Below are 230,686 nucleotides of genomic sequence, written 5' to 3' on the forward strand. Positions count from 1 at the left end.
TAGAGCGTCGACGTACCATTGGTCGGCTTAGAATTATCGCAACTTGCGATATTTGCGGTCTGTGTTTAACTCGTCCATAGCAAAATGCGATAAGGAGATTGCATGCGTGTGTTATCGGAAAAACGAATTTGGGATTCCAAGGAGAAATGGCCAAATTCTGCGACTGCGCTTGATCATTGGTATCGAGTGGTAAAGCGAAACAGTCCTTGTGATTTTGCCGCCATGAGATCGTTGTTTTCTGCGACCGACAAGGTCGGGGAGTTTCATGTATTCGATATCGGTGGAAACAAGCTGCGCTTGATTGCATTTGTCAGGTATCGGAGTCAGAAGCTATACATCAAATACGTGCTGGATCATCGAGAATACGACCGAGGAAAATGGAAGGAGGGAAGTGAATGAGTGTATTGATCAAGCAGGCTGCTGAGCATTGGGAGTTTGTCTCGCCATTGCTGCGGAAACCGAAAAATGAAGACGACTACGACAGGCTGGCTCTCGCGCTCGATGAATTGCTCGAGATAACCGGGGATGACGAGTCGCATCCACTAATGAGCCTTGTAGACATCATCGGAGACTGGATCGAGGAGTGGGATCACAAGCATCGTCCTATGCCCGAGTCCAGCGGTGTCGATGTCCTCGGCTACTTGATGCGCGAGCACGGCCTGACCCAGAGTGACCTGCCCGGTGTCGGTACCCAATCGGTTGTTTCCGAGATTCTGAGTGGCAAACGTCAGCTCAACCTACGGCAGATCCGCTGGTTGGCCGAGCGCTTCGGGACGTCAGTGGAAACTTTTATCTGAGCGACTTCACGACGAACAACTGATCTCCAGATGCTTGCCCCATTCCGGCGGCCTCTCTGCGTAGCTTTCCATCCCCGGTTGTTCCTCGAACGGCTTGCTCAGCACCGCGTGCAGTCGGCGGACTTCCGAGTAGTCGCCGCTCTCTGCCGCATCAATAGCCTTCTGCGCCAGGTAGTTGCGCAGGACATACAGCGGGTTCACGGCATGCATCCGCTTGCGACGCTGCTCCGGATCCACCTCGCCTTCACGGGCAACCCGCGCGACATACAGCTCGCCCCAGGCATCGAAGCCCTTGAGATCGACGAAGTCGTCGCGCAAACGGCTGACGGCCGCTTCGGGTGAATCTTCGCCCAGGCGCCGGAAGAACAGGCTGTAATCAACGCCGCTGTTCTGCATCAGCTGCAGCAGGTGCTCCAGCAGCTTCTGGTCGTCCTCTTCGGCTGTGGTCAGGCCGAGTCGGCGGCGCATCAGGTCCAGGTAATGGGCCTGGAACAGTGGCAGGTACAGGCCGAGGGTTTCGCGCAGGGCCTCGACGCTGATGAACGGCGTCAGGGCTTGGGCCAGGGCGCTGAGGTTCCACTGGCCAATCGGCACCTGGTTGCTGAATGAATAGCGGCCCTGGTCGTCGGAGTGGTTGCATATGAAATTGGCGTCGAAGTCGTCAAGAAAGGCGAATGGGCCGAAGTCGAAGGTAATGCCGAGGATCGACATGTTGTCGGTGTTCATCACGCCATGGCAGAAACCGTAGGCCTGCCACTTGGCGATCAGTTCGGCATTGCGCTCGACCACTTCACGGAACATCGCCAGGTACGGTTCCGGCTGTTCCAGGCACTGCGGGAAGTGCATGGCCAGTACGTGATCGCCGAGTTCTTTCTGCTGTTCGGGGCGTTTGGTGTAGTAGAAATATTCGAAATGCCCAAAGCGCACATGGCTCGGTGCCAGGCGCAGGACCATGGCCGCGCGCTCCTGTTTTTCGCGCCAGACCGGGGTGTCGGAGCCGATGACGCACAGCGCACGGGTGGTCGGGATGTTCAGGGCATGCAAGGCTTCGGAGGCGAGGAACTCGCGAATCGAGGAGCGCAGTACCGCGCGGCCATCGCCCATGCGTGAAAAGGGCGTCTGACCGGCGCCCTTGAGGTGCAGGTCCCAATGCTCGCCAGCCTCGTTGTACACCTCGCCCAACAACAGGCCGCGTCCATCGCCCAGTTGCGGGTTGTAGGAGCCGAACTGGTGACCGGAATAGACCATGGCCCTGGGAATCGCATCAGCCCAGAGTTTGTGGCCGCTGAACAGCTCGGCGAACTCTTGGGTTTCGGCCACTTCGGGGTCTAGGTCGAGTAACGCCATGGCAGCCGCGCTCGCGGCTACCAGACGCGGGTTATCGATCGGTTCGGGCAGCACGTGGGCGGAAAACGCATCGCCCAGGCGGTTGAAGCGATTGTCGAAGGTCAGTTCGTCGAGGGCTTTCAAGGGCCGGCTCCAGCAGAATGTCCGAGCATTCTGCTGGGGAAAGGCCGGTTAGTCGAGTTTGGCGGGAGGCGGCTCTTGCACCGCCTTGCCGTCGACCAGCGGCACGATGGTTTTCGCTTCCGGCTCGATCGGCACCATCTTGTATTCCTGGCCGTGGAGGTTCTTGAGGTAAACCTCCATCTGGCGGAACGAGATGTTGATGTGCTGCTTCTTGAACTCGCGGTTGATGAAGCGGTTGACCTCATCGAGCACCGGGTTGCGGTCGCCGAGGTCGCGCACATGCATGCGCAGTTCGTGGTCGAGGGTGCTTTCGCCGAAGTTCAGAAAGTACACGTGCGGTTCGGGTTCCTTGAGGACCCGAGGGTTTTCCCGTGCGGCCTTGAGCAGCAATTCCTTGACCAGGTCCAGGTCCGAGCCGTAATCGACCCCGAGCTTGAGCGTCACCCGGGTGATGGTATCGGTCAGGGACCAGTTGATCAGCTGCCCGGTAATGAACGTCTTGTTCGGGACGATGATGTCCTTGCGGTCGAAGTCGGTGATGGTGGTGGCGCGGATGCGGATCTTGCTCACCGTGCCCGACAGGTTGCCGATGGTGATGGTGTCACCGATGCGCACCGGGCGTTCGAACAGGATCATGATGCCGGAGATGAAGTTGGCGAAGATCTCCTGCATACCGAAGCCGAGACCGACCGATAGCGCCGCTACCAGCCATTGCAACTTGTCCCAGCTCACGCCGAGGGTCGACAGGGTCGAGACGAAACCGACACCGGCGATCACGTAGGACAGCAGCGTGGTGGTGGCGTAGGCGCTGCCCTGGGCCAGGTTCAGCTTCGATAGCACGAACACTTCCAGCAAGCCCGGAAGGTTGCGTGCCAGGGCGAAGGTGATACCGATGATGATCAGCGCGCCGAGCATGTCGCCGATACTGATCGGCACCATGCTCATGTTGGCACCGGTGCCGCTGGTGTATTCGTAGAGGGTGACGTTGTCCAGGTACGAGAACACCGTGATCAAATCGGCCCAGACCCAGTACAGGGCGGCGATGAAACCACCCAACAGTGCCAGGCGGATCAGGCGCAGGGATTGTTCATTGACCTTCTCGATGTCCAGCGTCGGTTCTTCGATAATCGCTTCGCCGTCGCCGGCCTCTTTCGCCGCCTGGCGTTTGGCCAGGGCGCGCTGGTAAGCCAGGCGTCGTGCCGCCACGCTCAGGCCGCGCACGAAGGTCGCTTCGATCACCAGCCAGAACATCAGCAAGTAAAGGGTGTTGATCAGCCGGTCACTGAGTTTGAGCGCAGTGTAGTAGTAGCCGAAGCACACGGCCACGAACAACGCGATGGGCAGCGCGGTAAACAGAATGCCCAGGACCTTGCGGAACAACGAGGCGTTTTCGTGGGTCGGGCTGCTGATCAGCAAGCGGCTGAGCAGCCACGTCATCAAGGCGTAGCAGATCAGCACCACCGGCATGCCGAGCACGTCATCGGCCAGTGCCGCCGGTTGCAGTTCCGCAACCGCCACCACGGCGACCAGAGCCATCACCACCATGCCAAGGCGACGGACCCAGCCTCGCAGGAATTCGACTTGGGGTTTTTCCCAGCGGAAATGCAGTTCCGCTACACCGGCCGGCGCAAGGATTCGGTAGGCGGTGTAAAACACCAGCCAGGCCCCGGCCATTTGCAGCAATGCCGCGCCCATGCTCGCGTTCTGCCCCCGGGCGTCGATTTGCAGGGCCAGGCCACACAAGGCGAGGCCCAGCGACACCGGCATCGCCAGCAGGATGTTCATCAAAATGGCCTGGGGCGTGTGCCACTGGCTGTCACGCTTGAAATGGCCGATGTCCTGGTGGATCTTGTTCAGGCGGTCATACAACTGCTTGCGTCGCCATAGCAGCGCGCCAATCAGCAACGCCAGCGGCAGGAACAGCAGTGGGCGCTGGGTCAGGCCGTCAACCAGTTCACTCAGGCTCGAAGCCCAGGGCAGGGTATCGACCTGACGGTTCAGGCGTTCCGGTACAGCACGCATCCACTCCACATCCAGCGGCTTGTTGCTGGGAATCCAGAACATCTGCTCATCGAGTGTCGCCCGCAGGCTTTGCGCAGTACTGAGCAGTTGCTTCTGGTTCAGTTGCAGGGTGATGGATTCGTTGAGCACCGCGCTCAGTTCGCGATTCAGCCGCTCCAGCAGGTCGGCACGGGTGGTGGCCAACTCCAGCAGGGTTTTGCGCAGCTGTGGCGTGACTTGCTCGGGCGGCTGAGACGACAGCAAGTTGTCGACGTAGGTGGCCGGGTTGCTGAGCAACTCCCGTTGCTGGCTGACTTCAAATTGATACAAGCGAATGTCAGCGATCTGGTCGGCCAGGTCACGGTCGACCCTGAGGCGTGGCAAGGCCTGTTTCTGTTTGTAGAGAATCTTGGAGAGCAGCAGGCTGCCCTTGAGCACGTTGATCTGTTCGTCCAGGGCTGAATCGCTCTGGGTCAGGCTGTCCAGTTGTTGCTTGGTTTGCAGGTTTTTCTGGGTGACTTCGTTGAGACGGTCGGTGCTTTTGAGCAGGTAGTCCGAGAGCTTCAGGTTGGCCGTGCTTTCGATGGCCAGCAAGCTGCTGCCGCCGGCCTTCTGTGCTTCGATCGATTGCTGGGTGACGGTTTCCTGAGACTGCGCGAGGCGCTTCTGATTGATCAGGTTCTGCAGCTCTTGAATTTCCTGATCCAGGCGATCGGATTTTTCCGATAACAGATCATGCTGGCTGTTACCCAGGTCTTGCAATTGAGTGTTGCTCGCCAGTTCCTGGCGGCGCAGCGGGATCAGGGCGTTCAGTGCCACGAGCTCGGCATTGAGCTGGTCGCGCTGTTCGGCACTCAGGGTCTTGCCGGCGTCTTTGCCGGCCTTGAGGATGTTGTTGATCTGCTGGATGCGCGTCTGGCTGGCGGAAATCTCCGCTTGGGCGCGTTCGGGGCGAGTCTGGGCGGTAATGATCAGGCTGTTGGCGTCGCCCAGGGCTTTTTGCAGGTCGCTTTGCTGGGTCGCACGTTCGGTGAGCATTTGCTCAAGTTGCTGAATCGACTCTTTGGCAAAGCGTTGCGCTACCGGCAGCACGCTGCTGGCCTTGAGGCGGGCCAGTTCACGCTGGTTCTCAATGGTCTGTTTGGGCGCGCTGGCCAGTTGTTGCTTGAGCTCGACCAGCTTCTGCTCGTAATCACGCTGGTTGTTGAGCTGTGTCAGCGTGCTTTGCAGGACGGACTGCAAAGCCTTTTGATCGGCTTCCGGCAGTTTGCGGTCGGCGATCTTGTCCAGGCTCGCCTGCACGGATTCGCGGGTGGGCGGTTCGGCGGCTTGTAACGTACCGACAGAGAGGCTCAGGCCCAAAAGGACCATGACGAAAAAGGTGCGCAGGCTTGACATAGAGACCGATCGAAAACGAGACGAAGAATGGAGTTTAGAGGAAGAGACCCGGACCCGGGCGACTTCCTTCGGGGAATCTGACGCCCACTTTGCCGATCTTGTTCCCTTCCATGACCGCGACGGTCCAGATCGTGTTGTTCCATTCAACCTGGTCACCGACCACGGGTGCACCCCCAACCTTCTGGGCAATGAAGTGCCCCAGCGACATACCCGGATCAATGCCCTCGACCTTCAACCCGTACAGGGTGGCAACCGCGGCCAGCTGGGCGTCTCCTTCGAGTACGAAGTCGCCGAAGAAGCGCAAATCGAGGCCCCGCTGCGGTGCCTGGCTGAACAGTTTTCCGAGGGCTGGCAGGTTGTGTTCATGGCCGATAACACACAGCAAATCATCGACTTCGAGCACCGTACTACCCGACGGATGGAGCAGTTGCTGGCCACGAAACAGGGCGGCGATGCGCGTGCCTTCCGGCATTTTCAGTTCGCGAAGGGGCGAGCCGATGCACCATTTTTCGGCGCCGAGACGATAAACGAACAGTTCCCACTCGCTGGTGACGTGCACTTCCAGGGCCGAACGGGAGATTGGCGCAGGCTCGGGCGGCACGGTCACCTTCAGTAGCTTGGCGATCCACGGCAGGCTTGTGCCTTGCACCAGCAGCGATACCAGCACGATGAAGAAGGCGAGGTTGAAGTACAGCTGGGCGTTGGGCAGGCCAGCCATCAGCGGGAACACCGCCAGAATGATCGGGACCGCACCGCGCAGTCCAACCCAGGAAATGAACGCTTTCTCGCGCCCGTGGAACGCCTTGAACGGTAGCAGGCCAACCATCACCGACAGCGGCCGGGCAAACAGGATCATCCACAGCGCCAGCCCCAGTGCCGGCAGGGCAATCGGCAACAGGTCGTGGGGCGTGACCAGCAGCCCCAGCACCAGGAACATGCCGATCTGCGCCAGCCAGGCCATGCCGTCGAGCATGTGCAAAATGCCGTGGCGGCTGCGCACCGGACGGTTGCCGATGACCAGGCCGCACAGGTACACGGCCAGAAAGCCGCTGCCATGCAGGGCGTTGGTCAGGGCGAACACCACCAGGCCGCCGGCAATGACCAGGATGGGATAGAGGCCGGTGGCCAGATTGATCCGGTTGACCAGTTGCAGCATCAGCCAGCCACCGCCGAGGCCGATGACGCCGCCGATACCGAACTCGCGCAGCAGGTGGGTCAGCAGGCTCCAGTGCAGGCCGGTCTGGCCACTGGCAAGCATGTCGATCAGGGTCACGGTGAGGAACACCGCCATCGGGTCGTTGCTGCCGGATTCGATTTCCAGGCTGGCGGTCACACGTTCGTTCAGGCCTTTGCCGCCCAGCAGCGAAAACACCGCCGCGGCGTCGGTGGAGCCGACGATGGCGCCGATCAACAGGCCCTGGATCAGATTCAGGTCGAACAGCCAGGCCGCGGCCATGCCGGTCAGCCCGGTGGTGATCAATACCCCGACCGTCGCCAGCGATAGCGCCGGCCATAACGCCACGCGGAAACTCGATACGCGGGTACGCAGACCGCCGTCCAGCAGGATCACTGCCAATGCCAGGTTGCCGACCAGATAAGCGGTGGGGTAGTTGTCGAAAATAATGCCGCCGCCATCGACGCCGGCCGCCATGCCCACGGCCAGGATGATCACCAGAATCGGGATGCCGAGGCGGGACGAAAGTGAACTCACCAGAATGCTCGCACCTACCAGCAACGCGCCGATCAAGAACAGGCTGTTGATGGTCGTCGCATTCAAAGGCAGTACTCCGGAAGGCTGAAAGGCGGGCACAAACTGACCATGCAGTCTGCGTGCCAGCGATTCTAACCTGTTGAAATGTGATGCTGTCAAAAAGCTTTTGTGGGAGCGAGCTTGCTCGCGATGGACGTTAACGATAATGCTTGCTGTCTGATTCAGCGCGTCGTGATCATCGCGCAATCGAGGATCAACTGTTTGTTCCTGATTTTGCCAAACAAGCGTCATGGCGACGAAGTGCAGGAACCAGATTGGCCAATCACAGTCTCTACAGTTCGCGAGAATGGTCACTGGTCAGGAAAATCAAGGCCTTGCGCCCGTATAACCCTGGCATCCACCGTGACTTTTCTTTATCGTACGCGCCCTTTGAAAATGCCCGGAAAATCAAAATGTTGGAAGCAACCCTAAGCCAATTGGAACAACTGGTCAGCGACCTTGTGCAACAGAACCAGGCGTTGGTCGGCACCAACCAGGCCCTGAGCGCCGAACTGGCCCAAGCCAAGGATGAAAACGAAAGTCTGCAACTGAGCCTGATGGAACAGGAAGAGAAACAAGGCGCCACCGTTGCCCGCATCCAGGCCCTGGTTGAGCGCGTCAGCGCTGGCCCGGTCAGCGCATGAGTTACGGCGCCGCAGGGGTAAAAGTCGTCTCGATCCTGGGGGAGGACTATTCGATCAGGGCGCCGGCCGGGGAAGAACAGACCCTGCTGGACGCCGCGTTGATGTTGAAGGCTGCCCTGGCCGATACCAAAAAGAAGTATCCGACCCTGATCGGTGACCGACTGCTGGTGCTGGCGGCGATGAATCTGTGTTCCCAGCAGATCGAAATGCAAAAGCGGCACAAGCAGGAACTCGACCGTTACCAAGAGCAAGTCAGCGCCACGGTTGAAGTGATCTCCAAGACGATCAATCAGGTCTGATCGGCTTTGCGCACAACCAAAGAATAAATTGTCGGTTTAGTTGTATACAATCGGCACGGCTGTTGCAGTGTTTCAGCCTCTTATTCTTTGGGGGTGCTCCATGCAGTTCTGGCGACGCAGTATTCAGTGGCAGTTGATCCTGAGCATGGGCACCGCCCTGCTGGTCAGCATTCTGATCGTGGTTGGCATTTATACCCTCGTGGTCAACCGCCTTGCCCAAAGCTATCTGGTCGAGCAAGCGCTGCCGTCTAGCATCGAAGCGATGCGCAACGACATCGAACGCATCCTTGTTCAGCCCCTCACCGCCGCCAAGGACATCGCCAGCAACAGCATGGTGCGCGACTGGCTGGCCGCGGGTGAGGACAGTGCCCAGACCGGTACGTTTACCACTTACCTTGAAGGCGTACGCGCCGAACACAAAGCCTTTACCGCGCTGATTATCGGCACGGCGTCCAGCCATTACTTTAACGAAAAAGGCCTGGACCGGACCCTCAGTCGTTCCAATCCAAAAGACGCATGGTTCTATGCGTTTCTCGACAGCAATCAGCCGCGCACCCTCAATATCGACAACGACACGGCCACTGGAGAATTGGCGCTTTTCATCGACCTTAAAGTCGAGAAGGCAGGGAAGGTCGTGGGCGTTGCGGGGTTAGGCCTGAGCATGAAAGAGCTGTCCGAGCTGATTCACAACTTCAGCTTCGGTGAGCGTGGCAAGGTCTATCTCGTGCGTTCCGACGGTTTGATCCAGGTACATCCCGAGGCGCAATTCAGCGGCAAGCGTACCTTGGCTGAACAGGTTGGTGGCCCTGCGGCGCAAGCGGTCATGAGTCAAAGAAACGCCACCAGCAGCAGCTTCCAGCGTGACGGCGAAGACTTCCTGGCATTGAGCCTGCCCCTTCGCGATCTCGGCTGGACCCTGGTGGCCGAAGTGCCACAGTCGCAAATCTACGCCGAAGCCCGTCGCGCCATGTGGATGAGCGGCGGTATCGGCCTGGCGGTGGCCCTGGTGTGCCTGTTGCTGGTGGTGTTGCTGGCCCGTGGGCTGGTACGACCGATTCGTCAGGTAACAGCGGCGCTGGTGGCCATCGGTAGCGGAGGTGGAGATTTGACCCATCGGTTAGATTCGAGCCGCGCGGATGAGCTGGGCGATCTGGCGCGCGGGTTCAATCGGTTCCTTGATAGCCAACGCGAGATGATCGGCGAAGTGCTGACCACCAGCGAACGCTTGCGTACCGCTGTCGGCCAGGTGGCGCGGGTGGTGGACAATACCGCAGAGCGTTCCGGGCGCCAGCAGGAGATGACTGACATGGTCGCCACCGCTGTCCACGAAATGGGCCTGACCGTTCAGGAAATTGCGCAAAACGCCGGCAACGCGGCAGTCGCCTCGCAAAATGCCCGGGATGAAGCAATGCAGGCGCGGGAAGTGGTCGGTGGTTCGATCCGCCATATTGAAAGCATGTCCGACGAAATCGGAGTCGCCGCCAGCGCCGTGGGCGAGTTGGCTAATCAGGTGGCATCGATCGATCAGGTACTGGCGGTAATTCGCGGGATTTCCGAACAGACCAACCTGTTGGCGCTCAACGCCGCCATCGAAGCAGCGCGGGCCGGAGACATGGGGCGCGGGTTCGCGGTGGTTGCCGATGAAGTGCGCACTTTGGCTCGACGTACGCAGGCTTCCACCGATGAGATCCAGCAGATGATCGGCAGTCTCAAGCAGGGTGCGGAGAATGCGGTGTCGTCGATGCACACCGGGCAAGCGGCGACGGGCACGGGGGTTGAGTCGAGCCAGCGTACCGGGGCTTCGTTGACGGCGATTACCGGGCAGGTCGAACGCATCAGCGACATGAACCATCAGGTCGCGACAGCGACAGAAGAGCAGTCTGCGGTGACCGAAGAGATCAACCGCAACGTGCAGGGGATTTCCGATCTGGCGCGGGCGACGGCGGGGGAGGTCAGGGCTTGTCGGGAAGATTGTCAGACGTTGCAGCGGTTGGCGGATGATCTGGCGCGGCAGATGGGTGGGTTTCGCTTGAGCTGATGTGGCGCCTGTGCGGACGCCATCGCGAGCAAGCTCGCTCCCACAGGTTGTGATCGACGCAGATCCCCTGTGGGAGCGAGCTTGCTCGCGATTGGTTTTCAGCAGCACCAGAAGGTTCTGGCTAGAACCACTCATCCTGCATGCCCAGGCAAACATCATCCCGAGCTTCAAGAATCGCCAGCTCATGGTGGCAACCCGGCACTTCCCAGGTCAGGAAATAGCGCGCCGCCTGCAACTTGCCTTTATAGAAACTCACATCCGCTGCATTCCCTTTGGCCAGCCCTTCCTCAGCGCGAATCGCCTGTTCCAGCCAGCGCCAGCCAATCACCGTGTGGCCGAACACTTTCAGGTACAGCGCCGAGTTCGCCAGGCTGCTGTTGACCTTGCCCTGGGCCAGGTCCGTCAGCAGGCCAATGGTCACGGTTTGCAGGCGCGCCACCAGTTTCTCCAACGGTTCACGCAACAGGGTCAGCGATTCATGGGCCTGTGCGCGCTCGGCGGTGTCGGCGATCAGGCGGATCAATTGCTTGAGCCCCGCGCCGCCGTTCTGTGCCAGTTTGCGGCCCAGCAGGTCCAGCGACTGAATGCCGTGGGTGCCTTCATGGATCGGGTTCAAACGGTTGTCGCGGTAGTACTGCTCCACCGGGTACTCACGGGTATAACCGTGACCACCGAGGATCTGGATTGCCAGTTCGTTGGCCTTTAGGCAAAACTCCGACGGCCAGGATTTGACGATCGGCGTCAGCAAATCCAACAGCTCATGCGCCTGTTTGCGCTCGGCCTCAGTCTCCAGCGTCGTGGTGTCATCGAACAGCCGCGCCGCGTACAGCCCCAGGTCGAACGATCCTTCGACGTAAGCCTTCTGTGTCAGCAGCATGCGTTTGACGTCGGCGTGCTGGATGATCGCCACCGGAGCGGTGTTCGGGTCCTTGCTGTCCGGCACGCGACCCTGCGGGCGCTCGCGGGCGTACTCCAGCGAATACAGGTAGCCGGCGTAGCCAAGCATCACCGCACCCATGCCGACGCCGATTCGCGCTTCGTTCATCATCTGGAACATGTAGCTCAAACCGTGATGCGGCTTGCCCACCAGATAGCCGACGCACTCGCCACTGTCTCCGAAATTCAGTGCGGTAGACGTGGTGCCGCGCCAGCCCATCTTGTGGAACAGCCCGGCCAGCAGCACGTCGTTGCGCTTGCCCAGGCTGCCGTCATCGTTGACCAGGAACTTGGGCACGATGAACAGCGAAATGCCCTTCACGCCAGCGGGTGCATCCGGCAGCTTGGCCAGGACCATGTGCACGATGTTTTCCGACAGCGGATGATCGCCGCCGGAGATGAAGATCTTGTTGCCCTTGAGTCGATAGGTGCCGTCGGACGCAGGCTCGGCCCGTGTGCGGATGTCCGACAGCGACGAGCCTGCGTGGGGTTCGGTCAGGGCCATGGTGCCGAAGAAGCGACCGTCGATCATCGGTTGCAGGAAGCGCTGCTTCTGCTCCTCGGTGCCGAAACTTTCGATCAGGTTCGCCGCGCCCATGGTCAGGAAGGGATAGGAAGTCGTCGCCGCGTTGGCCGATTGAAAGTGCGCGAAGCAGGCTTGGGACAGCAGCGTAGGAAGTTGCATGCCACCGGCATCGAAACTGCGCGCGGCATTGAGGAAACCGGCTTCCAGGAAGGCATCCACCGCCGGTTTCACTTCCGGAATCAGAATCGCCTGACCGTCTTCATAGCGCGGCTCGTTCTCGTCACCCTTGCGGTTATGCGGGGCGAAGAACTTCTCGGCGATGTTGCGGGCGGTGCCGAGGGCGGCGTCGAAGGTTTCGCGATTGTGTTCGGCAAAACGCTCACGCTGGGTCAGGCCCTCGGCATCAAGGACTTCATACAGCTCGAAAGCCAGATTGCGGGAACTGAGCAACGTCTCGGACATGGCGGCCTACCTTTTATTGGAATGGGCCGAGTCTAGGCGTGGGGAGGGCGGGGTGAAAGGATGATTGATGAGGGTGATAAAGGGGCAGAACGAGGTGTGGTAAAGATCGTTCCCACGCTCTGCGTGGGAATGCCTCAAGGGACGCTCCGCGTTCCAGCCGCGCTGCCGATTTCGAGCCTGGCATCGATGGGACGCGGAGCGTCCCGGGCTGCATTCCCACGCGGAGCGTGGGAACGATCATCAGGGGAGGTATTAGCCGATCGTCATCAGGCTGGCATTACCACCCGCCGCAGCCGTGTTAACGCTCAACGCCCGCTCAATCACCAGACGCTCCAACGCAATGTTGGTCTCACCCTGCGACAAGCCCTGAACCCCGATAATGGCACCGGCACGCTTGGCCACTTGTTGGCAAACCGCGCGCAACTGGTCGGAATGGCCGTGATGCAGAACCGCATCAATCACCACTTCGTCCTTGTTCCAGTCGGCAACCAGCTTGATGCGAGCCTGAATGTCTTTCGGCAGACGGGCGAACAAAGCCTTGGTCAATTCAGCTTCCGGCCATACCGCCGCACCGCCGACAGCCAGTACCGCAGCCAGTTGTGTCAGCAGGTCGCCTTCGACTTCCGCCAGGCACAGCACGTGCTCGCGCGGCAGGATCGCATAGCTGTTGCGCTCGCCGGTCGGGCCGGCCAGCAAGCGGGTGATACCGCTTTGCGATTGTGCGGCGAACTGCACGCACAGGGTGCTCAGGTCGGCGAACTTGTTGCTGTCGGCCCAGGCTTTCAGGGCGGTCAGCGGTTTGCTCATGGCGTCACGCAGACGAACATCCGGTGCAGCAATGGCATCACCGCGGGCGAAGGATTGTTCGATCGCATCGGTAGGACGAGTCGACAGCAGGCGGTACAAGTACAGCGGGCCACCGGCTTTCGGACCGGTACCCGACAGGCCTTCGCCGCCGAACGGTTGTACGCCGACCACGGCACCGACGATGTTGCGGTTCACGTAGACGTTACCGGCATTGACGTTGTCGATCACCTTGGCGATGGTCTCGTCGATACGGGTGTGCACGCCCAGCGTCAGACCGTAGCCGGAAGCGTTGATCTGAGCGATCAGTTGATCGATGTCTTTGCGCTTGTAGCGAACCACGTGCAGCACCGGGCCAAAGATCTCCCGTTGCAGTTCGTCGAAGCTTTCCAGTTCGATCAGCGTTGGCATCACGAAGGTGCCGCGTTTCACTTCTTCGGCGTCGGCGATGGCCACCTGGTACACGCTGCGACCTTTGTCGCGCATGGCCTGGATATGCTTCTCGATGCCAGCCTTGGCTTCGGCGTCGATCACCGGGCCGATGTCCACGGACAGGCGCTCAGGGTTGCCGAGGCGGCTTTCAGCCATGGCACCCTTGAGCATTTCGATCACGCGGTCAGCGGAATCTTCCTGCAGGCACAGGACGCGCAGGGCCGAGCAACGCTGGCCGGCGCTGTCGAATGCCGACGAAACTACATCGATCACGACTTGTTCGGTCAGTGCCGAAGAGTCGACGATCATCGCATTCTGGCCACCGGTTTCGGCGATCAGCGGAATCGGACGACCCTGGCTGTCCAGGCGACCGGCAATGTTGCGTTGCAGCAGGCGTGCAACTTCGGTGGAGCCGGTGAACATCACGCCTTTGACGCGATCATCGCCCACAAGGCCGGCACCGACGGTTTCGCCACGGCCCGGCAGCAGTTGCAGCACGCCTTGCGGAATCCCGGCTTCGAGCAGCAGGCGCACGGCCTGAGCAGCGACCAGCGGGGTTTGCTCAGCAGGCTTAGCCAAAACCGGGTTACCAGCGGCAAGGGCAGCAGCTACTTGACCACTGAAAATCGCCAGCGGGAAGTTCCACGGGCTGATGCACACCACTGGACCCAGAGGACGGTGGGCATCATTGGTGAAATCGTTGCGTGCCTGCACCGCGTAATAACGCAGGAAGTCCACGGCTTCACGCACTTCGGCGATGGCGTTGGCGAAAGTCTTGCCAGCTTCGCGAGCCAACAGGCCCATCAGCGGCTGGATCTCGGCTTCCATCAGGTCGGCAGCGCGTTCCAGGATCGCGGCGCGTTCGGCCGGCGGGGTGGCCTGCCAGATCGGCGCGGCATTCAGGGCACACTGGATCGCGTTGTCGACGTCTTCGACAGTCGCTTCCTGTACATGGCCGACCACGTCACGCAGGTCGGACGGGTTCAAGACCTGCGCCGGCGTTTCGCTGCTGGACGCGCAACCGAGCATCGGCGCGGCCTTCCAGTGGTTGTGCGCGGTGGCCAGCAGGGCGCAGGACAGCGAAGCCAGGCGATGTTCGTTGGCCATGTCGATGCCGCTGGAGTTGGCGCGCTCGGAACCGTACAGATCGCGCGGCAGTGGGATGCGCGGGTGCGGCAGGCCGAAGCCCCCTTCCACGGTCGCCATCTGCTCGATGCTCGCCACCGGGTCGGCAACCAGTTCCTGGATCGAAATCGACTGGTCGGCAATGCGGTTGACGAACGAGGTGTTGGCGCCGTTTTCCAGCAGGCGACGCACCAGGTAAGCCAGCAGGGTTTCGTGGGTGCCGACCGGTGCGTACACGCGGCACGGACGGTTCAGCTTGCCTTCGGAAACTTTGCCTACAACCTGTTCATACAGCGGTTCACCCATGCCGTGCAGGCACTGGAACTCGTACTGGCCCGGGTAATAGTTCTGACCGGCGATGTGATAAATGGCCGACAGGGTGTGAGCGTTGTGCGTGGCGAACTGCGGGTAGATGACTTCCGGCACCGACAGCAGTTTGCGTGCGCAAGCGATGTAGGACACGTCGGTGTACACCTTGCGGGTGTAGACCGGATAGCCTTCCAGGCCTTCTACCTGAGCGCGCTTGATTTCGCTGTCCCAGTACGCGCCTTTCACCAGGCGGATCATCAGGCGATGACGGCTGCGGCGAGCCAGGTCGATCACGTAGTCGATCACGTACGGGCAACGCTTCTGGTAAGCCTGGATGACGAAACCGATGCCGTTCCAGCCAGTCAGTTGCGGCTCGAAGCACAGGCGCTCGAGCAGGTCCAGCGACAGCTCCAGGCGGTCGGCTTCTTCGGCGTCGATGTTCAGGCCGATGTCGTATTGCTTGGCCAGCAGGGTCAACGACAGCAGGCGCGGGTACAGCTCGTCCATCACGCGCTCGTACTGGGCGCGGCTGTAACGCGGGTGCAAGGCCGACAGCTTGATCGAAATGCCCGGGCCTTCATAAATCCCACGACCGTGGGACGCTTTGCCGATCGAGTGGATAGCTTGTTCGTACGAGGCCAGGTACTTCTGCGCATCGTGCTCGGTCAGTGCGGCTTCACCGAGCATGTCGTAGGAATAGCGGAAGCCCTTGGCTTCGAACTTGCTGGCGTTGGCCAGGGCTTCGGCGATGGTTTCGCCGGTAACGAACTGCTCGCCCATCAGGCGCATGGCCATGTCGACGCCCTTGCGGATCATCGGCTCGCCGCTCTTGCCGATGATGCGGCTCAGGGACGAAGTCAGGCCGGCTTCGTTGTGCGTGGACACGAGCTTGCCGGTCAGCAGCAGGCCCCAAGTCGCAGCGTTGACGAACAACGACGGGCTGTTGCCCAGGTGCGGATGCCAGTTGCCGGTGCTGATCTTGTCGCGGATCAGCGCGTCACGGGTGCCTTTGTCCGGAATGCGCAGCAGCGCCTCGGCCAGGCACATCAGCGCCACGCCTTCCTGGGACGACAGGGAGAATTCCTGCAGCAGGCCCTGAACAATCCCGGCACGACCGCCAGCGCTCTTCTGATTACGCAGTTTTTCCGCGATCGAAGCGGCGAGTTTGTTGGTGGCTTCAGCCATCGGCGCCGGCAAGCGGGCCTGCTCGATCAGCATCGGCACCACTTCGGGTTCCGGGCGACGGTAAGCAGCGGTGATCGAAGCACGCAGGACCGATTGCGGCAGGATGCTTTCGGCGAATTCGAGGAAGCACTGGTGTGCGTGGTCGACATGGACTTCGCCCGCTTCGTCAGCGTCCCGGGTCAAACCGTTCAGCTCGGACAGGGTTGCACCACCCTCGAGTTTTTCCAGGTAATTGAAAATTGCCTGCTTGATCAGCCAATGCGGCGTGCGATCAATCGAGGTCGCGGCAGCCTTGAGGCGTTCGCGGGTCGGGTCATCGAGTTTGACCCCAAGGGTGGTGGTAGCCATGTTTTTATCCTCATGTTTGCCACGACTGCGTGGCATCAGCTGGCGCCAAGATTAGCCGTGAGATGAATGAGGTGCAACCGGGTGCAACCCTTTTTTTGCTGGAATAAACGGCAGTTCGTCAGGAAATAAATTCTGCTTGGCCACTACTGCATTGCGTTGGTGCTTTTTTGGATGGTTGGCGCTCGTTCTTGCTCCGAAAAGGAGCAAAAAACTCGGTGAAAAATAAATTTCCGACTGGGTGCAACTTATTCTCAAGAAATGGGTTGCACCTTATTTGCTTTGTTGAATAGCATTCGCGCCCAAGGTGCAACCAGTCGCAAGACCGGTGTGCCGGCTGATGGCTTTCCTGGGGAAACATCGGTCATAAATGCGCGGGATCCCGGATCGTCTGTCAAACGTCACCGTTTGCAAGCGGTTCACCAGCCGCCGCTACATAAAAACAAAGCCAGGGCATCACTTAAATGAGCGTAAGCAATCCAACCCTGATCACGTTCGTGATCTACATCGCAGCAATGGTGCTGATCGGCTTCATGGCCTATCGCTCCACCAACAACCTTTCCGACTATATTCTGGGCGGCCGTAGCCTGGGCAGCGTCGTGACCGCGTTGTCCGCCGGTGCATCCGACATGAGCGGCTGGTTGTTGATGGGCCTGCCGGGCGCCATCTACATGTCCGGTCTGTCCGAGAGCTGGATCGCCATTGGCCTGATCATCGGTGCCTACCTGAACTGGCTGTTCGTCGCTGGCCGTCTGCGCGTGCAGACCGAGCACAACGGCGATGCGCTGACCCTGCCGGACTACTTCTCCAGCCGTTTTGAAGACAAAAGCGGCCTGCTGCGGATCATCTCCGCCGTCGTGATCCTGGTGTTCTTCACCATCTACTGCGCATCCGGCATCGTGGCCGGTGCCCGTCTGTTCGAAAGCACCTTCGGCATGTCCTACGAGACAGCGCTGTGGGCCGGCGCTGCGGCGACGATTGCCTACACCTTCGTCGGCGGTTTCCTGGCGGTCAGCTGGACTGACACCGTACAAGCCACCCTGATGATCTTCGCCCTGTTGCTGACGCCGATCATCGTGCTGCTGGCCACTGGCGGCGTTGACACCACGTTCCTGGCCATCGAAGCGCAAGATGCCAGCAACTTCGACATGCTGAAAAACACCACCTTCATCGGCATCATCTCGCTGATGGGCTGGGGCCTGGGTTACTTCGGCCAGCCGCACATCCTGGCGCGTTTCATGGCGGCGGATTCGGTGAAGTCGATTGCCAAAGCGCGTCGCATCTCCATGGCCTGGATGATCCTGTGCCTGGGCGGCACCGTGGCGGTAGGCTTCTTCGGTATCGCTTACTTCTCGGCGCACCCTGAAGTGGCCGGTCCTGTAACCGAAAACCACGAGCGTGTGTTCATCGAACTGGCGAAAATCCTCTTCAACCCATGGGTTGCCGGCGTACTGCTGTCGGCCATTCTGGCTGCCGTAATGAGCACGCTGAGCTGCCAGCTGCTGGTGTGCTCGAGCGCCCTGACCGAAGACTTCTACAAGACCTTCCTGCGTAAATCCGCTTCCCAGGTTGAACTGGTCTGGGTCGGCCGCGCCATGGTGCTGCTGGTTGCCCTGATCGCCATCGCCATGGCGGCTAATCCGGAAAACCGCGTACTGGGCCTGGTGAGCTATGCCTGGGCTGGTTTCGGTGCTGCGTTCGGTCCGGTCGTGCTGATCTCCGTGATCTGGAAAGACATGACCCGCAACGGCGCACTGGCCGGCATCCTGGTCGGCGCGATCACCGTGATCGTCTGGAAGCACTTCGAACTGCTGGGCCTGTACGAAATCATCCCTGGTTTCATCTTCGCCAGCCTGGCGATCTACATCGTCAGCAAGCTGGGTGCGCCGACTACCGGCATGCTGCAGCGCTTCGCTGCTGCCGAGGCGGATTTCCGTCTGAACAAGTGATGAGGAGGAGCTGAGGCTCTGACCTTTCACTAAAAGCGGCCCGTCTCCTACAGGAGGCGGGCCGTTTTTTTTGGGACCAGTTTTTAATCGATCTGCCCCGAATTCAGATCTGAGTCGCGTCGTCAGTCTTGCGAAATTTCCGGGCAAGGTCCTAGGACGTTTCCTTCAAAACGTAGCGGTTTCCATGAACTGGTGGAGCGTGGGTTTCATGGATAGTCTTTGGTGGTCACTGACTATTCAGTGGTGGGGTGTAGGAACCTCTCAAGACCGTTAGAGCTAGTTTGACGTCGATACTTGGTTTGCGGCCGTTTGCATGCGGTCGTAAGATCAGTCGCGGCGGCTATGCTCGGGCACGCTTCGGCGTGGTCGAGTTTTGCTCTAAGGGTCTCGATATTCCTACCCCGTGCATAGCTGCCACCCTAGCCCGTAGGAAGGCTAATGGCAGGTCCATTTCTTCCTTAGAGCATTCAAAATGAAATCAATACATCCCGATCCTCCCTACGAAAAGCCGATCCCCCATCCCGACAATCGCTTCATGGCATTGACCAGCAACTGCACCGACATGCCTACATTGTTCGTCGACACCCACGCGCCACTCGACATCCTTACCGACGCCGCCCACTACAGAATCCGCGCAGTAACCCAAGTGCTTGAAAACCTGTCCATGCGCGGCTCGATCGAGTGTGAGTCCTTCATCCTCAGCGACTTTGCCTTGCTCTGCACCATTCCGTTGCGCGATGGCTGTGACGTGCTGGATGTGGTTGGGCGGCGGTTGCGGGTGCGGCCTTCAGCTGGGGCGTAGGCGTACTCATTCAATCTCTAACGGCTCGCAGCCGTAAGGTGCGGGCCGTTTATTCTTCAGGCATTGGCCCTTATCTCCAGTTTCGTGGCCTTTTTCTGTACTGCTCGTGGGACATTTCCGGTTTTGCTCGGGCGCCTTGAATTCTCTGTGCATGCACGTACTTTGCGCTAGCCCAGCTCATTTTCGAGTGGGGTAACTCATCGTTAACAGTGGCGCGCTTCCCACGGTTGGGAGGCCAGTCGAGAGGGAGATCAAGATGGCTACCGGGTATTACATTGGGCCGGGCGATAAAACCACCTGTGGTGGTACGGTTTTGGGTGGGGATGACGTCAGCTTCAGTTTGTTCGGCCTCGTTCATGTCTACGAAGGAGATCTGGTCACCTGCGGAGAAAACGATGAGAGTTATCAGATCCACGGAGGGGTTTCTCACGTCCTCAACAACGGCAGGCGCGTTGCGGGAACACTTGACAGCGTCAGCGGTTGCCCCTGTAAAGCTCAACTGATTCCCTCGAACTTCGAGGGCAGTTATGTGAATGCCCCACCTGTCGCAAAATCTGCCAAGACATTCACTCAGCCAGTCACAACCGCACCATCGCCGACAGCCAGCAACACTACGACGCCGCCGCACCCATCTGGCTTTACGTCAGCGACAAACGCTCCTTCTGCGCGACGGTTCACCGGTCTCGACGCCCAGGAGCCAGGCTTCTACATCGTGCCCAAGAGCACCACCCGAGAACAACTCGAAGCCTCCTTGTTCACCCTGCGTGACCCGGCGGTGATGGGCAAATTCAAGCTGCTCAACCCCAACCTGCGCGACGTCAAAGCCGGCTCGATGATCGTGCTGAGCGACCCCAACAACTACCAGTGCACCCGTGAAGAAGCCCTGCTCATGGACGTGGCGGCCAGGACCAATCAGGTGCTTGAAACGCTTAGCCCGGAAGAGGCGGATTTCATGGTGCAACACCGTGATGTCATCCAGGCCTTCCTGACCTATGGCTCTGACGCTATTGGCATCGGCGCGAGCATTCTCAACAATAACCTGGAAAATGTGCGCGAGACCCTCAAAGAAATCGAAGCGTTGCATCAGCGTTCATTCCTGCGCGATGGGCACCTGAGCTCACCGACGTTCCTAGCGGAGCGCCAGCGCTTGCTCGCTAAGCTGGATACCCATCTGACAAGCCTGACGCGCAAAGGTATCGGCTTCCCGGATCACCCCAATTTGAATCGTGCGCTGTTCCTATCGCCTCCCAGTCCGGTCCATCGCTGGACCGAAGCTGGCGGCGTAGGGCAGATGCCGGGATACGCCACTCATCTTGAGGGAGTGGCCAGGGCTTCCAAATACCTCAAGTACGGTGGCTGGGTTGGCACAGCCATTGGTGGAGGGGCGTCGGCCATGAAGGTTCAAGATGTGTGCTCGGCGGGCAATGCCGAGGCTTGCGAGCGGGTCAAGTTCACCGAGGCGGGGAGCTTTGCTGGTGGGATGGCTGCGGGTGCGCTGTTTGGACTGGCATCAACAGGTACCTTAAGCACGGTTATATGTATCGGACTTGGAGTGCCAACTGGTGGACTAGCTACTCTGGCTTGTGGCGTTGTGGTGATTGGTGTCGGAAGTTCTGCCGCGGGTGCTCTTGGTGGTGCGGTAGGAGAGGATATTGGTGAGGTTATATATGAGGCTACTCAATGAGCTTGAGTGCTGCGGATAAAGTATTCCTTATTGTAGGGCTAATGAATTTTGGTGGAATATTTTTTTGCCTCGCGCTCGCGCTTCATTTGGCTTACACAAAGATGGATTTTATGCTGGAGCATTTAAAAAATTGTCCTGCCGTCATGACTCAATTCGCTCTGAGGCATGGCGGAATTTGGGGGCGACTACTATTGGTCGGATGGATATCCGGAGTCCTTACGTTTCCGGGTTATTACCTGAAGCATGGCGGGGTTAGCGTCGAAGATTTAAACAACTTCCCGCTCTCCCTCAGGCGAAAGCTTAAATTGATAAAGTGGACCTCTATAGTTTTGTTGGTTGCATTGGTTTTAATTTTCATCGTTAGAAATTTAGGGTTATTCCAGTAGCCAAATTTCTTTTTTCTGTGGCGTCAAACCAACTTCTTTGGGAGTGTCATGGTTTTTGTGTTGGGGCGTAACATGTTGCGGAAATGGATGTAAAGCCGAAAAACCCGGCCTGTCTCCTACAAGGTGAAGCGGGGCGGGTTGGCCACTCAGCCGCAAGACCCTGACTTGCCGGCCGGTAAAAGGTAAACTTGCCGGCCTTCGCAGGAGCAACCATGAATTATCGCCACGCCTTCCATGCCGGCAATCACGCCGATGTGTTCAAACACCTGACCTTGACCCGCCTCATCGCCCTGATGTCGCGCAAGGAGCAGCCGTTTGCCTATCTCGACACTCACGCTGGCATTGGCCTATACGACCTTCAGGGCGATCAGGCCAGCCGGACCGGTGAGTACCTGGAAGGCATTGCGCGTTTGTGGGATCAGCCAGATCTGCCGATCCTGACGGCTGATTACATGCAGGTGCTGCACGAGATGAACCCGGATGGCCAGTTGCGCTATTACCCGGGGTCGCCGGAGTTGGCGCGGCGTCTGACGCGTCCGCAGGACCGCGTGTTGCTGAACGAGAAGCACCCGGAAGACGGCGTGCTGCTCAAGGACAACATGGCCGGTGATCGACGGGTCAAGGTGCATCTTGGCGAAGGCTGGCATGTGCCGCGGGCGATGCTGCCGGTGCCGGAGAAGCGTGCGCTGATGTTGATCGACCCGCCTTTTGAAAAGCTCGACGAGATGCAGCGTTGTGCGGCTTCGTTGAAGGAAGCGGTTGGCCGGATGCGCCAGACCGTGGCGGCGATCTGGTACCCGGTGAAGGATCAGCGCGCCTTGCGTCGTTTCTATCAGGATCTGGCCGGTACTGGTGCGCCGAAGTTGTTGCGGGTCGAGTTGCTGGTGCATCCGCTGGATACGCCTGACAGCCTCAACGGCTCCGGTTTGGCCATTGCCAATCCGCCGTGGGGGCTGGAGGAAGAGTTGCGCGAGTTGCTGCCGTGGTTGTCCGAGAAGCTTGGGCAGACCCAGGGTGGGTGGCGGATGGATTGGTTGATCGCCGAATAAGGCGATGATCGTTCCCACGCTCTGCGTGGGAATGCCTCAACGGACGCTCCGCGTTCGGCTCTGGAGGGGACGCGGAGCGTCCCGGGCTGCATTCCCACGCAGAGCGTGGGAACGATCGGGCATCGGGGCTGAAAATCAGATCGGGCAAGTCACGCCGGTACCGCCAATCCCGCAATAGCCTTCCGGGTTCTTGGCCAGGTACTGCTGGTGGTATGCCTCGGCGAAGAAGAGCGTCGGCGCTTCGTCGATTTCGGTGGTGATGATGCCCTTGCCGGCCTTGGTCAGTTCGACCTGGAACACCTGTGCGCTTTTTTTCGCGGCTTCCAGCTGGGTCGGGTTGGTGGCGTAGATCACCGAGCGGTACTGAGTGCCGAGGTCATTGCCCTGGCGCATGCCCTGGGTCGGGTTGTGCAGTTCCCAGAACATCTTCAGCAGCTCTTCGTAGCTGACCTTTGCCGGCTCGTAGACCACCAGCACGACTTCGCTATGGCCGGTCAAGCCAGAGCAGACTTCTTCGTAAGTCGGGTTCGGGGTGAAGCCGCCAGCGTAACCCACGGCCGTACTGACCACGCCTTCACGCTGCCAGAACCTGCGTTCCGCGCCCCAGAAGCAGCCAAGGCCGAAGATCGCGAAATCCACGTCCATCGAGAACGGGCCCAGCAGCGGGGCGTCGTGGACGAAGTGTTTTTCCGGCACGGTCATGGGGGTTTCGCGGCCAGGCAGAGCTTGTTCTTTAGTAGGGAGCACGTTTTTGTTCACCAGAATTTCCGAGCGCAGAACCATCGTCAGTCCTCTCAGTCGTTGGAATAATCAGAGATGCAGTTTGCCCGAGTGTTGGCTCGCTGTCAGGCGATCGGGCCGCGCGGATAGCGTTTGAGCTTGTCGATCAGGTCCAGCCCCGGGATCGGTTGGTCGAACAGGTAGCCCTGGCCAACGTCGCAACGGTGGCGACGCAGGAAGGCCAACTGCTCGGCCGTCTCGATGCCTTCAGCCACGACCTTGAGTTTCAGGTTGTGGGCCATGGCGATCACCGCGGAGGTGATTTCCATGTCGTCCTGGTTAACCGGGATTTCATGAATGAAGCTTCGATCGATTTTAATGATGTCGATGGGGAATTTTTTCAAGTAGCTGAGCGACGAGTAACCGGTGCCGAAGTCGTCCATCGCCAGGGTCAGGCCCAAGCGCTTGAGCTGGTCGAGCTGCTGGTGAGTGTCTTCGGTGGCTTCCAGCAGCAGGCCTTCGGTCAGTTCCAGCTCCAGCAGGCGCGACGGCAGCGCTTCCTCCTTGAGGATATTGGCGATGGATGCCACCAGGTCCGGGTCGGAGAACTGCTTGGGTGACAGGTTGATTGCCACCTGCAGGTTGCCCAGGCCGGCGGCGGTCAGCGCTTTGCTCATGCGGCAGGCCTGGCGGGCGATCCATTTGCCAATCGGAATGATCAGGCCGGTTTCTTCCGCGACACTGATGAACTGGTCCGGGCGGATCATGCCTTTTTCCGGATGATTCCAGCGCAGCAGCGCTTCCATCCCCAGCAGGCGTCCGCTGCGCAGGCAGAGCTTGGGTTGGTAGAACACGTCCAGTTCGTTCTGGGTCAAGGCGCGGCGCAGGTTGTTTTCGACGAACAGCTTGTAACTGGCCTCGGCGTTCAGGGCTTCGGTGAAGACCTGCACCTGATGTTTGCCGTTGGCCTTGGCCTTGTGCAGTGCCAGCCCGGCGTTACGCATCAGGGTCTGCGGGTCGCGGCCATGCAAGGGTGCACAGGCCAGGCCGACCGAGCCGGTCACGCTGATCAGCTGGTTGTCTACGAACATCGGTTTGTCGAGGGTCGCGAGCAACTGGCTGGCGACCTGCTGCCCGAGTTCAAGGCTCGTGTTGTCGAGCAAGACCGCGAACTCGTTGCTGGCAAACCGCGCCAGGCTGCCCCCCGGGTTGAGGCTGTTGCGCAGGCGCCGGGCCAGGCTGATCAGCAGCTTGTCGCCGGTCTGATGGCCGAGGCTGTCGTTGATCCGCTTGAAGTTGTCGATGTCCACCAGCAACAGGCTGATAGGCGCGTCGCTGTTGCGGGCGAAGCGTTCATCAAGGTTGCGGATGAAGGCCGGGCGGTTGCCGAGGTTGGTCAGGTTGTCGGTGTAGGCCAGGCGCTCGATGCGTTGCTGAGCGAGCTTGGTCTGCGTGATGTCTTCATAGATGCCGATGTAATGGGTCAACTCGCGGTTGTCGCCATAGACCTTGGATATCGACAGTTGGCCCCAGTAGGGTTCGAGGTTTTTGCGACGGCTCTTGAATTCACCCTGCCAGCTGTTGCTCTTGGCCAGCGCGGAGGGCGCGTCGAACAGCAATTCACTGAGGTTCTCCAGCGCCGGCAGTTGCGCCAGGCGCTGGCCGTGAACTTCTTCGGTGGTGTACTGGGTAATCGCCGTGAAGCTCGGGTTGACGTACTCGACGATGCCATCGCAATTGACCAGCAAAAAGGCGTTGGCGCTTTGCTCGACCGCACGCTGGAACAGATGCAGGGCGCTGGTGGCGGTGCGTCGATTGTGATTGCTGATGACCTGGGCGAACTGATCAGCCAGCTCGCCGGCGAAGGCGATTTCGTCCTGCTGCCAGGCGCGGGTCGCACCGGTTTGTTCCAGGCACAACACGCCGACCACCTGGCCGTCGACGCGAATGCTGGCATCGAGCATCGCGTTGACATCACGCGGGCGCAGGCTTTCGGCCATTTCCCGGGTACGCGGGTCGCGCATGGCATTGTGGGCATCGATAGCGCGGCCGGTATGCAGGGCGTCGAGATAATCGGGGAAAACGCTGACGTCGATCGACGCCGGCAGCAGGTACTCCTGGGTCGAGCGGTGGTAGGCCGAGATGGGCGCCAGCATCGAGCCTTCCAGGTGCCACAGGCTGGCGCAGTCGATCTGGTAAATCTCGCAGGCGCTGCGCGTGATCAGTTCGGCGGCTTCCTGCAGGGAGTTGTTGCTGCTGTAGCGCTGGCGGGTCAGCAGCAGGATCAGGTCCTGCTGGGCACGCACCCGGTCCAGATGCTGCAGTTGTTCCTGCTGGGCGCGCTGATTGAGCTCCAGAGCGATTTGCAGGCGCGAGTTCTGGGTTTCGAGATCCAGCGCCGGCAGCAGCGGGTCATCCTCGAACAGGCCGTCGATGACCAACAGGTAACCGCGCAGCAGGTGCCGATTGTGTTGTTTGTAGGCTTCTCCCAGTTCCAGCAGGTTCAGCGAGCCGGAGGCGGTGTGCAGGGTGTAGCGGATCAGATAGTGGGTGCTATCGCTCAACTGTGCCTGAATCGCATCATGCAGTTGATAGCGTGCTTCCGGCTCCATCAGGCTGGCGTAGGGCGAGCCGACCAGGGCGCACAGTTCCACGGCCGGCAGGCCGAACTGGCGTTCGCAATTGGGATCGAGAAACAGCAGCGCCCAGCTTGGTTCATTCAGCCGTTCGAAACGCAGCATGCCGAGCCGCGAGGGCACAGGCAACTGCGTCACTACCTCGGCCACCATACGGCTGGCGGCATCGGGTTGGCTTTTCATGGAGGTAAACTCGCTTCGAATATGCTGATCGCGCCGGGCTCTCGCCCTCTTAACTGTTGCCTGCGGCAAGGTTGCATCATTGCGCCACTGACTGACAAGAGAGATGAAGGCCAAGTGCTATAAGAATATGTCGGCAGAGGTGAAGATTTCTCCAGCAAACGATTAAAAGATCGCAGCTTTTAACGCAGCAAAATACTGACCGCCTGTAAAAGGCCGCCATCCCTATCGTGATACCGCACATGAATCTGCTCCGTATCGACGATCAGGTGCGCGAAGTTATCCTGGCTGATCACGTTACTGGTCAATTCGTGTCGATAATCTCCCATGGCGGTCCGGGCCAAGGGTTGATCGAGGATGAAGGTGGAAGACTTGGCATAAGGCAGCAGTTTGCTGTTGCACAGGGGCGAGGAGACGATGGTATGAACTTCGAAACCAGGGTCCTCGCTGTGGGTCAGCCGGCTGATCAATGAGCCGTGGACGTCGCCTGAAACGATGAAGACATTCTTGATGGCGTGCGTACGAATCGTTTCCAACAGCCGTAGTCGTTGTTCGGGAAAGCCTTGCCAGGCGTCATCGCCCTGGCGTTTGCTGTCGGGGTAGAACATGACGCTGGTGACCACGAATTTAACCCGAGCCGAACTGTTGATCAGCCATGCACACAAGGCCTGCTCCTGCTCGATATCGAGGATGCGTCGGTCGCTGGCTGCAAGATTGCGTCGGGACCGGCTGTCGGTGACAAACCACTCGATATCGCCGTCGGTGAACAGGTACCAGTATTTATCCAGCTTCTTGTCGACTTGCCCATCGATGCAGAGTTCGTGTGCCGGGCCATGGCTGGCCTGGTACAACTCATAGGCATTTATCGCATTGGCATATAGAAAGTCATCGGACTTGTTTCTGTTGGCTGGCCAATTGTCTTCGATCTCATGATCATCGAGGATCATATAAGTTGGCAGGGCCGCCATTAACTTTGCAATGTTTGGCTGTGAAAAGGCCACGCGATACTTGAGAAGAATATCCTTGAGCTCGCGGTCCGGGGCAATGAAGTTCAAATCATCAACATAGATCTGGTCACCGGTCATCAACATGGCGCTGACAGGCGGATCGGCCTGCTCGGCCAGTCTTGCTATTGTCCCGAACATCCTGTCACCCAGATGCGGTTCGGCGGCAATGCCTGCGGGGAGGCGTAGATAGCGGCAAGAACCCACGACATAGGCCCTGGGTTGTTTGGCCAGGTCTGAGCGGGTACGCAGGCGATGGATCTGCCGTGGCCATTGCAAGGGCAGTTCCCGCAGTGTCTCTACAGAGCGCACAGGCTGCATTGGGTTGAACCAACCGGCCTGATATTCATGCACGGTGTCGGCAGCAAGGTCGTTGAGCACCAGGACGGCGGACATGTCGCGGGCTTTTTCGAGTTCAGTGAAAATACTGTTCGACCAGTGCTCGTCGCCGAGTCGCCGATAACGAATACCGGCAAATGTAGGGGCATCTTTATTTGATTCTCCACGCAAAAAAATACGTGCATGGTTAGTGGTGGTGTGGCCAAGGATTGGCCCGACAGTTGGTTTAAACATATTCGAATCCATTCGGTTTTCAATCAATCGGCTTTAAATGGCCTTGCAGGCAAGGCTAGTTATTTGGCCTTGAAAAATACCGGGCTGAAATGGATTCAACTTGTGGGGGATATCAGCCACAAATGTAGGAAGGCATCTGTTGAAGTAAAAACTGTGGGCAAAAAAAAGCCCCGCCAAATTGGCGGGGTTGAGGTACGAGCGTGGCGCTCGGAAAACGTGAAACGCGACAGGCCCTCCCGCGAAGGAGGGCCGGCCGGTGTTACAGCAGGATGGTGCGGATGTCCGCCAGCAGATCGCTCAGACGCTTGGTGAAGCGTGCAGCAGCGGCGCCGTTGATCACACGGTGATCGTAGGACAGCGACAGCGGCAGCATCAGTTTCGGCTGGAAGGCTTTGCCGTCCCAGACTGGCTGGATGGTTGCCTTGGAAACACCGAGGATCGCCACTTCCGGCGCGTTGACGATCGGCGTGAAGCCGGTGCCGCCAATGTGGCCGAGGCTGGAAATGGTGAAGCAGGCGCCTTGCATGTCGTCAGCAGTAAGCTTTTTGTCGCGTGCCTTGGCAGCCAGCGCAGCCGCCTCAGCCGCAAGCTGCAGCAGACTCTTCTGGTCGACGTTCTTGATGACCGGTACCAGAAGGCCTTCTGGAGTGTCGACCGCGAAGCCGATGTTCACGTACTTCTTGCGGATGATCGCCTTGCCGCTTGGTGCCAGCGAACTGTTGAAGTCCGGCAGTTCCTTGAGCAGGTGCGCGCAGGACTTGAGCAGCAGCGGCAGGATGGTCAGCTTGACGCCAGCCTTCTCTGCAACGGCTTTCTGAGCGATACGGAACGCTTCCAGCTCGGTGATATCAGCCGAGTCGAACTGAGTCACGTGCGGAATGTTCAACCAGCTGCGGTGCAGACTCGACGCGCCGATTTGCATCAGGCGGGTCATCGGCACTTCTTCGGTTTCACCGAAGCGGCTGAAGTCCACGACCGGAATCGGCGGGATGCCCGCGCCACCGGTTGCGCCAGCAGCAGCGGCCGGTGCTTCCTTGGCCTTTTGCATCATGGCCTTGACGTAAACCTGCACGTCTTCTTTCAGGATGCGACCGTGCGGACCACTTGCGCCGACCGCGTTCAGCTCGACACCGAATTCACGGGCCAGTTGGCGTACAGCCGGGCCTGCATGAACCTTGGCGCCAGGCTTGGCTGGAGCCGCAACCGGAGCGGCGGCCGCAGGTGCAGCGGCAGCAGGGGCAGCAGCGGCTGGCGCAGGAGCGCTCGCAGCAGCGGCAGCAGGTGCCGGGGCAGCAGCAGGAGCCGCGCCTTTGACTTTCAGCTTGAGGATCAGGTCGCCGGTACCGACTTCGTCGTCCAGCTTGACGGAAACGCTTTCCACCACGCCGGCGGCCGGCGATGGAATTTCCATGCTTGCCTTGTCGGATTCCAGGGTGATCAGCGACTGGTCGGCTTCAACGGTGTCGCCGGCCTTGACCAGCACTTCGATGATCTTGGCCTTGCCTGCCGAACCGATATCCGGAACGTGGATGTCCTGAACGCTATCGGCTACCGGTGCAGCAGGAGCAGCGGCAGGTGCAGGAGCAGCGGCGGCAGGAGCAGCAGCCTGAGCAGGAGCAGCGGCGGCAGCCGGCGCCGCAGCACCCGCCACTTCCAGGTCCAGAATCAGGTCGCCAGTGCCGACTTCGTCATTGAGTTTGACGCTGATGGCCTTGACCACGCCAGCGGCAGGCGACGGGATTTCCATGCTGGCCTTGTCGGATTCCAGGGTGATCAGCGACTGATCAGCCGCGACGGTGTCGCCGACCTTGACCTGGATCTCGATGATCTGGGCTTTGCCCGACGAGCCGATGTCCGGCACGTGCACTTGCTGAACCGAAGCGGCAGCAGGCGCAGCAGCAGGGACGGCGGGCGCTGGAGCAGCGGCCGGTTTCTCTTCTGCTTTAGCGGCTGGCGCAGCGGCAGCCGCAGGAGCCGCAGCAGCGGCACCTTCGACTTCCAGCTCCAGCAACTCGTCGCCTTCTTTCAGGCGATCGCCCAGCTTCACTTTCAGGCTCTTGACGATACCGGCCTTCGGCGCAGGCACTTCCATGCTCGCCTTGTCCGATTCCAGCGTCAGGATGCTCTGTTCGGCTTCGATACGGTCGCCGACCTTCACAAACAGTTCAATTACTTCACCTTCACCGCTGCCGATGTCAGGTACGCGAATGAGTTCGCTCACAGAATCTCTCCTCAGCAGTCCAGTGGGTTGAGTTTTTCCGGGTTGATACCGAACTTGGCAATGGCTTCAGCCACAACCTTAGGTTCGATGTCACCACGGTCAGCCAGTGCTTCCAGGGCTGCCAACACCACGAAATGACGGTCAACTTCGAAGAAATGACGCAGTTTCTTGCGGCTGTCGCTGCGGCCGAAACCGTCGGTGCCCAGGACTTTGAATTCCTTGGACGGTACCCACTGACGGATCTGCTCGGCGAACAGTTTCATGTAGTCGGTAGAGGCAATGACCGGACCTTGACGGCCGTTCAGGCACTCTTCCACATAGCTCAGCTTAGGCTTCTGGCCAGGGTGCAGACGGTTGGTGCGCTCAACGGCCAGGCCGTCGCGACGCAGTTCGTTGAAGCTGGTAACGCTCCACACGTCAGCGCCGACATTGAACTGTTCACGCAGGATCTTCGCCGCTTCACGGACTTCACGCAGGATGGTGCCGGAGCCCATCAGCTGAACGTGGTGCGCCGCTTCGCGGGTGTCTTCTTCGAGCAGGTACATGCCTTTCTTGATGCCTTCTTCGGCACCGGCCGGCATGGCTGGCTGCTGGTACGACTCGTTCATCACGGTGATGTAGTAGAAGACGTCCTGTTGCTCTTCGGTCATCTTCTTCATGCCGTCCTGGATGATCACCGCCAGCTCGTAGCCGTAGGTTGGATCGTAGGTGCGGCAGTTCGGGATGGTCGCAGCCAGCAAGTGGCTGTGACCGTCTTCGTGTTGCAGGCCTTCACCGTTCAGGGTGGTACGGCCGGCGGTGCCGCCGATCAGGAAGCCACGGGTACGGCTGTCGCCGGCGGCCCAGGCGAGGTCGCCGATACGCTGGAAGCCGAACATCGAGTAGAAGATGTAGAACGGCAGCATTGGCTGGTTGTGGCTGGAGTACGAAGTACCGGCAGCGATGAAGGAGCTCATGGCGCCCGCTTCGTTGATGCCTTCTTCGAGGATCTGGCCCTTCTTGTCTTCCTTGTAGAACATCACCTGGTCTTTATCGACTGGCTCGTAGAGCTGGCCGACGGACGAGTAGATGCCTAACTGACGGAACATGCCTTCCATGCCGAAGGTACGGGCTTCGTCCGGGATGATTGGAACGATGCGCGAGCCGATTTCCTTGTCCTTGACCAGCTGCGCGAGGATCCGCACGAAGGCCATGGTGGTGGAGATTTCACGGTCGCCCGAGCCGTCCAGGATAGCCTTGAGGGTATCGAGTGGCGGTGTCGGGATGTCGAAGCTCTTGGCGCGACGCTGTGGCACGAAACCGCCCAGTGCAGTGCGGCGCTCGCTCAGGTAGCGGGCTTCGGCGCTGTTTGGCTCCGGCTTGAAGAACGGCAGGTTTTCCAGTTCTTCGTCCTTGACCGGGATGTCGAAGCGGTCGCGGAACAACTTCAGGCTGTCGACATCGACTTTCTTGGTGTTGTGCGCAGTGTTCTTCGCTTCGCCAGCGCCGGTGCCATAACCCTTGATGGTCTTGGCCAGGATGACGGTAGGTTGTTCTTTGTGGTTGACCGCTTCGTGGTACGCCGCGTAGACCTTGTACGGGTCGTGGCCGCCACGGTTGAGTTTCCAGATCTCGTCGTCGGACAGATCGGCAACCATCGCCTTGAGTTCTGGCGAGTTGAAGAAGTGTTCACGTACGAACGCGCCGTCTTTGGCTTTGTAGTTCTGGTACTCGCCGTCGATGACTTCGTCCATGCGACGTTGCAGGATACCGTCGACGTCCTTGGCCAGCAGTGGGTCCCAGAAACGGCCCCAGATGACTTTGGTCACGTTCCACTGAGCACCGCGGAACACGCCTTCAAGTTCCTGGATGATCTTGCCGTTGCCGCGAACCGGGCCGTCGAGGCGCTGCAGGTTGCAGTTGATGACGAAGATCAGGTTGTCCAGCTTCTCGCGGCCAGCCAGGGAGATCGCACCCAGGGATTCCGGCTCGTCGCACTCGCCGTCGCCCAGGAAGCACCAGACTTTCTGCTTGCCTTCCGGAATGAAACCGCGGGCTTCCAGGTACTTCATGAAACGTGCCTGGTAGATTGCCTGGATCGGACCCAGACCCATGGATACAGTCGGGAACTGCCAGAAGTCAGGCATCAGCCAAGGGTGCGGATAGGACGACAAGCCCTGGCCGTCGACTTCCTGGCGGAAGTTGTTCATCTGGTCTTCGGTGATGCGGCCTTCCATGAAGGCACGGGCGTAGACGCCTGGCGAGGTGTGGCCCTGGAAGTAGATCAGGTCGCCGCCGTGTTCGTCGGTCGGGGCCTGGAAGAAGTAGTTGAAGCCGATGTCATACAGGGTCGCGCTGGAAGCGAAGCTGGAGATGTGACCGCCGAGGTCAGAATCTTTCAGGTTCGTACGCATTACCATGGCCATCGCGTTCCAGCGTACCAGCGAGCGAATGCGGCGTTCCATGAACAGGTCGCCAGGCATGCGTGCTTCGTGGGTAACCGGGATGGTGTTGCGGTAAGGCGTGGTGATGGCGTAAGGCAACTGCGAACCGCTGCGGGTTGCGAGTTCGCCCATACGGGTCATCAGATAGTGAGCACGGTCTTCGCCTTCTTTGTCGAGAACCGATTCCAGGGCGTCCAGCCATTCCTGGGTTTCGACGGGATCGAGGTCTTGCATGGCTTGCTCCAGGGCGGAAAGGCTACCAGAATCGGTTGCCTGAGTTAGCGACTGGCCTTGTGGGCAGACGTTATGAATTCTTGGATTGCCGATAGGTTGTTCCGGCGGTGTGTAGTTTTACTACAAATCATCCGGCATTTCAGCCTTGCTAATGTATATACGAGTAGTAAAACTACAGATGAGCGGCTTGTGGCCCCCGGCTGCGTTGTGAGAATAATCGTTAAGGTTGGTCTTTTACCAACCGAAAAAGGTGGAAGCTTGATGTTGGCTGCCAATAAAAAAGAATTTTCAGCTATTTCTAACTTTTGTTCGACACTCCTTCAGGTAGTGGGTTTGCGAGATTCACTACATGCAGCCTGTCACACGCCGATCAAGGATAGACCATGAGCCTGCCTCCGCTTGCCGACCTGCCCGCCATTCTCTTGCCGTTTGTCTCCCGCGCCGAGCAGTCGTTCCGCGCCGCCGTCAGCGCATTGGACGATGACCATGGGCTGTCCACCTGGACCCCTGAACGCTGGGCGCAATTTGCTCGCGTCACCGCTGCCAGCGACTTCGTCATTGAACAGAGTGTGCGCGCTCCGCTGATGCTGCTGGCGCTGGTGCAGTCCGGCGAACTCGACCGCAGCCTCGCCCCGGGTGAGATGTGCGCGCAGATTGCCGCCGCCGTGAGCGCCGCCGAGACCGACGATCAACTCGGTCGGGCGTTGCGCCGTCAGCGGGCGCGCCACCAGGTGCGGATCATCTGGCGTGACCTGACTCGCCAGGCCGATCTGATCCAGACTTGCCGCGACCTTTCGGACATGGCCGATGCCAGCATCGATCAGGCCTATCAATGGTTATACGCACGGCATTGCCAGCAGTTCGGCGTGCCGACCGGCCGGCGCAGCGGCGAGCCGCAGCAGATGGTTGTCCTCGGCATGGGCAAACTGGGTGCGGTGGAGCTGAATCTGTCGTCGGACATCGACCTGATTTTCGCCTACCCGGAAGGTGGCGAAACCGTCGGCGTGAAACGTTCGCTGGATAACCAGGAATTTTTCATCCGTCTCGGCCAGCGCTTGATCAAGGCGCTGGACCCGATGACCGTCGACGGCTTTGTGTTTCGCGTCGACATGCGCTTGCGGCCTTACGGATCGTCGGGCGCGCTGGTCTTGAGCTTCAACGCGCTGGAACAGTATTACCAGGATCAGGGTCGTGACTGGGAACGCTACGCGATGATCAAGTCGCGAGTGGTGGCCGGCGATCAAGTGGCCGGTGCGCAACTGCAAGAGATGCTGCGACCGTTCGTTTACCGGCGCTATCTGGACTTTTCGGCCATTGAAGCGCTGCGCACCATGAAGCAGCTGATCCAGCAGGAAGTGCGGCGCAAGGGCATGGCGGACAACATCAAGCTCGGCTCCGGCGGTATCCGTGAGGTGGAGTTTATCGCCCAGGCCTTCCAGCTGATTCACGGCGGTCGCGACCTGAGCCTGCAACAACGTCCTCTATTAAAAGTACTGAGTACGCTGGAAGGTCAGGGCTACTTGCCGCCGGCGGTGATCAGCGAACTGCGTGAAGGCTACGAGTTCCTGCGCTACACCGAGCACGCGATCCAGGCGATTGCCGATCGCCAGACCCAAATGCTGCCAGACGGTGCTCAGGATCAGGCGCGCATTGCCTTCATGCTGGGCTTCGCCGATTGGTCCGCCTTTCATGAGCAATTGATGTACTGGCGTGGTCGTGTGGCCTGGCACTTCGCTCAGGTGATCGCCGATCCTGACGAGGAGCAGGGCGCCGAAAGCGAAGTGGTGGTCGGTGGAGAGTGGCTGCCGCTGTGGGAAGAGGCGCAGGATGAAGAAGCCGCCTGCCGCCAGTTGCAGGAGGGCGGCTTCGCTGATGCCAGCAAAGCCTTGAAAGCCTTGGCCGGCCTGCGCAGCAGCCCGCAGTTGCGCGCCATGCAGCGTCTGGGGCGCGAACGTCTCGATGCCTTTATTCCGCGCTTGCTGGCTCAGGCTGTAGAACATGCCAATCCGGATCTGGTGCTGGAGCGGGTGTTGCCACTGGTTGAAGCCGTGGCGCGTCGATCTGCCTATCTGGTGCTACTGACCGAAAACCCCGGGGCCTTGCGACGCTTGCTGACCTTGTGCGCGGCGAGCCCATGGATCGCCGAGCAGATCACCCGCTTTCCGCTGCTGCTCGATGAGTTGCTCAACGAAGGCCGGCTGTTCAAGCCGCCGTTGGCACCGGAACTGGCCGCCGAGTTGCGCGAGCGCCTGACCCGGATTCCCGAGGACGACCTCGAACAGCAAATGGAAGCCTTGCGTCATTTCAAGCTGGCGCACCGCTTGCGGGTCGCCGCTTCGGAAATCGCCGGCAGCCTGCCGCTGATGAAAGTCAGCGATTACCTGACCTGGCTTGCTGAAGCGATTCTGGAACAGGTGCTGGCCCTGGCCTGGCGGCAAACGGTCGCCAAGTACGGCACGCCACTGCGCACCGACGGCACCTTGTGCAATCCCGGCTTCATCATTGTCGGTTATGGGAAAGTCGGTGGCCTGGAATTGGGGCATGGTTCGGATCTGGACCTGGTGTTCATCCATGATGGCGATCCACAGGCCGAAACCGACGGGCCGAAGTCGATCGATGGCGCGCAGTTTTTCACCCGGCTGGGGCAGCGGATCATTCACTTGCTGACGGCGCAGACCAACTCCGGTCAGCTCTATGAAGTCGACATGCGCCTGCGTCCGTCCGGTGCATCCGGCTTGCTGGTGAGTTCGCTGGGGGCATTTGCCCGCTATCAGGAAAATGAAGCCTGGACCTGGGAGCATCAGGCGCTGGTCAGGGCGCGGGTGTTGGTCGGCAGCGAGGATGTCGGTCGGACGTTCGAGCAGGTTCGCGCGGCGATCCTGGGCAAGGCACGCGACCTGCCGACCCTGCGCCAGGAGGTCAGCGAGATGCGCGCCAAGATGCGCGATAACCTGGGCAGCAAGAGTACGGCGGCCGGTACCGGGGCAAATGCCTTCGAAGCCACGGCGCCCTTCGACCTCAAGCAGGACGCCGGAGGTATCGTCGATATTGAATTTATGGTGCAATACGCGGCCCTGGCGTGGTCCGAAACGCACCCGCCATTGCTGCGCTGGACGGACAACATCCGCATTCTGGAAGAGCTGGAGAAGGCAGGGCTGATGCCTGTCGAGGACGCCAGCCTGTTGCGTGAAGCTTATAAAGCTTACCGCTCCGCCGCCCACCGGCAGGCCTTGCAGAAGGATGCCGGGGTGATACCGGGCGACCAGTTCGCGGACGAGCGGCGACAGGTCATGCGGATCTGGCGTGAGTTGGGGCTAAGCTGATATCGCGATAGCAGAAGCGACAAGATTCAAATGTGGGAGCGAGCCTGCTCGCGAAGAGGTCGTCATATACAACATGTATGCTGACTGTCACGCCGCCTTCGCGAGCAGGCTCGCTCCCACAGTAGATCTGCAGTGTTTTGTAGAATTCTCGAGGCGGGGAGGCATAAGCCTCCCCGGTTCGTTTATGGAAACCACATGAAAATTCTGATCGTTGGGCCCAGTTGGGTCGGTGACATGGTGATGGCGCAGACACTGTTTCAGTGTCTCAAGCAACGCCACCCGCAATGCGAAATCGACGTACTGGCCCCCGAGTGGAGCCGGCCGATTCTTGAGCGTATGCCCGAAGTTCGCCAGGCCTTGAGCTTCCCGCTCGGCCACGGCGCACTGGAGCTGGCGACGCGCCGGCGTATCGGTAAATCCCTGGCCGGTCAGTACGACCAGGCGATCCTGTTGCCCAATTCCCTGAAGTCGGCACTGGTGCCGTTCTTTGCCGGCATCCCCAAGCGCACCGGCTGGCGTGGTGAATTCCGCTACGGCCTGCTCAACGACGTGCGCACGCTGGATAAAGAGCGTTACCCGTTGATGATCGAGCGCTTCATGGCCCTGGCCTACGAGCCGGGTTTTGAACTGCCCAAGCCTTACCCACGCCCGAGCCTGCGGATCGATCCGGTGACTCGCGAGACAGCATTGGCCAAGTTTGGCTTGGCCCTCGACCGTCCGGTATTGGCCCTGTGCCCCGGTGCCGAGTTCGGCGAATCCAAGCGCTGGCCGTCCGAGCATTACGCCAAGGTGGCCGAAGCGAAGATTCGCGAGGGCTGGCAAGTCTGGCTGTTCGGTTCGAAAAACGATCACGCCGTGGGTGAGGACATCCGTTCGCGGCTGATTCCCGGCTTGCGTGAAGAGTCGATGAACCTCAGTGGCGGTACCTCGTTGGCCGAGGCCATCGATTTGATGTCTTGCGCCGATTCGGTGGTGTCCAACGACTCTGGCCTGATGCACGTTGCCGCCGCGCTGAACCGTCCGCTGGTGGCAATCTACGGCTCGACGTCACCGGGCTTCACGCCACCGCTGGCCGAACAGGTCGAGATCGTGCGCCTGGGTATCGAATGCAGCCCATGCTTCGACCGCACGTGTCGTTTCGGCCATTACAACTGCCTGCGTCAGCTGATGCCGCAAGCGGTGAACGAAGCCTTGCAACGTTTGCAGGGCACTGTGGTCGAGGTCAAATAGTTTGCGGGTACTGCTGATCAAGACTTCATCGCTGGGCGACGTGATTCATGCGCTGCCGGCGCTGACCGACGCCTCGCGGGCCATCCCCGGCATCACATTCGACTGGGTGGTGGAAGAAGGCTTCGCCGAAATTCCGACCTGGCACCCGGCGGTGGGCAAGGTGATTCCGGTGGCGATCCGTCGCTGGCGCAAGAACATCTGGCAGACCATCAAGAGTGGCGAGTGGAAGCGCTTCAAGCAAAGCGTTCGCGCCACGAAATACGATCTGGTCATCGACGCTCAGGGCCTGCTCAAAAGCGCTCTGCTGACCCGGTATGTGAAAGCCCCGGTGGCCGGCCTCGATAAAAGCTCGGCGCGCGAGCCCGTCGCCGCGCGGTTCTACAACCGGCGCCTGGCAGTTGCCCGTGGCCAGCATGCGGTAGAGCGAGTGCGTCAGCTGTTCGCAATCGCCCTGGGCTATGACTTGCCCAAGGGCCTGGGCGACTACGGCCTGAGCGTCGAGCGCCTGGTGGAACTGCCGCGCAAGAATCCGTATGTGGTGTTCCTGCATGGCACCACCTGGGATACCAAGCATTGGCCCGAAGCATACTGGCGCGAGCTGACCGAACGGGTCGGTTATCTCGGGGTGGGCGTGAAACTGCCGTGGGGCAACGCGGCGGAGAAGGCCCGCGCCGAGCGCATCGCTGCCGGCTTCAAGCACGCCGAGGTTTTGCCCAAGCTGAATCTGGCCGGGGTCGGCAAGGTGCTGGCTGGCGCGCAAGCCTGTGTGGCGGTGGACACTGGCCTCGGTCATCTGGCCGCGGCCCTTGATGTGCCGACGCTGTCGCTGTTCGGCCCGACCAATCCGGGCCTGACCGGGGCCTACGGCAAGTCGCAGATTCACCTGGCCAGCGACTTCCCCTGCGCGCCGTGTCTGCAAAAGAAATGCACTTATCAACCGACGGCAGAAGATGCCAGCCGGTTTGACCTGAAACGCGAGTGGCCATTGTGCTTCACGCGTCTGAATCCCGAGCGTGTCGCGAGCCGACTGAGCACGTTATTACTGGCTGAGGAGCTGCGCTGATGCAATTGGCATTTGTCCTGTACAAATACTTTCCCTTTGGTGGCCTGCAGCGCGATTTCATGCGCATCGCCCTGGAGTGCCAGAAGCGCGGCCACCAGATCCGCGTCTACACGTTGATCTGGGAAGGCGAGGTGCCGCCGGGTTTCGAAGTGCTGGTGGCGCCGGTCAAGGCATTCTTCAACCATCGACGCAACGAAAAGCTCAGCGAGTGGATGGAAGCCGACCTGGCCAAGCGTCCGGTGGACCGTTTGATCGGCTTCAACAAGATGCCGGGCCTGGATGTCTACTACGCCGCGGACGGCTGTTTCGAAGACAAGGCGCAGAACCTGCGCAATTCGCTGTACCGGCGCTGGGGTCGCTACCGCCATTTCGCCGAGTACGAGCGCGCAGTGTTCGCCAGGGATGCCAAGACTGAAGTGCTGATGATTTCCGAGGTCCAGCAACCGCTGTTCATCAAGCATTACGATACGCCGCTGGAGCGCTTCCACCTGCTGCCTCCGGGCATCGCCCAGGATCGTCGCCGCCCGGCGGATGCCGACGAGATTCGCGCCGGGTTCCGCGCTGAATTCAATCTGAAGGACGATGACTTGCTGCTGGTGCAGATCGGCTCCGGGTTCAAGACCAAGGGCGTGGATCGCAGTCTCAAGGCCTTGGCGGCATTGCCCGCTGATCTGAAGAAGCGCACCCGGCTGTTTGTAATTGGCCAGGACGACCCCAAGTTATTCCAGATGCAGAGCGCCACGCTGGGGCTCGGCGACAACGTGACGTTCCTCAAGGGCCGCAGCGATATTCCGCGTTTCCTGTTGGGTGCCGATCTGTTGATCCACCCGGCCTACAACGAAAACACCGGCACCGTGCTGCTCGAAGCGCTGGTGGCCGGGTTGCCGGTGCTGGTGAGTGCGGTCTGCGGGTACGCCCATTACATCGCCGAGGCCGACGCTGGCCTGGTGCTGGACGAGCCGTTCGATCAAGCCCAGCTGACGCAATACCTGACTGGTATGTTGAACGACGCTCAAGCAAGGGCGGCCTGGAGCCGCAACGGTGTGGCGTTCGCCGAGACGGCCGACCTCTACAGCATGCCGCAGCACGCGGCCGATGTGATTCTGGCGGAGCACGCTTAAATGAAGTTGATGCTGGCTGAACCGTTCAAGAGCCTCTGGGCCGGACGTGACCCGTTCGCCGAAGTCGAGGGCTTGCAGGGCGAGGTGTACCGTGAGCTCGAAGCTCGCCGAACCCTGCGTACCGAGGTGAACGGCAACGGGTTTTTCGTGAAGATCCACCGTGGCATCGGCTGGGGCGAAATCTTCAAGAACCTGCTCACCGCCAAGCTGCCGGTCCTGGGCGCCGGCCAGGAGTGGAAGGCCATACAACGCCTGCAGGAAGTCGGCGTGCCGACCATGACCGCCGTCGCTTATGGTGAGAAGGGCAGCAACCCGGCAGACCAGCATTCGTTCATCGTCACCGAAGAACTGGCGCCAACGGTCAGCCTCGAAGATTTCAGCATCAACTGGATCAAGCAGCCGCCCGAGCCAAAACTCAAGCGTGCGCTGATCGCTGAAGTGGCGCGCATGACCGGCATGATGCACCGTGCCGGAGTCAATCACCGCGACTGCTACATCTGTCACTTCCTGCTGCACACCGACAAGCCGGTGACCGCGGACGATTTCAAACTCTCGGTGATCGACCTGCACCGCGCCCAGACCCGCCCGACGATCACCGCGCGCTGGCGTAACAAGGATCTGGCGGCGCTGTATTTTTCCGCCCTGGATATCGGCCTGACCCCACGCGACAAGCTGCGTTTCCTCAAAGGCTATTTCCAGCGACCGCTGCGACAGGTCTTGAGCGAAGAAGCGGGGCTGCTGACTTGGCTCGAAGGCAAGGCCAGCAAGCTTTACGAGCGTAAACAGCGATACGGAGACGCGCTCTGATGGCGGGTTGGAGACTGGAGCCTGCTTACAGCGACCTGGCACAAGACTTCGGTAGCCTGGATGCCGTGTTTGCGCTGCAAGGCGAGCGCCTGACCCGCGACCCGCTGTCGGAGGTCATTCGCGTCCAGCGCAATGGCGTCAACTATTACGTCAAGCGCTACGTGGGGGCTGGCAAAGGCTTGCGCCGCTACCTGGGCAAGCCACGAGTAAAAATGGAGTGGCAGAACCTCAAGCGCTTCGCCAAGTGGGGCATTCCCACCGCCGAGGTAGTGGCCTGGGGGCTGGAGCGTCGCGGTGCGGCCTATGATCGTGGGGCGATGATCACTCGCGAACTGCCATGTACAGAAGATTTGTCGGCACTGGCCGAGCGGCACGATGCGAAACTGGCGGACCGCGCCTGGGTCGACGGCATCAGCCGACAACTGGCCAGTTACACCCGCACGATGCACGAGCATCACTTTACCCATAACGATTTGAAGTGGCGCAACCTGCTGGTCGACGATCAGGCCCGACTGTTCCTGATCGACTGCCCCAACGGTGACTTCTGGAGCGGTTTCTGGCTCAAATACCGAATCACCAAGGACCTGGCCTGTCTGGACAAGGTCGCCAAGTATCAACTGTCGGCCACCCAGCGCTTGCGCTTTTACCTGCAATACCGCCAATGCAGCCGGCTCAATGCCGCCGATAAAAAGCGCATCCGGCACGTGGTGAGATTTTTCGAGGGACGCGAATGACTGATTTTCTGGCCGCTGAAGACCGTACGCTGCTTGAGCGTCACGGCCTCGGCTCTTTCGATGCGCTCTGGGCCCGGCAACTCGATGCCGTGGACGAACCCAACACCCTGCGTGGTGGCTGGAGCAGCGTGTTTCGACTGGATCTGGAGGGTCAGGGGTTCTACCTCAAGCGTCAGAGCAACTACCAGATGCACACCTTGCACGCGCCGTTTGGCGAGCCAAGTTTTGCCCGGGAGTTCCGCAACATCAGCCGCTACGAACAGCTCGGCATTCCGGCACTCAAGGCAGTGTTCTTCGGTGAGCGCAAAGTGGATGGCGAAGTCCGGGCAATTCTACTGACACGCGCCCTGGACGGTTGGGATGATCTGGACTCGCTGTTGCAGCGCTGGTCGGACCTCAGCGAGGCGCAACAGGTGGGCATTCTACAAGCTTGCGGGCATCTGGCGCAGCGTCTGCACAGCATGCGTCAGGTGCATGGCTGCTTCTACCCCAAGCATATTTTTCTGCGGGTCACCGGCGACGGCTATCAGGCTCAACTGATCGACCTGGAAAAGACCCGGCACTTGTTGTTCGGGCTGCGTGACCGGGTCAAGGACCTGGAGCCGTTGCTGCGTCGGGCGCCCGAGTGGAGCGAAGCGCAATTGCGCGTGCTGCTGGCTGCCTACCTGGATCAGGCCCAGGACAGTTCGTTGATCGACACATGGCTGACGCGCCTGACCGCGCGGCGCAGCCATAAGGAGAAGCGCTGATGCGTTTGTCCGAATTGAAAAACGCTGGCCGTCACCCGAACCTGCCATTGAGTCTTTCACTGGCCGATGCTGCCGGGCCGGCGCAGTTGCAGTTGCTGACCCTGTTGCGGGTATTGCCCGGCCAGCGTTATGTCGGTGCGGGTGTCTGGCGCGGTCGGCCAGTGCTGGCCAAGTTGCTGGTTGGCAGCAAGGCGGCGCGGCATTTCCAGCGCGAGCTGGATGGCGTGCGATTGCTCGCCGCCCAAGGCCTGACGACGCCGCTGCTGTTGGCTGACGGTCTGAAGGACGGCGAGGGTGGCTGGCTGCTGTTTGAATTCCTTGAAGGCGCCCAGAGCCTGGGTGATGCCTGGCAGCAGGTGGAAAACCTGCCGGTGCTGGCCGATGAGCAGTCAGCCGTGCTGGCGCAAGCCTTGGGCGCGATCGGTCAAATGCATCGCAAAGGTTTGTGGCAGGAAGACCTGCATTTGGACAACCTGTTGCGCCAGGGCAATCGACTGTATTTGATCGATGGCGCCGGGATCTGCAGCGAAACGGCGGGCCAGCCACTCTCGCGCCAGAAGGTCCTGGAAAACCTCGGGGTGTTTTTCGCCCAATTGCCCAAATCGCTGGAACCGTTCACCGAAGAATTGCTGGTGTACTACCTGCTGAGCAACGGCGAGCATGCCCTGCCCATGGAGGCGCTGCAGAAGCAGGTCGACAAGGTTCGCAGCTGGCGCCTCAAGGACTTCCTGATCAAAATCGGTCGCGAATGCACGCTGTTCAGCGTTCAGCGCGGTGCGTTCGGCTTGCGGGCGATCCGTCGCGAGGAAGAAGCGGCGATGCTGCCGATCCTGGCTCAGGCTGACGCATTGCTGGATCATGGACATCTGTACAAGACCGGCGGCGCGGCGAGCGTCGGCAAGGTCGAGGTGGACGGTCGTACGCTGGTGATCAAGCGCTACAACATCAAGGGTTTTGCCCACTGGCTCAAGCGCTTCTGGCGCCCGAGCCGTGCCTGGCACTCCTGGCGCGAAGGCAATCGCCTGGCATTTCTCGGCATCGCCACGCCCAAGCCCCTGGCGGTGCTAGAGAAGCGTTTTCTCTGGCTGCGCAGCCGTGCCTATCTGATCACCGAGCATCTACCGGGGCCGGACATCATCGAGCGTTTCGCGCCGTACATTGATAGCGGCGATGCTCCTGAAGCCGAGTTGCTGGCGCTGGATAACCTGTTCGCCGAATTGATTCGTGAGCGCATCAGCCACGGCGACTTCAAGGGCCACAACCTGTTCTGGCAGCAGGACCGCTGGGCGCTGATCGATCTGGATTCGATGTGCCAGCACGGCTCGATCGCCAGCTTCGCACCGGCGTATGCACGGGATCGGGCGCGGTTCATGCGTAACTGGCCCGAGAATAGTGCTCTGTATCAGGTCATCGATCAGCGTTTGCCCAAGGACATCTCTGGCGCTGCCTGAATCGGACCTTCGGTCCTATCGCGAGCAAGCTCGCTCCCACAGTTGATCTGCTCTGAACACACAATTTGTGTTCCACACAGAACCATTGTGGGAGCGAGCTTGCTCGCGATTAGGCCGGAACAGCCGCCCGAGATTGGCGGACAAGTTCTTGTGAACGGTCCTACACGATTTTGAGAAGCCATGAACTGTGGCCTGAATGACCGCGATGCTAGTTTGCCTGACGCTTACGGAGGGCAAGCTTTGACGATCAAAACGCTAGTCGTATCAGGTGTCATCTCACTGGCTTTGACAGGGTGCGGGACCGTCTCGACGGTCTTTCAGGACGATGCCGACGCGGCCCACGGGCTTCGACGGCAAAAAACCTATTGTCAGTCCATCCCACGAGTCTACAGCGGCCTGGCCTACGATTTTTGCGTATTGAATGCGCCCCCCGATCCAACGGGTATCTTCGTTCCAGTCATTTTGCTGGACATGGTGTTGTCTGGCGCGATGGATACCGTCGCCTTGCCGTATACGATTTACCGGCAGGGCACGGATGGCAATATCCGCATCTATTGGCGGCCTGCGCGCGGATAACCAACGGCAAGGTCAACACCGCTGTCGCTTGCAGCTTGCCGCTAGAGGCTTGTAGCTGCTTTTAAGCTATAATCCCGCCCTTTAGCTGTCTCTCGCCCGTTGCGAGGGCACATTAATTTTTGAGGCGCATTGCGCCTGCACGCAGACTAAAGAGGCTAGACCCCTGTGGCATTGACGATTCTTGGCCTGTCCGGCGCCCTTAGCCATGATCCTTCCGCAGCCTTGTACATCGACGGCAAGCTGGTCGCGGCGGCGGAAGAAGAGCGCTTCGTACGCGATAAACATGCAAAGAACCGCATGCCCTACGAATCGGCGAAGTTCTGCCTGGAACAGGCCGGCATCAAGCCTTCCGACGTTGACGTGGTAGCGATTCCATTCGCGCCTATCAGCCTGTTCGGCAAGGCGCGCTGGCAGTACGCCAAGCGTTACTGGTACGCCCCGGACCGCGCCCTTGACGCGATCCTGATGGGCAACCGTCGCTACAAGCGCTATCGCAACAAGATCGTCTGGTGCCTGGAACAACTGGGCTTCGATCCGAAAAAAATCAAGATCGAGCCGGTCGAGCACCACCTGGCCCACGCATCCAGCGCTTACCACTGCTCCGGTTTCAAAGAGAAAACCGCGATCCTCGGGATTGATGGCAAGGGTGAGTACGCCACGACCTTCTTCGGTTACGGTGAAAACGGCAAGATCCACAAGATCAAGGAATTCTTCGATCCCGACTCCCTGGGCGGCCTGTACGGCGCGATCACCGAGTTTCTCGGTTTCGATATGCTCGACGGTGAGTTCAAGGTCATGGGCATGGCGCCGTACGGCGACGCCAGCAAATACGATTTCTCGCGCCTGGCCTCGTTCGAGAACGGCGAGCTGGTGATCAACACCGACTACGCCAACGTCATCGGCCTGCGTCGCTACAAAGAGAAGGGCAAGGGTTACTACTTCTCGCCGAAACTGATCGAGTGGCTGGGTCCGAAGCGCGAAGGCGACATCGCCGACGAGCCGTACATCCACTACGCCGCGAGCATCCAAGCGCTGTTTGAAAAAATTGCGCTGCAGATGATCGACCACTACCTGGGTGACGTGCTCAAGGAAACCGGCAAACTGGCCTACGCCGGTGGCTGTGCGTTGAACGTCAAGCTGAACCAGAAAATCATCGCCCGTGACGACGTCAAGGAATTGTTCGTGCAGCCTGCATCCGGCGATGCCGGCACCGCAGTGGGCGCGGCGGCTTACGTGTCTCACGCCCGTGGCGTGCCGGTCGAGAAGATGGAGCATGTCTACCTCGGTCCGTCGTACAGCAACGAAGACGTGCTCGCGGCTTGTGCCCGTCACCCTAGCAAACCGGTGTGGCGCAAGTTGGCGAACATGCCGGAAAACATTGCCAAGATCATGGTCGACGGCAACCCGGTGGCCTGGTTCCAGGGGCGTATGGAGTTCGGCCCGCGTGCCTTGGGTGGTCGATCGATCATCGGTTGCCCAAGCGCGACGGGCGTGGCCGATCGCATCAATCACCAGATCAAGTTCCGCGAGCGCTGGAGGCCTTTCTGCCCGTCGATGCTCGACACCGTTGCTCCACAGATGATCAAGATCGATCACCCGGCGCCGTTCATGACCTTCACCTTCGAAGTGGCTGAAGAATGGAAAACCCGCGTGCCGGAAGTCGTCCACGAAGACGGCACCTCCCGTGCCCAGGTGCTCAAGCGTGAATACAACCCGCGCTACTACGACATGATGAAGGCGCTGGAAGTGCTGACTGGTAACGGCGTGTCGCTGAACACCTCGCTCAACCGTCGTGGCGAACCGATGATCTGCTCGCCGACGGACGCCTTGAACATGTTCTTCGGTTCCGATCTACAGTATCTGATCATGGAAGACATTCTGGTGGTCAAAGAGGGCGCGGACACCTATGACACGCTCGGCTGAACGCCATGTGCTGCAGTTCTGTCACGGCTATGACGGGCCGTTCCTGGACTGCGCCCGGCAGTACGCCAGCCTGTTCGCGGGGACCGGTTATCGGGTGACCACGGTGTTTCTGACCGGGGTCGCCGACGCCGAGGTTGCCGCAGGTTGCGCCTCTGATGAAGTGTTGTTCATGGAGTACAGCTCCAAGGCCATTCGTGGCCTGAAGCTGGGCGCCATCGGCGATCTGCGCAAGATCGCCGCTTCGCGCAATTTCAGTTTCTGCATCGCCCATCGCTTCAAGCCGATCTACATCGCCTTGCTCGGCACCACGTTGCCGGTGATTGGCGTGCATCACGCGTTTGACGATTACAAGCGCGGCACACGCAAGCTCTTCGCACATATTTTCCGCAAGCGCCTGAGCCTGCTCGGGGTGTCCGATGCCGTGCGCGATGACATGCGCCAATGCCTGCCGAAGTGGCCGGCGGCAAGGATCCAGACGCTGTATAACCGGATCGATGTGCCGGCTGTGCAGGCTAGTCAGGTGTCGGTCCGTGAGGCGCGGGAGACCCTCGGCCTGTCCGCAGATGCCTGGATTGTCGGCAACGTCGGTCGCCTGCATCCGGACAAGGATCAGGCCACGTTGCTGGACGGTTTTGCCGCGGCGCTGCCCGGTTTGCCGGCCAACAGCCAGCTGGTGATTCTCGGTAGCGGTCGTCTGGAGCAGGATCTCAAGGCCCAGGCTCGCGAGCTCGGGATTGGCAACCGGGTGCTGTTCCTTGGTCAGGTCCCTGAGGCCCGGCGGTATTTCAGCGCTTTCGATGTGTTTGCCCTGAGTTCCGATCATGAACCCTTCGGCATGGTGCTGCTCGAAGCCATGGCGGCGGGCGTGCCCTTGCTCGCGACGGCCTGTGGCGGAGCGAAGGAAGTGGTCGAGGGCGTGGGCATCCTGTTCCCTCTGGGCGATGCCGAGCACCTGGCTCAAGGCCTGCAGCATCTGGCCGCAATGGACGAGCAGCAACGTCGCCAGTGCGCCGAGTTGATGCTCGAGCGCCTGCGTGAGCGCTTCTCCGACCGTGCGGTACGCGATGCTTTCTGGCACTTGCCGCACGTTACCGAACTGGCACAGAGGGGCTGATGCTCAACCGATTTCAAGGCTGGCGCGAACGCGGCTGGTCGCTATCCGATGCCTCGACCTATGCCGAGGCCTGGCAGCGTTATGGCGGCAGCGTCGCCACTCACCCGCTGGTGGTCGAGCGCCTGGCGCGGCTGGCCGATATCCCCGTGCGCTACCTGGCCTGGGAACAAGACGGCGAAATCAAGGCCGCGATCCCGACCTGGGGGCGCGACCTCGCCTTGTCCAAGGACGTGCTCAAGCGTAACGGCAAGAAGGGCTTGTTCGACCTCGGCAATGCCGAAATCATCCTGCCGGCTGCCGCCGATGCCCAGGCACCGTTGCGCCATCGTGGGCGTTACTTGTCGGCGCTCAACGAAAGCCGTTTCACCGGCATCAGGCTGCAGACCGAACAACTGGCCATGGCCCGCACACCTGAAGAGTTGTCGAAGAAGTTTCGCTACAACCAGCGCCGCGAACTCAGGTTGCTGGAAGAGGCGGGTGGCGTAGTCCGACCGGTTTCCGAGTTTTCCAGCCAGGAGCTGGGGGCGATCTATTGCGATTTGTTCCTGCGTCGCTGGGGTTTCCCGGCGACCGGTGCCGAACGCATGGCCGAGGTCATTGAGTTGTTGCGCGAGTTGCTGATCGGATCGGTGATTTTCCTCAATGATGCCCCCATTGCCATTCAACTGGTGTATCGCGTCGAGACGCCGCAATGGATCAGCGTCGAATACATCAATGGCGGTGTCGATCCCGAAACCCGCGAGTTCAGCCCCGGTAGCGTGCTGAGCTTCCTCAACACCCAAAGCGCCTGGGAACACGCCAGGGCACTGGACAAGCCGCTACGCTTTTCCTTTGGCCGCGCCGACCGGGAATACAAGGATCGCTGGTGCAACCCTGTGCCGGTCTACACCGTATGAGCCAATCCATGACCCGCAAACAGCAATTGCTCAAGCGCCATCGGCGCAACAAACGCATCGGTCTGCTGGTCGCACTGGTGCTGTTAATCCTGTCCGGCATCCTGGTGGTTTGGTGGTTGCCGCTGGTGCTTGCGCTGGTGGGCTGGGTGGCCCACGAAGCCTGGTTTGCCGATCACCTGTTCTATTCGCCCAAAGACGACTATCAGTACACCTTTGCCCCCTACACCCCGCAGCCTAAAGTGCACCTGAGCGGCGAGCATCTGCGCCTGGATGAGGGTGTCATGCTGGTCGACGACGCGACGCTGGTGCTGGCCCTGAAGGTAAAAAGCACATGGCTGGGACGCTTCTTCGATCCTGTGGTCGAGCTGGCGGGTGGCGACAACCCTGACCGGCAGACCTTCGAGCGGGGGGTGAACGGCCTGCGTTACCTCAACCTCAGTGGCCAGGCTCAGGTGCTGTCGCGCGGCGAGTTGCGTCTGCGCGGGCGTTTCTGCCGACTGCTGGGCGAGCCTGTGTTGTGGGCATTCGAGCATCCGGACTTTCGCCGTCAACGGGTGATGATCATCGCCCCGCATGCCGATGATGCCGAACTGGCGGCTTACGGTTTGTACAGCCAGGCGGACGAGACCTGGATCGTGACGCTTACCGCCGGTGAAATCGAAGCCGAACATTATCAGCGCATGGGCATGAACAAGGTCGAGGCAGCGCGCCTGAAAGGCCGTTTGCGCGCCTGGGACAGCATTGCCGTGCCGCGCTGGGCCGGCGTACCGCAAGCCCATTGCGTGCAGTTGGGCTATTTCTGCCTGCAACTGGCGACCATGCAGGCATCGCCCGCCAAGCCGATAGGCTCGCGGGAAGCGGACTTACAGGACACCCGGTTGTTTCGCCAGTTTAACCCGTTTGGCCTGCCGGGCGATGCCGATGGCGCGCCTACCTGGAACAACCTGCTGGCGGATCTGCAAGCTCTGCTGCTGCGGGCTCGGCCGGAGGTGATCGTGTTGCCGCACCCGACCCTTGACCCCCATCCCGATCATATCTGTGCGCAGGCCGCGGTGCTCGAAGCGCTCAAAGGTCTGGATTGGCAACCGACGCTGTTGGGGTATGCCAATCACCTGCATGACAACGATCGCTGGCCCATGGGTGACACCGGAACCGGTATTGCCCTTCCTCCTGTGTTCGATCTTGGCCAGCAGATGCATCCCTACTGCCTGCAGCTTTCCCTGGCACAGCAGCGTGACAAGGCCATGGCATTGGCAATGATGCACGACCTGCAACCGCCGGCTCCATTCAAGCGTCGCTTGCGGCGTGGGCTGCAAAGGTTGCTGGCGGGGCGGGCCGGTTCGCATTACGGCGAAAACGAATTTTTTCGCAAGGCTGTGCGGCGCCAGGAACTGTTTTGGCGTTTGTAAGGTGTCATGGGCCTGAAGTTCGGCTGTCCGCGGGCAGGTTCGGTTTCAGGTGTTGCTCCATTTGCCTGTTGTGGCAAGGAAGACGATGAAAGTTCTATTTCTGGTGCAGAAAGATCAGCGGGCCATTCTGGACCGTCTTTACGACGGCGTGGCCGCTCATTGCGAGTGCGACTTGCGGTGGTTGAGCAGCAAGGAACAGCGCAACCTGCGCAGTTATTTCCGGCGCGAAGTCGATATGTCCCGGTACGACCGGATCGTGTTTTTCCTGCGTTTCAAGCAGGAGATCCGCCAGGTCGGATTTATCCGCACGATTCCCAACCTGGTCATCCTCGAACACGATGCCTACCAGAACTACATTCCTTGCAAGTACACCGGCAAGTTCAGCGCGCACTACCGTCGCCTGCCGTGGGCGCGGGTCATCAGTTCCGGCTTCGTGGTCACCGAACGCCTGCGTGCAGAAGGTTTCGATGCGGTGTTCGTTCCCAAGGGCTACGACCAGACGCAGCTTGAGGATCAAGGGCGCGAGCGGGATATCGAGCTGGCGTTCGTCGGCAGTACCAACAGCGTTGCCTACAGCGGTCGCAAGGCCCTGCTCGATGAGTTGGCGGGCGTCGAGCCCCTGGTCGTGACTCGCACCAAATCCGGCGAGGAGTACCGCGATACGCTCAACCGCATTCGCTTTTTCGTCAGTGCCGACGTCGGCATGGGCGAGTTCATGATCAAGAATTTCGAGGCCATGGCCTGTGGCTGTCTCTTGCTGGCCTATGATCAGGGTGCAGCGGAATGCCAGGCACTGGGTTTGCAGGATATGCACAACGTGGTGTTGTATCAGGACATTGCACAGCTTCAGGAAAAGCTGGCCAGATTGCGCAGCGACCCGCAACTGGCACAGCGTATCGCTCGCAACGGTCGGGAGCTGGCGGTCAGCCAGTTCAGCTTTGCACGCATCGGCCAACGTATCGTCGAAGAGCTTGAACCTGCACTGCGTGCTCGCGCGCCGTTAAGTCTATTGGAAAGAATTCGACTCAATTTGGGTGTTTGACAAGCGTTGGCCGGCCATTGATATTGCTGGCCACTTTTACTCTATTGAGACAACCGTGCATTTTTCCCACGATAGTGACATCACGCTAGTGGTGACAAGCTGTGGTCGCCTGGATCTGCTCAAGACTACGCTCGAGAGCTTCGATCGATTCAATACGGCCCCCATCCGTGAAGTGTTCATCACCGAAGATGCCGGCGACGAAGGGGTTCACGCGGTCATTCCAGCCCACTGGAAGGATCACTGCACGGTGTTCGTCAATCGACCAAAACTGGGTCAGCTGGCGTCTATCGATCTGGCGTACGAAAACGTCAGCACGAGCTACATCTTCCATTGCGAGGATGACTGGGAATTCTATCGCCCAGGGTTTGTGGAAGACTCCATGACCGTTCTCCAATCCCGCCCGGAAATCCTGCAAGTGTGGCTGCGTAGCTATACTCATGATCTGCGGGTTCACAGCCCCTACATTCATCTGGGGCCGCGTGAAGTCGTCGGTGGAGTGGCTTGCCATCCTTTGATTTCCGACAAGCCGGAGTGGCAGGGGTTCTCGCTGAACCCGGGCCTGCGCCGGGTCAAGGAATATCGATTGTGCGCGCCATTTTCCGGGCACGGTGGCGAGAAAGCGCTGTCACAGCGATACGCACAGTTGAATCTGACTGCCCTGACGCTTGAAGCAGACGCAGTCATGCACACCGGGTTTGGCCTGCACGTGCAAACGCCTATCGAGCGACAGCGCAAGGCGCGTCGCAGTCGGCGCGAGCAGGTCAAGTTCGTTTTGTTTTTGTTGTTGGGAGTCTGCATTGGCTGGTCCATCAAGTAGCTACACCGCAGCTTATCCCCATAACCTTTTGTATTGGCTGTTTGCCCTATGAGTATTCTCAACGTGATGTGGGCCGGTGGTGCTCCATTTGCCTCCATCCACAAGGTGCATCAGCAGATACTGTCTCAGGCCTTGCCCTCGGCCCCGGTGAAAACCTGGTTGCTTCAGGGGGGCGCCGCCGAATGTGGAGTGGACGTTGGTGAGATACGGGAATGGGGGCTGTCTTCTGCCCGACTGAAAGGGCGGCATTTCTGGCGATTGACCAAACCATTGATGCGAGCCCGATTTCATAGCGCCCTCAAGGACAGCGATACGCGTCTGCTGTTGCTTGACGGGTTGGGGGTAGCGCGCACGCTGTTGCCGGTACTCAAGGCATTGCCGCATATCCGCGTCGTGGTCATTTTTCATGGATCGACGCGACTGCATGCGGGTGATCGAGCGCTCTTCCAACAGCTCCCGGCTTCCCAGCTGGCATTGGCTGCAGTGTCGAACACCCTCGCAACCTCGCTGAGCCGTGACTTGCAGGTACCAGTCGTGACATTGCGCAGTGCCTTTGAACCTGCCGCTTTCCGTTGCGCCTTGCTTCCTCGGGAAGAGGCGCTGACCCGCTTGGGCCTGTCTGCGGACGGTGGGCCGGTATTGGGAGCGGTGGGGCGCCTGGTTTCGGAAAAGGGCTTCAGGTGCCTGCTCGATGCTTTTGCGGCGGCATTGCAGAAGCGCGCCGACCTGAGGTTGGTCATCGTCGGGGAGGGCAGCACCCGTGCCGCGCTGCAAGCGCGTATCGATGAGTTGGGGCTGCGTGAGCAAGTCTTGCTGCCGGGCCATCTCGATGATGCGGCGCGTCTTTATCGTGCCTTCGACTGGGTCGCGATCCCTTCGCGGGAAGAAGGCCTGGGGCTGATCATGCAGGAGGCGGTCATGGCGGGCGTTCCGGTACTGTGCAGTGAGTTGCCGGTATTTCGCGAACAGTTGGCCGATACCGGCTGGTACGCCCCGGTTGATGACGTGAATGCCTGGCGCGACGCCATTTTGCGAGCTATCAGCGTTGCTCCCGAAGCGGTTGCCGCTGAGCAGTTCCAGGCATTAGGGCCGGATCAAGCCTGGCTGAGCTTCAGCCAGACCGCCCGTGCACTACTCTCATGAAGACAGCACTGCCTGTTCCAATGCTTGCATCGGAAAGCTGTCGTTCAGGTTTTCGCGTGCAATATAGCGCGCGAAGTGCTGCAGGTTGCGTTTGATTAAATGGCGAGGCAATGGGGCTCGCAGGAAGCGCATGTCAGCCACATCAATCAGGCCCATACGATTGTCAGGCGTGATCACGATGTTGCCCAGATGCAGTGACCGGAAGTAGATCCCCGATTGATGAAGGCTGCGTATCAATCCGGCCAGCTCCGGCAAGGCTTGCGGCCAGTTGAAACCGTCCTTGCTGGCGATCTGGCGCAAGGTTTCGCCTGGCAGTGGTTGGTACAGCACGGCTGTCATGCCCGGCGCCTGCAGTCGGTAATACTGCAGGACATGCAAGGTCGGCACGCCGAGCTTTTGCAGTTCGATGGCATTGTCGATGAAGCGTTTCGAGTAAGGCCGAAACAAGGCGGATGAAAAAATACGCTTGCGACGAAACAGTTTGAGGATATTCCCATCTTGCAACAGGTAGACTTTTGGCCCGTAACTGTCGGCCTCCAGTACTTTGGCACCGTCAATCATTTGATTTAGGGCGGCTTGAGGGAGCCGGGAACATTGCATCGTAGAAAGCCTTGTTGGAAGAACGGGGCGCCATGGCGGGCAATGATGCCGAAAAAATTCAGCTTTAACCATGTCGGGTTGGGTGAGCGAACGCTTACAGGAGCAATTTGATGCAAGAAACTCGTTGGGCGCAAGCATGGATGGCAGTAGGTCTTTTGTGGTTTTTGTTGGCCATCGCCATTGCGCCTACCAACAAGCTCTATCAGCAAGGCTTGGTGGTGTTTCTCTGGTTGCCTGCAATCATGCTCTGCTGGCCCGCACGGGCCCGGCTTCGGGAATTGTTCCATGACCAGCGCTGGGTCTACCTGCCGATGCTCGGGCTGGTGATCTGGTCACTGCTCAGTCTTTCCTGGTCGAACGCGCCTGACCTGGAGCGAGCAGCCAAGCGCGTGCTGTACATCGTGGTGTTCCTGTTGTTTTTTCCGGTATTCGCCAGTTCCCGACCCGAGCGCGTGATCCGCATCATGCAATGGGGAGGAATAGGGCTGGCTGTCACCGCGCTGGTGGCGATCATCAAATTTTATGGAATACATGGCAACGACTGGAGTGCACGTGTGGAAGGGCTGGGCGAATTGGCCCATCCGATTCTGGGCGGCTACGTCATCGGGCTGGCAGCGGTGTGGCTGGTGCTCTGGAATCCGCGTACTGGCGTGATGCAGGTGGGCTGTGCTGTTGCGTTGGGTTTTCTGGGTGTATTCGTTCTGCTCAGCCAGAGTCGCGGCGCTGCTTTGGCACTGTTCCTCACGATACTTGCCATGCCGATCTGGTGCCGTGACCGGCGCAGTTGCATCATCGCGGCGCTCGCACTGATCATCGCCATGCTGGCGTTCTGGTTTTTCGAATCCCTGGTCCTGGCGCGCGGCGCTTCCTATCGCCCGCAGATCCTGATGGCAAGCTTGCAAATGATCGCTGAGCACCCATGGCGGGGCCTGGGCCTTGGCAGTAACTACACGGTGTTCGCCGATGGGCAGTATTTTGACCATGCCCATAACCTGTTCACCCATGTGGCCATCGAGCTGGGCGTGCCAGGATTATTGTTGTGGGTTGCGACATGGATCGCTGTGCTGCGCGAGGCCTGGAAGGTTCGGGAAACACTCTATGCCAAGGGGATCATCGGCATATGGTTGTTCTCAACATTGGCGATGCAATTCGATGCCGCCAGCCTGAACGGCACGCCAAGGGCCGAATGGTTTATCAGCTGGTTGCCCATTGGCCTGGCCAGTGTTTTGGTATGGGCGCGGGCCAATCCCGACGCTTGTGATAAAATTTCGCGTTCTTCCTAACCAGTGAGCTCTACGATGAGTGACGCACCGCCCAAAGCGGGACAGGACTCCAGCCTGAAAATCTATTTTCGGCTGTTGGGGTATGTAAAACCTTATCTCGGCCTTTTCTTGCTGAGTATCGTGGGCTTCGTGATCTTTGCCTCCACTCAGCCGATGCTGGCGGGGATTCTCAAGTATTTCGTCGATGGCCTGAGTAATCCTGAAGCGGTGCTTTTCCCCAACGTCCCCTATCTGAAGGACTTGCAGCTGCTGATGGCCGTGCCATTGTTGATCATCCTGATCGCGGCGTGGCAAGGCCTTGGTTCCTTCCTCGGCAACTACTACCTGGCGAAGGTTTCATTGGGGCTGGTGCATGACCTGCGTGTCGAGTTGTTCAATAAATTGCTGGTCCTGCCAAACCGCTATTTCGATACCCACAATTCCGGGCATCTGATCTCGCGCATCACGTTCAACGTGACCATGGTGACCGGTGCCGCCACCGATGCCATCAAGGTAGTGATCCGCGAAGGCCTTACCGTGGTCTTCCTGTTTGCCTACCTGCTGTGGATGAACTGGAAACTGACCATCGTGATGCTGGCAATCCTGCCGCTGATTGCACTCATGGTGGGTAATACCAGCAAGAAATTCCGCAAGCAGAGCAAGAAAATCCAGGTGGCCATGGGCGACGTGACCCATGTGGCGTCCGAGACCATCCAGGGTTATCGCGTAGTGCGCAGCTTCGGTGGCGAGAGCTACGAAGAACGGCGTTTTGCCGAAGCCAGCCAGGGTAATACCGACAAGCAACTGCGCATGACCAAGACCGGTGCGGTCTACACGCCGATGCTGCAGCTGGTGATCTACACCGCCATGGCCGTGCTGATGTTCCTGGTGCTGTTCCTGCGTGGTGATGCAACCGCCGGTGACCTGGTGGCCTATATCACTGCGGCGGGTCTGCTGCCCAAGCCGATCCGGCAGCTGTCGGAAGTCAGTTCGACCATTCAGAAAGGCGTCGCCGGTGCCGAAAGCATTTTCGAGCAACTGGACGTCGAGCCGGAAGTCGATCACGGTACCGTTGAGCGCGACCGCGTCAATGGCTACCTCGAGGTGCGCAACCTGAGCTTTACCTACCCTGGGACAGACCGTGAGGTGCTGAAGAACATCAGCTTCACCGCGGCACCGGGGCAAATGATCGCGCTGGTAGGCCGTTCTGGCAGCGGCAAATCGACACTCGCCAGCCTGATCCCGCGCTTCTACCATCATGAAGTCGGCGAGATCCTGCTCGATGATGTGGAAATCGAAGACTATCGCCTGCGCAATCTGCGTCGGCACGTGGCGCAAGTTACTCAACATGTGACCCTGTTCAACGACACCATCGCCAACAACATCGCCTACGGTGATCTGGCTGGCGCACCTCGCGCCGACATTGAAAAAGCTGCTGCGGACGCCTATGCAATGGACTTCATCGCGCAGATGCCACAAGGCCTGGATACCCAGGTCGGGGAAAACGGCGTACTGCTGTCTGGCGGTCAGCGCCAGCGCCTGGCGATTGCCCGGGCCTTGTTGAAAAATGCCCCGTTGCTGATTCTCGACGAAGCCACCTCGGCACTCGATACCGAGTCCGAGCGCCACATTCAGGCAGCGCTGGATCAAGTCATGAAAGGTCGTACCACGCTGGTCATCGCCCACCGGTTGTCGACGATCGAAAAGGCCGACCTGATTCTGGTGATGGATCACGGCGAAATCGTCGAGCGTGGCACCCACACTCAATTGCTGGCGCAAAATGGCTACTATTCGCGTCTGCATGCGATGGGCCTCGATACACCGGCTGAAGACATCGCCTGATACCGACATCAGGGTGAGCTTGCCTCACCCTGATGCTCTGCCGGCGTGCAATGCGCCCGACGAGCTACCATTTGCCGATTTTGCTCAAGAATTGATCAAAAAGCCTTACCGGAAGATCCCGTTGCAGCCGTCACACAAGCCGGTGCCAACCCTGTGTTAATATCGCGCCCCTGTTCATTTTGTATGTGGGTTGCTCCATGAAGTTGTCCATGCCGCGATTCGATCAAGCCCCTGTCTTGGTGGTCGGCGATGTCATGCTCGACCGTTACTGGCATGGTGGTACCTCACGGATTTCCCCTGAGGCGCCAGTACCGGTGGTCAAGGTCGATCACATCGAGGACCGCCCGGGCGGTGCCGCCAACGTTGCGTTGAACATTGCCGCCCTTGGCGCGCCGGCCTCGCTGGTCGGCGTGACCGGCGACGATGAAGCCGCCGATAGCCTGGTCAATAGCCTCAAGGGGGCCGGTGTGCGCGCGTTGTTCCAGCGCATTGCCCACCAGCCGACCATCGTCAAGCTGCGGGTCATGAGCCGTCACCAGCAACTGCTGCGAATCGACTTCGAAGAACCGTTCGCCACCGACTCTCTGGCGTTGTCCGTGCAAGTCGACGAACTGCTTGAAGGCATCAAGGTGCTTGTACTGTCTGACTACGGCAAAGGCGCGCTGAAAAACCATCAAGTGCTGATCCAGGCCGCCCGTGCCCGTGGCATTCCGGTGCTGGCCGATCCCAAGGGCAAGGATTTCTCCATTTATCGTGGCGCGAGCCTGATCACGCCGAACCTCAGCGAATTCGAAACCATCGTCGGTGGTTGCGCCGATGAGCATGATTTGGTGAACAAGGGCGCGCAGCTGATGCACGACCTGGACCTTGGTGCCTTGCTGGTGACCCGTGGTGAACACGGCATGACCCTGCTGCGCCCGGATCATCCGGCATTGCACCTGCCGGCACGCGCCCGTGAAGTGTTCGACGTGACCGGTGCTGGTGATACGGTAATTTCCACCCTGGCAGCGGCGATTGCCGCCGGTGAAGAACTGCCCCACGCGGTGGGCCTGGCCAACCTGGCGGCAGGCATCGTGGTCGGCAAGCTCGGTACGGCGGCCATCAGCGCGCCGGAGTTGCGTCGTGCCATCCAGCGCGATCAGGGTTCAGAGCGCGGCGTGCTGGGCCTTGAACAGTTGCTGCTGGCAGTCGACGACGCCCGTGCGCATAACGAGAAAATCGTCTTCACCAACGGCTGCTTCGACATCCTGCATGCCGGGCACGTGACGTACCTGGAGCAGGCGCGGGCGCAAGGCGATCGCCTGATCGTTGCGGTCAACGACGATGCGTCGGTCAGCCGCCTGAAAGGGCCTGGCCGTCCAATCAACAGTGTCGACCGGCGCATGGCAGTGCTGGCAGGTCTGGGCGCGGTCGATTGGGTGATCAGCTTCGCTGAGGGCACACCGGAGAACCTGCTGCGCGAGGTCAAGCCGGACGTGCTGGTCAAGGGTGGGGACTACGGGATTGACCAAGTGGTCGGTGCGGACATCGTGACCGCTTACGGCGGGACCGTGAAAGTGCTGGGGCTGGTGGAAAACAGCTCCACGACTGCCATTGTCGAGAAAATCCGCAAGTCCGAATGACGCACTGATCGTTCCCACGCAGAGCGTGGGAACGATCAGGGGCGTGCCGCCTTGCGCGGCACGATCTTCTTCAGCAGTTGCCTGGCCTTGCCACGCAACCGCGCCAATCCCGAATCCTTCCCCGGCGGCGTCAAACCCTGCTGCCGCACCCAGTCCTTCCAGCGAATCCGCTCGTCTTTCACCAGCCAGCCTTCCTGCCGGGCAAAACTTTCGGCCAGGTACAGTCCACGGGTGCTCGCCGGGTGCAATTGATCCTTTTTCAAGGTGTAGAGCTCGGCCAAGGGGTGGCCGTCCTTTAAAGGCATCAGGTATAGGTCGGGGCGCTTGCGATCCAGGCGGGCCACCAGTTGATCGCCTTCCAGTCGTTCGTCGACGTGAAACAGGCTCAGGGACTTGGCTTCCTTGGGGACCTCCAGGCGCAAGTCGTAAATCAATTGCAGCGATGCGGTCGGCAAGTGCACATAAGCACGTGGCCGTTCGATCAGTGGCAGGTTGGCGCAACGCACCGGACGCGCCGAGCCGGACAGCGGCGACAGGCGAAACGGCAGGGCTTCGCGGTAGTGCAGGGCGCTCGAGTAGGGCGCGGGTAGCCAGGTGTCATTGAAGCGTCCGCCGAGCCAGCCTTCCGGGGTTTCCAGCAGGCATTCTTCGGCAATTTCCTGGATTGCCGTGTGCAGCGGCAGGTTCAGCTCATGGGCAGGCACGTAGCCGGAAATCAGCTTGAGCACCACGTCGCCGCGGTCCTGCCGGCGTTGACGCACCAGTACCCAGTAATCGCGATTCTGCCAATGCAGTGTCAGGCGCACCGAGACCCCGAGGTTGGCCAGTTCCAGGGCAAAGCGTTCCGTGTCGGCGACGGTGACGGGACGGCGACGTTGCAGGATCTGGGAGAAATTCAGCGGCCTCCCGACGCTCTGATAACTCAGGCCTTCGGGAGTCGCTTCGACGAATAACGGCAGGGTCTTGAAGTTGCTCGGGTTCTTTCTTATGAGCGTACGCGGCATGTCGGCTCCTGCTTAAGGCCGCGAGGGGCGGCATCAGTTGCTACGTAGGACCTGGGCAACGGTCGCCACGTTATGGGCGAGGTGCAGCGGATTGATCGTTCCGACAATAGCACTGGCCACACCGGGATGTTCGAACAACAACTCGAAACTGGCGCGCACCGGGTCCACGCCTGGACTCAGGCACACATGACCGCTGGCGAGGGCTTTTTTGACCAGAATGGCTTTGCCGTGAGCAGCAGCATAGTCAATGATGGCCTTTTCGCTTTGCTCGTTCAGATTGTAGGTGACCATTGCGCAATCACCTTGCTCCAGCGCCCTCAAGCCGCCTTCGACGGTTTTGCCGGAAAAGCCGAAGCCACGAATCTTGCCTTCGGCCTTTAGCGCGGCAAGCGTGGCATAGACTTCGCTGTCATCGAGGATCGCCAGGTCGTTGCCGTCGGAGTGCACCAGCACCAGGTCGATGAAATCAGTCTCAAGGCGTTGCAGGCTGCGTTCTACAGAGACACGGGTGTGCGCGGCACTGAAATCGTGACGGGACTGCCCGTCGGCAAACTCTTCGCCGACCTTGCTGACGATCACCCAATCCTGACGCTGACCACGCAGCAGGGGGCCAAGGCGCTCTTCGCTGCGACCATAGGCCGGAGCGGTGTCGATCAGGTTGATACCCAGGTCGCGCGTGAGCTTGAGCAGCATCCGCGCTTCATTGTCGTCGGGGATCTGGAAGCCATTGGGGTACTTCACGCCTTGGTCACGGCCGAGTTTTACTGTGCCCAGGCCCAAGGGCGACACCATCAGACCGGTGCTGCCCAGGGGGCGATGCAAGTCGTGCAGAGTCGGTTGGCTCATGGCAGTAATTGCTCCCAGGCCGGGACGGCCATCGGCGGTTTTGGCAGCGGCGGCAACGCGGTGACCGGACCCGGTTGAATGCCATCGCGGGCAAGGCTGGCGATCACCCGGTCGGCAAAGTCCGGCGCCAGTGCCAGTTTGGTTGGCCAGCCCACCAGCAGGCGACCTTCTTCGGCAACAAAGGCGTTGTCGGGACGGGTCAGCCCCGATTGCAGGGGCTCGGCGCGGTCCACGCGCAAGGTTGCCCATTGCACCGTGCTGAGGTCGATCCATGGCAATAACTGGCCGAGTTCTTTCTGTGCGGTAGCGATTTGTTCGGCGGGCTCACGGGTCACGCCTTCGGTTTCAGCGATATCGCCGCCCAGGTACCAGACCCACTGACCATCGGCCGCCGGGTGCGTGGTCACGGTAATGCGTGGTTTGGTTCCACCGCCCAGGCAGTGGGCGTACAGCGGTTTCAGGCTTGGGCCTTTGGCAATGATCATGTGCAACGGGCGTCGTTGCATGGCGGGCTGGGTCAGCCCCAGCGCTTCGAGCAACGCCGCAGTCCCGCCGCCGGCGCTCAGGACGATGCGTTGGGCGCGAATCTCGCGTTCGTCCACCTTCAGGCCGACCAGCACGCCACCCTCCAGCAGCGGCTCGATCTTCTGGCCGGCGAGCAGGCCATCACCCGCGAGGTCAGCCAGGCGCTGGATCAAGCTCGGCACATCGACCACCAGTTCCGCCAGGCGGTAGACCTTGCCCTTGAATCGCTTGTCTTGCAGGGCTGGTGGCAGTTGGTCACCCTTGACCTGATCGACGCGACCGCGCACGGCCTTGCTGGCGAAGAAACTGGTGAGGTTGCCGGCAATCGTGCCCGGGGACCAGAGGTAGTGGGCTTCGGACAGCAGGCGCACGCCCGAAAGGTCCAGTTCGCCATCCCCGGCCAGGGCTTCACGCCAGCGACGCGGCATGTCGGCGATGGCTTCCGAGGCGCCGGTCAGGGCGCCATGCAGTGCGTACTTGGCCCCGCCATGGATGATGCCCTGGGACTTCACGCTTTGCCCGCCGCCGAGGCTGGCGCTTTCCACCAGAACGGTCGAGAAACCCTGGCGACGCAGGCGCGCATTCAGCCAGAGGCCGGCGACACCAGCGCCGACAATGAGAACGTCGGTGGAAATAACGGATGGCATGCAGCGACCTCAGTGTTCAAGACGAGGGCGCAGTATACAGACTCGAAGATTGGAGGGGCTGATGCACCTGTGGGAGCGAGCTTGCTCGCGAAGGGGGTGTGTCAGCTGATGTTAATGTTGCTGAAACACCGCTTTCGCGAGCAGGCTCGCTCCCACAAAGGATGGTGGTTCGGCTTTCAGTGGCCGGCAGTTTTCGAGAAGAGCTGGATCACTACGACGCCCAACACGATAAGCGCCATCCCCATCATCGCCGGCACATCCAGCTTCTGCCCGTAGATGAACAACGCCGCGACGCTGACCATCACGATGCCCATGCCGGCCCATACCGCGTAAGCCACGCCCACTGGCACGCTGCGCACCACCAGGGTCAGCATCCAGAAGGCGATGCCGTAGCCGACGATCACCAGCAGCAGCGGCAACGGCGTGCTGAAGCCTTTGACCGCTTTCATCGAAACAGTGGCAATCACTTCGGCGCAGATGGCAATGGCCAGGTAGTAGTAAGCGGTCATGGTTCAATCCTCGTATGAAGTGTTGCTTGCTGAGTTCGGCATTCTAGAGATTATCCAGATGCGGTAAAGTCATTACCTATCTGTTCTGAAGATGGGTTTGTCAATGCAATGGAATCTTGAACAACTGCGCTTGTTCGTCGGTGTGGCGGAGCAACGTTCGTTTTCAGCGGTTGCTCGCGACCAGCGCAAAGCCCAGTCGGCGGTCAGCAGTGCGATTGCACTGTTGGAGGAAGATCTGGGCGTGAGCCTGTTCGACCGCAGCAGTGGCCGCCAGCCGAAACTCACTGAGGCCGGCAATGCCTTGCTGGAGGAAGCGCGGGAAGTGCTGCGCCAATGCGAGCGTCTCAATGGCCGGGCACTGGCGATAATGCGCGGCCAGGAGGCGCGCCTGCGTCTGGCCCAGGACGAGGCGATGCCGTATCAGCCGGTTATCGAAAGCTTTGAAGCCTTGGCGGAAAAATTTCCCAGCCTTGAAGTGCAACTGACCAGCGCTGCCCAAGGCGATGTGGCGCGCAAACTGGTGGAACGTCGGGCTGATTTGGGTTTGCTGTTTTACCACGATCAAATTCCTGAAGCCCTTGAGCGACGGGTGCTGGGCAGTGTTGAGATGGTCACCGTGTGCGGCGTCGGGCATCCGTTGGCGGCAAAGACTGAAGTCAACTGCCAGGAACTGGCGCAGCATCGTCAGTTGCTGATGTCCACGCAGTCCAGCGTCTACCCCGGCAGCGAACCGGCCAGCCCGCAGGTCTGGCGGGCCGACAGTTTTTACGTGATGGCTGAATGGCTGGTGCGCGGCCTTGGCTGGGCCTGGTTGCCGCGTCACGTGGTGCAGTACCCGGCGTATCAGGATTTGATGGTCGAACTGGTCAGCGAATGGACTCCACCGGCCTTGGTGGTGGAGCTGGTCTGGCGTCGCGATGAACCGCTCGGGCCGGCGGCGCGCTGGCTGGCGGAGCGATTTGCCGTGCATCTGCAGGCGATCGGCGAAAAACCCGATAAACTCCGCCGCCATGAATAGAACTCTCTACACCGCGCTGTTTTACCTGGGGCTGCCATTGGTGGCGATTCGGCTGTGGCTGCGCTCGCGCAAGGCGCCGGCCTATGCCAAGCGCATCGGCGAGCGTTTCTCCTACGGGATGCCGACGATGAAGCCCGGGGGTATCTGGGTGCACGCGGTGTCTGTGGGTGAAAGCATTGCCGCCGCACCGATGATTCGCGCCTTGTTGCAGCGTTATCCACAGCTGCCGATCACTGTGACCTGCATGACCCCGACCGGTTCGGAGCGCATCCAGGCCTTGTTCGCCAACGAACCGCGCATCCAGCACTGCTATTTGCCCTATGACTTGCCATGCGCCGCCAGGCGTTTTCTTGTTCGGGTCCAGCCGAAACTGGCGGTGATCATGGAAACCGAGCTCTGGCCCAACCATATCCATCAATGCGCCAAGCGCGGGATTCCGGTGGCTCTGGCCAATGCGCGACTGTCCGAACGTTCGGCGAAGGGTTATGGACGCTTCGGCAAACTGACCGGGCCGATGCTGGCCGAGATGAGCCTGTTCGCGGTGCAGACCGAAGCCGAAGCCCAGCGTTTCCGGAGTTTGGGCGCGCGGGCGGAAACCGTCGAAGTCACCGGCTCGATCAAGTTCGACCTGGCCATCGACCCGCAGCTGTTGCAGCGTGCCGCCGAGTTGCGCGGGCAATGGCAGGCGCAGGAACGCCCGGTGTGGATCGCCGCCAGTACCCATGATGGCGAAGACGAGGTGGTACTGGCGGCCCATCGTCAGTTGCTGGCGAGCCATCCCGATGCCTTGCTGATTCTGGTGCCGCGCCATCCCGAGCGTTTCGATCCGGTATTCGAATTGTGCCGCCAGCAGGGTTTTGCCACGGTGCGGCGCTCCACAGGCGATGCGGTCACCGCTGGCACTTCGGTGTTGCTGGGCGACACCATGGGCGAGCTGCTGTTTCTCTATGCCCTGGCCGACAGCGCGTTCGTCGGCGGTAGTCTGGTGCCTAATGGCGGGCATAACCTGCTTGAGCCGGCGGCTTTGGCCAAGCCGGTGCTCAGTGGCCCGCACCTGTTCAACTTCCTTGAGATTGCCGCGCAGTTGCGCAGTGCTGGGGCGTTGCAGGAGGTGGAGGATGCACAAGGGCTGGCGGTGGCGGTGCAGCGGCTGTTCGAATTGCCGAGGGATGCGCAGCGCATGGCCGAGGCGGGGTTGAAGGTGATGCGCACCAATCAGGGGGCGTTGCAGCGGTTGCTGGATGGGCTGGGCCGGTTAATTAACCGCTGACCTGTAGGAGCCGGCTTGCTGCGGGCGGCGTTCCGACGATGGCGGTTTCAAGGACGCCATCGTCGGAACGCCGCCCGCAGCAAGCCGGCTCCTACAGGATCTGTATCAAGGTCTCGCTTTGAGCTGTTCAGCCGCAGCCTTCGCCAGATCCGGCGGCAGGAAGTCCTTGTCCGGGTTGTAGTTGGGATTGAGCCAACGTGCCAGATCCTGCAAATCCCCCGGGTTCAGCGTACCGGCCTGCTGCTTCAAGCGCAGGTTGTCGAGGATGTAGTCGTAGCGGGTGTTGTTGTAGTCGCGTACCGAAGTGTAGAGCGAGCGCTGCGCATCCAGCACGTCGACGATGTTGCGCGTACCCACCTGATAACCGATTTCGGTCGCTTCCACCGCACTCTGGTTGGAGATGATCGACTGCTTGCGTGCCTGCACCTGCTCTACGTCAGTATTCACCGCGCGGTGCAGGTCGCGGGTGTTTTCCACGATTTGCCGGCGCAGGGATTCGCGTTGCTGTTCGGTCTGGTCCAGTTGCGCATAGGATTGGCGCACCTGGGAGTTGATCAGGCCGCCGCTGTAGATCGGGATGTTCAATTGCAGCCCGATCGAGGTTTGCTCGACATCGCCCTTGTACGGCTGGCCGAATGCGCTCGGGTTGCTGAAGCCCAGTGCATCGTTGTCGCCTTTCTGGTATTGCGCCACCGCATCGACGGTCGGTGCATGGCCGGCCTTGCGCTGCTTGAGGGTTTGCTCGGCGGCGCTGACGGCGTAGTTACTGGCCAGCAAGTTGAGGTTCTGCCTGGCCGCCGTTTCGACCCAGGACTTGGCGTCGTTCGGCGCGGGCGGCAGGATCGGCAGGTTGTGGCTGATGCCCTGGATCGAGTTGTACTGACGGTTGGTCAGTGTCACCAGGGCTTCGAAGGCATCATCCACCTGACGCTGGGCGACGATGCGGTTGGCGCGTGCGGTGTCGTAGCTGGCTTGTGAGTTCAGTACGTCGGTCTTGTCCGAGAGGCCGACATCGAAGCGCTCGTTGGACTGATCGAGTTGACGCTTGAACGCGGCTTCCTCGGCCTTGGTCGAGGCCAGGTTGTCCTGGCTGCGCAGCACGTTGAAGTAGCTGTCGGCGGTCTGCAGGATCAGGTTCTGCTGGGTCGCGGAGAGTTGCAGCGCAGCTTGTTCGTTGACGTCCTTGGCGGCCTGGAACTGGAACCAGCGGTCGGCGCGGAACAGTGGCTGCGCCAGGGTCGCCTGGTACGAATGGGCATTACGGTTGGCCGTGGCCGACGGCTGATCGATCGCGGTGCGCACGCTGGCAACATCGGCACCGCCGGAGAGATTGGGCAGCAACCCGGCGCGGGCCTGGGGCACGACTTCCTTCTGGGCGCCATATTGGGCGATGGCGGCGGCGAGGTCGGCGTTGTTGTTCACCGCTTCCTGATAGACGCTGACCAGATCGGTCTTGGTCGATAGGGGCGCTTCTGCTGCCCAAGCCATTCCATTGGACGCACAAGACACGGCAACGGCCAGTGAGAGTTTGCGCAGCATGAGGCGATCCCTTAAAAATTACGCTGATAATTTGAGCGCCAAGGCTACGGCGCGGCACATGCAGCGTCAATGCGCAGCGTGGCCGTAGCGAGTGTAGTTGCGCGCACGTTCGGCAACAATCCTGCCCTTCCCGGTAATTACGCCATTCATCACGGTGTTTGCTGCGGTGTTGGCGTTCTTTGCCAGTTATGTCTAGACTGGCCGGGTTCTTGTCGGGGTGCCTTGCTATGAGGCTGAGATCGAATAATTTCGGATCCCGTTGAACCTGATCAGGTTAGCGCCTGCGTAGGGAACAAGATTTCTCGTCACCCGGCGAGTCCTCTTGTGCTTCGTCCGGGATGTTGTTCGACAATCGAACACCCCTCGAGCACTGAGCACAGCACTGCTGGTTTTCCAGCGCCCGTGCGTCCATTCGTTTACAGGTTCGCTCCGACAAAATTCCACTGCCTGGATGCTGTCTGGAGAGCCCGTGATGATTACAAAAGCAAAAATCGCCACCAACCTGAGTGACTCGGCCAAGGTCGATCAGCAATCGGTGCAGCCGTTTACCCGCTCGCAAAAAATCTATGTCCAGGGCACTCGCCCGGACATCCTCGTGCCGATGCGCGAAATCAGCCTGGACGTGACGCCGACCGACTTCGGCGGCGAGGTCAATGCGCCGGTGGTGGTGTACGACACCTCCGGCCCGTACACCGACCCCAACGTCATCATCGACGTGCGCAAAGGCTTGGCCGATGTGCGTTCGCCGTGGATCGAATCCCGTGGGGACACCGAGCGCCTGAGCGGCCTGAGCTCGAACTTCGGCCAGGAACGCCTTGCCGATCCGGAACTGACCAAGCTGCGTTTCGCCCACGTCAACAACCCGCGCCGCGCCAAGCCGGGCGCCAACGTCAGCCAGATGCACTACGCGCGCAAAGGCATCATCACCGCCGAGATGGAATACGTCGCCATCCGCGAAAACATGAAGCTGGAAGTGGCCCGCACCGCGGGCCTGCTGGACCAGCAACACGCCGGTCACAGCTTCGGTGCCAGCGTGCCGAAAATCATCACTCCGGAATTTGTCCGTGACGAGATTGCCCGTGGCCGTGCGATCATTCCGGCCAACATCAACCACACCGAACTGGAACCGATGATCATCGGCCGTAACTTCCTGGTGAAGATCAACGGCAACATCGGCAACAGTGCACTGGGTTCGTCCATCGAAGAAGAAGTGGCGAAACTTACCTGGGGCATTCGCTGGGGGTCGGACACGGTCATGGACCTATCCACCGGCAAGCACATCCACGAAACCCGCGAGTGGATCATCCGTAACTCGCCGGTGCCGATCGGTACGGTGCCAATCTACCAGGCCCTGGAAAAAGTCGGCGGCGTGGCCGAAGACCTGACTTGGGAGCTGTTCCGTGACACGCTGATCGAGCAGGCCGAGCAGGGCGTCGACTACTTCACCATCCACGCCGGCGTGCTGCTGCGTTACGTGCCGATGACCGCCAAGCGCGTGACCGGCATCGTCTCCCGTGGCGGTTCGATCATGGCCAAGTGGTGCCTGGCACACCACAAAGAGAACTTCCTCTATACCCATTTCGAAGATATCTGCGAAATCATGAAGGCCTACGACGTCAGCTTCTCGCTGGGCGATGGCCTGCGTCCGGGCTCGATTGCCGACGCCAATGACGAGGCGCAGTTCGGCGAACTGGAAACCCTCGGCGAGCTGACCAAGATCGCCTGGAAGCACGACGTGCAATGCATGATCGAAGGCCCGGGCCACGTGCCGATGCAGTTGATCAAGGAGAACATGGACAAGCAGCTGGAGTGCTGCGACGAGGCGCCGTTCTACACCCTCGGCCCGCTGACCACCGACATCGCGCCGGGCTACGACCACATCACTTCCGGTATCGGTGCGGCGATGATCGGCTGGTTCGGTTGCGCCATGCTCTGCTACGTGACACCCAAGGAACATTTGGGCCTGCCGAACAAGGATGACGTAAAGACCGGGATCATCACCTACAAGATCGCCGCCCACGCCGCCGATCTGGCGAAGGGGCATCCCGGCGCGCAGATCCGCGACAATGCCTTGAGCAAGGCGCGTTTCGAGTTCCGATGGGAAGACCAGTTCAACCTGGGCCTTGATCCGGACACCGCCCGTTCGTATCACGATGAGACGTTGCCGAAGGATTCGGCCAAGGTTGCGCACTTCTGCTCCATGTGCGGGCCGAAATTCTGCTCGATGAAAATCACCCAGGAAGTCCGCGAGTATGCGGCCAACCAACGGATCGAAGCGGTGGACGTGGACGTCGCCCAGGGCATGGCCGAACAGTCCGAGCGCTTTAAGAAGGAAGGCAGTCAGCTGTATCAGAAAGTTTGATCTGACCCCTCGTACTGATCGTTCCCACGCTCTGCGTGGGAATGCAGCCCGTGACGCTCCGCGTCACTGGACGCAGAGCGTCCCTAGAGGCATTCCCACGCGGAGCGTGGGAACGATCACAACAAATGTCCCTCTGAGATAACACCCTTGAGCATTCAACCGAGTACTTATTCACCCGACATCGCGGTGCCAACCGACAAGCGTGTGTTCGGCGGCCGCGATCTGTTTTCCCTGTGGTTTTCCCTCGGCATCGGCCTGATGGTCCTGCAGACCGGCGCACTGCTTGCGCCCGGCCTGGGCTTGTCGGGCTCGTTGTTGGCGATTTTCCTCGGCACCCTGGTAGGCGTTCTGCTGCTGGCTGCCGTCGGCGTGATCGGCAGCGACACCGGCCTGTCGTCGATGGCCGCACTCAAGCTCAGCCTCGGCAAACGTGGCGCGAGCCTGCCGGCGGTGCTGAATCTGCTGCAACTGATCGGTTGGGGCTCGTTCGAGATCATCGTCATGCGCGATGCCGCCAGCCTGTTGGGCGCGAAGGCCTTCAGCGATGGCAGCGCACTGTCCAATCCGGTGTTGTGGACGCTGTTCTTTGGCGCACTGGCGACCCTGTTGGCCGTGAGCGGTCCGTTGACCTTCGTACGCCAGATCCTGCGCAAATGGGGTATCTGGCTGCTGCTGGCTGCGTGCATCTGGCTGACCTGGAACCTGTTCGCCAAAGCTGACCTGGCGGCGTTGTGGGCACAGGCCGGTGACGGTTCGATGCCGTTCGCGGTGGGTTTCGACATTGCCATCGCCATGCCGTTGTCCTGGCTGCCGCTGATTGCCGACTACTCGCGTTTCGGCAAGCGGGCGAAAAACGTCTTCGGCGGTACCGCCGTGGGCTTCTTCATCGGTAACTTCTGGCTGATGAGCCTGGGCGTGGCCTACACCCTGGCGTTCGCGCCGAGCGGTGAAGTCAATGCCTTGCTGTTGGCATTGGCGGGCGCGGGTCTGGGCATTCCGCTGTTGCTGATTTTGCTGGACGAGTCGGAAAACGCTTTTGCCGACATTCACTCGGCAGCTGTTTCCAGCGGGATTCTGTTGCGCTTGAAAGTCGAGCACCTGGCCTTGGCCATCGGCGTGATCTGCACCTTGATCGCCTTGCTGGCGCCACTGGCCCAGTACCAGAACTTCCTGCTGTTGATCGGTTCGGTGTTCGCGCCGCTGTTCGGCGTGGTGCTGGTGGATCACTTCATCCTGCGCAAGCGCAGTGCCCAGGTGGCATCGGCCGCATTGCGCTGGCCCGCGCTGCTCGCCTGGTTGGGCGGGGTCAGCACCTATCATCTGCTGGCCAATCTGTATCCGGATATCGGCGCAACCCTGCCGGCGTTGATCCTCGCAGGGCTGCTCCAGCTAGTCCTTGGCCGGGCCTTCAGTTACGGCCGGGAAACAGCTCGGGCTTGATGATGCCGTTCAGGCGAGGGTAGGGGATCTTCAGTTCGACATGGCCCAGCGCGTAAGGCGCGATGCTGCTGGTTTCATACTTGAGGATCACCCCACCGTAGGTTAGCGCCACGTTCTGGGTTTTCTGGAACGGCCAGCTCTTGACGAACTCCGGTTCCTGATCGAGCTTGGTGCTGATCAGCCAGCTGTTGTGCGCCACCTGCGCGGCTTTCCAGAACGCCTCTTCCTGCCCCGGCACCAGCATGTCCGAAAGCGTCAGCACTTTTTGCTGCTGACGCGAATAGTTGATGAAACCTCGACCCGGCGTGCCATGGGCACCGCCGGTGTCCAGGTAACTGGACAACTCGATGATCACCAAGCCGTCATGCTGCTCACGTACTTTGGCCTGCAAATAGCTGCTGTTGCGCGGGCCGGCGGTGCGCAAAAACTGTTCGCGATAGGCCGCCAGCGTCGGCGCCACCGGGGCGTCGGGTGAGGTACGGGTCATTTGCAGCAGGCGTTTTTCGATGATGCCGTCGAGCGCAGGCTCGGCGGGGAAGTGCAGGGTGTCGATGTTCACCAGCGGGCAGTCCTGGTCGGTACAACCTGGCTTGAGCTGCTCGGTGGCGTCGCGGGTGGTTTCCAGCGGCGCGCGATAGTTGGGCTGGAACAGGCTCTGGCAAGCGCCCAGGGTCAGGGCGAGAGCGGCCACGGAGGCAATTTTAAAAAGCGACATGGGCGTCCTTCATAAAACAGGGAAAGGCGAAAAGTTACCCGCTTCGACTATCAACGGAGCAGTCAGTTCGCCACTAAGCTAATTAGAGTGGGTTTCGCCCTCACCGTCTATCTCGCTGAAGGTAAAGGGGCTGCATCAAACCTCACGGGCGCGTTAGGATGGCGCGAAGTCGAGGTTCCAGGAAAAAAGGAACCTCGTATCGGTTTGAAGTAAGAGGATAGTCATGACTGATTTTGCCAAAGCCATTCCGACCGCCGTGGATATCGTTCGGCGCGAAAAGTGCTTCGAGGGTTTCTACAAGCTCGATCGCGTGCACTTGCGCCACGAATTGTTCGCCGGCGGCATGAGCCGCGAAATCAGCCGTGAATTGTTCGTGCGCCACGATGCGGTGTGCATGCTGCCCTACGACCCGCAGCGCGACGAAGTGGTGCTGATCGAGCAATTTCGCGTCGGTGCCCTGGGCAAGACCGACAATCCGTGGCTGATCGAACTGGTCGCTGGTCTGATCGACAAGGATGAGCAACCGGAAGAAGTTGCTCACCGCGAAGCGCAGGAGGAAGCTGGGCTTGTCATCGGGGCGCTGTGGCCAATGACCCAATATTTTCCATCGCCGGGCGGCAGCAACGAATTCGTGCATTTGTACCTGGGACGTTGCGATAGTAATGGGGTAGGCGGCCTGCATGGGCTGGAGGAAGAGGCTGAAGATATCCGCGTCACGGTGTGGGCTTTCGAAGACGCCCTGCAAGCCGTACGCGACGGACGAATTGCCAACGCGGCCAGCATCATTGCCTTGCAATGGCTGGCACTGAACCGCGTTGAAGTGAGGGGGCTATGGTCGTAAACAAACTGCGCGATCGCTATCGGGTGGACCTCGTGGGCCTGCAGGCGTCCTGTGAGGCGAACTACGCGCGCCTGATGCGACTGTTGCCGGACATGCGCAGCGAGCCAGCGGCGCGGCGTATCGCCGTGACCCACGGCGACCAGATGCTGGGCGTGCTGGCGCTGGAGGTGCTGCAGGTCTGTCCCTACACCACGACCCTGCAGGTGCGCCAGGAACACAGCCTGCCGTGGCTGCCGGTGCCGCAACTGGAAGTGCAGGTCTATCACGACGCGTGCATGGCCGAAGTGGTCAGTGCCGAACATGCGCGGCGCTTTCGCGGCATCTATCCTTACCCGAACGCCTCGATGCACCAGCCCGACGAGAAGGCCCAACTGAACATGTTTCTGGGCGAGTGGTTGAGCCATTGCCTGGCGCTGGGACACGAGTACGAAGTGGTCCGTTAACGTTCTTGTGAACTGTGTCAGGTTCGCGGATTCCCCTTTTCGATCATCCCCGAGCATAATTGCGCCATTATCCAATCCCGCGATCACGCCCTGGGAGAACCACCTTGCCGAGCGTATCCACCTTGACCAGCGCTGATCCGGCATTACTGGTGCAACTCTCCGACAGTCATCTTTTTGCCGAGGCGGACGGTACGCTGCTGGGCATGAATACCCGCGACAGCCTGCAAAAAGTCATTGAGTTGGTGCGCGTGCAGCAGCCGCAGATCGATCTGGTCCTGGCCACCGGCGATCTGTCCCAGGACGGCACGCTTGCGTCCTACCAGCAGTTTCGTGAATTGACCCGGCAACTCGACGCGCCGGCCCGCTGGATTCCCGGCAACCACGACGAGCCGCACATCATGGCCGAGGCCGCGGTGCAAAGTGCTTTGTTGGAGCCGGTGGTGGATATCGGCAACTGGCGAGTCACGCTGCTCGATTCGGCAGTGCCGGGCTCGGTGCCAGGGTACTTGCAGGACGATCAGTTGCAACTGTTGGCCCGTTCCTTGAGTGAGGCGCCAGAGCGGCATCATCTGGTGTGCTTGCACCATCATCCGGTGTCGATCGGCTGTGCGTGGATGGAGCCAATCGGGTTGCGTAATCCGGAAGCGTTCTTTGAAGTTCTGGATCGTTTTCCACAGGTGCGCGCCGTGCTTTGGGGGCATGTGCATCAGGAAATCGATCAATTGCGTAACAACGTGCGTCTGATCGCCTCGCCGTCGACGTGTATTCAGTTCGAACCCGGCAGCGAGGATTTCAAGGTCGGGGAGCAGGCACCGGGGTATCGCTGGTTGCGGTTGTTGCCGGATGGGCGGCTGGAAACCGGTGTGGAGCGTGTGACCGGGTTCGATTTTCAGGTCGATTACGGTTCCGACGGCTACTGAAAAACCGAGTCGCTACCTTCGCGAGCAGGCTCGCTCTCACAGGGATTTGTGAGCGACGCAGAGCCTATGTGGGAGCGAGCCTGCTCGCGAATGGCGCGACACGAATTCCGCATGTATCCCTGAGTCCCTGTAAACTCCGTCTTTTTACCCGACGCTCAGGGAGTTCAAATGTCCGGCTCGATCCTTTATATCCACGGTTTCAACAGCGCGCCTGCGTCGAAAAAGGCCACACAGTTGAGCGAAGTGATGGAACGCCTGGGCTTGAGCAATCAACTGCTTGTGCCGTCCCTGCATCACCATCCCCGCGAGGCCATCGGTCAGCTGGAGCAGGCGATTGAAGCGCTCGGACGGCCACTGCTGGTCGGCAGCTCACTCGGCGGCTACTATGCGACTCACCTGGCCGAGCGCCATGGCCTGAAGGCCCTGTTGATCAACCCTGCCGTCAGTCCGCACCGGATGTTCGACGGGTTCCTGGGGACACAGAAAAACCTGTATACCGAAGAGACCTGGGAAATGACCCACGACCACGTGACGGCCCTCGCCGAGCTGGAAGTGCCGGCACCCCAGGACCCGCAGCGCTATCAGGTATGGTTGCAGACCGGTGACGAAACGCTGGATTATCGCCTTGCCCAGCAGTATTACCGGGCCTGTGCCTTGCGCATCCAGGCCGGTGGCGACCATGGTTTCCAGGGTTTTGCCGAGCAGCTTCCGGCGATGCTGAGTTTTGCCGGCATTGGCGCAGATTTGTATCAGGCGATTGATTTCACCGCGCTGTGAAACCTTGCCCCTATTTTCAATGAAAGACTGACGACGAGACCCCATGGCCACTCCCAGCGCTAGCTCTTATAACGCCGACGCCATCGAAGTCCTCTCGGGCCTCGACCCGGTGCGCAAACGCCCCGGCATGTACACCGACACCAGTCGGCCGAACCACCTCGCCCAGGAAGTCATCGACAACAGCGTCGACGAAGCCTTGGCCGGGCATGCCAAATCGGTGCAGGTCATCCTCCACGCCGATCACTCGCTGGAAGTCAGCGATGACGGCCGTGGCATGCCAGTGGACATTCACCCCGAAGAAGGCGTTTCCGGGGTCGAGCTGATCCTCACCAAGCTTCATGCTGGTGGCAAGTTTTCCAACAAGAACTACCAGTTCTCCGGCGGCCTGCACGGGGTGGGTATTTCGGTGGTCAACGCCTTGTCGACCGAAGTCCGGGTGCGTGTAAAACGTGACGGCAACGAATACCAGATGACCTTCGCTGACGGTTACAAGAAAGCCGAGCTGGAAATCGTCGGTACGGTTGGCAAGCGCAACACCGGGACCAGCGTGTTCTTCGCCCCGGATCCGAAATACTTCGATTCACCGAAATTTTCCATCAGCCGTCTCAAGCACGTGCTCAAGGCCAAGGCCGTTCTGTGCCCGGGGCTGCTGGTCAGCTTTGAGGACAAGGCCACAGGCGAGAAAATCGAATGGCATTATGAGGATGGCCTGCGTTCCTACCTGGTCGATGCCGTCAGCGAATTCGAGCGTCTGCCGGACGAGCCGTTTTGCGGTGCCTTCGCCGGTAACAAGGAAGCGGTCGACTGGGCGCTGCTGTGGCTGCCCGAAGGTGGCGACGCGGTGCAGGAAAGCTACGTCAACCTGATTCCGACTGCCCAGGGCGGTACCCACGTCAACGGCCTGCGTCAGGGCTTGCTCGACGCTATGCGCGAATTCTGCGAATTCCGCAGCCTGTTGCCGCGCGGCGTGAAGCTGGCGCCGGAAGACGTCTGGGAACGCATCGCTTTTGTGCTGTCGATGAAGATGCAGGAGCCGCAATTTTCCGGCCAGACCAAGGAGCGGCTGTCGTCCCGTGAAGCGGCGGCGTTCGTCTCCGGTGTGGTCAAGGATGCCTTCAGTCTGTGGCTCAATGCCAATCCGGAAACCGGCCTGGCGCTGGCCGAGCTAGCGATCAACAACGCCGGCCGCCGTCTGAAGGCCAGCAAGAAGGTCGAGCGTAAACGTATTACCCAGGGTCCGGCGCTGCCGGGCAAGCTGGCGGACTGCGCCGGGCAAGACCCGATGCGTTCCGAGCTGTTCCTGGTGGAAGGTGATTCCGCCGGCGGTTCGGCCAAGCAGGCGCGGGACAAAGAGTTCCAGGCGATCCTGCCGTTGCGCGGCAAGATCCTCAACACCTGGGAAGTCGACGGCAGCGAAGTGCTGGCCAGCCAGGAAGTGCACAACATTGCCGTGGCCATCGGCGTCGATCCGGGCGCCGCGGACATGAGCCAGCTGCGCTACGGCAAGATCTGCATCCTCGCCGACGCCGACTCCGACGGACTGCACATTGCGACCCTGCTCTGCGCGTTGTTCCTCCAGCATTTCCGCCCGTTGGTGGATGCCGGTCACGTCTACGTCGCCATGCCGCCGCTGTACCGCATCGACCTGGGAAAAGAGATCTACTACGCCCTGGATGATGCCGAGCGCGACGGCATTCTCGATCGCCTGGTGGCCGAGAAGAAGCGCGGCAAGCCGCAGGTCACGCGATTCAAAGGCCTGGGTGAGATGAACCCGCCGCAGCTGCGCGAAACCACCATGGACCCCAATACCCGGCGCCTGGTGCAACTGACCTTGGGCGATGATTTCGACGCGACCTCGGAAATGATGGACATGCTGCTGGCGAAAAAACGCGCCAGCGACCGCAAGACGTGGCTGGAGTCCAAGGGCAACCTGGCGGAGGTGCTGGGCTGATGCGGCTGGGCTTTGCCCTGGCGTGTGCATTGCTGCTGACCTCGATGACGGTGTCTGCCAAGCCGACACCGCAGCTGCGTCTGTTGTCCGAGCATGCCGTGGACGGTATGCGCGGCGGCAACCTGTCCGGGCTGGCCCAGTGCGGCAACGAGCTGTGGACGGTCTCCGACCGCGACGACGATCAGATCTACCGCCTCGAGACGGGCGCTGGCGTCTGGCACGCGGAAGCGGTGGGCATCGGCGTAGCGCCCGTGCCGGACAACGACTTGCCCTGGGGGTTGCGCTCGCGGGCCTGGGTGTCGTCGTTTGTGCGTGGCGGTGATCTGGATTTCGAAGGGATCACTTGCGACAGCGCCGGAAATCGCTACGTGGTCAGCGAGTCCCATGCGGCGGTGTTGCAAATTCCGCCAACCGGGCCGACCTCCTGGCTGAAGATTTCGCCGATCATGGTTCGCGAGGCGCGGGCCAGCGGTATGTTGCTGCGCTTCAATGCGTTATTCGAAGGCCTGGCGATCAATCCGCAAGGTGATCAATTGTGGTTGGCTGCCGAGCGCGAGAGTCGCGGGTTGCTACTGGTCAAGCGCAAGCAAACCGTGTGGGACTGCGATGGCGGTTGTGTGCTGCTGAGCGAAGGGGGAAAGGAAATGCAACCTGCGCAATTTCCCAGCGCCAGAGCGATGCCCCGGGATTTTGCCGATCTGTCCTGGTTCAACGGCAAGCTGTTTACCCTTGAGCGCAACGCGTTCGAGATTTGTCGCCGTGACGCGGTGACGGCCAAGGTCGAACGCTGCTGGTCGTTTGCCGATGAGGCGTTGCAGGACAATCGTCGTTATCCCCAGGACTTTGCACTGACCGAAGCGTTGATCGTGGACGCCGAGGGTGCCTGGATCGGTATTGACAACAACACCGGTGCCCGCGCCGATGGCGAGGTCCGTCCGATCGTCTGGCGCTTTGCGGCACCTGAAGGTGGCTGGAGTGCCAAACCATGAGCCAGCAAACGCCGGGCAAACGGGCCGGTCGAGTATTGATGGTATTGGCCTGGTGCGCCGCGCTGTTTCTGGCGACGCGGTTTTTTGGCCAGTGGGAAGAGCGTCAGCAAAACCCAAATGTGGTAGTGAACTCGCAGCTCGGCGATGGTTTCGTCGAAGTGAAACTGGTCAGCAACGGCCAGGGACATTTCGTTGCCAGCGGCCATATCAATGGTCAGCCGGTGAATTTCATGCTCGATACCGGGGCGACCGATGTGGCGATCCCGGCGCAATTGGCCGAACGGCTGAAACTGGAACAAGGCTTCGGGGTGACCCTGAGCACCGCCAACGGTCGCACCGAGGGATATCGAACCCGCGTCGACCGGTTGCAACTGGGCGATATTGTGTTGCGTGATGTGCGCGCCCTCGTCGTGCCAGGCCTGGATGGCGATCAAGTGCTGCTCGGTATGAGCGCGCTGAACAAACTTGAATTTACCCAGCGCGGTGGCACCATGCTGCTGCGCCAGACAACGAACCGATGAGGCCCGCATGAGCGACTCCCTTGATCTCAGCCTGGACGGTGTAGAGCGCCGGTCACTGGCTGACTTCACCGAAAATGCCTACCTCAACTACTCCATGTACGTGATCATGGACCGTGCCTTGCCGCATATCGGCGACGGCCTGAAACCGGTACAGCGGCGTATTGTCTACGCCATGAGCGAGCTGGGGCTGGACGCCGATTCCAAGCACAAGAAATCGGCGCGTACCGTCGGTGACGTGCTCGGCAAGTTCCACCCTCATGGCGACTCGGCCTGCTACGAAGCCATGGTCCTGATGGCTCAGCCGTTCAGCTACCGCTACACGCTGGTGGACGGCCAGGGTAACTGGGGTGCGCCGGACGATCCCAAGTCCTTCGCCGCCATGCGTTACACCGAAGCGCGGCTGTCGCGTTATTCCGAAGTGCTGCTCAGCGAACTGGGGCAGGGCACGGCGGACTGGGGGCCGAACTTCGACGGCACTCTCGACGAACCGCTGGTGTTGCCAGCACGTTTGCCGAATATCCTCCTCAACGGTACCACCGGCATTGCCGTGGGCATGGCCACCGACGTTCCGCCGCATAACCTGCGCGAAGTCGCGACGGCGTGCGTGCGTTTGCTCGATGAGCCCAAAGCCACGGTCGAACAGCTCTGTGAACACATCCAGGGCCCGGATTATCCGACCGAAGCGGAAATCATCACCCCGCGTGCCGACCTGCTGAAAATCTACGAAACCGGCAAGGGTTCAGTGCGCATGCGCGCCGTGTACCACATCGAAGACGGCGACATCATCGTCACCGCGCTGCCACATCAGGTTTCAGGTGCCAAGGTGCTGGAACAGATCGCGGCGATGATGCAGGCCAAACCGTCGAAAGCCCCGCAAATCGCCGACTTGCGCGACGAGTCGGACCACGAGAACCCGTGCCGGATCGTGATTATTCCGGGCGCCCGGAAAAACTTTGACCACGATGCGTTGATGCAGCACCTGTTCGCCAGCACCGAGCTGGAGTCGAGCTACCGGGTCAACATCAACATCATCGGACTGGACGGCAAGCCGCAGCTGAAAAACTTGCGGGCGCTGCTGGTCGAGTGGCTGGAGTTCCGGGTCCAGACCGTGCGTCGTCGTCTGCAATTCCGCCTGGACAAGGTCGAGCGTCGCCTGCATCTGTTGGACGGTCTGTTGATCGCCTACCTCAATCTGGATGAAGTGATTCACATCATCCGCACCGAGGAGCAGCCCAAAGCCGCGCTGATCGAGCGTTTCGCCCTGAGCGAAATCCAGGCCGACTACATTCTCGACACGCGTTTGCGTCAATTGGCGCGACTGGAAGAAATGAAGCTGCGTTCCGAGCAGGACGAACTGCTCAAGGAACAAGCCAAGCTGCAAGCGCTGCTGAGCAGCGAAGCCAAGTTGAAAAAACTGGTACGCACCGAGCTGATCAAGGATGCCGAGACCTATGGCGACGACCGTCGATCGCCAATCGTCGAGCGTGCTGAAGCGAAAGCGCTGACCGAGCACGATCTGCTGCCGAACGAAAAAGTCACTGTCGTGCTCTCGGAAAAAGGCTGGGTGCGCTCCGCCAAGGGCCATGACATCGACGCCACCGGGCTGTCGTACAAGGCCGGGGATGGTTTCAAGGCCTTGGCGGCGGGGCGTTCCAACCAGTTTGCGGTGTTTATCGACTCCACCGGTCGCAGCTATTCGGTCGCCGCACACACCTTGCCATCGGCCCGTGGTCAGGGCGAACCGCTGACCGGCCGTCTGACGCCGCCGCCAGGGGCGAGTTTTGAATGCGTGCTGATGCCCGAGGACGATGCGCTGTACGTCATCGCCTCGGACGCCGGTTACGGTTTCGTGGTCAAGGGTGAAGACCTGCAGGCCAAGAACAAGGCGGGCAAGGCCCTGCTGAGCCTGCCGAACAACGCCAAGGTGATCCTGCCGCGGCCGGTGGCCGATCGTGAGCAGAACTGGCTGGCGTCGGTGACCACCGAAGGTCGCCTGCTGATCTTCAAGATCAGCGATCTGCCACAATTAGGTAAGGGCAAAGGCAACAAGATCATCGGGATTACCGGTGAGCGCGTGGCCAGTCGCGAAGAGTATGTCACGGACATCGCCGTTGTCCCGGATGGCGCCACCCTGGTGCTACAGGCCGGAAAACGTACCTTGTCACTGAAAGCGGACGACCTCGAACACTACAAAGGTGAGCGTGGGCGTCGTGGTAATAAATTGCCACGTGGCTTCCAGCGGGTAGATGCGCTGCTCGTCGAAAACCTCAATTAAGCGTCCTAGAGCGCCTGATCTACGATTTAACGCGTAGATCGGCGCTTTGGCGCTGGAGTCGGAACGCATATTCACGGATGATATGGCCTTTCAAGCGCCGGCGTGGCCGAGCGTTCTTCATATTTATTGAGTATTTTCACTGTGATTAGCCTTGTGGCAATCACCTGGATGGGACGATGACTGCTCTGCGCCTTCCTTTTATCTTGATGCTCGCCGGCGTACTTGGCCTGGCGGGTTGCAGCGTTCACCAGCCGGTGTCGCTGTATCAACTGGACAGCGGAAGTCCGGTTCAGCCTGCGCAAAGCGCGGGCATGGCGGTTTTGTTGGGCCCGGTAACCGTGGCGGACTACCTGCAACGCGAAACCCTGTTGCAGCGTCAACCGGATGGCAGCCTGCAAGCCTCGCCCGACGGCCGTTGGGCTGGCAGCCTGTCTTCCGACATCGATCAGCTGTTGCTGCGTCAGGTGGCCGGTCACCTGGATAGCCAGCGTGTCGTGCTGGCACCTGCGACAGTGGGGTTCACTCCGGATGTGCAGGTGCTGTTGACCATCACGCGTCTGGATTCGGGAGAGTCGCAACCGGCGATCCTTGATGCGCAATGGCGTTTGATCGACCGTCGTGGCCAGGTGCGTGATAACCGCATTATTCACCTGCAGGAACAGCACGCCGGCAGCACTGCGGCTCAGGTTCAGGCGCAGGGTGTATTGCTGCAGAAGCTCGCTGAACAGCTGTCGACAGCGCTCAAGCCTCTGGCCAACCAGCCACCGATTGCCGAAGCCCCTAAAAAGCCGGCAGCCAAGCCTGTGGCGCCTGCTGCGGAAGCGGAAAAGCAGCCGAAGATTCCGATGGCTGCACCGATTCGTACGGATATGGAAGTGTTTCGCTTCTAAGTCCGGACCGATACAAACCAAAGCCCGCCTAGTGCGGGCTTTGTTGTTTCTGCAGGGTGGAATTTACAGTGCTGGTGGCCCCTTCGCGAGCCTGCTCGCTCCCACAGTAGATGCGTGGGTGGTCGAGATCCCCTGTGGGAGCGAGCCTGCTCGCGAAGGCGTCGGGACAGGCAACAAAAAGCCCGCAGACGATTACTCGCCTGCGGGCTTCTTCATAACAGGGCTTTTACGCCCGGCGTTCGTGCATCCGCGCCAGTTGCCGCTCAAGCATCGACGGATAAGGCTCCATCAGCCGCTCCACGCAGCAGGCGCCTTCAGGGCTGGCAATCGGGCGGATCCGTGCGCGCTGGCGGATCAGGGCATCGTCATTGATCTTGCGTTCAACCAGCAGCAGGTTGCGGCTGTGTTGCGACAGGGCCAGGGCATCCTGCGCAGCGTCGGTCAGCAACAGGTCGATCTGGCTCAGGCCGAACAGCTCGTCGCCCAGGGTCAGGCCAAGCTGCAATTGCAAGGTGATACCGCTGTCGGCGACTTCGATCTGCAGTTGATGGCCCAGCGCCCGCAGCAGCTCGCCGCAGCAGATGGCGTTGGTCAGGTAATCGTCGCCGCTGTCTTCGCTGTGGAACAGCATCAGGGTGCTGCCATCGTTCAGGGTGTGCAGCTCGCTCTGGTAGAGCGAGGCCGCCTGGTCGAGGCAGTCGCGGTAGCGTTTGAGCAGCTCTTCCAGACGTGTCCGGGGCAGGCGTCGCAGTTGTTCCTGTGAGCCCAACTGTACAGCCAGCACAGCGCTGTGCTGTGGCACGCTGGAGGCCACTGGTTTACCCAGCGGTTTCGCCACGCTTTCTGGCGCATCATCGAGCAAATCGGCGAACGCATCATCGTCATCATCTTCAACGGTGCTGACGACACGCCGTGGCGCAGCTTTCATCGCGGCCATCGGGCGGCTTTCATCGAAACTCGGATCGCGCAGGTTACGCACTTCGAAACCCAGCTCGCCGTCGTCGTCATCGCTGTCGTCGAATTCGGGTTCCGGCACGGGTTCCGGTTCGACCGGTTCCGGCGCGAAGTCGGCGTGCAGCTGACGCGCCAGGTCGCCGATCTCGTCATTACGCTCGGTGGCCGGGGTGTATTCGTCGATGTTGCGCAGCCAAACCCGCAATTGCAGCAGCGGCGTGGAGAGGTATCGACCCATGCGCAGGCTCAGGGCCAGGGACAGGGCCAGCAGGATCGCGCTCAAAATTCCCATGCTTTGCAGGCTGATGGTCATCGGCTGCTGGAACTGATCCATGTCCAGGCTGATGCGCAATTGCCCGGCGGTCACGTCCTGGAAGGTGATCTTGCTCTGATAGATGCCTTCGGCCTCGCCCAGCAGGCCGTGCTTGGGACGCTGGCCGGCCTCGGCAAGGATCCGGTTGTCCATGCTGTAGATGGCGGCGTGGGCCACCAGCTTGTTCTTGGTCAGGTTGTTGAGCAGGACGTTGAGGCTGAGGATGTCGTTGGACACCAACAGCTCGGTGGCTGAGGTAGCCGTCTGCATGGTCAGGCTTTCACCCAGCGCATCTGCTTGCTCGTGCATGGCCTGCTTGAACTGCAAACCCATCACGCAGGCGTAGATCACCAGGGCCAGAGCGACCAGGATCACGTTATGGCTGGCAATGCGCAATGCAATCGGTACACGGCGGTGGCGCAGTGCACGGAAGATCAGCAGAAAGAAGTTATCGGTTTTTACTGGCGTGGGCCGGTTCACTTGAGCTCGGCTCTTTTGTCCGTGAAGTTGACGCGCAGTATAGCGACAGGCCCTAGACCGTCAAAGCGCTCACGGTGCCCGATGGTCACTGAATGTGGGTAGAATGCGGTTTTTTTCCACCTGCGGGGGTGCGCCTTGCGCGAAATCGTCCTGATAAACATCACGGGAGTCGACCGTCCGGGTCTGACTGCGGCCATTACGGGCGTTCTGGCCCAGGGTGGTGTGAACATTCTCGACATCGGTCAGGCGGTGATCCACGACACCCTGTCGTTCGGCATCCTGGTTGAAATTCCTGATACCGAACAAGGCAAGTCGGTGCTCAAGGACATCCTTTTCAAGGGCTATGAGCTTGATCAACAGGTGCGTTTCACACCGGTGTCCGAAGAGGATTACCAGCAGTGGGTCGGCAACCAGGGCAAAAAACGCCACATTGTGACCTTGCTGACTCGCAAGGTCACCGCCGGGCAATTGCAGGCCGTGAGCTCGATTACCGCCAAATATGGCCTGAACATCGACCACATCGATCGCCTGTCCGGGCGCATGCCTTTGGATACCCCGGCCGATAAAGGCAAGGGTTGCATCGAGTTTTCCGTGCGTGGCGAAGCGGCTGATCCGCAGGCACTGCGGGCCGAATTCCTCAGCGTCGCTCAGGAACTGAACGTCGACATCGCCTTCCAGGAAGATTCGCTGTTCCGGCGTAACCGCCGTCTGGCGGTGTTCGACATGGACTCGACCCTGATCGAAGCCGAAGTCATCGATGAGCTGGCCAAGGCGGCTGGCGTGGGCGACAAGGTTTCGGAAATTACCGAACGGGCGATGGCCGGTGAACTGGACTTCCGCGCCAGCTTCAAAGAGCGCCTGGCGTTGCTCAAAGGGCTGGATGTCGGCGTGCTGGACTCGATCGGTGCCTCGCTGCGCTTGACCGAAGGCGCTGAAACCCTGTTCGCTGAACTCAAGCGCCTGGGTTACAAGACCGCCATTCTGTCGGGCGGCTTCACCTACTTCGCCAAGCAATTGCAGGCCAAGCTGGGCATCGACTACGTGTTCGCCAACGAACTGGAAGTGGTCGACGGCAAGGTGACCGGCGTGGCAATCGAGCCGATTGTCGATGCACAGCGCAAGGCGGATCTGCTCAAAGAACTGGCACACAAGGAAGGCTTGCGTCTGGAGCAGACCATTGCGGTCGGCGACGGTGCCAATGACTTGCCGATGCTGGCGATTGCCGGGTTGGGCGTGGCATTCCGCGCCAAACCGCTGGTCAAGCAGTCGGCGAAACAGGCGATTTCCACCCTTGGGCTGGATGGCGTGCTGTACCTGCTGGGCTTCCGCGATCGCGACGGCCAGCTCTAAAACATTGTGGGAGCGAGCCTGCTCGCGAAGGGGTCATAACATTCAACATCTAAGTTGACTGTTATACCGCCTTCGCGAGCAGGCTCGCTCCCACAATAGAGCTTTGTACAGGTCAGGCTTTTGGTGAGCCCATACCCTGACCCATCTGTACTGGCGAACCAGCGCCCAACTCTTCAGCCCACTTCACCTGATCCGGCCCGAATAGCACGACAGCAGTCGAACCCAGTTTGAAGCGGCCCAGCTCAGCACCTTTTTCCAGGTGGATCGGCGCGCGTGCGGCTTCGTTGTAGCGGAAGGTTTTCAGCTCGCGTTTCGGCGGCGTAACCAGCCCGGCCCACACGGTTTCGATCGATGCCACGATCATCGCGCCCACCAGCACCACGGCCATTGGCCCGCGCTCAGTGTCGAAAATGCATGCCACACGCTCGTTGCGGGCAAACAATTCCGGAACGTTTTCAGCGGTGGTCTGGTTGACCGAGAACAGGCGGCCCGGGATGTAGACCATCTCGCGCAGGGTGCCGGCCAGTGGCATGTGCACGCGGTGGTAATCCTTCGGCGACAGATAAATAGTCGCAAAATCACCGCCCATGAACGGCGCGGCATTCGCCGCATCGCCACCCAACAGTTCCAGCACGCTGAAGCTGTGGCCCTTGGCCTGGAATACACGGCCGTGTTCGATCGGGCCAAGCTGGCTGACTGCGCCGTCGGCCGGGCTGAGGATTGCGCCCGGAGTCTCGTCCAACGGACGGGCACCGTCTTTCAGCGCGCGGGTGAAGAAAGCGTTGAAGTGTTCGTAGGCGGTGAGGTCTTCGACCAGGGCCTCGGACATATTCACCTGGTAACGCTTGGCGAACCACGCGGTGAACGCATTCTTGAACCAGCGCACGCGGCATTCGGCGATGCAGCCGGCCAGTCGCGAGAGCAGGTTGTGGGGCAGCAGGTATTGGCTGACGATAAACAGACGCTTGTTCATTAACTGTCCTTAAAAACCTTAAATCTCTACGGGAGTGTCGGGATGGTTACCCCATTCGCCCCAGGAGCCGGCGTAGCCTTTGACCCGCGGATAACCGAGAGCCTTGGCCACCAGATAGGTGAAGCCAGACCGATGGTGAGTCTGGCAGTGGGTAATCACTTCTTTGTCTTTGCTGATCCCGAGTTGTTCGAGGATCTGCGGCATGTCGGTGCGGATGCGCAGTTGGCGTGACTTATCCATGCCGGCGGTCCATTCGAAATTGACCGCGCCAGGGATGTGGCCGCCCTTGGCCGCCAGGACTTTCTCGCCGGAATACTCCAGCGGCCCGCGTGCATCCCAGATCGCCAGGTCGGCAGCGCCGAGACGGCTTTGCAGGTACTCGCGGGTGGCGGTGGGTTCGTCGTGCAGGGTCAACGCAACCGGGCCACCTGCTGGAGCGGGGACCTGGATTGACATAGGCATGCCTTCTGCCAGCCAGGCCGTCAGGCCGCCATCGAGATAGTGGTATTTACTGTGGCCAATGACATCCAGAAGCCAGATAAACCTCCCGGCCCAACCGCCGCCTTCGTCGTCATAGACGACATAGACGGCATCGGGGTTGTGCCCCAGCTCACCGAACAATGCTTCGAGTGCCGCTTGCGGCGGCATCAGCCCCGGCGCGGGCGCCTGGCCGAGTTGTGTGCGTTTCGGATCGACAAACCGCGCGCCGGGAATATGCCCTTCGGTGTAGCGGGCGTTGCTGGTCAGGTCCACCAGTATCAGTTGGCGGGCGTCGAGGCGAGGGAGCAAGTCGCTCGGCTCGATCACCAGCGGCAAGCCAGAGAAGTCAGACATGTGAGGTCTCCAGGGCACAAAAGGGAGGATTGTAGCGCAGCCTTATTGGCCGCGCTGGCTAAAGCTGTGCAACGCTTTTTCGATGCATTGCGCGGTTTTGCCGAAGGCTTGCACGGTGATGTCCGAGAACGGCCCGCCACCCTGGTCTGCCACGACGATCATGATCACCCGCCCATTGTTGAGCAGCGAACGCAGCAACAGGTGTTCGCCGCTGAACTGGCTGCGCAGGTTGTTGGGCAGCAAGGCGGAAAATTGCGCGTTGTTCAGAGGCGTGAGGCGGACCTGGGCCTGTTGCGCGAGCAGGCGTTGCAGTACGGCACTTTGACTGACGGCAAAGTTCAGGCCGGCCACTTCGTCAGGCAGGCCGGCCGTCTGGTGCACACGCAGATTGGCGTGGATGCGGTCGGCCATCAGGATCATCACCCTGCGCATGCCACAGGCAACCAGCGCGTCGCGGGCAGAGGTGGTCAGGTGGATGGCATTGGTGAAGCGACTCGGCTCGACCAACAACTCGGCGCATTGTTTGCGCCACTTCGCCAGGTCTTCGGCGGTGGGTGCCGGGGCTGGCTGTAAACCGGCATGCACAGGGTTGATGCCCCATGGCCAGATCAGCGCGACAGCGGGATGCCAGAGGTCGGGCATGGCGTGATAACGCGCGCTGTTGGCGGCCTGCTGGTGCAATTGTTGTTGCACTTCGTCCATTGGGATTTGCAGGTAGAGGCTGGTCAGGTACTGCCAGCGCTCACTGTGCGGACTGTTCCAGGCCTGGTGCGCCGAGAGCGCCAGGCCGTTGGCCAACAGCACCGTGTTGGCCGGTTGATTGAGCCAGCGGCGCAGGGTCGGATCATCATCCAGGCGGTTCTGCTGGCGTAGCGGATGCTCGCTGTCACGGGCGATGCGCAGGACTTTCACCAGTTCCCGTTGCTCGGTGAGCAGCAGTCGATAGCCCTGTTGCACCCAGATCGGCAGGTGCCAGAGGTCCACCAGGGCCAGGCCGATTTCCAGCAGGCGAGCGCCAAACAGTTGCTTTTCGACGGTGCGCGCCGATTCGCCTTTATGAATGACCCGCAGCTCCCAGTCTTCGAGCAGGTGCGGATGCGTCAGGGCCAGCGGCCACAGCGGCGACAGAAACAGCAGGCTGCCCCAGTGGATGTCCTGCCACAGGCGCGCCAGGCGGCTGGCAAAAAAACCGTTGGCCTGTTGGCTGGCGTGTTGGCTGATCAACTGCAACTGGCGCAGGGCTTTCGGAATCTCGCCCTGGGGCATGGCGGGCAGTCGCGCGAGCAGCTCCTCGGTGCGCTTCAAGCCGAGGCGATTGATGGCGACCTCAAGGTTTTCCGCCGGCTCGGTCATGCCGCCATGACTGTACCGGTTGGCCTCGCGAATCACGCTCAAGGCCAGGGCCGGACTGTCCTGCATCAAGTCGGCGATCTTGCGCACAGAGCTGCGACTGTCGCGCATGGCCCGGCAGACACGGTCGTGACTGGCCTGCGGAACCGGCAGGCGCACGCCGTCGAGAAGTTTGACCCAGCCTTCGAGCGTGGTCGGTGTTGGCGTCGTGGCGTTTGTTTGTCTAGCCATGTCTGGAGGCGATCATCGTCAACAATACCTATGCCCGGAGGGGGTCAAATTAGCTTTTCGCCTGAACTGGCTATAGTCTGGCGCAGTTTTGCCGATAAGTAGAAGAAGAGATTTTTTAACTTCCGAATATGACCTTGAACCCGACTCAGTAAGTGCTCTCCTACCTATGGCTAAAATAATCGGCATCATCGTCGTATTCGCGAGCGTGCTCGGCGGATACGTGCTCTCCCATGGCAAGATTGCCGCCCTGATCCAGCCTTTCGAGGTCATGATCATCGGTGGTGCGGCCCTCGGTGCATTCCTGCAGGCCAACCCCGGTTACATGACCATGCACGTGCTCAAGAAGTCCCTGAGCATGTTCGGTTCGCGTTTCAGCCATGCCTTCTATCTTGAAGTGCTGGGCCTGATCTACGAGATTCTCAACAAGAGCCGCCGCGAAGGCATGATGGCCATCGAAGCGGATATCGAAGATGCCGCTGCGAGCCCGATCTTCGCCAAGTACCCGACGGTCCTCAAGGATGAGCGCATGACCGCGTTCATCTGTGATTACCTGCGCATCATGTCCTCCGGCAACATGGCGCCCCATGAGCTTGAGGGCCTGTTCGACATGGAGCTCTACAGCCTCAAGGAAGACCTGGAGCACCCGTCCCACGCGGTGAACGGTATCGCCGACGCCATGCCCGGTTTCGGTATCGTCGCGGCGGTTCTGGGTATCGTGGTGACCATGGCCTCGCTGGGTGAGGGCGACCAGAAGTCCATCGGCCTGCACGTCGGTGCGGCACTGGTCGGTACCTTCTTCGGTATTCTCGCTGCCTACGGTTTCTTCGGCCCACTGGCGCATTCCCTGGCCCACGATGCCAAGGAAGAACTGAACGTCTACGAAGCCATCAAGGCCTCGCTGGTGGCTTCTGCTTCCGGCATGCCGCCGTCGCTGGCCGTGGAGTTCGGGCGCAAGGTTCTGTACCCGGCGCACCGTCCTAGCTTCGCTGAGCTGGAACAAGCGGTTCGTGGTCGTTAAGCCATGGAAAACAACCAGCCGATTATTATCAAGCGCGTCAAGCGCATTGCCGGCGGGCATCACGGGGGCGCCTGGAAAATCGCCTTCGCCGACTTTGCCACAGCGATGATGGCGTTCTTCCTGGTGTTGTGGCTGTTGTCCACCGCCACCCCGGAACAGAAGATCGCCATCGCCGGTTACTTCAAGGACCCGATCGGCTTTTCCGAAAGTGGCACGCCGTACATCATCGATCTGGGCGGCACGCCGACCATGGCGCCGGAAAACACCCTCAACCCCGAGATGAAGACCCAGCCGCAGCCGGACAAGGTGACGGTCGACGTCGAACAGGTCGAAGGCATGGCCGAGATGGTGGAGAAGGAGCGCCTGGAACTGCTGCTGCAAGAGCTGCAGAACAAGGTCGAAGAGAACCCGCAACTGCAGAAATTCAAAGACCAGATCCTGTTCGAGATCACCCCGGACGGTTTGCGTATCCAGATCGTGGACGCCGAGAACCGGCCGATGTTCGACTCAGGCTCAGCCCGCCTGAAACCGTATTTCGAAGACATCCTGCTGGCCATGGCCGATACCATCAAGGCAGTGCCGAACAAGATCAGCATCAGCGGCCATACCGATGCCAAGCCGTACACCGGCACCGGTGAGTTCGGTAACTGGGAGCTTTCGGCCAACCGTGCCAACGCCGCGCGCCGTGCGCTGGTGGCAGGCAGTTATCCCGACTCGCAAGTGGCGCGCGTGGTCGGTTATGCCTCGTCGGCCCTGTTCGATCGCGAGCATCCGTTCAACCCGGTTAACCGTCGTATCGACATTATCGTGCTGACCAAGAAAGCCCAGCGTGCTATCGAAGGTTCGCAAGGTGCGGAGCCTACGCCCGATGCACCGCAAGGTTCGGCCGCTCCGGGAGCCGCTCCGGTTGCACGGGACGACCCGAACGCGTTGCCAGCGGACAAGGAGCCGATGCCGGCTCACGAACTGCGTGAGCGGTTGAACCTGTTTGATGACCCGGCACCGAAACCGGGTGAATCGCCGAAGCAGTAACCTATGAAAAAGCCGACAGTGATGTCGGTTTTTTTCTGTGGCTTTCACTGGTTTGGAGGCCACTTCATTTCAGTAGGAGCCGGCTTGCTGGCGATGGCGGCCTCATGGCCGACAAATCGCTCGCGGATGTACCCGATCTACTGTGGGAGCGAGCCTGCTCGCGAAGGCGGCCTGACAGCTGACCTGGATTTTGTTGACGGAGTACATATCCATTCCTGCGGTAACGGCCACTTAGGGTTTCGCCCTTACGGCGAGTCACTTGGAAGAGCCCCAAGTAACCAAGGGCTCTTGCCCCTGGCGTTCGGCCCCTCGCTGAGGCTCGGGGTACCCTCGCTCCGGTCCTGCTCCGTGGGCCCGCCGCGATGGGCCATCCATGGCCCAGCGCGGCTAAACCGGCATCCATGCCGGTTTACCCACTGCGCAGAACCTCCACTCGGCCTCTCGAGGGGGCAAGAAAATCAAAAACCAAGGCAACAGCAAAAGCGAGGCGGCCTGATAGCCGACCTGGCTGTGGATGCGTGCGCTTGATCTGATCGTTCCCACGCTCTGCGTGGGAACGCCGCCAGAGACGCTCCGCGTTCCGCATGCGACGCATGACGTGAGCCGTGCGCAACGGTGACGCGGAGCGTCACAGGATGCATTCCCACGCAGAGCGTGGGAACGATCAACGACAGGGATGCGTGTTCACTTGAAATCAGGCCGGCTGTCAGGCCGCCTCGCTTTGGCTTTAGATTTGGGCGCCCTGTTAAACCACGCTGGCCGAACGCAGGCATTGCGCAGTGGGGAAACCGGCAGGACGCCGGTTTAGCCGCGCTGGGCCATGGATGGCCCATCGCGGCGACCCACGGAGTAATGCCGGAGTGAGGGCATGCCGAGCCACAGCGAGGCACCGAGTGGTGGGGCAGAGCCTTTTGCTTACTTTTCGCTGGGCCGGCATTCCGGCGTTTGGAAAAGTGAGTCGCCGTAAGGGCCACCCCTTTCAAGGTCTTTGTTAAAATCCTCCAAAAACTCCGGTCAGGAAGACGAGACGATGTGGGCAGAGGTTTTAGCGCGGTTCGAGAAAAAAACACCGGCCAGTGTCATGGCCAAATTGGTGTTGGAGCAGGCCATTCCAGCTGAGTGGGTCGATCAGGTGTTCGAAGAACACCGTCAACGGCAGTACCCGCGCGAGCTTTTGTTTTCGACCATCGTTGAGCTGATGTCCCTTGTTTCACTGGGGTTGCGCCCTTCGCTGCATGCCGCCGCACGGCAGATGGATGATCTGCCCGTCAGCTTGGCGGCGCTTTACGACAAGGTCAGCCGCACAGAGCCCGCGCTGCTGCGCGCCTTGGTGAGCGGCAGTGCGCAGCGCCTGACGCCGACGATTGAGGAGTTGGGCTGTTCTGCCATTTTGCCCGGCTGGCAACTGCGGGTCGTTGACGGTAACCACCTGCCTGCCAGTGAAAAACGTCTGGATGCTTTGCGCCGTGAACGAGGTGCCGCGCGGCCTGGTTTTTCGGTCGTGGTTTACGACCCTGATCTGGACCAGGTCGTCGACCTCCAGCCCTGTGAAGATGCTTATGCCAGTGAGCGTGTCGGTGTGCTGCCGTTGCTGGAAAACGCCCGTGCCGGCCAGTTGTGGATGGCCGATCGACTCTACTGCACGCTCCCGGTCATGGAGGCCTGTGAAGACGCCGGGGCTGCCTTCATTGTTCGTGAGCCGAGTAAACATCCGCGCCTGTTTCAGGAAGGCGACTGGCAGGAACCTGTCGCGGTCGCGACCGGAAGCGTGCGTGAGCAAATCATCGAAGTGAAAGGTGGACGTCAGTGGCGGCGTGTCGAGCTGAATCTGCAAAAAGCTACCGAATCAGGCGACACCACGTTGTTGTTCTGGAGCAACTTGCCCGAGACCATCAGCGCTGAGCAAATCGCCGATTTGTACCGTCGTCGCTGGAGTATCGAAGGGATGTTCCAGCGCCTGGAGTCGGTGCTGGACAGTGAACTCGGAACCTTGGGCAACCCCAAGGCGGCCCTGCTCGGGTTTGCTTCGGCGGTGTTGGCCTACAACGTGTTGTCAGTGCTTAAGCGCAGCGTTGAGCAGGCTCATCGCCAAACGCAGCCAGAGGGATGGGAGGCTTCGATCTTCCACCTGACCGTGCAAGTGCGTAGCGGTTATGAGGGCATGCAGATCGCGTTGCCTGCAGATTACTTATCACTTCAATCGAGCTCAGAAACTACGGCACAGCGCCTGTTGGCGCTGGCCAGGAATATCAAGCCCAAACAGGTCGCCAAAAGCACACGCGGGCCCAAGGTGCCCAAGCCCAAGGAGTGGCTTGAAGGTAAGGCAGTGCATGCCCATGTGTCGACGGATCGGGTGCTCAAGGCCGCAAAAGTCAAAAGACCTTGAAAGGGATGGCCGTAAGGGCGAAACCATAAGTGGCCGTTACCGCAGCAATGGATATGTACTCAGACAATAATCTCCCACAGGCTTTGACGCGGCATGGATCAACGTTGGTAGAGGCGCCGATGGAGGTAGTCACAGGTTGACGGACAGGCTCAGGGCGTGAGGTGGCAAGAAAATCAAAAGCCAAAGCAACAGCAAAAGCGAGGCGGCCTACCGGCCAGCCTGATCGGGAGCCGTACGCATTTCCCCCTGTCGGAGCCGGCTTGCTGGCGATGAACGATCACGCGGATTGACCGGTTAACCGCGGTGGATCGCCAGCAAGCCGGCTCCTACAGATGTTGGGTAAGAGAAACCCCAATCGGTCAAGAGGACCGCTTGGGGGGCGAAGTGACGTCAGAAACCGCGAATGATTCTGGACTTCAAATCAGTGTGGAATCGATCGGCGTTAGTCCTGTTGACGCTACGCACTGACTCGCTACCCGTCACCGACTCCAGTGACATCGAACGCTTGAGCGTAGATTCGTTGCGATAAGCATCAATAAAGAACTCAATATCTCTGTCGCTGGTCAGCTTCGGCCATTTGTCCAGGTACAGCGGCAGCTCTGTCGGGCCTGTCTTGAACGAGCAGATACGCCGATTGGTGATAGTCGCCTCGCCGATTTCGAACGGCACCCACCAGGACAGCGCGGTTTTCTCCGACACTACCGCCAGCAGGTGCGTGCATTCGCTGATGTTGCGGGTGATCACACCGGTGATGTCATCGGTGGTCTGGGATTCGGCATCCAGCACGTCGAGGTAGGTCTTGATATTGGCTTGCATCAGGCGCGTGTTGATGTGGATCGCGTGGGCGCGATCCATGTGGCGGTAGCTGATAAACACTGGCATCAGAAATGTCCCTTGATCGCGAGTTCGCGGTAATAGGCGCCGAGGGCAGTGAGGCGGCAGCCGGTGGAGTGGATGGCGGCGTAGTACATGTGTTCGGCGTCCACCGGTTCGATGAGACTGTGGCGGTTGCACTTTTGCAGCTGGGCGAAGACCTCACCCTGTTCCGGGTTGAACTCGGGTTCGGTGGGCTCAAAGCTGGGGGCGAGGGGGTACACCGACTCCGCTTCGGCAAACCATTCGGGGAGTTTGCGCAAGATTTCCTTGGGGATCAACGGTGACACTTCGCGCAGGGAAATGAACTGCGAGACGTTGGTCTTGAACACCGGACGCTGCTCCCAGGCATCGAGCGCGTTGTCGACAAACGAATAGAGGCTGCCGGGGGTGATCTTGCCCAGGATGTTCGCTGCTCCACCGTGCAGGGCCTGGAGCAACAATCCGGTGAACACACCGTGCTGTGCGCCCTCCATCGCCGGCTCCTCCTTTTTGCAGGCGGTCAGAATGGTCATGCCTTCGCCAACCACGCTGCCTTCACTGCGCAGGGCACGCAGTTCGCCGGCCGAGCCGCTTTGGCAACAATCGAGAATGATCACTTTGTTTTTGATCTTCGTGGCCTTGCTCGCCCAGTTCAGTATGTCACTGAGGCGAATCCCGTCCTTGGCGCTCTTGTAATCCTGCGGGATCAACATGCCTTCGTCGGTGTCGGTGTCGAAGCTGCCGTGGCCGGCGAAATACAGCAGTGCGACATTGCAGTCCCCGGAAAACAGCTCGCGGATCTGGTCTTCGAGTTTTTCCCGGCTCAGGTAGTCCTCGGCGGATGTCAGTACGATGTTCTTGAAGTTCGGATCGCCATTGGCGTCGGTCTTCAGTACGGAGGCCATGGCCATGGCGTCATTGCTGCAGCCCCTCAGGCTCGACACATGGGTGTAGTCGTTGATGCCGATAAACAGTCCCTTGCGCATGGTTACACCGCCGTATGCTGGCGAATCGCGGTGATGATGCTATTGGTGTTCCACGCGCATTCGGCATGCGCCGCGTCACGTACCACCGTGGAAATGCGCTCGGCACCGAACGGCTTGATCGCAATGATCACCTTGCCCATGCGCTTGGCGATCTCGATTTCCTTGTTGATCCACTTGCTGTAGGTGGCATACATCCCGGCCATGATCAGTACCGCCGAACACGGGCGGATCATGTTTTCGATGGCCTCCTCAAGTTGTTTGTCGGTTTGCGCGCCGACGATCGGGTTGTCCGGTGGCACCGAAAAATTCTTGAACATGAAATCCGGCTTGGCGTTGAGCAGGCGCACGAGACCGTCGTGGGCGTCGGAGTAGTTCCACGAGTGGCTGATGAACAGATGGTAGGTTTGCATGGGTGTCCCTCGGTGTCGCAGGAGTGCGAAGAGGGCTTGAACTTAGGCGATTGCAGGGCGGCCACAAGGGGACGGCGCGGAAAGAGAAATGTCCTACAATCGCGCGTGCATGCGCCTTACAGAAAGGTCTGACGTTTAAGTGGGGGCGGGATCCAGCCGCCGACCACCCCGCTGAAGTCAGGGCGGTCGGCACGTCTGTTTAGTAGCCGTTTTCCGGCAAACTGGCGATGATCGAGCGGTAGCTGTTCATCCGTTGCTGTTGCACGCGGCCGTCTTCCAGGGCCTTGAGCAGGGCGCAACCGGGTTCGCGGTCGTGCTTGCAGTCGCGGAAGCGGCAGGTGCCGAGCAGGTCGTTGAACTCGATGAAACCGGCCTCGACGTCGGCACGGCTGACGTGGCCCAGGCCGAACTCGCGGATGCCCGGGGAGTCGATCAGCTCACCGCCACCGGGGAAGTGGAACAGGCGCGCGGTGGTCGTGGTATGGGTGCCCTGGCCGGACAACTCGGACAGCGGGCCGACGCGGGTTTCGACTTCCGGCAGCAGGCTGTTGACCAGCGACGACTTGCCAACGCCGGACTGGCCGACGAACACGCTGATGCGCCCGTCCAGTTGTTTTTGAAGTTGTTCCATGCCATTGCCGTGGTGGGCCGACACTTCCAGCACGGGATAACCCAGGGTGCGGTAAACCGCGAGCAAGGCATTCAGCGCCGGGGCGTTGTGCTCGTCGATCAGGTCGAACTTGTTCAGCAACAGCAGCGGCTTGATGCCTGCGTGTTCGGCGGCTACGAGGTAGCGGTCGATCAGGTTGGCATGGGGCTCAGGCAGCGGCGCGAACACGATGACAATCATGTCGACGTTCGCCGCTACAGGTTTGAGCTGACCACGGCTGTCCGGGCGACAGAGTTCGGTGTTGCGTGGCAATTGCGCCACGATGACGCCGATACCCTGGTTGCCGGCACGCCAGACCACCTGGTCGCCGGTCACCAGTGCGGGCAGGTTGGCACGCAGGTGGCAACGGAATACTTGGCCGGCCAGCGCGCCATCGCGGGCTTCGACTTCGACCTGCACACCGAAGTGCGCGATCACCAGGCCGGTCTGTTCCGGGCCCAGGTCGCCACCTTCGAGTGCCTCGACAGCCGAGGACTCGCGTTTGGCGGCGCGGGCAGCGCGTTCGCCCTGAATCTTTTCGATGCGCCAGTTTTGACGACGATTGAGTTGGCGTTTGGCCATGGGTGTTCCGTATCAAGAATGCAGCGATTAGGTAAAACGGCCGCGAGTTTAGCACGCCCGGCCACCGGCCTAGGCTAAACTGCACAGCATTGCTTAGGAGCCGACACATGCAAAACCCGCAGAACCTGATCTGGATCGACCTGGAAATGACCGGTCTGAACCCGGATACCGATGTCATCATCGAAATGGCCACCATTGTCACCGACAGCGACCTGAATACCCTGGCCGAAGGTCCGGTGATCGCCATCCACCACAGCGACGAAATCCTGGCCGGCATGGACGAATGGAACACTCGTCAACATGGCGGTTCGGGTTTGACCCAGCGCGTGCGCGAAAGCCGCATCAGCATGGCTGAGGCCGAAGTCGAAACCATCGCGTTCCTGGAGAAGTGGGTGCCCAAGGGCAAGTCGCCGATCTGTGGCAATAGCATCTGCCAGGATCGTCGCTTTCTTTATACGCACATGAAGTCCCTGGAAAGCTATTTCCATTACCGCAACCTCGACGTTTCGACCCTCAAGGAACTGGCCGCTCGCTGGGCGCCGGACGTACGCGACAGCTTCAAGAAGGGCAGTACGCACCTGGCGCTGGACGACATCCGCGAATCCATCGCCGAGCTGCAGCACTATCGCCAGCATTTCATCAAGGTCTGATCGGGTAGCGTAAACGCTGACACATTTGCCCTCTTTTGGTGCTTCAGCGAAGTGAGTAGACTGCGCGCCTTTTCGCAAGGACCGCCACCATGTTGCTGATGCTCTACCTGATCGCCATCACCGCCGAAGCCATGACCGGCGCACTGTCTGCCGGCCGTCGCGGCATGGACTGGTTTGGCGTGGTGCTGATCGCCTGCATTACGGCGTTGGGCGGCGGTTCGGTGCGCGACGTGCTGCTGGGCCACTACCCGCTGACGTGGGTCAAACACCCGGAATATCTGGTGCTGACCTCGGTTGCGGCCATGGTCACGGTCTTCACGGCACGCTGGATGCGCCACCTGCGCTCGCTGTTTCTGGTGCTCGATGCCGTGGGTTTGGTGGCGTTCACCCTGATTGGCTGCATGACCGCGCTGGAAATGGGCCACGGCATGCTGGTGGCTTCGGTCAGTGGCGTGATCACCGGAGTGTTCGGCGGCATCCTGCGCGACATCTTCTGCAACGACATCCCGCTGATCTTCCGTCGCGAGCTCTACGCAAGTGTCTCGTTCGCGGCGGCGTGGTGCTACATGCTGTGCATCTATCTGCAACTACCAGGCGAACAGGCAATTCTGATCACGCTGTTTGGCGGCTTCCTGCTGCGGTTGCTGGCGATTCGATTCCACTGGGAAATGCCGAAGTTTGTTTATAACGATCAGCAATGAGTGGCGTTGCTTGAACCCGTCAGTACCGGCACGAATGACCGATAGAGTTGCGGTATATATGTAGCGTTTGTCAGGTGAGTAATTAAATAAGCTGTGGTTTTCCACTGTTTGAAAAGGTTACTTGCATGTCTGATTCAAACTCGAAAAACGCGCAACCCGACGCGCATCAAACGTTCATAATAAAGTCGGTTCCCGACTGGTTGATTCATGCACCTGTCGAAAGACGCCAGGCATTGAAAGACGCCGGGGTTATATTTCCTGACTGGTACCGCTCGGCATCCGCCGCCAGTCATGAGGCCTTGAAGCAGGCGACTCAACGTAGCTGGGTTTCGCAAACCCAGGTGGACCGCCTGCTTGAAGACCTTGCCGACGTTCGCGCATTTGCCGAGCCGTTGCTGACTCAGGCCTTGAAAAGTCAGTTCGGGCTTGAACTGGATGTCAGGAAAACGTACCTGCGACTCTACGTTCCCAAAGATTTTCCCGTGCGCTATGAAGTAACAACGATTCCGCTTCTGGATGCCGCGCTGCATAACTTCGAAATGAAGGAAACGCAGGCGCGTTACTTTGACAGTGCTTCCTGTTTTATCACTGAACCCGGTGCAACCGGACAGTTCGATATCCTGCCGATTAAAAGTCGCTTGTCTGTGCAGGCATTTGCCTCGTTGTGCCGAAGACTGGATATCGGAGGGCGTTACAAACAGCAACTTGAAGAGCGTTTACTGCCGAAGGACGCTGCGGCCAAGGCGATGCTGGCGCACCAGGTCATCGCCAGTCAGCAGGATCGATTCAGGGTGTCGACACTCCTGGCTCGAATGAAAGGTGACATTCGGCAAGCTGAACAGACACTGTTGCTAAACCTGCTCACAGAGCAAAAAACACCGATGCCTGGGGCAAAAGCGCTGCGTTTGTATCAGTTGAGCATCCTGGGAGCGACGTTGACCGGCATCGTGCTGTTCTCGGCGGATCCGGAGCATTCTCGCGAAGTCGAACAGGTGATTGCCTACATCCCTGATGACCCTGAGCATCCGCTTAAAACCTATGCCTCCAGCCGCGAATTCGTGGACGAACTGACCCGCCAATTGCGCTCTATCGATTACCAGCGTTTTTTTGCCCGATTTGTCGCTCACGACCAGCGAGGTGTCTTTTTCGCCACGCTGCTCAATCTGCTCAACGCCGTGCGTTGGCACCCCGTGCAACCCGGCGACCTGCGTCCTGCCTGGCGCGCAGACCCCGATGCGCGTCCCAACCTCAGGATGCATACACAGCGTGTGGATCCGGATCTGTGGACGTGGTCATATCAATCCAGGCTGAACCAGATCCTCAATGACGCGCGCGTCATGGCCGTGTCTACCGCGGACGAGGACCGCAAGTCGCGTTGGGAGCAATGGGACAGCCTGCAAAAGGTCGCCACCGTCGTAACGGAGGTCGCGGCGCTGGTGGCGATCCCGTTCGTGCCGTTTCTGGGCGAACTGATGTTGGCCTATACCGTGTATCAACTGCTGGACGACACGTTTACCGGCATCCTCGATTGGGCCGAAGGGCAGTTGATCGAAGCGTCGGCGCATTTGCTGTCCCTTGCTGAAACGGTTGCCCAGTTGGGCGCGTTTGCCGTGGGCGGTCTGGTCGCTGGCAAACTGCTCTCCGTTGAGTCCGGAGCCTTCGTCAAAAGTCTGAAAATCGTTGATATCGGCGCGGGCCGGCAACGATTGTGGAATACCGATCTGAGTGTTTATGAGCGTGCGCTGCGCTTGCCGGCCGACTCCCGGGCTGACGAGCTCGGTTTGCATCGGCATCAGGGCGCGAGAGTGCTGCTTCTGGATGAAAAAGCCTATGAAGTTGTGCCCGAGACTGATGGGGATGTCTATCGCATTCGCCACCCGCAAAGGCCGGATGCCTACAAACCTCAGCTTACTCACAATGGCGCAGGAGCATGGGCGCATGAGGTTGAACGCCCCATGGAGTGGCGACGCGCGCAACTGTTCCGACGCCTGGGGCATTCAGTGGCCGAGTTCTCCGATGTCACGGCTGGACGCATTATGGCGGTGAGCGGCATCGATGAGGCGGTGCTGCGCGACCTGCACGTTCATGCCCGGCGCCCGCCGGCCTTGCTCGAAGACACCATCAGGCGATTCAAGCTCGATCAGCAGATACAGGCGTTCATCGCGTACATGCAAAGCGCCGATCCGCTGGTGTACATAAAGGCCGATCCGCAAATACAGGCGCAACTGCTGCGGGCTCAGGGCATCAGCGTGCAGGAAAGCCAGCTACGCAGCGGCAATCTCGTTCAAGGCATGGTTGAAACACTTGAGGATGCGCAGCTTAAAAACCTTCTGGGTGCAAGCCCGGCGTTTGGCGATTCATTACCAGGGATCGATGTGCGGGCCGCCCGGTTACGCCTCAGAATCGCGGGTTGGGCTCAGGAAAGTCGCGCCAGCTTGTTCAAGGCAAGTGAAGGCGTCTTTGAACTGAGCAGCGATGAAAACATCCGGCAGATGCGTCGAATCTTTCCTGATCTGCCTAAAACCATCGCTGAAGAATTATGGCGCAATACAGGGGCTGCCGATCGTCTGCACATGCAACACAACCCGGGAGTCACCCGGCGAATGGCGCACGAAGCGCTGTTCTATCTGCGAGAGGTACGTGTCAGCAGGGCGTGCGAAGGGCTTTATCTGGAGGCGAGCACCCATCCGGATACCGACAGGTTGGCGCTGCATATGCTCGAAAACCTGAACGGCTGGTCGCGAGATGTGCGCATCGAAGTGCGTGACGGCGACTTTGGCGGCGCATTGCTGGACAGTATCGGTCGCCCCGATGCCACGATTCGCAAGGTCCTGGTCAGGCAGAATGGCCAGTACCAGGCGTTTGATAGCTTCGGCGAGGAGTTGCACACACTCGACGATCTCTATGGCGCCGTCCAGCACGCCCTTCCCGATGCCCAACGCCAGGCGTTGGGTTTGCCCCATGTCGGGCAAGGCGCGGGGCTCCGGGAGGCGATCAGGCAACAAACGCTGATGCCCCGCTCGCAAGCCAGGGTGTTGCTGGGACAGCCGCCTTTGGAGGCGGATGCTCGTTCGCCCATGGGGCTTGCCGTGGGGCGTTCCGGCTATCTGTTGGGCGGTGGCGATTTTGTACCGGAGCCGGCGCGTTCCGTAGAGCAACGGCTTCAAGCGCTTTACCCGACGCTCTCCGAGGAGGAAATGGCGACGTTGCGCAGCGAACGATTGATCGGGGAACCGGTGTTGGCCGTTGCCCGTCTGGAGAATGAGTACGTGACGTTGGTCAATGAGTTGGAGGTGTGGGTCAAAGAGGTGCCCTCCCACCATCCACTGACAGGTGTGTTATTGGATGCCAGGACCGTTGCGCAACAACGTCTCAAAAGACAGGCTTTCATGGAGGAACTCAAAGCCAGCTGGTCTCGCCGCCAGACGCCGGCCAGCCCTTATCAGCCTCACCATTTTTATTTGTATCTCGACATCATGGGGGAGTTGCCCGAACTGACGGCCGACTTTGGACACGTGACTGAGTTGGTGCTGGGCAGCCGCACTCAACCTTTACGGGGGCATGGCTTTTTCAGAAGTTTTAGCGCAATGCAGTTTCTCACGTTGGAGGGCATTCAGCTGGATAGTTTCCCTTCAGAGATTTATCAGATGCGCGACCTGGTCTCGCTGACGCTCAACGATTGCGCTCTGCGGCTTTCCGATGCCACGGCCGAAGGCTTGTCTCGAATAGAAGGGCTGCAGCTATTGAGTTTGAATGACAATCCATTGGGGTTGAGCCCGCACGTGGGTTTCATGAAAGGCATGCGTGATTTGTATCTGCATAACACCGGTTTGACTGAAGTGCCGCCCGGACTGTTTGAACTTGAATATTTATCGAGAGCCGATCTGACACTTAATAAAATAGTCGAAGTGCCAGAGGATATTTTTGATGTGTCCGTGACTCGCACGGTTGATTTTGACTTTAGAGGTAACCCGTTAAGTCCGGAAAGTCTTCTTCGAATACGCCAGTATCTGAATAATGCGGGCTTGGATCTAAAAGTATCAATTAGACGGGATGGGCTTCCGGAAGTTGAAGAGAGTGATGATGATATTGAAAGTGCTTCCACAGACAGTGCTCTAGGTAGCGACGAAGAAAACGATGGAGAATAGTCCGGTTTTTGACGCTTGCTACATATGTTGAATCTTTTTCTGTGTACAACTTTATAGGTCGATATTGTAGTTTTCTCGTGCCAAAGGTTAACCTTGATTCTGGAAGGGTTCACCAGCGTTGCGAAAACATTACCGATATTCTATAGGCGAGATAAAGTTATGGCTGGAGAAAGCGCGGATCCTGTGCGGTTGTCGACGTTCAAAGTGCAGTTTGATGGGGCTGCCGCAACCACGACCAAAAAGATTTATGCCAACGGCAAGATGCAAGTGCGGGTGCAAGTTATTCTTGCTGCGGTAGATAGTGATGGTCGGCCTGCCATTATGTCATCCAAAATTTTTAACAATGTAAGGCTGATCAATTACAAGACAGGACAATTGCTGTCGGATGGTTGGCGGGCAGATGAACGGCCCAACAAGTTTACGCAAGCCCTGTATGGTGTTTCGGCCGATGGGGAAGGAGTAAATCCAGATCCCTACACACGGATCAGACATTTTTGGGTGTCCAGTGCTGTCGCGACAGATATCCAGATTGGAGCAGCGGTGATTTTTAACGACAAGCTGATCCGGTCGAATAATAAAACAGTCAGGTATAAGTTTGACAGCAGTGTCAGTGTTGAAGCAGACGTTCCGGTGGTTTACGAGATTTCAAAATTTCGCCTGGATGCGGTGGTTAATCATCCTGTGCCTGATTGTACGCTTACACATTTTTATTTGAGCTTGAATGTCGATGGGCGTCAGATCAGGTTGATTGATTGGAGCGAAAAAATATACGCTGAACAAGGGGTAATGTCTGGGACGTGGTGGGTGTTCGATGCGTACGGATATTATGTAGACAGCCCCAACTGGTGGCGGTCCGTCTGCTGTATTGCAGGCGTTAATGATAAGGAAGTTGGTGTCGTGCTTCCGCCTGAGCAGTACTTTCGTGGGGCTCGAGTATATTTTGTTCCGGTGAATGATCGAAAGGGAGCACTGTCCATCGTTCAGGGTGTGGGTCTGGAGTTTACGGATAATACTTATAATAAGAGGGATACTTTTTATTTCACTGCTTTCGATATCTACGGAACGGGGCACAATTTGTGTTTGCGCTTTGATAACTCTGTTTTGCCAGGCGCTTTCTTTCTTGAAAAGGCCTGAGCGCAATTCAACGGTCTAAAGACTTTGACGTTTGCCAGGGATGGCAAATACCAGCAAGGAAGGTTATATGTCCGAGAAAGCGAGTGCGTCGATCTATTCTAATGCTTTTAATTTTGAAGAATTCCTGAGCGGCGGGGTGGATCCACGGACCGGCCTGTACACGTTCACCTTGTGTCTAGGCGGAATTCATTCAGTGGCCCTGAACGGGCCATCGCTTGATATCAATTTGCAGTTCAGCCCTCTTAATACTCTTGACGCGGGCTTGGGTGCAGGGTGGTTGTTGCCATTGTCTCGTTACGATCTGTTGAGCAATACATTGTCATTGTCGAGTGGCGACAGCTACAAAGCGAAACCGGTGAGTGGGGGGCTCAAGTTTCCCGAACCCCATGTGGAAAATTTCAAAGTAGTCAGCCGTGATTCTGGCCATTACCAATTGATTCACAAAAGTGGATTGCGAGAAGAGCTTGAGACATTCGACGGCGGTGATTTCGCTGTGCCCAGGCGAATGGTGGCGGCCAATGGAGCAAGCCTTTTGCTGGACTACGCTTCTTACCAGGGCGTGCCGAGACTGGTTGGCGTCAAAGACGCCGAGCGGTCTTTGCTGAGCATTACTTACGATGACGCTCAGGTCCTCGTTACGCGATACCCGAATACGGTTTGCGAGTCCCAATTCACTTTGACGCTTGGCAATGGTCGGATTTCCGAAATTCAGCTTCCGACAGGAGAGCAATGGTTCTTTGCCTATGAGGAACAAGGTGGGCTGGTTTGCCTGACTGAGGTCAGTTCGGCAATGGGGGCACGTGAACTGATTCAATACTCACAAACCGGGCACTCTCTTCCGCCGGCGGCGCCTGCCGCGGCGATACCTTACGTGATTTCGCATTCGTTATTTCCTGGGTTGGATCAGCCGGCCATCGTTACGGAGTACGAGTTTTCCGACCAGAATTTCTTGGGTTTCAACGGGGGGGGACGTTGGTCGGACGAGCTGGACAGTCTGTCTGCGGCACAGGATGACTACTGCTATACGTCGACTGAAAACCTGGTAATCGGTGCGGATGTCCACCGCAGTACGGTGCGGACCTACAACAAATACCATCTGCTGCTTTCGCAGGTTACCCGGTGCGGGCAAGCCACAGATTCACTCACGACGCAGTATCATCTCTTGCCCGGCAAGGGTATTGACGAGCAACCGCCACAGTTTCGTCTGCCTTTGTTACAGACCCGCCTTTACAAGAATGAACAAACCGGAAAACAGCGAGAGGAGGTGACTCGGACGGAATTTGATGACGCCGGCAATGTGCTCAAGCAAGTCGCCCCCAATGGTGTGACAACCGTCAGTGATTTTTTTAGTGCGTCCGGTGCCGAAGGCTGCCCTGCCGATCCTTTGGGGTTTGTGCGATTCGAGAAACAGCGGACTGTCTATCCGGCTCCAGGGCTGGCACCGGCTCCGACGACCGTTACGCACTATCGCTACCAACTGTTCGGCGGGCTGATCGGCAGCTCGGTACAGAATGTCGTGCCTGTAGCAGAGCTGTTCTATGAGCGGACAGCGCAGGGCGATACGTTGTGCCTGCAAACGGATTTGCACTACTTCGATGTGCCCGCAGAACCTCATCGTCACAGTCAGTTGAGGAAGCAAACCCTTACCCGGCAAGGCCATTCCACCCTTTGTGAATTCTCCTACACACTCCGAGGGGCGATCCGGCGCGTGCGAACGACGTTGACCGGATTCGATGGCAGCAGTATGACAGAATCACGCACTTACTCGGCGTTGAGCGGGGCACTGTTGTCGTGTAAGAACGAGGAGGGCGTTACCTCTCGTTTCGATTATGACGCAGTGGGTCGGCCCCTGACTGAAACCATCGCGCCGGGAACCCTGTTCGAGGCGCGACGACACTCGAACTACACGGCCGCCACTGCGGATTTGCCCGCGACACTGCGTAATACGGATGCCAGTGGTGTGCGGCAGCGGGCAACCTATGACGGCATGGGGCGCGTCGTAAAAATCGAGGAGCAGGACAGCGATCTCGCGGCAGATGGCCCGCTGCGAGAGGTCTATTCGGCACAGTACGATTCGATTGGCCAACTGGTGGGAGAGACTTACACCGATTGGCTGGCGGGCGCCGCATTGCCCCTCAAGCAGAGTTTCATCTTTGATGACTGGGGTCAGGTGGTGACCACGGTTTCCCAGAGCGGCCGTCGGCAACACGTCACCAACGATCCAGTCTCCCGGCAGGAATCGCACTGGACGGAAGGTGCCGGCAAGACGATTACGCTTTTCAATGATTTCGACAAGCCTGTCAGCGTTGAAGTATTCGATCGTGCCGGGCAAAGCCTGGGCAAGACGACGCACGTCTATGATGGTCTGGGCCGCGCGGTCAGTCAGACCGATCCGCAAGGAAACAAGACAACCTACGCGTATGATGTTTTTGGTCGTTTGAGCCGCAGCGTGTTGCCAGACGGCACCACTGTGCAAACCCAGTACGCGACCCACAGCCACATGCAGCTGCCCATCGAAGTCAAAGTGGGCACACACAGCCTGGGTCAACAGGTCTTCGACGGTCTCTCCCGTTTGACTCAAAGCGAAGTGGGCGGACGAAAAACCGGCTTGTTGTACGAGGCTGGCTCGAAACGTCCATCTGTCGAGTGCCGGCCCAGTGGCGAGCGTGTCCGGTACAGCTATGAGCCCAACCTTGGCGGCAAGGTTATTCGACGTCAGACATTGGGGGTCGAGGCGTCGTCAACACCGGGCTCGGGAATACAGGCCAATTACTCCTATGATTCCAGGCACGGTGGGCTGACCCGCTGCAGCGAGCAAGGCCGGGAGTCTCATTTCGAGTACAGCCGCAGCGGCAAACTCAGGCGAGAATCGTCGACTCAGGGCGGCACAACGCGGACTAACGAGTACGGCTACTCGCTGGCCGGGCGTCCACTTGTCTGCACCGATGTGCTTGGTAATCAGCACAAGACGACTTACGACGATCTGGGGCGCCCGAAATCGGTTGAGCAGAACCGGGTAAAAGCCGATTTCACCTACAACGCTCTGGACCAGCTCAGTTCCATCCATGCACAAGATCTTGTCAGCGGCAGCGCCTTGACCACCCACCTGGTTTATGACGATCTGGGACGTGAGGTGTCGCGCAGTTTTGAGGTGAAAGGGGCGGTTCGGCAAACGTTGATGTCACGCTACACACCGGCCAGCAAATTGGCGCAAAGAACGCTGAAGAATGGCCTTCAGGTCGCTCGCGATGAGACGTTCAGCTACGACGCACGGGGTCGACTCACGGAATATCTCTGTGTCGGAACGCACAAGCCCCGAGACTTCCAGGGCAAGGAGATCATCAAGCAAACCTTCGTATTCGATGAGCTGGACAATATTCTGACGCTGGAAACCGAATTTCCCGGCGCAAAGAACCGGGCCACGTACGCCTACAGCCCTGTCGATCCGACCCGGTTGGTCAGCATTCGGCATAGCCATGCAGACTATCCGGCTCCCGTGACCCTGCAGTATGACGCTGCTGGTCAGTTGATCCGGGATGAACAGTCACGCACGTTCACTTACGACGCGCTGGGGCGATTGACGCAGGTTGCGGGCGCGGGCGGGGCCGTCTTGCGCGGTTATGGGTACGACGCCCTGGATCAATTGGTCGAGTTATCATCGCCGCAGGCGCCGTCCACTCAGCGCTATTATCGCGCAGGGCGGGTTGCGAATGATGTAAGCGGCAATGACACGACAACTTGCGTGCGCCAGGCGGGGATTCTGTTGGGGCAGCATCAATCGGGGCAACACGCCGGCGTCAGATTGTCGGGCACCGATCAGCAACAGACGGTATTGAGCGAAGTCAACGGGGATCATTACTCCGCTATTGCTTACAGCCCATACGGTCATTGTCCGGCCGAAAGCGGGTTGTTCAGTCTGGCTGGCTTTAACGGCGAAGCGTTTGACCCGCTTACAGGTTTGTATCTGCTGGGTAACGGTTATCGGGCTTACAGTCCGGCTCTGATGCGCTTTCATTGTCCAGACAGCTTGAGTCCTTTTGGCGCCGGTGGATTAAATCCTTACGCGTATTGCCTGGGCGATCCCGTCAATCGGGTCGATCCTACCGGGCATTTTTCCTGGCAGAGCGTTCTCGGTATTGGCCTGTCAATCATCGGGATAGTAGCCAGCTTTGTCTCCTTTGGCGCTGCCACCCCGCTTGCCCTGCTCGGACTCGGGTTGGGAATGGCTTCCGGCCTGACCGGAATCGCTGGAATTGTTGCCTCCGAGATGATGCCTGGTTCCATAGCTGGTGAGGTTTTGGGCTGGGTCAGTACGGTATTGGGGTTGGGATCCATGGCTGCGGGTGGGCTGGCTGCGAGCAAGGCATTCACTCAGTGGGGAGGCAGAGCCCTCACCTCCGGGCCCACCAAAGTTTCTCAATTTGGCTATCGACCAGGAGCGCTTGCCGGTGGGGGTGGCGGGCGCACAGCCAGAGGTGCGAGAGGCGGGAGAGGTGCTGGCAAAGCGACGCAAGCACCTTCGACCTCTGAGCAGGCAGCGCGGCCGGAAAAATGGACACTGATTGAGGATATCGGCAAAAACGACTTCACGCCGAACGGGAGGCCCGGGAATGTTGCACGTGGCAAGTACACCGCTTTCAAGGAGGGGATAGAGGGAGGCTTGAGCCCCTATGAGTCAGCCAAAGCGCATTTGGGCAACAGTTACGATCCTTACCCGGGTTACAGCGGATATAACAGGCTTGTCAGCGAGTTAAAAGCGAGTAACCAGGCTGCCACGAATGCCGCCAAAAAAACCAATGAGGTCCCGATTCTACTCTCCGTGCCCGATCATATTCATGCCCGTCTGGGTGGATTCGACAGGGTTTTTTTCCTGGAATACAGAACAGAAATGAGGGTGGTCATCAAGCAGATCGGGGGGCACGATCCGGAGTGGTAAAGCGGAGAATCGAGATGTCGGGTTACACCTGGCGCAGAGCATGCTGACGAAGCGCCCACTCCACATGCTCCCTCACCAACTCCGACGGGTATTCCCGTCGCGCCTTCAACGCTTCCAATACCGGAATCGTTGAAGGCGCATTCCCCAGGCCCACCGCCAGATTGCGCAACCAGCGCTCATAACCCGCTCGGCGCAGCGGCGAACCTTCGGTGCTGCTCAAAAACCGGTCTTCATCCCACATGAACAACTCGGCCAGTTCAGCGTTGTCCAGGTTATGCCGTGGCTTGAAGTCGCTTTCGCCGGACGGACGGGCGAAGCGGTTCCACGGGCAGACAATCTGACAGTCATCGCATCCGAACACCCGATTGCCGATCAATGGTCGCAAGTCTTCGGGAATCGCGCTTTTCAGTTCGATGGTCAGGTAAGAGATGCAGCGTCGGGCGTCCAGCACGTAGGGGCCGACAAACGCGTTGGTCGGGCAGATGTCCAGGCACGCGGTGCAGCGCCCGCAATGTTCGGTGCTGTGGGGCGGGTCGACCGGCAGCGGCAGATCAACAAACAGCTCGCTGAGGAAGAAATAACTGCCGGCCTTGCGATTCAAGACCAGCGTATTTTTGCCGATCCATCCAAGGCCGGCCTGTTCCGCGATGGCCTTTTCCAGCACTGGCGCGCTGTCGACGAAGGCGCGGTAGCCGAACGGGCCGATGACGGCCTGAATCTTTTCTGCCAGTTGTTGCACGCGTTTACGGATCAATTTGTGGTAATCGCGGCCCAATGCATAACGCGAGACGTAGGCTTTTGCAGGTTGGGCCAGGCGTTTGGCCATTTCGGTGTCGCCGGGCAGGTAGTCCATGCGCAGGGAAACCACGCGCAAGGTGCCGGGGACGAGTTCTTCAGGGTGCGAGCGCTTGCTGCCATGGGCGCCCATGTAGTCCATTTCACCGTGGTAGCCGGCGGCGAGCCAGCGCTCCAGGTGCTGCTCATGCTCGGCCAGGTCCAGGCCACTGATGCCGACTTGCTGAAAGCCCAGCTCGCGGCCCCATTCCTTGATGGATTGGGCGAGGGCGGGCAGGTCTGTGGTAATTGCGGGCATGAGGCGAGAGAAACCGGAGCTGAGGTGCGTATAATTCTGCCAGACATCGGAGCCCGAAGACGCATGCCGCAGACTAAAGATGATTTACCCGACGCGCTGTACAGCGCCGCGCAAGTGCGAGCCCTCGATGCGAGCCTGATTGCGGCCGGTACGTCGGGCTTCGAATTGATGCAGCGGGCGGCGCGGGCGACCTGGCGTGCGTTGGTCCGGCACTGGCCGACAGCCAACGAACTGACGGTGGTCGCCGGTCACGGCAACAACGCCGGTGATGGTTATCTGGTCGCGGTATTGGCCAGGCGTGCCGGCTGGCATGTGCGCGTGTTGGCGGTCGGTGATCCCCAACGTTTGCAGGGCGATGCCGGGTTGGCCCACGCCGAGGCTTTGTCCGAAGGTGTCGCGATTCAAGCCTGGAGTGCGCAGTCGGAGTTGCGTGGCGTTGTGTTGGACGCCTTGCTCGGCACCGGTCTGACAGGCGAGGTGCGAGAGCCTTATGCCAGCGTCATCGCAGCAATCAATGCCAGTGGCCTGGCGGTTGCGGCGGTGGATATTCCTTCGGGTCTTTGTGCGGATACGGGGCGAGTGCTCGGCGCGGCTGTCCGGGCTGATCTGACCGTGACCTTCATTGGCTTGAAGCTGGGCCTGTTCACGGGTGACGCGGCAGACGTGGTTGGCGAGTGGGTTTTCAATGATCTGCAGGCATCCCCTGAGTCGCTGTGCGGCATCGCCATCAGTGCTCGTCGTCTGACGGCCGGTAACTTGCCGCGTCTGGCGGGGCGTGCGCCGACGGCCCATAAAGGCAAATTCGGCCATGTCTTGCTGATCGGCGGTGACCGCGGTTTTGGCGGCGCGATTCTGTTGAGTGCGCAAAGTGCACTGCGCAGTGGCGCTGGCATGGTGTCGGTGGCCACTCGCTGCGAGCATGTGCCGGCCGCACTGGCCAGAATTCCCGAAGCGATGGTGCTGGGCACTTCGTCGGCGAATCAACTGATGGGTTTGCTGCAAAAGGTTTCCGTGCTGGTGGTCGGTCCGGGCTTGGGGCAGGCTTCGTGGGGACGCAGTCTGCTGTCGACGGCGGCCAATGCGCCGCTTCCACAAGTCTGGGACGCCGATGCGTTGAATATGCTGGCTGACGAGCTCGTGAACCTGCCCAAGGACTGCGTGATCACGCCGCATCCGGGCGAAGCGGCGCGGTTGCTGGGAATATCCACGGCCCAAGTGCAGGCTGATCGACCGGCTGCGGCACACTCATTGAGCAAAAAATACACAGCTGTAGTGATTTTGAAAGGCGCGGGCAGCCTGGTCGCCAGCCCGGATGGCCGCCTGGCGGTGTGTCATCAGGGCCATCCGGCCATGGCCGCCGCCGGTCTGGGCGATGTGCTCGCCGGTCTGGTCGGCGCGTTGCTGGCCCAGGGCATGGACGCGTTCGACGCGGCCTGCCTCGCCGTGTGGCTGCACGCCAATGCCGGCGCGCAACTAGGTAAATCGGGCCGTGGGCTGGCGGCCAGTGATCTGATACCAGCCATTCGTCAGTTGTTGGAGGAGCAAGCACCGTGTCTGAAGTAACCCTGTACCTGGCCGATGAGCAGGCCATGAGCGACTTTGGCGCACGTATCGCCCGTGTCACCGAGGGGCATGGCCTGATCTTCCTTGAAGGTAATCTTGGAATGGGGAAAACCACATTGTCCCGGGGTATCATCCGTGGCCTGGGGCATGTCGGGGCGGTCAAAAGCCCGACCTTCACCCTGGTCGAGCCCTACGAGATCGGCGACATTCGCGCCTTCCATTTCGACCTGTATCGCCTGGTCGATCCGGAGGAGCTGGAGTTTCTCGGCATCCGCGACTATTTCGAAGACGATGCCCTGTGCCTGATCGAATGGCCCGATAAAGGTGCAGGCTTTTTGCCAAAGCCCGACCTGACCATTACCATTAGCCCGCAAGACAGCGGGCGTTCGCTGAAAATTTTACCCAGGGGCTCGCGTGGCGAGGCCTGGTGTGCCGCTTTGGCATTGGAATCCAAATAGATGATGGGGTTAGGTATGCGCTTTCGCGCGTTGGTTGCTGCCGTAGGGGTGTTGTTTCTGGCGGTGACCGTCGACGCTGTGGCCGAGACGAAGGTCAGCAGCGTTCGCCTGTGGCGGGCGCCGGACAACACTCGGCTGGTGTTTGACCTGACAGGGCCGGTGCAGCACAGCGTCTTTACCCTGACGTCCCCGGATCGCCTGGTGATCGACATCAACGGCGCCTCGCTTGGCGCGCCACTGAACGTCAACTCTTCCAACACTCCGATCACCGCAATGCGCTCGGCCCAACGCACGCCGACTGACCTGCGGGTGGTCATCGACCTGAAAAAGGCCGTGACGCCAAAAAGCTTCTCCCTGGCGCCCAACGCCCAGTATGGCAATCGACTGGTGGTCGATCTGTTCGATAACCCGGCCGATGCCGCGCCGCCCCCAGCGCCGACGCCATCGGTGGCCACGGTACCGGCCGTTCCGGTCACGCCTTCCGAACCTTCGATCAAGCTGCCGCCAGCACCGGCCGGCAAGCGCGACATCATTGTAGTGATCGATGCCGGTCACGGTGGCGAAGATCCGGGCGCCTCCGGCTCCCGGGGTCAGCGCGAGAAGGACGTGGTGCTGCAGATCGCCCGCGAAACGCAACGCCAGGTCAATGGCATGAAAGGCTTCCGCGCCGAACTGACCCGCACCGGTGACTACTTCATTCCCCTGCGCGGCCGTACGGAAATTGCCCGCAAGAAAGGCGCCGACCTGTTCGTCTCGATTCACGCCGACGCCGCGCCTTCTACCGCGGCGTTCGGTGCCTCGGTGTTCGCCCTGTCCGATCGCGGTGCCACCTCGGAAACCGCGCGCTGGCTGGCCGACAGTGAAAACCGTTCCGACCTGATCGGTGGTGCCGGCAACGTCAGCCTTGACGACAAGGACCGCATGCTGGCGGGTGTATTGCTCGATTTGTCGATGACCGCGTCCCTGACTTCCAGCCTGAACGTTGGCCAGAAAGTGTTGAGCAACATCGGCCGGGTCACGCCCCTGCACAAGCAGCGGGTAGAGCAGGCCGGGTTCATGGTGCTGAAGTCGCCGGACATTCCGTCGATCCTGGTCGAAACCGGGTTTATCTCCAACGCCAACGAAGCCTCGAAGCTGGCCGCGTCGAGCCACCAGCAGGCGCTGGCGCGATCTATCAGCAGCGGCGTGCGCCAGTTCTTCCAGCAGAACCCACCACCGGGCACTTACGTTGCCTGGCTGCGTGATTCCGGAAAAATCGCTCAAGGCCCGCGTGACCATCGGGTCAACCCGGGCGAGACGCTGGCGATGATCGCAGTGCGTTATCAGGTGTCGCCAGCGACCCTGCGCAACGCCAACAACCTGTCGAGCGATGAGCTCAAGATCGGTCAGCACCTGACCATCCCGGGCACTGAACTGGCGGCCAAGGAATGAATCAGGTCGTGAACAACAGCGCTCGCATCGAGCTGCTCAGCCCGCGACTGGCGAACCAGATCGCTGCCGGCGAGGTGGTTGAGCGTCCGGCTTCGGTGATCAAGGAGTTGCTGGAAAACAGCCTCGACTCCGGCGCCAGGCGCATTGATGTCGATGTGGAGCAGGGTGGCGTCAAGTTGCTGCGGGTGCGCGACGATGGTAGCGGCATTTCTGCCGATGACCTGCCGCTGGCATTGGCGCGACACGCCACCAGCAAGATCCGCAATCTGGAAGATCTGGAACAGGTCATGAGCCTGGGCTTTCGGGGTGAGGCCCTGGCTTCGATCAGTTCGGTGGCGCGCCTGACCCTGACTTCGCGTACACGCGATGCCGAGCAGGCCTGGCAAGTCGAAACCGAAGGCCGTGACATGGCACCGCGGGTGCAGCCTGCGGCCCATCCGGTCGGCACCTCGGTCGAGGTGCGCGACCTGTTCTTCAATACCCCGGCACGCCGCAAGTTTCTCAAGACCGAAAAAACCGAATTCGATCACCTGCAGGAAGTCATCAGGCGCCTGGCCCTGGCGCGGTTCGACGTGGCCTTTCATCTGCGTCACAACGGCAAGACCATCCTCAGCCTGCACGAAGCCCACGATGATGCGGCTCGTGCCCGGCGCGTGGCGGCAATCTGCGGGCCAGGTTTCCTGGAGCAGGCGCTGCCGATCGAAATTGAACGCAATGGCCTGCATCTGTGGGGCTGGGTCGGGTTGCCAACCTTCAACCGCAGCCAGGCGGATTTGCAGTATTTCTTCGTCAATGGCCGTGCCGTGCGCGACAAGCTGGTGGCGCACGCCGTGCGCCAGGCTTATCGCGACGTGCTGTTCAATGGCCGGCATCCGACGTTCGTGCTGTTTTTCGAGGTCGATCCGACGGGCGTCGACGTCAACGTGCACCCCACCAAGCACGAAGTGCGCTTCCGTGAAGGGCGCATGGTTCACGATTTCCTCTATGGCACCTTGCACCGTGCCTTGGGCGATGTGCGGCCGGACGATCATCTGGTGGCACCGGTTGCCACGGCCATCGTCCGTCCAACTGGTCTTGAAGCCGGTGAATTCGGACCCCAGGGCGAAATGCGCCTGGCCGCCAATGCGCTGCTGGAGCAGCCTCAGGCCCAGTCTTCGTTCACTGCGCCAGCCGGTTCGGGCGCTGGCGCCGGCTATCAGTATCAATACACCCCACGTCCGCAGTCAGCGGTTCCAGTTGCAGAAGCACAGGCCGCCTATCGCGAGTTCTTCGCGCCGTTGCCCGAGGCCAACGCGGTAGCGCTTCCAGCTGGTCAGGACGACATTCCGCCGCTGGGCTATGCGCTGGCGCAACTCAAGGGCATCTACATTCTTTCGGAAAACGCTCAAGGCCTGGTGCTGGTGGATATGCACGCCGCCCACGAGCGGATCATGTATGAGCGTTTGAAGGTGGCGATGGCCAGCGAGGGCCTGAGCGGCCAGCCGTTGCTGGTGCCGGAGTCCCTGGCCGTCAGCCAGCGTGAAGCCGATTGTGCCGAGGAACACGTCGCCTGGTTCCAGCGCCTGGGCTTTGAATTGCAGCGCCTCGGCCCGGAAACCCTTGCGATCCGGCAGATTCCGGCACTGCTTAAGCAGGCCGAAGCCAACCGACTGGTCGCCGACGTCCTGGCCGACTTGATGGAGTTCGGCACCAGCGACCGGATTCAGGCGCACCTGAACGAACTGCTTGGCACCATGGCTTGCCACGGCGCGGTCCGGGCCAATCGGCGCCTGGCCCTGCCGGAAATGAACGGTCTGCTGCGTGACATGGAAAACACCGAGCGCAGCGGTCAATGCAACCATGGCCGACCGACCTGGACCCAATTGGGCCTGGACGATCTGGACAAACTGTTCTTGCGCGGTCGTTGATGAGCCAGTTCCCCCCTGCGATTTTTCTGATGGGCCCGACCGCCGCCGGCAAGACCGACCTGGCCATCGAACTCACCAAGGTCCTGCCTTGCGAGCTGATCAGTGTCGACTCGGCGCTGGTCTACCGCGGCATGGACATCGGCACCGCCAAGCCCTCAAAAGAGCTGCTGGCAGAGTTTCCGCACCGTTTGATCGACATTCTCGACCCGGCCGAGGCTTATTCGGCGGCGGATTTTCGCCGTGACGCCCTCGAAGCCATGGCCGATATCACCTCGCGCGGAAAAATTCCGCTGTTGGTAGGCGGCACGATGCTCTACTACAAGGCTTTGCTCGAAGGCCTGGCGGACATGCCGGCCGCCGACCCGGAGGTCCGTGCGCAGATCGAGGAAGAGGCCGCACGCCTTGGCTGGCAGGCGTTGCACGACCAATTGGCGGTGATTGACCCGGTTTCCGCGGCACGTATTCATCCGAACGATCCTCAGCGTTTGAGTCGAGCGCTGGAAGTTTATCGTGTCAGCGGTCAGAGCATGACTGCGCTACGGTTGCAACAATCTGCGCAAAGTACTGAAGCAGCCGCTTCGGGACGGCAACAATTGCCCTATACTGTCGCGAACTTGGCCATTGCTCCGGCGAATCGCCAGGTACTGCACGAGCGAATTAAACAAAGATTCACATTAATGTTGGAACAGGGATTCATCGACGAGGTCGTAGCCCTGCGTAATAGAAGTGACCTGCATACCGGGTTGCCGTCTATACGTGCGGTAGGCTACCGCCAAGTCTGGGATTACCTGGATGGCAAGCTGACGTCAGCCGAGATGCAGGAGCGTGGAATCATTGCCACGCGCCAGTTGGCGAAGCGCCAGTTCACCTGGCTTCGCAGTTGGGCTGATTTACACTGGCTGGACAGCCTCGATTGCGACAATCTGCCGCGCGCCTTGAAATACCTGGGGACCATCTCCATATTGAGCTGAGTCCTTGCAATTGCCGTCTATCCTTGGGGGTGGGGCGGCCAAAGCCATTTGTTTACCTATTTTTTTATATTGAATCCTTAAAGGAGTGCGGCACATGTCAAAAGGGCATTCGCTACAAGACCCTTACTTGAATACTTTACGTAAAGAGAAAGTTGGGGTGTCCATCTACCTGGTCAACGGGATCAAACTGCAAGGTACGATCGAGTCTTTCGACCAGTTCGTTATCCTGCTGAAAAACACCGTCAGCCAAATGGTCTACAAACACGCTATCTCTACAGTAGTGCCGGTTCGTCCAATTCGTCTGCCTAGCGCAACCGAATCCGAAGCAGGTGATGCTGAGCCAGGTAACGCCTGATAGGAGTCTCCTTTGTTCTTTGAGCGCCACGGTGGTGGTGAACGGGCTATTCTCGTTCACTTGGATGGACAGGACCCTGAGGCGCGCGAAGATCCGCAGGAGTTTCAGGAGCTGGCAATTTCGGCTGGCGCCGAGACCGTCGCGTTTTTCAACGTGCCGCGTCATCGGCCATCCGCCAAATACCTGATTGGCAGCGGCAAGGTCGAAGAGTTACGCGACCTGGTCAAAGCCGAACAGGTAGATCTGGTGATTTTCAATCACACCCTCACGCCCAGTCAGGAACGTAACCTCGAACGCGTCTTCGAGTGTCGCGTGATCGACCGCACGGGTCTGATTCTCGATATCTTCGCCCAACGCGCCCGCACCCATGAAGGCAAGCTCCAGGTTGAACTGGCCCAGCTTGAGTACATGAGTACGCGCCTGGTTCGCGGCTGGACTCACCTTGAGCGGCAGAAGGGCGGTATCGGCTTGCGCGGCCCGGGTGAAACCCAGCTGGAAACCGACCGGCGTCTGTTGCGGGTTCGCCTGCGGCAGATCAAGGGGCGCCTGGAAAAGGTCCGCAGCCAGCGCGAGCAGTCGCGTCGTGGCCGCAAACGGGCTGACATACCGACGGTTTCACTGGTGGGCTACACCAACGCCGGCAAATCGACGCTGTTCAACTCGGTGACCAATTCCGAAGTTTTCGCCGCCGACCAACTCTTCGCCACCCTCGACCCGACCCTGCGCCGACTCGAACTCGATGACCTCGGGCCGATCGTGCTGGCCGACACCGTGGGCTTCATCCGTCACCTGCCGCACAAACTGGTCGAGGCATTTCGGGCTACGCTCGAAGAGTCGAGCAATTCCGACCTGTTGCTGCATGTGATCGACTCCCATGAACCCGAGCGTATGGCCCAGATTGAACAGGTCATGGTGGTGCTTGGCGAGATCGGGGCTCAAGACTTGCCGATCCTGGAGGTCTATAACAAACTCGATTTGCTCGAGGGCGTGGAGCCGCAGATCCAGCGCGATGCCGATGGCAAGCCGCAACGGGTCTGGTTGTCGGCCAAGGACGGTACAGGTCTGGACCTGCTCAGGCAGGCCGTGGCCGAACTGCTTGGGGATGATTTGTTTGTTGGCACCTTGCGCTTGCCGAACCGATTTGCTCGACTGCGTGCGCAGTTCTTCGAACTCGGTGCGGTACAGAAGGAAGAACATGACGATGAAGGCATCAGCTTGCTGGCCGTTCGTTTGCCACGCGCCGAGCTGAATCGGCTGGTGAGCCGCGAAGGTTTGCAACCGGTGGAATTCATCGAGCAACACACTTTGCAATAAAAGCCTGAGAAAGCGGTTGTGCCGTGGTGACAGGCATTCTGTAGCATTGGTCGGCGCGCCGTGGGTGCGTCTTTGCTTTATCAGATGGAGAGCGCTATGGCTTGGAATGAGCCGGGTGGCAACTCGAATAATCAGGATCCTTGGGGTGGCAAGCGTCGTAATAACGGCGACCGCAAGGGACCGCCAGATCTCGACGAGGCCTTCCGAAAGCTGCAGGAAAGCCTGAACGGGTTGTTCGGTGGTGGCAAGAAACGCGGGGATGATGGTGGTGGTTCGGGCAAGAGCGGCGGCTTCGGCGGCCTGCTGGGCATCGGCCTGGTCGTGTTGGCGGCCGTTTGGCTGTACAGCGCGGTCTATGTCGTCGACGAGCAGGAGCAAGCCGTGGTGCTGCGCTTCGGCAAGTACTACGAAACCGTCGGCCCCGGCCTGAATATCTACTTCCCGCCGATCGACAAGAAGTACATGGAAAACGTGACGCGTGAGCGGGCGTACACCAAGCAGGGTCAAATGCTGACTGAAGACGAAAACATCGTCGAAGTGCCGCTGACCGTGCAGTACAAGATCAGCAATTTGCAGGACTTCGTGCTGAGCGTCGATCAGCCGGAAATCAGCTTGCAGCACGCGACCGACAGCGCCCTGCGCCATGTGGTGGGTTCCACTGCAATGGACCAGGTGCTGACCGAAGGTCGTGAATTGATGGCCAGCGAGATCAAGGAGCGTCTGCAACGCTTCATGGATACCTATCGCACCGGTATCACCGTCACCCAGGTCAACGTACAGAGCGCAGCGGCACCGCGTGAAGTGCAGGAAGCCTTCGATGACGTGATCCGCGCCCGTGAAGACGAGCAGCGTTCGCGCAACCAGGCTGAAACCTATGCCAACGGCGTCGTGCCGGAAGCCCGTGGTCAGGCCCAGCGCATCCTTGAAGATGCCAATGGCTACCGTGACGAAACCGTCTCGCGCGCCAAGGGTGAGGCCGATCGCTTCACCAAGCTGGTCGCCGAGTACCGCAAGGCACCTGAAGTCACCCGCCAGCGTCTGTACCTGGACACCATGCAGGAAGTCTTCAGCAACACCAGCAAGGTTCTCGTGACCGGCAACAAGAATGGCCAGAGCAACCTGCTGTACCTGCCGCTGGACAAAATGGTCGAAAGTGGTCGCAGCACCAGCACTCAGGTGACCGGCGCGGCAGCCACCAGCAATGAAGCGAATGCGCGTGCGGCAGCTGATCTGCAGCAACAGCAAGCACGTACCAGGGAGAGTCGCTGATGAGCAATAAATCGCTGATCGCCCTTATCGTCGGCGTCGTCGTGGCGATCGCTGCCTGGAACTGCTTCTACATCGTGGCTCAGACCGAGCGTGCGGTGTTGCTGCAGTTCGGTCGCGTGGTCCAGACCGATGTTCAGCCAGGCCTGCATGTGAAAGTGCCTTACGTTAACCAGGTGCGTAAATTTGACGCACGCCTGATGACGCTCGATGCGCCGACGCAACGCTTCCTGACGCTGGAAAAGAAAGCCGTGATGGTCGATGCCTACGCCAAGTGGCGGGTGAAGGACGCCGAGCGTTTCTACACCGCGACTTCCGGTCTGAAGCAGATTGCCGACGAGCGTCTGTCCCGTCGTCTCGAATCGGGCCTGCGTGACCAGTTCGGTAAACGCACCTTGCACGAAGTAGTGTCCGGTGAGCGTGATGCGCTGATGGCGGATATCACCGCTTCGCTGAACAAGATGGCTGAAAAGGAGCTGGGCATCGAGGTTGTCGATGTTCGGGTCAAGACCATCGACCTGCCGAAGGAAGTGAACCGCAGCGTGTTCGAGCGTATGAGCACCGAGCGTGAGCGTGAAGCTCGCGAGCACCGCGCCAAGGGTAACGAGCTGGCTGAAGGCATCCGTGCCGACGCCGATCGTCAACGTCGCGTGCTGCTGGCTGAAGCCTATCGTGAATCCGAAGAGGTTCGCGGTGACGGTGATGCCCAGGCCGCTTCGATCTACTCCAAGGCTTACGGTCAGGATCAGGAGTTCTACGCGTTCTACCGTAGCCTGCGTGCCTACCGTGAAAGCTTCGCGAACAAATCCGACGTCATGGTCCTGGACCCAAGCAGTGACTTCTTCCATTACCTGGAAAAAGCCAAGCCTTGATACAACGTTGACCTGATTCATCCCGCCGGGCGGCTAAAACCTCTGGCGGGGTGATCCTTTGGGAAAACGTGTGTATGATGCGGCAGCCGGGAAATCCCCGGCTTTTTTGCGTCTGCATGTTTGAATGCTGTTTTGTGCAGGTGCCCGAGCTGAATGCTCGACAGGTTTTTCGAGGAAAGTGATTGGCGAAGCCGGTAGCAGGCGTTTCGCTTCGTCGCTCCTGCGCCTGATTTATGAACATGGGCTGATCATTTTCTGCTTCACTCAAGGCTCGGCCACAGGCTGACCGCCCGGATACAGGGGAAGGCGTAATGGCAACGGTAGACCGCTGGCTACTGCCAGATGGCATCGAAGAAGTACTGCCACCGGAAGCGGCGCGTATTGAAGTTGCGCGTCGTCAGGTGTTGGATCTGTTCCAGAGCTGGGGTTACGAGTTTGTCGTGACTCCCCATATCGAGTACCTGGAGTCCCTGCTGACCGGCGCGGGCCAGGACCTGGATTTGCGTACCTTCAAGGTCATCGACCCGCAATCGGGCCGGCAGATGGGGTTCCGTGCCGACATCACGCCGCAGGTGGCGCGCATCGATGCGCATACCTTACGCCGCGAAGGCCCGAGCCGTCTGTGCTACGCCGGCAGCGTGCTGCATGCTCAGCCACGTGCCTTGTCGTCCTCGCGCAGCCCGATCCAACTGGGCGCCGAGTTGTATGGCGACGCCAGCCCGAGCAGCGACGTGGAAGTCATCAGCCTGATGCTCGCCATGCTGCAACTGGCCGATGTGCCGGATGTGCACATGGACCTGGGACATGTCGGTATCTACCGCGGGTTGGCCCGCGCTGCCGGTTTGTCCGGTGAAGTTGAACAACAGTTGTTCGATGCGTTGCAACGTAAAGCCATCGATGAGGTCATTACCTTGACCGAAGGCTTGCCGGCTGACCTGTCGGGCATGCTGCGCGCGTTGGTCGACCTGTGTGGCGGCCGTGAAGTGCTGGCGGCTGCGCGTGAGCGTCTGGCCAAGGCCCCGGCCGCGGTATTGGCTGCACTGGATGACTTGCTGGCAATTGCCGAGCGTTTGTCCGTGCGTTTCCCGGAGCTGCCGCTGTACTTCGACCTGGGCGAGCTACGCGGTTACCACTACCACACCGGCGTGGTGTTCGCGGTGTTCGTACCGGGTGTTGGCCAGTCCATTGCCCAGGGCGGTCGTTACGACGACATCGGCGCCGATTTCGGTCGCGCTCGTCCGGCAACCGGCTTCTCTACCGATTTGAAAACCCTGGTGACCCTGGGGCGTGCTGAGATCGAGCTACCGTCTGGCGGTATCTGGATGCCTGACAGTACGGATGCGGCACTCTGGCAGCAGGTTTGCCAGTTGCGCAGTGAGGGTCAGCGTGTCGTCCAGGCCTTGCCTGGACAACCTTTGGCCGCCGCCCGTGAAGCGGACTGCGACCGGCAATTGATTCAGCAGAACGGGCTTTGGCAAGTATCGCCACTGGCTTCTTGAGTTTTCCTGCCGGCTGCCGCCGGCACCAAGTTTGCGCGAATGAGGACAAGTGTTATGGGTAAGAATGTCGTAGTCCTGGGCACCCAGTGGGGTGATGAGGGCAAAGGCAAGATCGTTGATCTGCTGACCGAACATGCTGCCGCCGTAGTGCGCTACCAGGGTGGCCACAACGCTGGCCACACCCTGGTGATCGACGGTGAAAAAACCGTCTTGCACCTGATCCCGTCGGGCGTACTGCGCGAAGGCGTGCAGTGCCTGATCGGCAACGGCGTGGTGGTTGCACCTGACGCCCTGCTGCGCGAGATCATCAAGCTGGAAGAAAAAGGCGTACCGGTGCGCGAGCGCCTGCGTATCAGCCCGTCCTGCCCACTGATCCTGTCATTCCACGTAGCGCTGGACCAGGCCCGTGAAAAGGCCCGCGGCGAGTTGAAGATCGGCACCACCGGTCGCGGCATCGGCCCGGCCTACGAAGACAAGGTTGCACGTCGTGGCCTGCGTGTGGGCGACCTGCTGAACATGCCGCGCTTTGAAGACAAACTGCGTGAACTGGTGGATTACCACAACTTCATGCTGGTGGGTTACTACAAAGAGCCAGCCATCGAATTCGACAAGACCCTGGCCGAATGCAAAGAATATGCGCAGCTGCTCAAGCCGCTGATGCTGGACGTGACTGCCGAGTTGCACGACCTGCGTCGCGCTGGCAAAGACATCATGTTCGAAGGCGCCCAAGGCTCCCTGCTGGACATCGACCACGGTACCTACCCGTACGTGACCAGCTCTAACACCACCGCTGGCGGCGTAGCTACCGGTTCGGGTGTTGGCCCTATGTTCCTGGACTACATCCTGGGCATCACCAAGGCTTACACCACGCGTGTAGGGTCGGGTCCATTCCCGACTGAGCTGTTCGACGAAGTCGGTGCGCACCTGGCTAAACAAGGTCACGAGTTCGGCGCGACTACCGGCCGTGCTCGTCGTTGTGGCTGGTTCGACGCTGTTATCCTGCGTCGCGCTATCGACGTAAACAGCATCTCGGGCATCTGCCTGACCAAGCTGGACGTGCTCGACGGTCTGGAAACCATCAACATCTGCGTCGGCTACAAAGATGCAGAAGGCAACGCTGTTGCCCCGACTGATGCTGACAGTTACGTGGGCCTGCAGCCCGTGTACGAAGAAGTGCCGGGCTGGACCGAGTCGACCGTGGGTGCCAAAACCCTGGAAGAGCTGCCAGCTAACGCCCGTGCTTACATCAAACGCGTCGAAGAGCTGATCGGCGCGCCGATCGACATTATTTCGACGGGTCCGGACCGCAACGAAACCATCGTACTGCGTCATCCGTTCGCTTGATAAGTTGTTGATGTAAAACACAAAGGCCCCTTAATAGGGGCCTTTGTCGTTTATGCCTGTCGGACGGCATGACCTTTGCTATTAGCTTTGCCTAAAGCGTCACTTTCGGGCGTGCCATCAATTTAATGGCGCTAATGCAGAGGGATTTCAAGTGTCGGCCGTTCTCTCATTGTTACAAAGCCGTTTGTTGCGGCCCGTATTCGTTACCCTTGGTATCGCCCTTTTGGTGCAGGTGCTGGTGGCGGTCGCGCTGACCCGGAGCACCGTGACGGCACTGGAGGCCGATCTCGCTCAGCGCCTGGGGGCGGACAGTCAAAAACTGTCCGGTGAGCTCGAGCAGGCGGGACGTGAAGTCACGTCGAGCCTCGACAGCCTGTCCGTCAGTACGCGTCAGCGCCTCACGGCTGGCTTGTCTGCGCGACTGAAGGACGAGCAGGCGCAGTTGCGTTCGACCCTGGAAAAAGACCTGAAGGATTCCGCCAGCGACATGGCGCAGCTTCTGGCCTCGGTGGCGCCTCGCGCGATGTGGGACAACGACGTTCCGACCTTGTCCGAGTTCGCCCGTCGGGCCCAGCGCAATCCCAACGTCCTGTTCGTGGTGTATGACGACGCCACGGGCCAGCATCTGACGCGTTACCTCAACCGGGAAAACCCGATCAACAAGGCCCTGCTGGAAAAAGGCCAGGGCGAGCGCGCGCTGGACAAGGTGCTGGATGCGGCGAAGAGCGATCCATCGGTCTTCTACATCGAGGCCTCGATCAATCCTAATGGCGTGGAAATCGGCAAGGTCTTGATGGGCGTCTCGACGGCTTCGGTGGAGGCCGATCTGGCGGCATTGGACAAGCGCTTCTCGGCGTTGATTGCCAGTGGCGACCAACTGGTGGGCGACAGCCTCAAAGGCGCGGCGGCCGACAGCGCGGCAGCCATGCGTGCACGTCTGCAATCGGCCCAGTCCACGGCCGCTGAAATGAAAGCCAATACCACAGATACCGTGCAGGAAGCCGCGACAACCCTGCGCTGGCGAATTGGTGTGGGTCTGGCTGTGGTGGGCTTTGGTGTCCTGCTGTTGCTGGCGGTCGTGCTCGGGCGACGAGTCGTCAACCGCCTGAAGATGTTGATTGTCGCCATGGATGACCTGGCGGCGGGCGAGGGCGATCTGACCAAGCGCGTGCAGATCAACAGCAAGGACGAGATTGGCGATATGGCTTCGGCGGTCAATCGCTTTGTGGACAAGTTGCAGCCGATCGTGCGCGAGGCGGGTGATGTCGCTCAGCGTACCGGTGTGGAAATCGGTGCCATGACGTTGCGCAATGCGGGGGCCGATGCGGCGGCAGGCATGCAGCGCGATGAGGTGGCTGAAAGTCTGCGGGCCTTGTCGCGAATGGCGGATGAAGCCCAGTCTGAAAGCCAGGCCATGCAGGCGGCATTGAAGCAGGTAGTGGATATTCGTCAGGCAACCGACGAAAACACCCGGACCTCGGCGAAAGTCGGCAACCTGATTGAAGCGTTGGCTGGCCAGGTTGATACCGGGGCGCAAGTGATCGAGCGCCTGGCACAACAGAGTGAGCAGATCGAGGTGGTGCTGACGGTGATTCACGGGATTGCCGAGCAGACCAACCTGCTGGCGCTGAACGCGGCCATTGAAGCGGCGCGCGCCGGCGAAACCGGGCGCGGCTTTGCGGTGGTGGCTGATGAAGTGCGCGCGTTGGCGAGCAAGACGCAAAGCTCCACCGGCGATATTCAGGCGCATATCGTGGCGTTGCAGCAAGGCGCACGCGAGGCCGTGGCGGCAATCGGTCAGGCCGGGCGTCAGGCCAGTGAAGGCCTGTTGGTTCTACGTGACAGTGCGCGGTTGCAGCAATCGGTGCAGGCTTCGGTCGAACAGGTGCACACGGCGATCGGTCTGGCGACCCAGGCCGCCGAGCATCAGGCCCGGGGAGCCCAAGCGGTGCGCGGTCGGGTCGAGACCATTCATGTGCAAGCCGAGAAGGCGGCCCAGGCGGTGGTGGAAACCACGGCCAGCGGCAAGGTGCTGGATGGGTTGGCGGCGCAGCTCAAAGCCAGTCTGGGGCAGTTCAGGGCGTAATGTGTTGCCGGGGCTGGCCTCATCGCGAGCAAGCTCGCTCCCACACGTGATCTGGGGTGTTCACAAATTTTGTGTCCACCCCAGATCACATGTGGGAGCGAGCTTGCTCGCGATGACGGCCTTAACGGCTCAAATACATCCGGGTCGTTAACAGGTAGACAGGCAACCCCGATACCAATATCAACAACGCCGCATAAGGCGCCGCCGCCGCAAACTCCACATTCGCGGTATGCGCCCACACCTCCGTCGCTAGCGTGTTGAGTCCGGTCGGACTCAACAGCAAAGTCGCCGTCAGCTCCTTCATCGCATCCAGAAACACCAGCGCAAACGCCGCACCCAGCGCCGGAAAGATGATCGGCAGGGTCACCCGGATAAACGCGCTGAACGAAGACGCGCCCAACGTGCGTGCCGCCTCTTCCAGTTGCGGTGCAGCCTTGTTCAGCGCTGTGCGAATCGGCGCCTGGGCCAGCGGAAGAAACAGCAGTGCATAAGCAATCAGCAACAGCGTCGAAGTCTGGTACAGCACCGGCACATAGTGCAGGGCGAAATACACCAGGGTCAGCGCAATCACCAGTCCTGGCAACGCATGCAGAAGATACGGCAGGCGCTCGGCCCAGATCGCCAGTGGGCCCTTATAGCGCACCACCAGCAACCCCACCGGCAACGCCAGCACCAGACAAAACGCCGCGCCGCCCAGGGACAGGGCCAGGGACGAAAGCAGTGCCTCGCTGATCGCGGCAATCGGGAATGCCGCCGACGAGCCCACGGCCAGCCAGTAAGCCAGCATCCCCAACGGAATGCCGCTGCCGATGATCGCCAGCAACAGGCAATAAAGCTGCCCAGCCACCATCCAGGGGCCCAATCGGACCTGTTCTGCCTGTCGCGCCGCACCCTGGCCTGTGCGCACGTGTCGGCCTTTGCCGCGAACTCGCAGTTCCAGCCACAGCAACATCAGGCACAGCGCCAGCAACACCGCCGAGAGCATCGCGGCGTTGGCGTTGCTGAACTCAAGCTCGAACTGTTGATAGATCGCGGTGGTGAAGGTTTGCAGGCCGATGATCGACAGCGCACCGAATTCCACCAGCATGTGTAGGGCAATCAGCAGCGACCCCGCCAGCAGCGAAGGCCAGAGCAGCGGCAGGGTGACGCGGAAAAATACCCCCCAGCGATTCTGCCCCAAGGTACGGGCAGACTCTTCCAGTGAGGGATCGAGATTGCGCAGGGTGGCCGCCACCGGCAGAAAGATCAGCGGGTATTTGGACAGGCTCATCACCAGGATCGCCCCGCCGAGCCCTTCGAAATTTGCGCTCAGCGACACCCAGGTAAAACTGCTGACAAACGCCGGTACGGCGAACGGCAAACACAAGATCACGCCCCACAGGCGCCGCCCCGGCAGGTTGCTGCGTTCCAGCAGCCATGCCAGCGACAGGCCGATCACGCCGCAAACCAGCGTGACGCCGATCATCAGCGCCAGGGTATTGCGCAGCAGACCAAACACATAAGGTCGCCACAGCAAGTGCAGCGCTTCGGCCCAGCCCGCTTGCCAGGCCTTCAGGCCGACATAAGCCAGGGGCAGCAAGCTGAGCACGACCAGCAGTAGAACCGGCAGTACCAACCAGATTGAAGGCCGCTTGCGCCCTGGCACGTACCGACCTTGCGCGGCGGAGGCGGATAGCGATGCGCTCATCAGTTCAGGCCAACCTCGCGTTCCAGTTCCAGGGCTTCTTCGGCATTGCCGAGGTCGGCTGGCGTGACTTTCGGCGCTTGCAACTCGCTGAAAGGCTTGAGGCCACGATCCGATTGCATGCCTTTGTGCAGCGGGTATTCGGCGGTGGTCTGGGTGATTACGCGCTGGCCTTCTTCGCTGGCCATATAGGCGAGCAATTGCTGGGCTTCTTTTGGATGTTTGCTGGATTTCAGTACGGCCGCACTCGATACGGTAATCAGGCCGCCGACGTCGCCGCCGGTGAAGTAATGCAGTTTCGAGTCGAGCTGACCCTTTTCACGCTGCAAGGCGAACCAGTAGTAGTTGTTCACCAGCACCGTCGCCACTTCGCCGTTTTCCACGGCTTTGAGGGCAACCATGTTGTTGCTGTAGGTCTTGCCGAAGGCGCGCAGGCCGGTCAGCCATTCTTCCGCAGCCTCCATGCCGTGCACCTTGATGATCGCCACGGCTTGTTCCTGGAATGCGCCGCTGGTGGGTACGAAGCCGACCTTGCCTTGCCATTTTGGATCGGAGAATTCCATCACCGATTTCGGCAGGTCTTTTTCGTCGATCAGTTTAGGGTTGAACGCGACGACACGCACCCGAGCGGTGACGCCAATCCAGGTGCCGTTAGCGGCGACATAGTCCTTGGGCAGAACTGCCAGCGTGGTGTCATCGGCCTTGGCCAGCAGGCCTTGCTCACCGAGTTTGTTCAGTGGCGGCGACTCTTCGGTATAGATCACGTCGGCGGGAGAGCGATCACCTTCTTCGACGACCTGGCTGGCGAGCTGGTTGCTGCTGCCCTTGCGCACATTGACGTGAATGCCTGTCTTGGCTTCGAAGGCTTTGGCGACCGCATCGCCGACTTCCTTGTGTTGGCCGTTATAGAGCGTCAGGGAAACTGGATCGGCAGCCTGGGTGAGGGGAGTGGCGAGTGCCAGGCCGAGGAGGGTGGCGGTCAGGCCGCGGCGCAGGGTATTTCGAAACATCATTCGCAGGGTTCCTCACTGTCGCATTGCAAAAACTTGCAACAATGATAAACGATATTGTTTCTCAAATGCGCCTTACAGGGCTGGTAAATAGGTAGGAGCGAGCCTGCTCGCGATGGACGTGAACGAAAACATGGGGTGTCTGGAGAAACGCGTCGTCTGCACATTCATCGCGAGCAGGCTCGCTCCTACGGGAGTGCGGTGTGTTTTTTGAAAGCCAGAAACGCAAAAACCCGCTTTCGCGGGTTTCTGTGAAATTCAAGGCCGTAACCTTGAATTTGAATTGGTGCCCAGAAGAAGACTCGAACTTCCACGACCTTGCGGTCACCAGCACCTGAAGCTGGCGTGTCTACCAATTTCACCATCTGGGCATTCATCGCGAGCGTTGCCGCTGTTGATGTGGCGCACTATACGGAGAGCAATTTGATCTGTAAACCCCTGATTTGAAATTAATAAATCAGAACCCCAGAAATGCAAAAACCCGCTTTCGCGGGTTTTTGTGTGAGCCTTGAAATTGAACTAATCTCAAGCTCGAAATTGGTGCCCAGAAGAAGACTCGAACTTCCACGACCTTGCGGTCACCAGCACCTGAAGCTGGCGTGTCTACCAATTTCACCATCTGGGCAGTATCGGCAACGTTGTCCGTCGTCGATGGCGCGCACTATACGGAGCGTCTTTTTAACTGTAAACCCCCGACACCAAAAAAACCTGAAAAATTTCACCAGTGGTATTCAAATCAACATTCTGGTGTCGATACAGGGCTTTAGATGAGGCGTCTTAGCCTGAAATTTCCCGTTTCATTACGCCTATGCCAAACTAACCCGCATATAGACAAGGTGAAAACTCTCTAATGGCCGATTGGCAGTCCCTCGATCCCGAGGCCGCTCGTGAAGCGGAAAAATATGAAAACCCCATTCCTAGCCGCGAACTGATCCTTCAGCACCTTGCTGATCGGGGTTCGCCCGCTAACCGCGAGCAGTTGGTCGAAGAGTTTGGTCTGACCACAGAAGACCAGATCGAAGCCCTGCGCCGCCGCCTGCGCGCCATGGAGCGCGACGCTCAGCTTATTTACACTCGCCGTGGCACTTATGCGCCGGTGGACAAGCTCGACCTGATCCTGGGCCGCATCAGCGGTCACCGTGACGGCTTCGGTTTTCTGGTGCCGGACGACGGCAGTGACGACCTGTTCATGAGCCCGGCGCAAATGCGCCTGGTGTTTGACGGCGACCGTGCACTGGCGCGTGTTTCCGGGCTGGATCGTCGCGGTCGCCGCGAAGGCATGATCGTCGAAGTGGTGTCCCGTGCTCACGAGACCATCGTCGGTCGCTACTTCGAAGAAGGCGGTATCGGTTTCGTCGTCGCGGATAACCCGAAGATCCAGCAGGAAGTGCTGGTGACGCCGGGCCGTAACGCCAACGCCCAGGTCGGTCAGTTCGTCGAAGTGAAGATCACTCACTGGCCGACACCACGCTTCCAGCCGCAAGGCGATGTGGTCGAAGTCGTGGGCAACTACATGGCGCCGGGCATGGAGATCGATGTTGCCCTGCGTACCTACGACATTCCTCACGTCTGGCCTGATGCCGTACTCAAGGAAGCCGGCAAGCTCAAGCCGGAAGTCGAAGAGAAAGACAAAGAGAAGCGCATCGACCTGCGTCATCTGCCGTTCGTCACCATCGACGGCGAAGATGCGCGCGACTTCGATGACGCGGTCTACTGCGAAGCCCGTCCGGGCAAGCTGCGCCTGTTCTCCGGTGGCTGGAAGTTGTACGTGGCGATTGCCGACGTTTCCAGCTACGTGAAGCTCGGGTCGGCACTGGATGCCGAGGCTCAGGTTCGCGGCAACTCGGTGTACTTCCCCGAGCGCGTGATCCCGATGCTGCCTGAGCAGCTGTCCAACGGCTTGTGCTCGCTGAACCCGCAGGTCGACCGCCTGGCCATGGTTTGCGAGATGACCATCTCCAAATCCGGCGAGATGACCGATTACTGCTTCTACGAAGCGGTTATCCACTCCCACGCCCGCCTGACCTACAACAAGGTCAGCGCGATGCTGGAAACGCCGAAAGCCACCGAAGCACGCAAGCTGCGTGGCGAATACACCGACGTCGTGCCGCACCTCAAGCAGCTGTATTCGCTGTACAAGGTGTTGCTGGCCGCCCGTCACGTGCGCGGCGCGATCGATTTTGAAACCCAGGAAACCCGGATCATCTTCGGCTCCGAGCGCAAGATCGCGGAAATCCGTCCGACCATCCGCAACGATGCGCACAAGCTGATCGAGGAATGCATGCTGGCGGCCAACGTGGCCACTGCCGAATTCCTGAAGAAGCACGAAATTCCTGCGTTGTACCGCGTTCACGACGGCCCGCCGCCGGAGCGCCTGGAAAAACTGCGCGCGTTCCTCGGCGAGCTCGGCCTGTCCCTGCACAAAGGCAAGGATGGTCCGTCGCCCAAGGATTACCAGGCACTGCTGGCCGGTATCAAGGATCGTCCGGATTTCCATCTGATCCAGACCGTGATGCTGCGTTCGTTGAGCCAGGCGGTGTACAGCGCCGATAACCAGGGCCACTTCGGCCTGAATTACGAGGCTTACACCCACTTCACCTCGCCGATCCGCCGCTACCCGGACTTGCTCACGCATAGGGCGATCCGCAGCGTGATCCATTCGAAGCAGGATACCCCGCACGTTCGCCGTGCCGGTGCGATGACCATTCCGAAGGCGCGTATCTATCCGTACGACGAGGCGGCCCTGGAGCAGCTCGGCGAGCAGTGCTCGATGAGCGAGCGCCGTGCCGACGAAGCGACCCGCGACGTGGTGAACTGGCTCAAGTGCGAGTTCATGAAAGATCGCGTGGGCGAGTCGTTCCCGGGTGTGATCACCGCTGTTACCGGCTTTGGTCTGTTCGTCGAGCTGACCGACATCTACGTCGAAGGCCTGGTGCACGTCACCGCGCTGCCGGGCGACTACTACCACTTCGATCCTGTGCACCACCGCCTGGCCGGTGAGCGTACCGGTCGCAGCTTCCGCCTTGGCGACACGGTTGAAGTGCGGGTCATGCGGGTCGACCTCGACGAGCGCAAGATCGACTTCGAGATGGCCGAAACAACCATCAGCGCACCGATCGGCCGCAAAAAGCGCGGCGCCGAAACGGCAGCACCTGCAGCTAAAGCTAAAGCCGAAGCAGAGCCGGCACCGGCGAAAACCGGTCGTCGTCCTGCCAAGGAAAAGACAGTCGAGGCTTATCGTCCGAGTGACGCTGCGGCGAAAAACGCTGAAGTGCGCAAGAGCCGTGAAATGAAGCAGGCGTTGCTCGCCGGCGCGAAAAGCGGCGGTAAAGCGGCGTCTACGGGAAAGACCGGACGGTCGGCGCCTGAAAAGGCTACCGGCGGCAAGCCAGCCAAACCGACCAAACATCGTAAAGGTCCGCCAAAAGCGGGCTCGGCTCCAGCCAAAAGCGGTGGGGCGCGTAAACCTAAGGCCAAGTCATGAGTCAGTTGGAAAAGATCTATGGCGTACACGCTGTTGAAGCGTTGCTGCGTCATCACCCCAAGCGCGTCAAGCAGATCTGGCTGGCCGAAGGCCGCAATGACCCTCGGGTCCAGACGCTGATTGAGTTGGCCAACGAAAACCGGGTCCAGGTCGGCCAGGCCGAGCGCCGCGAAATGGACGCCTGGGTTGAAGGCGTGCACCAGGGCGTGGTCGCGGACGTGAGTCCGAGCCAGGTCTGGGGCGAGGCAATGCTCGACGAGTTGCTCGATCGCACCGACGGCGCGCCGTTGTTGCTGGTGCTCGACGGCGTGACCGATCCGCACAACCTCGGTGCCTGCCTGCGTTCCGCCGATGCGGCGGGTGCGCTGGCAGTGATCGTGCCGAAGGACAAGTCGGCGACCCTGACACCGGTTGTGCGAAAAATCGCCTGCGGTGCTGCGGAAGTGATTCCGCTGGTCGCCGTGACCAACCTGGCGCGTACCCTGGAAAAACTCCAGCAGCGTGGCCTGTGGATTGTCGGTACGGCAGGGGAGGCTGAGGTCAGTCTTTACGACCAGGATCTCACCGGTCCGACCATTTTGATCATGGGTGCCGAAGGCAAAGGCATGCGTCGCCTGACCCGCGAACATTGCGACTATCTGGTAAATCTACCGATGGCCGGTAGCGTCAGCAGTCTCAACGTTTCCGTGGCGACGGGCGTGTGCCTGTTCGAGGCTCAGCGTCAGCGTAGCGTCAAAGCCAAGGCAGCCGCTAAAAAAGCGTGATCCAGTTGTAGTCCTTGTGGGAGCGAGCCTGCTCGCGAAAACGGAGTAACATTCAGCATCAATGTTGAAGGTTATGCCCCCTTCGCGAGCAGGCTCGCTCCCACAGTGGTTTTGTGTATGGGCAAAGATCGGTGGCTGTTCAAATAATCACCAATTCCCTTGCGCCGCCCACGCCCCTTCTCTACAATTGCGCCCCTTGCTGTGATGGCAGGCACCAACGTGTCTAGCGTCCGCGAGTCCATAAGTGTCATTCACTCCTTGTCTGACCGCTTTTGAGCGGCAGGCTACAACCCGTAAGGAGCATTCATGCGTCATTACGAAATCATCTTTTTGGTCCACCCGGATCAAAGCGAGCAAGTCGGCGGCATGGTTGAGCGTTACACCAAGCTGATCGAAGAAGACGGCGGCAAAATCCACCGTCTGGAAGATTGGGGCCGTCGTCAACTGGCCTACGCAATCAACAATGTTCACAAGGCTCACTACGTGATGCTGAACGTTGAGTGCACTGGCAAGGCCCTGGCCGAGCTGGAAGACAACTTCCGCTACAACGATGCAGTGATCCGTAACCTGGTCATCCGTCGCGAAGAAGCCGTTACCGGCCAATCCGAGATGCTCAAGGCTGAAGAAAACCGCAGTGAGCGCCGTGAGCGTCGCGACCGTCCTGAGCACGAAGGCGCTGAAAGCGCTGACAGTGATGACAGCGACAACAGCGATAACGCTGACGAGTAATCCACGGACCTTTTAAGGAGCCTATCAAATGGCACGTTTCTTCCGTCGTCGTAAATTCTGCCGCTTCACCGCTGAAGACGTGAAAGAGATCGATTACAAAGATCTCAACACTCTGAAAGCCTACGTATCCGAGACCGGCAAAATCGTTCCAAGCCGCATCACCGGTACCAAAGCTCGTTATCAGCGTCAGCTGGCCACCGCTATCAAGCGCGCCCGCTTCCTGGCCCTGCTGGCCTACACCGACAGCCACGGCCGCTGAGACCGGGCAGTCGACACGTAGCAAAGGATTGAATGTATGCGTGCCTTAGCTGAGTTCATCATGCGGGGCCGTATGCAGGCCACTCTCGTAGTGGCTGGATGCGCGGCATTGCCGTTGTTGTATTGGTTGGGTGCTGCCGCCGGATGCCTTGTGCTCCTGCGGCGCGGATTGAAGGACGCCTTGGGCGTTCTTGCTCTGGGACTGCTGCCGGCGTTGATCTGGTGGCTTTACTCCGACGACCCACGGGCACTTCTGGTGCTGCTGGGGTCTGCGAGCCTTGCGTTGGTTTTGCGCGCAAGCGAGTCCTGGAACCGCGTGCTGCTGGTCAGCATAGCGATGGGAGTGGTGTTTTCAGTGGTGCTGGGGATGGCTTTTGGTCCCCAGATCGAGATGCTGGCGCAGGCTTTGATAAAAGTCATGCCGTCGCTACTCGGTGATGTCTACCAGCAAATGTCGGTAGACGAGCAAGCGCGTTTCGCGTCCCTGATTACACCGATCCTGACCGGCCTGATTGCGGCCTTGTTGCAAATCGTCAGTGTGCTGAGCCTGATTGTCGGGCGCTACTGGCAGGCGTTGTTGTACAACCCCGGTGGTTTTGGTCGCGAGTTTCGCGCCGTTCGAATCCCGCTGGGTCCCGCGATGTTGCTGCTGGCGGGCATGGTTGTGACACCGAACCTCGGTGTCCAGATGTCCATGCTTGTACCGTTGTGCAGTGTACCGCTGGTTTTCGCCGGGCTGGCCCTGATTCACGGGCTGGTGGCGCAAAAGCGACTGGCCAGGTTCTGGCTGGTGGGGTTGTACGTCACGCTGTTGCTGTTCATGCAGCTGATCTATCCGTTGCTGGTGGTCTTGGCCATCGTCGACAGCCTGATTGATTTTCGCGGTCGTCTGGCGCCGAAAGACGCCGATGACGCGAACGGTGAAGGTTAAAAGTTAAGAGGATTTTCACATGCAACTGATCCTTCTGGAAAAAGTCACCAACCTGGGCAACCTGGGTGACAAAGTGAACGTTAAGGCTGGTTACGGTCGTAACTACCTGCTGCCTTACGGCAAAGCTACCGCTGCGACCCCAGCCAACCTGGCTGCGTTCGAAGAGCGTCGTGCTGAGCTGGAAAAAGCCGCAGCAGATCGTAAAACCTCGGCTGAAAGCCGCGCTGCCCAACTGGCCGAGCTGGAAGTGACCATCACTGCCACCGCTGGCGACGAAGGCAAGCTGTTCGGTTCGATCGGTACTCACGACATCGCTGACGCACTGACCGCCTCCGGCGTTGAAGTAGCGAAAAGCGAAGTTCGTCTGCCGAACGGCACTATCCGCAACGTAGGTGAATTCGACGTAGCCGTGCACCTGCACGCCGAAGTTGAAGCCACCGTACGCGTTGTCGTGGTAGCAGCTTAAGCAGCACTTGTCGGCTGGCACCCTCGGGTGCTTGCCGGTAACATCGGGCACGATCCTGTTCACAGGTCGTGCCCTTTGTCTTTCTGGTAACACCTGTTTTTAAACCCCTGCTTTTTCCTGAACAACCAAGTGGCCATGAACGAAATCTCCGCTCCCGAGCAATACGATCTGCAAACCGCCGCGCTGAAGGTGCCGCCGCATTCCATCGAGGCCGAACAGGCTGTTCTCGGTGGTCTGATGCTGGACAACAACGCCTGGGAACGCGTGCTCGATCAAGTCTCCGACGGCGATTTCTATCGACATGACCACCGTCTGATTTTCCGCGCGATCGCCAAGCTCGCCGACCAGAACTCCCCGATCGACGTCGTGACCCTTGCCGAACAACTGGACAAGGAAGGTCAGACCTCGCAAGTCGGTGGCCTCGGTTACCTGGGCGAACTGGCGAAAAACACGCCGTCCGTTGCCAACATCAAGGCGTATGCCCAGATCGTTCGCGCACGGGCGACCTTGCGGCAGTTGATCGGCATTGCTACCGAAATCGCCGACAGCGCCTTCAATCCGGAAGGCCGCACCGCTGAAGAGATCCTCGACGAAGCCGAACGACAGATCTTTCAGATCGCCGAGGCCCGGCCAAAAACCGGCGGCCCGGTGGGTGTGAATGACTTGCTGACCAAAGCCATCGACCGTATCGACACCCTATTCAACACCGACAACGCCATCACTGGGCTGTCCACGGGCTACACCGACCTCGACGAGAAGACCAGCGGCCTGCAGCCTGCCGACCTGATCATCGTCGCGGGCCGTCCGTCCATGGGTAAGACCACCTTTGCGATGAACCTGGTGGAAAACGCCGTGTTACGCAGCGACAAGTGTGTACTGGTCTACTCGCTGGAGATGCCAGGCGAATCGCTGATTATGCGTATGCTGTCGTCACTTGGCCGTATCGACCAGACCAAGGTGCGTTCCGGCCAGCTGGAAGATGACGACTGGCCGCGCCTGACATCGGCGGTCAACCTGCTAAACGATCGCAAGTTGTTCATCGACGATACCGCCGGCATCAGCCCGTCGGAAATGCGCGCTCGCACCCGCAGACTGGTGCGTGAGCACGGCGACGTTGGCCTGATCATGATCGACTACCTGCAGCTAATGCAGATCCCGGGTTCCGGCGGTGACAACCGGACCAACGAGATTTCTGAGATTTCCCGTTCCTTGAAGGCTCTGGCCAAGGAATTCAATTGCCCGGTAGTGGCACTGTCCCAGCTGAACCGCTCCCTGGAGCAACGTCCCAACAAACGGCCGATCAACTCCGACCTCCGGGAATCCGGAGCGATCGAGCAGGATGCCGACGTCATCATGTTCGTGTATCGGGATGAGGTTTATCACCCGGAAACCGAACACAAAGGCATTGCCGAGATCATCATCGGCAAGCAGCGGAACGGGCCGATCGGCTTTGTCCGCCTGGCGTTCATCGGTAAGTACACGCGATTCGAGAATCTGGCGCCGGGTAGCTATAACTTTGACGACGACGAGTAAGATTTTCATCGCCTGACCCGACGTTATCGCGGGCAAGCCTCGCTCCTACAGGTATTCACGCCCTGTAGGAGCGAGGCTTGCCCGCGAACGGGTTCCCACCAATTTCCGACCACAGCCGTCGGAATTGGTCAAAATTTGTGCTATATTCCGCGCCCGCGAAATTCAATGAAAGCCAACACCGGTTATCGACATGCAAGCAGCCAAGCCGTTATTTGACTATCCCAAGTACTGGGCCGAATGTTTCGGGCCAGCGCCATTCCTGCCGATGAGCAGGGAGGAGATGGATCAGCTCGGCTGGGATTCCTGCGACATCATCATCGTCACCGGTGATGCCTACGTCGATCACCCGTCGTTCGGCATGGCAATCATCGGCCGGCTGCTGGAGTCCCAGGGCTTCCGCGTCGGGATCATTGCCCAGCCGAACTGGCAGTCCAAAGACGACTTCATGAAGCTCGGCGAGCCGAACCTGTTCTTCGGTGTCGCGGCCGGCAACATGGACTCGATGATCAATCGCTACACCGCCGACAAGAAAATCCGTTCCGACGACGCCTACACCCCGGGTGGCCTGGCGGGCAAGCGTCCGGATCGCGCGAGCCTGGTCTACAGCCAGCGCTGCAAGGAAGCCTACAAGCACGTGCCGATCGTGCTCGGCGGCATCGAAGCGTCCCTGCGCCGCATCGCCCACTACGATTACTGGCAGGACCGGGTGCGTAACTCGATCCTGATCGACGCCTGCGCCGACATCCTGCTCTACGGCAACGCCGAGCGTGCGATCGTCGAAGTCGCCCAGCGTCTGTCCTACGGTCACAAGATCGAAGACATCACCGATGTGCGCGGCACCGCGTTCATTCGTCGCGACACGCCGAAAGACTGGTACGAAGTCGACTCCACGCGTATTGACCGTCCGGGCAAGATCGACAAGATCATCAACCCGTACGTGAATACCCAGGACACCCAGGCCTGCGCCATCGAGCAGGAAAAGGGTCCAGTTGAAGATCCGCAAGAAGCCAAAGTTGTACAGATTTTGGCTAGCCCGAAAATGACTCGCGATAAGACCGTGATCCGTCTGCCGTCGGTTGAGAAAGTCCGTGGCGACGCCGTTCTTTACGCTCACGCCAACCGCGTGTTGCACCTGGAAACCAACCCGGGCAACGCTCGTGCCCTGGTCCAGAAGCACGGCGAAGTCGACGTCTGGTTCAACCCGCCACCGATTCCGATGACCACCGAAGAGATGGACTACGTGTTCGGCATGCCTTACGCGCGCATTCCGCACCCAGCGTATGGCAAAGAGAAAATCCCGGCCTACGACATGATCCGGTTCTCGGTGAATATCATGCGTGGCTGCTTCGGCGGCTGTACCTTCTGCTCGATCACCGAGCACGAAGGCCGGATCATCCAGAACCGTTCCCACGAATCGATCATTCGCGAGATCGAAGAAATTCGTGACAAGGTTCCCGGTTTCACCGGCGTAATCTCCGACCTGGGCGGTCCGACCGCGAATATGTATCGCATCGCCTGCAAGACCCCGGAAATCGAATCCGCGTGCCGCAAGCCATCCTGCGTGTTCCCCGGCATCTGCCCGAACCTGAACACTGACCACTCGGCGCTGATCCAGTTGTACCGCAGCGCCCGTGAATTGCCGGGTGTGAAGAAGATCCTGATTGCCTCCGGCCTGCGCTATGACCTCGCCGTCGAGTCGCCGGAATACGTCAAGGAACTGGTGACCCACCACGTCGGTGGCTACCTGAAGATCGCCCCGGAACACACCGAGGAAGGTCCGCTCAATCAGATGATGAAACCGGGCATTGGCAGCTATGACAAGTTCAAGCGCATGTTCGAGAAGTACTCCAAGGAAGCAGGCAAGGAGCAGTACCTGATTCCGTACTTCATCGCCGCCCACCCGGGCACCACCGACGAAGACATGATGAACCTGGCGCTGTGGCTCAAGGGCAACGGCTTCCGTGCCGACCAGGTACAGGCGTTCTACCCGTCGCCGATGGCCACTGCCACCGCGATGTACCACTCGGGCAAGAACCCGCTGCGCAAGGTCACCTACAAGAGCGACGCAGTGACCATCGTCAAGAGCGAAGAGCAGCGCCGTCTGCACAAGGCGTTCTTGCGTTATCACGACCCCAAAGGCTGGCCGATGCTGCGTGAAGCATTGACCCGCATGGGCCGCGCAGACCTGATCGGGCCGGGCAAGAACCAGTTGATCCCGCTGCACCAGCCGTCCACCGACAGCTACCAGAGTGCCCGTCGCAAGAACTCGACGCCGGCCGGCAGCCACAAGGTGGCCGGGGAAAAGACTACCAAGATCCTGACCCAGCACACCGGCCTGCCACCGCGCGCCAGCGATGGCGGCAACTCGTGGGACAAGCGCGAACAGGCCAAGGCGGCGGCGTTCGCCCGCAACCAGCAGGCAGCCAAGGATCGCAAGGACGCGGCCAAAGGCAAGGGGCCCAAGCCTGCGCGCAAGCCGGTAGTGCCGCGCTAAACCTCGCTTGAGCTGAACAAAACGCCAACCTTCGGGTTGGCGTTTTGCATTACTGAGCCATTGCAGCCGAGGCTTGCCCCGAAAGCTGTGTCGGGATACCCGGCCTCTTCGCGAGCAGGCTCGCTCCCACATGGAAATGCATTCTAATGTGGGAGCGAGCCTGCTCGCGAAGAGGCCGGTACAGCCGCCAAGAAACATCCCTGGCTGATCTCTTCGCCACAAATACGTGCAACTCTTGCAAACCAATTTCCCGCATCGCCCGATTTTGGTGCTGTACTGCCTCCTGCAACCGGAGAAAGCGCCAGCACTGTTGGATGGCATAAGTCTTGCGCGCTTTCCAATACGCTTAGGGCTCGCAGGAGGCACGCCGTGTCGATTCATGTCGCATTGCACCACGTCACACATTACCGCTATGACCGCGCTGTCGAGCTGGGTCCGCAGATTGTTCGCCTGCGTCCCGCGGCCCACAGTCGCACGCGGATACTCTCCTATGCGCTGAAAGTCTCGCCCGAGCAGCATTTCATCAATTGGCAGCAGGACCCTCAGGGTAATTACCTGGCGCGGTTGGTATTCCCGGAGAAAACCGACGAGTTGAGGATCGAAGTCGATCTACTGGCGGAAATGGCGGTGTTCAATCCGTTCGATTTTTTCCTCGAGCCCTACGCCGAAAAGATTCCATTCGCTTACGCCACCGACGAGCGCAAGGAACTGGCGCCGTACCTGGAAACCTTGCCCCTGACGCCGAAGTTCAGAGCCTATCTGGATGGCATCGACCGCACGCCATTGCCGGCTGTGGATTTTCTCGTCGCGCTCAACCAGCGTCTGAGCGAAGACATCGGCTACCTGATCCGCATGGAGCCGGGTGTGCAAACGCCTGAGCACACCCTCGAACAGGCCTCCGGGTCTTGCCGCGACTCCGCGTGGTTGCTGGTGCAATTGCTGCGCAACCTGGGACTGGCCGCGCGTTTCGTTTCGGGCTACCTGATCCAGTTGACCGCTGACGTGAAAAGCCTCGACGGGCCTTCGGGTACCGAAGTGGACTTCACCGACCTGCACGCCTGGTGCGAGGTGTATCTGCCCGGTGCCGGCTGGATCGGCCTGGATGCAACCTCGGGGCTGTTTGCCGGTGAAGGACACATTCCGTTGGCCTGTAGTCCCGATCCATCATCTGCGGCACCGATCAGTGGCTTGGTGGAACCGTGCGAGTGCCAATTCAGCCACGAAATGTCGGTGGAGCGGATTTGGGAAGCCCCACGGGTCACCAAGCCCTACACCGAAGAGCAGTGGCAGGCGATCCAGGCTCTCGGCCGGCAGATCGACGCCGATCTGCTGGCGGGTGATGTGCGCCTGACCATGGGCGGTGAGCCTACGTTTGTGTCCATCGATGACCCGGACGGTGCCGAATGGAACACCGCGGCGCTGGGGCCGGACAAGCGTCGGCTGTCCGCCGAACTGTTCCAGCGCATGCGTCAACGTTATGCCCCGCAAGGCCTGGTGCATTTTGGCCAGGGCAAATGGTACCCCGGCGAACAACTGCCGCGCTGGTCGCTCAATTGCTATTGGCGCCGCGACGGTGTGCCGATCTGGCACAACAGCGCGCTGGTCGCCGACGAGCAGCAAGATTACGGCGCCAATGGCGAGCTGGCCGGGCGTTTCCTGGCGAGTGTCGCCGAGCGATTGAAAATTCCGACACGCTTTGTGTTCCCAGCCTACGAAGACAATTTCTATTACCTCTGGCGCGAAGGCGCTTTGCCGCAGAACGTCAGCGCCGAAGACTCGCGACTCGAAGAGCCCTTGGAGCGTGCGCGTTTGCGCAAAGTCTTCAGTCAGGGTCTGGACAAGGTGATTGGCCAGGTCCTGCCGCTCGCGCGCTCCGCCAAGGGCGATCAATGGCAAAGCGGCCGCTGGTATCTGCGTGACGAGCACTGCCGCCTGGTGCCGGGGGATTCGCCGCTGGGGTACCGCCTGCCACTGGGTTCGCAGCCGTGGGTGAAGGCGGCGGAGTATCCGTTCATTCACCCCAACGATCCCAATCAGGATTTCCCGTCGCTGCCTGACATAGAGCAACTGCAGCACCAGGGCGCGGCGGCGCTGACTGAAGATCGAGCACCGAAGGTCGATGAGTCCGCCGACTGGCTGACCCGCACCGCCTTCTGCGCCGAAGCGCGGGAAGGCCGGTTGTATCTGTTCATGCCGCCGCTGGAGCGGGTCGAAGACTATCTGGAATTAGTGTCAGCCATCGAAGCCACTGCCCAGGAGCTGCATTGCCCGGTGTTGCTGGAGGGTTACGAGCCGCCAAGCGATCCGCGCCTGAGCAACTTTCGCATCACGCCCGATCCCGGCGTGATCGAAGTCAATGTGCAGCCATCCGCGACCTGGGACGAACTGGTTGAACGCACTGAGTTTCTTTACGAAGAAGCGCGCCAGACCCGCCTCACCACCGAGAAATTCCTGATCGACGGCCGGCACACCGGCACCGGTGGGGGTAACCACTTCGTACTGGGTGGCGCGACACCGGCTGACTCACCGTTTCTGCGGCGTCCGGATTTGCTGCGCAGCCTGATCAGCTACTGGCATAACCATCCGTCCTTGTCCTACCTGTTTTCCGGACTGTTCATCGGCCCGACGTCCCAGGCCCCGCGCGTCGACGAAGCGCGCAACGACGCCTTGTATGAACTGGAAATTGCCTTCGCCCAGATGCCTGAACCGGGCGAGGAGTGCGCACCCTGGCTGGTGGATCGACTGCTGCGCAACCTGTTGATCGACGTGACCGGTAACACCCATCGCGCCGAGTTCTGTATCGACAAACTCTATTCACCGGATGGCGCGACCGGTCGCCTGGGCTTGCTGGAGTTGCGCGCCTTTGAAATGCCACCCCATGCGCGCATGAGTCTGGCCCAGCAGCTATTGCTGCGGGCGTTAGTCGCACGGTTCTGGCGCGAGCCTTATGCACCACCGAAACTGGCGCGCTGGGGGACGGAGCTGCACGACCGGTTCCTGTTGCCGCACTTTATCGAACAGGACTTTGCTGACGTTGTTGCCGATCTCAACGCCGCCGGTTATCCGGTGCGGGCAGAGTGGTTTGCGGCGCACCTGCAGTTCCGCTTTCCCAAGGTCGGCGACTACGCTGTCAATGGCATCGCGCTGGAACTGCGCCAGGCACTTGAGCCGTGGCACGTACTGGGCGAGGAGGGCGCGGTCGGTGGCACTGTGCGTTATGTGGATTCGTCGCTGGAGCGCCTGCAGGTCAAGCTCAGCGGATTGCCGCCGCAACGCTATCTGCTGACCTGCAACGGCATACCTGTGCCGTTGCAGCCCACCGGGCGGGTCGGCGAGTTCGTCGCCGGTGTGCGCTTCCGTGCCTGGCAACCGGCCAACTGCCTGCAGCCGACCATCCCGGTCCATGCGCCGCTGGTGTTCGACCTGCTCGACACCTGGATGGGACGTTCGCTGGGCGGTTGCCAGTATCACGTCGCGCATCCCGGTGGGCGCAACTACGAGACGTTGCCAGTGAACGCCAATGAAGCCGAGAGCCGGCGAATGGCGCGTTTCTTCCGTATCGGACACACGCCGGGGAAACTTCCGATACCGAATATGGAAATTAACGACGAGCTGCCGATGACGCTCGATTTGCGACGTTTCTAATTCGTACGCGACGCCCGGATTTTTCGTCTATCCGGGTGTCATGAGCGTGCGTTAGTCTGACCGATCATTGCTGTCTGCCGAGCTTTCCATGCCTGACCTGCTAGACCGCTACCCGCTGACGGCGGGCACCTATCACGAATTGCTCGACGACAGCGGTGTCATACGGCCGCACTGGCGTCGGCTGTTCGACCAGTTGCAGCGCAGCACACCCGCGCAGTTGGTGCAGCGTCAGGCGCTGCTGGCCCGGCAGATCCAGGAAAACGGCGTCACCTATAACGTCTACGCCGATCCCAAGGGCGCCGATCGGCCATGGGAGCTGGACTTGCTACCCCATGTGATCGCTGCCGATGAGTGGGAGCAATTGTCCGCCGGCATCGCCCAGCGTGCGCGCTTGCTCAATGCCGTACTGGCCGATCTCTATGGTCCGCAACGCTTGATCGCCGAAGGTCTGCTGCCGGCGGAGCTGGTATTTGGCCACAACAATTTCCTCTGGCCCTGTCAGGGCATCAAACCGCCCGACGGAGCATTTTTGCATCTGTACGCCGTTGATCTGGCGCGCACACCCGATGGCCGCTGGTGGGTAACGGCGGATCGCACTCAAGCGCCGTCCGGGGCTGGCTACGCCCTGGAAAACCGTACCATCGTGTCTCGGGCCTTTCCCGAGTTGTACCGTGACTTGAAGGTGCAGCACCTGGCGGGATTTTTCCGCACCCTCCAGGAGACACTGGCCCGCCAGGCGCCAAGCGACGAAGAGGCTCCCTTAGTGGTCCTGCTGACGCCAGGGCGTTTCAACGAAAGCTATTTCGAACACCTGTACCTGGCTCGCCAGCTCGGCTATCCGCTGGTGGAGGGGGGAGATCTCACGGTGCGCGATGCCACGGTCTACCTGAAGACCCTGAGCGGCCTGCGTCGGGTCCACGCGATCATGCGCCGGCTCGACGATGACTTCTGCGACCCGCTGGAATTGCGCACCGACTCGGCTCTTGGCGTACCGGGCCTGCTCGAAGCCGTGCGGCAGGGGCGGGTTCTGGTGGCCAACGCCCTCGGCAGCGGCGTGCTGGAGTCGCCGGGCTTGCTGGGTTTCCTGCCGAAGATCAATCAGTTTCTGTTTGGCGAAGAACTGATCCTGCCGTCCATTGCCACCTGGTGGTGCGGTGAGGACCCGGTGCTCGCCCAGGCCCTGGAAAAAATGCCGGAGTTGCTGATCAAACCGGCGTTTCCGTCCCAGAGCTTTGCACCGGTATTTGGCCGCGATTTGAGTGAAAAGCAGCGTCAAGAACTCGCCGAGCGCATGCAGGCGCGCCCTTATGCCTATGTGGCGCAAGAACTTGCCCAGCTATCCCAAGCGCCGATATGGCAGGCCGAGGACGGTCAATTGCAACCTCGGGCCATCGGCATGCGCGTGTATGCGGTGGCCAGTCGAGAGGGTTTTCGGGTGCTGCCAGGCGGTTTGACTCGTGTGGCCGCCGAGGCCGATGCCGAAGTGGTGTCGATGCAGCGCGGCGGCGCGAGCAAGGACACCTGGGTGCTGGGCGAACGTCCACCGAGCGGCGAACAGTGGAAAGCCCAGCGTAATATCGGCGTGCATGATCTGGTGCGACGCGATCCCTATCTGCCGTCGCGGGTGGTGGAAAACCTGTTCTGGTTCGGTCGGTATTGCGAGCGCTGCGATGACAGCGCCCGATTGCTGCGAATCATGCTGGCGCGTTATGTCGACGGCGATGACCCGCAGGCCCTGGATGCGGCGGTCGAACTTGGCGAACGACTGATGTTGTTGCCCGATGAAGGTGAACTGCCGGAGCGATTGCTGGCGGCGATACTCGGCGATGACTGGCCGTTCAGCCTGCGTTCCAACCTGCAACGGCTGCAATGGGCGGCCTCGCAGGTGCGGGGCAAGCTCTCGCGGGAAAACTGGCAGGCGCTGGTGGAGTTGCAACGCGAAGCGCTGGAGCTCGAGACCGAAGAGCCGGACTTCGGTGAGCTGCTGGACTTCCTCAACCGGCTGGTGATGTCCCTGGCGGCGCTGTCCGGTTTTGCCCTGGACGACATGACCCGGGACGAAGGCTGGCGATTCCTGATGATCGGTCGGCGGATCGAGCGCCTGCAATTTCTCAGCGGCAGCCTGGCGGCGTTCTTGAGGGGCGCCGGGGCTTTCGATCAAGCGGGACTGGAATGGTTGCTGGAGCTGGGCAACAGCAGTATCACCTATCGTTCGCGGTATCTGGCGGTGGCGCAATTGATCCCGGTGCTCGACCTGTTGTTGCTTGATGAGCAGAACCCGCACGCGGTGCTGTTCCAGTTGAAACTGGTGACCCGCACGCTCAAACACCTGTGCGACGACTTTGGCGCACCTCGCGAAGTGGGCCTGCCGCAGTTGGTGGAGCGTCTGGCGCGCTTCGATCTGGGCTGCCTGGAAAACCCGTTGTTTGGCGCCGCCAGCGTGCGCGCTGCCGTCGAAGGGCTGGCCGATCTGCTGCAAGAGATTGCCGATGCCAGCGGGCAGGTATCGGATCGCCTGGCCTTGCGTCACTTCGCCCACGTCGATGATGTCAGCCAGCGCACGGTGTCCGTCTGATGAGCGCCCACTACCAGATTTTCCACGATACCCATTATCACTACGACAGCCCGGTGTCCCTGGCCCAGCAACTGGCGCATTTGTGGCCCAGGCCTTGTGCGTGGCAGCGTTGCTCCGATCAGCAATTGCAGATCAGCCCGGACCCGACTTCACGCCGCGATGAGCTGGATGTGTTCGGCAATCCATTGACCCGGCTGGCGTTCGAGCGCCCCCATGATGAACTGCTGGTCAATGCCAGCCTGACGATTGAGGTGCTGCCCCGACCCCTGGTCGATTTCAATCAATCTCCAACGTGGGAAGACACCCGAAGCGCGCTGACCTACAGCAGCCAGCCGCTTTCGCCGCAATTGCTCGAAGCCTGCCGTTACCGGTTCGAATCACCTTATGTGCATCTCAAGCGCAACTTCGTCGAGTTTTCCGAGAGCTGCTTTCCGGCGGGGCGCCCGCTGTTGCTCGGGATCCAGGCCTTGATGGAGAAAATCTTCAGCGAATTCACCTTCGATGCCGAAGCGACGCAGGTCGCGACACCTCTGGTGGAAGTGTTGGAACGCCGGCGCGGGGTTTGTCAGGACTTCGCCCACCTGATGCTCGCTTGCGTGCGCTCCCGTGGATTGGCCGCGCGTTATATCAGCGGCTACCTGCTGACCCAACCACCGCCAGGTCAACCGCGATTGATCGGCGCCGATGCGTCCCATGCCTGGGTCTCGGTGTATTGCCCGGTATCGGGCTGGGTGGATTTCGATCCGACCAACAACGTGCAGCCGGCGCTGGAGCACATCACCCTGGCCTGGGGCCGGGATTTTTCCGATGTGTCACCGTTGCGTGGAGTCATTCTGGGCGGCGGCAATCATGACCCGGAAGTTCGCGTCACAGTGATGCCGATGGATTAACAGAGATCCCCCTGTAGGAGCGAGCATGCTCGCGATGAACCCGAAGGCGCCGGGGGCTATCAGGCAACCCGCGTTATCGTTGACGACCATCGCGAGCAGGCTCGCTCCCACAAGGGGTTACGGTGTTTGGGAGTGATACTATTGGCCTGTGAGGGTCAGCAGCGAAGCTGCCAACCCTGGACACAGATCCGTGGGCCTGATCAGATCATCCGGCCCGGAGGGACTCAGGCGTCGGGCGCCTGGTCTTTCGGTGCATCAACATCATCAACATCGTCATCTGCCGCGACTTCACCGTCAGGGTTCAGTGCTGCTTCGTCAGACATTGCTTTCTTGCGCTGAAGTTTTTCCTCTTTCTTCTGTTCCTTGGCCAGGTCTCTCTGACGTTTGGCGAAGGAGTAATTGGGTTTGGCCATGGGCGATCCTCTGGGGTCGAAGGTGAGGTTTGAGCGGCGCGTATTCTGCCCTGTATCGGTGCCTAAGTCGTTAGTCGGGTTTTTGCTCGACCCACTTGGGCGGCACGGTCGGCTGCCAGCGATCGAGGGCGTCGAGCAGCGTCTGCGGCGATTCGCTCACCTGCAGCATGTCACGGTGTGCCGCGCGAACGAAGCCTTCGCCGACGATGTGATCGAGAAAACCGGTGAGTTTGCTGTAAAAACCATTCACTTCCAGCAAACCCAGCGGTTTGCCGTGGTAGCCCAATTGGCCCCAGGTCCAGACTTCGAACAACTCTTCCAGGGTGCCCAGGCCACCGGGCAAAGCGATGAAGGCATCGCTGAGTTCGGCCATTCGCGCCTTGCGCGCATGCATGCCGTCGACCACTTCCAGGCGGGTCAGGCCGCTGTGGCCGATTTCCTTGTCCTTGAGGCTCTGCGGAATGATGCCGATCACTTCGCCACCGGCCGCCAATGCCGCGTCGGCGACGATGCCCATCAGTCCCACGGCCCCACCGCCGTAGACCAGGGTCAGCTTGCGTTCGGCCAAGGCCTGGCCAAGGGCCACGGCTGCTTCACGATAAGCGGGGTTGGTGCCAGTGCTGGCGCCGCAGAATACACAAACGGATGCTAAAGACATGCCTTACTCCAGGGTCGATCAGGGCCACAGAGTAAAGGCAGGCACGCCACGCTCCAAGGGCTAAACTTCGCGCTTGGGCGTTTCGTAAGTACCGCTTGCACCGCAGGCATATGCGGCGAGCAAGCTGCATAACAGGCTGTTGATAGACATGACAGACGCTCCGACAAATGATGACGGTGAGATGATAGGGCCGGGGCAGACACCTGGCTGGTAGATTGTCTCGATCGGTCTCATAGCTCGAAAGTTGTATACAATTTTTGCTTCAGGTCATAGGAACTTGCGAAGTTTTCAGGCAGTCTTCTGTCCATTCGCATTTATCATTCACCCTGCCTTGGAGATTCACCATGTTTGCCAAACTTGTTGCGGTATCCCTGTTGACACTGGCCAGCAGCCAATTGATGGCTGCAGAGTGCAAAACCACGATCGATTCCACTGATCAGATGTCCTTCAATACCAAGGCCATCGAAATCGACAAGACCTGCAAGACCTTCACCGTCGAACTGACTCACTCCGGCAGCCTGCCGAAAAACGTCATGGGCCATAACTGGGTGCTGAGTAAAGAAGCCGACATGCAGCCAATTGCAACTGACGGCCTGGCCGCCGGCATCGACAAGAGCTACCTGAAAGAAGGTGACGCCCGCGTCATCGCTCACACCAAGGTCATCGGCGCCAAGGAAACCGACTCGGTGACCTTCGACGTATCCAAGCTCGATGCCAATGAAAAGTACGGCTTCTTCTGCTCGTTCCCGGGCCACATTTCGATGATGAAAGGCACGGTTACCCTGAAGTAATCGAATTGCGCACATGAAAAAAGCGTCCACATGGGACGCTTTTTTTGTACCTCGCGTTTGACCGCGTCATCGTTCATCGCCAGCAAGCCGGCTCCTACAGATTGGTGTTGATCCCGTCATCGCGCAACGACAGGAATTCTGTAGGAGCTGGCTTGCCAGCGATGGCGTCGGTGAAAACGCCATCGGTCTCAAGGCGCAAACGGCATCACGCGCTTGTGATGAGTCTTGTTGTACGTATTGACGATGATCTTGAACGCTTCCTCTCGCACCGGCTCGCCGTGCAGAAACGCATCGATCTCCGCATAGGTCACGCCATGGGACGCTTCGTCCGGCTTGCCGGGGGATAGGTCCTCCAGGTCGGCGGTCGGGATTTTCTCCACCAGGGATTCCGGTGCGCCGAAGCTGCGGGCGATGGCGCGGACCTGGTTTTTCACCAGGCCACTGAGCGGTGCCAGGTCGCAGGCGCCGTCACCGAACTTGGTGAAGAAACCCATCACCGCTTCCGCCGCATGATCGGTGCCGATCACCAGGCCTTGGGCCGCGCCGGCGATGGTGTACTGGGCGACCATGCGCATGCGCGCCTTGGTGTTGCCGAGCACGAAATCCACCGACACCGCGTGCTTGCCTTCGAACGCCGCGACTTCGTTGGCCAGGGATTTGACCGCCGGGCCGATGTTCACCGTGTGGCGCTCGTCCGGTTTGATGAAGTCCACCGAGGCCTGGGCGTCATGTTCATCGAACTGGGTTTCGTACGGCAGCCGCACGGCGATGAATTTGTAGGCGGCATCACCGCTGCGCTGGCGCAGCTCACGGACCGCACGCTGGGCCAGCAGGCCGGCGGTCAGGGAGTCGACACCGCCACTGATGCCCAGCACCAGGGTTTTGAGCCCGGAGTTGACCAGGCAATCCTGGATGAAGGTAATCCGCCGGGCGACTTCAGCTTCGAGGGCAGCTTCGTCGGCGAACGGCGGTTGGACCTTGAGCTGTTCAGCAATCTCACGCTGTACGGCTTGCATGAATTCACTCCTTGCTAGAGGGGGGCAGGAACTTGGAAAACATGTCGCAAATAGGCGACGAAATTCGGATCTTTACAGTGAGTCTTGCCTGGCTCATCGGAGATTTTTGCCACCGGTTGGCCGTTGCAGGCGGTCATTTTAAGCACGATGCTCATCGGTTCGACACCCGGAATGTCACACGTCAGGTTGGTGCCGATGCCGAAGCTGACATTGATCCGACCGCGCAGTGCCCGAAAAATCTCCAGGGACTTGGGCAGCGTCAGGCTGTCGGAGAAGGTCAGCGTCTTGCTCATCGGGTCGATACCGAGCTTGTGGTAGTGCGCAATGGCTTTTTCCGCCCAAATCACCGGATCGCCCGAGTCGTGGCGCAAACCGTCGAAAAGCTTGGCGAAAAACAGGTCGAAATCGCCCAGGAAAGCATCAATGGTGATGCAGTCGGTCAGCGCAATCCCTAGCAGGCCACGGTATTCGCGGACCCAGCAATCGAGGGCGGCGATCTGGCTGTCAATCAGCCGCGGGCCGAGTTGCTGGTGGGCCATGATCCATTCGTGGGCCATGGTGCCCAGCGGTTTCATGTCCAGTTCTCGGGACAGGTGCACGTTGCTGGTGCCGACAAAGCGTCCGGGGAAATCGTGCTTGAGCACGGTCACCACTTCTTCCTGTACACGGTACGAGAAGCGACGACGGGTGCCGAAATCGGCTACCTGCAATTCGGACAATTCGTCGCTGCTGGCGTTGGCGCTCAGCCAGTCGAATTTGCGGTAGAGCTGTTCCCGGGCCTGTTCCAGCACGACTTCCCGGTAGCGATAGCGATTGCGTACTTCGCTGACTATCGCCAGCAAGGGGACTTCGAACAAGATCACGTGTAGCCAAGGGCCCCGCAGACGGATGAACAGTTCACCGTTTTCGATGCCGGTGTGGATATAGCGCAAGTTGAAGCGAAACAGCCCGAGAAAACGCAGGAAATCCGGCTTCAGGAAGCTGATGCGCTCTAGAAAACTCAATTGGTCGGCGCTCAGGCTCAGCTCGGCCAGTCGTTCGATCTGGAAACGGATCTCCGCCAGATACGGGCGCAAATCTTCACTGTTACGGCAACGAAACTCCCATTCGACTTCTACGTTCGGGTAGTTGTGCAGCACCGCCTGCATCATCGTCAGTTTGTAGAAGTCGGTGTCGAGCAGGTTCTGCACGATGCGATCGGCAAACACACTCTCGCTCATAACGGGAATCTCCAGCATTGCAGCGGTATTGAGCAGTGGCGTTAGTGGCGCATATCAGAGGACAGGATTGCCAGCAGTTTTTTGGCTGCAGCAAATCCTCTGTGGGAGCGAGCTTGCTCGCGATAGCAACCTGTCAGGTGATACAAATGTTGAATGTGATGACGCCATCGCGAGCAAGCTCGCTCCCACAGGGATTGTGCAAGGATTTAATGCTGCATCACATCCGGGGTATCGATCTGCTCCAGCATCCACTTCACGAAATCGCGCACCTTGGGTACTTCCGCCGAATGTTCCGGGTACGCCAGGTAATAGGCGTCGGTGCTGGGCATTGCATGCTGCCAGGGAATGACCAGCTTGCCGTCGGCCAGTTCCTCTTCCACCAGAAACCGTGGCAGCAACGCCACGCCGCAGCCGACTTGCGCCGCGCGGATGCACATATAGAAGGTTTCGAAACGCGGGCCGTGGTAGCTGTGTTCGGTGTGGTAGCCCTGACTGTCGAACCAATCGTGCCAGGCCTGGGGGCGGGAGGCGTTTTGCAGCAGGACCAGGTCGGTGAGTTGCGTCGGGTCGGTGAACGGCGTGTCGGGCAGGCTGCCTGGGGCACATACAGGGACAAGCTCTTCACTGAATAACTTCAGGCATTCGGTGCCGGGACGTGAACCCTGGCCGAAGTAGAACGCCAGGTCGCTGCGCCCTTGCAGCAGATCGTCGGCTTCCTGTTCATTGCACAGGTCCAGATGGATCGACGGATGGCGCAGGCGCCAGCCCTTGAGGCGTGGCACCAGCCAGCGTGCGCCGAAGGTCGAGGGTGTCGAGACGCGCAGGACTTCGGTTTCACCACCGTAGGAACGCAGGTAATGGGTCGACATCTCAACCTGGGTGAGGATTTTTCGCACTTCCACCAGGTACAGATCACCCGCAGGCGTCATTTGCAGGCGTCGGCGAACCCGGCGAAACAGCAGGTGCTGCAACAGCTCTTCCAGTTGCGCCACCTGTTTACTGACGGCGCTCTGGGTCAGGTTCAGCTCCTCCGCGGCCCGGGTGAAGCTCAGGTGGCGGGTCACGGCTTCGAAACACTGCAGCGCAGTGATCGAGGGCAAATAGCGTTTGTTCAGCATGGGCGGTCCTTTGTGCTTGTCTCTTTATTGCCAGCAATGCACAGCATGAATTAACGGAATGATATCTCTCTTAATGGTCGTTTGTTGAGTAACCTCGGGAGCGCTAAAACTACAGGTCTGATCAGTCGTGATTCGGCGGCTGCACACGTTCCGTTTTTTGCTTGAGGAGTGACCCATGGTTGCCGCATTGCTTGATCGTCTTGGTGTGAACCCGGCCCTGTACCAGAACGGCAAAGTGCCGGTGCATTCGCCGATCGATGGCAGCAAGATTGCCGCCGTCAACTGGGAAGGTGCCGCTGAAGTCGAGCAGCACATCAGTCGTGCAGATCATGCATTCGAACTGTGGCGCAAGGTTCCGGCACCGCGCCGCGGCGAACTGGTGCGGCAACTGGGTGACATCCTGCGCGAATACAAGACCGATCTCGGCGAGCTGGTGTCCTGGGAAGCGGGCAAAATCACCCAGGAAGGCCTGGGTGAAGTTCAGGAAATGATCGACATCTGCGACTTCGCCGTCGGCCTGTCCCGTCAACTGTACGGCTTGACCATCGCCTCCGAGCGTCCTGGCCACCACATGCGCGAAACCTGGCACCCGCTGGGCGTCGTCGGCGTGATCAGCGCCTTTAACTTCCCGGTGGCGGTCTGGGCCTGGAACACTACGCTGGCGCTGGTCTGCGGCAACCCGGTGATCTGGAAGCCGTCGGAAAAAACCCCGCTGACCGCACTGGCCTGCCAGGCACTGTTCGACCGCGTGCTGAAGAATTTCAGCGATGCGCCACCGCACCTGAGCCAGGTGGTCATTGGCGGTCGCGATGCCGGCGAAGCCCTGGTCGATGACCCGCGTGTCGCGCTGATCAGCGCCACTGGCAGCACGCGCATGGGCCGTGAAGTAGCGCCGAAAATCGCCGCACGTTTCGCCCGCAGCATTCTGGAGCTGGGCGGCAACAACGCGATGATCCTTGGCCCAAGCGCCGATCTGGACATGGCCGTTCGCGCAATCCTGTTCAGCGCCGTCGGCACTGCCGGTCAGCGCTGCACCACGCTGCGTCGCCTGATCGCCCATGAGTCGGTGAAGGAAGAAATCGTCACCCGCCTCAAGGCCGCCTACTCCAAAGTGCGCATCGGCCATCCGCTGGAAGGTAACCTGATCGGCCCGCTGATCGACAAGCAAAGCTTCGACAATATGCAGGACGCGCTGGAACAGGCACTGAGTGAAGGTGGCCGGGTATTTGGCGGCAAGCGTCAGCTGGAAGACAAATTCCCGAATGCCTACTACGTTTCGCCGGCCATCGTTGAAATGCCGGAGCAGAGCGATGTGGTCTGCCATGAAACCTTCGCGCCGATCCTGTACGTGGTCGGCTACAGCGATTTCAACGAAGCCCTGCGTTTGAACAACGCTGTACCGCAAGGCCTGTCCTCGTGCATCTTCACCACCGACGTGCGTGAAGCCGAGCAGTTCATGTCGGCGGTGGGCAGTGACTGCGGCATCGCCAACGTCAACATCGGCCCGAGCGGCGCAGAAATCGGTGGTGCGTTTGGTGGTGAGAAAGAGACGGGCGGCGGCCGTGAGTCCGGTTCCGATGCGTGGCGTGGTTACATGCGTCGTCAGACCAATACCGTGAACTATTCGCTGGAGTTGCCGTTGGCGCAGGGTATTACGTTCGACTGAGTCTTGAGTCAAACAAGGTCCCCTGTGGGAGCGAGCCTGCTCGCGAATGCAACCTGTCAGCCGACATCAATGATGGCTGATATACCGCTTTCGCGAGCAGGCTCGCTCCCACAATAATTTGTGTGTGTTGGTTAGGTTTCTGTTGGAGTCTGGCAATGCCGTTACGCGAAGAGTGTCTGTGGGAAAAATTGACGCCACAAAGGCCCGACAACTCGGCGCTCAAGGGTGAGGTGAAGGTCGATGTCTGCGTCATTGGCGCCGGTTTTACCGGACTGTCGGCGGCGGTCCATCTTCTGGAGCAGGGCAAGACGGTGTGTGTGCTGGAAGCTCATCGCGCCGGTCACGGCGGCTCTGGGCGCAACGTCGGGCTGGTCAATGCCGGCATGTGGATTCCACCCGACGAGATCGAAGCCGGGTTTGGCGAGGCAGTGGGGAGTCAGCTCAACCGCATGCTCGGCGCAGCACCGTCCCTGGTGTTCAGCCTTGTGGATAAGTACAACATCGATTGCCAGTTGCGCCGCGAAGGCACGCTGCACATGGCGCACAACGCCCGTGGCGAAGCTGACTTGCGCAGTCGTGAAGCGCAATGGAAGCGTCGTGGCGCACCCGTCGAGCTGTTGACCGGGCAAGCTTGTGAGCAAGCGACGGGCACCAAGAAAATCGCCGCGGCATTGCTCGATCGCCGTGCTGGCACGCTCAACCCGATGGCCTACACCACGGGTTTGGCCAAGGCGGCCATTGGCCTGGGCGGTCAGATGTTCGATCATTCCCCGGTGACCCGCCTCGAACGGCAGGGGCAGCGCTGGTCGGTGCAAACCGCGCAGGGTTCGGTCCTGGCCGAGCAAGTGGTGATTGCCTCCAACGCCTACACCGAAGGCGACTGGACCGAGCTACGACGCAATTTCTTCCCCGGTTATTACTATCAAGTGGCCTCGGTCCCGCTGACCGAAGACGCCGCGCAGCAAATCCTGCCCGGTGGCCAGGGTTCCTGGGACACCCGCCAGGTGCTCAGCAGTATTCGCCGGGATAAGGATGGGCGCCTGCTGCTCGGTAGTCTCGGTAATGGCAACCAGAAACCGGCCTGGTTTCTCAAGGCCTGGGCCGATCGGGTTCAGCAGCATTATTTCCCCTACCTCAAACCGGTGGAATGGGAGTGCACCTGGACCGGGTGTATCGCCTTCACCCCCGATCATTTGATGCGCCTGTTCGAACCTGCGCCCGGTTTAGTGGCAGTCACCGGTTACAACGGCCGGGGCGTGACCACCGGGACGGTGGTCGGCAAAGCCTTTGCCGATTACCTGTGTAACAAAAATCCTCAAGCGCTACCGATTCCCTTCGCGCCCATGCAGCCATTGGCCGGGGTGGGGTTGCGCAGCTGTCTGTACGAGGCGGGATTTTCGCTGTATCACGCGGGCCAGTGCTTGCGGATCGTGATCTGATTGTTGATTTTTGTCGTTGAAAGCGGCGCTTTTTCGTTCAGCAGCTAGCCTGTAGTGGTGCGGGTTGTAGCAGTCCCGCACCAGCAGTGTGCACTTCGGTGACGCACGTTGTTACAGGCTGGTTGCACGTCGTTTAGTGCCGCGGTTGCAATGATGGCGCAGGCGGGTTGCGCCTCAAAAAAATAATGGTTTTACCTTCCGCGGTTTAGACGGTTGCACGCCCAATGAAAATGGGCCCGAGACAGTCGAAATAATAATAAAGCAGCGACTTTTTTCAGAATAAAAAACCGATGGCACGGCCCTTGCTCTGAGCAGTCAGTGAAGTCGCAGTGCCAATTAAAAAAACCATGGAGCACCACCTCATGTCCCAGACGTTTTACAAGAAAGGCTTTCTGGCCCTCGCAGTGGCAACTGCGTTGGGTGTTTCTGCGTTTGCTCAGGCTGACATCAAGATCGGCGTAGCGGGTCCAATGACGGGCGCCAACGCGGCATTTGGCGAGCAGTACATGAAGGGTGCACAGGCAGCAGCCGATGCGGTCAACGCAGCGGGCGGCGTAAACGGGGAAAAAATCGTACTGGTCAAGGGCGATGACGCCTGCGAACCGAAACAGGCTGTGACCGTCGCCAAAGACCTGACCAACCAGAAAGTCGCCGGCGTGGTCGGTCACTTCTGCTCCTCGTCGACCATCCCGGCCTCCGAGATCTACGACGAAGCGGGCATCATCGCGATCACTCCAGGTTCCACCAACCCGGCAGTTACCGAACGCGGCCTGAGCGCCATGTTCCGTATGTGCGGGCGTGACGACCAGCAAGGCATCGTGGCCGGCGACTACATCGTCGACGTGCTCAAGGGCAAAAAGGTTGTGGTGTTGCACGACAAGGACACCTACGGCCAAGGCCTGGCTGACGCCACCAAGGCCCAACTGGTCAAGCGCGGCGTAACGCCTGTGCTGTATGAAGGCTTGACCCGTGGCGAGAAAGACTTCAGCACCATCGTTACCAAGATCCGCGGTGCCGGCGCTGACGTCGTCTACTTCGGCGGCCTGCACCCGGAAGCCGGTCCTCTGGTCCGTCAACTGCGTGAACAAGGTCTCAAAGACGTCAAATTCATGTCCGACGACGGCATCGTGACCGACGAATTGGTGACCACCGCTGGCGGTCCGCAATTCGTTGACGGCGTGCTGATGACCTTCGGTGCCGACCCACGCATGCTGCCAGACAGCAAGACCGTGGTAGACGCATTCCGCAAGGCCGGTACCGAGCCTGAAGGCTACACCCTGTACGCCTACGCTTCGGTCCAGACCCTGGCTGCTGCCTTCAACGGCGCCAAATCCAACAAGGGCGAAGAAGCGGCTGCGTGGCTGAAGAAAAATCCGGTCAAGACCGTCATGGGCGAAAAGACCTGGGACAGCAAGGGCGACCTGAAAATCTCCGACTACGTGGTTTACCAGTGGGACAAGGATGGCAAATACCACCAACTGGAAAAACAGAAATAAGGGCTGACTCAATCGGGTGACCCCTACGAGTCCCCTGTGGGAGCGAGCTTGCTCGCGATGACGGACTGGCAGGCGACAACTTTGTTGAATGTTCAACCGCTATCGCAGGCAAGCCAGCTCCCACAGGGGCCGTGGTGGCCTGCCTCATCGTGGCTGACATTGCTCCGACGTATATCTGTATTTTCCTTAGAGGAACCGCACACCGGCAGGTGGACAGGTTCTCATTGCGTGAGATTGCGTTATGGATGGTATTTTCCTGCAGCAACTGGTCAACGGCCTGACCCTCGGGTCGGTCTATGGCCTGATCGCCATCGGCTACACAATGGTCTATGGCATCATCGGCATGATCAACTTCGCCCACGGCGAGGTTTACATGATTTCCGCTTACCTCGCGGCGATCAGTCTGGCTCTGCTGGCATACTTCGGTATTGAATCCTTCCCGCTGCTGATGCTCGGCACCCTGATCTTCACCATCGTCGTCACGGCGGTGTATGGCTGGGTCATCGAGCGCGTCGCCTACAAACCCCTGCGTAACTCCACCCGACTGGCACCGCTGATCAGCGCCATCGGTATTTCGCTGATCCTGCAAAACTATGCGCAGATCGCCCAGGGCGCCAAGCAACAAGGCGTACCAACCTTGCTCAGCGGGGCGTGGCGCGTTGAAGTCGGCACAGGTTTCGTGCAGTTGACCTACACCAAGGTGTTCATTCTGGTCGCAGCGTTCGTCGGGATGGCCCTGCTGACCTACATCATCAAGTACACCAAGCTCGGCCGCATGTGCCGTGCAACCCAGCAAGACCGCAAGATGGCTTCGATCCTGGGGATCAACACCGACCGGGTGATTTCCTATGTGTTCATCATCGGTGCAGCGATGGCGGCCCTGGCTGGCGTACTGATCACCATGAACTACGGCACGTTCGACTTCTATGCCGGCTTCATCATCGGCATCAAGGCGTTCACTGCCGCGGTGCTCGGCGGGATCGGCTCACTGCCAGGCGCGATGCTGGGCGGGATCATCCTCGGGATTTCCGAGTCGCTGTTCTCTGGCCTGGTGAACTCGGACTACAAAGACGTTTTCAGCTTCTCGCTGTTGGTTCTCGTTCTGGTCTTTCGGCCCCAAGGCCTGCTCGGCCGTCCTCTTGTGTCGAAGGTGTAAGCGATGTCTTCAACCACTCAAAAAACCATTGATCTCAAAAGAAGCCTGGTTGACGCGATTCTCGCCGGCCTTGTCGCCCTGATTGTGTTTGGTCCGATTGTCGGCGTGGTCCTCGACGGCTACGGCTTCAATCTGGAAACGACCCGGGTGGCATTGATTGTCGCCATCGTCATGGCGGGCCGATTTGCCCTGAGCCTGTTCCTGCAAACGCCAAAAGGCCTGAAAATTCTTGAAGGCTTTGAAAGCACCGGCTCCGGGGTTCATGTACTGCCGCCTGATTACAAATCCCGCTTGCGCTGGATCATCCCGCTGGTGATCGTCATTGCCGTGGTGTTCCCGTTTTTCTCCAACTCCTACCTGCTGGGGGTGGTGATCCTCGGGCTGATCTACGTATTGCTGGGCCTGGGCCTGAACATCGTGGTCGGTCTGGCGGGTCTGCTCGACCTGGGTTACGTGGCGTTCTACGCCATCGGTGCCTACGGCCTGGCGCTGGGTTATCAATACCTCGGACTGGGTTTCTGGACGGTGCTGCCGCTGGCGGCCATTACTGCAGGCCTTGCCGGTTGCATCCTCGGCTTCCCGGTGCTGCGCCTGCACGGTGACTACCTGGCAATCGTGACCCTGGGTTTCGGTGAAATCATTCGCCTGATCCTCAACAACTGGCTGTCCCTGACAGGTGGCCCGAACGGTATGGCGGCTCCGTTGCCGACCTTCTTCGGCCTCGAGTTCGGCAAGCGCGCGAAGGAGGGGGGCGTCCCGTTCCATGAGTTCTTCGGCATCGCCTACAACTCGGACGTGAAGTACTACTTCATCTACGCGGTGTTGTTCCTGGTGGTACTGGCCGTGTTGTACATCAAGCATCGCCTGACCCGCATGCCTGTCGGCCGTGCCTGGGAAGCGCTGCGCGAGGATGAGATCGCTTGCCGCTCCATGGGTCTGAACCACGTGCTGGTCAAGCTCTCGGCATTCACCATCGGCGCATCGACGGCCGGCCTGGCCGGCGTGTTCTTCGCCACCTACCAGGGTTTCGTCAACCCGACCTCGTTCACCTTCTTCGAATCGGCCTTGATCCTCGCCATCGTGGTACTCGGCGGCATGGGCTCGACCATCGGTGTGGTGATTGCGGCCTTCGTACTGACCGTGGCCCCGGAACTGCTGCGTGGCTTCGCCGAATACCGCGTGCTGCTGTTCGGCGTCCTGATGGTGTTAATGATGATCTGGCGACCGCGCGGGCTGATTCGGATCAGCCGTACCGGTGTGACCCCGCGTAAAGGAGTAGCGCCATGAGCGAAGTCGTACTCTCCGTAGAGAAGCTGATGATGCACTTCGGCGGCATCAAGGCGTTGAATGATGTCAGCCTGAAGGTCAAGCGCAACTCGATCTTCGCCCTGATCGGCCCCAACGGCGCCGGCAAGACCACCGTGTTCAACTGCCTGACCGGGTTCTACAAGGCCTCCGGCGGCAAGATCGAACTCAACGTGCGTGGGCAACAGACCAACGTCATCAAGTTGCTGGGCGAGTCGTTCAAGCCGACCGATTTCGTTTCGCCAAAAAGCTTCATCACCCGGCTCCGTTACAAGATGTTTGGCGGCACCCACCTGGTGAACCGCGCCGGCCTGGCGCGGACGTTCCAGAACATTCGCCTGTTCAAGGAAATGTCGGTGCTGGAAAACCTGCTGGTGGCCCAGCACATGTGGGTCAACCGCAACATGCTGGCCGGCATCCTCAACACCAAGGGCTATCGCAAGGCCGAAAGTGATGCGCTGGACCATGCCTTCTACTGGCTGGAAGTGGTGGACCTGGTGGACTGCGCCAACCGCCTGGCCGGTGAACTGTCCTACGGCCAGCAACGCCGTCTGGAAATCGCCCGGGCCATGTGCACCCGTCCGCAGATCATCTGCCTCGACGAACCGGCCGCCGGCCTCAACCCTCAGGAAACCGAAGCGCTGAGCGCGATGATCCGGCTGCTGCGCGACGAGCACGATCTGACCGTGGTGCTGATCGAACACGACATGGGCATGGTAATGAGTATTTCCGACCACATCGTGGTGCTGGACCACGGCATCGTCATCGCCGAGGGCGGCCCCGATGCGATTCGCAACGACCCGAAAGTGATTGCCGCCTACCTGGGCGCCGATGAAGAGGAGGTGGTATGACCCAACCCATCCTCGAACTCAAGGACCTGGACGTGTTCTACGGGCCGATCCAGGCCCTGAAGAACGTCTCGCTGCACATCAACGAAGGGGAAACCGTCAGCCTGATCGGCTCCAACGGTGCCGGCAAGTCGACCCTGCTGATGTCGATCTTCGGTCAGCCGCGCGCGGCGGACGGGCAGATCCTCTATCAGGGCGTGGACATTACCCACAAGTCGTCCCACTACATCGCCTCCAACGGCATCGCACAATCGCCGGAAGGGCGGCGGGTGTTCCCCGACATGACGGTCGAGGAAAACCTGCTGATGGGCACCATCCCCATTGGCGACAAGTACGCCAAGGAAGACATGCAACGCATGTTCCAGCTGTTCCCGCGGCTCGAAGAGCGGCGCACCCAGCGTGCGATGACCATGTCCGGTGGCGAGCAGCAGATGCTGGCCATCGCCCGTGCCCTGATGAGCCGTCCGAAATTGCTGTTACTCGATGAGCCGAGCCTTGGGCTGGCGCCCATCGTGGTCAAGCAGATCTTCGCGACGCTGCGGGAACTGGCCAAGACCGGCATGACCATTTTCCTGGTCGAGCAGAACGCCAACCACGCGCTGCGGCTGTCGGACCGGGCCTATGTGATGGTCAACGGCGAGATTCGCATGAGCGGTACCGGCAAGGAGCTGCTGGTCAACGAGGATGTGCGTAACGCCTATCTCGGCGGGCACTAAACCTTAACGTCCAATGAAAACGCCCTGACGAAATCAGGGCGTTTTTTTTCGCCCCTGTAGGAGCTGTCGAGTGAAACGAGGCTGCGATCTTTTGATCTTGTTTTTTAACAATCAAAATCAAAAGATCGCAGCCTGCGGCAGCTCCTACAAGAGCGGCGGTTTGAGGTAAAGGGAAATTGTGGAAAACAAAATTGTCGACCTCCGAAAACGCGACATAAAGCCGCTGCAAATAGTTGTTTTGTCACGGTTTTGACTTGTCCCCGTTTGCTGTGGAGCTGGCTGTGAATAACGTGGGAGTAGCTGGCTGAGAGCCTTTGAATCCGTGGCTTGCAGCGCTGTGGTTGTTTTTTGATCAGGCTTTTTTTCCGACGTTCAAGGTAGCTTTGTCAACCTTTTTCTTGGTGAAGAAAGTGCGGCGAAATGCAGCGGACAGGCCTGTGGATAAGTCTGTGGTTAAACACTGGAAAGACTTGGCTGAGGGCCGTAGTTACTGGCTTGGCGCCATCGCAGGCTTGACCGCCCGGTCGGGAAATTGACCAGGGGCTACACAGCGGGCCAATGGGGGTCAAGCAAAAAAGTTTCAAATCAGCCCGCAAAGCCTTGTGGATAGCGGCTTTCAGCTTTTCCACTTGCCCCCGGAATGTGTGGATGGGGCTGTGGATAAGGTGCGTGCACATGGCTGCAAGCCACGGCCGGTAAGGCGTTGCAACTTTTGCTCATTTTTTGTACAGGTGGCGCGCCGGTTGCCGCTGTGCGCAAGGCCGGGCATGCTGCCTGCTGATTTTCTATTCCAATGGCTGCCGATCAGCCGTAGCAAGGAGAACACCATGTCCAACACCCTGTTCATTACCGGCGCGACTTCCGGTTTTGGTGAAGCCTGTGCCCGTCGTTTTGCCGAGGCCGGCTGGAAACTGGTGCTGACGGGGCGTCGTGAAGAGCGCCTCAACGCCCTGTGCGCCGAACTGTCGAAGCAGACCGAGGTGCACGGCCTGGTGCTCGATGTGCGTGACCGCAAGGCCATGGAAGAAGCCATCGCCAATCTGCCGCCGTCCTTTGCCAAGCTGCGCGGACTTATCAACAACGCTGGCCTGGCCTTGGGTGTCGATCCGGCGCCGAAGTGCGACCTGGACGATTGGGACACCATGGTCGATACCAACGTCAAAGGCTTGATGTACAGCACCCGCTTGCTGTTGCCGCGCCTGATTGCCCACGGTCGTGGCGCGGGCATCGTCAACCTGGGTTCTATCGCCGGAAATTATCCTTACCCGGGCAGCCATGTGTATGGCGCGAGCAAGGCGTTTGTCAAACAATTCTCCCTGAATCTGCGCTGCGACCTTCAGGGAACCGGCGTGCGGGTCAGCAACATCGAACCGGGCCTGTGTGAAAGCGAGTTCTCGCTGGTGCGTTTTGCCGGTGACCAGGAGCGTTACAACGCCACCTATGCCGGTGCCGACCCGATCCAGCCGCAAGACATTGCCGATACCATCTTCTGGGTGCTCAATGCCCCGGCGCACATCAATATCAACAGCGTGGAGCTGATGCCGGTGAGCCAGACCTGGGCGGGGTTTGCGATTGATCGCAGTGGTGGCAAGGTGTAACACCGAGTAAAGGCCAATCGCGAGCAGGCTCGCTCCCACAGGTTCAACGCGATCCTTGTGGGAGCGAGCCTGCTCGCGAAGGGGCCGGAACAGACAACACAAGACATCAGCTAGACTCCTCACCCAACAACCCGCCACACCCTGCGGTTCAAGGTTTTCGAGGAGACCATGTGAGCAATCGAGGCGAGCAGGCGCTGCTCAAGCAATCGACGTTCCTGATGCTGGCCGTGGCGATCGCCGGGATCCTCACCGGTTTCGTATCAGGCGCTCAATCCATTCTTTTCGATGGCTTCTTCTCGCTAATCGCGACTTTCATCAAGGTGCTGATGCTGATCACCGCGAGGTTGATCGCCAAGGAAAGCAACCAACGCTTCCAGTTTGGTTTCTGGCACCTGGAACCTATGGTGCTGCTGATCGAAGGCAGCTTCCTGTTACTGATCGCCATCTACGCGTTTCTCAACGGTGTGTTCGGCATCATCAATGGGGGCCGTGAGATAGAGCTTGGGCTGGTGATCGTCTACGCCGCGGTGTTTACCGTCGTTGAGTTCGCCTATTTCTTCTATGTGCGCCATCGCAATCGAAAACTGAAATCAACGTTACTGCAGTTCGACAACATCAGCTGGCTGGTGGACGCGATGCTGTCGGCAGGCTTGCTGGTGAGCTTCCTTGCCGCACTGTTGCTGAAAACCCAGGGTTATGCCGAGTGGGCGGTTTACGTCGATCCGTTGATCCTGATTCTGCTGGCCCTGAGCATGCTCGCGCCAGCCTTCAAGATTCTTGGCCCGGCGCTTCGCGACGTGCTGGGGATTGCCCCCGATCAGCTGGACGACAAGGTGAATCAGGTGCTGGCGGCGGCGAAGATCGAGCATGGTTTCGACGACTACATTTCCTATGTGCAGAAACACGGCCGGGCCTGTTTTATCGAGATTCACATCGTGCTGCCGACGGATTATCGACTGCACAGCGTGCTGCAACTGGATGCACTGCGAGAGGAAATTTCCGCGAAGCTCGGCAAGCCTGATGCGGCGAGGTGGCTGACCATCAGTTTTACCGGGGATCGCAAGTGGATTGCGTGAAAGCGCGAAAGCGTTCTTTCAGTCAGCGAAGATACTCAGCCAACCCACGATAACAAGTTGCCAAGTGATAAGGCGTAGTCGACGGCATATCCCGACGGCTCACTTCACCGTGTTCATCACGGCACTCATACCAGCCACCCGCGTGCAGCGAGCGCTGTTGCAATGCCTGCAATTGACGCAACAGCGAAGCCTCACTGCCCGGACGCAGCGTCAGTGCGCGCAGGTACTCGGCCTGGGCCCAGATTCGCTGCGTCGCGTCCCGAGAACCGCCGTCCGGTCCCAGGTCCAGCATGGCCCGCACGGCACCGGTCTGTTGATCGACGCCCAGTTGTTCGGTGAAGGCAAAGGCGCGCTCCAGCGAAGCATGCAATGTTGAACCGCGCAGCAGCTCGGACGACTCCAGCAGGAAATACCACTCGAACTGGTGGCCCGGTTCGAACCAGTTATCCACAGCACCCAGCGGTTTTTCCATCAACACGCCGTGTTGCGGATCGATAAAACGCTTCTGCATCCCTGTGCATAAGTCGACAAGCGCCTGTTGCACAGCGAGGTCTTCGCGCACCGACAGCGTGGCGAGGAAGGCTTCAGCCAAGTGCATCAACGGATTCTGCAGCGGTCCGCTGTTCAATGATGACCAGTCACGCTCAAGGCTCGCTTCGTAGAGGCCGTCGCCGCTGGCGAAACGTTGCGCGATCACTTCCAGGGCAGCGTTGAGCACCGATTCCACCAGCGGCTCGCGGACTTTGTCCCAGTAATGGGCGCAAGCGAACAGAATGAATGCGTGAGTGTAGAGGTCTTTACGCTGATCCAGCGGCGCGCCCTGCGGGTCGATGCTGTAGAACCAGCCGCCGTGCTCTGCATCGTGGAAGTGCCGCTGCAAGGAACGGAATAGCGCCGCCGCGCGCTCGTGCGCGCCTGGCACCTGGCCGATGAGGCTGGCAAACAGATACAGCTGCCGCGCGCAGGCCATGGCCCGATAGCGTTGGGGGGGCAGCGGATTGTGCTCGGCGTCCAGCGCCTCATAGGGCAGCGCCATGTCGGCATTCCAGCCGGGACCTTGCCAAAGCGGCACGATCACGTCCTGGAAGTGCTGTTGCACCGAGGCAAACAGGGCGGTCAGTTCAGGCTGGGAGGCGGAGCGGGAAACAGGCGGCATTGGCTGGCGTCGTCACGGCAGGGTTGATTGCGCGACATGTTAGCAGGCCTGAGAGGTGTGTTGTCTCTGAGGCCGTCTTCGCGAGCAGGCTCGCTCCCACAGTGGAGCTGTGTACGCAGGGCAAAATGTGGGAGCGAGCCTGCTCGCGAAGAGGCCATCACAGGCGATAGAGAATCAGCCGGCCAACAACCACACGCCTGTCGCCGCCGACGCCGCACCCGCCAGTCGCACTAGTGGCGCAGCAGCTTGCGGCAACACCCGCACTAACGCATAACCTGCGGCATGCAACGCTGCTGTTGCCACCACAAAACCCGCGGCATACGCCCAAGGACTCGACATGTCCGGCAATTCCAGGCCATGGGCCACACCGTGGAACAGCGCAAACAACGCCGTTGCACCCATTGCCACGCTCAACGGTGGACGCACCACCAAGGCCACTGCCAGGCCCAGCGCAAGCACCGACGTGGCAATCCCGCTTTCAAGCGCCGGCAGTTCCAGCCCTTCAAAACCCAGCAGCCCGCCGATCAGCAGGGTGCCAACGAAAGTGCACGGCAGCGCCCAGCGCGCAGCACCTTGCTGCTGCGCCGCCCACAGGCCGACCGCGAGCATCGCCAGCAAATGGTCGAGACCACCGATCGGGTGGCTGATGCCGGCGAAAAGGCCGTTGTCACCGTGCCCCGGGTGGGCGAACGCAATGGCCGGTGTCAACAGCAAGGTCATGGCGCCCAGAATGCGTTTCAGTGTCATGGAGAAGCTTCCTTGTTGATAAATCTTGATCAGGCTGCCGTCAGCAGGCCCTGGCGTTCGATGAAGGCGATGATCGCGTCCAGGCCCTGGCCGGTTTTCTGATTGCTGAACACGAACGGCTTGCCGTTGCGCATGCGCGTGGTGTCGCTGTCCATCAGTGTCAGCGAAGCACCCACCAAGGGTGCCAGGTCAATTTTATTGATCACCAGCAGATCGGATTTGCAGATCCCCGGCCCGCCTTTGCGCGGCAGCTTGTCACCCGCGGAAACGTCGATCACGTAGATGGTCAGGTCGGACAGCTCCGGGCTAAAGGTGGCCGAGAGATTGTCGCCACCGGACTCCACCAGAATCAGGTCCAACCCCGGGAAACGGCGGTTCAACTGATCCACAGCTTCAAGGTTGATCGAGGCGTCTTCGCGGATCGCCGTGTGCGGGCAGCCGCCGGTTTCCACGCCAATAATGCGTTCCGGCGCCAGCGCTTGGTTGCGCACCAAAAAATCAGCGTCTTCGCGGGTGTAGATGTCGTTGGTCACCACCGCCAGGTTGTAGCGTTCGCGCAGGGCCAGGCACAGGGCCAGGGTCAGGGCGGTTTTACCGGAACCGACCGGGCCGCCGATGCCGACGCGCAAGGGTTGTGTGTTCATGTGGTTCTCCAAAAAAGGGCGGCCAAAATAACAGGCCCTAGGAACGGAACAGGCGGCTGTACTGGCGCTCGTGGGCCATACACGCCAGGGACAGGCCAACCGCGGCGCTGCCAAAGTGTTCGGGGTTGATTCGGGTAGCATCCTGCTGGGCTTGTTGCAGCAGCGGCAGCAGTTCACTGGTCAAGCGCTGCGCGGCCTGCTGGCCCAGCGGCAGGGTTTTCATCAGTACCGCCAATTGGTTTTCCAGCCAGCTCCAGAGCCACGCGGCCAGTGCATCCTGCGGGCTGATCCGCCAGGCGCGAGCGGCCAACGCCCAGCCCAGGGCCAGGTGGGGTTCGGGCCGTTGTGCGAGAAAGGCGCGGGCCTGTGAATCGAGTTCAGGCAGGCCGTTGAGCAACTGCTGCAAGGAGTAGCCCATTTGCCGGCTTTCCTGATGGAGCTCGCGGGTTTCCCGGCTGGCACGGTGTTCTTCACAGCGCTGCAGCAGTTCGCTCCAGTTTTCCTCGGCCGCAGCCACGCAATGGGCGAGCAGCAGCGGCGCCTCGAAGCGGGCGAGGTTGAGCAGCAATTGATCGCTGATCCAGCGTCGCGCGCTGTCGGGATCGTGCACACGGCCGTTGTCCACGGCCATTTCCAGGCCTTGGGAATAGCTGTAGCCGCCAATCGGCAATTGCGGACTGGCCAGGCGCAGCAGTGCCCATGCAGGGTTCATGGGCGCACGCCGAACTGGTGCAGTTTTGGCGGATAGTTGAAGTCTTCGTCACCGTGGCGCGAATGGTGATGGCCGCCGCCGTAGGCGCCGTGTTCAGGTTCAAACGCAGCTTCGAAGTGCTCGGCTTGCGCGCCGAGTTGTTCGAGCATGGCCTTGAGCACGTAGTCGTCGAGCAGGCGCAGCCAGCCGTCGCCCACTTGCAGGGCAACATGGCGATTACCCAGGTGATAGGCGGCACGGGTCAATTCGAAGGCATTGGCGCAGGTGACGTGCAGCAATTGTTCGGGACGGGCACAGACGCGCACGACGCGGCCGTCTTCGGCTTGCAGGCATTCGCCGTCATACAAAGGCGATTGACCGCGCTCCAAAAACAACCCGACGTCCTCGCCCTCGGCACTGAAACAGCGCAACCGGCTTTTGCTCCGGGCTTCGAAGGTCAGGTGCAGCTCGGCGGCCCAGTCGGGTTGAGGGTCGATCCTGCGATGAATCACCAGCATCGGAAAGCTTCCAGCAATGGACAATGCTCAGGCTAGAGCAAGGGGCTTGCCAATCCGGGGATGCGTAGGAAATACCTGTAGGAGGCGTAGGAAAAGTTTCGGGGTGCCAAGGATTTTGGCTGAAATTGGTGCGCAGGTTTTTACCTGTGCACCAAGTTGACGCCAGACAGGTGTTCTTTCGCGGTGCTTACTCTGTACTGCCGAGCCCCTGCCAATGCTTGAGGCCGATAAAGATGAACCGCAGCTGTTGGGTGATCTTCGCCTGAGGCGTCATGTGCTCAGGCAGGGCCTCGACCGGCGGGTCGATGATGTCCGGCAAGGTGGCGAACACGCTTTTGACGATCAGGTCCGCCATGACGCTCAGGCCGGCCATGTCCAGGTGTTGCAGTTTTGGCATCAGGGACAGGTCGGCGGCCAGGTCCGAACTGATGTTCTCGCGCAAGCGACCGATGGCCAAGCGTACCGGCAACGAGCCGCCGTACTGTTCTCTGGCGAGAAACAGGAATTGCGAACGGTTGGCCGACACCACATCGAGAAATATCCGCACGGACGCGTCGATGATGCCGCCCATGACGAACTCGTTGTGCCGCACGAGGCGAATCGTTTCACGGAAGGTCTGGCCGACTTCGCTTACCAGCACCAGGCCGAGTTCATCCATGTCGGCGAAATGCCGGTAGAAACCGGTGGGGACGATGCCGGCGGTTTTCGCGACTTCGCGCAGGCTCAGGCTGCCAAATCCTCGGCCGCCCTCCATCAAATGGCGGGCCGCGTCCATCAAGGCGTTGCGGGTTTGTTGTTTCTGTTCGGCGCGGGGCAGCATCGCAAGGGCGTTTTCTGAAAAGGACTGCGGCGCACTCTAGCAAATCGGCTTTGCTGGCGTCGAACGACATAGGGGGGGATCAGGCGGGGCGGTGCAGCTTCTACAAAGGCAATGGCCAAAAAGTCAAAAGCCCAATCCGGTGATTGGGCTTTTTTTCGGGGCCGCCATGGGCTCAGCTCATAGCGCTGTTGCGTTCGATGACACGGTCACCACCGCCTTCGGCAACGGTTTGACCTGGAGTGCGGTCGGAACCATCGGCAGCCACGGTTTGGCCAGGAGTGCGGTCGGAACCGTCGGCAGCCACAGTTTGGCCAGGAGTGCGGTCGGAACCGTCGGCAGCTACTGTTTGGCCAGGGGTGCGGTCGGAACCGTCAGCGGCAACCGTTTGACCTTGTGGGGTTTGGTCGTAGCCGTCTTCAGTGATCAGGTTTTTTTCTTTCAGGCGATCGTTACCACCTTCGGCGACGGTTTGACCTGGGGTGCGGTCGGAGCCATCAGCGGCGACGGTTTGGCTGAACACCGAGTGAGTGTCTTTCACTTGCGGGGTGGCCTGGTCAGCGGCTGGCAGTGCAAAAGCAGTGCTGGCCAGCATTGAAAGTGTAAGGCTAAGCAGAAGTTGGCGTTTCATGATTGGGTGCTCCGTAGGAGGGCGATAAATTGGGTACGAGGGCAATGCTACTCTTGATAAGTCGATATAAAAGTTCATAAACGCAATGTTAATAATCAACGGAATTGATTGTTCTCTACAGCCCTTCTAAACCGGGCCTTTGCGGCGCACCGAGGTGGGTATTTTCGACTCAATCGCGCCACGCAAAAGTGCGCACCCGGTAACGCCGGACTGGAGGAGAGCGCCGTATTTACCCGGTGAATTGCGGCAAAATCGGCTTTTCGATTAAACCTGCGGGCCATTTTCCAGTCGTAGATTCCATGACCGGCCGGTTCTGGCCCTGCGTTTCTCCTGAGCATCGCGATCGTGACGCTCAGCCGTATCAGGAGCTCTGTGCAATGACGCGCACCCGTAAAATTCTCGCCTGGACCATGACCAGCCTTATTGTCCTGCTGGCCCTGCTGGTGCTGTTCATCGTGTTCTTCGACTGGAACCGGATCAAACCGCCCCTCAATGCCAAGGTGTCCGAGGAGCTGCACCGCCCGTTCGCGATCAACGGCAATCTGGCGGTGGTCTGGCGGCGCGAGCCCGACGAGGGCGGCTGGCGTGCCTGGGTGCCCTGGCCGCACGTGGTGGCGGAAGATCTGAGCCTGGGCAACCCGGACTGGTCGAAGACTCCGCAGATGGCCAGCCTCAAGCGCGTCGAGTTGCGCATCTCGCCCCTGGCCTTGTTGGCGCAGCGTGTGGTGATCCCGCGCATCGACCTCACCGAACCCAATGCCGAGTTGCAACGCCTGGCCGACGGTCGTGCCAACTGGACCTTCAAGTTCGACCCGAAAGACCCGAATGCCGAGCCTTCGCCATGGGTGGTGGACATCGGCGCGATCGGCTTCGACAAGGGACACGTCACCCTCGACGACCAAAGCCTGAAGACTCAACTGGACTTGCTGATCGACCCACTGGGCAAGTCGATTCCCTTCAGCGAAATCGTCGGCGACAAAGCGGCGAAAACGGCCTCCGAGCAGGGCAACGCGCCTCAGGATTACGCGTTTGCGCTGAAGGTCAAAGGTCAGTACCACGGTCAGAAACTCACGGGCCAAGGCAAAATCGGCGGCCTGCTGGCGCTGCAGGACGCGGCCCGACCGTTCCCGCTTCAGGCGCAAGCGAAGATCGGCGACACCAGCGTCGAGCTGGCCGGCACGCTGACCGACCCGATGAATCTGGGCGCCCTGGATTTACGTCTGAAACTGGCCGGCACCAGCCTGGGTAACCTTTACCCCCTGACTGGCGTGACCCTGCCGGATACGCCGCCGTATGCCACCGACGGCCATCTGATCGCCAAGCTGCATGAGCCGGGCGGTGCGGTATTTCGTTATGAAGCGTTCAACGGCAAGATCGGCTCGAGCGACATTCATGGCAGCCTGACCTACGTCGCTGGCCAGCCACGCCCCAAACTCAGCGGTTCGTTGTTATCCAATCAATTGTTGTTTGCCGACCTGGCTCCGTTGATCGGCGCCGACTCCAATGCCAAGCAGAAAGCCCGCGGCGGCGAGAGCAAGCAGCCGGCGGACAAGGTCCTGCCGGTCGAGGAGTTCAAGACCGATCGCTGGCGCGACATGGACGCGGATGTCGAATTTACCGGCAAGCGCATCGTCCATAGCGAAAAGTTGCCATTCAACGATCTTTATACGCATCTGGTGCTCACCAATGGCGTGCTCAGTCTTGAGCCGCTGCGATTCGGTGTGGCCGGTGGCAAGCTGGATGCACAGATTCGCCTGAACGGTCACACCGAACCGCTGGAAGGCCGGGCACAGCTCACCGCTCGGGGCTTCAAGCTCAAGCAGTTGTTCCCGACCTTCGAGCCGATGAAAACCAGCTTCGGCGAACTCAATGGCGATGCCGATATTACCGGGCGCGGCAATTCGGTGGCCAAGTTGCTGGGCAGCGCCAACGGTAAGCTGAAAATGCTGATCAACGACGGCGCTATCAGTCGCGAGCTGATGGAGCTGGCGGGACTGAACGTCGGCAACTATGTGGTCGGCAAGATTTTTGGCGACAAGGAAGTGAAGATCAACTGCGCCGCTGCCGATTTCGACATCAAGACCGGTCTGGCCACTACGCGGCTGTTCGTTTTCGATACCGAGAACGCGATCATTTATATCGATGGCACGGCAAACATGGCCACCGAGCAATTGGACTTGACCATTACGCCGGAATCCAAGGGCTGGCGGCTAATCTCGTTGCGTTCGCCACTGTATGTGCGGGGTAAGTTCATCAAGCCCGACGCCGGGGTGAAAGCCGTCCCCTTGATATTGCGTGGGGCCGGGATGGTTGCACTGGGCGTGATTGCCGCGCCAGCGGCGGGGTTGTTGGCATTGGTAGCGCCGAGCGGCGGAGAACCGAATCAGTGCGCGCCGTTGCTGGAGCAGATGAAGGCGGGCAAGGCGCCGAAGTCGGTAAACCGTTGAAGACCTGCGGCCGTCTTCTCACAGGGGTGCAGGACCGTAACGCGGAGAAGTCGGACACGCAGGTGTTTCACTACTGATTCAGTCGGTGGTGTCAGGGGCAAGGACTTTGAGCAAGTGGGTCTGCGGCTTGCTTCCAAGTTTTTTGACGATCTGGTTTCTAATCGAAGCGTATTTGCCCTCCAACAAGCACGTGACCCACAAGGACGTTTCGATATCTTCCAAGATGAGCGCTTCACGAATCGGTTGCTCAAGGATGGTAATGTCCACCCTTTCGGATGTTTCGAGGGAAATTTGAAGCGAAATGATTTTTTTATTCTCGCAAACAACCGTCAATAGAGTGCTCACGATGAACGTAGGAGGTTCGTCGAGCACGGGTGGTTTTTCTTTTTGAATCCTTCTCTGAAACGCATTGCTGGCAGGCGAATCGGAAGAGAGTTGCATGACGGTAGAAAGCGCTTGTTTTAATTGTTTTAATTGTCCTTCTTGTAGTTCTTTCGATAGGCGATCAGTCGCTATTTTCAATAGGCTGACTGTGGATTTTGGACGGCTGGTATTCTTTATTTGGTTAAGTTCCCAATATATCTTTCCCAAAGAGGTCACATAAGAAGAGAACCAGGTTTTGGAGGCGTCGTCGGCGATTAATGTTGCCAGTAAGGTGGAGTGCAGGACATCATCTTTAAATTGTTGGGGATGTGAGCCAAGGAATAGAGTGATGTTGCCGTCGACTAAATAAATTTCGGGTGAAAATGATTTCATATTTGTCTGCAACCAATAAATTGAGATTGTTAGCGCTGAGATCACAAACCTTAAAGACCTCGGCGCCATTCTGGAAGCTGAGGTTTATTGGAAGCCGGGGATACCGTCGAGGAAGTCGTCAGCGGCCTTCCCCAATTTTTCAAGAACCTTTCTTCGAACCCCTCCGTAAACTTGAGTGTTTAGGTAAACCGGAGTAGCCATTGATTTTACTGCGGTGGATTTTGTGGTCGATTTCCACCAAAGAATGCCTCGAGAACTTTCTCTGACATCCACGCTTATGAAACTAAGAATCATCATGGGAGCACCCTCCCGGGTTTGCCATGCCGGAGTAATGTCAAAGTTTGCTGTATAACCTTTGTCCGCGTTTCGCTCATAGATTTTAATCAGGCCGTCTTCGCCTTTAACACCCTCCACGGCTTTGCCCGCTAGCAGGGCCAATTGAGGTGCATTAGCGCCAACCAGGCCTTGAAGAATATCAAAGGCTACGGCATCCATGGTCAGGCCTGTCCTTTGAATAATCTTGTCCTGAATGTTGATCTTGCTGTATGTCCAGCCGAGGGTGCGCAGGCCCTGTATGTAGTAGGTGTACCACTGCTCCAGTTCTTTTTTAATGTCGTACTTTTGTGAAGCGGCGTTTTGCATCAGAAGTTTGCAGTGGTCGACATCCTCACGGTTCTGAAGAGATACACCATCCACGAAAATGTCCATCATGTTCGGTCCGACAGTGCCACTTGCCTTGGATGGGTCAATCGGCAGGTTGTCAGGTTTGGCGGAGAATGCGCGAGGTGTTTTTACTTGTGGCAAGGCGGGCAGCGATTCCACGAAGTCAAGTCGTTCTTCAATATACATAAGTATCGTCCTTAATGAGTTTTAGCAGACATCTTGTCTGTCCTTAAATATAAAGAATCGGAGCGTTAAATCTACTGCGCCATTGTAACTAGATGCTCGCGTACCGGTTTGAGGAAGGTGTTATGTACTGGGTAGTAAAAGCCTAATTGCACTTGTGTCGCGATAAGATCTGGCTTTTGCAAAAGACCTGGCAATATGTAAGCCTTATGAGGGCTTTGACAGCAGGCCGGACAATCTGGCTTCGTCCTGCAGCCACGCAAAAAACGCTCGAACCGGTGGATGTCGCTCGCGTCCCGGCACGCACAGGGCGCTGTAACCGGCGCCAACTACCTGCACATTGCCCCGAAACGGCAGCAGTAAACCGCTGGCGACGCTTTCTGACACCAGAATATTGCTCGCCAGCACCAAGCCCTGACCGGCAATGGCCGCTTGCAGGGCGTAATGCTCTTCATCGTATTCGCGCACGATTGGCTGACCCGCCAGCCAGGCCTCGCCGGATTGTCCACACCAGGCTTCCCAACCATGGGCGTAGAGCTTGGAGTTGTGCCAGCGCACGCTGATCAGCGTAGGCGTGTGATAGGCGGCCAAGGCCACTTGCTCGGGCGAGCCGTAAACGCCGAAAGACTCGTCGAACAGACAAAGGCCATACAGATTCGGATAGTCATCGAGGCTGTAGCGCACCACCAGGTCGACACTGGCGTCCTGATGCAAATCGATGACCTCGCAGTGCGTGTCCAGGCGCAGGCTGATGTTTGGATGGCGGGCGTAGAAACGGCCGAGGCGTGGCACCAGCCACAGGGCGGCGAAGGCGGCGGTGGTGGAGATCGTCAGGTTCGTGCCGCTTCGGTGCGGGCGCAGGGTGTCGACGCTTTGCGCCACTTCCAGGAAAGCGCCGTGCAGGCTGTGGAACAATCGCTCGCCGCCTTCGGTCAAGCGTACCTGGCGCGGCAGGCGCTCGAACAGTTGCACGCCGAGCCAGGTTTCCAGCGAACGGATCTGATGGGATACCGCCGTCGGAGTCACCGACAGCTCTTCGGCGGCGGCCTTGAAGCTCAGCAGGCGAGAAGCGGATTCAAAAGCACGCAGGGCGGTCAACGGCAACGAGGCAAACATGGAAACTCCATGGATGAAATTGATTCATCCAGACTGACTTTTGTTCAGTTGAAGAGGGGCGGCTCTGAACTACAAGCTGCAAGTCACCTGAAGTTTGAGTTTAGTTCCAAGGAGAGTCAGATGAGCACAATTCTTGCGATTCATGCCAGCCCACGTGGTGATCGTTCGCACTCCCGGCGTTTGGCCGAAGTGTTTCTGTCGGCTTGGCAGGCCCGTCACCCGCAATCGAAGCTGACCCGCCGCGAAGTCGGCAGAGCGTTTATTCCTCCGGTCAACGAGGCGTTCGTAGCCGCCGCGTTCTACCCCGAACCCGACGCACGACCGCTGTCGATGCAAGCGGATCTGGCGTTCAGTGACACGCTGGTCGGCGAGTTGCTCGGGCATGACCTACTGGTGATTTCCACGCCAATGCACAATTTCAGCGTGCCAAGCGGCTTGAAAGCCTGGATCGACCAGATCGTGCGGCTCGGGCTGACCTTCAATCACACCCTGGATAACGGTATCGCGCAATACGAGCCACTGGTGCAGGGTAAAAAGGCCTTGATCGTGACCAGTCGCGGCGGTTTCGGGTTCGGCCCTGGCGGCGAGCTGGAGGCGATGAACCATGCAGACCCGCTCCTGCGCACGGCGTTGGGTTTCATCGGCATCACCGATGTCACCGTGGTCGCCGCTGAAGGCGAAGAGTCCGAGGCGCGCACATTTGAAATCTCTGCAGCCGAAGCAGAGCAGCGCTTGTTGGCGCTGGCCAAGGAGTTCTAGATGGCCTGGCTGTTTTTGCTGATCGCCGCCGGGTTCGAAGTCACCTTCGCCATGGGCATGAAGTACGCCGAGGGCTTCACCCGACTCTGGCCATCGCTGATCACCATCGTGGCGGCGGTGGGCGGGATTTACTTCCTGACCCTGGCAATGCGCGTATTGCCGGTGAGCATCGCCTACCCGATCTGGACCGCCATCGGTTCGCTGGGCACGGTGTTTCTCGGCTTTGCCTTGCTCGGAGAGAGCCTGACCGCGGTCAAACTGCTGTCGGTCGGGCTGATCGTGGCGGGTGTGGTGGGGCTGAAATAGGGTGGATGTCCTAGACTGGTCGTCGGTTTGTCATGTTCGCTGGCGAAGCTTGGCGGATGTCTTGCATCCGCCAGGCGTCACCTCACCGATCACAAGGATGTCCGCCCATGTCGCAAGGTTCCGCCACGCGTTACCCGCTGGTGCTGGTCCCGGGAATGCTCGGGTTTATCCGTCTGGTGCTTTATCCGTACTGGTACGGGATCGCCGAGGCATTGCGCCGTGGTGGTGCGGTGGTGTTTGCGGTGCAGGTCTCGCCGCTCAACTCCTGCGAAGTGCGCGGCGAGCAACTGCTGGCGCGGATCGAAGAGATTCTGCGCCAGACCGGCGCCGAGAAGGTCAACCTGATAGGCCACAGCCAGGGCTCGCTGACCGCTCGCTACGCGGCGGCCAAACGCCCGGATCTGGTCGCCTCGGTGACCTCGGTGGCGGGGCCCAATCATGGTTCGGAACTGGCGGACTATCTACATAAACACTATCCGCATGACAGTGCCATGGGGCGGTTGGTGAGCTTGTTACTACGGTGGATCGCGGCGCTGATGGGCTTGTTGGAAACCGGCTATCGCGGGCCGAAGTTGCCTGTGGATATCCATGCGTCTCATCATTCGCTCACCACTGAGGGTGTGGCGTTGTTCAATCAGCGTTATCCACAGGGTCTGCCCGAAACCTGGGGCGGGCAAGGACCGGAAGAGGTGAACGGCGTGCGTTACTACTCCTGGTCCGGGACCTTGCAGCCGGGCAAGACCGATCGTGGGCGCAACCTGTTCGATGGCACCAACCGCAGTTGCCGGTTGTTTGCCAGAACCTTCGTTCGCGAGGCCGGGCATTGCGACGGGATGGTCGGGCGTTACAGCTCGCACCTCGGGACGGTGATTGGCGATGAGTATCCGTTGGACCATTTCGACATCGTCAACCAGTCGTTGGGCCTGGTGGGGAAGGGGGCGGAGCCGATCCGGTTGTTTGTCGAGCATGCGGCTCGGCTGAAAGCTGCCGGGGTTTAGACCGCGTCAGGCAACACTGACCTTACGGCCCAATACCGTCCTCCAACGCTCGGAAAGAATCACCCCGCCCAACGTCAGCATCCCACCCACCAGGTGGTACATCGCCAACTGTTCATGCAGCACCAGTGCCGCAATCAGCGCGGTAATCAACGGCAGCAAATTGAAGAACAGCGTGGTCCGGCTCGGACCCAGACGCACCACGGCTTGCATCCACGCCAGCGGTGCGACCATTGAGGCCAGCAGGCAGGCGTACAGCACCAACGGGATATTTTGCAGGGTCGGACCGATTTTCGGTGAGGCGAGAAACAGCGGAAACAACACCACCACCGCTACCAGCACCTGCAAATACAGCAACACCAAGGGCGGCAAACGCAGCTGCCATTTTTTCAGCAAAGTGCTGTAGATCGCGTAGGCCAGGGTGGCAATCAGCATCATCGCGTCGCCCAGGTTCACCCCATGCTCCAGCAGCACACCAAGGCTGCCGGACGAGACGACCACCAACACCCCGGCAAACGACAGCACCGCACCCGCCAGTGCGCCGATGGTCAGGCGTTGGCCGAGGCTGATGATCGCCATGGCCAGCGACATCAGAGGCATCAACGACAGGATGATGCCCATGTTGGTAGCGGAGGTCAGGCTCGCGGCGAAGTACGCCAGGCTTTGGTAAACAGCCATGCCGAGCACGCCGAGGACGAAGATCTTGCCCAGATTCGGGCGAATCGACGGCCAGTGGGCAACCACCGGTTTGAGCATGAAGGGCGTGAACAACAACCCGGCCAGCAGCCAGCGGTAAAAACCGATCTCGGCGGGGTAGATCGCCCCGGCCGACATTTTGGTGATCACGGTGTTGCCGGCCCAGATGAAAATGGCCAGCAGGGGATAAGCATATTGCATGGGAAAAACCAGAGCGTTGATGAAGGGTAATTATCCCTTGTCTGGATACAGGCCTATACTTCGATCCAGACAACCCGCCCCTGGTTCCGGACAGCATGACCAGTAAACACATCGACCTGCTGGATTTCAGTGAACTACCCGCCCCGGTGTACTTTCGCTACGCCGATTTTGATGCGCATCGTTTTGCCTCGGCGCATCGGCACCCCTGGGGCACACTGGAGTATTCGGCTCATGGCGTGCTGCACATGGAAATCGGCGGCAGCCGCTTCATGTCACCGCCGCAATACGCGGTGTGGGTGCCCCCCGAGACCGAGCACAGCTTCTATAGCAACCAGCCGATCAATTATCGCGCGGTCTGCCTGGCGCCCACCCTTTGCCGTGATCTACCACAAGAGGCCTGCACACTGGCGATCAGCGACATCCTCAAGGCGATCCTCAAGGACTTTGCCGCCAGGGACGTGAAGATCCCCGAGCAGGCCGCGGACAAACGTCTGGCCCAGGTATTGGTGGATCAACTGCAACAAGCGCCAGTGCATGAGTGTTATCTGCCTTACGCCAGCAGTTGTCGATTGCTTGGCCTTCTGGAGGCCCTGCAAGCCGAGCCTGGGGATAACCGGCCACTGGCGGACTGGGCCGCGCAGATTCATGTCAGCGAACGCACGCTGGCGCGGCAGTTTGTCCGCGAATTGGGCATGAGTTTCGGTGAATGGCGCCAACGCCTGCGCTTTCTGACGGCGATCGAGGCGCTGGACAGCGACCGTAGCGTTCAGGACGTCGCCTTCGACATGGGCTACAGCACTGGTTCGGCCTTCATCGCCATGTTCCAGCGCCAGGCCGGGTGTACGCCGGAGCAGTATCGACGCAGCCACCTGGAGACAAGATGAAGGTGTAACAGGTGTTGTCTACACTCCAGAGCAAGGCCGTTCCCCTCGGTGCGGTGACAAGGAGAAAACTCCATGAAGATGTTGCGTGCCCCTTTGCTGATGATCGGTTTGCTCCTGTGTTCTCATGGCTTCGCCGCCACTGACCAACAGAACAAGATGACCACCTGCAACGCCGACGCCACGGCCAAAAGCCTCAAGGGCGATGAGCGCAAAGCCTTCATGAGTACTTGCCTGAAGGCGACGCCGGCGGCCAATGATGCCGGCAAGGCGTTGACGCCACAGCAGGAGAAAATGAAAACCTGCAATGCCGACGCCGCGACCAAGGCCCTCAAGGGCGATGAGCGCAAGGCGTTCATGAGTGATTGCCTGAAGAAAAAATAAACATAGGTTCGGGAAATATGGAGGCTGCGAGGGCCTCTTCGCGAGCAGGCTCGCTCCCACAGTTGTTCGGCGGCGCGGTCCACTGTGGGAGCGAGCCTGCTCGCGAAGGGGCAGGCAAGGGCTCCGCAAAAAACCGAGTGGCCACCGACAAAGGTCGCCCCACACAATCCCTAGTGCTGACACCAGATCGCTGGCAGACTGCCAATCCTTTTACGCCGTTCGTTTTGAGGCTGTATGCCAACGTTTTCTCAGCGTCAAGTTTTGCTGGTCATCAGCTGGATCATCATTTTCGGCGGGTTGCTGCTGGTGATTCCACTGCGGTTGCTGCCCAGCTTGCTGGCCGGGTTGCTGGTGTTCGAACTGGTCAACATGCTCACCCCGCAATTACAGCGACTGATCGAAGGGCGACGTGCGCGCTGGCTGGCGGTGGCGTTGCTGGGGACTCTGATTGTCAGCGTGCTGTCGCTGATCTTTGCCGGCGCCATCAGTTTTCTACTGCACGAAGCGGAAAACCCCGGTGCATCCCTCGACAAGTTCATGGGAGTGGTCGATCGCGCGCGCGGGCAATTGCCGCCGTTCATCGATGCCTATCTGCCCGCCAGTGCCGCCGAGTTTCGCGTGGCAATTGGCGAATGGGTCAGCAAGCACCTCAGCGACTTGCAACTGGTGGGCAAGGATGCGGCGCACATGTTTGTGACGTTGCTGATCGGCATGGTGCTGGGGGCGATCATTGCCCTGCAACGAATTCCGGACCTGACCAAACGCAAACCGCTGGCCGCTGCGCTGTTTGACCGCCTGCACTTGCTGGTGCAGGCGTTTCGCAACATCGTGTTCGCGCAGATCAAGATTTCCCTGCTGAACACGTTCTTTACCGGGATATTCCTGGCAGTGGTGCTGCCGATGTTCGGTATCAAGCTCCCACTGACCAAGACCCTGATCGTGCTGACCTTCCTGCTCGGCCTGTTGCCGGTGATCGGCAACCTGATGTCGAACACCCTGATCACGATTGTCGGCCTGTCGCTGTCGATCTGGGTGGCGCTGGCCGCGCTTGGCTACCTGATTGTCATCCACAAGCTCGAGTATTTTCTCAACGCGCGGATCGTTGGCGGGCAGATCAGTGCCAAGTCGTGGGAGTTGCTCCTGGCAATGCTGGTGTTCGAAGCCGCGTTCGGCCTGCCGGGGGTGGTGGCAGGACCGATTTATTACGCGTATCTGAAGAGCGAGTTGAAACAGGTGGGGATGGTTTGATCAGGTCGATAGGCGTTGCCTGATCTGACGCCTTCGCGAGCAGGCTCGCTCCCACATTAGTCCTGTGTACTCAGGTTCATTGTGGGAGCGAGCCTGCTCGCGAATGGGCGCACCACGGTTTCGGATCAGTCCATCGATCCGTAACGCTTGGCCGCTTCAATGGCCAGGCCACTACCAATGCTGCCAAAGATATTCCCTTCCACATGCCGCGCATTCGGCAGCATCGCCGAAACGCTGTTGCGCAGCGCCGGAATACCACTCGAACCACCGGTGAAGAACACCGTGTCCACCTGATCGACCCGCACATCGGCGTCAGTCAGCAACTGGGTGACGCTATTGCGCACGCGTTCGAGCAGGTTATCGATGGCCGATTCGAACAGTGCACGGCTCAGCTCAACGCTCAAGCCAGCTTCGATGCGGTCCAGCGGTACGTGGCGGTGGTCGGCATGGGTCAGCTGGATCTTGGTCTCTTCAACTTCCATGGCCAGCCAGTGCCCGGCGCGCTGTTCGATCAGCTTGAACAGGCGGTCGATGCCGCCGGTGTCTTCGATGTCGTAGCGCATGCTGCCCAGGGCCAGTTGGGACTTCTGCGAATACACCGAGTTGATGGTGTGCCAGGTCGCCAGGTTCATGTGATGGCTGGTCGGCATGTAGGCACCGCTCTTCATCCGGCTGCCGTAGCCGAAAAGAGGCATCAGGCCCTGCAGGCTCAGTTGCTTGTCGAAGTCGGTCCCGCCGATGTGCACACCGCCAGTGGCGAGGATGTCATCCTGGCGATTATCCACACCCCGACGCTGAGGCGACAGGCGCACCAACGAGAAGTCGGAGGTACCACCGCCGATGTCGACGATCAGTACCAGCTCTTCCTTCTCGATGGTCGACTCGTAGTCGAACGCGGCGGCAATCGGTTCGAACTGGAACGAAACTTCCTTGAAGCCGATCTTGCGCGCGACGTCCACCAGAGTGTCTTCGGCCTCTTTGTCGGCCATCGGATCATCGTCGACAAAAAACACCGGACGGCCCAGCACTACTTCTTCGAATTCCCGACCGGCGGCGGCTTCGGCACGGCTCTTGAGCTGGCCGATGAAAAGGCCCAGCAGGTCCTTGAACGGCATCGCCGTGCCCAGAACACTGGTGTCGTGCTTGATCAGCTTGGAGCCCAACAGGCTCTTGAGCGAGCGCATCAACCGGCCTTCATAACCTTCGAGGTACTCGTGCAGCGCCAGCCGGCCATACACCGGGCGACGTTCTTCGATGTTGAAGAAGACTACCGAAGGCAGGGTGATCTTGTCGTCCTCCAGCGCGATCAGCGTTTCCATGCCGGGGCGCAGCCAGCCGACGGTGGAGTTTGACGTGCCAAAGTCGATGCCCACGGCACGGGCTGGAGATGCGTTGTTCATGTCTTTGGGGTTCCGGTTAAAAAACGGCCGCGCAGTGTATGTCAGTGCGCGACAGATTCGAAGGCCGACTATCTGCTAATTCCTGGAAACAATGTCTTGAAAGATGGCCCATGACCCCCAAACTACCCTGCATCAAGCCGGTAGCCGCGCAGCACCCGAAAGTCGCGCCGCCGCTGCCGATAAACTTCTTACGCGCCGCCCGGTCACAACCTTGAGATCGGTCTAACCCTGTGCTGCAAACAAGTGCATGCTGTGGCAGGTGGCGCGATTTCGATAACGGATGGTGATTCCCGCGATGGACTTCAAAGACTATTACAAGATTCTCGGTGTGGAGCCGACAGCAGACGATAAGGCAATCAAGGCCGCCTATCGCAAGCTGGCGCGTAAATACCACCCCGACGTCAGCAAGGAAAAGGACGCCGAGGCCAAGTTCAAGGACGCCTCTGAAGCCTATGAGGCGCTGAAAAGCGCTGACAAACGCGCCGAATACGACGAACTGCGCCGCTATGGCCAGCATGGTCAACCGTTCCAGGGACCACCAGGCTGGCAGAGCCGTGGCGGTTTTGGTGGCGGTGGCCAGGACACCGGTGACTTCTCGGATTTCTTCAGCTCGATCTTTGGTAATCGTGGCCCTGGCTTCGGCGGTGGCGAATCACGTCGCAGCACTGGGCGTCGAGGGCAAGACGTGGAAATGGAACTGGGGGTTTTCCTGGAGGAAACCCTGTCGACCGAGTCGAAGAAGGTCACCTTCCAGGTGCCGCAGTACAACGCGGCCGGCCAGCATGTGAGCAACACCAGCAAAAGCCTGAACGTGAAGATCCCGGCGGGCGTGAGCGATGGTGAACGCATTCGCCTCAAGGGCCAGGGTGCTCCGGGTGTCGGCGGTGGTGCCAATGGCGACCTGTACCTGACCATTCGCTTTGCGCCACACCCGAAATTCGACGTCGAAGGCGAGAACCTGATCATCACCTTGCCATTGGCACCGTGGGAGCTGGCGCTGGGCACCGAAGTTGCCGTGCCGACCCTGACCGGCAAGATCAACCTCAAGGTCCCGGCAGGCAGCCAGAACGGCCAACGCATGCGCGCCAAGGGCCATGGCCTGATGAACAAGGCAGGTGAACGCGGTTATCTGTTCATCCAGTTCAAAGCCGTAATGCCCAAGGCCGCCGACGATGACGTCAAGGCGCTGTGGCAGGAACTGGCGAAAAAAGCCGCCTTCAATCCACGAGAAAACTTCTGAACCCAGCGACGGAGTAGCCCATCATGAGCAGCCCCCTGATCGTTCAACTGGACCTGGCAGAATTCTGTGAGGCGACCGACCTCTCGGACGTCTACGTGATCGAAATCGTCGAGCACGGCATCCTCGAACCTCAGGGCACGGTGCCCAAGGATTGGCGCTTCAACGATTACGAGCTGGCCCTGGCCAAGCGCGCCGCCAAGCTGCGGCGCGATCTGGACCTGGAGTGGGAAGGCGTCGCCCTGGCGCTGGACCTGCTTGAAGAGGTCCAGCAATTGCGGGCCGAGAACCGCATGCTCAAGCAGCGGTTGGGGCGGTTGGTGGTCGAGTAGGCCGATTACGCCTGGCGCGGTAGTACCACAGTAAACAGCGTGCCATCAGCCTCATTGGAGCTGACTTCGATCGTCCCGGAATGAGCGTTCACCACTTCCTTGACGATAAACAGGCCCAACCCAAGGCTGGTGGATGGCTGGCCCAGTTCTTCATCTGCGCTGCGCACCAGTGGATCGAAGATCGTGCCGATAGCGTTCGCGGAAATCGGCGTTCCGTAGTTATGGACCGTCAGGCGAACCGTGTCGGGCTCGCCGTGGAGCGTGACCGTCACGTCACGTTTGTTCAAACCGTGCTGCAGCGCATTGCCGATCAGGTTTTGCAGCAATTGCCCCAGCCGTCCGGCATCCCAGACGCCTCGCGTATCTCCCTCTACCTTGACCGTCGGATCGCACTCCGGGTTGCCGGCGCAGGCTTCGGCAATCGCCTCGTGTGTGGCATCGGCAAGGTCCATGGGTTTTGGTTCGATCGGCAGGCTCTTGCCCAGACGACTGCGCACCAACTCCAGTAAATCGCTGACCATCACCGCCATGTGTCGAGCGCTGCGCTTGATATTCTTCGCGCAGGTCAGCGCGTCGCCTTCCAGGGTTGTTTTACGCATCAGCAATTCAGTCGACATACTCATCGCTTGCAGCGGCGCGCGCAGGTCGTGGCCGAGTATCGCCAGGAAGATATCCCGCGAGCGATTCACCTGTTCGGCATAGGCCGCCGTGGATTCTGCGAGTGCTTCATCGATGGCTTCATTGAAGCGGATCATGTCCTGAAAATAGGCCAAGTCCGGCGACTCCAGGCTGTCGACCCAGAGGCGAATCACGCAGGCACGCAGGTGACGAAATTCGCTGGTCATCTGCACCAGATCGAAACCCACGGTGTGCCGTAGCTCGCCATGGCTGGCGCCGGCTTCGTCCAGGCTCGGGGTTTTCTCGGGGCCTTCACCCTTAGCCTTTGCCAGTTGTTCGCTGGCGGTCTGCGCAGTGCTCATGTCGCGCGCGGCGGCCAGCAGAATCGCCTTGGCATGGTCGCGCAAGGCTGCACGGTCCATGTTTTCGGCCGCAGGCGTGATGGTTTTGGCGAATTGCTCCCATTCATCAACGATACGGTCCACGTGTTGCTTGATGAATTCGGGTAGGCGCATGGCCAGATTCCTGGGGGGATAAGTCTGGCGCATCTTAGCCCTTTTGCCGGGCGCTAAAAACTACCATTACGCGGCGCAAGCACTTGCGGGGGGAATGGGGCGGTAATTAATTATTTTTTAGATTCTGAAATCCAATGCGATTTCAGATAAACAATGATTTTTTCCGCTGTTTTTTAATCTTTTGTTTTTTTAAATCCTCCATAAAACTGGCGAGTCAATGTACTGCATAAGGATATGCGAGATGAGCCAGGTATCGGGTACCCCCCCAATGGAAGTGTTGTACTCATATGGGGTGGGGCAGGAAAACGTCTATCGTGATTATCTTCTGAGCAAGTTGCCGACGCCGATAAAGGATGCTCCGCCCTCGCGATTGGTCTCGCTCGCCAACGCGCAACCGAGCCTTCCTGAGTGGTACATGAATGCGCGTTCAATGGACCGCCAGCACCTCAAGGATCTGATTGCCGAGCGCTGGCGTTTGCAGGGGCCATTGGAAACAACGCTGGAAAATTTGCAGCAGGACATCAATACCTTTGCCGAACCTTTGCTTGTCAAAGCGTTGAAGGAAGAGTTGGAGCTGGAGCTGAACGTCAATGCCACAGTGATTCGATTGTATATCCCGGCTAATCTGTTTCCCGGCGTCGATAATAATGCAAGTCGGTTTCGGCAATCTTCATTGCTTGAGGCGGCGCTGCACAACTTCGAGGAGCCAGAGACACTGGCGGGGGCGTTTCGGGATGGCTCTGGCATCTTTACCGTTGACAGCACCAACGAGTTGCAGCGACATGCACTGACCGTTGAAAAATTTGCAACCCTGAGCCGCAAGCTCGATCTCGGTGCGCAATACCAGCAGCATTTAAAGACATTGCTGATGCCGGAGGATACCGCTGCAGGCGCAACGGTCGCACAACAGGCCATCAAAATCGAAAAAGCCGCGTTCAACGAATCGACTTTCATCGCTTATCTTAAAAATGACATCTCTTTCGGAAGTTACGCGAAGCTGCTGCAGGTTCGCGACGAGAAACAGGGCATCGTCCTGGGTAATCGTCCCTTGTTAACCCATCGCCTTTCGCTGATGGGGTTCAACCTGTCCGGAATCGTACTGTTCAGCGCAGTTGCGGACCCTTCAGAAGTCAAACGACTTTATGACGGCCTGGTTCCGCAGCACCAGCAAGCGCTCATGGAGTGGTCACGTCGCCTGACGTTGTTGCCTGGGCAGGAGTTCGATCAGTTCAAGTTGCTGAAGGCATTTTTCGCCAATGGCCCCAAGGCTTTGGTCGAAACCATGCTGCAACGCAATGATATTTACCAGCAGAGTCGCCTTGATGGAGCTTTGCTGGTCTACGTGCCCGATGACCCTGATCACCCCGTCAAGGAGTATGACTCCCTTGCGGACTTCATGAAGGAACTGGCGAGCCAGCTGCGCTCGCCGAGTTATCAGCAGTTTTTCAGCCGTTTTGTCGCACAGAAAGACAAGGGCAGGTTTTACACCCGGGTGCGCGAGCGCTTGACCACATTCACCTGGACTGCGCGTGGCCCATTGGACATGGGACCCTGGTGGCGCGAAACCGCCGTCGAGAACCCCAGTGCCGAACCTGTCACCAACATCATCCAGGGGGCTTTGTGGCCGCGACTGGGTCGTTGGCGCAGGGAAAAGGCGATTACTGACGCGCGGCAAATCGCGGTGCTCACCGATGATGAAGATGCCGCCACCCGCTGGAACAGGCTGAGCACTTACCTGAACATTGGCTGGAACGTGTTCAATTTCGGCGCCATGCTGGTTCCAGGGCTCGGCGGACCGCTGCTGGCCGTCATGGTCGGGCAAATGCTGTTTGAAACAATGGAAGGTATCGAAGAGTGGAGCAAGGGTGACAAGGAAGAAGCGGCAGCTCACCTTGTCGGGGTCATGATCAACGCCGCGCAACTGGCCTTGATGATGGCAGGGCATGTACTGCCCACCGGTACACCGGTGCCGATCAAGCCGTCTTCCCTCATCGACGGGCTGAAGCCGGTTCAACTGCCCGATGGCAGCGTGCGACTGTGGAACAGAAACCTGACCCACTACGGCCATGATATCGTTCTCCCCGCAGAGGCGAAGCCCAACGAGCTAGGCTTGTTCCGGCACAGTGACAAAGACATTCTCAAGCATGAAAACAAACACTTTGAAGTGCGCAACGATCCGCGCACCGGCCAACCAGCCTTGCAGCATCCAAACCGGCCCCAGGCGTATCAACCCAAGCTTGAGCACAACGGTGCGGGGGGATGGAAGACCGAGCTCGACCGCCCGATCGAGTGGGACAACGCCAGGCTGATGCGCCGAATGGGGCCGGCAGCCGAAAGTTTCTCCGACTCCACTCTGGAGCAGATCCGTATCGCCAGTGGGGTGGAGGAGGGCGAATTACGCAGGCTGCATGTCGTCAACGAGCCGCCACCCGCAGTGCTGACCGACACGCTCGAACGCTTCAAGGCCTGGGCGGATGTGGGCAAATTACCCGAGCAGATTCGGCTTGACGCGGTACCGCAAGCGTTCACTGAGCAGGTATCCCGCTTGCTGCTCGAAGTGCCTGGATGGCCTGAGCGCGCCAGCATCGAACTCTTTGACGGTGCCGAACACCGGGGGCCGTCGATGAAATTGGGTGACATCGACGCATCGCCAGCGAACACCTTGAAAATCACCCGGGCTGAAGTTCGTTCAGGGAAACTGCCTGAGTTTGCCGTGAAATTCATGGGCGAAGAGGAAATTCACGCCATGCTCGGGCAGGGTATTTCCCGAGAGCAGCCCGTGCGGATCAATGCCATGAGAAACAAGCTCGCCGAGCGAGCGAACATCCGGCGCGAATCCCTGTTTGCAGCGCTCAACCGCGAGATAAAGCAGACTGGCTCCCCACCGGTGGTGGCGCTGCAGGATGCGTTCAGCGGACTATCCACGGCAGCTGCCGAAGAGTTGCTGGCCGACGTCGCCCCCGAGGATTTGCTCAAGATCACCGACTCGGCGCACATCCCCTTGGCGCTCAGAGAGCGTGCGAAAGTCTCTCTACTGACGTCACGAGCCGCACGCGCTTATGAAGGGCTGTTCCTCGATCTGCCCTATAGCGCCGACACTGAGCGTCTGGCGTTGCACTCGCTGCAGGCATTGCCCACTTGGCCCGACAACCTGCGAATCGAAATCCGTGCCTCTTTATTTGACGGACCGTTGAGCAACAGCGTCGGCCCGGGGGATGCAACCATTCGCCGAGTTCTTGTCAGCAAAAACGGCCTATACGAGGCACGAGATGCCGATGATCTCAACCTGCATGGGGCAGACGACTTGTGCGCTTCCGTTTTGCATGCTTTGCCCGACGCCGAACGCGATGCTCTGGGGTATCAGATCAATCAGGGCGCCACACTCAAGCAGACCATTCAACAGGCGCCATTGCCACGAGACAGGTTTAACGTCCTGCTGGCAGACAATCCCATCCGCAAACCGTCGTACGATCCGGTAACCATGCGCCTGCGAGGCGGCATGCGCGGCGCTTCTCGGGAGCTCGATCAGGTCAGTGGGCTACTGACAGCCCAAGAGCGTGTTCGTGTCGTACGTCCCGGGTGGTCGGAGGCTGAAGCCCTGGTTTACCTGCGGGCCGGTGGCAGTGAGGCGAGTATTGAGCAAAGGGCAAGCGCACTTGAAGCCGAATTCAATCGGCTCAACGCGAATTTTCGACAATGGCGGGACTCACCGACCCAATCGTTCCGGTACTCGTCCGCCGGCGTCGCCGAGTGGGAGTCTCGTAACGCGGTGTACAAAGCCGTCAGGGAAGCCTGGCAGCAGACCGGCCTGCGCGATGTGGATTCATTCGGCGACTTGCAAGGCGCTGTGCTCGATCTTCACGATCTCCCAATGGGACGGCATCTAGGGACCATGCCGACATTGGAGGGAAATTTCGATCACGTCACCCGGCTCAATCTGTCCAGCACCGAATTGCCCGATGCTCATATATCCTTCCTCGACCATTTTCCCAACTTGCGCTCGCTCAACATCGACGGCAATTCACTCACTAGATTTCCGAATGTCGTTGGTCGCATGCGCAACTTGACCGAATTGAGCCTGCGCGGAAACCGGATTGTGCTGGACCCACAAGGGATTGCTGACCTGGCTGACCTCACCCAGCTTCATATGCTGGATCTTATGGGCAATCCTCTGAGAGAGGTTCCGGACATTGGCAGGATGAGAATGCTGCATTCGATCATGCTGGCCGATACAGGTATTCGAACCTGGCCACGCGGACTGTTTTCGCAACCGCGGTTCCGGCATTTTTACCTGGATATTCAGGGCAATCTGATCACGGATATACCGGTGGTGCCCCGTGGTTCAATTCAGGCGGAACTGTTGGCGCGAACAGTGGTGAGTCGCGATCCGGACTTTCTCTCGGCCAGCCATTTGCAGACGCTGCGCGATTACATCGAGTCTGTCGGTCTGGACCCTGATAGACCCTATCCGCCACGTGGCGTGCGCGACAGTCTCGACTGGGAAGAGGGCATGTCACGACCCGAGTGGGTGGCCCGCCAGAAAATCTGGAACAGCGTCGAGGATGAGACCGGATCGGTGCCGTTTTTCAACGAGATCCGTAAACTGACCGAGTCATCACATTATGTTCATGACACGCTCTATCGAGTCGATCTGACTGCCAAGGTGTGGCGAATGCTTGAGGCGATGTCCAAGAATAGCGAGTTGCGCCTGAAACTGTTCACTATGGCCACCCCCGGCACCTCGTGCGTCGACGCCGGCGCGCAGCTGTTCAACGCCATGGGCATGGAGGTACTGATCCATGAGGTTTATGAGCTTGCCAATCCAGGCCTGGTGGAGGCCGAACTGGCCACGCTGGCCCGAGGCAAGTCACGCCTGGACGAGTTGAGCCGGATCGCCCACAAGACGGTTTCCGAGCGTCTGGAGCAGGGCGAGGAGTTCAGGCGCGTAGATGCCCAAGGCCAGGTTGAAGGCACTGTCGACGAAGTGGAAGTTCATATGGCTTTCATGACGGATCTGGCTGACCGGTTGGACTTGCCCTGGCAGTTTCGCAAGATGCAGTTCAGAAGAATTGCGGGCGTAGACAAGGCAATGATTGATGCGGCGTATCGAAGAGTGCTGGACCTTGAGACAGGCGAGTTGCTGGATGACTTGGTCGTCGACCAACCGTTCTGGTCATCCTATGTCAAAGGTTCCAACCGCAGCACTTTCAAAAGTTTCAGGCGCCGGATCAGCGCCACCACAGACCTCTACATGGCACTGCAGGAGCGCGTGAATGACTCTACCCTGTCCCTTGAGGAGAAAGCCCGACTCAAGATCGAGATCAGGGTGCTCGCCGCAGAGCTGGGCAAACCGGAAAGCGCGTTTGCGCCTGGCAGCGTCATGACTGAAACTGAGTATGCCGCTGATGTACAGGCGATAGAGGATGAAAGTATGGCATTGCTCAAGACTTTGACACGTCAGGCGATTGACCGGGCGAAGCTGCAGCGGGTAGAAATCCCCTTCACCGTTCAACCGGCGAGCTGATCGCTTTTGATATCGCAGGAACCTGGCACGCCAGGTTCCTGCATGTTGATCCCATTGTCAGAACAGGAAGTACCGTTGTGCCATTGGCAGCACATCTGCCGGCTCACACCACAGCAATACGCCGTCGGCCTTGACTTGATACGTCTGCGGGTCGACATCAATGCTCGGCAGGTAGTCGTTGTGAATCAGATCGGTTTTCTGCACATCACGACAACCTTTGACCACGGCAATTTTCTTCTTCAATCCCAGGGCTTCAGCAAGCCCCGCCTCGTGTGCCGCCTGGCTGATAAAGGTCAGGCTGGTGGCGTGCAGCGAGCCGCCGTAGCTGGCAAACATCGGGCGATAGTGCACAGGTTGCGGTGTCGGGATCGATGCGTTGGCGTCCCCCATCAGGCTGGCCGCGATGGCGCCACCTTTTAGGATCAGCGTCGGTTTGACCCCGAAGAACGCGGGTCGCCAAAGCACCAGATCCGCCCATTTGCCCACTTCGATCGAGCCCACTTCATGGCTGATGCCATGGGTGATTGCCGGGTTGATGGTGTACTTGGCGATGTAACGTTTGGCGCGGAAGTTGTCGTTGCCTTCACCGTCCCGGGGTAACGGGCCGCGCTGCTTTTTCATCTTGTCGGCGGTTTGCCAGGTGCGGGTGATGACTTCACCGACGCGGCCCATGGCCTGGCTGTCGGAGCTGATCATCGAGAACGCGCCGAGATCGTGAAGGATGTCTTCGGCAGCGATGGTTTCGCGGCGAATGCGGCTTTCGGCGAAGGCCACGTCTTCGGCAATGCTCGGGTCCAGGTGGTGGCAGACCATCAGCATGTCGAGGTGTTCGTCGATGGTGTTGCGGGTGAATGGTCGAGTCGGGTTGGTCGAACTCGGCAGCACGTTGGCAAAACCGCAGGCCTTGATAATGTCCGGGGCATGGCCGCCACCCGCCCCTTCGGTGTGGTAGGTGTGGATGGTGCGGCCCTTGAACGCGGCGAGGGTGGTTTCGACGAAGCCCGATTCGTTGAGGGTGTCAGTGTGAATGGCCACTTGTACATCGTACTGATCGGCGACACTCAGGCAGTTATCGATGCTTGCCGGGGTGGTGCCCCAGTCTTCGTGAAGCTTGAGGCCGATGGCGCCGGCCTTGACCTGTTCGATCAACGGCTCGGGCAGGCTGGCGTTGCCCTTGCCGGTCAGGCCGATGTTCATCGGGAAGGCGTCGGCGGCCTGGAGCATGCGCGCCAGATGCCACGGCCCGGAGGTGCAGGTGGTGGCATTGGTGCCTGTGGCCGGCCCGGTGCCACCGCCGATCATGGTGGTGACACCGCTCATCAGCGCTTCTTCGATCTGCTGCGGGCAGATGAAGTGGATGTGGGTGTCGATGCCACCGGCGGTAAGGATCATGCCTTCACCGGCGATCACTTCGGTGCTGGCGCCGATGGCGATGGTGACGTTGGGCTGGATGTCCGGGTTGCCGGCTTTGCCAATGGCAGCGATGCGACCGTCCTTGAGGCCGACGTCCGCCTTGACGATGCCCCAGTGGTCGATGATCAGCGCGTTGGTGATCAGGGTGTCGACCACTTCGGCGGCCAATAGCTGGCTCTGGCCCTGGCCGTCGCGGATGACTTTGCCACCGCCGAACTTCACTTCTTCACCGTAGGTGGTGAGGTCTTTTTCCACTTCGATCCACAGTTCGGTATCGGCCAGCCGGACCTTGTCACCGACGGTGGGGCCGAACATGTCGGCGTAGGCCTGACGGGAAATCTTCATTCGTTCGCCTTGAGATTCAATTGAATGTGAAATCGTTCGCTGCGCTCATTTTCGCGAGCAGGCTCGCTCCCACAGGGAAATGCGATCAACTGTGGGAGCGAGCCTGCTCGCGAAGGGGCCAGTGCAGGCACCATGAAACTTAAAGGTCACCCATGATCCGGCCGGCAAACCCGAACACCCGCCGATGCCCGGCCAGGTCCACCAATTCAACCTCGCGGCTCTGCCCCGGTTCGAAGCGTACGGCGGTGCCGGCGGGGATGTTCAGGCGCATGCCGCGACTGGTGGCGCGGTCGAAGGTCAAGGCATCGTTGGTTTCGAAAAAGTGGTAGTGCGAGCCGACCTGGATCGGTCGGTCGCCGCTGTTGGCTACTTTCAAACTGACGGTGCGACGACCAACGTTGAGTTCGATGTCGCCGGGCTGGATCTGGTATTCACCGGGAATCATCAATGGGCTCCCTGGAGAATCTTGTAGTAAAGGGCAGTCGGCTTGTAGCGGCCGATCGGGTCGCAGGCGTAATCGGGGATTTCACCGGCGCGGGTGTAGCCCAGCGCCTTGTAGAAGTCTTCAGCCGGGGAGCCGGCCTCGGTATCGAGGTAGAGCATGCCGCGTTTGTGTTGCAGGGCAGCCTGCTCCAGCGCCGTCATCAATTGCTGGCCCAGACCTCGCCGCCGCGCATGCTCGCGCACCAACAATTTCTGCACCTCGGCGCGGTTCAGGCCGTTGGCCTTCTGGCACAGGGTCAGCTGCACACTGGCCTGTACCTGTTCATCCTTGACCACCACCCACAGCAGTACGTTGCCCTTGTTCAGGTTGTCCTGAACCTCATCGAAATAGGCGCGGGCCTGCGTGGCATCGAGGTCGGCCATGAAGCCGACGCTGGCACCGTAACCGACGGCGTCGAGCAGCAGGTCAATCAATCCCTGACGATAGTGCGCAAAGCTTTCAACGTTGACGCGTCGCAGTTGGGCGGGGTTCATCGGATATCACTCCTTGCTGGCGGTCGGTGGTTGCGCGCCAGGATTGAGGGTCAGTTGCATGAAGGTCAGGTCCAGCCAGCGACCGAATTTGGTGCCCACCTGAGGCATCTGCCCGGTGATCACGAAGCCGATGCGCTCATGCAGACGAATAGAGGCGGCGTTGCCACTTTCGATGGCAGCGACCATCACGTGTTTGCCGCAGTCCTTGGCGCGCTCGACCAGGGCATCCATCAGTTTCGGGCCAAGGCCATTGCCGCGCTGGTCGCTGCGCACGTAAACCGAATGCTCCACGGTATGACGGAAGCCGTCGAACGGTCGCCAGTCGCCGAATGAAGCGTAGCCCAGCATGCTGTTCTCGCCGTCGACAATCACCAGGATCGGATAACCCTGGGCTTGCCGGGCGCTGAACCAGGCCTGGCGGTTGCCAAGGTCGACTGCCTGTTCGTTCCAGATCGCCGTGGTGTTGAGCACCGCGTCGTTATAGATGTCACGGATTGCCGGCAGGTCGGCATGCACGGCATCGCGAATGGTGTAAGTCATGGCGAAGCCTCAGACGATCGGTTGGTGGACGGTGACCAGTTTGGTGCCGTCGGGGAAGGTGGCTTCCACCTGGATCTCCGGGATCATTTCCGGGATGCCTTCCATCACTTGTTCGCGGCTAAGCAGGGTGGTACCGAAGTGCATCAGCTCGGCCACGGTCTGGCCGTCACGGGCGCCTTCGAGCAGTGCGGCGCAGATGTAGGCCATGGCCTCCGGGTAATTGAGTTTCACGCCGCGGGCCAAACGCCGCTCGGCGACGAGGCCGGCGGTGAAGATCAGCAGCTTGTCTTTTTCGCGTGGGGTCAGGTCCATCGTAGAAATCCATCAGGGCAGATTAAAAAGTTTCGGATTTGTGAATACGTACCCTGTAGGAGCCGGCTTGCTGGCGATGGCGACCGTACGGACGCCATCGCCAGCAAGCCGGCTCCTACGGTGATCGGTGTTCAGGTGCTCCATATCCTGGGTGGGACGGCTTCCCGGCCGAGCAATGCCGGCCTGAGCAATCGCCACAAATCGATCATCCAGCCGCGCGCCAACAAGGCCTCGCTGGCCAGGCAACGGGCGACCAAAAGCCCCGGCAACTGCGTCAGATCCCCGCGCACGTCATTGCTCAACGAACGGCATCTTTCCAGCAACTCACGGTCGACCTCACCGGTCACCAACAACGTCGCAAACACCGGCTGTCCATCCAGCCCGATCGGCGAATCGAGCAAACCATCACCGCCGACAATGCGCTGGCGTTCGTGCCAGAGCAACTGGCCGTCGCGGCGGATATCCAGATGCGCCTGAAAATGCCCGAGATCGAAACGCTCGCCACTGGCCGGGCGACCCAGCGCCACCACGTCCCAGTAGAACAGCCGTGCATCACCTTGCAGATCAATGGACGTGCTGAGCTCGGCGCGGGCATCGCTGAAGATGATCGTCTCTTGCGGCAGCCACTCCAGTGTCGCGCCGTTGGCCACTTTCAGATCGAGTTTCTGATAAGCCGGCGCTGCCGCGCGATACCACTTGGCGGCGCCGGGGCTGGTGATTTGTGCCCACGCCGCGCGGCCGACGCTGGCGCTGATGTCCAGCCGGTCACCGCCGGCAATTCCGCCCGGCGGATGCACGATGATGTGCTGGCACACCTCGGGCCCTTCTGCATACAGGTGCTTCTGCACCCGTAGCGGGCCTTTGTGTCGTCGCTGGACCGGGCGCGTGCTGTCGCCGAACCGGGCGTAGCCCAGTTCCAGCTCGGCATGCCAGCTCGGGGTAAACAGGGCAGTAGGAAGAGGTAAATTCATATTTTCTGATTATCGTCAGGACGCTACAGATTAGATCGTAACCAGACCGCGTACACCCTCGGCTTCCATGTTTTCTCCGCGGCCCTGCTGCACGATCTCACCGCGGGACATCACCAGGTACTGATCGGCCAGTTCGGCGGCGAAGTCGTAGAACTGCTCTACCAGAAGAATCGCCATATCGCCGCGCGCCGCGAGTTTCTTGATCACTGCGCCGATCTCCTTGATCACCGACGGCTGGATGCCTTCGGTGGGTTCATCGAGGATCAGCAACCGTGGGCGGCTGGCCAGGGCTCTCCCGATTGCAAGCTGCTGCTGTTGGCCACCGGACAAATCACCGCCGCGCCGTTGCTTCATCTGCAACAACACCGGAAACAGCTCGTAGATGAATGCCGGGACTTCCCTGGCTTCGGAACCGGGGAAGCGCGACAGGCCCATCAACAGGTTTTCCTCCACGGTCAGGCGGCCGAAGATTTCGCGGCCCTGCGGCACGTACGCAATGCCGGCATGCACCCGCTGGTGCGGCTTGAACGTGGTGATCGGCTTGCCCTCCCAATTGACCGCGCCTTCCTTGGCCGGCAGCAGGCCCATCAGGCACTTGAGCAGGGTAGTCTTGCCCACGCCGTTACGACCGAGCAGGCAGGTGACTTCGCCGACCTTCACGTCAAACGTCAGGCCGCGCAGGATGTGGCTACCGCCGTAGTACTGGTGCAGCTTCTCGACTTGCAGCATTTCATATTCTCCCCCGTGATCGTTCCCACGCTCTGCGTGGGAATGCATACCGTGACGCTCCGCGTCACCCATGCGCAGGACTTGAGCCCTGCATTGTCAGTGGGACGCGGAGCGTCCCGGGCGGCATTCCCACGCGGAGCGTGGGAACGATCAAGCCTAGCGGCCGAGATAAACCTCGATCACCCGTTCGTTGTCCTGTACCTGCTCCAGCGACCCTTCGGCCAGCACACTGCCCTGGTGCAACACGGTGACGTGGTCGGCGATCGAACCGACGAAGCCCATGTCGTGTTCCACCACCATCAGCGAATGCTTGCCGGCCAGGGTCTTGAACAGTTCGGCGGTGAATTCGGTTTCGGCGTCGGTCATGCCGGCCACCGGTTCGTCGAGCAGCAGCAATTGCGGGTCTTGCATCAACAGCATGCCGATTTCCAGAAACTGCTTCTGGCCATGGGACAGCGAGCCGGCGGGACGATTGACCGAAGCGGTCAGGCGAATGGTGTCGAGCACCTCGGCGATACGGTCTTTCTGCTCGCCGCTCAAGCGCGCTAGCAGACTGGCCCACACCGATTTGTCGGTTTTCTGCGCCAGCTCCAGGTTCTCGAACACACTCAAGGCTTCGAACACGGTCGGTTTCTGGAACTTGCGGCCGATGCCGGCCTGGGCAATCTGCACTTCACTCATTTGCGTCAGGTCCAGGGTTTCGCCGAACCAGGCCTTACCGTGACTGGGGCGGGTCTTGCCGGTGATAACGTCCATGAGCGTGGTCTTGCCCGCGCCGTTGGGGCCGATGATGCAGCGCAACTCGCCGACCCCGATGTACAGGTTCAAGTCGTTCAGCGCCTTGAAGCCATCGAAGCTGACGCTGATGTCTTCCAGGGTCAGGATGGTGCCGTGGCGGGTGTTCAGGCCTTTGCCGGCACGCTGGCCGAGGCCGATGGCATCGCGGCTGCTGCCGGCGTCCCTGTTCGGTTCCAAGGGTGGAAAAAACGCCGGTTCGAGCATGAATTCAGCCGTTGCAGTGACTCTCATTGTTCACCTCTTTTCTTCAGCAAACCTATCACGCCCTTGGGCAGGTACAGGGTCACGATGATGAACAGCGCGCCGAGGAAAAACAGCCAGTATTCCGGGAAAGCCACGGTGAACCAGCTCTTCATACCATTGACCACGCCCGCGCCAAGCAATGGGCCGATCAACGTGCCGCGACCACCGAGAGCCACCCAGACAGCCGCTTCGATCGAGTTGGTCGGCGACATTTCACTCGGGTTGATGATGCCCACTTGCGGCACGTACAACGCACCGGCCAAACCGCACAACACCGCGCTCAACACCCACACGAACAGCTTGAATCCACGAGGGTCGTAGCCACAGAACATCAAGCGGTTCTCCGCGTCGCGCAGCGCGGTCAGTACACGGCCGAACTTGCTCTGCGCCAGGCGCCAGCCGATGTACAGGCTCGCCACCAGCAGCAGCACCGTGGCGAAAAACAGCACCGCACGGGTGCCAGGTTCGGTGATGCCAAAGCCGAGAATGGTGCGGAAGTTGGTGAAGCCGTTGTTGCCGCCAAAACCGGTTTCGTTGCGGAAAAACAGGAGCATGCCGGCAAAGGTCAGTGCCTGGGTCATGATCGAGAAATACACGCCCTTGATCCGCGAGCGGAAGGCGAAAAAGCCGAACACCAACGCCAGCAATCCCGGCGCCAGCACCACCAGACACATGGCCCAGAGAAAGCTGCTGGTGCCGGTCCAGTACCAGGGCAATTCGGTCCACGAGAGGAATGTCATGAAGGCCGGCAAGCCATCACCCGAGGCCTGGCGCATCAGGTACATGCCCATCGCGTAACCGCCGAGGGCGAAGAACAAGCCATGGCCGAGGGACAAGAGACCGGCGTAACCCCAGACCAGATCCAGCGCCAGGGCAACGATGGCGTAGCAAAGGATTTTGCCCACCAGGGTCAGGGTGTACGCGGAAATGTGCAGCACGCTGTCAGGGGGCAACAGCGACAGCAGCGGCAATGCCAGCAGCAGAACGAGGACTATAACACCGACGGCAATCGTGACTTTGGGGCCGGCTTTTTTTGTCGCGGTAACGAGCAGGGGCTGGTTCATCAGTCGATCACCCGTCCTTTGAGCGCGAAGAGGCCTTGCGGACGTTTCTGGATGAACAGAATGATCAGCGCGAGGATGAGGATCTTGCCGAGTACGGCACCGATTTGCGGTTCAAGAATTTTGTTGGCGATGCCCAGGCCGAAGGCGGCGAACACGCTACCGGCCAATTGCCCGACACCACCGAGCACCACCACCAGGAACGAGTCGATGATGTAGCTCTGTCCGAGGTCCGGGCCGACATTGCCGATCTGGCTGAGCGCCACGCCGCCGAGGCCGGCAATGCCCGAGCCGAGGCCGAAGGCAAGCATGTCGACGCGCCCGGTGGGCACGCCGCAGCAGGCCGCCATGTTGCGATTCTGGGTGACGGCGCGCACGTTCAGACCCAGGCGCGTCTTGTTCAGCAGCAGCCAAGTCAGCACCACCACAAACAGCGCGAACGCGATAATCACGATGCGGTTGTACGGCAGCACCAGATTCGGCAGCACTTGAATCCCGCCTGACAACCACGCCGGGTTGGCCACCTCGACGTTCTGCGCACCGAACACCAGGCGCACCAACTGGATCAGCATCAGGCTGATACCCCAGGTGGCGAGCAGGGTTTCCAGCGGGCGGCCGTAGAGGTGGCGAATCACCGTGCGCTCCAACGCCATGCCGATCCCGGCCGTGACGAAAAATGCGACGGGCAGCGCGATCAGCGGATAGAACTCGATGGCCTGCGGCGCGTAACGCTGGATCATCAGTTGCACGACGTAGGTCGAGTAGGCGCCGAGCATCAACATCTCGCCATGGGCCATGTTGATCACGCCGAGCAGGCCGAAGGTGATCGCCAGGCCCAGCGCCGCGAGCAGCAGGATCGAACCGAGGGACATGCCGCTGAAGGCCTGGCCAAGCAGCTCCCCGACCAGCAATTTGCGTTTGACCTGGGCCAGGCTGGTTTCGGCGGCGGTGCGCACGTTGGCGTCGGCTTCGACACCGGGTTGCAGCAGGTTTTCGAGGCGGGTGCGGGCCAGTGGGTCACCGGTTTCACCCAGCAGCCGCACGGCGGCGAGACGCACGACCGGGTCGGCGTCTACCAGTTGCAAGTTGGCCAGGGCCAGGCTCAGGGCTGCGTGGACGACTTCATCTTTTTCACCCGCCAGTTGCTGGTCGAGGAATTTCAGTTGCGCGGGTTTGGCGCTTTTCTGCAATTGCTGCGCGGCGGCCAGACGGATTTTGGCGTCGGCGGCGAGGAGTTGGTGGCTGGCCAAAGCGGTATCGATCAGACCCCGCAGGCGGTTATTCAGGCGCAAGGTTTTCGGCTGACCATCGACCGTCAGTTCGCCTTGTTGCAGGGCGTTGATCAGTTCGATGCGCGCCGGATCGGGCTGCGCGGCCCAGGCTTCCAGCAATTTGGCTTGCTGCACGGGATTGGCGGCGACGAAGTCTTCGGCGTCGCCGGCAAAAGTGGCCGTCGGCAATAACAGCGCGATGGCAAGGATGAAGCGATAAAGGGCGGTGGGCATAGATGGTCGCCTTGACGCGGACATTGTGGGAGCGAGCTTGCTCGCGATAGCGATTGATCAGTCACAGGGATGTTGAATGTGCTGCCATCATCGTCGGAACGCCGCCCGGAGCAAGCTCGCTCCCACAGGGAATTGTGTCGGCCTCAGGCACTGTGCCTGGAGCCGACACCCAGTGGCTCAGTTGCTCTTCACCGCATACTCCGGCTTCTTGTCGTTGCCCGGGATGAACGGGCTCCACGGCTGGGCACGGATCGGCCCTTCGGTCTGCCACACCACGTTGAACTGACCGTCGGCCTGGATCTCGCCGATCATCACCGGCTTGTGCAGGTGGTGGTTGGTCTTGTCCATGATCAGGGTGTAGCCGGACGGCGCGGCAAAGGTCTGGCCGGCCAGGGCTTCGCGGACCTTGTCGACGTCGGTGGACTTGGCTTTTTCGGCGGCCTGCGCCCACATATGGATGCCGACGTAGGTGGCTTCCATCGGGTCGTTAGTCACCGCTTTGTCGGCCCCCGGCAGGTTTTGTTTCTTGGCGTAGGCTTTCCAGTCGGCGACGAATTTCTTGTTCGCCGGGTTCTCCACCGACTCGAAGTAGTTCCACGCCGCGAGGTTGCCCACCAGTGGCTTGGTGTCGATGCCGCGCAGTTCTTCTTCGCCCACCGAGAACGCCACAACCGGCACGTCGGTGGCTTTCAGGCCCTGGTTGGCCAGCTCTTTATAGAACGGCACATTGGAGTCGCCATTGACGGTCGAGATGACCGCCGTCTTGCCGCCGGCCGAGAATTTCTTGATGTTGGCGACGATGGTTTGATAGTCGCTGTGGCCGAACGGCGTGTAGACCTCTTCGATGTCCTTGTCGGCCACGCCTTTGGAGTGCAGGAACGAACGCAGGATCTTGTTGGTGGTGCGTGGGTAGACATAGTCGGTGCCGAGCAGGAAGTAGCGCTTGGCACTGCCGCCTTCTTCGCTCATCAGGTATTCAACGGCCGGGATCGCCTGTTGGTTCGGTGCGGCGCCGGTGTAGAACACGTTCGGCGACATCTCTTCACCTTCGTACTGCACCGGGTAGAACAGCAGGCCATTGAGTTCTTCGAACACCGGCAACACCGATTTGCGCGACACCGAGGTCCAGCATCCGAACACCACGGCCACCTTGTCCTGGGTCAGCAGCTGCCGGCCTTTCTCGGCGAACAGCGGCCAGTTCGATGCAGGGTCCACCACCACCGCTTCGAGCATCTTGCCGTTCACGCCGCCCTTGGCATTGATCTCGTCGATGGTCATCAGAGCCATGTCCTTGAGCGATGTTTCGGAGATCGCCATGGTGCCGGACAACGAATGCAGGATACCGACCTTGATGGTCTCGGCGGCCTGGACAGTCCAGGTCATGCCCATCGCGGCAATGCTTGCCGTGAGTGTGAAAGCCTTGATCAAACTGCGACGCTTCATTGTGCGATCTCCATGAACTTATGAGTTTTCTTGGTTGGCAGATGCGGACTACTGAAGGGTCTTTAGCAAGGGCTGTGCCCGGTCGGGGAAAGGCAGGGAAATGTCGTGTTAGAGCGGTTTTGCGGCTTTGATGGCGCACCATGACGGGACGAGGTCAGGGCAGTGGTGCATCGGGATGCGCCACATTGGGGCGGGCAACAGTGATCATTTGTGGGAGCGAGCCTGCTCGCGAAAAGGGCCTGGAGGTTAAAAAAGAAACCGAGCGAACGAGATGCGCGGGAAGTCTACAGTGCTCTGGATCCCGCGCATCTCGCCTGACTCATGGTGAAGTCGAGGCGCTTTCAGTTTGTCGATTCAAGCGTGACAGCAGCAACCGATCGAACAGCCAGACTACTACCAGCGAAACGCCCACCAACGGGAACGCCACCGCCAGGGCGAACATGATCGCCATCGCGGTTTTCCATTTCGGCAGGTCGTGACGCAGCGGCGGGACACCGAATTTGCCTTGCGGACGACGCTTCCACCAGATCACCACGCCGCTGACCGCACTGAGCAAAATCATCAGGCAGATCAGCAGGACAATGATCTGGTTGAGTGTGCCGAACATCTTGCCTTCGTGCAGCATCACGCCGATTTCCGTGGCGCGGGCGACGGCGCCGTAGTGCTCGTAGCGTACGTCGGCGAGGACGTTGCCGGTGTACTGATCGACATGCAGGGTGGCGTCGTTGCGTGGGTCATCGGCGAACACAGCAATGGTGAACACACCGGTGGCCGTGGTCGGAAACGTGATGCTGTAGCCCGGCTCGACCTTGCGTTGCACGGCGATGTTCTGCACATCCTGCAGGCTGATGGTCGGCGCGGCCGGACCGGCTTGCGCTGCACCGTGGGCCATGTGTTCGGCATGGTCGCCGGACATCGGCATCGGTGTATTTTCCATGGCCCACGGCACAGTCTGGCGGGTGGCGCTGTTGAGGCTGCGCGCTTCTACGTCGGACTTCGGCACGTTGTCCCACATCGCCGCCGGAAAGACATTCCAGACGGCGGCGTATTGCTGGCCCCAGAAGCCGGTCCAGGTCATGCCGCTGAGCAGCATCACCAGCAGCAATGAGGCGCCCCAGAAGCCGGTGACGGCGTGCAGGTCACGCCACAACACCCGGCCTCGACTGCTCAGGCGCGGCCAGAGAATGCCCGCGGCCTGACCGCGTGGCCACCACAGGAACACCCCGGACACCACCAGCACCACCGCCCAACCGGCGGCCAGTTCCACCAGTCGGTCACCGACGGTGCCGATCATCAGCTCGCCGTGAATCGCTCGCGCGACCGCTTGCAGGTTCTTCTTGGCGTCTTGCTCGCCAAGGATGTCGCCGTGGTACGGGTCGACGAACACGTTCAGCTCGTTACCGCCGTTGAGCACGACAAACTGGGCACTGCGCTCGGCGTTGACCGGCGGCAGATACTGTTTGATCGTGCCTTGTGGATACGCGTCTTTTACCCGCTTGAGCAGGTCATCGGCTGGAACAGTGTGATGACCGGCCGGGACGTTGAGCAGGCTGCTGTACATCAGCGAGTCGAGTTGCGGCTTGAACAGGTAGATAGTGCCGGTCAGTGCCAGCATCACCATGAATGGCGCAACGAACAATCCGGCATAGAAATGCCAGCGCCAGGCCAGGTTGTAGAAATTCACTTTGGGCTGTTTCATCGGTTGTGCTCCGCTTGGCGAATCAATTGTCTGTAAAAGATCGCAGCCTCGTTTCACTCGACAGCTCCTACAGGGTGTACGCGTGCCGATGTAGGAGCTGGCGTAGCCTGCGATCTTTTGACTTTTCTTGTTAGAAACTCATATCAATCTTGGTCCAGAGCGTGCGCCCCGGTTCCTTGATGGCTTGCGGGTCATTGGCCGGGTAGCCGAAACCGGCGTTGCCGGCCAGGTTCAAGTGTTCGGCGTAAGCCTTGCCGAACAGGTTGTCGACGCCGCTACTGACCTTCCAGTGCTGGTTGATCCGATAGGCACCGTTGAGCGAGAACACGGCAAAACCCGGGGTCTTGTCGAAGTCCTTGCCGACCACGTTGCCTTTGTTCTGGTCGATACGGTTTTGCGCGGCAACCACTCTCCACAGTGCGCCGGCGCTCCAGTTGTTTTCGCTGTAGGTCAAGCCGAAGCGGGCGTCCAGCGGCGGCATTTGCGGCAAGGCACTGCCATCGCTGCTGTTCTTGCCCCAGGCGTAGGCCAGGGTGGCGTCGGCTTTCCAGTGTTCGGTGAGTTTGTAAGCGGCGCCCAGTTCACCACCCATGATTCGCGCGTCGATGTTCTCGGCTTGCGAGGTCATGCCCATCATGGCTGGCGTGTAGTTGAACAGGATGTAATCGCGTACCTGGCCGATGTAAGCCGAGGCCCAGGCATCGAGGTCTTCGGTCTTGTATTGCAGGCCGAAGTCGAGCTGGGTGGTTTTCTCAGGCTTGATCGAATCGAAGGCATTCACCGATCCGGCGGGGCCGGAATTGGGCGAAAACAGTTCCCAGTAATCCGGGAAACGCTGGGTGTGGCCCAGCCCCGCATACAGCGTGGTCGGGCTGTCGGCCAGGTCGTGTTCGTAGCGGATGAAGCCACTGGGCAGCGTATCGGCACGCGTGTCGTCGGCGGTGGGATTGGGGCGAGTCATCATTCCAGAACCGATGGTTTGCCGGTAATCCTTGGCCGAAGCGCGGTCCAGGCGTGCGCCGGTGATGAGTCGGTCACGCTCGGCGGCATACCAGGTCAGTTCGCTGAACACCCCGTAGTTATGGAAATCGGCATCCTTGGTGTACGGCAGGTCCTTGTAGGTGTCGATGCCCATGGCGCTGCGTTGGCGGTGTTCGTTGGTCTGCGCGTCAATGCCGCTGATCAACTGCACATCGGCCCAGCGCCAGGTGGCCTTGACTCGCGCGCCGAGGGTGCGACGGTCGACGTTGGACGCCATGGGGCCGGCCATCATCCCGGTGCCCGACGGCGTGCGCAGGGTGTAGTTGTCCATCACGTGGTCGGCGTAGTTGTAGTAGACCTGCGCCTCGAGCTTTTCCAGCACGTCGCCGATGTTGGACTTCTCGAAGCGCAGGCCGAGGCTCTCGCGCTTGAACTGCGAACCGTCCATTCCGCGTCCTGCGTAACGCGCCTCGCCGTCCCCCTTGCCGGCGGTCAGCTCCAGCAGGGTATCGGCGTCCGGGGTCCAGCCGAGCGCGACGTCGCCGTTCCATTTGTCATAACGCGATGCCACGGTGTCGTTGTTGCCGTCCTTGTAGTCGTCGGCTTGGGCGGTGTTGCCGATTACCCGCACATAACCCAACGGCCCGCCGGCGGCCGCGTCCACCAGTTTGTCAAAACGGCCGTTGGAGCCGGCCAGCACACTGGCGTTCATCCGCGTGCCGAGCTCGCCGAAACTTTCCGGTTCGCGGTCGAAGAGGATGGTGCCGGCCGAAGCCCCCGGTCCCCAGAGCACGGTCTGCGGACCTTTGATTACAGTCAGTTTGTCGTAGGTTTCCGGGGAAATGTACGAGGTCGGTGCGTCCATCCGACCGGGGCAGGCGCCGAGCATCATGCCGCCGTTGGTGAGGATGTTCAGGCGCGAGCCGAACATGCCGCGCAGCACCGGGTCGCCATTGGTGCCGCCATTGCGCACCTGGGCGAAGCCCGGGATGGTTTTCAGATAGTCCGAACCGTCGCTGGCCGGCACGGGTTGGCGCGGGTCCTTGGGGTTGGTGACGATGGTCAGTGGCGAGCTCGGGGCAATGGCGGTGATGACCGTCGGGCTCAGTTCTTCACTATGACCTGCGTGTTCATCGGCCAGCGCGGAAGGCGCCAGCAAGGCGCCGCACAGGATGGCGGTGGCGTGCCTGAAGCGAATGCTGGATTCGTTCAAAGCAAAGGAGGCTTGGGCAGAGCTCAAGCATGGGACAGCAGCAAACCTGGACATGACAATTTCCATCGAACAGTCGTAAACGACACGGCCTGCAGGAGCGAGCTTGCTCGCGAAGAGGGACCGTGTGAAATCAGCAGTGGGGGTTTACGCGACGACGGGCGGGGCGCGGGTGCGGGCGCCGGGAAAGAAGGTTTGCCGGGCATGGCCCAGGCGAGGGGATGGCGTGGTGTAAGTGCTGGCGGGCGGGGTGTCGAACGCTGTGAATGACCCGCCACCGGTCAGCGCCGGGCAGTTGAACAGCAGGCTGCAATAGCCGCATTTTTCCCAGATTGCGTGATGCCCGGATGCTGGTGGGCAATGCTCGGCAGTTGGTTGCGCGCCATGATCCGCGTGCTCCATCGCCGACATGTCCATGCTCATGTCCATGCTCATGTCCATCGACATGTTCATGCTCATGTCCAGGGGCATCGAGGCGCGCTGATCCATCGGCATCGACTGAGAAATCAGTGGACCGATAAAGATCATCAACATGGCGAACAGGCTGATCCAGCTGCCGCGCGTCAGGCTCAATGGCTGACGACGGTGGGCGGATGACCTGGTGCCTGGCGGGCGCATGGGCGGCGTCGCGATAGCGGGTTACTGAACGTGCGCGTGCTTTTGCGTGGCCTCGGGCGCCTGCTTCTGCACCGCCACTTCGACCGTCACGTCACCGGACTTCTCGAAGTGCAAGGTCAGCGGGAAGCGCTTGCCGTCGCTCAGCAGGCTGCGGTCTTTCAGGTTCACCAGCATCACGTGGTAGGCCATCGGTGCAAACGTGACGTCGCCACCGGCGGGGATTGCCACGCTAGGTACCGGCTGCATTTTCATCAGGTCGTTTTGCATCAAGTGCTCATGCAATTGCGCCTCACCCGAAATCGGCGAGTCGACGCTGAGCAGGCGGTCGGCGGTCTTGCCGGCGTTGTGGATCACGAAATAGGCCGCGACGGTCGGCGCATTGGGCGGCAACTCTTGCGACCAGGGGTGAGCGATTTCCAGTGCGCCGACCTTGTATTCGTGGGCATTGGCAAAGCAGGCAGGCAGCAGCAACGCGGCCAGAACGATGAGTCTGTTCAACATGGCAGTTCTCCAGGCGAGTCAAAACGCAGATCAATTGCGAGAAGTCATCACACCAGAGGAGAGGCACGGGGGTTGAGGCTTGGCCATTGCTGGCGCGGTGTCGGCGTGTTGAATGCGGCGGGAGGCAGGCTTCGATTCGCTTCGAACTGCGCGAAATACAGCTGTGGCTCATGTCCGGGCAACGCCACCAATGGCGCGGAGCCGCTGCAGCACCAGCAATGCTGCATATTGGAATGATCGTCGCTTTGCGGAGCTTTCTGTTCGATGTCGCCCAGGGAAATCGCCACCATCCTGGTGCCGCTGGACGAGCAAAAACTGCCCCACAACAATTGCTCGGCTGGCGACTTCGCCGTCTGCACCATCGCTCCGGACATCGGCATGGCGAGCATGTTGAACAGCACTGCGAAGCAGGCGATCCAGGCAATTGCGAGCCGTTGTCGGGACATGGGACAAATCCGGTGGGTGGGTGATCAGGCGCGGCTATTTAGCCTGATCAGGGCCGATAAGTAAAAACACCGTGTGCGGTGTGGTGTCGCAGTAAAAGTCGCATTTCTCTCACCCTGTCAGTGCGCACGAACCGCATGTACCTGCATATCTACTCCAAGCGTAGCGCGAATTACCGCAAATATCGCAGCCAGATTGTCCATGCTTGGGTTGCCTTTCGCAGACAACATCCGATGAAGACTTTTGCTGGGCTTCGCTGTTTCCTTTGCCAGTTCTTCGAAACCAACAGTGGCGTTAACGAGGTCACGCAAAATGATCCTGGCCATTTCGGGTTCGCCATTAAGAAACAGAGTAGCAGCCTCATCCAACAATGCTTGGGCGAACTCGGGGTCCCGCTGGGCGCGCTCGGCGATGGTGTGTTTGTAGCTTCGGGTAAGCGCCATGACTCTATCTCCGATTTCGTTGAGCTTTTTTTCGGGTTCGGAATTCGTCTATCAGTATCTTTGCCTGTTTGATGTCGGTTTTTTGTGTGGACTTATTGCCTCCACCAAAAAGGATGATCAGGCGTTTCCCCTCTTGAACAAGGTAGATTCTGTACCCGGGGCCCCAATTTATTCGGTATTCACCGAGACCTTCAAACCACTTGATATTGGATGTATTGCCTAGCTCGAGTCGGAGCAATGCATTGGAAACCTTTAGCGCTGCCTGAGCATTCAAGGTGGTAAACCAGCGCCCAAAGGGGCTTGTTTCATTGTCCTGCAAGTATTCTTCGAGTGTGATCACTGGCGGCCCTGAAGGTAACAAATAGGTTACTGTTCATGCAAGCCGATAATCCTGCCTTACTGAGCGAAGCCCGCCAACGCATCAAGTGTTTCCTCAAGCGACAGAAACTCCCGCTCTACCACCGGCAACTCCGGCCGCTTCAACACCAGCACCGGAACCCCGCGCTCCAGCGCCACTTCCAGCTTCGGCTCGGTGGCGGTGCTGCCACTGTTTTTGCTGATCAGCACGTCGATCTGCCGACGTTCGAACAACGCGCGCTCATCGTCGATCAGGAACGGCCCACGGGCGCCGATCACTTCACATCGTTCGTTGCCCGGATACACGTCCAGTGCACGCAGGGTCCAGAATTGCTCAGGGGGGATTTCCTGCAGGTGCTGCAAGGGCTCGCGGCCAAGGGTGAACAGCGGTCGGCGGAAGGGTTTCAGCGCTTCGGTCAGCTCGGCCCAATCACTGACTTCACGCCAGTCATCGCCGGCCTGTGGTTGCCATGCCGGACGTCGCAGCGCCCAGCAGGCGATGCCGCTCAACCGAGCTGCGATCGCGGCGTTTTGACTGATCTGGGCTGCGTAGGGATGAGTCGCATCCAGCAACAGATCAATCCGTTCATCGCGGATGAACTGCGCCAAGCCTTCGGCACCGCCATAGCCACCCACGCGAACCTGGCAGTTCAAGTCCGTCGGCACTCGACCGACACCCGCCAGGCTATAGATGTGTTGTGGGCCGAGGGTTCGGGCAATCGCCAGGGCCTCGGTCACACCGCCCAGCAACAGAATGCGCGTCATTGAAAAGCTCCCGCATGGCCGACAATCCCGCCCTGGCGATCGATGGCAAACACTTCGACCTGAACCTGCGCCGGCACCACGCTGCGGGCAAAGTCCAGGGCGTATTGGCACACGGCATCGCCAAGGGCGATTCCTGCGGCGCTGGCCATCGCCAGGGCCTGTTGACTGGTGTTGGCTTCACGGATGCCTTGCTGCAACGCCGTATCGGCGCCGACCGCGGCGGCCCATTCGGCCAGTTGCGGCAGATCGATGCTCGAATGCCGACTGTGCAAGTCCATGTGCCCGGCCGCCAGCTTGCTGATCTTGCCGAAGCCGCCGCACAGGCTGAGTTTTTCCACCGGTACCTTGCGTAGGTGTTTGAGTACTGCACCGACGAAGTCGCCCATTTCGATCAGGGCGATTTCCGGCAGGTTGTAGACCCTGCGCATGGTGTCCTCGCTGGCGTTGCCGGTGCACGCGGCGATGTGCAGATAGCCGTTGGTTTTGGCCACGTCGATGCCCTGGTGGATCGAGGCGATGTAGGCCGCGCAGGAAAACGGCCGGACGATGCCGCTGGTGCCGAGGATCGACAGGCCGCCGAGAATGCCCAGGCGCGGGTTCATGGTTTTCAATGCCAGGGCCTCGCCGTCCTCGACGTTCACCGTAACCTCGAAACCGCCGCGATAGCCGAATTCGTTGGCGAGCAGCGTCAGATGATCGCTGATCATCTGACGCGGTACCGGATTGATCGCCGGCTCACCGACGCCCAGCACCAGCCCCGGTCGAGTGACCGTGCCAACACCACGACCGGCCTTGAAACCAATACCCGGCTCACGGCGAAGGCGCACCTGAGAGTAGAGCAGCGCACCGTGGGTCACGTCAGGATCGTCCCCGGCGTCCTTGAGGGTGCCGGCCTCGGCACCGTCGTCGATCAGGCGACAGAATTCCAGGCGCATCTGCACCTGCTTGCCCTTGGGCAGGACGATGTGCACGGCATCCGCCGAAGTGCCGTCGAGTAGCAGGCGAGCCGCCGCCAGGCTGGTGGCAGTGGCGCAGCTGCCCGTGGTCAGGCCGCTGCGCAATGGGGCAGGTTGTTCGGCTGTTTCGTCACGCATCGAAGGATTTGACCACGTCCAGCAAGGTAATCGGCAACGCCTGGCGCCAGGTGTCGAAGTCGCCTAGCGGTTGCGCCTGGGCGATATGAATACGCGTCAGCTCGCCGCCGTGCTGCTCGCGCCAGGCCATCAGGGTCATTTCGCTTTGCAGCGTGACCGCGTTGGCGATCAGTCGGCCGCCGGGTTTCAGTGCCCCCCAGCAGGTATCGAGCACGCCTTCACGGGTGACTCCGCCGCCGATGAAAATCGCGTCCGGGCGTTCGAGCCCGGCCAAGGCTTGCGGCGCACTGCCGCAAATCAATTGCAGGCCGGGTACGCCGAGTGCGTCGCGGTTGTGCTCGATCAACATCTGCCGACCTTCATCGGCCTCGATGGCCAGCGCCCGGCAACCCGGATGAGCGCGCATCCATTCGATGCCGATGGAGCCACTGCCGGCGCCGACGTCCCATAACAGTTCGCCGGGAACCGGTGCCAGGCGAGCGAGCGTGATCGCGCGCACATCGCGTTTGGTCAGTTGGCCGTCATGCCTGAAGGCGGAGTCCGGCAGACCGGCCAGTCGCGACAGAGGTGGCGTGTTTGCGTCTGCGATGCACTCGATGGCGATCAGGTTCAGGTCGGCGACAACCGGGTCGGCCCAGTCGTTGGCGGCACCGTCGATGCGTCGCTCTGCCTCACCACCCAAATGTTCCAGCACGCTCAGGCGGCTCGGCCCGAACCCGCGTTCGCGCAATAGCGCCGCGATCGCGGCAGGGCTTTGGCCGTCATTGCTCAGCACAAGTAACCGAACGCCACTGAACAACTGCGCATTAAGTGCAGCGATGGGGCGTGCGACCACCGACAGCGTCACCACATCCTGCAGCGGCCAGCCCATCCGCGCGGCGGCAAGTGAGCAGGAAGACGGTGCGGGCAAGATCAGCATTTCCTCGCTGGGCAATTGCCGAGCGAGGCTGGCGCCGACACCAAAGAACATTGGGTCGCCGCTGGCCAGCACGCAAACCGGCTCGCCGTACCGTTCCAGTACCGGGGCCAGTGAAAACGGGCTGGGCCACATATGCTGTTCGCCACGAATGCACACCGGCAGCAAATCCAGTTGCCGCTGACCGCCAATGATCCGCGAAGCGCCCAGCAGGGCGCGTCGAGCGTTCTTGCCCAGGCCTTTAAAGCCGTCTTCACCTATGCCTACCACTGTCAGCCAAGGGGGCATGCCATTCCTCTTCTATCGACCAAGCCAAATCATCACCGCGCTCAAGTCCGTCTCGGCCGGCGCGGTTGAGCATCATAACGTGGTGTCGATTGCATTCGCCCGTCGTCAGTCGATGAAATCGCGGTTAAGGGCGATGGCTGCCCCGCAAAGTGATGGGCATTTATTCTGATTATCTTATGGGTTGTTTCTTAGAAGGTCGAATCTCTTCATTCTGATCTCGCGACGTTTTTTATCAATAAGTGTTCTTTTTGTTTCAAGTATTCTTTTGTCCAGCTTGAGATAGGCGCATTGCCGGATGATTTTTGCGGAGCGCTTTTCCGATTCGACGTATAGGAAATTGCTTTCTTGTGTAGACGCCACCAATTCAAGATTGAAAACCGCAATTTCAAGAAAACCCTTGGAGTCATAGCGGGCGGGGATAACCTGAAAGTGCCGCCCCAGGAGGCTTTCCTGGTCCAGGGAGAGCCGCGCCGACTTGTCGGGTTTTAGTGCGTCGAGCGTGTCAATCATTGCGTTGCCTTGTCGGCTGTCGGACATCTTTTCAGCGCTCTCGACCAGGAAATCCGCAACGCTTCTCAAGACGTCGTGACGGGTGCGGGTAAAGATTGCATCTTGAAAGACAGACCAGCCCAAGTAGTCCAGTGTTTTTACATACTCATGCAGCCACTTTGTCGAATCGACAAAGCGGCTGCAGAGCATGTCGGCAGATTGGGTGGCGATCTGTGTGCAGTGGGTCAGGTCGTCATGATCCGCAAGTGACATATCGTCAATGCACGAAAGCAGATTGGGGCCGGTCAATGTGCCGGAGAAGTTTCTATAATTCATATTCAGTTCCCTTGAATAAAAATTTCATCGGAGGAAGTGGTTTTCCTGTTGATGAAAGTACAACAGCCTGTATGCAGTTGAAATGAAGTTGGCGGGAAGAACTGATACCTGCTGTTAAATGCACCGGGAGTTGTCTTTTAAAACGGAAGTGCCGGTGGGCGTTTCAGGCTTCAAGCGAAGCGACCGTTGACCTTTGTGCGAGCGCGCTTCGTCGTCAATCCACTTGAGCTTTTTCATCCCGCCGGGCAAAGCAGGCATAATGCGGCCCTTCGTCCCGTTGCCGGTCATCCCCGTGAATTCACCTCATACATCCCGTCCCTTGCGCCCATCGGCCTGTCCCGGGTTGTTGCGTGTCGTTGAGGCGCTGGATGGCGATATTTGCCGGATCAAACTCGCCGGGGGTTCCATCCGCGCAGATCAGGCTGTCGCGGTGGCTGATGCCGCCGAACGATATGCCGGTGGCGTGATAGAGGCGACCAACCGGGCAAATCTGCAAATTCGCGGGATTGGTCAGCAGGCCTCCGCGTTGATCGACAGTCTGCTGGCCGTCGGGCTAGGGCCTGATACCGTCGCTGGCGATGATGTGCGCAATCTGATGCTCAGCCCCAGCGCCGGCATTGACCGACACATGCTGATCGACAGCAGACCTTTGGCCCGAGAAATTCTCGACAGCTTGCAAACCCATGTTCGCTTCCATGAGCTATCAGCCAAGTTCGCCGTGCAACTGGATGGCGGTGAAGCCTTGGCAATGCTCGAGCATCCCCATGACCTCTGGCTGAGTGCGGTTGAGCGAAACGGCGAGCCAATGCTGGCTTTCGGTCTGGCGGGGTGCCCCACCGAGATGCCGGCGTCAGCGGTATTGCTGCGTGACGGGCATGCCTTGGTGGTGGCGGTGTTGGAGTTGTTTCTTGAACTTGCACGGCCGGATCAGACCCGGATGCGACATCTGCTGACTGAACATTCGCTTTATTCGCTGCTGCAACGGCTGGCCGAGCGAGTGCCGTTGTTTGCAATGGAGTCATGGCAGCGACCGACTTCCCCTCCGGGATTGCACATCGGCAGTTATCCGCAGCGTCAGGAAGGTCTTGTCTATGTCGGCGCCGTGCCGCCCCTGGGGCGGCTGGACCCGACGATGCTCAAGGGGGCGGCTCATCTGGCCGAGGCGTTTGGTGACGCCAACCTGCGCCTGACCCCTTGGCAAAGCCTGTTGCTGCCCAATATTCGCAATGAGGATGCACCAGCCCTTCGTCAACAATTGCAGGCGTTGGGTTATCTGGTCGACGCCGATCAGACCCTGGCCCATTTGGTGGCCTGCACCGGATCGGCCGGTTGCGGCAAAGGGTTGGCGGATACCAAGAGCGATGCGCGGCAACTGGCCGAACGGTTACATGTTCAATCCGGACAAGTGCAGATTCACTTGTCGGGTTGCCCGCGCTCCTGCGCGTGCGCACACACGGCGCCCGTCACATTGTTGGCGACTTGCCCTGATCACTACGACCTCTATTTTCGCGATGCCGCGCAGCCGGATTTCGGCGCGCTGCACGCACGCAATCTTACTATTGAAGCGGTCGCGGCCTTGCTCGACGCCCGCTCACGGAGCCCCCTTGATGCTTGATTACATCCGCGACGGTCAGGAGATCTATCGCAATTCCTTCGCGATCATTCGTGCCGAGGCCAACCTCGAGCGCATTCCGGCCGATCTGGAAAAACTCGCAGTCCGCGTGATCCACGCTTGCGGCATGGTCAATGCTATCGACGGTCTGCAGTTTTCCGCAGGCGCGGGTAAGGCCGGGCGCGATGCGCTGGCCGCCGGCGCGCCGATTCTGTGTGATGCGCGGATGGTGTCCGAGGGCATAACCCGCACGCGTTTGCCAGCGAACAACCCAGTCATCTGCACCCTGCGTGATGAAAGCGTTCCGCAACTTGCCCGTGAATTGGGCAATACCCGTTCCGCTGCCGCGCTGGAGCTTTGGCGTCCGCACCTGGAAGGCAGTGTAGTGGTGATCGGCAACGCGCCGACGGCATTGTTTTATCTGCTCGAAATGCTCGACGCCGGCGCCCCGAAACCGGCGCTGATCCTTGGCTTCCCGGTTGGCTTCGTTGGCGCCGCCGAATCCAAGGCAGCGCTGGCCGCCGACAGTCGCGGCGTACCGTTCGTTATCATGCAAGGCCGGCTGGGCGGTAGCGCCATGGCCGCCGCCGCCGTCAATGCCCTCGCCACGGAGATCGAATGATGCAGCAACCTGGACGTTTGATCGGCCTTGGCGTGGGGCCGGGTGATCCGGAACTGATTACCGTCAAAGCCTTGCGCCTGCTGCGCGAATCGCCGGTGGTGGCGTACTTCGTTGCCAAGGGTAAAAAGGGCAACGCCTTCGGCATCATCGAAGCGCATTTGCAGGACGCCCAAACCTTGCTGCCACTGGTGTATCCAGTGACCACCGAGGCATTGCCGGCACCGCTGTCCTATGAGCAAGTGATCAGCGATTTCTACGATGCGGCCGGTGAAGAGTTGGCAGCACATCTCGATGCTGGTCGTGACGTGGCAGTGATCTGCGAAGGTGATCCGTTTTTCTATGGTTCCTACATGTACCTGCATGATCGGCTGGCGGAGCGTTATGAGGCCGAAGTGGTGCCGGGTGTCTGCTCGATGCTCGGCGGCGCTTCGGTGCTGGGGGCGCCGTTGGTGTATCGCAATCAGAGCTTGTCGGTGCTGTCTGGCGTGCTGCCTCACGATGATCTCAAACGTCGCCTGGCCGACGCCGATGCGGCGGTGATCATGAAGCTGGGACGCAACTTCCCGAAAGTCCGTCAGGTGCTGGAAGAACTCGGATTGGCCGAGCGTGCGCTGTACGTCGAACGCGCGACCATGGCCAGCCAGAAGATCGTGCCGCTGGATCAGGTCGAGCCGATGTCGTCGCCGTACTTCTCGCTGATCATCGTACCTGGCGAAAGGTGGCAAGGCTGATGACTCGTCCAACTCCGGCCATTGTCATTCTCGGCAATGGCAGCCTCGCGACCGCGCGCAGCATTCAACAGCTGTACCCCGGCGCCTTGATCCACGGCCTGGCCGAACGGGTCGTCGGTGCCGATCGCACTTACCACGAGTTCGGTGCGACGTTGCGTGAGCTTTATCAACAAGGCACGCCGATCATCGCCCTGTGCGCGGCCGGCATTGTCATTCGCTCCCTGGCGCCGTTACTGCTGGAGAAGGGGGCTGAGCCACCCGTGCTCGCCGTCGCCGAAGACGGTAGCGCCGTGGTGCCGCTGCTCGGTGGTTTGGGAGGTGTGAACGTGCTGGCGCGGGAGATTGCTGCTGCGCTGGACGTGTCAGCGGCGATCACCACCAGTGGCGAATTGCGTTTTGGAACCTGCCTCCTGAACCCCCCCAGCGGTTATGCTTTGGGTGATCTTGAGCTGGGTAAACGCTTCGTCTCCGATTTACTCGCCGGTGAAACGGTGCGAATCGAAGGCGCGGCACCTTGGCTGGTGCAGGCGCAGTTACCTGAAAGCCCGCAAGCGCGGCTGGCCGTTCACGTCGGGCATGCCGAGCGTACGCCGGCAGCCAATGAACTGCTGATTTATCCACGCAACGTGTTGGTGGCCGTCAGTGCCGGCGCGACCGATGTGCCAAGTGCGGTTCGCGAGGCTTTGCATCAGGCAAAAATCGCCGTGCAATCGTTGGCCTGTCTGCTGGCCGCCGATAGTGAAATGTCGAGTGCGACGCTGCGTGAAGCGGCGCTTGAGCTGGGTGTGCCACTGCGTTTTGTCAATGATGTCGGCGCAGTGAGTAAGCTGGTGCGTAACGCCATCGACCAGCCTGTTTCCATGTTCGGCGATGAGGCCGTTGCCATCGCAGTTGCCGAGCAGCCTCTGGACCCCTTGTCGATTGGCCGTCCTCGCGGTCGTCTGGCGGTGATCGGTCTTGGCCCTGGCGCTGCCGATCTGATGGTGCCCGCGGTCAAGGCGGAACTGGCCCGTGCCAATGACGTTCTCGGTTACGAAACCTATGTGCGCATGGCGGGACCGTTCCGTGCTGATCAGGTCCTGCACTGCACCGACAACCGTGAAGAAATGCAGCGTGCCCGCCACGCCTTTGAACTCGCGGCACAGGGCCGTTGCGTAGTGGTCGTCTCTTCCGGGGATCCCGGTGTATTTGCCATGGCCGCGGCGGTGCTCGAGGCACTGCATGAGTCCCGCGATCCAGCGTGGCACAACGTTGACCTTGAAATCCTGCCGGGCGTTTCGGCATCGCTGGCAACGGCTGCCCAGGCAGGCGCACCGTTGGGGCATGATTTCTGCGTACTGTCGCTGTCGGACAATCTCAAGCCTTGGGACATCATCGAGAAGCGTCTGGACCTGGCGGCGCAAGCCGACCTGGCGATGGCTTTCTATAACCCGATCTCGCGTTCCCGGCCTTGGCAGTTGGGGCGTGCGCTGGAAATCGTCGCCCTGCATCGCACTGCTGACACTCCGGTCGTATTGGGACGTGATGTCGGGCGTCCGGGGCAGACGTTGCGGGTCACGACACTCGGTCAATTGACCCCGGATCAGGTCGACATGCGAACCATGGTGTTGATTGGCTCATCCACCACTCGCGTGTTTCCTCGGCCTCAAGGATCGTTGTGGGTGTACACACCGCGTAGCTACGGTGACAAGTTGGTTGATATCAACTAAACAAGTCGCAGTTGTATAAGGTCGGATTATTCGGGTTATTTTGCTCGAATAATCCGCCTGTTGGCGGCTTTGTTCAGGCTTTACATATATGGAAATTTAATTGGGTTTGTTGCTCGGCAAGGGGGTGGGTTAAATTTGTTTTTACGCCCAGGAGGGCTGTAGACAAATTTAAAGGAATGTTGGATATGGAAAGTTTTGAAGATTCAAGCGCTCTCAAGGGGTGCACTGATTTGGGTAAGGCGCGTCTTGCCAGGGCAAGGGCACTATTGGTTAACGCCCCTCGTGCAAGAGGTTTAGTTAATTCGGATGCTTCGAGTCCAACCAAGGAACTGGATGCTTTGGTCTTGGGTAATTCACTCATCGGTTATGGCGATGGTATTTCGCTTGAAAACATGATGATTATCGAAAACCTCATAAGTTTTTCGAAGCTGGAGGCCGATCACGAAACTAAACATGACCCGAACCCCGCTGCCTGGCATCGAGCATTTATTAATTGTATGTTGGATATGGGGTGTGCTGTTCCAGTCCATGCGAGCGTGGAATACAACAAGCAGTCTGGGTCGGGGACGATGAAGAATGTCGTCACCGCCATTGTCCAGGCGGGTATCGCTGCAGCAAAGGCTGCCATTCCCGGTGCGACGGTGCTGAGTGCCGTGGCAGACTCCACCTTGACTGCTTTGGAAAAAGAACCTGAAACAGTCAAGTTATTCAATTACGAAGTTGTGACAGCAAAAGGTGTGAAGCTGGCTATATTGCCATGTGAGCAAGCGAAGAATGGCCTCATTATTATTTCCTTTTCGTCTGTTAATCATGAAAGTAATAAATTTGGTGGCGAAGTTCTGTTCTTTGATCTCAAGGTCGCCAATGTTGATATTTACCAGGGTTCGAATTTTCTCACCTTTAATCCTTTTGCTTACGCTGAAGTAAAAGATGATATTGAATCTGTCCTTGGGCAGCGGCGCAGAGACATGCGGGGCAAACGTTTTGCGCGGCACAGGAAGTAAAAATAGTCAGTCTGGACCAGAGGTGTTTACCTCTGGTTTGCACGAAGGATATAGACGTATGGACTATAAGATTTACATCAATGGATGTCGCGTGCTGGCTCTATCAAAAGCGTTGTCGCCCGCCACTAAACAAGATGTGATTGATGCTTTGCTTTTTGCTCAGCTTGCTGCCGATGAAGATTTCCCTGACGAACCGAACGGCGTGGATTGGCTCGAGGCTTATAAAAGTATCTTGTATGAGTGTGGCTGGATCTACGATCGGCAAAATGTGACAACCGGTACGTTTACATCCATTGCCGGAAAGGCGTTTTCGTTGAGAGATGCGTTTGCGACGGTCTTTGAAATCAATCTGAATGATGAGCAGGCGACTGTTTTTCTGGCAGCCTTGGATAAGGTCGCCGAGCTACCGGACAAACTGAACGTGGAGCAGGTCTTCCGTCAGCAGGCAGCGCTGAGTGTGAAGGGGCTGACGCGCATCAGGGCGTGCATCGGTGTGGTCGATGAACGTGGATCCTTGAATAGCGCTTCGGTTTTTTTTGATACTCGCGGATCAGTCGGCAGGCTTTTCACTGGGCGTGAGTTCGCTTTTAGCGATCTGCATGGCGCGGTGAACGCCTATTTCTACACCGCTCGTTTCAATGCAGGCATCTATGGCGAGTGCAGAGAGGATACCGTGCAGTGGCTAGGTGCACGGCGACAGTCTGAACGTCTTGAGATCGCCAGTCTGACGGTTTAGCAGTTCCTGGCGGGTGCCTTGTGTATTCAGGGCACCAAATACCCCTTCACCCCGGTAAAGATAATCTGTGCCGCCAACGCACATACGAACAACCCCATCAACCGGCTGACGATCTGCAATCCCTGATCACCGAGAATGCGTTCGATACGGTTGGACAGGTACAGCACGACCCCCACGGTAAAGCTGGCCAGGGCAATACTGACAATGGCCGTGAGTTTGTCGTCCCAGTGCGGCTGGCTGACGCCCATCACCAGCAGGGCACCGATAGTCCCGGGGCCGACCGTCAGCGGAATGGTCAGCGGGACTATGGTCACGTCCTGTTGCACATTATCGGTCTGCACCGCCGACTTGCCCTGGGCCATGCCCAGCGCCGAAATGAACAGCACGCTACCGGCACCGATGCGGAAGGCGTCCACGGTGATGCCGAAGACGTTGAAGATCACTCTCCCGAACAAGTACAGCAGGACGCTGGAGACCAACGTGGCCGTCGCCACTTTCCAGGCCAGTCGACGTTGTTCCTTGCGTGAATAACCGCGGGTCAGGCTGATGAAGCAGGACAACACGAAGAACGGGCTGTAGAGCACCAGCATCTTCAGATAAACGCTGAACAACACGTGGAGCATGGGGCAGGCTCGCTGGCGAGGGAAGTCGAGGGGGAGTCTAACAGGCGCTGCGGAGTCTGTCGGCTCAGGACGTTGGCGTCGCCGCACGGTTCTGCAGATCGCGCTGGGCAACCCAGTGTTCAATCAATTCGCGCAACTGCGAGAGCTCGACCGGTTTGGCCATGTGCCCATCCATGCCGGCCTGACGTGCACGCTCCTTATGCTCGGCGAGGATGTGCGCGGTCAACGCCACCACCGGGGTGCGGGTGCGTTGATTGCCGACTTCCCAGGCACGCAGCTGCTGGGTCGCCGAGAAGCCATCGAGGATTGGCATTTCGCAGTCCATCAGCACCAGGTCGTAGCGATGCGCCTTCATTGCAACCAAGGCTTCTTCGCCATTGCTGGCGGTGTCTGGTTGCAGATTGAGCTTGCCCAGCATGCCGCGGATGACCTTGGTCGAAATGCTGTTGTCTTCGGCGACCAGAATGCGGAAATCGCTGGGAACCTTGATCGGCAGAGGCGGGCCAGACGGAAGATGCTGCGGCACCGCGAGCCCTTTGTTGCGCTGGGTCAGTTCGTCGGCCAGGGTGGTCTTGAGGGTATAGCCGGCCACCGGTTTGGCAAGGATGCGTTTGATCCCCGAGTTGCGCGCGATGATCTTGCTCGGCGCATTGCTGATGCCGGTCAGCATGATCAGCAGGATGTCGTGGTTCAGGCTCGGGTCTTCCTTGATCTTGGCGGCCAGTTGCATGCCGGTCATGCCGGGCATGTTCTGGTCCAGCAGGACCACATCGAAGTAGTCACGCAGGTGCGCCTTGGTGCGCAACAACGCCAGCGCCTCCTTGCCCGAGGGCACGGCGCTCACGTTCAGGCCCCAGGCGCTGCACTGCTGAACCAGCACCTTGCGGCAGGTGTCGTTGTCATCCACCACCAGCACCCGTGCACCCTGCAGCGGGCCATCGAGGTCGCAGGTCGGATGCTCCAGGCGGTCTGGGTCCAGCGGCAACGTCAGCCACAAGGTACTGCCCTGGTTGTTACCACTCTTGATGCCGAATTCGCCTTGCATCAGGCGTATCAGCTGACGGGCTATCACCAGCCCGAGATTGCCGCCCAGGTGGTTGGTCGAGAGGAAATGCTTGCTGTGCAGTTCGGCGTGCATCAGCGCGTCGCGCTCTTCGGCATCCATTGGTTCGCCGCTGTCCTGCACGGCGATGCGCAGGCGTGGATGGCTGCTGCGTTCGTCGAGGGCGACAACGATCAGGATCTCGCCTTCGTCGGTTTTCTTCAGGGCGTTTTCCAGCAGGCTCAGTAATGTCTGGCGCAGGCGCGTCGGGTCGCCGCTGATGACGCGCGGTACTTGTGGCTGAATGAAGCTGATCAGCTCGACGTTCTGCTGCTCGGCCTTGGCGCGGAAGATGCTCAGGCAGTCTTCGATCAGTGCGTTGAGATCGAACTGCACATCGTCCAGTTCGATCTGTCCGGACTCAAGTTTGGAAATGTCGAGAATTTCGTTGATCAATGTCAGCAGTTCGTTGCCTGCGCTGTGGATGGTCTGCACATAGTCGCGCTGCTTGACCGACAGCGGCGTGCCCAGCAACAACTCGGTCATGCCCAGCACGCCATTCATCGGGGTGCGGATCTCATGGCTGATCTTTGCCAGGAACTCGGCCTTGGCATTGATCTCGGCGTTGCTGGCCGCCAGGTCACGACTGATGCTGAAACGCGCTTCGGTGATGCTGCGCTGGCGTTCGCTCAGGGCAATGCTCATCAACAGGCCACTGATGCAGATGAACGCCAGCAGGGTGGTGATCAGGTCATGGGGTTCGATCAGGGTCAGCCCCAGCAAGGCGGGCAGAATAATCAGGGTACCAAGGTTGAACACCACCATGGCCGCCACGAATAGCCGCGCCGGGCGATAACCTTTTTGCCAGTGATAGGTGCTGACGAACAGCATGGTCAGGCCGGCCAGGGCGACCAGTGCGTAGGTGATGATATTGAGCGGCAGCGTGTTGACGAACAGCAGCAGCAGGCTGCAGATCATGATGAACAGAATGTCGCCCACGATCAGCTTGTTCAGCGGATGCGGTCCGAGGGGCTTGAAGAAGCGATAGGCAAACATCAGGCCGCTGGGAGCCGTCAGTAGCAAGGTCAGGTAGGCGCCGGGCGTTTGCACGGCCTGCCAGTTCGGTATCCAGGGCCCCGCCAGGTTCAACAACAGCACAAGGCTGAGCCCCAGCAAGGCTTCGCACACCGCCAGCCAGACACTGCTGGTCGAACGGGTATAGGCATAGCGGATGAGGTTGTGCAGGATCAGCATGCCAATGCAGCCCAACAGCAGTCCGTAGATCAGCGTCTGGTTCTGATTGGCAGCGGTGATGACCGCCGATTGCAAGGTGATGTAGGGTCGCAACTGGTGTTCGGATACCAATCGCAGGTAGACGTCCAGGGTCTTGTCGCTTTGCGGCAACGGCAGCATGAAGTCGCTGCTGGGCAAGGGACGGTCCGCCAGGGGTTGCTCATTACCTGTCTGTGACTGCTCGATCAGCTTGTCACCGTCCAGCACATACATGTTGAAGTGCAACAGATCGGGCGCGAACACCCGCAGCAATTGTTCATGCCTGCCCGGTGCTAGCCGGAAACGCAACCATAGCGCACCCTCGGGCTCGGCCGCCGTGAGGTGGTCGAGTTCGATGGGGCTGAATTGATTGGTGTAGCGAGCGGAGCGGATGTCGCTCAGCTGCAGGTCACCCTGTTCGTCGAGCAATACCGCCCAGCCACTGCCTTGCGCGGCCTGGGCCGGGAGCATGCAGAGCAACGTCAACAACGTGACGGTTAGACTTATGGCAATCCTGAGCCAGCGCACGGCGAAATCCCTTCGTAGGTTAATGCCAGAATATAACTATGCGCGGCGCCGGAATAGCCAGGCAAGGGTCGCAAGCCCCTGCCTGTCGCAATGTTGCCTTATTCCTGTTCGCCGCGCTCGCGGGCAATGGCGCGGTAGCCAATGTCCTTGCGATAGAAACAGCCTTCCCAATCGATACTGGCCGCCAGTTTGTAAGCCTGCTGTTGGGCCGCATCGACGCTGGCGCCCATGGCCGTGGCGCAAAGCACCCGGCCTCCAGCGGTCACGACTTGACCATCCTTGAGCGCGGTACCGGCGTGAAAGACTTTGCCTTCCAGTGCCGCGGCTGCATCCAGACCATTGATGGCTACACCCTTGGCGTAGTCACCAGGATAGCCGCCTGCTGCCAGGACGATGCCGACGCTCGGACGTGGATCCCATTGCGCTTCGACCTTGTCCAGCGCCTGCGCCAGGGCTGCTTCCACCAGCAGTACAAGGCTCGACTGCAAGCGCAGCATGACAGGTTGGGTTTCTGGGTCACCGAAACGGCAGTTGAATTCGATGACTTTCGGGTTGCCAGCCTTGTCGATCATCAGGCCCGCATACAGGAAACCCGTGTAGACATTGCCTTCCTCAGCCATGCCGCGCACGGTGGGCCAGATCACCAGGTCCATGACGCGCTTGTGTACTTCGCAGGTTACAACCGGGGCAGGGGAGTAGGCACCCATGCCGCCTGTATTCGGGCCGGTGTCGCCGTCGCCGACGCGCTTGTGGTCCTGGCTGGTGGCCATTGGCAAGACGTTCTTGCCGTCGACCATGACGATGAAGCTGGCTTCTTCGCCGTCGAGGAACTCTTCGATCACCACGCGCGAGCCGGCGTCGCCGAAGGCATTGCCTGCCAGCATGTCACGCACGGCGTCTTCCGCTTCGGCCAGGGTCATGGCGACGATAACGCCTTTTCCGGCAGCCAGGCCATCGGCCTTGATCACGATCGGCGCGCCTTTTTCACGCAGATAAGCCAGGGCTGGCTCGATCTCGGTGAAGTTCTGGTAGTCGGCAGTCGGGATCTTGTGGCGAGCCAGGAAGTCCTTGGTGAACGCTTTCGAACCTTCAAGCTGAGCAGCGCCGGCGGTCGGACCGAAGCAGTCCAGGCCACGGGAGCGGAACAGATCGACCACGCCGGCGACCAGCGGCACTTCCGGGCCGACAATGGTCAGGGAAACGTTTTTCTCGGCAAAGTCCGCGAGTTGCTCAAGGGCCAGCACGTCGATGGCGACGTTCTCGCATTTGGCTTCGATGGCGGTGCCGGCGTTACCCGGTGCCACGAACACTTTCTGCACACGTGGATCCTGGGCCACTTTCCAGGCCAGGGCGTGTTCACGGCCACCGCTGCCAATGATCAAGACATTCATTTCAAAAACCTCGGATGACGCTAATTCTGAATGCAGCGCTGATGCTGCTTTTCTGTGGGAGCGAGCTTGCTCGCGATGGCGGCTCCAGCATCAATGTGTCTGAAAGGGCGCTATCGCGAGCAAGCTCGCTCCCACAGGGGATCGGTGTATCAGTGACGGAAGTGGCGCATGCCGGTGAAGACCATGGCGATGCCGGCTTCATCCGCCGCAGCAATCACTTCAGCATCACGCATCGAGCCGCCCGGCTGGATCACAGCAGTCACGCCAGCCTTGGCCGCATTGTCCAAACCATCGCGGAACGGGAAGAATGCGTCGGAAGCCATCACCGAGCCGGCTACCTGCAAGCCAGCATGCTCAGCCTTGATCGCAGCAATACGTGCAGAGTTCACACGGCTCATCTGGCCCGCGCCGACACCGATGGTCTGACGGTTCTTGGCGTAGACAATGGCGTTGGACTTAACGTACTTGGCGACTTTCCAGGCGAAGATCAGGTCGTGGATTTCCTGTTCGGTCGGCGCGCGCTTGGTCACGACTTTCAGGTCATCGGCGCCGATCATGCCGATATCGCGGCTCTGCACCAGCAGGCCACCGTTGACGCGCTTGTAGTCCCAGGCAGCGGCGCGATCCGCCGACCACTCGCCACAGGCCAGCAGGCGAACGTTGGCCTTGGCGGCGACGATGGCGCGGGCTTCTTCGCTGACGCTCGGGGCAATGATCACTTCGACGAACTGACGCTCGACGATGGCTTTAGCGGTTTCAGCATCCAGTTCGCGGTTAAAGGCAATGATGCCGCCGAACGCGGATTCGGTGTCGGTGGCGTAGGCCAGGTCGTAGGCCTTGCGGATGCCGCCTTCGGCGTCCGGGCTGACGGCAACGCCGCACGGGTTGGCGTGCTTGACGATCACGCAGGCCGGCTTGACGAAGCTCTTCACGCATTCCAGCGCGGCATCGGTGTCGGCCACGTTGTTGTAGGAAAGCTCTTTGCCTTGCAGCTGGGTCGCGGTGGCGATGCCGACTTCCGCAGGCTTGGCTTCAACGTAGAACGCCGCGCTCTGGTGCGGGTTCTCGCCGTAGCGCATTTCCTGGGCCTTGATGAACTGGCTGTTGAAGGTGCGCGGGAATTCGCTGCGACCTTCTGTGCTGAGGGTGTCAGCGGCCTGGTTCACGGTGCCCATGTAGTTGGCGATCATGCCGTCGTAGGCGGCAGTGTGTTCGAACGCCTTGAGCATCAGGTCGAAACGCTGGGCGTAGGTCAGGCCGCCGGCTTTCAGGTTTTCCAGGACGCTGGCGTAATCGCTGGCGTTGACCACGATGGCCACGTCCTTATGGTTCTTGGCCGCCGAACGAACCATGGTCGGGCCGCCGATGTCGATGTTCTCGATGGCGGTCGGCAGGTCGCAGCCTGGTTTAGAGATCGTTGCTTCGAACGGGTACAGGTTGACCGCTACCAGGTCGATCGGCTTGATGCCGTGCTCGTTCATGATGGCGTCGTCGATACCGCGACGACCGAGGATCCCACCGTGGATTTTCGGGTGCAGGGTTTTCACCCGACCGTCCATCATTTCGGCGAAGCCGGTGTAATCCGCGACTTCCACTGCGGCAACGCCGTTGTCCTGCAGCAGCTTGAACGTCCCGCCGGTGGAGAGGATCTCGACACCCAGGGCTTCAAGCTCCTTGGCGAATTCGAGGATCCCGGTCTTGTCGGAAACGCTGATCAAGGCGCGGCGGATCGGCAGGCGGGTAGTCTGGTCGGTCATCTCAATTTCCATCAAAAGCAAAGGAGTCAGCAAAAAAGGCGACCGGTCTTACGCGGGCGCCTTTCTGGTTTGATTGAATGCTTACAGCAAATCGTACTGCTTGAGTTTCTTGCGCAACGTGCCCCGGTTCAGTCCGAGCATCTCGCTGGCCTTGGTCTGGTTGCCCTTGACGTAGTTCATCACGCACTCGAGCAGGGGAGCCTCGACTTCGGAGAGCACCAGGTTGTACACGTCCGTGACGGCAGCGCCCTCAAGGTGGGCGAAATAATTGTGCAGCGCCTTCTCGACACTCCCGCGAAGGGTCTGGCCTTCTTCGCTTGGCGTATTGAGGTGCTGTTTCAAATTCACGTTGTCGCTCACGGGTGTTGTTCCACTCACTAAAGTCTCGGTCATCATCGTCATGCGGCCACCCACTCTCCGTCCCCTGTCAGGCTCTTGTAACGCCCGGCAAAGAACTCCCGAACGTTGGCGCATTGTGCTTCCGTACCATCCAAACGATTGAAGTGGGCGCGAAACTCCCTGGCGCCCGGCAAGGTTGCGAGATACCAGCCCACATGCTTTCGAGCAATGCGTACGCCCATCACGTCTCCATAGAAAGCGTGCAGCGCAGCCAGATGCTCTAGCAGAATGCGTTCCACCTCGATCAGGTCCAGCGCCGGGAGCTTCTCGCCGGTACGCAGGAAATGGTCGATCTCGCGAAAAATCCATGGCCGCCCCTGGGCAGCCCGGCCTACCAACAAGCCATCGGCACCGGTCGCGTCGAGCACGTACCGGGCCTTTTCTGGCGAATCGATATCGCCGTTGGCGAAGACCGGCATCGACACCGTCTGCTTGATCGCGGCAATGGTGTCGTACTCGGCTTCACCGGTATACAGATCGGCCCGGGTGCGTCCATGCACCGCCAGCGCCGTAATGCCTGCCTGCTCGGCGATCTTCGCCACCGTCAGGCCGTTCTTGTTGTCCCGGTCCCAGCCGGTACGGATCTTCAGGGTAACCGGCACATCGACCGCGGCCACGACGGCCTGCAGGATCTCGGTTACCAATGCTTCATCCTTCAACAGTGCCGAGCCTGCAGCCTTGTTGCAGACCTTCTTGGCCGGACAACCCATGTTGATATCGATAATCTGGGCACCCAGCTCGACGTTGGCCCGGGCCGCATCCGCCAGCATCTGTGCGTCACCACCGGCGATCTGTACCGAGCGTGGCTCGGGATCACCTTCGTGGATCATGCGCATGCGTGACTTGCGGGTGTTCCACAAGCTCATGTCGCTGGTGACCATTTCCGAGACTACTAGCCCTGCGCCCAATCGCTTGCACAGCTGACGAAAGGGTTGGTCGGTGACACCCGCCATCGGGGCGAGAATCAAGCCGTTGTGTAATGTGTATGGACCGATGCGTACCGCCGACATAGGGCTTCCCTGTTGTGGGGCCGGATCATGAGAGTTCGAAAAAGGGTTGGCATGATACCCGCTCTCGATGACTGGATAAAGGCTGAATTGAACAAAATCTGAACAGTTATTCTGTTATCGCCAGCGGTTTGGTCCGGGCAGGCAAAGTCAGAAAGCCGTCGTCAATTGCCGATCAGTGAATCGTTTCACTCGGGCGAGTGGAAGCTCAGGCTGTAATTCACCGCTTTGGCGCCAGGGTCGAGAATGTCCAGGGCGATGTGGATTGGCGTTTGCGGAGGCATTTCCACCTTGCCTTCAAGGTCGCCATTGAGGTACTCGCCGGGTTTGAAGCGACGGCTGGCAATCAGGTGGCCGTTGAGGTCGGCAAAGCGCAGCTCCAGCAACGGGAAGGGCTGCGAGAATGGGGCACGGTTGTAAATGATCGCATCGACCACCAGGGCCCCGCTGAACTCCGGGTGGCTGCGGACCACCAGGTTGCTGCTCTTGATTTTCGCGATGTCGACCTTGGAGGGCACCGTGCAGCCGATTTGCGGGCACAGTTGCTGGAACCAGGGGCGGTACTGGTCCTGGCGCGCCAGCTCGTCGAAATGATAGGCGACGTACTGGCCGACAAGTGCGCCGGCACCCAGCAGGATCAACAACAGCCAGAACAGCCGTCTACCCCATGGCGAGCGACGTTTTTGCCAATCCAGTTGCAGTGGATCGTCGGTCAGGTCCTGCAGTGCTTCTGCACGGCCCCCCGGTTCGCTGCGTTCGCGACGCTTGCGCGGTGGCTCGATCGAAGGCAGGTCGTCGTCGATCTCTGCGGTCGCCGTCATGCGTTCGTGATGCACTGGGGGGACGAGCGGATCGTTCAGGCGCAATTGCGGGGGCTGCGGTTCATCGTCCAGATCTACCGGTTCCAGAGACAGCGACGGTTCGGTACGCGAGGGTTTGCTTGGCTCGCCCGGTGGCTCTGGTGTGTCGAGCGCATCGAGCGCGTCAAGCGTGTCGGCCGCTTGGGCGCGATCGGCAGCCGATTCGCTGAACAGGCTGTCGGGCCAGGGGGCTTCATCGTGTTCGGCGCTATCGCGGCGAGCGCTGAGCGTGTCTTCGCGTTGCCGACCGAACTCAGTGGTTGGCTGGATTTCCCGTTGTTCAAGCCGGGCGAGTTCTTCGTCCAGGTCGAGACTGTCCAGGTCCAGCTCGGCAGCGCTCCATTGTTTTTGGCTGATGGCGCGCTGCTGCGGCGGTTCGACCGTCTCCCGAGATGCCGGCGTCGGCACGGGTGCTTCCTTGCCGGCTTGCTCCAGCAGTTGCTTGGCGGCGTTGAACACCTGCAGGCATGAGCCACAGCGAACGACCCCGCGCGCCACGCTCAATTGGGCATGGTTGACGCGGAAGCTGGTTTGGCAATGCGGGCACTGGGTGACGAAGCTGTCGGTCATGCGGCGATCCGGTAGATGCAGGCGCCCATTCTAGCGCCGACGGCCAGTGATGCGCACCCAGCCATCGCGATTGGCGATCGGGTCCAGATCGAAGTCCTTGGCATAGGCCGCGGCCACTTCATCGCCTTGCTCGGCGAGGATGCCCGACAGCGCCAGGCGACCGCCGGACTTGACCAGGCCGGACAGTTGCGGTGCCAGGGAGACCAGCGGGCCGGCGAGGATGTTGGCCACCAGCACGTCGGCCTGTACCTGCGGCAAATCTTCGGGCAAATACAACGGGAAGAGTTCGTCGGCGATGCCATTGCGCCCGGCGTTGTCACGGGAGGCTTCCAGCGCCTGCACGTCGATATCGGTGCCCACGGCCTGTTTGGCGCCCAGCAGCAGCGCGGCAATGGCCAGAATCCCCGAGCCGCAGCCGAAGTCCAGTACGTTGCAGTCTTTGAGGTCCTGGCCGTCGAGCCATTCCAGGCACAGTGCGGTGGTCGGGTGAGTGCCGGTGCCGAAGGCCAGGCCCGGATCCAGCAGCAGGTTCACCGCGTCTGGCTCGGGGGCTGCGTGCCAGCTCGGCACAATCCACAGGCGCTGACCGAAACGCATCGGCTGGAAGTTGTCCATCCAGCTGCGTTCCCAGTCCTGGTCCTCGATCACTTCGCTGTGATGCTCGGGCAACGGGCCGCCGGTCAGCAACTCAAGGTGGGCCAGTACCGGGCCTGGCTCGGTGCCACCTTCGAACAGCGCTAGCAGGTGGGTGTGGGACCACAGCGGCGTGGTGTTGAGTTCGGGCTCGAAGATCGGCTGATCTTCGGCATCCATGAAGGTCACCGACACGGCGCCCACTTCAAGGAAAGCGTCTTCGTAGGTTTCGGCTTGTTCTGGGCTGATGGCGAGACGGACTTGCAGCCAAGGCATGGCGGGCACCTTTGAAAAATATTGATTGCAGCCTAGCGGGCTGCGAGAAGCGCGCAAGTTTACGCGAGCGCGGAGGTTTTGTGGGAGTGGCTTGGCCTTATGCTCAGCGCACAGTTCCTTGTGGGAGCGAGCCTGCTCGCGAAGACGGTGTATCAGTCAACATTGATGTTGAATGTGCTGGCCTCTTCGCGAGCAGGCTCGCTCCCACAGGGAATCTGTTGTGGTTCGGAAGAAATGTACAGAAACAACAAAGCCGCCCGAAGGCGGCTTTGTCATGTGCCGGTCGAAGCTTAGTGCTTCTCGCCAGCCAGCTTGTGCTCGAGGTAGTGAATGTTCACGCCCCCTTTGCAGAAGCCTTCGTCGCGAGTCAGGTCGCGGTGCAACGGGATGTTGGTCTTGATCCCGTCGACCACGATCTCGTCCAGCGCATTGCGCATGCGCGCCATGGCTTCGTCACGGGTTGCGCCGTAGGTGATCAGCTTGCCGATCAACGAATCGTAGTTCGGCGGAACGGCATAACCACTGTACAGGTGCGAATCGACGCGAACGCCGTTGCCGCCTGGGGCGTGGAAATGCTTGACCGTGCCCGGACTCGGCATGAAGGTTTTCGGGTCTTCGGCGTTGATCCGGCATTCCAGCGCGTGACCGCGGATGACCACGTCATCCTGGGTGAACGACAGCTTGTTGCCGGCGGCGATGCTGAGCATCTCCTTGACGATGTCGATGCCGGTGACCATTTCCGAAACCGGGTGCTCTACCTGGACACGAGTGTTCATCTCGATGAAGTAGAAGCGACCGTTCTCGTACAGGAACTCGAAAGTACCTGCGCCACGGTAACCGATGTCGATGCAAGCCTTGACGCAGCGTGCGAGGACTTCCTCACGTGCGTTCTCGTCGATGCCCGGTGCCGGCGCTTCTTCAAGAACCTTCTGGTGACGACGTTGCAGCGAGCAGTCGCGGTCGCCCAGATGGATGGCGTGGCCCTGGCCATCGGACAGAACCTGAACTTCCACGTGACGTGGATTGGTCAGGAATTTTTCCAGATAGACCATCGGGTTGCCAAACGCCGCGCCTGCTTCGGTGCGGGTCAGTTTGGCGAAGGAGATCAGGTCTTCTTCTTTGTGCACCACGCGCATGCCGCGACCACCACCGCCGCCAGCAGCCTTGATGATCACCGGATAGCCGACTTCACGGCCGATGCGCAGCGCCGTTTCTTCGTCTTCCGGCAGTGGGCCGTCGGAGCCTGGAACGGTTGGCACGCCGGCTTCGATCATCGCGTGCTTGGCCGATACCTTGTCGCCCATCAGGCGAATGGTTTCGGCTTTCGGGCCGATGAAGGCGAAGCCGGAGTTCTCGACCTGTTCGGCAAAGTCGGCGTTTTCCGCGAGGAAGCCGTAGCCTGGGTGAATGGCGGTAGCGCCAGTCACTTCAGCGGCCGCGATGATTGCCGGGATGTGCAGGTAGGACTGGGCAGCGGATGCCGGACCGATGCAGACGGATTCGTCTGCCAGACCCAGGTGCATCAGCTCTTTGTCGGCCTTGGAGTAAACGGCGACGGTCTTGATGCCCATCTCTTTGCAGGCACGCAGAATCCGCAGGGCGATCTCACCGCGGTTAGCGATCAGAACTTTTTCCAACTTCGCAGTCATCAAAGGCTCTCCGCGGTTCAAACGATGGTGAACAGCGGTTGGTCGTACTCAACCGGCTGGCCGTCTTCGACGAGGATGGATTCGATCACACCGCTGGTTTCAGCTTCGATGTGGTTCATCATCTTCATGGCTTCAACGATGCACAGGGTGTCGCCTTTCTTCACGGTCTGGCCGACTTCCACGAAGGACGGCGAGGCTGGCGAAGACTTGCGATAGAACGTACCGACCATCGGCGAACGGGCAACGGTGCCGTTCAGCACGGGTACGGCCGGAGCGGCAGGTGCAGCAGCGGCAGCCGGAGCGGCGGCAGCGACAGGCGCGGCAGCCGGAGCAGGCATGGGAGCCGGTGCGTAGTACTGCTGAGCCGGGGTCTTGCTATGACGGCTGATGCGTACGGACTCTTCGCCTTCCTTGATCTCGAGCTCGTCGATGCCGGACTCTTCCAGCAATTCGATCAGTTTCTTAACTTTACGGATATCCATGAATCATCAACTCCCAAGGGTCGGTCAGGGGCGTTTAACGCTTGTTGTTCAAGCTTTTGCCTGTGTTTCAAGCTGCTCTAGGGCGGCCTCCAGGGCCAGTCGATAACCGCTGGCGCCAAGGCCGCAGATCACTCCCACCGCTACGTCGGAGAAGTAAGAGTGATGGCGGAAAGGTTCGCGTTTGTGCACGTTAGACAAATGCACTTCGATGAATGGGATGCTCACCGCCAGCAGCGCGTCACGTAATGCGACACTTGTATGCGTAAAAGCTGCTGGGTTGATCAGAATGAAGTCCACGCCTTCGCTGCGGGCGGCATGGATGCGGTCGATCAATTCGTACTCGGCATTGCTTTGCAGGTGCAGCAAATGATGGCCGGCTTCACGGGCGCGGCGTTCCAGGTCCTGGTTGATCTGCGCCAGCGTGGTAGCGCCATAGGTGCCCGGTTCGCGGGTGCCGAGCAAGTTCAGGTTGGGTCCGTGCAATACGAGTAGCGTCGCCATCGGCTGTTCCTTGGTTATCCGTGTGCATTTGTCAGAACCCGGCGACTATGCCGCAAAGCCTTTATGACTGTCCAGTTCTCTGCAATAGCCAGCACGATGACCGATGTTTGCGCGAAGTATATGACTGCTTGATTAAATCCGGTCATTCGCCTTGGCGACACGTTCGGCGAAGTCCTTGGCGTTGATCTCACCAATGACCCGCACATCGGCACGTTCGACGCCATCCTTGCCGAAAAACATCAGCGCCGGGGGGCCGAACAGTTTGTAGCGGTCGAGCAGCGCGCGTTGTTCGGCGTTACTGGCGGTGATGTCGAAGCGGATCAGCCGATAACCCTTGAGTCGTTCGACGACGATCGCATCGTTAAGCACTTCGCGTTCGATGACTTTGCAGCTGATGCACCAGTCGGCATACCAGTCGAGTAGCACCGGGGTGCCGGACGCCTGGGCTTCGGCGAGCACACGGTCGAGGTCTGCCGGGACGCTGACGGTTTGCCAGGCGCTTGGGATTTGCATGGGTTCGTTGCCGGCCATCCTGTGCGGTTGGCCGATCGGGTTGAACGGATCGGTCTGGCCGCTGAAGGCGCCGTACCAACAGGCCAGCGCATAAAACAGCAGGAACATCCCGAACAATTGGCCGAGACGTTTTCGCGGCGGTTTGTAGACGAACTCCAGCGCTCCCAGGAACAAGCCGACGCCAGCGGCCAACAGGCCGATCAGCAACAAGGTGATCTGCCCCGGCAGCACCCGGCCGAGCAAGGCGATCGCCAGGCCCAGCAACAACACGCCAATCGCGTTTTTCACGTAGATCAGCCACGGTCCGCTTTTCGGCAACCAGGCGGCACCGCCGGTGGCTACCAGCAACAGCGGTGCACCCATGCCCAGGCCGAGCATGAACAGTTTCAGGCCACCGCCCAGTGCATCGCCGCTGGCGCTGATGTACAGCAGCGCACCGGCCAGCGGCGCCGAGACGCAGGGTGAAACCAGCAGGCTGGAAACCACGCCCAATACGGCGGCTCCCCACAGCGAGCCGCCTTTGGTGCGGCCGGCAATGCGGTCCAACCGGCTGCTGATGGCGTGCGGCAGTTTGAGTTCGAAGACGCCAAACATCGCCAGGGCAAACAGCGCAAAAAACATCGCGAACGGTACCAGCACCCAGGCCGATTGCAGGCGCGCCTGCAGATTGAGTTGGGCGCCGAACAGGCCCATTAACGCGCCGAGCAATGCGAAACAGGCGGCCATCGGCAGCACATAGGCCAACGACAGATTGAAACCACGCCAGCCGCCGACCTGGCCACGCAACACCACGCCGGAAAGGATCGGCAGCATTGGCAGCACGCACGGGGTGAAGGTCAGACCCAGGCCGGCAAGGAAAAACAGCGCCAGTTCGCGCCAGTTCCAGGCATGGGTTGTCGTCGTGCCATTGCCATCGATACCCAGGCGCTCGGTTTCCGGCGGATAGCACAGGCCTTTGTCGGCGCAGCCCTGGTAGGTCACGACCAGCGTGAAGGCGCGTTGATCGGTGCGCGGCAGTTCTACATCGACTACGCCGTGGTAGACCTCGACATCGCCGAAGTACTCATCGTGCTTTTGTTCGCCCTTGGGCAATTGCGCCGGGCCGAGGGTGACATCGGCCGGGTCGGCGCGGAACTGCAAGCGATGCCGGTAAAGGTAATAACCCTCGGTGGCGACGAAGCGCAGTTTGATCGATTGCGGTGTGCTTTCTACCAGGCTCAACTGAAAGGCTTCGCGCACCGGCAGGAAGTCGGCGCTGTTGTTGATCGAGCCCAGGGTCGAACTGGGGCGACTCTCCAGCAACCCGGCGGCGGTGGCCGGCAGGGCGAATACTAAAAGCAGCAGGCAAAGCAAACGGCGCATGACAATCTCGCGTATCGGAATTGGGGGGATGATAGCCGAGTGCGCGAGACATGGTGATCGTTCCCACGCTCTGCGTGGGAATGCCTCAATGGACGCTCTGCGTCCGCTTTTGGGACGCGGAGCGTCCCGGGCTGCATTCCCACGCAGAGCGTGGGAACGATCATCAGACGCGGAAAGCCTGGACGGCGGTATGCAACCGCCCACCCAGCACCAACAAATTTTCCCCTTGCTCACGCCCCTGGCCGATACGCAGCAAGTTATCCCCACCCAGCTGGTGAATACGCTCGCTGTGATCGCGGATTTCACTCACGGCCCCGCTCTGCTGGGCGGTGACATCGGCGATGCGTACCGCGGTGTCGGAAATGGTCTGGATCGCTCCGACGATTTTATCCAGCGCACCGTCCGCCGCCTGCGCCTGGTTGGCGGTGGCTTCGGCGTGTTCGACCTGGGCGCGCATGCCTTCGACCGATTGGCGCGCCGCAGTTTGCAGGCCGGCGATCAGGGTCTGGATCTCGGACGTGGCCCCGGCGGTGCGTTGTGCCAGCGAGCGCACTTCTTCGGCCACTACGGCAAAGCCACGGCCCATTTCCCCGGCCCGGGCCGCTTCGATGGCGGCGTTCAAGGCCAGCAGGTTCGTCTGGTCGGCAATCGAGCGGATCACCGTCAGCACGCCACCGATGGTCGCGGACTCTTCGGCCAGGTGCTCGATCATCTGTGCATTGCCTTGCACTTCTCCCACCAGCGCATGCAGGCCGGTCAGGCTCAGGCCAATGACTCTCTGGCCGTGTTCGACCGCCTGGCCGGCATGGCGACTGGCGTCGGCGGCCTGGCTGGCATCGCCAGCGACTTGCTGGATGGTCGCTTCCAGTTCACCGAGGGAGTCGCGGATCAGTGCCGTGTCGCCGGCCTGGTGTTCGGCGCCGCTGTGCAGTTCATTGCTCAGCTCGGCCAAGGTTCGACTGCTGCCGGCGACCTGTTCGGCATTGAGGCGAATGGTCCCCACCAGGTCCACCAGATAGGCGCGCAAGCGGTTGAGCGAGGCTTCGATATCATGCAGTTCGCGGTTGGTGTTGCCCAGTTGGATGTCCCGGCTGAAGTCACCTTCTGCCCAAGTCGACAAAGCTGGTGCGAGATTGGTCAGGGTCCGGGCCAGGCGTCGTTGCAGGGTGTCGATCAGCAGGGCGATCAACAGAATCAAGCCGATCATCAGCCCTTGAATCAGTCGGACTTCACTCTGGATCTGCCCGTGCTGGGCGCGTACCACCGGCTCCAGCCCGGCGATGGCTTGTTGCACGGCGGCGATTTTCAGGTGCGTCGCGGCACTGAGTTCGGCGCGTTTGTGGATTTGCTCGCGGGTGCGCGCCAGTTCCGCCGGGTAGCGGCCGAGCAGGCTGTTGAGCTCACGCTTGAAACCGACGCCAGCATCTTCGGCGGCAGCTTTCTCGGTGTTCTCCAAGCCCATCATCGCGGCGAAATCATCCGTGTTCGATTCACCGCTGGCCACCACGCCCAATAATGGCAGGGCGTCCAGCTGTTCGGCCTGGCTGCGGATGTTGGTGACTTCGCGCTCGACATCGGCGGCCAGTTCGCTGCGGCCGCTGCTGACCAGTTTGTCCCGCGCCAGTGACAGCTTGCCCAAATGCTGGGAGGCGGTGAGTAGCGGGGTCAGGTAGCTCGCGTTGCCACTGGCGTACTGGCTGAGTTGATCAAGGCTGGCGCCCAGCTCTCGTTCGGCTTGCAGGAGCAGGGCCTGTGGGTCGCCGGCGAGCTTACCGGCGGCCAGCAGATCGGTTTTGCTGAATTCGTCCAGGTTCGTCAGGCTCGGGCGCAAGGTTTCAGCCAGGTCTGGTGGCAACTCGCCGAGTTCCTTGTGCAGTTTGTCGATAGCCTGGCTGGCGCTGCTCAAGCGCAGCGCATCGCCGCTGGCAAGGTAATCCTCGATGTTGCGCGCCACGTCATTCTGGAACTGCTGGGACAAACCCAGATAGCGCTCCATTAACAGATAGGGGCGTTCGAGGGCTTTTTGCGACCACCAGAGTGTGGCGCCAAGGGCCACGCACACGGCAACTAAAAGAAGGGTATTGAGATTGGTCAGCAGTTTCAGGCGCATCACGGACTACCAACGGCAGAATGGTAAGTGCCTGAAGTTATTGCGTTTCTGTTACAGGGTTATGACTGTATCGGTCTCTTCCGATGAAAAAGTGGCACTTTGCTTTGATGTCCGCGCGGCCTGCACCCGATTGCGTCCCGCGCCTTTGGCACGGTACAGCGCCTCGTCCGCCTGGCTGGCCATCAACAGGCTGTCGGAGTGTTCGCAGAGGTCCACCACCCCGGCGCTGAACGTGCACCAGAGATCCTGGGGCTGCGCGGGATAATGAATTTCGGCAAAGCGCTGGCGGATTTCGTCGAGCACTTTGAAGGCCGCTTCGAGGTCGGTGTCGGGCATCACAATGGCGAACTCTTCGCCACCGTAGCGGCCGATGAAATCGGTCTTGCGCAAGCGCTGCTTGAGGAACAGCGCCAGGCTCTTGATCACCCGGTCGCCCATGGGGTGGCCGTGGCTGTCGTTGACGCGCTTGAAGTGATCGATGTCGAGCATCGCAAAGCTTAGCGGCTTGCCCTCGCGGCGAGCGCGAAAGCTGCAGTCTTCAAGCAATTGCAGGATGTGCGTGTGGTTGTACAGGCCGGTGAGGCTGTCGCGCACCATTCGCGCCTTGAGGTTGCGTGCCCGTGCCGCCCGGTTGCGCACGGTGGTGATCAGGTGCCGGGGCTTGATGGGTTTGGTCAGGAAGTCGTCGCCGCCCTCGCTCATGGCGTCGAGTTGCTTGTCGAGGTCGTCCTCGGCCGACAGGTAAATGATCGGCACGCTGACATAGCGGTCGTTATGGCGGATCACCTTGGCCAGTTCCGTACCGGTGCAGGCCGGCATGTACATGTCGAGGATAATCAGGTCCGGTTGAAAGTCCGCCAGCTCGGCCATGGCCTGGATCGGCTCGATCAGGGTCCGGGTAATGATCCCCGCGCTGTTGAGCAGGCGCTCGGTGTGCAAGGCCTGGGCGCGCGAGTCGTCGATGATCAGCACTTTATAGGGCTCGTACTGGGCGACGCAGGTCAGGACTTCGATTTTTTCCAGCAAGCTCGACGCTTCAAGGGTACCGGTGAGGAACTCCTGGCCGCCGGCGCGCACGGCGGCGAGGCGGGTCGGGGTATCGGTTTCATGCAGGCTGAAAAACAGCAGCGGCAGACGCTGATCGAGACCTTCCTGGGCTTCGGCTGCCAGTTTCAGGCCGACGCCAGGGCCGCAGAAGTCCACGTCCATGACGATGGCTGCCGGCAGGCGCTCGACCATTGAGGAGCGAAATGCCGGCACACTCTCCAGGGCCTGGGCGCTGAGCCCGAAAAACTCCAGCTGTTTGGCCAGTCGCTCGGCACGGTCATGATCCTGCAGCATCACATAGATCGGTTTGCGCAAAGGCGGCAGGAACGTCTGGTCGAGCTGATCGCCATGGCGCAGGCCGGTGCGCGACAGGCGTTGCATCAACCGGTTGAGATCGCTGATCAGGCCGCTGCTGAGGCGTCCGCGATTGGCGTCGACAGCCTCCAGGGACTGGCCGATGTGACGCGCCAATTGCGTGTGTTCCGGTTGTTCGAAGCGTTCGGCGAAACGCAACAGGCGCAGGTTGGCCTCGCTCAGTTCCGCCAGTTCCTGGGTCGACCATTCAGTGCGCTGCAGGCGCTGCCATATCTCAAGAACCTGGCGTGCTTGATGAATTACCCGCTGGGCAAAGTGGTGCTTGAGGCGCTCGCGGCTGGGCTCTTCTGGCTCGGTCATATCCTGACTACTGGTTAGGGGGCACGCTGAGGTCGAGTGGTGGCTCTATGCTAGCATCTCTTTTCCGTTACATGAGTGTTGTACGTTAATAATCTGCGGCACCAACCTATTTTCAGCCTTGGCGAGGTAAGGGATTCCCTTAGAGTCAATTGGATAAAATTTCGCTGTAAAGCCAACGGCGGGTGCCGGGCCAAGGCACGTTGTTGTATGGTTGTGGTCGAATTGATGAACTCAAGTAATTGAAAGGATATCGCCATGCTGGACTGGAAGAACCGTGCCGGTAGCGCGCCTGAACGTGCCGCTGAACCGAAGTCTGCTACCCGCAGTTATCTGGGCGGCCTGGTGTTCAGCCGGGCGCTGGCCACGCTGATTGGCCTCTACCTGCTGGTGACGATTGCTCTGGGTTGGTACTGGAGCGCGGAACCTGATCTGTTTCCGGTGCAGCAGAATGCGCAGTTGGCCGCCGAACGGGACGGCAAGCAGATGGTGGTCGGCTACACCACGGTGGAAACTCTCAAGAGTGTCGCCGGTACCTTGCTGAACAAGCCAGGCGGTTACATTTCCAACGACCGCCTGCCGCCTGGCCTGTGGATGGACAACATGCCGAGCTGGGAATATGGCGTGCTGGTGCAGGTGCGCGATCTGAGCCGTGCGCTGCGTAAAGACTTCGCCCGCTCGCAATCGCAGTCCACCGAAGACGCCGACCTGGCCAAGGCTGAGCCGCGCTTCAACTTTGACAATAAAAGCTGGGTGCTGCCATCCAGTGAGTCCGAGTTCCAGGAAGGCATCAACTCCCTGACCCGCTATCAGACTCGCCTGTCTGATCCGACCCAGAAGAGCGCGCTGTTCTTTGCCCGTGCCGACAACCTGAACAACTGGCTGGGTGATGTCGGTACCCGTCTGGGTTCGCTGTCGCAACGTCTGTCGGCCAGCGTTGGCCGGGTCAAGCTCAACACTGCGCTGAAAACCGAAGTCGTGGCCCCAGGCCAGGTGCCGCAGGTCGATGAAGAAATCGTCGAGACACCATGGCTGCAGATCGACAATGTGTTCTACGAAGCCCGAGGCCAGGCCTGGGCGTTGTCGCATTTGCTGCGCGCCATCGAAGTGGACTTCGCCGATGTGCTGGCCAAGAAGAACGCCACGGTCAGCGTGCGCCAGATCATTCGTGAACTGGAAGCGTCGCAGGAAGCGGTCTGGAGCCCGATGATCCTCAATGGTAGCGGTTTCGGCGTGCTGGCCAACCACTCGCTGGTGATGGCCAACTACATCTCCCGGGCCAACGCCGCTGTGATCGATTTGCGTCAACTGCTGAATCAGGGCTGAGCCATGGCCGATAGCTCCATTGATAACCTGCGCGAAGCCGCCCATCGGGCGGCCTCGGATGCCGAACAGATCGCCTGGGTTGACGAGCAGGACAATTTGCTCGGCGCCCTGGTCCGATCCGACTTGCGCGAGCGCGGGCTTATCGGGCGCGGTACCTACATTATGTTGTTTAATTCCGCCGGTGAGCTTTGCGTACACCGGCGCACCCTGAGCAAGGCGATCTATCCGGGTTATTGGGACGTGGCGGCGGGCGGTATGGTGCTGGCCAGCGAAACCTATGCCGAGTCGGCCGCCCGGGAGCTGGAAGAGGAGCTGGGGGTGAGCGGGGTGGAGTTGACCGTTCATGACCACTTTTTCTTCGAGGACACCGGCAATCGCCTCTGGTGTTCGGCGTTTTCGGCGGTGTGGGACGGCCCGCTGATCCTGCAGCCGGAAGAGGTGCTGGAAGCGCGCTTCATACCCATCGAGGAAGTGCTACGGGATATTGAGCAAAAGCCTTACTGCCCGGACTCTTTGGCGGCATTGAAGCGCTATCTTCGTGCCCGCGGCGAAGACGTCGCAAAAGAGGCATGAATTGGCGCCGATTGGCTCTTAGCAATCGGCGTTTTTG

At 59.9% G+C, this 230,686-nt stretch carries 183 protein-coding genes, 2 tRNA genes, 1 pseudogene and 1 riboswitch; of the genes and pseudogenes, 102 read left to right on the forward strand and 84 right to left on the reverse strand.

Annotation, left to right across the window (positions count from 1 at the left end; all coding sequences use genetic code 11):
- Positions 1 to 102 precede the first annotated feature (102 nt).
- Both ACA054_RS02145 and ACA054_RS02150 read left to right on the forward strand, forming a co-directional pair.
- Entirely contained in the window at positions 103 to 399 is a 297-nt protein-coding gene (locus ACA054_RS02145; RefSeq protein WP_497687980.1) for a type II toxin-antitoxin system HigB family toxin, read from the forward strand.
- Positions 396 to 797, forward strand: coding sequence for a helix-turn-helix domain-containing protein (locus ACA054_RS02150; protein ID WP_497687981.1), 402 nt, complete (start codon positions 396 to 398; stop codon positions 795 to 797). Before ACA054_RS02145 ends, ACA054_RS02150 begins: the two co-directional genes overlap by 4 nt.
- Before the next feature lie 6 nt (positions 798 to 803).
- On the opposite strand, the gene selO is transcribed toward ACA054_RS02150, so the two are convergent.
- Genes selO through ACA054_RS02165 form a run of 3 tightly spaced genes read right to left on the reverse strand, consistent with a single transcriptional unit; the run spans position 804 to position 7,443 of the window.
- On the reverse strand, positions 804 to 2,267 hold the full coding sequence (gene selO / locus ACA054_RS02155) for a protein adenylyltransferase SelO (RefSeq protein WP_497687982.1): 1,464 nt from the start codon (positions 2,265 to 2,267) through the stop codon (positions 804 to 806).
- A gap of 48 nt (positions 2,268 to 2,315) precedes the next feature.
- The gene (mscK, locus tag ACA054_RS02160; RefSeq protein ID WP_497687983.1) at positions 2,316 to 5,666 is read right to left on the reverse strand and encodes a mechanosensitive channel MscK; all 3,351 of its coding nucleotides are present in this window, start codon (positions 5,664 to 5,666) and stop codon (positions 2,316 to 2,318) included.
- 34 nt (positions 5,667 to 5,700) lie between these two features.
- Entirely contained in the window at positions 5,701 to 7,443 is a 1,743-nt protein-coding gene (locus tag ACA054_RS02165) for a potassium/proton antiporter (protein ID WP_497687984.1), read from the reverse strand.
- A gap of 386 nt (positions 7,444 to 7,829) precedes the next feature.
- Here ACA054_RS02165 and ACA054_RS02170 point away from each other — a divergent pair, with 386 nt between their 5' ends.
- The 4 genes and pseudogenes from ACA054_RS02170 to ACA054_RS02185 all read left to right on the forward strand — a co-directional run bounded on the left by ACA054_RS02170 (position 7,830) and on the right by ACA054_RS02185 (position 10,397).
- Positions 7,830 to 8,060 (forward strand): hypothetical protein, encoded by a 231-nt coding sequence (locus ACA054_RS02170; protein WP_497637630.1) that lies wholly within the window; start codon positions 7,830 to 7,832, stop codon positions 8,058 to 8,060.
- Complete coding sequence (locus tag ACA054_RS02175) at positions 8,057 to 8,359, forward strand: cell division protein ZapA (RefSeq protein WP_497687985.1); 303 nt, start codon at positions 8,057 to 8,059, stop codon at positions 8,357 to 8,359. The genes ACA054_RS02170 and ACA054_RS02175 overlap by 4 nt, the downstream gene beginning before the upstream one ends.
- A gap of 145 nt (positions 8,360 to 8,504) precedes the next feature.
- A pseudogene (locus ACA054_RS02180) lies at positions 8,505 to 9,533 on the forward strand (HAMP domain-containing protein); the annotation flags it as partial.
- Between the two features lie 132 nt (positions 9,534 to 9,665).
- Positions 9,666 to 10,397 carry a methyl-accepting chemotaxis protein gene (locus tag ACA054_RS02185; RefSeq protein ID WP_497690234.1) on the forward strand — a complete coding sequence of 244 codons (732 nt, stop codon included), beginning with the start codon at positions 9,666 to 9,668 and terminating at the stop codon, positions 10,395 to 10,397.
- Positions 10,398 to 10,518: 121 nt separating this feature from the next.
- Here the strand turns inward: ACA054_RS02185 and ACA054_RS02190 are convergent, their stop codons facing one another.
- Entirely contained in the window at positions 10,519 to 12,321 is a 1,803-nt protein-coding gene (locus ACA054_RS02190; protein ID WP_497687986.1) for an acyl-CoA dehydrogenase, read from the reverse strand.
- A gap of 252 nt (positions 12,322 to 12,573) precedes the next feature.
- Positions 12,574 to 16,524 (reverse strand): trifunctional transcriptional regulator/proline dehydrogenase/L-glutamate gamma-semialdehyde dehydrogenase, encoded by a 3,951-nt coding sequence (putA, locus tag ACA054_RS02195; protein WP_497687987.1) that lies wholly within the window; start codon positions 16,522 to 16,524, stop codon positions 12,574 to 12,576.
- Positions 16,525 to 16,985: 461 nt separating this feature from the next.
- Between putA and putP the strand changes: the two genes are divergently transcribed.
- The 4 genes from putP to ACA054_RS02215 all read left to right on the forward strand — a co-directional run bounded on the left by putP (position 16,986) and on the right by ACA054_RS02215 (position 22,391).
- Positions 16,986 to 18,470, forward strand: a complete 1,485-nt coding sequence (gene putP / locus ACA054_RS02200) for a sodium/proline symporter PutP (RefSeq protein ID WP_497687988.1) — start codon at positions 16,986 to 16,988, stop codon at positions 18,468 to 18,470.
- Positions 18,471 to 18,942: 472 nt separating this feature from the next.
- On the forward strand, positions 18,943 to 19,272 hold the full coding sequence (locus ACA054_RS02205) for a hypothetical protein (RefSeq protein WP_497687989.1): 330 nt from the start codon (positions 18,943 to 18,945) through the stop codon (positions 19,270 to 19,272).
- Positions 19,273 to 19,528: 256 nt separating this feature from the next.
- A complete protein-coding gene (locus ACA054_RS02210; protein ID WP_497687990.1) occupies positions 19,529 to 20,956 on the forward strand; it encodes a PAAR domain-containing protein in 1,428 nt (475 codons plus the stop codon).
- A gap of 598 nt (positions 20,957 to 21,554) precedes the next feature.
- Positions 21,555 to 22,391, forward strand: coding sequence for a 23S rRNA (adenine(2030)-N(6))-methyltransferase RlmJ (locus ACA054_RS02215; RefSeq protein WP_497687991.1), 837 nt, complete (start codon positions 21,555 to 21,557; stop codon positions 22,389 to 22,391).
- Between the two features lie 135 nt (positions 22,392 to 22,526).
- Here the strand turns inward: ACA054_RS02215 and msrA are convergent, their stop codons facing one another.
- The 5 genes from msrA to aceE all read right to left on the reverse strand — a co-directional run bounded on the left by msrA (position 22,527) and on the right by aceE (position 32,382).
- Positions 22,527 to 23,174 (reverse strand): peptide-methionine (S)-S-oxide reductase MsrA, encoded by a 648-nt coding sequence (gene msrA, locus ACA054_RS02220; protein WP_497687992.1) that lies wholly within the window; start codon positions 23,172 to 23,174, stop codon positions 22,527 to 22,529.
- A gap of 62 nt (positions 23,175 to 23,236) precedes the next feature.
- Entirely contained in the window at positions 23,237 to 25,930 is a 2,694-nt protein-coding gene (locus ACA054_RS02225) for a putative bifunctional diguanylate cyclase/phosphodiesterase (protein WP_497687993.1), read from the reverse strand.
- 179 nt (positions 25,931 to 26,109) lie between these two features.
- Complete coding sequence (locus ACA054_RS02230) at positions 26,110 to 27,504, reverse strand: alkaline phosphatase D family protein (RefSeq protein ID WP_497687994.1); 1,395 nt, start codon at positions 27,502 to 27,504, stop codon at positions 26,110 to 26,112.
- A gap of 259 nt (positions 27,505 to 27,763) precedes the next feature.
- On the reverse strand, positions 27,764 to 29,725 hold the full coding sequence (gene aceF / locus ACA054_RS02235; RefSeq protein WP_497687995.1) for a dihydrolipoyllysine-residue acetyltransferase: 1,962 nt from the start codon (positions 29,723 to 29,725) through the stop codon (positions 27,764 to 27,766).
- 11 nt (positions 29,726 to 29,736) lie between these two features.
- Entirely contained in the window at positions 29,737 to 32,382 is a 2,646-nt protein-coding gene (gene aceE / locus ACA054_RS02240; protein ID WP_497637642.1) for a pyruvate dehydrogenase (acetyl-transferring), homodimeric type, read from the reverse strand.
- Positions 32,383 to 32,765: 383 nt separating this feature from the next.
- Between aceE and glnE the strand changes: the two genes are divergently transcribed.
- The 16 genes from glnE (at position 32,766) to ACA054_RS02320 (ending at position 51,780) form a co-directional block, all read left to right on the forward strand.
- The gene (gene glnE, locus ACA054_RS02245; RefSeq protein WP_497687996.1) at positions 32,766 to 35,705 is read left to right on the forward strand and encodes a bifunctional [glutamate--ammonia ligase]-adenylyl-L-tyrosine phosphorylase/[glutamate--ammonia-ligase] adenylyltransferase; all 2,940 of its coding nucleotides are present in this window, start codon (positions 32,766 to 32,768) and stop codon (positions 35,703 to 35,705) included.
- A gap of 195 nt (positions 35,706 to 35,900) precedes the next feature.
- Positions 35,901 to 36,935, forward strand: a complete 1,035-nt coding sequence (waaF, locus tag ACA054_RS02250; protein ID WP_497687997.1) for a lipopolysaccharide heptosyltransferase II — start codon at positions 35,901 to 35,903, stop codon at positions 36,933 to 36,935.
- A 1-nt stretch (position 36,936) separates the two neighbouring features.
- The gene (gene waaC / locus ACA054_RS02255; RefSeq protein ID WP_497687998.1) at positions 36,937 to 37,998 is read left to right on the forward strand and encodes a lipopolysaccharide heptosyltransferase I; all 1,062 of its coding nucleotides are present in this window, start codon (positions 36,937 to 36,939) and stop codon (positions 37,996 to 37,998) included.
- Positions 37,998 to 39,119: a glycosyltransferase family 4 protein gene (locus tag ACA054_RS02260; protein ID WP_459730889.1), complete on the forward strand. Its 1,122-nt coding sequence runs from the start codon at positions 37,998 to 38,000 to the stop codon at positions 39,117 to 39,119. The genes waaC and ACA054_RS02260 overlap by 1 nt, the downstream gene beginning before the upstream one ends.
- Entirely contained in the window at positions 39,120 to 39,926 is an 807-nt protein-coding gene (rfaP, locus tag ACA054_RS02265; RefSeq protein WP_497687999.1) for a lipopolysaccharide core heptose(I) kinase RfaP, read from the forward strand. It begins immediately after the preceding gene.
- Positions 39,926 to 40,660: a lipopolysaccharide kinase InaA family protein gene (locus ACA054_RS02270; RefSeq protein WP_497688000.1), complete on the forward strand. Its 735-nt coding sequence runs from the start codon at positions 39,926 to 39,928 to the stop codon at positions 40,658 to 40,660. The genes rfaP and ACA054_RS02270 overlap by 1 nt, the downstream gene beginning before the upstream one ends.
- Positions 40,657 to 41,409: a lipopolysaccharide kinase InaA family protein gene (locus tag ACA054_RS02275; RefSeq protein WP_497688001.1), complete on the forward strand. Its 753-nt coding sequence runs from the start codon at positions 40,657 to 40,659 to the stop codon at positions 41,407 to 41,409. The genes ACA054_RS02270 and ACA054_RS02275 overlap by 4 nt, the downstream gene beginning before the upstream one ends.
- Positions 41,409 to 42,860: a lipopolysaccharide kinase InaA family protein gene (locus ACA054_RS02280; protein ID WP_497688002.1), complete on the forward strand. Its 1,452-nt coding sequence runs from the start codon at positions 41,409 to 41,411 to the stop codon at positions 42,858 to 42,860. Before ACA054_RS02275 ends, ACA054_RS02280 begins: the two co-directional genes overlap by 1 nt.
- 240 nt (positions 42,861 to 43,100) lie before the next feature.
- Positions 43,101 to 43,436 carry a YceK/YidQ family lipoprotein gene (locus tag ACA054_RS02285; RefSeq protein WP_497688003.1) on the forward strand — a complete coding sequence of 112 codons (336 nt, stop codon included), beginning with the start codon at positions 43,101 to 43,103 and terminating at the stop codon, positions 43,434 to 43,436.
- Between the two features lie 165 nt (positions 43,437 to 43,601).
- The gene (locus tag ACA054_RS02290) at positions 43,602 to 45,359 is read left to right on the forward strand and encodes a carbamoyltransferase family protein (protein ID WP_497637653.1); all 1,758 of its coding nucleotides are present in this window, start codon (positions 43,602 to 43,604) and stop codon (positions 45,357 to 45,359) included.
- Complete coding sequence (locus ACA054_RS02295; RefSeq protein WP_497688004.1) at positions 45,343 to 46,473, forward strand: glycosyltransferase; 1,131 nt, start codon at positions 45,343 to 45,345, stop codon at positions 46,471 to 46,473. The genes ACA054_RS02290 and ACA054_RS02295 overlap by 17 nt, the downstream gene beginning before the upstream one ends.
- The gene (locus tag ACA054_RS02300) at positions 46,473 to 47,369 is read left to right on the forward strand and encodes an antimicrobial resistance protein Mig-14 (protein WP_497688005.1); all 897 of its coding nucleotides are present in this window, start codon (positions 46,473 to 46,475) and stop codon (positions 47,367 to 47,369) included. Before ACA054_RS02295 ends, ACA054_RS02300 begins: the two co-directional genes overlap by 1 nt.
- Before the next feature lie 8 nt (positions 47,370 to 47,377).
- Positions 47,378 to 48,778, forward strand: coding sequence for a PIG-L deacetylase family protein (locus ACA054_RS02305; RefSeq protein ID WP_497688006.1), 1,401 nt, complete (start codon positions 47,378 to 47,380; stop codon positions 48,776 to 48,778).
- A gap of 85 nt (positions 48,779 to 48,863) precedes the next feature.
- Positions 48,864 to 49,820 carry a glycosyltransferase family protein gene (locus ACA054_RS02310; protein WP_497688007.1) on the forward strand — a complete coding sequence of 319 codons (957 nt, stop codon included), beginning with the start codon at positions 48,864 to 48,866 and terminating at the stop codon, positions 49,818 to 49,820.
- Positions 49,821 to 49,875: 55 nt separating this feature from the next.
- On the forward strand, positions 49,876 to 50,637 hold the full coding sequence (locus ACA054_RS02315) for a glycosyltransferase family 2 protein (RefSeq protein ID WP_497688008.1): 762 nt from the start codon (positions 49,876 to 49,878) through the stop codon (positions 50,635 to 50,637).
- A 48-nt stretch (positions 50,638 to 50,685) separates the two neighbouring features.
- Complete coding sequence (locus ACA054_RS02320; RefSeq protein ID WP_497688009.1) at positions 50,686 to 51,780, forward strand: glycosyltransferase; 1,095 nt, start codon at positions 50,686 to 50,688, stop codon at positions 51,778 to 51,780.
- Here the strand turns inward: ACA054_RS02320 and ACA054_RS02325 are convergent.
- Entirely contained in the window at positions 51,775 to 52,380 is a 606-nt protein-coding gene (locus ACA054_RS02325) for a BUD32 family EKC/KEOPS complex subunit (RefSeq protein WP_497690235.1), read from the reverse strand. The two genes, ACA054_RS02320 and ACA054_RS02325, sit on opposite strands and share 6 nt — an antisense overlap.
- 110 nt (positions 52,381 to 52,490) lie before the next feature.
- Between ACA054_RS02325 and ACA054_RS02330 the strand changes: the two genes are divergently transcribed.
- The 3 genes from ACA054_RS02330 (at position 52,491) to hldE (ending at position 57,106) form a co-directional block, all read left to right on the forward strand.
- Entirely contained in the window at positions 52,491 to 53,663 is a 1,173-nt protein-coding gene (locus ACA054_RS02330) for an O-antigen ligase family protein (protein WP_497688010.1), read from the forward strand.
- Positions 53,664 to 53,678: 15 nt separating this feature from the next.
- Positions 53,679 to 55,484, forward strand: a complete 1,806-nt coding sequence (gene msbA, locus ACA054_RS02335; RefSeq protein WP_497688011.1) for a lipid A export permease/ATP-binding protein MsbA — start codon at positions 53,679 to 53,681, stop codon at positions 55,482 to 55,484.
- Between the two features lie 197 nt (positions 55,485 to 55,681).
- Positions 55,682 to 57,106 carry a bifunctional D-glycero-beta-D-manno-heptose-7-phosphate kinase/D-glycero-beta-D-manno-heptose 1-phosphate adenylyltransferase HldE gene (hldE, locus tag ACA054_RS02340; RefSeq protein WP_497688012.1) on the forward strand — a complete coding sequence of 475 codons (1,425 nt, stop codon included), beginning with the start codon at positions 55,682 to 55,684 and terminating at the stop codon, positions 57,104 to 57,106.
- Between the two features lie 35 nt (positions 57,107 to 57,141).
- Here hldE and ACA054_RS02345 read toward each other — a convergent pair whose 3' ends face one another.
- The 4 genes from ACA054_RS02345 to ACA054_RS02360 form a co-directional block, all read right to left on the reverse strand.
- On the reverse strand, positions 57,142 to 58,110 hold the full coding sequence (locus ACA054_RS02345) for a metal ABC transporter ATPase (protein WP_497688013.1): 969 nt from the start codon (positions 58,108 to 58,110) through the stop codon (positions 57,142 to 57,144).
- 33 nt (positions 58,111 to 58,143) lie between these two features.
- Complete coding sequence (locus ACA054_RS02350) at positions 58,144 to 58,956, reverse strand: aldo/keto reductase (protein WP_497688014.1); 813 nt, start codon at positions 58,954 to 58,956, stop codon at positions 58,144 to 58,146.
- A complete protein-coding gene (locus ACA054_RS02355; protein ID WP_497688015.1) occupies positions 58,953 to 60,128 on the reverse strand; it encodes an NAD(P)/FAD-dependent oxidoreductase in 1,176 nt (391 codons plus the stop codon). Before ACA054_RS02355 ends, ACA054_RS02350 begins: the two co-directional genes overlap by 4 nt.
- Positions 60,129 to 60,304: 176 nt before the next feature.
- Positions 60,305 to 60,637, reverse strand: a complete 333-nt coding sequence (locus ACA054_RS02360) for a DMT family transporter (RefSeq protein ID WP_095192165.1) — start codon at positions 60,635 to 60,637, stop codon at positions 60,305 to 60,307.
- Positions 60,638 to 60,740: 103 nt separating this feature from the next.
- Here ACA054_RS02360 and ACA054_RS02365 point away from each other — a divergent pair, with 103 nt between their 5' ends.
- Positions 60,741 to 61,655 carry a LysR family transcriptional regulator gene (locus ACA054_RS02365; RefSeq protein WP_497688016.1) on the forward strand — a complete coding sequence of 305 codons (915 nt, stop codon included), beginning with the start codon at positions 60,741 to 60,743 and terminating at the stop codon, positions 61,653 to 61,655.
- Positions 61,648 to 62,925 carry a lipid IV(A) 3-deoxy-D-manno-octulosonic acid transferase gene (gene waaA / locus ACA054_RS02370; RefSeq protein ID WP_497688017.1) on the forward strand — a complete coding sequence of 426 codons (1,278 nt, stop codon included), beginning with the start codon at positions 61,648 to 61,650 and terminating at the stop codon, positions 62,923 to 62,925. The genes ACA054_RS02365 and waaA overlap by 8 nt, the downstream gene beginning before the upstream one ends.
- A gap of 105 nt (positions 62,926 to 63,030) precedes the next feature.
- Here the strand turns inward: waaA and ACA054_RS02375 are convergent, their stop codons facing one another.
- Positions 63,031 to 64,464 (reverse strand): TolC family outer membrane protein, encoded by a 1,434-nt coding sequence (locus tag ACA054_RS02375; RefSeq protein WP_497688018.1) that lies wholly within the window; start codon positions 64,462 to 64,464, stop codon positions 63,031 to 63,033.
- 203 nt (positions 64,465 to 64,667) lie between these two features.
- A riboswitch (TPP riboswitch) is annotated at positions 64,668 to 64,773 on the forward strand.
- Positions 64,774 to 64,936: 163 nt separating this feature from the next.
- Here ACA054_RS02375 and thiC point away from each other — a divergent pair.
- Both thiC and cytX read left to right on the forward strand, forming a co-directional pair.
- Entirely contained in the window at positions 64,937 to 66,826 is a 1,890-nt protein-coding gene (thiC, locus tag ACA054_RS02380) for a phosphomethylpyrimidine synthase ThiC (RefSeq protein WP_497688019.1), read from the forward strand.
- A gap of 147 nt (positions 66,827 to 66,973) precedes the next feature.
- Positions 66,974 to 68,266, forward strand: a complete 1,293-nt coding sequence (cytX, locus tag ACA054_RS02385) for a putative hydroxymethylpyrimidine transporter CytX (protein WP_497688020.1) — start codon at positions 66,974 to 66,976, stop codon at positions 68,264 to 68,266.
- Here cytX and ACA054_RS02390 read toward each other — a convergent pair.
- Complete coding sequence (locus ACA054_RS02390; protein ID WP_497688021.1) at positions 68,235 to 68,981, reverse strand: RsiV family protein; 747 nt, start codon at positions 68,979 to 68,981, stop codon at positions 68,235 to 68,237. The genes cytX and ACA054_RS02390 overlap by 32 nt on opposite strands.
- Before the next feature lie 223 nt (positions 68,982 to 69,204).
- Between ACA054_RS02390 and ACA054_RS02395 the strand changes: the two genes are divergently transcribed.
- The 9 genes from ACA054_RS02395 to ACA054_RS02435 all read left to right on the forward strand — a co-directional run bounded on the left by ACA054_RS02395 (position 69,205) and on the right by ACA054_RS02435 (position 78,588).
- Positions 69,205 to 69,822 carry an NUDIX domain-containing protein gene (locus tag ACA054_RS02395; protein WP_497688022.1) on the forward strand — a complete coding sequence of 206 codons (618 nt, stop codon included), beginning with the start codon at positions 69,205 to 69,207 and terminating at the stop codon, positions 69,820 to 69,822.
- The gene (locus tag ACA054_RS02400; protein WP_008063540.1) at positions 69,813 to 70,265 is read left to right on the forward strand and encodes a DUF1249 domain-containing protein; all 453 of its coding nucleotides are present in this window, start codon (positions 69,813 to 69,815) and stop codon (positions 70,263 to 70,265) included. The genes ACA054_RS02395 and ACA054_RS02400 overlap by 10 nt, the downstream gene beginning before the upstream one ends.
- Before the next feature lie 104 nt (positions 70,266 to 70,369).
- A complete protein-coding gene (gene cpdA / locus ACA054_RS02405; RefSeq protein ID WP_497688023.1) occupies positions 70,370 to 71,185 on the forward strand; it encodes a 3',5'-cyclic-AMP phosphodiesterase in 816 nt (271 codons plus the stop codon).
- Positions 71,186 to 71,353: 168 nt separating this feature from the next.
- Positions 71,354 to 71,962 (forward strand): YqiA/YcfP family alpha/beta fold hydrolase, encoded by a 609-nt coding sequence (locus tag ACA054_RS02410; RefSeq protein WP_497688024.1) that lies wholly within the window; start codon positions 71,354 to 71,356, stop codon positions 71,960 to 71,962.
- Between the two features lie 43 nt (positions 71,963 to 72,005).
- Positions 72,006 to 73,913 carry a DNA topoisomerase IV subunit B gene (gene parE / locus ACA054_RS02415; RefSeq protein ID WP_497688025.1) on the forward strand — a complete coding sequence of 636 codons (1,908 nt, stop codon included), beginning with the start codon at positions 72,006 to 72,008 and terminating at the stop codon, positions 73,911 to 73,913.
- Complete coding sequence (locus ACA054_RS02420; RefSeq protein WP_497688026.1) at positions 73,913 to 74,902, forward strand: esterase-like activity of phytase family protein; 990 nt, start codon at positions 73,913 to 73,915, stop codon at positions 74,900 to 74,902. Before parE ends, ACA054_RS02420 begins: the two co-directional genes overlap by 1 nt.
- The gene (locus tag ACA054_RS02425; protein ID WP_497688027.1) at positions 74,899 to 75,423 is read left to right on the forward strand and encodes a retropepsin-like aspartic protease family protein; all 525 of its coding nucleotides are present in this window, start codon (positions 74,899 to 74,901) and stop codon (positions 75,421 to 75,423) included. Before ACA054_RS02420 ends, ACA054_RS02425 begins: the two co-directional genes overlap by 4 nt.
- Positions 75,424 to 75,430: 7 nt before the next feature.
- Complete coding sequence (gene parC / locus ACA054_RS02430) at positions 75,431 to 77,698, forward strand: DNA topoisomerase IV subunit A (protein ID WP_497688028.1); 2,268 nt, start codon at positions 75,431 to 75,433, stop codon at positions 77,696 to 77,698.
- Positions 77,699 to 77,874: 176 nt separating this feature from the next.
- Positions 77,875 to 78,588 carry a PqiC family protein gene (locus ACA054_RS02435; RefSeq protein WP_497688029.1) on the forward strand — a complete coding sequence of 238 codons (714 nt, stop codon included), beginning with the start codon at positions 77,875 to 77,877 and terminating at the stop codon, positions 78,586 to 78,588.
- 226 nt (positions 78,589 to 78,814) lie between these two features.
- Here ACA054_RS02435 and ACA054_RS02440 read toward each other — a convergent pair whose 3' ends face one another.
- Positions 78,815 to 80,335: an AhpA/YtjB family protein gene (locus ACA054_RS02440; protein ID WP_497688030.1), complete on the reverse strand. Its 1,521-nt coding sequence runs from the start codon at positions 80,333 to 80,335 to the stop codon at positions 78,815 to 78,817.
- Between the two features lie 135 nt (positions 80,336 to 80,470).
- Between ACA054_RS02440 and serB the strand changes: the two genes are divergently transcribed.
- Complete coding sequence (serB, locus tag ACA054_RS02445) at positions 80,471 to 81,685, forward strand: phosphoserine phosphatase SerB (RefSeq protein WP_034148725.1); 1,215 nt, start codon at positions 80,471 to 80,473, stop codon at positions 81,683 to 81,685.
- Positions 81,686 to 81,797: 112 nt separating this feature from the next.
- Here serB and asd read toward each other — a convergent pair whose 3' ends face one another.
- The 3 genes from asd to ACA054_RS02460 are packed head-to-tail and all read right to left on the reverse strand — an operon-like array spanning position 81,798 to position 85,073.
- Positions 81,798 to 82,658, reverse strand: coding sequence for an archaetidylserine decarboxylase (gene asd, locus ACA054_RS02450; protein WP_497688031.1), 861 nt, complete (start codon positions 82,656 to 82,658; stop codon positions 81,798 to 81,800).
- An 18-nt stretch (positions 82,659 to 82,676) separates the two neighbouring features.
- The gene (locus ACA054_RS02455; protein WP_497688032.1) at positions 82,677 to 83,492 is read right to left on the reverse strand and encodes a rhodanese-like domain-containing protein; all 816 of its coding nucleotides are present in this window, start codon (positions 83,490 to 83,492) and stop codon (positions 82,677 to 82,679) included.
- Between the two features lie 42 nt (positions 83,493 to 83,534).
- On the reverse strand, positions 83,535 to 85,073 hold the full coding sequence (locus tag ACA054_RS02460; protein WP_497688033.1) for an HDOD domain-containing protein: 1,539 nt from the start codon (positions 85,071 to 85,073) through the stop codon (positions 83,535 to 83,537).
- A 166-nt stretch (positions 85,074 to 85,239) separates the two neighbouring features.
- Between ACA054_RS02460 and motA the strand changes: the two genes are divergently transcribed.
- From motA to ACA054_RS02475, 3 genes are all read left to right on the forward strand, one after another.
- On the forward strand, positions 85,240 to 86,091 hold the full coding sequence (gene motA, locus ACA054_RS02465; protein ID WP_008063575.1) for a flagellar motor stator protein MotA: 852 nt from the start codon (positions 85,240 to 85,242) through the stop codon (positions 86,089 to 86,091).
- Between the two features lie 3 nt (positions 86,092 to 86,094).
- Positions 86,095 to 87,123 carry a flagellar motor protein MotB gene (motB, locus tag ACA054_RS02470; protein WP_497688034.1) on the forward strand — a complete coding sequence of 343 codons (1,029 nt, stop codon included), beginning with the start codon at positions 86,095 to 86,097 and terminating at the stop codon, positions 87,121 to 87,123.
- A 1,081-nt stretch (positions 87,124 to 88,204) separates the two neighbouring features.
- A complete protein-coding gene (locus ACA054_RS02475) occupies positions 88,205 to 89,509 on the forward strand; it encodes an IS4 family transposase (RefSeq protein WP_497690236.1) in 1,305 nt (434 codons plus the stop codon).
- A 390-nt stretch (positions 89,510 to 89,899) separates the two neighbouring features.
- Here ACA054_RS02475 and ACA054_RS02480 read toward each other — a convergent pair whose 3' ends face one another.
- From ACA054_RS02480 to rsgA, 4 genes are all read right to left on the reverse strand, one after another.
- Positions 89,900 to 90,391, reverse strand: coding sequence for a toll/interleukin-1 receptor domain-containing protein (locus ACA054_RS02480; protein ID WP_497688035.1), 492 nt, complete (start codon positions 90,389 to 90,391; stop codon positions 89,900 to 89,902).
- Positions 90,391 to 91,350, reverse strand: a complete 960-nt coding sequence (locus tag ACA054_RS02485) for a caspase family protein (RefSeq protein WP_497688036.1) — start codon at positions 91,348 to 91,350, stop codon at positions 90,391 to 90,393. The genes ACA054_RS02480 and ACA054_RS02485 overlap by 1 nt, the downstream gene beginning before the upstream one ends.
- A gap of 2 nt (positions 91,351 to 91,352) precedes the next feature.
- Positions 91,353 to 91,760, reverse strand: coding sequence for a TIR domain-containing protein (locus ACA054_RS02490; protein WP_497688037.1), 408 nt, complete (start codon positions 91,758 to 91,760; stop codon positions 91,353 to 91,355).
- 199 nt (positions 91,761 to 91,959) lie between these two features.
- Entirely contained in the window at positions 91,960 to 92,991 is a 1,032-nt protein-coding gene (gene rsgA / locus ACA054_RS02495) for a small ribosomal subunit biogenesis GTPase RsgA (protein WP_497688038.1), read from the reverse strand.
- Positions 92,992 to 93,098: 107 nt separating this feature from the next.
- On the opposite strand from rsgA, the gene orn reads away from it, so the two are divergent.
- The 5 genes from orn to ACA054_RS02520 all read left to right on the forward strand — a co-directional run bounded on the left by orn (position 93,099) and on the right by ACA054_RS02520 (position 104,560).
- A complete protein-coding gene (gene orn / locus ACA054_RS02500) occupies positions 93,099 to 93,641 on the forward strand; it encodes an oligoribonuclease (RefSeq protein WP_497688039.1) in 543 nt (180 codons plus the stop codon).
- Between the two features lie 89 nt (positions 93,642 to 93,730).
- Complete coding sequence (locus ACA054_RS02505; protein WP_497688040.1) at positions 93,731 to 94,342, forward strand: trimeric intracellular cation channel family protein; 612 nt, start codon at positions 93,731 to 93,733, stop codon at positions 94,340 to 94,342.
- Between the two features lie 125 nt (positions 94,343 to 94,467).
- On the forward strand, positions 94,468 to 98,490 hold the full coding sequence (locus tag ACA054_RS02510; protein ID WP_497688041.1) for a dermonecrotic toxin domain-containing protein: 4,023 nt from the start codon (positions 94,468 to 94,470) through the stop codon (positions 98,488 to 98,490).
- Between the two features lie 159 nt (positions 98,491 to 98,649).
- Entirely contained in the window at positions 98,650 to 99,624 is a 975-nt protein-coding gene (locus ACA054_RS02515) for a hypothetical protein (RefSeq protein WP_497688042.1), read from the forward strand.
- A gap of 67 nt (positions 99,625 to 99,691) precedes the next feature.
- A complete protein-coding gene (locus ACA054_RS02520; RefSeq protein WP_497688043.1) occupies positions 99,692 to 104,560 on the forward strand; it encodes an RHS repeat domain-containing protein in 4,869 nt (1,622 codons plus the stop codon).
- Positions 104,561 to 104,582: 22 nt separating this feature from the next.
- On the opposite strand, the gene queG is transcribed toward ACA054_RS02520, so the two are convergent.
- Complete coding sequence (queG, locus tag ACA054_RS02525; RefSeq protein ID WP_497688044.1) at positions 104,583 to 105,653, reverse strand: tRNA epoxyqueuosine(34) reductase QueG; 1,071 nt, start codon at positions 105,651 to 105,653, stop codon at positions 104,583 to 104,585.
- 63 nt (positions 105,654 to 105,716) lie between these two features.
- On the opposite strand from queG, the gene ACA054_RS02530 reads away from it, so the two are divergent.
- The 12 genes from ACA054_RS02530 (at position 105,717) to ACA054_RS02585 (ending at position 120,719) form a co-directional block, all read left to right on the forward strand.
- Positions 105,717 to 107,216 (forward strand): NAD(P)H-hydrate dehydratase, encoded by a 1,500-nt coding sequence (locus ACA054_RS02530; protein WP_497688045.1) that lies wholly within the window; start codon positions 105,717 to 105,719, stop codon positions 107,214 to 107,216.
- Positions 107,204 to 107,674, forward strand: coding sequence for a tRNA (adenosine(37)-N6)-threonylcarbamoyltransferase complex ATPase subunit type 1 TsaE (tsaE, locus tag ACA054_RS02535; protein ID WP_497688046.1), 471 nt, complete (start codon positions 107,204 to 107,206; stop codon positions 107,672 to 107,674). Before ACA054_RS02530 ends, tsaE begins: the two co-directional genes overlap by 13 nt.
- Positions 107,675 to 109,105, forward strand: coding sequence for an N-acetylmuramoyl-L-alanine amidase (locus ACA054_RS02540; RefSeq protein ID WP_497688047.1), 1,431 nt, complete (start codon positions 107,675 to 107,677; stop codon positions 109,103 to 109,105).
- A complete protein-coding gene (gene mutL / locus ACA054_RS02545) occupies positions 109,102 to 111,012 on the forward strand; it encodes a DNA mismatch repair endonuclease MutL (protein ID WP_497688048.1) in 1,911 nt (636 codons plus the stop codon). Before ACA054_RS02540 ends, mutL begins: the two co-directional genes overlap by 4 nt.
- Positions 111,012 to 111,983 carry a tRNA (adenosine(37)-N6)-dimethylallyltransferase MiaA gene (gene miaA / locus ACA054_RS02550; RefSeq protein WP_497688049.1) on the forward strand — a complete coding sequence of 324 codons (972 nt, stop codon included), beginning with the start codon at positions 111,012 to 111,014 and terminating at the stop codon, positions 111,981 to 111,983. Before mutL ends, miaA begins: the two co-directional genes overlap by 1 nt.
- A gap of 94 nt (positions 111,984 to 112,077) precedes the next feature.
- On the forward strand, positions 112,078 to 112,338 hold the full coding sequence (gene hfq / locus ACA054_RS02555) for an RNA chaperone Hfq (RefSeq protein ID WP_007902656.1): 261 nt from the start codon (positions 112,078 to 112,080) through the stop codon (positions 112,336 to 112,338).
- 12 nt (positions 112,339 to 112,350) lie between these two features.
- Positions 112,351 to 113,652 carry a ribosome rescue GTPase HflX gene (gene hflX, locus ACA054_RS02560; protein WP_497688050.1) on the forward strand — a complete coding sequence of 434 codons (1,302 nt, stop codon included), beginning with the start codon at positions 112,351 to 112,353 and terminating at the stop codon, positions 113,650 to 113,652.
- Positions 113,653 to 113,748: 96 nt separating this feature from the next.
- Complete coding sequence (gene hflK, locus ACA054_RS02565) at positions 113,749 to 114,921, forward strand: FtsH protease activity modulator HflK (protein WP_020797708.1); 1,173 nt, start codon at positions 113,749 to 113,751, stop codon at positions 114,919 to 114,921.
- Complete coding sequence (gene hflC, locus ACA054_RS02570) at positions 114,921 to 115,790, forward strand: protease modulator HflC (RefSeq protein WP_497688051.1); 870 nt, start codon at positions 114,921 to 114,923, stop codon at positions 115,788 to 115,790. Before hflK ends, hflC begins: the two co-directional genes overlap by 1 nt.
- A 311-nt stretch (positions 115,791 to 116,101) precedes the next feature.
- Positions 116,102 to 117,289: an ATP phosphoribosyltransferase regulatory subunit gene (locus ACA054_RS02575; RefSeq protein WP_008064107.1), complete on the forward strand. Its 1,188-nt coding sequence runs from the start codon at positions 116,102 to 116,104 to the stop codon at positions 117,287 to 117,289.
- 54 nt (positions 117,290 to 117,343) lie between these two features.
- Positions 117,344 to 118,633, forward strand: coding sequence for an adenylosuccinate synthase (locus ACA054_RS02580; protein ID WP_497688052.1), 1,290 nt, complete (start codon positions 117,344 to 117,346; stop codon positions 118,631 to 118,633).
- 151 nt (positions 118,634 to 118,784) lie between these two features.
- A complete protein-coding gene (locus ACA054_RS02585; protein WP_497688053.1) occupies positions 118,785 to 120,719 on the forward strand; it encodes a methyl-accepting chemotaxis protein in 1,935 nt (644 codons plus the stop codon).
- Positions 120,720 to 120,840: 121 nt separating this feature from the next.
- Here ACA054_RS02585 and ACA054_RS02590 read toward each other — a convergent pair whose 3' ends face one another.
- From ACA054_RS02590 to ACA054_RS02605, 4 genes are all read right to left on the reverse strand, one after another.
- Positions 120,841 to 122,406 (reverse strand): ABC transporter permease, encoded by a 1,566-nt coding sequence (locus ACA054_RS02590; protein WP_497688054.1) that lies wholly within the window; start codon positions 122,404 to 122,406, stop codon positions 120,841 to 120,843.
- Complete coding sequence (locus ACA054_RS02595) at positions 122,406 to 123,416, reverse strand: extracellular solute-binding protein (protein WP_497688055.1); 1,011 nt, start codon at positions 123,414 to 123,416, stop codon at positions 122,406 to 122,408. The genes ACA054_RS02590 and ACA054_RS02595 overlap by 1 nt, the downstream gene beginning before the upstream one ends.
- 281 nt (positions 123,417 to 123,697) lie before the next feature.
- Positions 123,698 to 123,784, reverse strand: a tRNA-Leu gene (locus ACA054_RS02600).
- 167 nt (positions 123,785 to 123,951) lie between these two features.
- Positions 123,952 to 124,038 (reverse strand) — tRNA-Leu (locus tag ACA054_RS02605).
- 225 nt (positions 124,039 to 124,263) lie between these two features.
- Between ACA054_RS02605 and rnr the strand changes: the two genes are divergently transcribed.
- The 11 genes from rnr to ACA054_RS02660 all read left to right on the forward strand — a co-directional run bounded on the left by rnr (position 124,264) and on the right by ACA054_RS02660 (position 141,182).
- On the forward strand, positions 124,264 to 126,897 hold the full coding sequence (rnr, locus tag ACA054_RS02610) for a ribonuclease R (protein WP_497688056.1): 2,634 nt from the start codon (positions 124,264 to 124,266) through the stop codon (positions 126,895 to 126,897).
- On the forward strand, positions 126,894 to 127,661 hold the full coding sequence (gene rlmB / locus ACA054_RS02615; RefSeq protein ID WP_497688057.1) for a 23S rRNA (guanosine(2251)-2'-O)-methyltransferase RlmB: 768 nt from the start codon (positions 126,894 to 126,896) through the stop codon (positions 127,659 to 127,661). The genes rnr and rlmB overlap by 4 nt, the downstream gene beginning before the upstream one ends.
- Before the next feature lie 306 nt (positions 127,662 to 127,967).
- The gene (gene rpsF, locus ACA054_RS02620) at positions 127,968 to 128,390 is read left to right on the forward strand and encodes a 30S ribosomal protein S6 (RefSeq protein WP_003217491.1); all 423 of its coding nucleotides are present in this window, start codon (positions 127,968 to 127,970) and stop codon (positions 128,388 to 128,390) included.
- A gap of 28 nt (positions 128,391 to 128,418) precedes the next feature.
- Positions 128,419 to 128,649 (forward strand): 30S ribosomal protein S18, encoded by a 231-nt coding sequence (gene rpsR, locus ACA054_RS02625; protein WP_002551829.1) that lies wholly within the window; start codon positions 128,419 to 128,421, stop codon positions 128,647 to 128,649.
- Positions 128,650 to 128,685: 36 nt separating this feature from the next.
- A complete protein-coding gene (locus ACA054_RS02630) occupies positions 128,686 to 129,579 on the forward strand; it encodes a YybS family protein (protein WP_497688058.1) in 894 nt (297 codons plus the stop codon).
- Positions 129,580 to 129,598: 19 nt separating this feature from the next.
- Positions 129,599 to 130,045 (forward strand): 50S ribosomal protein L9, encoded by a 447-nt coding sequence (rplI, locus tag ACA054_RS02635; RefSeq protein ID WP_008035347.1) that lies wholly within the window; start codon positions 129,599 to 129,601, stop codon positions 130,043 to 130,045.
- 135 nt (positions 130,046 to 130,180) lie between these two features.
- A complete protein-coding gene (dnaB, locus tag ACA054_RS02640; RefSeq protein ID WP_497688059.1) occupies positions 130,181 to 131,578 on the forward strand; it encodes a replicative DNA helicase in 1,398 nt (465 codons plus the stop codon).
- Between the two features lie 190 nt (positions 131,579 to 131,768).
- Complete coding sequence (locus ACA054_RS02645) at positions 131,769 to 134,072, forward strand: YgiQ family radical SAM protein (protein ID WP_497688060.1); 2,304 nt, start codon at positions 131,769 to 131,771, stop codon at positions 134,070 to 134,072.
- A 369-nt stretch (positions 134,073 to 134,441) separates the two neighbouring features.
- Positions 134,442 to 137,717, forward strand: a complete 3,276-nt coding sequence (locus ACA054_RS02650) for a transglutaminase family protein (protein ID WP_497688061.1) — start codon at positions 134,442 to 134,444, stop codon at positions 137,715 to 137,717.
- Positions 137,718 to 137,805: 88 nt separating this feature from the next.
- Positions 137,806 to 140,292: a circularly permuted type 2 ATP-grasp protein gene (locus ACA054_RS02655; protein ID WP_497688062.1), complete on the forward strand. Its 2,487-nt coding sequence runs from the start codon at positions 137,806 to 137,808 to the stop codon at positions 140,290 to 140,292.
- On the forward strand, positions 140,292 to 141,182 hold the full coding sequence (locus ACA054_RS02660) for a transglutaminase family protein (protein ID WP_497688063.1): 891 nt from the start codon (positions 140,292 to 140,294) through the stop codon (positions 141,180 to 141,182). Before ACA054_RS02655 ends, ACA054_RS02660 begins: the two co-directional genes overlap by 1 nt.
- A gap of 224 nt (positions 141,183 to 141,406) precedes the next feature.
- Here ACA054_RS02660 and ACA054_RS02665 read toward each other — a convergent pair whose 3' ends face one another.
- Complete coding sequence (locus ACA054_RS02665) at positions 141,407 to 141,595, reverse strand: hypothetical protein (RefSeq protein ID WP_497688064.1); 189 nt, start codon at positions 141,593 to 141,595, stop codon at positions 141,407 to 141,409.
- 70 nt (positions 141,596 to 141,665) lie between these two features.
- Positions 141,666 to 142,253 (reverse strand): cytokinin riboside 5'-monophosphate phosphoribohydrolase, encoded by a 588-nt coding sequence (locus tag ACA054_RS02670; protein ID WP_274076811.1) that lies wholly within the window; start codon positions 142,251 to 142,253, stop codon positions 141,666 to 141,668.
- Positions 142,254 to 142,597: 344 nt separating this feature from the next.
- Between ACA054_RS02670 and azu the strand changes: the two genes are divergently transcribed.
- On the forward strand, positions 142,598 to 143,044 hold the full coding sequence (gene azu, locus ACA054_RS02675; protein ID WP_497688065.1) for an azurin: 447 nt from the start codon (positions 142,598 to 142,600) through the stop codon (positions 143,042 to 143,044).
- 188 nt (positions 143,045 to 143,232) lie between these two features.
- Here the strand turns inward: azu and nadE are convergent, their stop codons facing one another.
- The 3 genes from nadE to ACA054_RS02690 form a co-directional block, all read right to left on the reverse strand.
- Entirely contained in the window at positions 143,233 to 144,060 is an 828-nt protein-coding gene (nadE, locus tag ACA054_RS02680; protein ID WP_497688066.1) for an NAD(+) synthase, read from the reverse strand.
- Positions 144,061 to 144,074: 14 nt separating this feature from the next.
- Complete coding sequence (pncB, locus tag ACA054_RS02685; protein WP_497688067.1) at positions 144,075 to 145,280, reverse strand: nicotinate phosphoribosyltransferase; 1,206 nt, start codon at positions 145,278 to 145,280, stop codon at positions 144,075 to 144,077.
- Between the two features lie 206 nt (positions 145,281 to 145,486).
- Positions 145,487 to 146,398 carry a LysR family transcriptional regulator gene (locus ACA054_RS02690; protein ID WP_497688068.1) on the reverse strand — a complete coding sequence of 304 codons (912 nt, stop codon included), beginning with the start codon at positions 146,396 to 146,398 and terminating at the stop codon, positions 145,487 to 145,489.
- Positions 146,399 to 146,573: 175 nt separating this feature from the next.
- Here ACA054_RS02690 and amaB point away from each other — a divergent pair, with 175 nt between their 5' ends.
- From amaB to ACA054_RS02735, 9 genes are all read left to right on the forward strand, one after another.
- Positions 146,574 to 148,064: an L-piperidine-6-carboxylate dehydrogenase gene (gene amaB, locus ACA054_RS02695; RefSeq protein ID WP_497688069.1), complete on the forward strand. Its 1,491-nt coding sequence runs from the start codon at positions 146,574 to 146,576 to the stop codon at positions 148,062 to 148,064.
- 155 nt (positions 148,065 to 148,219) lie between these two features.
- Positions 148,220 to 149,503: an L-pipecolate oxidase gene (gene amaA / locus ACA054_RS02700; protein ID WP_497688070.1), complete on the forward strand. Its 1,284-nt coding sequence runs from the start codon at positions 148,220 to 148,222 to the stop codon at positions 149,501 to 149,503.
- A gap of 362 nt (positions 149,504 to 149,865) precedes the next feature.
- The gene (locus ACA054_RS02705; RefSeq protein ID WP_053153757.1) at positions 149,866 to 150,999 is read left to right on the forward strand and encodes an ABC transporter substrate-binding protein; all 1,134 of its coding nucleotides are present in this window, start codon (positions 149,866 to 149,868) and stop codon (positions 150,997 to 150,999) included.
- A 241-nt stretch (positions 151,000 to 151,240) separates the two neighbouring features.
- A complete protein-coding gene (locus ACA054_RS02710; RefSeq protein ID WP_497637717.1) occupies positions 151,241 to 152,155 on the forward strand; it encodes an ABC transporter permease subunit in 915 nt (304 codons plus the stop codon).
- Between the two features lie 3 nt (positions 152,156 to 152,158).
- Positions 152,159 to 153,442 carry a high-affinity branched-chain amino acid ABC transporter permease LivM gene (livM, locus tag ACA054_RS02715; protein WP_497688071.1) on the forward strand — a complete coding sequence of 428 codons (1,284 nt, stop codon included), beginning with the start codon at positions 152,159 to 152,161 and terminating at the stop codon, positions 153,440 to 153,442.
- Positions 153,439 to 154,311 (forward strand): ABC transporter ATP-binding protein, encoded by an 873-nt coding sequence (locus tag ACA054_RS02720; protein WP_497688072.1) that lies wholly within the window; start codon positions 153,439 to 153,441, stop codon positions 154,309 to 154,311. The genes livM and ACA054_RS02720 overlap by 4 nt, the downstream gene beginning before the upstream one ends.
- Complete coding sequence (locus ACA054_RS02725; RefSeq protein ID WP_497688073.1) at positions 154,308 to 155,024, forward strand: ABC transporter ATP-binding protein; 717 nt, start codon at positions 154,308 to 154,310, stop codon at positions 155,022 to 155,024. The genes ACA054_RS02720 and ACA054_RS02725 overlap by 4 nt, the downstream gene beginning before the upstream one ends.
- A gap of 827 nt (positions 155,025 to 155,851) precedes the next feature.
- Positions 155,852 to 156,622, forward strand: coding sequence for an SDR family oxidoreductase (locus ACA054_RS02730; RefSeq protein WP_497688074.1), 771 nt, complete (start codon positions 155,852 to 155,854; stop codon positions 156,620 to 156,622).
- A 170-nt stretch (positions 156,623 to 156,792) separates the two neighbouring features.
- A complete protein-coding gene (locus ACA054_RS02735; protein WP_497688075.1) occupies positions 156,793 to 157,698 on the forward strand; it encodes a cation diffusion facilitator family transporter in 906 nt (301 codons plus the stop codon).
- 22 nt (positions 157,699 to 157,720) lie between these two features.
- On the opposite strand, the gene ACA054_RS02740 is transcribed toward ACA054_RS02735, so the two are convergent.
- The 7 genes from ACA054_RS02740 to ACA054_RS02770 form a co-directional block, all read right to left on the reverse strand.
- On the reverse strand, positions 157,721 to 158,854 hold the full coding sequence (locus ACA054_RS02740) for an AGE family epimerase/isomerase (protein WP_497688076.1): 1,134 nt from the start codon (positions 158,852 to 158,854) through the stop codon (positions 157,721 to 157,723).
- A gap of 174 nt (positions 158,855 to 159,028) precedes the next feature.
- Positions 159,029 to 159,601, reverse strand: a complete 573-nt coding sequence (locus tag ACA054_RS02745) for a HupE/UreJ family protein (RefSeq protein ID WP_497688077.1) — start codon at positions 159,599 to 159,601, stop codon at positions 159,029 to 159,031.
- Between the two features lie 29 nt (positions 159,602 to 159,630).
- Positions 159,631 to 160,245: an urease accessory protein UreG gene (gene ureG / locus ACA054_RS02750; protein ID WP_497688078.1), complete on the reverse strand. Its 615-nt coding sequence runs from the start codon at positions 160,243 to 160,245 to the stop codon at positions 159,631 to 159,633.
- 37 nt (positions 160,246 to 160,282) lie between these two features.
- On the reverse strand, positions 160,283 to 160,957 hold the full coding sequence (locus tag ACA054_RS02755) for an urease accessory protein UreF (RefSeq protein ID WP_497688079.1): 675 nt from the start codon (positions 160,955 to 160,957) through the stop codon (positions 160,283 to 160,285).
- Positions 160,954 to 161,454 (reverse strand): urease accessory protein UreE, encoded by a 501-nt coding sequence (gene ureE / locus ACA054_RS02760; protein WP_497688080.1) that lies wholly within the window; start codon positions 161,452 to 161,454, stop codon positions 160,954 to 160,956. Before ureE ends, ACA054_RS02755 begins: the two co-directional genes overlap by 4 nt.
- A gap of 187 nt (positions 161,455 to 161,641) precedes the next feature.
- Complete coding sequence (locus tag ACA054_RS02765) at positions 161,642 to 162,274, reverse strand: TetR family transcriptional regulator (protein WP_497688081.1); 633 nt, start codon at positions 162,272 to 162,274, stop codon at positions 161,642 to 161,644.
- A 172-nt stretch (positions 162,275 to 162,446) separates the two neighbouring features.
- Positions 162,447 to 162,902 (reverse strand): hypothetical protein, encoded by a 456-nt coding sequence (locus tag ACA054_RS02770; RefSeq protein WP_497688082.1) that lies wholly within the window; start codon positions 162,900 to 162,902, stop codon positions 162,447 to 162,449.
- A 377-nt stretch (positions 162,903 to 163,279) separates the two neighbouring features.
- On the opposite strand from ACA054_RS02770, the gene ACA054_RS02775 reads away from it, so the two are divergent.
- On the forward strand, positions 163,280 to 165,349 hold the full coding sequence (locus ACA054_RS02775; protein ID WP_497688083.1) for an AsmA family protein: 2,070 nt from the start codon (positions 163,280 to 163,282) through the stop codon (positions 165,347 to 165,349).
- Positions 165,350 to 165,427: 78 nt separating this feature from the next.
- Here the strand turns inward: ACA054_RS02775 and ACA054_RS02780 are convergent, their stop codons facing one another.
- The 3 genes from ACA054_RS02780 to ACA054_RS02790 all read right to left on the reverse strand — a co-directional run bounded on the left by ACA054_RS02780 (position 165,428) and on the right by ACA054_RS02790 (position 168,067).
- Entirely contained in the window at positions 165,428 to 166,105 is a 678-nt protein-coding gene (locus ACA054_RS02780) for a hypothetical protein (protein ID WP_497688084.1), read from the reverse strand.
- Between the two features lie 84 nt (positions 166,106 to 166,189).
- The gene (locus ACA054_RS02785) at positions 166,190 to 166,954 is read right to left on the reverse strand and encodes a hypothetical protein (protein WP_497688085.1); all 765 of its coding nucleotides are present in this window, start codon (positions 166,952 to 166,954) and stop codon (positions 166,190 to 166,192) included.
- Positions 166,955 to 167,158: 204 nt separating this feature from the next.
- On the reverse strand, positions 167,159 to 168,067 hold the full coding sequence (locus tag ACA054_RS02790) for a LysR substrate-binding domain-containing protein (protein ID WP_497688086.1): 909 nt from the start codon (positions 168,065 to 168,067) through the stop codon (positions 167,159 to 167,161).
- Positions 168,068 to 168,187: 120 nt separating this feature from the next.
- Between ACA054_RS02790 and ACA054_RS02795 the strand changes: the two genes are divergently transcribed.
- The 3 genes from ACA054_RS02795 (at position 168,188) to ACA054_RS02805 (ending at position 170,130) form a co-directional block, all read left to right on the forward strand.
- Positions 168,188 to 168,826, forward strand: a complete 639-nt coding sequence (locus tag ACA054_RS02795) for an FMN-dependent NADH-azoreductase (protein WP_497688087.1) — start codon at positions 168,188 to 168,190, stop codon at positions 168,824 to 168,826.
- Entirely contained in the window at positions 168,827 to 169,132 is a 306-nt protein-coding gene (locus tag ACA054_RS02800) for a DMT family transporter (protein WP_497688088.1), read from the forward strand.
- A 107-nt stretch (positions 169,133 to 169,239) separates the two neighbouring features.
- Complete coding sequence (locus ACA054_RS02805) at positions 169,240 to 170,130, forward strand: esterase/lipase family protein (protein WP_497688089.1); 891 nt, start codon at positions 169,240 to 169,242, stop codon at positions 170,128 to 170,130.
- Between the two features lie 6 nt (positions 170,131 to 170,136).
- On the opposite strand, the gene ACA054_RS02810 is transcribed toward ACA054_RS02805, so the two are convergent.
- Positions 170,137 to 171,024 (reverse strand): DMT family transporter, encoded by an 888-nt coding sequence (locus tag ACA054_RS02810; protein WP_497688090.1) that lies wholly within the window; start codon positions 171,022 to 171,024, stop codon positions 170,137 to 170,139.
- A gap of 95 nt (positions 171,025 to 171,119) precedes the next feature.
- On the opposite strand from ACA054_RS02810, the gene ACA054_RS02815 reads away from it, so the two are divergent.
- The 3 genes from ACA054_RS02815 to ACA054_RS02825 all read left to right on the forward strand — a co-directional run bounded on the left by ACA054_RS02815 (position 171,120) and on the right by ACA054_RS02825 (position 173,537).
- The gene (locus ACA054_RS02815; protein WP_497688091.1) at positions 171,120 to 171,908 is read left to right on the forward strand and encodes an AraC family transcriptional regulator; all 789 of its coding nucleotides are present in this window, start codon (positions 171,120 to 171,122) and stop codon (positions 171,906 to 171,908) included.
- Positions 171,909 to 171,980: 72 nt separating this feature from the next.
- Entirely contained in the window at positions 171,981 to 172,289 is a 309-nt protein-coding gene (locus tag ACA054_RS02820) for a PsiF family protein (RefSeq protein ID WP_497688092.1), read from the forward strand.
- 234 nt (positions 172,290 to 172,523) lie between these two features.
- Complete coding sequence (locus tag ACA054_RS02825; protein ID WP_497688093.1) at positions 172,524 to 173,537, forward strand: AI-2E family transporter; 1,014 nt, start codon at positions 172,524 to 172,526, stop codon at positions 173,535 to 173,537.
- 125 nt (positions 173,538 to 173,662) lie between these two features.
- Here ACA054_RS02825 and ACA054_RS02830 read toward each other — a convergent pair whose 3' ends face one another.
- Positions 173,663 to 174,937, reverse strand: a complete 1,275-nt coding sequence (locus ACA054_RS02830; RefSeq protein ID WP_497688094.1) for an Hsp70 family protein — start codon at positions 174,935 to 174,937, stop codon at positions 173,663 to 173,665.
- A 295-nt stretch (positions 174,938 to 175,232) separates the two neighbouring features.
- Here ACA054_RS02830 and ACA054_RS02835 point away from each other — a divergent pair, with 295 nt between their 5' ends.
- Both ACA054_RS02835 and ACA054_RS02840 read left to right on the forward strand, forming a co-directional pair.
- On the forward strand, positions 175,233 to 176,177 hold the full coding sequence (locus tag ACA054_RS02835; RefSeq protein WP_497688095.1) for a DnaJ C-terminal domain-containing protein: 945 nt from the start codon (positions 175,233 to 175,235) through the stop codon (positions 176,175 to 176,177).
- A gap of 23 nt (positions 176,178 to 176,200) precedes the next feature.
- Positions 176,201 to 176,506, forward strand: coding sequence for a chaperone modulator CbpM (locus ACA054_RS02840; protein ID WP_497688096.1), 306 nt, complete (start codon positions 176,201 to 176,203; stop codon positions 176,504 to 176,506).
- A 5-nt stretch (positions 176,507 to 176,511) separates the two neighbouring features.
- Here the strand turns inward: ACA054_RS02840 and ACA054_RS02845 are convergent, their stop codons facing one another.
- The gene (locus ACA054_RS02845) at positions 176,512 to 177,639 is read right to left on the reverse strand and encodes a sensor histidine kinase (protein ID WP_497688097.1); all 1,128 of its coding nucleotides are present in this window, start codon (positions 177,637 to 177,639) and stop codon (positions 176,512 to 176,514) included.
- A gap of 241 nt (positions 177,640 to 177,880) precedes the next feature.
- Between ACA054_RS02845 and ACA054_RS02850 the strand changes: the two genes are divergently transcribed.
- Complete coding sequence (locus ACA054_RS02850; protein ID WP_497688098.1) at positions 177,881 to 183,163, forward strand: NEL-type E3 ubiquitin ligase domain-containing protein; 5,283 nt, start codon at positions 177,881 to 177,883, stop codon at positions 183,161 to 183,163.
- A 57-nt stretch (positions 183,164 to 183,220) separates the two neighbouring features.
- Here the strand turns inward: ACA054_RS02850 and ureC are convergent, their stop codons facing one another.
- The 22 genes from ureC to ACA054_RS02960 all read right to left on the reverse strand — a co-directional run bounded on the left by ureC (position 183,221) and on the right by ACA054_RS02960 (position 203,642).
- Positions 183,221 to 184,921 (reverse strand): urease subunit alpha, encoded by a 1,701-nt coding sequence (ureC, locus tag ACA054_RS02855; protein ID WP_497688099.1) that lies wholly within the window; start codon positions 184,919 to 184,921, stop codon positions 183,221 to 183,223.
- A 139-nt stretch (positions 184,922 to 185,060) separates the two neighbouring features.
- Positions 185,061 to 185,366: an urease subunit beta gene (locus tag ACA054_RS02860; RefSeq protein WP_497688100.1), complete on the reverse strand. Its 306-nt coding sequence runs from the start codon at positions 185,364 to 185,366 to the stop codon at positions 185,061 to 185,063.
- Positions 185,366 to 185,899, reverse strand: a complete 534-nt coding sequence (locus ACA054_RS02865) for a GNAT family N-acetyltransferase (protein WP_497688101.1) — start codon at positions 185,897 to 185,899, stop codon at positions 185,366 to 185,368. Before ACA054_RS02865 ends, ACA054_RS02860 begins: the two co-directional genes overlap by 1 nt.
- 6 nt (positions 185,900 to 185,905) lie before the next feature.
- Entirely contained in the window at positions 185,906 to 186,439 is a 534-nt protein-coding gene (locus tag ACA054_RS02870; RefSeq protein ID WP_497688102.1) for a GNAT family N-acetyltransferase, read from the reverse strand.
- Between the two features lie 9 nt (positions 186,440 to 186,448).
- Positions 186,449 to 186,751 carry an urease subunit gamma gene (ureA, locus tag ACA054_RS02875; protein ID WP_497688103.1) on the reverse strand — a complete coding sequence of 101 codons (303 nt, stop codon included), beginning with the start codon at positions 186,749 to 186,751 and terminating at the stop codon, positions 186,449 to 186,451.
- Positions 186,752 to 186,882: 131 nt separating this feature from the next.
- Positions 186,883 to 187,722 carry an urease accessory protein UreD gene (locus ACA054_RS02880; RefSeq protein WP_497688104.1) on the reverse strand — a complete coding sequence of 280 codons (840 nt, stop codon included), beginning with the start codon at positions 187,720 to 187,722 and terminating at the stop codon, positions 186,883 to 186,885.
- Between the two features lie 30 nt (positions 187,723 to 187,752).
- A complete protein-coding gene (urtE, locus tag ACA054_RS02885; protein WP_497688105.1) occupies positions 187,753 to 188,451 on the reverse strand; it encodes an urea ABC transporter ATP-binding subunit UrtE in 699 nt (232 codons plus the stop codon).
- 156 nt (positions 188,452 to 188,607) lie between these two features.
- On the reverse strand, positions 188,608 to 189,480 hold the full coding sequence (gene urtD, locus ACA054_RS02890; RefSeq protein WP_497688106.1) for an urea ABC transporter ATP-binding protein UrtD: 873 nt from the start codon (positions 189,478 to 189,480) through the stop codon (positions 188,608 to 188,610).
- A complete protein-coding gene (gene urtC, locus ACA054_RS02895; RefSeq protein ID WP_497688107.1) occupies positions 189,477 to 190,556 on the reverse strand; it encodes an urea ABC transporter permease subunit UrtC in 1,080 nt (359 codons plus the stop codon). The genes urtD and urtC overlap by 4 nt, the downstream gene beginning before the upstream one ends.
- A complete protein-coding gene (gene urtB, locus ACA054_RS02900) occupies positions 190,556 to 192,058 on the reverse strand; it encodes an urea ABC transporter permease subunit UrtB (protein ID WP_497688108.1) in 1,503 nt (500 codons plus the stop codon). Before urtB ends, urtC begins: the two co-directional genes overlap by 1 nt.
- A 177-nt stretch (positions 192,059 to 192,235) precedes the next feature.
- Positions 192,236 to 193,501, reverse strand: coding sequence for an urea ABC transporter substrate-binding protein (urtA, locus tag ACA054_RS02905; protein WP_497688109.1), 1,266 nt, complete (start codon positions 193,499 to 193,501; stop codon positions 192,236 to 192,238).
- Positions 193,502 to 193,820: 319 nt separating this feature from the next.
- The gene (locus ACA054_RS02910; protein ID WP_497688110.1) at positions 193,821 to 195,200 is read right to left on the reverse strand and encodes a PepSY-associated TM helix domain-containing protein; all 1,380 of its coding nucleotides are present in this window, start codon (positions 195,198 to 195,200) and stop codon (positions 193,821 to 193,823) included.
- A 130-nt stretch (positions 195,201 to 195,330) separates the two neighbouring features.
- A complete protein-coding gene (locus ACA054_RS02915) occupies positions 195,331 to 197,448 on the reverse strand; it encodes a TonB-dependent copper receptor (protein ID WP_497688111.1) in 2,118 nt (705 codons plus the stop codon).
- A gap of 90 nt (positions 197,449 to 197,538) precedes the next feature.
- Entirely contained in the window at positions 197,539 to 198,009 is a 471-nt protein-coding gene (locus tag ACA054_RS02920) for a DUF2946 domain-containing protein (RefSeq protein ID WP_497688112.1), read from the reverse strand.
- A 21-nt stretch (positions 198,010 to 198,030) separates the two neighbouring features.
- On the reverse strand, positions 198,031 to 198,510 hold the full coding sequence (locus ACA054_RS02925; protein ID WP_497688113.1) for a copper chaperone PCu(A)C: 480 nt from the start codon (positions 198,508 to 198,510) through the stop codon (positions 198,031 to 198,033).
- Between the two features lie 47 nt (positions 198,511 to 198,557).
- A complete protein-coding gene (locus tag ACA054_RS02930; protein WP_497688114.1) occupies positions 198,558 to 198,956 on the reverse strand; it encodes a DUF2946 domain-containing protein in 399 nt (132 codons plus the stop codon).
- A 117-nt stretch (positions 198,957 to 199,073) separates the two neighbouring features.
- The gene (locus tag ACA054_RS02935) at positions 199,074 to 199,397 is read right to left on the reverse strand and encodes a helix-turn-helix domain-containing transcriptional regulator (RefSeq protein ID WP_131058881.1); all 324 of its coding nucleotides are present in this window, start codon (positions 199,395 to 199,397) and stop codon (positions 199,074 to 199,076) included.
- Positions 199,398 to 199,401: 4 nt separating this feature from the next.
- Entirely contained in the window at positions 199,402 to 199,737 is a 336-nt protein-coding gene (locus ACA054_RS02940) for a type II toxin-antitoxin system RelE/ParE family toxin (RefSeq protein WP_497688115.1), read from the reverse strand.
- 56 nt (positions 199,738 to 199,793) lie between these two features.
- Positions 199,794 to 200,519 (reverse strand): cobalt-precorrin-6A reductase, encoded by a 726-nt coding sequence (locus tag ACA054_RS02945; RefSeq protein ID WP_497688116.1) that lies wholly within the window; start codon positions 200,517 to 200,519, stop codon positions 199,794 to 199,796.
- The gene (locus tag ACA054_RS02950) at positions 200,516 to 201,613 is read right to left on the reverse strand and encodes a cobalt-precorrin-5B (C(1))-methyltransferase (protein WP_497688117.1); all 1,098 of its coding nucleotides are present in this window, start codon (positions 201,611 to 201,613) and stop codon (positions 200,516 to 200,518) included. The genes ACA054_RS02945 and ACA054_RS02950 overlap by 4 nt, the downstream gene beginning before the upstream one ends.
- The gene (gene cbiE / locus ACA054_RS02955; RefSeq protein WP_497688118.1) at positions 201,606 to 202,817 is read right to left on the reverse strand and encodes a precorrin-6y C5,15-methyltransferase (decarboxylating) subunit CbiE; all 1,212 of its coding nucleotides are present in this window, start codon (positions 202,815 to 202,817) and stop codon (positions 201,606 to 201,608) included. Before cbiE ends, ACA054_RS02950 begins: the two co-directional genes overlap by 8 nt.
- Positions 202,818 to 202,991: 174 nt before the next feature.
- Positions 202,992 to 203,642: a hypothetical protein gene (locus tag ACA054_RS02960; protein ID WP_497688119.1), complete on the reverse strand. Its 651-nt coding sequence runs from the start codon at positions 203,640 to 203,642 to the stop codon at positions 202,992 to 202,994.
- A gap of 259 nt (positions 203,643 to 203,901) precedes the next feature.
- On the opposite strand from ACA054_RS02960, the gene cobG reads away from it, so the two are divergent.
- From cobG to ACA054_RS02990, 6 genes are all read left to right on the forward strand, one after another.
- The gene (cobG, locus tag ACA054_RS02965) at positions 203,902 to 205,257 is read left to right on the forward strand and encodes a precorrin-3B synthase (protein WP_497688120.1); all 1,356 of its coding nucleotides are present in this window, start codon (positions 203,902 to 203,904) and stop codon (positions 205,255 to 205,257) included.
- Positions 205,250 to 205,876, forward strand: a complete 627-nt coding sequence (locus ACA054_RS02970) for a precorrin-8X methylmutase (protein ID WP_497688121.1) — start codon at positions 205,250 to 205,252, stop codon at positions 205,874 to 205,876. The genes cobG and ACA054_RS02970 overlap by 8 nt, the downstream gene beginning before the upstream one ends.
- Positions 205,876 to 206,607 carry a precorrin-2 C(20)-methyltransferase gene (locus ACA054_RS02975; protein ID WP_497690237.1) on the forward strand — a complete coding sequence of 244 codons (732 nt, stop codon included), beginning with the start codon at positions 205,876 to 205,878 and terminating at the stop codon, positions 206,605 to 206,607. The genes ACA054_RS02970 and ACA054_RS02975 overlap by 1 nt, the downstream gene beginning before the upstream one ends.
- Positions 206,607 to 208,316, forward strand: a complete 1,710-nt coding sequence (gene cobJ / locus ACA054_RS02980) for a precorrin-3B C(17)-methyltransferase (RefSeq protein ID WP_497688122.1) — start codon at positions 206,607 to 206,609, stop codon at positions 208,314 to 208,316. The genes ACA054_RS02975 and cobJ overlap by 1 nt, the downstream gene beginning before the upstream one ends.
- A gap of 185 nt (positions 208,317 to 208,501) precedes the next feature.
- Positions 208,502 to 209,320: a hypothetical protein gene (locus ACA054_RS02985; protein ID WP_497688123.1), complete on the forward strand. Its 819-nt coding sequence runs from the start codon at positions 208,502 to 208,504 to the stop codon at positions 209,318 to 209,320.
- A gap of 58 nt (positions 209,321 to 209,378) precedes the next feature.
- The gene (locus ACA054_RS02990; RefSeq protein WP_497688124.1) at positions 209,379 to 210,056 is read left to right on the forward strand and encodes a hypothetical protein; all 678 of its coding nucleotides are present in this window, start codon (positions 209,379 to 209,381) and stop codon (positions 210,054 to 210,056) included.
- Between the two features lie 26 nt (positions 210,057 to 210,082).
- Here the strand turns inward: ACA054_RS02990 and ACA054_RS02995 are convergent, their stop codons facing one another.
- The 14 genes from ACA054_RS02995 to gcbA all read right to left on the reverse strand — a co-directional run bounded on the left by ACA054_RS02995 (position 210,083) and on the right by gcbA (position 228,753).
- Positions 210,083 to 210,679 carry a MarC family protein gene (locus ACA054_RS02995; RefSeq protein ID WP_497688125.1) on the reverse strand — a complete coding sequence of 199 codons (597 nt, stop codon included), beginning with the start codon at positions 210,677 to 210,679 and terminating at the stop codon, positions 210,083 to 210,085.
- A 64-nt stretch (positions 210,680 to 210,743) separates the two neighbouring features.
- Positions 210,744 to 213,521: a hybrid sensor histidine kinase/response regulator gene (locus ACA054_RS03000; RefSeq protein ID WP_497688126.1), complete on the reverse strand. Its 2,778-nt coding sequence runs from the start codon at positions 213,519 to 213,521 to the stop codon at positions 210,744 to 210,746.
- Between the two features lie 98 nt (positions 213,522 to 213,619).
- On the reverse strand, positions 213,620 to 214,912 hold the full coding sequence (purD, locus tag ACA054_RS03005) for a phosphoribosylamine--glycine ligase (RefSeq protein WP_497688127.1): 1,293 nt from the start codon (positions 214,910 to 214,912) through the stop codon (positions 213,620 to 213,622).
- Between the two features lie 149 nt (positions 214,913 to 215,061).
- Entirely contained in the window at positions 215,062 to 216,669 is a 1,608-nt protein-coding gene (gene purH, locus ACA054_RS03010; protein ID WP_497688128.1) for a bifunctional phosphoribosylaminoimidazolecarboxamide formyltransferase/IMP cyclohydrolase, read from the reverse strand.
- Between the two features lie 81 nt (positions 216,670 to 216,750).
- Positions 216,751 to 217,071, reverse strand: coding sequence for a DNA-binding transcriptional regulator Fis (gene fis / locus ACA054_RS03015; RefSeq protein WP_015093301.1), 321 nt, complete (start codon positions 217,069 to 217,071; stop codon positions 216,751 to 216,753).
- Positions 217,068 to 218,078, reverse strand: coding sequence for a tRNA dihydrouridine synthase DusB (gene dusB / locus ACA054_RS03020; RefSeq protein WP_497688129.1), 1,011 nt, complete (start codon positions 218,076 to 218,078; stop codon positions 217,068 to 217,070). Before dusB ends, fis begins: the two co-directional genes overlap by 4 nt.
- A 185-nt stretch (positions 218,079 to 218,263) precedes the next feature.
- Entirely contained in the window at positions 218,264 to 219,505 is a 1,242-nt protein-coding gene (locus tag ACA054_RS03025; protein ID WP_497688130.1) for a DUF3426 domain-containing protein, read from the reverse strand.
- Positions 219,506 to 219,535: 30 nt separating this feature from the next.
- Positions 219,536 to 220,414, reverse strand: coding sequence for a 50S ribosomal protein L11 methyltransferase (prmA, locus tag ACA054_RS03030; protein WP_497688131.1), 879 nt, complete (start codon positions 220,412 to 220,414; stop codon positions 219,536 to 219,538).
- A gap of 290 nt (positions 220,415 to 220,704) precedes the next feature.
- Positions 220,705 to 222,063, reverse strand: a complete 1,359-nt coding sequence (gene accC, locus ACA054_RS03035; RefSeq protein ID WP_497688132.1) for an acetyl-CoA carboxylase biotin carboxylase subunit — start codon at positions 222,061 to 222,063, stop codon at positions 220,705 to 220,707.
- A gap of 17 nt (positions 222,064 to 222,080) precedes the next feature.
- The gene (accB, locus tag ACA054_RS03040) at positions 222,081 to 222,545 is read right to left on the reverse strand and encodes an acetyl-CoA carboxylase biotin carboxyl carrier protein (protein WP_497688133.1); all 465 of its coding nucleotides are present in this window, start codon (positions 222,543 to 222,545) and stop codon (positions 222,081 to 222,083) included.
- A gap of 48 nt (positions 222,546 to 222,593) precedes the next feature.
- A complete protein-coding gene (gene aroQ, locus ACA054_RS03045; RefSeq protein ID WP_085727425.1) occupies positions 222,594 to 223,046 on the reverse strand; it encodes a type II 3-dehydroquinate dehydratase in 453 nt (150 codons plus the stop codon).
- 132 nt (positions 223,047 to 223,178) lie between these two features.
- A complete protein-coding gene (locus ACA054_RS03050; RefSeq protein WP_497688134.1) occupies positions 223,179 to 224,921 on the reverse strand; it encodes a protein-disulfide reductase DsbD in 1,743 nt (580 codons plus the stop codon).
- 163 nt (positions 224,922 to 225,084) lie between these two features.
- Positions 225,085 to 227,031 (reverse strand): methyl-accepting chemotaxis protein, encoded by a 1,947-nt coding sequence (locus ACA054_RS03055; RefSeq protein WP_497688135.1) that lies wholly within the window; start codon positions 227,029 to 227,031, stop codon positions 225,085 to 225,087.
- A gap of 51 nt (positions 227,032 to 227,082) precedes the next feature.
- Entirely contained in the window at positions 227,083 to 228,753 is a 1,671-nt protein-coding gene (gcbA, locus tag ACA054_RS03060) for a diguanylate cyclase GcbA (protein ID WP_497688136.1), read from the reverse strand.
- Positions 228,754 to 229,008: 255 nt separating this feature from the next.
- On the opposite strand from gcbA, the gene ACA054_RS03065 reads away from it, so the two are divergent.
- Both ACA054_RS03065 and ACA054_RS03070 read left to right on the forward strand, forming a co-directional pair.
- Positions 229,009 to 230,076 (forward strand): DUF2333 family protein, encoded by a 1,068-nt coding sequence (locus ACA054_RS03065; RefSeq protein WP_497688137.1) that lies wholly within the window; start codon positions 229,009 to 229,011, stop codon positions 230,074 to 230,076.
- Between the two features lie 3 nt (positions 230,077 to 230,079).
- Positions 230,080 to 230,649, forward strand: a complete 570-nt coding sequence (locus tag ACA054_RS03070) for an NUDIX hydrolase (protein ID WP_497688138.1) — start codon at positions 230,080 to 230,082, stop codon at positions 230,647 to 230,649.
- Positions 230,650 to 230,686: the final 37 nt, after the last annotated feature.

This window comes from Pseudomonas sp. LBUM1653 (assembly GCF_059716115.1).

Bases quoted from the DNA above. Each gene is read 5' to 3' on its own strand.
- ACA054_RS02510 (WP_497688041.1), top strand. From the start codon at position 94,468: ATGTCTGATTCAAACTCGAAAAACGCGCAACCCGACGCGCATCAAACG.
- ACA054_RS02540 (WP_497688047.1), top strand. From the start codon at position 107,675: ATGATGGGGTTAGGTATGCGCTTTCGCGCGTTGGTTGCTGCCGTAGGG.
- ACA054_RS02360 (WP_095192165.1), bottom strand. From the start codon at position 60,637: ATGACCGCTTACTACTACCTGGCCATTGCCATCTGCGCCGAAGTGATT.
- ACA054_RS02765 (WP_497688081.1), bottom strand. From the start codon at position 162,274: ATGCTGCCCCGCGCCGAACAGAAACAACAAACCCGCAACGCCTTGATG.
- orn (WP_497688039.1), top strand. From the start codon at position 93,099: ATGCAAAACCCGCAGAACCTGATCTGGATCGACCTGGAAATGACCGGT.
- ACA054_RS02740 (WP_497688076.1), bottom strand. From the start codon at position 158,854: ATGCCGCCTGTTTCCCGCTCCGCCTCCCAGCCTGAACTGACCGCCCTG.
- pncB (WP_497688067.1), bottom strand. From the start codon at position 145,280: ATGAGCGAGAGTGTGTTTGCCGATCGCATCGTGCAGAACCTGCTCGAC.
- ACA054_RS02170 (WP_497637630.1), top strand. From the start codon at position 7,830: ATGTTGGAAGCAACCCTAAGCCAATTGGAACAACTGGTCAGCGACCTT.
- rfaP (WP_497687999.1), top strand. From the start codon at position 39,120: ATGAAGTTGATGCTGGCTGAACCGTTCAAGAGCCTCTGGGCCGGACGT.
- ureA (WP_497688103.1), bottom strand. From the start codon at position 186,751: ATGGACCTGACCCCACGCGAAAAAGACAAGCTGCTGATCTTCACCGCC.
- cobG (WP_497688120.1), top strand. From the start codon at position 203,902: ATGCGGCCCTTCGTCCCGTTGCCGGTCATCCCCGTGAATTCACCTCAT.
- ACA054_RS02210 (WP_497687990.1), top strand. From the start codon at position 19,529: ATGGCTACCGGGTATTACATTGGGCCGGGCGATAAAACCACCTGTGGT.
- ACA054_RS02835 (WP_497688095.1), top strand. From the start codon at position 175,233: ATGGACTTCAAAGACTATTACAAGATTCTCGGTGTGGAGCCGACAGCA.
- ACA054_RS02785 (WP_497688085.1), bottom strand. From the start codon at position 166,954: ATGTATATTGAAGAACGACTTGACTTCGTGGAATCGCTGCCCGCCTTG.
- queG (WP_497688044.1), bottom strand. From the start codon at position 105,653: ATGCCCGCAATTACCACAGACCTGCCCGCCCTCGCCCAATCCATCAAG.
- ACA054_RS02845 (WP_497688097.1), bottom strand. From the start codon at position 177,639: ATGCGCCTACCCGAATTCATCAAGCAACACGTGGACCGTATCGTTGAT.
- ACA054_RS02720 (WP_497688072.1), top strand. From the start codon at position 153,439: ATGAGCGAAGTCGTACTCTCCGTAGAGAAGCTGATGATGCACTTCGGC.
- ACA054_RS02665 (WP_497688064.1), bottom strand. From the start codon at position 141,595: ATGGCCAAACCCAATTACTCCTTCGCCAAACGTCAGAGAGACCTGGCC.
- ACA054_RS02455 (WP_497688032.1), bottom strand. From the start codon at position 83,492: ATGTCTGACTTCTCTGGCTTGCCGCTGGTGATCGAGCCGAGCGACTTG.
- ACA054_RS02375 (WP_497688018.1), bottom strand. From the start codon at position 64,464: ATGCTGCGCAAACTCTCACTGGCCGTTGCCGTGTCTTGTGCGTCCAAT.
- ACA054_RS02530 (WP_497688045.1), top strand. From the start codon at position 105,717: ATGCCGCAGACTAAAGATGATTTACCCGACGCGCTGTACAGCGCCGCG.
- ACA054_RS02910 (WP_497688110.1), bottom strand. From the start codon at position 195,200: ATGAAACAGCCCAAAGTGAATTTCTACAACCTGGCCTGGCGCTGGCAT.
- prmA (WP_497688131.1), bottom strand. From the start codon at position 220,414: ATGCCTTGGCTGCAAGTCCGTCTCGCCATCAGCCCAGAACAAGCCGAA.
- glnE (WP_497687996.1), top strand. From the start codon at position 32,766: ATGAGCCTGCCTCCGCTTGCCGACCTGCCCGCCATTCTCTTGCCGTTT.
- ACA054_RS03070 (WP_497688138.1), top strand. From the start codon at position 230,080: ATGGCCGATAGCTCCATTGATAACCTGCGCGAAGCCGCCCATCGGGCG.
- ACA054_RS02800 (WP_497688088.1), top strand. From the start codon at position 168,827: ATGGCCTGGCTGTTTTTGCTGATCGCCGCCGGGTTCGAAGTCACCTTC.
- ACA054_RS02350 (WP_497688014.1), bottom strand. From the start codon at position 58,956: ATGAGCCAACCGACTCTGCACGACTTGCATCGCCCCCTGGGCAGCACC.
- ACA054_RS02515 (WP_497688042.1), top strand. From the start codon at position 98,650: ATGGCTGGAGAAAGCGCGGATCCTGTGCGGTTGTCGACGTTCAAAGTG.
- motB (WP_497688034.1), top strand. From the start codon at position 86,095: ATGGAAAACAACCAGCCGATTATTATCAAGCGCGTCAAGCGCATTGCC.
- ACA054_RS02820 (WP_497688092.1), top strand. From the start codon at position 171,981: ATGAAGATGTTGCGTGCCCCTTTGCTGATGATCGGTTTGCTCCTGTGT.
- ACA054_RS03055 (WP_497688135.1), bottom strand. From the start codon at position 227,031: ATGCGCCTGAAACTGCTGACCAATCTCAATACCCTTCTTTTAGTTGCC.
- ureG (WP_497688078.1), bottom strand. From the start codon at position 160,245: ATGAACACACAACCCTTGCGCGTCGGCATCGGCGGCCCGGTCGGTTCC.
- ACA054_RS02270 (WP_497688000.1), top strand. From the start codon at position 39,926: ATGGCGGGTTGGAGACTGGAGCCTGCTTACAGCGACCTGGCACAAGAC.
- ACA054_RS02645 (WP_497688060.1), top strand. From the start codon at position 131,769: ATGCAAGCAGCCAAGCCGTTATTTGACTATCCCAAGTACTGGGCCGAA.
- ACA054_RS02295 (WP_497688004.1), top strand. From the start codon at position 45,343: ATGACACGCTCGGCTGAACGCCATGTGCTGCAGTTCTGTCACGGCTAT.
- rlmB (WP_497688057.1), top strand. From the start codon at position 126,894: ATGAGTCAGTTGGAAAAGATCTATGGCGTACACGCTGTTGAAGCGTTG.
- aceE (WP_497637642.1), bottom strand. From the start codon at position 32,382: ATGCAAGACCTCGATCCCGTCGAAACCCAGGAATGGCTGGACGCCCTG.
- hfq (WP_007902656.1), top strand. From the start codon at position 112,078: ATGTCAAAAGGGCATTCGCTACAAGACCCTTACTTGAATACTTTACGT.
- ACA054_RS02490 (WP_497688037.1), bottom strand. From the start codon at position 91,760: ATGCAAACCTACCATCTGTTCATCAGCCACTCGTGGAACTACTCCGAC.
- ACA054_RS02925 (WP_497688113.1), bottom strand. From the start codon at position 198,510: ATGTTGAACAGACTCATCGTTCTGGCCGCGTTGCTGCTGCCTGCCTGC.
- msbA (WP_497688011.1), top strand. From the start codon at position 53,679: ATGAGTGACGCACCGCCCAAAGCGGGACAGGACTCCAGCCTGAAAATC.
- livM (WP_497688071.1), top strand. From the start codon at position 152,159: ATGTCTTCAACCACTCAAAAAACCATTGATCTCAAAAGAAGCCTGGTT.
- ACA054_RS02730 (WP_497688074.1), top strand. From the start codon at position 155,852: ATGTCCAACACCCTGTTCATTACCGGCGCGACTTCCGGTTTTGGTGAA.
- cbiE (WP_497688118.1), bottom strand. From the start codon at position 202,817: ATGCCCCCTTGGCTGACAGTGGTAGGCATAGGTGAAGACGGCTTTAAA.
- motA (WP_008063575.1), top strand. From the start codon at position 85,240: ATGGCTAAAATAATCGGCATCATCGTCGTATTCGCGAGCGTGCTCGGC.
- amaB (WP_497688069.1), top strand. From the start codon at position 146,574: ATGGTTGCCGCATTGCTTGATCGTCTTGGTGTGAACCCGGCCCTGTAC.
- ACA054_RS02475 (WP_497690236.1), top strand. From the start codon at position 88,205: ATGGCCAAATTGGTGTTGGAGCAGGCCATTCCAGCTGAGTGGGTCGAT.
- asd (WP_497688031.1), bottom strand. From the start codon at position 82,658: ATGAACAAGCGTCTGTTTATCGTCAGCCAATACCTGCTGCCCCACAAC.
- ACA054_RS02815 (WP_497688091.1), top strand. From the start codon at position 171,120: ATGACCAGTAAACACATCGACCTGCTGGATTTCAGTGAACTACCCGCC.
- ACA054_RS02330 (WP_497688010.1), top strand. From the start codon at position 52,491: ATGCAAGAAACTCGTTGGGCGCAAGCATGGATGGCAGTAGGTCTTTTG.
- ACA054_RS02755 (WP_497688079.1), bottom strand. From the start codon at position 160,957: ATGAACCCTGCATGGGCACTGCTGCGCCTGGCCAGTCCGCAATTGCCG.
- ACA054_RS02660 (WP_497688063.1), top strand. From the start codon at position 140,292: ATGAGCGCCCACTACCAGATTTTCCACGATACCCATTATCACTACGAC.
- ACA054_RS02175 (WP_497687985.1), top strand. From the start codon at position 8,057: ATGAGTTACGGCGCCGCAGGGGTAAAAGTCGTCTCGATCCTGGGGGAG.
- dnaB (WP_497688059.1), top strand. From the start codon at position 130,181: ATGAACGAAATCTCCGCTCCCGAGCAATACGATCTGCAAACCGCCGCG.
- ACA054_RS02260 (WP_459730889.1), top strand. From the start codon at position 37,998: ATGCAATTGGCATTTGTCCTGTACAAATACTTTCCCTTTGGTGGCCTG.
- ACA054_RS02575 (WP_008064107.1), top strand. From the start codon at position 116,102: ATGGCAACGGTAGACCGCTGGCTACTGCCAGATGGCATCGAAGAAGTA.
- ACA054_RS02145 (WP_497687980.1), top strand. From the start codon at position 103: ATGCGTGTGTTATCGGAAAAACGAATTTGGGATTCCAAGGAGAAATGG.
- miaA (WP_497688049.1), top strand. From the start codon at position 111,012: ATGAGCCAGTTCCCCCCTGCGATTTTTCTGATGGGCCCGACCGCCGCC.
- waaF (WP_497687997.1), top strand. From the start codon at position 35,901: ATGAAAATTCTGATCGTTGGGCCCAGTTGGGTCGGTGACATGGTGATG.
- putA (WP_497687987.1), bottom strand. From the start codon at position 16,524: ATGGCTACCACCACCCTTGGGGTCAAACTCGATGACCCGACCCGCGAA.
- ACA054_RS02810 (WP_497688090.1), bottom strand. From the start codon at position 171,024: ATGCAATATGCTTATCCCCTGCTGGCCATTTTCATCTGGGCCGGCAAC.
- ACA054_RS02365 (WP_497688016.1), top strand. From the start codon at position 60,741: ATGCAATGGAATCTTGAACAACTGCGCTTGTTCGTCGGTGTGGCGGAG.
- urtC (WP_497688107.1), bottom strand. From the start codon at position 190,556: ATGAACCAGCCCCTGCTCGTTACCGCGACAAAAAAAGCCGGCCCCAAA.
- rnr (WP_497688056.1), top strand. From the start codon at position 124,264: ATGGCCGATTGGCAGTCCCTCGATCCCGAGGCCGCTCGTGAAGCGGAA.
- ACA054_RS02975 (WP_497690237.1), top strand. From the start codon at position 205,876: ATGCAGCAACCTGGACGTTTGATCGGCCTTGGCGTGGGGCCGGGTGAT.
- waaA (WP_497688017.1), top strand. From the start codon at position 61,648: ATGAATAGAACTCTCTACACCGCGCTGTTTTACCTGGGGCTGCCATTG.
- ACA054_RS02950 (WP_497688117.1), bottom strand. From the start codon at position 201,613: ATGCGTGACGAAACAGCCGAACAACCTGCCCCATTGCGCAGCGGCCTG.
- ACA054_RS02595 (WP_497688055.1), bottom strand. From the start codon at position 123,416: ATGATGTTTCGAAATACCCTGCGCCGCGGCCTGACCGCCACCCTCCTC.
- hflK (WP_020797708.1), top strand. From the start codon at position 113,749: ATGGCTTGGAATGAGCCGGGTGGCAACTCGAATAATCAGGATCCTTGG.
- ACA054_RS02725 (WP_497688073.1), top strand. From the start codon at position 154,308: ATGACCCAACCCATCCTCGAACTCAAGGACCTGGACGTGTTCTACGGG.
- ACA054_RS02990 (WP_497688124.1), top strand. From the start codon at position 209,379: ATGGACTATAAGATTTACATCAATGGATGTCGCGTGCTGGCTCTATCA.
- ACA054_RS02300 (WP_497688005.1), top strand. From the start codon at position 46,473: ATGCTCAACCGATTTCAAGGCTGGCGCGAACGCGGCTGGTCGCTATCC.
- ACA054_RS02215 (WP_497687991.1), top strand. From the start codon at position 21,555: ATGAATTATCGCCACGCCTTCCATGCCGGCAATCACGCCGATGTGTTC.
- ACA054_RS02410 (WP_497688024.1), top strand. From the start codon at position 71,354: ATGTCCGGCTCGATCCTTTATATCCACGGTTTCAACAGCGCGCCTGCG.
- ACA054_RS02460 (WP_497688033.1), bottom strand. From the start codon at position 85,073: ATGGCTAGACAAACAAACGCCACGACGCCAACACCGACCACGCTCGAA.
- rsgA (WP_497688038.1), bottom strand. From the start codon at position 92,991: ATGGCCAAACGCCAACTCAATCGTCGTCAAAACTGGCGCATCGAAAAG.
- ACA054_RS02970 (WP_497688121.1), top strand. From the start codon at position 205,250: ATGCTTGATTACATCCGCGACGGTCAGGAGATCTATCGCAATTCCTTC.
- ACA054_RS02520 (WP_497688043.1), top strand. From the start codon at position 99,692: ATGTCCGAGAAAGCGAGTGCGTCGATCTATTCTAATGCTTTTAATTTT.
- mutL (WP_497688048.1), top strand. From the start codon at position 109,102: ATGAATCAGGTCGTGAACAACAGCGCTCGCATCGAGCTGCTCAGCCCG.
- ureE (WP_497688080.1), bottom strand. From the start codon at position 161,454: ATGCTGGTGATTCATCGCAGGATCGACCCTCAACCCGACTGGGCCGCC.
- hldE (WP_497688012.1), top strand. From the start codon at position 55,682: ATGAAGTTGTCCATGCCGCGATTCGATCAAGCCCCTGTCTTGGTGGTC.
- ACA054_RS02865 (WP_497688101.1), bottom strand. From the start codon at position 185,899: ATGAACCCCGCCCAACTGCGACGCGTCAACGTTGAAAGCTTTGCGCAC.
- ACA054_RS02320 (WP_497688009.1), top strand. From the start codon at position 50,686: ATGAGTATTCTCAACGTGATGTGGGCCGGTGGTGCTCCATTTGCCTCC.
- ACA054_RS02775 (WP_497688083.1), top strand. From the start codon at position 163,280: ATGACGCGCACCCGTAAAATTCTCGCCTGGACCATGACCAGCCTTATT.
- thiC (WP_497688019.1), top strand. From the start codon at position 64,937: ATGATTACAAAAGCAAAAATCGCCACCAACCTGAGTGACTCGGCCAAG.
- ACA054_RS02795 (WP_497688087.1), top strand. From the start codon at position 168,188: ATGAGCACAATTCTTGCGATTCATGCCAGCCCACGTGGTGATCGTTCG.
- nadE (WP_497688066.1), bottom strand. From the start codon at position 144,060: ATGCAAGCCGTACAGCGTGAGATTGCTGAACAGCTCAAGGTCCAACCG.
- ACA054_RS02580 (WP_497688052.1), top strand. From the start codon at position 117,344: ATGGGTAAGAATGTCGTAGTCCTGGGCACCCAGTGGGGTGATGAGGGC.
- ACA054_RS02935 (WP_131058881.1), bottom strand. From the start codon at position 199,397: ATGGCGCTTACCCGAAGCTACAAACACACCATCGCCGAGCGCGCCCAG.
- ACA054_RS02930 (WP_497688114.1), bottom strand. From the start codon at position 198,956: ATGTCCCGACAACGGCTCGCAATTGCCTGGATCGCCTGCTTCGCAGTG.
- ACA054_RS02860 (WP_497688100.1), bottom strand. From the start codon at position 185,366: ATGATTCCCGGTGAATACCAGATCCAGCCCGGCGACATCGAACTCAAC.
- purH (WP_497688128.1), bottom strand. From the start codon at position 216,669: ATGACCGACCAGACTACCCGCCTGCCGATCCGCCGCGCCTTGATCAGC.
- dusB (WP_497688129.1), bottom strand. From the start codon at position 218,078: ATGTCGGCGGTACGCATCGGTCCATACACATTACACAACGGCTTGATT.
- parE (WP_497688025.1), top strand. From the start codon at position 72,006: ATGGCCACTCCCAGCGCTAGCTCTTATAACGCCGACGCCATCGAAGTC.
- ACA054_RS02205 (WP_497687989.1), top strand. From the start codon at position 18,943: ATGAAATCAATACATCCCGATCCTCCCTACGAAAAGCCGATCCCCCAT.
- ACA054_RS03050 (WP_497688134.1), bottom strand. From the start codon at position 224,921: ATGCGCCGTTTGCTTTGCCTGCTGCTTTTAGTATTCGCCCTGCCGGCC.
- ACA054_RS02830 (WP_497688094.1), bottom strand. From the start codon at position 174,937: ATGAACAACGCATCTCCAGCCCGTGCCGTGGGCATCGACTTTGGCACG.
- ACA054_RS02780 (WP_497688084.1), bottom strand. From the start codon at position 166,105: ATGAAATCATTTTCACCCGAAATTTATTTAGTCGACGGCAACATCACT.
- urtD (WP_497688106.1), bottom strand. From the start codon at position 189,480: ATGAGAGTCACTGCAACGGCTGAATTCATGCTCGAACCGGCGTTTTTT.
- ACA054_RS02670 (WP_274076811.1), bottom strand. From the start codon at position 142,253: ATGTCTTTAGCATCCGTTTGTGTATTCTGCGGCGCCAGCACTGGCACC.
- urtA (WP_497688109.1), bottom strand. From the start codon at position 193,501: ATGAAGCGTCGCAGTTTGATCAAGGCTTTCACACTCACGGCAAGCATT.
- urtB (WP_497688108.1), bottom strand. From the start codon at position 192,058: ATGCCCACCGCCCTTTATCGCTTCATCCTTGCCATCGCGCTGTTATTG.
- ureC (WP_497688099.1), bottom strand. From the start codon at position 184,921: ATGAAGATTTCCCGTCAGGCCTACGCCGACATGTTCGGCCCCACCGTC.
- purD (WP_497688127.1), bottom strand. From the start codon at position 214,912: ATGAATGTCTTGATCATTGGCAGCGGTGGCCGTGAACACGCCCTGGCC.
- ACA054_RS02345 (WP_497688013.1), bottom strand. From the start codon at position 58,110: ATGCCGCGTACGCTCATAAGAAAGAACCCGAGCAACTTCAAGACCCTG.
- ACA054_RS02435 (WP_497688029.1), top strand. From the start codon at position 77,875: ATGACTGCTCTGCGCCTTCCTTTTATCTTGATGCTCGCCGGCGTACTT.
- ACA054_RS02710 (WP_497637717.1), top strand. From the start codon at position 151,241: ATGGATGGTATTTTCCTGCAGCAACTGGTCAACGGCCTGACCCTCGGG.
- ACA054_RS02745 (WP_497688077.1), bottom strand. From the start codon at position 159,601: ATGACACTGAAACGCATTCTGGGCGCCATGACCTTGCTGTTGACACCG.
- parC (WP_497688028.1), top strand. From the start codon at position 75,431: ATGAGCGACTCCCTTGATCTCAGCCTGGACGGTGTAGAGCGCCGGTCA.
- ACA054_RS02790 (WP_497688086.1), bottom strand. From the start codon at position 168,067: ATGTTTGCCTCGTTGCCGTTGACCGCCCTGCGTGCTTTTGAATCCGCT.
- ACA054_RS02325 (WP_497690235.1), bottom strand. From the start codon at position 52,380: ATGCAATGTTCCCGGCTCCCTCAAGCCGCCCTAAATCAAATGATTGAC.
- ACA054_RS02395 (WP_497688022.1), top strand. From the start codon at position 69,205: ATGACTGATTTTGCCAAAGCCATTCCGACCGCCGTGGATATCGTTCGG.
- ACA054_RS02190 (WP_497687986.1), bottom strand. From the start codon at position 12,321: ATGTCCGAGACGTTGCTCAGTTCCCGCAATCTGGCTTTCGAGCTGTAT.
- ACA054_RS02150 (WP_497687981.1), top strand. From the start codon at position 396: ATGAGTGTATTGATCAAGCAGGCTGCTGAGCATTGGGAGTTTGTCTCG.
- ACA054_RS02280 (WP_497688002.1), top strand. From the start codon at position 41,409: ATGCGTTTGTCCGAATTGAAAAACGCTGGCCGTCACCCGAACCTGCCA.
- ACA054_RS02425 (WP_497688027.1), top strand. From the start codon at position 74,899: ATGAGCCAGCAAACGCCGGGCAAACGGGCCGGTCGAGTATTGATGGTA.
- fis (WP_015093301.1), bottom strand. From the start codon at position 217,071: ATGACGATGATGACCGAGACTTTAGTGAGTGGAACAACACCCGTGAGC.
- urtE (WP_497688105.1), bottom strand. From the start codon at position 188,451: ATGCTGCAAGTCGAGAAGCTGCACCAGTACTACGGCGGTAGCCACATC.
- ACA054_RS02840 (WP_497688096.1), top strand. From the start codon at position 176,201: ATGAGCAGCCCCCTGATCGTTCAACTGGACCTGGCAGAATTCTGTGAG.
- ACA054_RS02400 (WP_008063540.1), top strand. From the start codon at position 69,813: ATGGTCGTAAACAAACTGCGCGATCGCTATCGGGTGGACCTCGTGGGC.
- ACA054_RS02995 (WP_497688125.1), bottom strand. From the start codon at position 210,679: ATGCTCCACGTGTTGTTCAGCGTTTATCTGAAGATGCTGGTGCTCTAC.
- ACA054_RS02355 (WP_497688015.1), bottom strand. From the start codon at position 60,128: ATGCCATCCGTTATTTCCACCGACGTTCTCATTGTCGGCGCTGGTGTC.
- ACA054_RS02310 (WP_497688007.1), top strand. From the start codon at position 48,864: ATGAAAGTTCTATTTCTGGTGCAGAAAGATCAGCGGGCCATTCTGGAC.
- rpsF (WP_003217491.1), top strand. From the start codon at position 127,968: ATGCGTCATTACGAAATCATCTTTTTGGTCCACCCGGATCAAAGCGAG.
- msrA (WP_497687992.1), bottom strand. From the start codon at position 23,174: ATGGTTCTGCGCTCGGAAATTCTGGTGAACAAAAACGTGCTCCCTACT.
- amaA (WP_497688070.1), top strand. From the start codon at position 148,220: ATGCCGTTACGCGAAGAGTGTCTGTGGGAAAAATTGACGCCACAAAGG.
- ACA054_RS02590 (WP_497688054.1), bottom strand. From the start codon at position 122,406: ATGAGCGCATCGCTATCCGCCTCCGCCGCGCAAGGTCGGTACGTGCCA.
- ACA054_RS02185 (WP_497690234.1), top strand. From the start codon at position 9,666: ATGGTCGCCACCGCTGTCCACGAAATGGGCCTGACCGTTCAGGAAATT.
- ACA054_RS02485 (WP_497688036.1), bottom strand. From the start codon at position 91,350: ATGCGCAAGGGACTGTTTATCGGCATCAACGACTACACCCATGTGTCG.
- ACA054_RS02390 (WP_497688021.1), bottom strand. From the start codon at position 68,981: ATGTCGCTTTTTAAAATTGCCTCCGTGGCCGCTCTCGCCCTGACCCTG.
- ACA054_RS02630 (WP_497688058.1), top strand. From the start codon at position 128,686: ATGCGTGCCTTAGCTGAGTTCATCATGCGGGGCCGTATGCAGGCCACT.
- hflC (WP_497688051.1), top strand. From the start codon at position 114,921: ATGAGCAATAAATCGCTGATCGCCCTTATCGTCGGCGTCGTCGTGGCG.
- putP (WP_497687988.1), top strand. From the start codon at position 16,986: ATGAGCGTAAGCAATCCAACCCTGATCACGTTCGTGATCTACATCGCA.
- rplI (WP_008035347.1), top strand. From the start codon at position 129,599: ATGCAACTGATCCTTCTGGAAAAAGTCACCAACCTGGGCAACCTGGGT.
- ACA054_RS02870 (WP_497688102.1), bottom strand. From the start codon at position 186,439: ATGACTTACACCATTCGCGATGCCGTGCATGCCGACCTGCCGGCAATC.
- ACA054_RS02805 (WP_497688089.1), top strand. From the start codon at position 169,240: ATGTCGCAAGGTTCCGCCACGCGTTACCCGCTGGTGCTGGTCCCGGGA.
- mscK (WP_497687983.1), bottom strand. From the start codon at position 5,666: ATGTCAAGCCTGCGCACCTTTTTCGTCATGGTCCTTTTGGGCCTGAGC.
- ACA054_RS02230 (WP_497687994.1), bottom strand. From the start codon at position 27,504: ATGTTTAAACCAACTGTCGGGCCAATCCTTGGCCACACCACCACTAAC.
- accC (WP_497688132.1), bottom strand. From the start codon at position 222,063: ATGACTGCGAAGTTGGAAAAAGTTCTGATCGCTAACCGCGGTGAGATC.
- rpsR (WP_002551829.1), top strand. From the start codon at position 128,419: ATGGCACGTTTCTTCCGTCGTCGTAAATTCTGCCGCTTCACCGCTGAA.
- gcbA (WP_497688136.1), bottom strand. From the start codon at position 228,753: ATGACCGAGCCAGAAGAGCCCAGCCGCGAGCGCCTCAAGCACCACTTT.
- ACA054_RS02850 (WP_497688098.1), top strand. From the start codon at position 177,881: ATGAGCCAGGTATCGGGTACCCCCCCAATGGAAGTGTTGTACTCATAT.
- ACA054_RS02305 (WP_497688006.1), top strand. From the start codon at position 47,378: ATGACCCGCAAACAGCAATTGCTCAAGCGCCATCGGCGCAACAAACGC.
- ACA054_RS02690 (WP_497688068.1), bottom strand. From the start codon at position 146,398: ATGCTGAACAAACGCTATTTGCCCTCGATCACTGCGCTGCAGTGTTTC.
- ACA054_RS02225 (WP_497687993.1), bottom strand. From the start codon at position 25,930: ATGAAAAGCCAACCCGATGCCGCCAGCCGTATGGTGGCCGAGGTAGTG.
- ACA054_RS02770 (WP_497688082.1), bottom strand. From the start codon at position 162,902: ATGAAACGCCAACTTCTGCTTAGCCTTACACTTTCAATGCTGGCCAGC.
- ACA054_RS02420 (WP_497688026.1), top strand. From the start codon at position 73,913: ATGCGGCTGGGCTTTGCCCTGGCGTGTGCATTGCTGCTGACCTCGATG.
- ACA054_RS02985 (WP_497688123.1), top strand. From the start codon at position 208,502: ATGGAAAGTTTTGAAGATTCAAGCGCTCTCAAGGGGTGCACTGATTTG.
- ACA054_RS02960 (WP_497688119.1), bottom strand. From the start codon at position 203,642: ATGAATTATAGAAACTTCTCCGGCACATTGACCGGCCCCAATCTGCTT.
- accB (WP_497688133.1), bottom strand. From the start codon at position 222,545: ATGGATATCCGTAAAGTTAAGAAACTGATCGAATTGCTGGAAGAGTCC.
- ACA054_RS02920 (WP_497688112.1), bottom strand. From the start codon at position 198,009: ATGCGCCCGCCAGGCACCAGGTCATCCGCCCACCGTCGTCAGCCATTG.
- ACA054_RS02705 (WP_053153757.1), top strand. From the start codon at position 149,866: ATGTCCCAGACGTTTTACAAGAAAGGCTTTCTGGCCCTCGCAGTGGCA.
- ACA054_RS02655 (WP_497688062.1), top strand. From the start codon at position 137,806: ATGCCTGACCTGCTAGACCGCTACCCGCTGACGGCGGGCACCTATCAC.
- aroQ (WP_085727425.1), bottom strand. From the start codon at position 223,046: ATGGCGACGCTACTCGTATTGCACGGACCCAACCTGAACTTGCTCGGC.
- ACA054_RS02505 (WP_497688040.1), top strand. From the start codon at position 93,731: ATGTTGCTGATGCTCTACCTGATCGCCATCACCGCCGAAGCCATGACC.
- ACA054_RS02480 (WP_497688035.1), bottom strand. From the start codon at position 90,391: ATGCCAGTGTTTATCAGCTACCGCCACATGGATCGCGCCCACGCGATC.
- ACA054_RS02275 (WP_497688001.1), top strand. From the start codon at position 40,657: ATGACTGATTTTCTGGCCGCTGAAGACCGTACGCTGCTTGAGCGTCAC.
- azu (WP_497688065.1), top strand. From the start codon at position 142,598: ATGTTTGCCAAACTTGTTGCGGTATCCCTGTTGACACTGGCCAGCAGC.
- ACA054_RS03025 (WP_497688130.1), bottom strand. From the start codon at position 219,505: ATGACCGACAGCTTCGTCACCCAGTGCCCGCATTGCCAAACCAGCTTC.
- ACA054_RS02915 (WP_497688111.1), bottom strand. From the start codon at position 197,448: ATGTCCAGGTTTGCTGCTGTCCCATGCTTGAGCTCTGCCCAAGCCTCC.
- ACA054_RS02945 (WP_497688116.1), bottom strand. From the start codon at position 200,519: ATGACGCGCATTCTGTTGCTGGGCGGTGTGACCGAGGCCCTGGCGATT.
- ACA054_RS02880 (WP_497688104.1), bottom strand. From the start codon at position 187,722: ATGAATTTACCTCTTCCTACTGCCCTGTTTACCCCGAGCTGGCATGCC.
- ACA054_RS03065 (WP_497688137.1), top strand. From the start codon at position 229,009: ATGCTGGACTGGAAGAACCGTGCCGGTAGCGCGCCTGAACGTGCCGCT.
- cobJ (WP_497688122.1), top strand. From the start codon at position 206,607: ATGACTCGTCCAACTCCGGCCATTGTCATTCTCGGCAATGGCAGCCTC.
- ACA054_RS02825 (WP_497688093.1), top strand. From the start codon at position 172,524: ATGCCAACGTTTTCTCAGCGTCAAGTTTTGCTGGTCATCAGCTGGATC.